General features: G+C 67.3%; 191 protein-coding genes, 2 pseudogenes and 1 riboswitch (1 of these 194 only partly in view). Of the genes and pseudogenes, 88 read left to right on the plus strand and 105 right to left on the minus strand.

From position 1 onward, the window contains the following. Positions 1 to 295: 295 nt before the first annotated feature. From L880_RS0104735 to L880_RS0104750, 4 genes are read right to left on the minus strand one after another with little or no spacing between them, the layout of a single operon-like run. Positions 296 to 925, minus strand: a complete 630-nt coding sequence (locus L880_RS0104735) for a response regulator transcription factor (RefSeq protein WP_027474691.1) — start codon at positions 923 to 925, stop codon at positions 296 to 298. A gap of 47 nt (positions 926 to 972) precedes the next feature. Further along, entirely contained in the window at positions 973 to 3,054 is a 2,082-nt protein-coding gene (locus L880_RS0104740) for a two-component system sensor histidine kinase NtrB (RefSeq protein ID WP_245614987.1), read from the minus strand. Positions 3,055 to 3,074: 20 nt separating this feature from the next. Beyond that, entirely contained in the window at positions 3,075 to 3,890 is an 816-nt protein-coding gene (locus tag L880_RS0104745; RefSeq protein WP_027474693.1) for a carbon-nitrogen hydrolase family protein, read from the minus strand. Further along, the gene (locus L880_RS0104750; RefSeq protein WP_027474694.1) at positions 3,887 to 7,993 is read right to left on the minus strand and encodes a YhdP family protein; all 4,107 of its coding nucleotides are present in this window, start codon (positions 7,991 to 7,993) and stop codon (positions 3,887 to 3,889) included. The genes L880_RS0104745 and L880_RS0104750 overlap by 4 nt, the downstream gene beginning before the upstream one ends. A gap of 125 nt (positions 7,994 to 8,118) precedes the next feature. Between L880_RS0104750 and glnE the strand changes: the two genes are divergently transcribed. Continuing rightward, positions 8,119 to 10,836 (plus strand): bifunctional [glutamate--ammonia ligase]-adenylyl-L-tyrosine phosphorylase/[glutamate--ammonia-ligase] adenylyltransferase, encoded by a 2,718-nt coding sequence (glnE, locus tag L880_RS0104755; protein ID WP_157462603.1) that lies wholly within the window; start codon positions 8,119 to 8,121, stop codon positions 10,834 to 10,836. A 32-nt stretch (positions 10,837 to 10,868) separates the two neighbouring features. Here glnE and L880_RS0104760 read toward each other — a convergent pair whose 3' ends face one another. Beyond that, positions 10,869 to 11,543: a DsbA family oxidoreductase gene (locus tag L880_RS0104760; RefSeq protein WP_027474696.1), complete on the minus strand. Its 675-nt coding sequence runs from the start codon at positions 11,541 to 11,543 to the stop codon at positions 10,869 to 10,871. Positions 11,544 to 11,622: 79 nt separating this feature from the next. Between L880_RS0104760 and L880_RS0104765 the strand changes: the two genes are divergently transcribed. Genes L880_RS0104765 through L880_RS0104785 form a run of 5 tightly spaced genes read left to right on the plus strand, consistent with a single transcriptional unit; the run spans position 11,623 to position 19,259 of the window. Further along, positions 11,623 to 12,210, plus strand: coding sequence for an IMPACT family protein (locus L880_RS0104765; protein ID WP_027474697.1), 588 nt, complete (start codon positions 11,623 to 11,625; stop codon positions 12,208 to 12,210). 50 nt (positions 12,211 to 12,260) lie between these two features. Further along, positions 12,261 to 13,757 carry an efflux transporter outer membrane subunit gene (locus L880_RS31660; protein ID WP_084461022.1) on the plus strand — a complete coding sequence of 499 codons (1,497 nt, stop codon included), beginning with the start codon at positions 12,261 to 12,263 and terminating at the stop codon, positions 13,755 to 13,757. 8 nt (positions 13,758 to 13,765) lie between these two features. Continuing rightward, a complete protein-coding gene (locus L880_RS0104775) occupies positions 13,766 to 14,887 on the plus strand; it encodes an efflux RND transporter periplasmic adaptor subunit (RefSeq protein WP_027474698.1) in 1,122 nt (373 codons plus the stop codon). A gap of 10 nt (positions 14,888 to 14,897) precedes the next feature. Next, positions 14,898 to 17,984, plus strand: coding sequence for an efflux RND transporter permease subunit (locus tag L880_RS0104780; RefSeq protein WP_027474699.1), 3,087 nt, complete (start codon positions 14,898 to 14,900; stop codon positions 17,982 to 17,984). A gap of 57 nt (positions 17,985 to 18,041) precedes the next feature. Further along, positions 18,042 to 19,259, plus strand: a complete 1,218-nt coding sequence (locus L880_RS0104785; protein ID WP_027474700.1) for an HD-GYP domain-containing protein — start codon at positions 18,042 to 18,044, stop codon at positions 19,257 to 19,259. A 59-nt stretch (positions 19,260 to 19,318) separates the two neighbouring features. On the opposite strand, the gene L880_RS0104790 is transcribed toward L880_RS0104785, so the two are convergent. Next, positions 19,319 to 20,179, minus strand: a complete 861-nt coding sequence (locus tag L880_RS0104790) for a ferritin family protein (RefSeq protein WP_027474701.1) — start codon at positions 20,177 to 20,179, stop codon at positions 19,319 to 19,321. Between the two features lie 50 nt (positions 20,180 to 20,229). After that, positions 20,230 to 21,807, minus strand: a complete 1,578-nt coding sequence (locus tag L880_RS0104795) for a cryptochrome/photolyase family protein (protein WP_051443075.1) — start codon at positions 21,805 to 21,807, stop codon at positions 20,230 to 20,232. Positions 21,808 to 21,991: 184 nt separating this feature from the next. On the opposite strand from L880_RS0104795, the gene L880_RS0104800 reads away from it, so the two are divergent. The 9 genes from L880_RS0104800 to L880_RS0104840 all read left to right on the plus strand — a co-directional run bounded on the left by L880_RS0104800 (position 21,992) and on the right by L880_RS0104840 (position 29,938). Continuing rightward, on the plus strand, positions 21,992 to 22,606 hold the full coding sequence (locus L880_RS0104800; RefSeq protein WP_027474703.1) for a glutathione peroxidase: 615 nt from the start codon (positions 21,992 to 21,994) through the stop codon (positions 22,604 to 22,606). A 269-nt stretch (positions 22,607 to 22,875) separates the two neighbouring features. After that, complete coding sequence (locus L880_RS0104805) at positions 22,876 to 24,180, plus strand: NAD(P)/FAD-dependent oxidoreductase (protein ID WP_027474704.1); 1,305 nt, start codon at positions 22,876 to 22,878, stop codon at positions 24,178 to 24,180. Then, positions 24,177 to 24,995 (plus strand): DUF1365 domain-containing protein, encoded by an 819-nt coding sequence (locus tag L880_RS0104810; RefSeq protein WP_245614960.1) that lies wholly within the window; start codon positions 24,177 to 24,179, stop codon positions 24,993 to 24,995. The genes L880_RS0104805 and L880_RS0104810 overlap by 4 nt, the downstream gene beginning before the upstream one ends. A 20-nt stretch (positions 24,996 to 25,015) precedes the next feature. Continuing rightward, positions 25,016 to 26,239, plus strand: coding sequence for an SAM-dependent methyltransferase (locus L880_RS0104815; RefSeq protein ID WP_027474706.1), 1,224 nt, complete (start codon positions 25,016 to 25,018; stop codon positions 26,237 to 26,239). After that, entirely contained in the window at positions 26,236 to 26,793 is a 558-nt protein-coding gene (locus L880_RS0104820; RefSeq protein ID WP_027474707.1) for a chalcone isomerase family protein, read from the plus strand. The genes L880_RS0104815 and L880_RS0104820 overlap by 4 nt, the downstream gene beginning before the upstream one ends. Before the next feature lie 13 nt (positions 26,794 to 26,806). Then, a complete protein-coding gene (locus L880_RS0104825; RefSeq protein ID WP_027474708.1) occupies positions 26,807 to 28,156 on the plus strand; it encodes an MFS transporter in 1,350 nt (449 codons plus the stop codon). Further along, entirely contained in the window at positions 28,153 to 28,695 is a 543-nt protein-coding gene (locus L880_RS0104830; protein WP_027474709.1) for a DUF3833 domain-containing protein, read from the plus strand. Before L880_RS0104825 ends, L880_RS0104830 begins: the two co-directional genes overlap by 4 nt. Further along, positions 28,692 to 29,474, plus strand: a complete 783-nt coding sequence (locus tag L880_RS0104835) for an SDR family NAD(P)-dependent oxidoreductase (RefSeq protein ID WP_027474710.1) — start codon at positions 28,692 to 28,694, stop codon at positions 29,472 to 29,474. The genes L880_RS0104830 and L880_RS0104835 overlap by 4 nt, the downstream gene beginning before the upstream one ends. Positions 29,475 to 29,476: 2 nt before the next feature. After that, positions 29,477 to 29,938, plus strand: coding sequence for a nuclear transport factor 2 family protein (locus L880_RS0104840; RefSeq protein WP_051443076.1), 462 nt, complete (start codon positions 29,477 to 29,479; stop codon positions 29,936 to 29,938). A gap of 92 nt (positions 29,939 to 30,030) precedes the next feature. Here the strand turns inward: L880_RS0104840 and L880_RS0104845 are convergent, their stop codons facing one another. Beyond that, on the minus strand, positions 30,031 to 30,645 hold the full coding sequence (locus L880_RS0104845; RefSeq protein ID WP_019573903.1) for a glutathione S-transferase N-terminal domain-containing protein: 615 nt from the start codon (positions 30,643 to 30,645) through the stop codon (positions 30,031 to 30,033). A gap of 91 nt (positions 30,646 to 30,736) precedes the next feature. Between L880_RS0104845 and purB the strand changes: the two genes are divergently transcribed. Continuing rightward, complete coding sequence (purB, locus tag L880_RS0104850; protein ID WP_027474712.1) at positions 30,737 to 32,116, plus strand: adenylosuccinate lyase; 1,380 nt, start codon at positions 30,737 to 30,739, stop codon at positions 32,114 to 32,116. A gap of 21 nt (positions 32,117 to 32,137) precedes the next feature. On the opposite strand, the gene L880_RS0104855 is transcribed toward purB, so the two are convergent. Continuing rightward, positions 32,138 to 32,566 (minus strand): hypothetical protein, encoded by a 429-nt coding sequence (locus L880_RS0104855; protein WP_027474713.1) that lies wholly within the window; start codon positions 32,564 to 32,566, stop codon positions 32,138 to 32,140. Between the two features lie 255 nt (positions 32,567 to 32,821). Between L880_RS0104855 and L880_RS0104860 the strand changes: the two genes are divergently transcribed. Continuing rightward, positions 32,822 to 33,382, plus strand: a complete 561-nt coding sequence (locus L880_RS0104860) for a YaeQ family protein (RefSeq protein ID WP_027474714.1) — start codon at positions 32,822 to 32,824, stop codon at positions 33,380 to 33,382. Between the two features lie 159 nt (positions 33,383 to 33,541). Here the strand turns inward: L880_RS0104860 and L880_RS0104865 are convergent, their stop codons facing one another. After that, on the minus strand, positions 33,542 to 34,024 hold the full coding sequence (locus L880_RS0104865; RefSeq protein WP_027474715.1) for a DUF3717 domain-containing protein: 483 nt from the start codon (positions 34,022 to 34,024) through the stop codon (positions 33,542 to 33,544). A 420-nt stretch (positions 34,025 to 34,444) separates the two neighbouring features. On the opposite strand from L880_RS0104865, the gene L880_RS31665 reads away from it, so the two are divergent. The 3 genes from L880_RS31665 to L880_RS0104880 all read left to right on the plus strand — a co-directional run bounded on the left by L880_RS31665 (position 34,445) and on the right by L880_RS0104880 (position 36,127). Further along, positions 34,445 to 35,176, plus strand: a complete 732-nt coding sequence (locus L880_RS31665; RefSeq protein ID WP_043328676.1) for a TerC family protein — start codon at positions 34,445 to 34,447, stop codon at positions 35,174 to 35,176. A gap of 92 nt (positions 35,177 to 35,268) precedes the next feature. Beyond that, positions 35,269 to 35,730 carry a hypothetical protein gene (locus L880_RS0104875; protein ID WP_027474716.1) on the plus strand — a complete coding sequence of 154 codons (462 nt, stop codon included), beginning with the start codon at positions 35,269 to 35,271 and terminating at the stop codon, positions 35,728 to 35,730. A gap of 43 nt (positions 35,731 to 35,773) precedes the next feature. Next, the gene (locus L880_RS0104880; RefSeq protein WP_027474717.1) at positions 35,774 to 36,127 is read left to right on the plus strand and encodes a phage holin family protein; all 354 of its coding nucleotides are present in this window, start codon (positions 35,774 to 35,776) and stop codon (positions 36,125 to 36,127) included. Here L880_RS0104880 and L880_RS0104885 read toward each other — a convergent pair. Both L880_RS0104885 and tfpZ read right to left on the minus strand, forming a co-directional pair. Further along, positions 36,095 to 37,621: a M48 family metalloprotease gene (locus L880_RS0104885; RefSeq protein ID WP_051443077.1), complete on the minus strand. Its 1,527-nt coding sequence runs from the start codon at positions 37,619 to 37,621 to the stop codon at positions 36,095 to 36,097. The genes L880_RS0104880 and L880_RS0104885 overlap by 33 nt on opposite strands. Positions 37,622 to 37,650: 29 nt before the next feature. After that, positions 37,651 to 38,475, minus strand: a complete 825-nt coding sequence (gene tfpZ / locus L880_RS0104890; RefSeq protein WP_245614962.1) for a TfpX/TfpZ family type IV pilin accessory protein — start codon at positions 38,473 to 38,475, stop codon at positions 37,651 to 37,653. Here tfpZ and moaC point away from each other — a divergent pair. From moaC to L880_RS0104925, 8 genes are all read left to right on the plus strand, one after another. Next, on the plus strand, positions 38,474 to 38,956 hold the full coding sequence (gene moaC, locus L880_RS0104895) for a cyclic pyranopterin monophosphate synthase MoaC (RefSeq protein ID WP_027474720.1): 483 nt from the start codon (positions 38,474 to 38,476) through the stop codon (positions 38,954 to 38,956). The two genes, tfpZ and moaC, sit on opposite strands and share 2 nt — an antisense overlap. Before the next feature lie 7 nt (positions 38,957 to 38,963). Further along, positions 38,964 to 39,407, plus strand: a complete 444-nt coding sequence (locus tag L880_RS0104900; protein ID WP_027474721.1) for a GtrA family protein — start codon at positions 38,964 to 38,966, stop codon at positions 39,405 to 39,407. Positions 39,408 to 39,417: 10 nt separating this feature from the next. After that, on the plus strand, positions 39,418 to 40,926 hold the full coding sequence (locus L880_RS0104905; RefSeq protein WP_157462614.1) for a hypothetical protein: 1,509 nt from the start codon (positions 39,418 to 39,420) through the stop codon (positions 40,924 to 40,926). A gap of 605 nt (positions 40,927 to 41,531) precedes the next feature. Beyond that, positions 41,532 to 42,311 (plus strand): 1-deoxy-D-xylulose-5-phosphate synthase N-terminal domain-containing protein, encoded by a 780-nt coding sequence (locus L880_RS34825; protein WP_157462616.1) that lies wholly within the window; start codon positions 41,532 to 41,534, stop codon positions 42,309 to 42,311. Next, positions 42,308 to 43,192, plus strand: coding sequence for a transketolase family protein (locus L880_RS34830; RefSeq protein WP_084461029.1), 885 nt, complete (start codon positions 42,308 to 42,310; stop codon positions 43,190 to 43,192). The genes L880_RS34825 and L880_RS34830 overlap by 4 nt, the downstream gene beginning before the upstream one ends. 4 nt (positions 43,193 to 43,196) lie before the next feature. Then, entirely contained in the window at positions 43,197 to 45,161 is a 1,965-nt protein-coding gene (locus L880_RS0104920) for an NAD-dependent epimerase/dehydratase family protein (RefSeq protein WP_027474723.1), read from the plus strand. Further along, positions 45,158 to 46,057 carry a class I SAM-dependent methyltransferase gene (locus L880_RS34835; RefSeq protein ID WP_084461031.1) on the plus strand — a complete coding sequence of 300 codons (900 nt, stop codon included), beginning with the start codon at positions 45,158 to 45,160 and terminating at the stop codon, positions 46,055 to 46,057. Before L880_RS0104920 ends, L880_RS34835 begins: the two co-directional genes overlap by 4 nt. 337 nt (positions 46,058 to 46,394) lie before the next feature. Further along, entirely contained in the window at positions 46,395 to 48,494 is a 2,100-nt protein-coding gene (locus L880_RS0104925; protein WP_027474724.1) for a hypothetical protein, read from the plus strand. 243 nt (positions 48,495 to 48,737) lie between these two features. Here the strand turns inward: L880_RS0104925 and L880_RS0104930 are convergent, their stop codons facing one another. From L880_RS0104930 to sucC, 11 genes are all read right to left on the minus strand, one after another. Next, positions 48,738 to 50,315 carry an NAD(P)/FAD-dependent oxidoreductase gene (locus L880_RS0104930; RefSeq protein WP_043328582.1) on the minus strand — a complete coding sequence of 526 codons (1,578 nt, stop codon included), beginning with the start codon at positions 50,313 to 50,315 and terminating at the stop codon, positions 48,738 to 48,740. 27 nt (positions 50,316 to 50,342) lie between these two features. Next, positions 50,343 to 50,741, minus strand: coding sequence for a GtrA family protein (locus L880_RS0104935; protein ID WP_027474726.1), 399 nt, complete (start codon positions 50,739 to 50,741; stop codon positions 50,343 to 50,345). A gap of 57 nt (positions 50,742 to 50,798) precedes the next feature. Further along, complete coding sequence (locus L880_RS0104940; RefSeq protein WP_027474727.1) at positions 50,799 to 52,706, minus strand: hypothetical protein; 1,908 nt, start codon at positions 52,704 to 52,706, stop codon at positions 50,799 to 50,801. Between the two features lie 124 nt (positions 52,707 to 52,830). Next, positions 52,831 to 53,322, minus strand: coding sequence for a pilin (locus L880_RS0104945; RefSeq protein ID WP_027474728.1), 492 nt, complete (start codon positions 53,320 to 53,322; stop codon positions 52,831 to 52,833). A 187-nt stretch (positions 53,323 to 53,509) separates the two neighbouring features. Beyond that, positions 53,510 to 54,301 (minus strand): MBL fold metallo-hydrolase, encoded by a 792-nt coding sequence (locus tag L880_RS0104950; protein ID WP_027474729.1) that lies wholly within the window; start codon positions 54,299 to 54,301, stop codon positions 53,510 to 53,512. A 10-nt stretch (positions 54,302 to 54,311) separates the two neighbouring features. Then, complete coding sequence (locus L880_RS0104955) at positions 54,312 to 56,600, minus strand: CHASE2 domain-containing protein (RefSeq protein WP_084461035.1); 2,289 nt, start codon at positions 56,598 to 56,600, stop codon at positions 54,312 to 54,314. Positions 56,601 to 56,620: 20 nt separating this feature from the next. Beyond that, on the minus strand, positions 56,621 to 57,292 hold the full coding sequence (locus L880_RS0104960) for an FHA domain-containing protein (protein ID WP_027474731.1): 672 nt from the start codon (positions 57,290 to 57,292) through the stop codon (positions 56,621 to 56,623). Between the two features lie 77 nt (positions 57,293 to 57,369). After that, positions 57,370 to 58,155, minus strand: a complete 786-nt coding sequence (locus L880_RS0104965; protein ID WP_027474732.1) for a Stp1/IreP family PP2C-type Ser/Thr phosphatase — start codon at positions 58,153 to 58,155, stop codon at positions 57,370 to 57,372. A gap of 443 nt (positions 58,156 to 58,598) precedes the next feature. Continuing rightward, positions 58,599 to 59,288, minus strand: coding sequence for a TerC family protein (locus tag L880_RS0104970; RefSeq protein WP_027474733.1), 690 nt, complete (start codon positions 59,286 to 59,288; stop codon positions 58,599 to 58,601). A gap of 135 nt (positions 59,289 to 59,423) precedes the next feature. Then, positions 59,424 to 60,320 (minus strand): succinate--CoA ligase subunit alpha, encoded by an 897-nt coding sequence (sucD, locus tag L880_RS0104975; RefSeq protein WP_019573884.1) that lies wholly within the window; start codon positions 60,318 to 60,320, stop codon positions 59,424 to 59,426. A gap of 15 nt (positions 60,321 to 60,335) precedes the next feature. Continuing rightward, on the minus strand, positions 60,336 to 61,496 hold the full coding sequence (sucC, locus tag L880_RS0104980) for an ADP-forming succinate--CoA ligase subunit beta (RefSeq protein ID WP_027474734.1): 1,161 nt from the start codon (positions 61,494 to 61,496) through the stop codon (positions 60,336 to 60,338). 156 nt (positions 61,497 to 61,652) lie between these two features. On the opposite strand from sucC, the gene argC reads away from it, so the two are divergent. After that, the gene (gene argC / locus L880_RS0104985) at positions 61,653 to 62,588 is read left to right on the plus strand and encodes an N-acetyl-gamma-glutamyl-phosphate reductase (protein WP_027474735.1); all 936 of its coding nucleotides are present in this window, start codon (positions 61,653 to 61,655) and stop codon (positions 62,586 to 62,588) included. Between the two features lie 73 nt (positions 62,589 to 62,661). Here the strand turns inward: argC and recX are convergent, their stop codons facing one another. Together recX and recA are read right to left on the minus strand one after the other, a co-directional pair. Beyond that, entirely contained in the window at positions 62,662 to 63,150 is a 489-nt protein-coding gene (gene recX / locus L880_RS0104990) for a recombination regulator RecX (RefSeq protein ID WP_027474736.1), read from the minus strand. Between the two features lie 57 nt (positions 63,151 to 63,207). Then, on the minus strand, positions 63,208 to 64,275 hold the full coding sequence (recA, locus tag L880_RS0104995; RefSeq protein ID WP_027474737.1) for a recombinase RecA: 1,068 nt from the start codon (positions 64,273 to 64,275) through the stop codon (positions 63,208 to 63,210). A gap of 146 nt (positions 64,276 to 64,421) precedes the next feature. On the opposite strand from recA, the gene L880_RS0105000 reads away from it, so the two are divergent. The 3 genes from L880_RS0105000 to L880_RS0105010 all read left to right on the plus strand — a co-directional run bounded on the left by L880_RS0105000 (position 64,422) and on the right by L880_RS0105010 (position 67,138). Beyond that, a complete protein-coding gene (locus L880_RS0105000; protein WP_027474738.1) occupies positions 64,422 to 64,901 on the plus strand; it encodes a MarR family winged helix-turn-helix transcriptional regulator in 480 nt (159 codons plus the stop codon). Between the two features lie 98 nt (positions 64,902 to 64,999). After that, complete coding sequence (locus L880_RS0105005) at positions 65,000 to 65,674, plus strand: response regulator (RefSeq protein WP_027474739.1); 675 nt, start codon at positions 65,000 to 65,002, stop codon at positions 65,672 to 65,674. A gap of 9 nt (positions 65,675 to 65,683) precedes the next feature. Further along, positions 65,684 to 67,138 (plus strand): sensor histidine kinase, encoded by a 1,455-nt coding sequence (locus L880_RS0105010; protein WP_027474740.1) that lies wholly within the window; start codon positions 65,684 to 65,686, stop codon positions 67,136 to 67,138. Positions 67,139 to 67,174: 36 nt separating this feature from the next. On the opposite strand, the gene L880_RS0105015 is transcribed toward L880_RS0105010, so the two are convergent. The 3 genes from L880_RS0105015 to L880_RS0105025 are packed head-to-tail and all read right to left on the minus strand — an operon-like array spanning position 67,175 to position 69,362. Then, positions 67,175 to 67,828, minus strand: a complete 654-nt coding sequence (locus tag L880_RS0105015; protein ID WP_027474741.1) for a hypothetical protein — start codon at positions 67,826 to 67,828, stop codon at positions 67,175 to 67,177. A 41-nt stretch (positions 67,829 to 67,869) separates the two neighbouring features. Continuing rightward, entirely contained in the window at positions 67,870 to 68,706 is an 837-nt protein-coding gene (locus tag L880_RS0105020) for a biotin--[acetyl-CoA-carboxylase] ligase (RefSeq protein ID WP_027474742.1), read from the minus strand. A gap of 11 nt (positions 68,707 to 68,717) precedes the next feature. Beyond that, positions 68,718 to 69,362 carry an SET domain-containing protein gene (locus L880_RS0105025; RefSeq protein WP_043328586.1) on the minus strand — a complete coding sequence of 215 codons (645 nt, stop codon included), beginning with the start codon at positions 69,360 to 69,362 and terminating at the stop codon, positions 68,718 to 68,720. A gap of 143 nt (positions 69,363 to 69,505) precedes the next feature. Here L880_RS0105025 and L880_RS0105030 point away from each other — a divergent pair, with 143 nt between their 5' ends. Further along, positions 69,506 to 72,442 (plus strand): DNA topoisomerase III, encoded by a 2,937-nt coding sequence (locus L880_RS0105030; RefSeq protein WP_027474744.1) that lies wholly within the window; start codon positions 69,506 to 69,508, stop codon positions 72,440 to 72,442. A 272-nt stretch (positions 72,443 to 72,714) separates the two neighbouring features. Here L880_RS0105030 and L880_RS0105035 read toward each other — a convergent pair whose 3' ends face one another. Further along, positions 72,715 to 73,365 carry a TetR/AcrR family transcriptional regulator gene (locus tag L880_RS0105035; RefSeq protein ID WP_027474745.1) on the minus strand — a complete coding sequence of 217 codons (651 nt, stop codon included), beginning with the start codon at positions 73,363 to 73,365 and terminating at the stop codon, positions 72,715 to 72,717. Positions 73,366 to 73,475: 110 nt separating this feature from the next. Here L880_RS0105035 and L880_RS0105040 point away from each other — a divergent pair, with 110 nt between their 5' ends. From L880_RS0105040 to L880_RS31675, 3 genes and pseudogenes are all read left to right on the plus strand, one after another. Beyond that, positions 73,476 to 75,113 (plus strand): acyl-CoA dehydrogenase family protein, encoded by a 1,638-nt coding sequence (locus L880_RS0105040; RefSeq protein ID WP_027474746.1) that lies wholly within the window; start codon positions 73,476 to 73,478, stop codon positions 75,111 to 75,113. A gap of 96 nt (positions 75,114 to 75,209) precedes the next feature. After that, positions 75,210 to 75,797: pseudogene (locus L880_RS31670) on the plus strand (tripartite tricarboxylate transporter substrate-binding protein); the annotation flags it as partial. Positions 75,798 to 76,070: 273 nt separating this feature from the next. Next, positions 76,071 to 76,499 (plus strand): annotated as a pseudogene (locus L880_RS31675) (tripartite tricarboxylate transporter substrate-binding protein); the annotation flags it as partial. A 9-nt stretch (positions 76,500 to 76,508) separates the two neighbouring features. On the opposite strand, the gene L880_RS0105050 reads toward L880_RS31675, so the two are convergent. Beyond that, positions 76,509 to 77,210, minus strand: a complete 702-nt coding sequence (locus tag L880_RS0105050) for a class I SAM-dependent methyltransferase (protein ID WP_027474747.1) — start codon at positions 77,208 to 77,210, stop codon at positions 76,509 to 76,511. A gap of 105 nt (positions 77,211 to 77,315) precedes the next feature. Here L880_RS0105050 and L880_RS0105055 point away from each other — a divergent pair, with 105 nt between their 5' ends. The 4 genes from L880_RS0105055 (at position 77,316) to L880_RS0105070 (ending at position 79,727) form a co-directional block, all read left to right on the plus strand. Beyond that, the gene (locus L880_RS0105055; protein WP_245614964.1) at positions 77,316 to 78,506 is read left to right on the plus strand and encodes an MBL fold metallo-hydrolase; all 1,191 of its coding nucleotides are present in this window, start codon (positions 77,316 to 77,318) and stop codon (positions 78,504 to 78,506) included. Between the two features lie 91 nt (positions 78,507 to 78,597). After that, positions 78,598 to 79,074 carry an FKBP-type peptidyl-prolyl cis-trans isomerase gene (locus L880_RS0105060; protein WP_027474749.1) on the plus strand — a complete coding sequence of 159 codons (477 nt, stop codon included), beginning with the start codon at positions 78,598 to 78,600 and terminating at the stop codon, positions 79,072 to 79,074. Positions 79,075 to 79,087: 13 nt separating this feature from the next. Then, positions 79,088 to 79,489, plus strand: coding sequence for an SUI1 family translation initiation factor (locus L880_RS0105065; RefSeq protein WP_211245277.1), 402 nt, complete (start codon positions 79,088 to 79,090; stop codon positions 79,487 to 79,489). A gap of 13 nt (positions 79,490 to 79,502) precedes the next feature. Continuing rightward, positions 79,503 to 79,727 carry a DUF3820 family protein gene (locus tag L880_RS0105070; RefSeq protein ID WP_027474751.1) on the plus strand — a complete coding sequence of 75 codons (225 nt, stop codon included), beginning with the start codon at positions 79,503 to 79,505 and terminating at the stop codon, positions 79,725 to 79,727. A 13-nt stretch (positions 79,728 to 79,740) separates the two neighbouring features. Here L880_RS0105070 and L880_RS34220 read toward each other — a convergent pair whose 3' ends face one another. The 5 genes from L880_RS34220 to tkt all read right to left on the minus strand — a co-directional run bounded on the left by L880_RS34220 (position 79,741) and on the right by tkt (position 85,952). Next, on the minus strand, positions 79,741 to 80,925 hold the full coding sequence (locus L880_RS34220) for a GGDEF domain-containing protein (protein ID WP_169737724.1): 1,185 nt from the start codon (positions 80,923 to 80,925) through the stop codon (positions 79,741 to 79,743). Positions 80,926 to 81,062: 137 nt separating this feature from the next. Then, positions 81,063 to 81,488, minus strand: a complete 426-nt coding sequence (locus tag L880_RS0105080; RefSeq protein ID WP_027474752.1) for a hypothetical protein — start codon at positions 81,486 to 81,488, stop codon at positions 81,063 to 81,065. A gap of 2 nt (positions 81,489 to 81,490) precedes the next feature. Then, positions 81,491 to 82,636 carry a branched-chain amino acid ABC transporter substrate-binding protein gene (locus L880_RS0105085; protein ID WP_027474753.1) on the minus strand — a complete coding sequence of 382 codons (1,146 nt, stop codon included), beginning with the start codon at positions 82,634 to 82,636 and terminating at the stop codon, positions 81,491 to 81,493. Positions 82,637 to 82,808: 172 nt separating this feature from the next. Continuing rightward, positions 82,809 to 83,807: a type I glyceraldehyde-3-phosphate dehydrogenase gene (gene gap / locus L880_RS0105090; protein ID WP_019573861.1), complete on the minus strand. Its 999-nt coding sequence runs from the start codon at positions 83,805 to 83,807 to the stop codon at positions 82,809 to 82,811. Between the two features lie 81 nt (positions 83,808 to 83,888). After that, a complete protein-coding gene (gene tkt / locus L880_RS0105095; RefSeq protein WP_027474754.1) occupies positions 83,889 to 85,952 on the minus strand; it encodes a transketolase in 2,064 nt (687 codons plus the stop codon). 138 nt (positions 85,953 to 86,090) lie between these two features. Between tkt and speD the strand changes: the two genes are divergently transcribed. The 5 genes from speD to L880_RS0105120 are packed head-to-tail and all read left to right on the plus strand — an operon-like array spanning position 86,091 to position 92,621. Continuing rightward, entirely contained in the window at positions 86,091 to 86,492 is a 402-nt protein-coding gene (gene speD, locus L880_RS0105100) for an adenosylmethionine decarboxylase (protein WP_027474755.1), read from the plus strand. Between the two features lie 16 nt (positions 86,493 to 86,508). Beyond that, the gene (locus L880_RS0105105) at positions 86,509 to 87,291 is read left to right on the plus strand and encodes a nucleotidyltransferase family protein (protein ID WP_027474756.1); all 783 of its coding nucleotides are present in this window, start codon (positions 86,509 to 86,511) and stop codon (positions 87,289 to 87,291) included. A 40-nt stretch (positions 87,292 to 87,331) separates the two neighbouring features. Further along, complete coding sequence (locus tag L880_RS0105110) at positions 87,332 to 88,741, plus strand: aminopeptidase P N-terminal domain-containing protein (protein WP_043328593.1); 1,410 nt, start codon at positions 87,332 to 87,334, stop codon at positions 88,739 to 88,741. Between the two features lie 33 nt (positions 88,742 to 88,774). After that, positions 88,775 to 92,044: a bifunctional diguanylate cyclase/phosphodiesterase gene (locus L880_RS31685; protein ID WP_051443079.1), complete on the plus strand. Its 3,270-nt coding sequence runs from the start codon at positions 88,775 to 88,777 to the stop codon at positions 92,042 to 92,044. Between the two features lies 1 nt (position 92,045). Next, positions 92,046 to 92,621, plus strand: a complete 576-nt coding sequence (locus L880_RS0105120; protein ID WP_043328595.1) for an MOSC domain-containing protein — start codon at positions 92,046 to 92,048, stop codon at positions 92,619 to 92,621. Positions 92,622 to 92,634: 13 nt separating this feature from the next. Here L880_RS0105120 and L880_RS0105125 read toward each other — a convergent pair whose 3' ends face one another. Both L880_RS0105125 and L880_RS0105130 read right to left on the minus strand, forming a co-directional pair. Further along, the gene (locus tag L880_RS0105125) at positions 92,635 to 93,291 is read right to left on the minus strand and encodes a glutathione S-transferase (RefSeq protein WP_027474759.1); all 657 of its coding nucleotides are present in this window, start codon (positions 93,289 to 93,291) and stop codon (positions 92,635 to 92,637) included. A 148-nt stretch (positions 93,292 to 93,439) separates the two neighbouring features. Further along, positions 93,440 to 94,819, minus strand: a complete 1,380-nt coding sequence (locus L880_RS0105130; RefSeq protein WP_027474760.1) for an esterase-like activity of phytase family protein — start codon at positions 94,817 to 94,819, stop codon at positions 93,440 to 93,442. Positions 94,820 to 94,949: 130 nt separating this feature from the next. On the opposite strand from L880_RS0105130, the gene L880_RS0105135 reads away from it, so the two are divergent. Beyond that, positions 94,950 to 97,658: a bifunctional diguanylate cyclase/phosphodiesterase gene (locus L880_RS0105135; protein ID WP_027474761.1), complete on the plus strand. Its 2,709-nt coding sequence runs from the start codon at positions 94,950 to 94,952 to the stop codon at positions 97,656 to 97,658. Positions 97,659 to 97,667: 9 nt separating this feature from the next. Here L880_RS0105135 and L880_RS0105140 read toward each other — a convergent pair whose 3' ends face one another. From L880_RS0105140 to L880_RS0105175, 8 genes are all read right to left on the minus strand, one after another. Beyond that, a complete protein-coding gene (locus L880_RS0105140; protein ID WP_027474762.1) occupies positions 97,668 to 98,180 on the minus strand; it encodes a GNAT family N-acetyltransferase in 513 nt (170 codons plus the stop codon). Next, on the minus strand, positions 98,177 to 99,892 hold the full coding sequence (locus L880_RS0105145; RefSeq protein ID WP_211245278.1) for an NAD(P)-binding protein: 1,716 nt from the start codon (positions 99,890 to 99,892) through the stop codon (positions 98,177 to 98,179). The genes L880_RS0105140 and L880_RS0105145 overlap by 4 nt, the downstream gene beginning before the upstream one ends. Beyond that, complete coding sequence (locus tag L880_RS0105150; protein ID WP_027474764.1) at positions 99,892 to 101,454, minus strand: polyamine aminopropyltransferase; 1,563 nt, start codon at positions 101,452 to 101,454, stop codon at positions 99,892 to 99,894. Before L880_RS0105150 ends, L880_RS0105145 begins: the two co-directional genes overlap by 1 nt. A gap of 137 nt (positions 101,455 to 101,591) precedes the next feature. Further along, a complete protein-coding gene (locus tag L880_RS0105155) occupies positions 101,592 to 101,813 on the minus strand; it encodes a DUF350 domain-containing protein (RefSeq protein ID WP_019573848.1) in 222 nt (73 codons plus the stop codon). 55 nt (positions 101,814 to 101,868) lie between these two features. Continuing rightward, positions 101,869 to 103,359, minus strand: coding sequence for a DUF4178 domain-containing protein (locus tag L880_RS0105160; protein ID WP_027474765.1), 1,491 nt, complete (start codon positions 103,357 to 103,359; stop codon positions 101,869 to 101,871). Between the two features lie 16 nt (positions 103,360 to 103,375). Further along, entirely contained in the window at positions 103,376 to 104,407 is a 1,032-nt protein-coding gene (locus tag L880_RS0105165; protein ID WP_027474766.1) for an SPFH domain-containing protein, read from the minus strand. 70 nt (positions 104,408 to 104,477) lie between these two features. Next, positions 104,478 to 104,777 carry a flagellar basal body protein gene (locus L880_RS0105170; protein ID WP_027474767.1) on the minus strand — a complete coding sequence of 100 codons (300 nt, stop codon included), beginning with the start codon at positions 104,775 to 104,777 and terminating at the stop codon, positions 104,478 to 104,480. Positions 104,778 to 104,886: 109 nt separating this feature from the next. Next, the gene (locus L880_RS0105175; RefSeq protein WP_027474768.1) at positions 104,887 to 107,022 is read right to left on the minus strand and encodes a PQQ-dependent dehydrogenase, methanol/ethanol family; all 2,136 of its coding nucleotides are present in this window, start codon (positions 107,020 to 107,022) and stop codon (positions 104,887 to 104,889) included. Positions 107,023 to 107,395: 373 nt separating this feature from the next. Between L880_RS0105175 and L880_RS0105180 the strand changes: the two genes are divergently transcribed. The 6 genes from L880_RS0105180 (at position 107,396) to L880_RS0105205 (ending at position 114,450) form a co-directional block, all read left to right on the plus strand. Then, on the plus strand, positions 107,396 to 108,625 hold the full coding sequence (locus L880_RS0105180) for a helix-turn-helix domain-containing protein (RefSeq protein ID WP_027474769.1): 1,230 nt from the start codon (positions 107,396 to 107,398) through the stop codon (positions 108,623 to 108,625). 220 nt (positions 108,626 to 108,845) lie between these two features. Next, on the plus strand, positions 108,846 to 111,158 hold the full coding sequence (locus tag L880_RS0105185; RefSeq protein WP_027474770.1) for an NADP-dependent malic enzyme: 2,313 nt from the start codon (positions 108,846 to 108,848) through the stop codon (positions 111,156 to 111,158). 157 nt (positions 111,159 to 111,315) lie between these two features. Next, positions 111,316 to 111,723, plus strand: a complete 408-nt coding sequence (locus L880_RS0105190; RefSeq protein ID WP_027474771.1) for a guanyl-specific ribonuclease — start codon at positions 111,316 to 111,318, stop codon at positions 111,721 to 111,723. 101 nt (positions 111,724 to 111,824) lie between these two features. Further along, on the plus strand, positions 111,825 to 112,226 hold the full coding sequence (locus L880_RS0105195) for a barstar family protein (protein WP_027474772.1): 402 nt from the start codon (positions 111,825 to 111,827) through the stop codon (positions 112,224 to 112,226). Then, complete coding sequence (locus L880_RS35475) at positions 112,205 to 112,414, plus strand: hypothetical protein (RefSeq protein ID WP_157462619.1); 210 nt, start codon at positions 112,205 to 112,207, stop codon at positions 112,412 to 112,414. The genes L880_RS0105195 and L880_RS35475 overlap by 22 nt, the downstream gene beginning before the upstream one ends. 239 nt (positions 112,415 to 112,653) lie before the next feature. Then, positions 112,654 to 114,450 carry a methyl-accepting chemotaxis protein gene (locus L880_RS0105205; RefSeq protein ID WP_027474773.1) on the plus strand — a complete coding sequence of 599 codons (1,797 nt, stop codon included), beginning with the start codon at positions 112,654 to 112,656 and terminating at the stop codon, positions 114,448 to 114,450. A gap of 63 nt (positions 114,451 to 114,513) precedes the next feature. Here L880_RS0105205 and rsmA read toward each other — a convergent pair whose 3' ends face one another. From rsmA to L880_RS0105220, 3 genes are read right to left on the minus strand one after another with little or no spacing between them, the layout of a single operon-like run. Then, the gene (rsmA, locus tag L880_RS0105210; protein ID WP_027474774.1) at positions 114,514 to 115,272 is read right to left on the minus strand and encodes a 16S rRNA (adenine(1518)-N(6)/adenine(1519)-N(6))-dimethyltransferase RsmA; all 759 of its coding nucleotides are present in this window, start codon (positions 115,270 to 115,272) and stop codon (positions 114,514 to 114,516) included. A gap of 3 nt (positions 115,273 to 115,275) precedes the next feature. Continuing rightward, the gene (locus tag L880_RS0105215) at positions 115,276 to 116,652 is read right to left on the minus strand and encodes a peptidylprolyl isomerase (protein ID WP_211245279.1); all 1,377 of its coding nucleotides are present in this window, start codon (positions 116,650 to 116,652) and stop codon (positions 115,276 to 115,278) included. Between the two features lie 25 nt (positions 116,653 to 116,677). Continuing rightward, positions 116,678 to 119,047: an LPS-assembly protein LptD gene (locus tag L880_RS0105220; protein ID WP_425389166.1), complete on the minus strand. Its 2,370-nt coding sequence runs from the start codon at positions 119,045 to 119,047 to the stop codon at positions 116,678 to 116,680. A gap of 105 nt (positions 119,048 to 119,152) precedes the next feature. Between L880_RS0105220 and L880_RS0105225 the strand changes: the two genes are divergently transcribed. Genes L880_RS0105225 through L880_RS35480 form a run of 5 tightly spaced genes read left to right on the plus strand, consistent with a single transcriptional unit; the run spans position 119,153 to position 122,732 of the window. Continuing rightward, positions 119,153 to 120,268, plus strand: a complete 1,116-nt coding sequence (locus L880_RS0105225; RefSeq protein WP_027474777.1) for an aminoglycoside phosphotransferase family protein — start codon at positions 119,153 to 119,155, stop codon at positions 120,266 to 120,268. A gap of 2 nt (positions 120,269 to 120,270) precedes the next feature. Further along, positions 120,271 to 120,996, plus strand: a complete 726-nt coding sequence (locus L880_RS0105230) for a 16S rRNA (uracil(1498)-N(3))-methyltransferase (protein ID WP_027474778.1) — start codon at positions 120,271 to 120,273, stop codon at positions 120,994 to 120,996. Positions 120,997 to 120,998: 2 nt separating this feature from the next. Next, the gene (locus L880_RS0105235) at positions 120,999 to 121,523 is read left to right on the plus strand and encodes a hypothetical protein (RefSeq protein ID WP_027474779.1); all 525 of its coding nucleotides are present in this window, start codon (positions 120,999 to 121,001) and stop codon (positions 121,521 to 121,523) included. Between the two features lie 60 nt (positions 121,524 to 121,583). Next, on the plus strand, positions 121,584 to 122,546 hold the full coding sequence (locus tag L880_RS0105240) for a 6TM ABC transporter family protein (RefSeq protein WP_027474780.1): 963 nt from the start codon (positions 121,584 to 121,586) through the stop codon (positions 122,544 to 122,546). A gap of 3 nt (positions 122,547 to 122,549) precedes the next feature. Next, complete coding sequence (locus tag L880_RS35480; protein ID WP_157462622.1) at positions 122,550 to 122,732, plus strand: hypothetical protein; 183 nt, start codon at positions 122,550 to 122,552, stop codon at positions 122,730 to 122,732. 15 nt (positions 122,733 to 122,747) lie between these two features. Here the strand turns inward: L880_RS35480 and L880_RS0105250 are convergent, their stop codons facing one another. Beyond that, positions 122,748 to 124,193 (minus strand): cytochrome P450, encoded by a 1,446-nt coding sequence (locus tag L880_RS0105250; protein ID WP_084461039.1) that lies wholly within the window; start codon positions 124,191 to 124,193, stop codon positions 122,748 to 122,750. A gap of 99 nt (positions 124,194 to 124,292) precedes the next feature. Between L880_RS0105250 and L880_RS0105255 the strand changes: the two genes are divergently transcribed. Further along, positions 124,293 to 125,174, plus strand: a complete 882-nt coding sequence (locus L880_RS0105255) for a helix-turn-helix domain-containing protein (protein WP_027474782.1) — start codon at positions 124,293 to 124,295, stop codon at positions 125,172 to 125,174. 19 nt (positions 125,175 to 125,193) lie between these two features. On the opposite strand, the gene L880_RS0105260 is transcribed toward L880_RS0105255, so the two are convergent. From L880_RS0105260 to L880_RS0105270, 3 genes are read right to left on the minus strand one after another with little or no spacing between them, the layout of a single operon-like run. Then, entirely contained in the window at positions 125,194 to 125,910 is a 717-nt protein-coding gene (locus L880_RS0105260) for a hypothetical protein (protein ID WP_027474783.1), read from the minus strand. Between the two features lie 58 nt (positions 125,911 to 125,968). Further along, positions 125,969 to 127,666 (minus strand): thiamine pyrophosphate-binding protein, encoded by a 1,698-nt coding sequence (locus tag L880_RS0105265; protein ID WP_027474784.1) that lies wholly within the window; start codon positions 127,664 to 127,666, stop codon positions 125,969 to 125,971. Between the two features lie 34 nt (positions 127,667 to 127,700). After that, on the minus strand, positions 127,701 to 128,624 hold the full coding sequence (locus L880_RS0105270) for an amino acid ABC transporter substrate-binding protein (protein ID WP_027474785.1): 924 nt from the start codon (positions 128,622 to 128,624) through the stop codon (positions 127,701 to 127,703). Between the two features lie 193 nt (positions 128,625 to 128,817). Between L880_RS0105270 and L880_RS0105275 the strand changes: the two genes are divergently transcribed. Together L880_RS0105275 and L880_RS0105280 are read left to right on the plus strand one after the other, a co-directional pair. After that, positions 128,818 to 129,717 carry a LysR substrate-binding domain-containing protein gene (locus tag L880_RS0105275; protein WP_019573825.1) on the plus strand — a complete coding sequence of 300 codons (900 nt, stop codon included), beginning with the start codon at positions 128,818 to 128,820 and terminating at the stop codon, positions 129,715 to 129,717. Positions 129,718 to 129,781: 64 nt separating this feature from the next. Next, positions 129,782 to 130,975: an MFS transporter gene (locus L880_RS0105280; protein ID WP_027474786.1), complete on the plus strand. Its 1,194-nt coding sequence runs from the start codon at positions 129,782 to 129,784 to the stop codon at positions 130,973 to 130,975. Here the strand turns inward: L880_RS0105280 and L880_RS0105285 are convergent, their stop codons facing one another. From L880_RS0105285 to L880_RS0105295, 3 genes are all read right to left on the minus strand, one after another. Next, the gene (locus L880_RS0105285) at positions 130,976 to 131,842 is read right to left on the minus strand and encodes an alpha/beta hydrolase (RefSeq protein WP_027474787.1); all 867 of its coding nucleotides are present in this window, start codon (positions 131,840 to 131,842) and stop codon (positions 130,976 to 130,978) included. 34 nt (positions 131,843 to 131,876) lie between these two features. After that, positions 131,877 to 133,352, minus strand: a complete 1,476-nt coding sequence (locus L880_RS0105290) for a M20 family metallopeptidase (RefSeq protein ID WP_027474788.1) — start codon at positions 133,350 to 133,352, stop codon at positions 131,877 to 131,879. 121 nt (positions 133,353 to 133,473) lie between these two features. After that, a complete protein-coding gene (locus L880_RS0105295; protein ID WP_027474789.1) occupies positions 133,474 to 134,508 on the minus strand; it encodes a helix-turn-helix domain-containing protein in 1,035 nt (344 codons plus the stop codon). 207 nt (positions 134,509 to 134,715) lie between these two features. On the opposite strand from L880_RS0105295, the gene eat reads away from it, so the two are divergent. Genes eat through L880_RS0105315 form a run of 4 tightly spaced genes read left to right on the plus strand, consistent with a single transcriptional unit; the run spans position 134,716 to position 139,691 of the window. Continuing rightward, a complete protein-coding gene (eat, locus tag L880_RS0105300) occupies positions 134,716 to 136,107 on the plus strand; it encodes an ethanolamine permease (protein WP_027474790.1) in 1,392 nt (463 codons plus the stop codon). A gap of 19 nt (positions 136,108 to 136,126) precedes the next feature. Further along, on the plus strand, positions 136,127 to 137,527 hold the full coding sequence (locus tag L880_RS0105305; RefSeq protein WP_027474791.1) for an ethanolamine ammonia-lyase subunit EutB: 1,401 nt from the start codon (positions 136,127 to 136,129) through the stop codon (positions 137,525 to 137,527). Then, positions 137,524 to 138,393 carry an ethanolamine ammonia-lyase subunit EutC gene (eutC, locus tag L880_RS0105310; protein ID WP_027474792.1) on the plus strand — a complete coding sequence of 290 codons (870 nt, stop codon included), beginning with the start codon at positions 137,524 to 137,526 and terminating at the stop codon, positions 138,391 to 138,393. The genes L880_RS0105305 and eutC overlap by 4 nt, the downstream gene beginning before the upstream one ends. Continuing rightward, positions 138,390 to 139,691 carry an HAD family hydrolase gene (locus L880_RS0105315; RefSeq protein ID WP_043328599.1) on the plus strand — a complete coding sequence of 434 codons (1,302 nt, stop codon included), beginning with the start codon at positions 138,390 to 138,392 and terminating at the stop codon, positions 139,689 to 139,691. The genes eutC and L880_RS0105315 overlap by 4 nt, the downstream gene beginning before the upstream one ends. 3 nt (positions 139,692 to 139,694) lie before the next feature. Here L880_RS0105315 and L880_RS0105320 read toward each other — a convergent pair whose 3' ends face one another. From L880_RS0105320 to L880_RS0105375, 12 genes are all read right to left on the minus strand, one after another. Beyond that, positions 139,695 to 141,155 (minus strand): methyl-accepting chemotaxis protein, encoded by a 1,461-nt coding sequence (locus L880_RS0105320; protein ID WP_027474794.1) that lies wholly within the window; start codon positions 141,153 to 141,155, stop codon positions 139,695 to 139,697. A gap of 124 nt (positions 141,156 to 141,279) precedes the next feature. Continuing rightward, positions 141,280 to 143,220 carry a methyl-accepting chemotaxis protein gene (locus tag L880_RS0105325; RefSeq protein WP_027474795.1) on the minus strand — a complete coding sequence of 647 codons (1,941 nt, stop codon included), beginning with the start codon at positions 143,218 to 143,220 and terminating at the stop codon, positions 141,280 to 141,282. A gap of 155 nt (positions 143,221 to 143,375) precedes the next feature. Beyond that, entirely contained in the window at positions 143,376 to 144,206 is an 831-nt protein-coding gene (otnI, locus tag L880_RS0105330; RefSeq protein WP_027474796.1) for a 2-oxo-tetronate isomerase, read from the minus strand. A gap of 30 nt (positions 144,207 to 144,236) precedes the next feature. Next, the gene (locus L880_RS0105335) at positions 144,237 to 144,923 is read right to left on the minus strand and encodes a class II aldolase/adducin family protein (RefSeq protein ID WP_027474797.1); all 687 of its coding nucleotides are present in this window, start codon (positions 144,921 to 144,923) and stop codon (positions 144,237 to 144,239) included. A 14-nt stretch (positions 144,924 to 144,937) separates the two neighbouring features. Further along, positions 144,938 to 146,206, minus strand: coding sequence for a 3-oxo-tetronate kinase (gene otnK / locus L880_RS0105340; protein WP_027474798.1), 1,269 nt, complete (start codon positions 146,204 to 146,206; stop codon positions 144,938 to 144,940). 5 nt (positions 146,207 to 146,211) lie between these two features. Then, positions 146,212 to 147,225: a D-erythronate dehydrogenase gene (gene denD / locus L880_RS0105345; protein ID WP_027474799.1), complete on the minus strand. Its 1,014-nt coding sequence runs from the start codon at positions 147,223 to 147,225 to the stop codon at positions 146,212 to 146,214. Between the two features lie 43 nt (positions 147,226 to 147,268). Continuing rightward, positions 147,269 to 148,288, minus strand: coding sequence for an L-threonate dehydrogenase (gene ltnD / locus L880_RS0105350; RefSeq protein ID WP_084461041.1), 1,020 nt, complete (start codon positions 148,286 to 148,288; stop codon positions 147,269 to 147,271). Continuing rightward, a complete protein-coding gene (locus L880_RS0105355) occupies positions 148,215 to 149,528 on the minus strand; it encodes an MFS transporter (RefSeq protein ID WP_027474800.1) in 1,314 nt (437 codons plus the stop codon). Before L880_RS0105355 ends, ltnD begins: the two co-directional genes overlap by 74 nt. Positions 149,529 to 149,657: 129 nt before the next feature. Continuing rightward, positions 149,658 to 150,434, minus strand: a complete 777-nt coding sequence (locus tag L880_RS0105360; protein WP_027474801.1) for a FadR/GntR family transcriptional regulator — start codon at positions 150,432 to 150,434, stop codon at positions 149,658 to 149,660. Positions 150,435 to 150,551: 117 nt separating this feature from the next. Further along, on the minus strand, positions 150,552 to 151,136 hold the full coding sequence (gene metW, locus L880_RS0105365) for a methionine biosynthesis protein MetW (protein ID WP_027474802.1): 585 nt from the start codon (positions 151,134 to 151,136) through the stop codon (positions 150,552 to 150,554). Further along, positions 151,133 to 152,269 (minus strand): homoserine O-succinyltransferase MetX, encoded by a 1,137-nt coding sequence (metX, locus tag L880_RS0105370; protein ID WP_027474803.1) that lies wholly within the window; start codon positions 152,267 to 152,269, stop codon positions 151,133 to 151,135. Before metX ends, metW begins: the two co-directional genes overlap by 4 nt. Before the next feature lie 159 nt (positions 152,270 to 152,428). Further along, entirely contained in the window at positions 152,429 to 152,995 is a 567-nt protein-coding gene (locus L880_RS0105375) for a TMEM165/GDT1 family protein (protein WP_027474804.1), read from the minus strand. A 6-nt stretch (positions 152,996 to 153,001) separates the two neighbouring features. Then, positions 153,002 to 153,205, minus strand: a riboswitch (yybP-ykoY riboswitch). Positions 153,206 to 153,395: 190 nt separating this feature from the next. On the opposite strand from L880_RS0105375, the gene L880_RS0105380 reads away from it, so the two are divergent. Then, complete coding sequence (locus tag L880_RS0105380) at positions 153,396 to 154,598, plus strand: ammonium transporter (RefSeq protein WP_027474805.1); 1,203 nt, start codon at positions 153,396 to 153,398, stop codon at positions 154,596 to 154,598. A gap of 57 nt (positions 154,599 to 154,655) precedes the next feature. Here the strand turns inward: L880_RS0105380 and L880_RS0105385 are convergent, their stop codons facing one another. Genes L880_RS0105385 through L880_RS0105400 form a run of 4 tightly spaced genes read right to left on the minus strand, consistent with a single transcriptional unit; the run spans position 154,656 to position 157,136 of the window. After that, complete coding sequence (locus L880_RS0105385) at positions 154,656 to 155,108, minus strand: DoxX family protein (RefSeq protein ID WP_027474806.1); 453 nt, start codon at positions 155,106 to 155,108, stop codon at positions 154,656 to 154,658. Positions 155,109 to 155,131: 23 nt separating this feature from the next. Beyond that, positions 155,132 to 155,920 carry a DUF2063 domain-containing protein gene (locus L880_RS0105390; protein WP_027474807.1) on the minus strand — a complete coding sequence of 263 codons (789 nt, stop codon included), beginning with the start codon at positions 155,918 to 155,920 and terminating at the stop codon, positions 155,132 to 155,134. Beyond that, positions 155,917 to 156,819: an MbnB/TglH/ChrH family RiPP precursor modification enzyme gene (locus L880_RS0105395; protein WP_051443081.1), complete on the minus strand. Its 903-nt coding sequence runs from the start codon at positions 156,817 to 156,819 to the stop codon at positions 155,917 to 155,919. The genes L880_RS0105390 and L880_RS0105395 overlap by 4 nt, the downstream gene beginning before the upstream one ends. A gap of 29 nt (positions 156,820 to 156,848) precedes the next feature. Then, positions 156,849 to 157,136: a BufA1 family periplasmic bufferin-type metallophore gene (locus L880_RS0105400; protein ID WP_027474809.1), complete on the minus strand. Its 288-nt coding sequence runs from the start codon at positions 157,134 to 157,136 to the stop codon at positions 156,849 to 156,851. 179 nt (positions 157,137 to 157,315) lie between these two features. Between L880_RS0105400 and L880_RS0105405 the strand changes: the two genes are divergently transcribed. The 3 genes from L880_RS0105405 (at position 157,316) to L880_RS0105415 (ending at position 158,833) form a co-directional block, all read left to right on the plus strand. Then, the gene (locus L880_RS0105405) at positions 157,316 to 157,882 is read left to right on the plus strand and encodes a sigma-70 family RNA polymerase sigma factor (RefSeq protein ID WP_027474810.1); all 567 of its coding nucleotides are present in this window, start codon (positions 157,316 to 157,318) and stop codon (positions 157,880 to 157,882) included. Next, on the plus strand, positions 157,879 to 158,109 hold the full coding sequence (locus L880_RS31690) for a zf-HC2 domain-containing protein (RefSeq protein WP_043328601.1): 231 nt from the start codon (positions 157,879 to 157,881) through the stop codon (positions 158,107 to 158,109). Before L880_RS0105405 ends, L880_RS31690 begins: the two co-directional genes overlap by 4 nt. A 238-nt stretch (positions 158,110 to 158,347) precedes the next feature. Then, positions 158,348 to 158,833: an RNA recognition motif domain-containing protein gene (locus L880_RS0105415; RefSeq protein WP_027474811.1), complete on the plus strand. Its 486-nt coding sequence runs from the start codon at positions 158,348 to 158,350 to the stop codon at positions 158,831 to 158,833. Positions 158,834 to 158,957: 124 nt separating this feature from the next. On the opposite strand, the gene L880_RS0105420 is transcribed toward L880_RS0105415, so the two are convergent. Genes L880_RS0105420 through L880_RS0105435 form a run of 4 tightly spaced genes read right to left on the minus strand, consistent with a single transcriptional unit; the run spans position 158,958 to position 162,001 of the window. Continuing rightward, complete coding sequence (locus tag L880_RS0105420; RefSeq protein ID WP_027474812.1) at positions 158,958 to 159,749, minus strand: SDR family oxidoreductase; 792 nt, start codon at positions 159,747 to 159,749, stop codon at positions 158,958 to 158,960. 7 nt (positions 159,750 to 159,756) lie between these two features. Beyond that, positions 159,757 to 160,419 (minus strand): LPS export ABC transporter periplasmic protein LptC, encoded by a 663-nt coding sequence (lptC, locus tag L880_RS0105425; protein WP_051443082.1) that lies wholly within the window; start codon positions 160,417 to 160,419, stop codon positions 159,757 to 159,759. Beyond that, positions 160,416 to 160,988, minus strand: a complete 573-nt coding sequence (locus L880_RS0105430) for a KdsC family phosphatase (RefSeq protein WP_027474814.1) — start codon at positions 160,986 to 160,988, stop codon at positions 160,416 to 160,418. Before L880_RS0105430 ends, lptC begins: the two co-directional genes overlap by 4 nt. 35 nt (positions 160,989 to 161,023) lie before the next feature. Further along, on the minus strand, positions 161,024 to 162,001 hold the full coding sequence (locus L880_RS0105435; RefSeq protein WP_043328603.1) for a KpsF/GutQ family sugar-phosphate isomerase: 978 nt from the start codon (positions 161,999 to 162,001) through the stop codon (positions 161,024 to 161,026). Positions 162,002 to 162,060: 59 nt separating this feature from the next. Between L880_RS0105435 and L880_RS0105440 the strand changes: the two genes are divergently transcribed. After that, positions 162,061 to 164,046 (plus strand): monovalent cation:proton antiporter family protein, encoded by a 1,986-nt coding sequence (locus tag L880_RS0105440; RefSeq protein ID WP_027474816.1) that lies wholly within the window; start codon positions 162,061 to 162,063, stop codon positions 164,044 to 164,046. 20 nt (positions 164,047 to 164,066) lie between these two features. Here L880_RS0105440 and nosR read toward each other — a convergent pair whose 3' ends face one another. From nosR to L880_RS36730, 6 genes are all read right to left on the minus strand, one after another. Next, the gene (gene nosR, locus L880_RS0105445) at positions 164,067 to 165,374 is read right to left on the minus strand and encodes a response regulator c-di-GMP phosphodiesterase, NosR family (protein WP_027474817.1); all 1,308 of its coding nucleotides are present in this window, start codon (positions 165,372 to 165,374) and stop codon (positions 164,067 to 164,069) included. A gap of 8 nt (positions 165,375 to 165,382) precedes the next feature. Then, on the minus strand, positions 165,383 to 166,330 hold the full coding sequence (locus L880_RS0105450) for an ATP-binding protein (RefSeq protein WP_043328605.1): 948 nt from the start codon (positions 166,328 to 166,330) through the stop codon (positions 165,383 to 165,385). Then, positions 166,327 to 167,202, minus strand: a complete 876-nt coding sequence (locus tag L880_RS0105455) for an HDOD domain-containing protein (RefSeq protein ID WP_051443083.1) — start codon at positions 167,200 to 167,202, stop codon at positions 166,327 to 166,329. The genes L880_RS0105450 and L880_RS0105455 overlap by 4 nt, the downstream gene beginning before the upstream one ends. After that, a complete protein-coding gene (locus L880_RS0105460; RefSeq protein WP_027474820.1) occupies positions 167,199 to 167,405 on the minus strand; it encodes a hypothetical protein in 207 nt (68 codons plus the stop codon). The genes L880_RS0105455 and L880_RS0105460 overlap by 4 nt, the downstream gene beginning before the upstream one ends. Positions 167,406 to 167,411: 6 nt before the next feature. After that, positions 167,412 to 170,330 (minus strand): EAL domain-containing protein, encoded by a 2,919-nt coding sequence (locus L880_RS34225; protein WP_051443084.1) that lies wholly within the window; start codon positions 170,328 to 170,330, stop codon positions 167,412 to 167,414. A gap of 120 nt (positions 170,331 to 170,450) precedes the next feature. Beyond that, positions 170,451 to 173,825 (minus strand): EAL domain-containing protein, encoded by a 3,375-nt coding sequence (locus tag L880_RS36730; RefSeq protein ID WP_084461049.1) that lies wholly within the window; start codon positions 173,823 to 173,825, stop codon positions 170,451 to 170,453. Between the two features lie 195 nt (positions 173,826 to 174,020). Here L880_RS36730 and L880_RS0105475 point away from each other — a divergent pair, with 195 nt between their 5' ends. After that, the gene (locus tag L880_RS0105475) at positions 174,021 to 174,587 is read left to right on the plus strand and encodes an adenine phosphoribosyltransferase (protein ID WP_019573785.1); all 567 of its coding nucleotides are present in this window, start codon (positions 174,021 to 174,023) and stop codon (positions 174,585 to 174,587) included. 43 nt (positions 174,588 to 174,630) lie between these two features. On the opposite strand, the gene L880_RS0105480 is transcribed toward L880_RS0105475, so the two are convergent. The 8 genes from L880_RS0105480 to rpmH form a co-directional block, all read right to left on the minus strand. Beyond that, on the minus strand, positions 174,631 to 175,395 hold the full coding sequence (locus L880_RS0105480; protein WP_027474821.1) for a hypothetical protein: 765 nt from the start codon (positions 175,393 to 175,395) through the stop codon (positions 174,631 to 174,633). A 70-nt stretch (positions 175,396 to 175,465) separates the two neighbouring features. Next, positions 175,466 to 175,957: a Crp/Fnr family transcriptional regulator gene (locus tag L880_RS0105485; RefSeq protein ID WP_027474822.1), complete on the minus strand. Its 492-nt coding sequence runs from the start codon at positions 175,955 to 175,957 to the stop codon at positions 175,466 to 175,468. 85 nt (positions 175,958 to 176,042) lie between these two features. Next, complete coding sequence (locus tag L880_RS34230; protein WP_051443085.1) at positions 176,043 to 177,542, minus strand: glycosyltransferase family 2 protein; 1,500 nt, start codon at positions 177,540 to 177,542, stop codon at positions 176,043 to 176,045. A gap of 126 nt (positions 177,543 to 177,668) precedes the next feature. Further along, positions 177,669 to 179,081, minus strand: a complete 1,413-nt coding sequence (gene mnmE / locus L880_RS0105495) for a tRNA uridine-5-carboxymethylaminomethyl(34) synthesis GTPase MnmE (RefSeq protein ID WP_027474823.1) — start codon at positions 179,079 to 179,081, stop codon at positions 177,669 to 177,671. Positions 179,082 to 179,426: 345 nt separating this feature from the next. Beyond that, positions 179,427 to 181,088: a membrane protein insertase YidC gene (yidC, locus tag L880_RS0105500; protein ID WP_027474824.1), complete on the minus strand. Its 1,662-nt coding sequence runs from the start codon at positions 181,086 to 181,088 to the stop codon at positions 179,427 to 179,429. After that, a complete protein-coding gene (gene yidD, locus L880_RS0105505) occupies positions 181,085 to 181,381 on the minus strand; it encodes a membrane protein insertion efficiency factor YidD (protein WP_027474825.1) in 297 nt (98 codons plus the stop codon). The genes yidC and yidD overlap by 4 nt, the downstream gene beginning before the upstream one ends. Next, a complete protein-coding gene (locus L880_RS34235) occupies positions 181,375 to 181,884 on the minus strand; it encodes a ribonuclease P protein component (protein ID WP_051443086.1) in 510 nt (169 codons plus the stop codon). Before L880_RS34235 ends, yidD begins: the two co-directional genes overlap by 7 nt. A 35-nt stretch (positions 181,885 to 181,919) precedes the next feature. Beyond that, entirely contained in the window at positions 181,920 to 182,054 is a 135-nt protein-coding gene (gene rpmH / locus L880_RS0105515; protein WP_006299042.1) for a 50S ribosomal protein L34, read from the minus strand. 351 nt (positions 182,055 to 182,405) lie between these two features. On the opposite strand from rpmH, the gene dnaA reads away from it, so the two are divergent. The 3 genes from dnaA to gyrB all read left to right on the plus strand — a co-directional run bounded on the left by dnaA (position 182,406) and on the right by gyrB (position 187,865). Continuing rightward, positions 182,406 to 183,827, plus strand: a complete 1,422-nt coding sequence (dnaA, locus tag L880_RS0105520; RefSeq protein ID WP_051443087.1) for a chromosomal replication initiator protein DnaA — start codon at positions 182,406 to 182,408, stop codon at positions 183,825 to 183,827. Positions 183,828 to 184,021: 194 nt separating this feature from the next. Next, the gene (gene dnaN, locus L880_RS0105525) at positions 184,022 to 185,128 is read left to right on the plus strand and encodes a DNA polymerase III subunit beta (RefSeq protein WP_019573776.1); all 1,107 of its coding nucleotides are present in this window, start codon (positions 184,022 to 184,024) and stop codon (positions 185,126 to 185,128) included. Positions 185,129 to 185,309: 181 nt separating this feature from the next. Then, positions 185,310 to 187,865, plus strand: a complete 2,556-nt coding sequence (gyrB, locus tag L880_RS0105530; RefSeq protein WP_425387278.1) for a DNA topoisomerase (ATP-hydrolyzing) subunit B — start codon at positions 185,310 to 185,312, stop codon at positions 187,863 to 187,865. A 127-nt stretch (positions 187,866 to 187,992) separates the two neighbouring features. On the opposite strand, the gene L880_RS0105535 is transcribed toward gyrB, so the two are convergent. Then, on the minus strand, positions 187,993 to 188,625 hold the full coding sequence (locus tag L880_RS0105535; protein WP_027474828.1) for a LysE family translocator: 633 nt from the start codon (positions 188,623 to 188,625) through the stop codon (positions 187,993 to 187,995). 298 nt (positions 188,626 to 188,923) lie between these two features. Between L880_RS0105535 and L880_RS0105540 the strand changes: the two genes are divergently transcribed. From L880_RS0105540 to egtD, 3 genes are all read left to right on the plus strand, one after another. Continuing rightward, positions 188,924 to 190,519: a histidine-type phosphatase gene (locus tag L880_RS0105540; RefSeq protein WP_027474829.1), complete on the plus strand. Its 1,596-nt coding sequence runs from the start codon at positions 188,924 to 188,926 to the stop codon at positions 190,517 to 190,519. A gap of 164 nt (positions 190,520 to 190,683) precedes the next feature. Continuing rightward, on the plus strand, positions 190,684 to 191,973 hold the full coding sequence (gene egtB, locus L880_RS0105545; RefSeq protein WP_425389168.1) for an ergothioneine biosynthesis protein EgtB: 1,290 nt from the start codon (positions 190,684 to 190,686) through the stop codon (positions 191,971 to 191,973). Further along, positions 191,970 to 192,932 carry an L-histidine N(alpha)-methyltransferase gene (gene egtD, locus L880_RS0105550; protein WP_051443088.1) on the plus strand — a complete coding sequence of 321 codons (963 nt, stop codon included), beginning with the start codon at positions 191,970 to 191,972 and terminating at the stop codon, positions 192,930 to 192,932. Before egtB ends, egtD begins: the two co-directional genes overlap by 4 nt. A gap of 58 nt (positions 192,933 to 192,990) precedes the next feature. Here egtD and L880_RS34240 read toward each other — a convergent pair whose 3' ends face one another. Both L880_RS34240 and L880_RS0105565 read right to left on the minus strand, forming a co-directional pair. After that, positions 192,991 to 195,663 (minus strand): bifunctional diguanylate cyclase/phosphodiesterase, encoded by a 2,673-nt coding sequence (locus tag L880_RS34240; RefSeq protein ID WP_051443089.1) that lies wholly within the window; start codon positions 195,661 to 195,663, stop codon positions 192,991 to 192,993. 230 nt (positions 195,664 to 195,893) lie between these two features. Further along, positions 195,894 to 197,252 carry an MFS transporter gene (locus tag L880_RS0105565; RefSeq protein WP_027474832.1) on the minus strand — a complete coding sequence of 453 codons (1,359 nt, stop codon included), beginning with the start codon at positions 197,250 to 197,252 and terminating at the stop codon, positions 195,894 to 195,896. A 287-nt stretch (positions 197,253 to 197,539) separates the two neighbouring features. Between L880_RS0105565 and L880_RS0105570 the strand changes: the two genes are divergently transcribed. Further along, positions 197,540 to 199,162: an inorganic phosphate transporter gene (locus L880_RS0105570; RefSeq protein ID WP_027474833.1), complete on the plus strand. Its 1,623-nt coding sequence runs from the start codon at positions 197,540 to 197,542 to the stop codon at positions 199,160 to 199,162. Positions 199,163 to 199,336: 174 nt separating this feature from the next. Next, positions 199,337 to 199,996, plus strand: a complete 660-nt coding sequence (tmpT, locus tag L880_RS0105575; protein WP_027474834.1) for a thiopurine S-methyltransferase — start codon at positions 199,337 to 199,339, stop codon at positions 199,994 to 199,996. 2 nt (positions 199,997 to 199,998) lie between these two features. Here tmpT and L880_RS0105580 read toward each other — a convergent pair whose 3' ends face one another. Together L880_RS0105580 and yghU are read right to left on the minus strand one after the other, a co-directional pair. Continuing rightward, the gene (locus L880_RS0105580; protein WP_027474835.1) at positions 199,999 to 200,634 is read right to left on the minus strand and encodes a glutathione S-transferase family protein; all 636 of its coding nucleotides are present in this window, start codon (positions 200,632 to 200,634) and stop codon (positions 199,999 to 200,001) included. 9 nt (positions 200,635 to 200,643) lie between these two features. Beyond that, positions 200,644 to 201,525 (minus strand): glutathione-dependent disulfide-bond oxidoreductase, encoded by an 882-nt coding sequence (gene yghU / locus L880_RS0105585; protein ID WP_027474836.1) that lies wholly within the window; start codon positions 201,523 to 201,525, stop codon positions 200,644 to 200,646. Between the two features lie 296 nt (positions 201,526 to 201,821). On the opposite strand from yghU, the gene malQ reads away from it, so the two are divergent. The 7 genes from malQ (at position 201,822) to L880_RS0105620 (ending at position 214,798) form a co-directional block, all read left to right on the plus strand. Beyond that, the gene (gene malQ / locus L880_RS0105590) at positions 201,822 to 203,330 is read left to right on the plus strand and encodes a 4-alpha-glucanotransferase (RefSeq protein WP_027474837.1); all 1,509 of its coding nucleotides are present in this window, start codon (positions 201,822 to 201,824) and stop codon (positions 203,328 to 203,330) included. Between the two features lie 50 nt (positions 203,331 to 203,380). Next, entirely contained in the window at positions 203,381 to 205,588 is a 2,208-nt protein-coding gene (glgB, locus tag L880_RS0105595) for a 1,4-alpha-glucan branching protein GlgB (protein ID WP_027474838.1), read from the plus strand. Then, entirely contained in the window at positions 205,585 to 207,708 is a 2,124-nt protein-coding gene (gene glgX / locus L880_RS0105600) for a glycogen debranching protein GlgX (RefSeq protein WP_027474839.1), read from the plus strand. The genes glgB and glgX overlap by 4 nt, the downstream gene beginning before the upstream one ends. 29 nt (positions 207,709 to 207,737) lie before the next feature. Continuing rightward, positions 207,738 to 209,381, plus strand: a complete 1,644-nt coding sequence (locus tag L880_RS0105605; RefSeq protein ID WP_027474840.1) for an alpha-D-glucose phosphate-specific phosphoglucomutase — start codon at positions 207,738 to 207,740, stop codon at positions 209,379 to 209,381. 54 nt (positions 209,382 to 209,435) lie between these two features. Next, complete coding sequence (glgC, locus tag L880_RS0105610; protein ID WP_027474841.1) at positions 209,436 to 210,770, plus strand: glucose-1-phosphate adenylyltransferase; 1,335 nt, start codon at positions 209,436 to 209,438, stop codon at positions 210,768 to 210,770. Positions 210,771 to 210,809: 39 nt separating this feature from the next. Beyond that, positions 210,810 to 212,270 carry a glycogen synthase GlgA gene (glgA, locus tag L880_RS0105615; protein WP_027474842.1) on the plus strand — a complete coding sequence of 487 codons (1,461 nt, stop codon included), beginning with the start codon at positions 210,810 to 210,812 and terminating at the stop codon, positions 212,268 to 212,270. Between the two features lie 71 nt (positions 212,271 to 212,341). Continuing rightward, positions 212,342 to 214,798: a glycogen/starch/alpha-glucan phosphorylase gene (locus L880_RS0105620; protein ID WP_027474843.1), complete on the plus strand. Its 2,457-nt coding sequence runs from the start codon at positions 212,342 to 212,344 to the stop codon at positions 214,796 to 214,798. Between the two features lie 76 nt (positions 214,799 to 214,874). On the opposite strand, the gene L880_RS0105625 is transcribed toward L880_RS0105620, so the two are convergent. From L880_RS0105625 to L880_RS0105670, 10 genes are all read right to left on the minus strand, one after another. Beyond that, positions 214,875 to 215,924: a virulence RhuM family protein gene (locus L880_RS0105625; protein ID WP_027474844.1), complete on the minus strand. Its 1,050-nt coding sequence runs from the start codon at positions 215,922 to 215,924 to the stop codon at positions 214,875 to 214,877. Then, a complete protein-coding gene (locus L880_RS35485; protein WP_157462624.1) occupies positions 215,921 to 216,085 on the minus strand; it encodes a hypothetical protein in 165 nt (54 codons plus the stop codon). The genes L880_RS0105625 and L880_RS35485 overlap by 4 nt, the downstream gene beginning before the upstream one ends. A gap of 139 nt (positions 216,086 to 216,224) precedes the next feature. Further along, entirely contained in the window at positions 216,225 to 217,532 is a 1,308-nt protein-coding gene (locus L880_RS0105635) for a lytic murein transglycosylase (protein WP_043328711.1), read from the minus strand. 37 nt (positions 217,533 to 217,569) lie between these two features. Further along, positions 217,570 to 219,672 (minus strand): acyltransferase family protein, encoded by a 2,103-nt coding sequence (locus tag L880_RS0105640; protein ID WP_027474846.1) that lies wholly within the window; start codon positions 219,670 to 219,672, stop codon positions 217,570 to 217,572. Positions 219,673 to 219,747: 75 nt separating this feature from the next. After that, the gene (locus tag L880_RS0105645; RefSeq protein WP_027474847.1) at positions 219,748 to 220,455 is read right to left on the minus strand and encodes an ABC transporter ATP-binding protein; all 708 of its coding nucleotides are present in this window, start codon (positions 220,453 to 220,455) and stop codon (positions 219,748 to 219,750) included. Beyond that, on the minus strand, positions 220,452 to 221,210 hold the full coding sequence (locus L880_RS0105650; protein ID WP_027474848.1) for an ATP-binding cassette domain-containing protein: 759 nt from the start codon (positions 221,208 to 221,210) through the stop codon (positions 220,452 to 220,454). The genes L880_RS0105645 and L880_RS0105650 overlap by 4 nt, the downstream gene beginning before the upstream one ends. Next, positions 221,207 to 222,088 carry a branched-chain amino acid ABC transporter permease gene (locus L880_RS0105655; protein ID WP_027474849.1) on the minus strand — a complete coding sequence of 294 codons (882 nt, stop codon included), beginning with the start codon at positions 222,086 to 222,088 and terminating at the stop codon, positions 221,207 to 221,209. Before L880_RS0105655 ends, L880_RS0105650 begins: the two co-directional genes overlap by 4 nt. Before the next feature lie 7 nt (positions 222,089 to 222,095). After that, positions 222,096 to 222,971 (minus strand): branched-chain amino acid ABC transporter permease, encoded by an 876-nt coding sequence (locus tag L880_RS0105660; protein ID WP_027474850.1) that lies wholly within the window; start codon positions 222,969 to 222,971, stop codon positions 222,096 to 222,098. Positions 222,972 to 223,074: 103 nt separating this feature from the next. Further along, positions 223,075 to 224,298, minus strand: a complete 1,224-nt coding sequence (locus L880_RS0105665) for an ABC transporter substrate-binding protein (RefSeq protein WP_027474851.1) — start codon at positions 224,296 to 224,298, stop codon at positions 223,075 to 223,077. A gap of 96 nt (positions 224,299 to 224,394) precedes the next feature. After that, a complete protein-coding gene (locus L880_RS0105670) occupies positions 224,395 to 225,627 on the minus strand; it encodes a metal-dependent hydrolase family protein (RefSeq protein ID WP_027474852.1) in 1,233 nt (410 codons plus the stop codon). Between the two features lie 213 nt (positions 225,628 to 225,840). On the opposite strand from L880_RS0105670, the gene L880_RS0105675 reads away from it, so the two are divergent. Both L880_RS0105675 and L880_RS0105680 read left to right on the plus strand, forming a co-directional pair. Beyond that, positions 225,841 to 226,791 carry a LysR substrate-binding domain-containing protein gene (locus L880_RS0105675; protein ID WP_019573744.1) on the plus strand — a complete coding sequence of 317 codons (951 nt, stop codon included), beginning with the start codon at positions 225,841 to 225,843 and terminating at the stop codon, positions 226,789 to 226,791. A 100-nt stretch (positions 226,792 to 226,891) separates the two neighbouring features. Then, on the plus strand, positions 226,892 to 227,530 hold the full coding sequence (locus L880_RS0105680; RefSeq protein ID WP_027474853.1) for a DNA-3-methyladenine glycosylase I: 639 nt from the start codon (positions 226,892 to 226,894) through the stop codon (positions 227,528 to 227,530). 73 nt (positions 227,531 to 227,603) lie between these two features. Here L880_RS0105680 and L880_RS0105685 read toward each other — a convergent pair whose 3' ends face one another. Further along, entirely contained in the window at positions 227,604 to 227,984 is a 381-nt protein-coding gene (locus tag L880_RS0105685) for a hypothetical protein (RefSeq protein ID WP_027474854.1), read from the minus strand. A 291-nt stretch (positions 227,985 to 228,275) separates the two neighbouring features. Between L880_RS0105685 and L880_RS0105690 the strand changes: the two genes are divergently transcribed. Beyond that, positions 228,276 to 228,423, plus strand: partial view of a hypothetical protein gene (locus L880_RS0105690; protein WP_043328613.1) — the 5' portion only. It continues 710 nt past the right edge of the window; the window shows 148 of its 858 coding nt (coding positions 1–148); the start codon lies at positions 228,276 to 228,278; the stop codon falls past the right edge of the window.

Genomic DNA, 228,423 nt, shown 5'->3' on the forward strand with positions numbered 1-228,423 from the left:
AAAGGGCTCGCGTCTGTTTGAGCGCAGCGAGTTTAGCGAGACCCCGCCCAAGTTGAGCAGCGCAGCGGACCCTGCGCAGCAGGGCGTGCACGTCGGGTCGCCTTTGGTATTCGCATAACTTCGCTGCGCGAAGTGAGCGAATCCCCGCTGCGCGACCTTTGCTTACTTTCTTTGGCGAGACAAAGAAAGTGAGGCGCCCGCCGGGGCGCAATCCCGGCCTCCGACCTGAAACCAACAGCAGAACGAACAGAGCGCAGCGGCAACACAGAACCCACAAACAAGTGGCCAAGCCACATCACCCCAAACTCCGCAACAAGTTGGCCAACTCAACAGCCGACTTGACATTCATCTTGTCAAACACCCGCGACCGGTGCACCTCCACCGTCCGCACACTGATGTCCAGCTGATCCGCAATCAGCTTGTTCGGCAACCCCTCGACCACCAGGCGCATCACATCGCGCTCCCGCTCGGTCAGCTCCGTCAGGCGCACCTGCAAACCCCGGTGCTGCCGGTGCTGCGCCAGCACCTCGGCCGAGCGCTGCAAGGCCTGTTCGATGCGGTCGACCAGGGCGTTGTCGGAAAAGGGCTTTTCGCAGAAATCGAAAGCCCCGCGCTTGACCGCATCCACCGCCGTGGGCACATCGGCATGGCCGGTCAGGAAGATCACCGGCATGGCCGCCTGCAGGCCGCGCTCGATCAACTGGTCGAACAGGGCCAGCCCGCTCATGCCGGGCATGCGCACATCGAGCAGCAGGCAGCAGGGGTGGCTGGGGGCCGGGCGCGAGCGCAGGGCGGCGTCGAACTGCTCGGCGCTTTCGAACACCTCGCTGAGCAGGTGGCGCGAGCGCAGCAGCCAGGCCAGCGCGTCGCGCACACCGGCGTCGTCATCCACAATGAAAACGGTGGCGTCGGGCGAGGGTTCCATGGAGTCGGTTCGTCAGGTCGAAAAAGAAAACAATGAACAAGCCGGGCTCAGACCGCCGCCGTCACTGCTACTGCAACGGCGGCCTCGGGCGAGGGGCCTTTTTTCACTGGCAGGGTGAAGCTGAAGATGGTACCCCTTGGCGCCTGGGCTTCGAAGCCCAGGTAACCCCCATGCTGCTCGACCACGGTGCGGCACAGGCTCAGGCCCAGGCCCATGCCCTCGGCCTTGGTGGTGAAGAAAGGCGTAAACAGCTGCTCGCCCACCTCTTTCGGGATGCCCGGGCCGTGGTCGATCACGCGCCACTCCAGCCAGCCGCTGGACTCGTTCGAGGCCGCCTTGCGGGCCTCGATGCGCAGCACCCGCTGGGCCAGCTCGCAAGGCTCCATGGCCTGCATGCCGTTGCGCGCCAGGTTCAGCAGCACCTGCTCGACCATGGTGCGGTCGCACAGCACTTCGGGCAGGCCGGGCTCGATGTCGGTGATCACGCGCACACCGAGCTTGCGCGCCTGCAGGGTCACCAGCGGCATGATGGCTTCGAGCAGGGCGCGGGCCGCCACCGGCTCGCGGGCCTGGTCGCGCCGCCGCACAAAGTCGTGCACGCTCTTGATCACCCGGCCGGCGCGCTCGGCCTGCTCGGCGATGCGGCGCAGGGCCATGTCCAGGTCGGGCGGCGCGCTGGCGCCCTGGTGGCGCAGCAGGTTCATCGAGCCGGTGGCGTAGCTGGAGATGGCGGCCAGGGGCTGGTTGAGCTCGTGGCTGAGCAGCGAGGCCATCTCGCCCACGGTGGCCAGGCGGGCGGTGGCCTGCAGGCGCTCTTGCGAGGCGCGCGACAGCTCTTCGATGCGGCGCTGTTCGCTGATGTCGAGAAAGGCGCTCATCCAGCCGGTCTGCAGGCCCTGGGCATTGATCAGCGGCGCCTCGATCACCAGCACCGGAAAGCGCGTGCCGTCCTTGCGCATGAAGACCGACTCGAAGCCCTCGCGCGGCGGCACATTGCCCGCCAGCCGGATGGCCTGGCGCTGCTCGTACTCGGTCACCCGGTCGGGCGGCCAGTAGGGGGCGGGCACGCCGTGGCCCAGCAGTTCCTCGGCGCTGAAACCCACCATCTGGCAGAAAGCCGGGTTCACATAGGTGATGTGGCCTTGCAGGTCGCGCGCGCGCAAGCCGGTGACCAGGGAGTCTTCCATGGCCTTGCGGAAGGCCAGGGCGTCGGCCAGATCGCGCTCGGCCGCCAGGCGCCGGCGCGTGTCCTTGGCCAGCAGCACCAGCACCGACACCAGGGCGATCGCCATGGCCGTGACCAATGCCGTCATCACATTGGGGAACAGGCTGGGCGCGCTGTGCCAGCTGTCCAGGCGCAGCACCAGGGTGTTGCCCGGCAAGTCCAGCAGTTGCTGGGCGGTGAACATGCGCACCCCGCGCCGGGCCGAGCCGTGCAGGGCCAGGCGCGTGCCGTCGGCCTCGGTGAACGAGATCTCCTGGCTGCGCGCCAGTTGGCGGCCCACCAGGTTGGCCAGCACCTCCTGCAAGGCGTAGGTGGCCACCGCATAACCCGCGATGCGCCCCGAGCTGATCAGCGGCAGGCACATCTCGATCACCTCCAGGCCCAGGCCGTCCGAACTGGGCACGAAATACGAGCTGGAGTAGGCCGGCCCGTTGAAGCGCCGCGCATTGGCGCAGGCCAGCGCCACATCGGTCTGCGCCCGGTCACGTCCGCCCGGGCCCTCGGCGCCGCTGCGCCCGAACAGCTTGCCGCGGTAGGGGGTGTCCACATGGGCCAGGGTGTGCAGGCCGGCGTCGCGCCACTCGATGCGCATGAGTTCGCGGTGCTGGCGCAGCATCTCGGCGGCATCGATGGTCCAGGAGCTGGGGGTGGGGTTGCTGGACTGCAGCGCCTGCAGGCTTTGCACATTGCGCGTCAGGCCGCCGCGGATGTCGCTCAGCGCGTCTGAGGTGTCGCGCTCCAGGCGGCTTTGCACCTGGCTGGCCTCATAGCGGCCGGCCAGGTAGACCATGATGCCCAGCATCACCAGCACCAGGGCGGCCAGCAGCAGCCACAGCGTCCAGCGCCGCCAGCCCAGGGGCAGCAGCCGGGCCCGCCAGCCCTGCGCCCGGAACGGACCGTGGATGGCCCCGAACTCGGCCGCGCTCACAGCACGCGGTGGCCCAGGGCGGGCAGTTGCTGTCGCCAGGTGGCCAACGAGTCGCGCTCCAGTTCACCCAGCACCACCCCCTCGCCCTGGGGCTGGCAGGCCATCACCTGGCCCCAAGGATTGACCAGCATGGAATGCCCCCAGGTGCGGCGGCCGTTCTCGTGCTCGCCGCCCTGGGCGGGCGCCAGCACATAGGCCAGGTTCTCGACGGCGCGGGCGCGCAGCAGCAGCTCCCAGTGGGCCTCGCCCGTGGTGGCGGTGAAGGCGCTGGGCACCAGCAGCAGATCGGCGCCCTGCGCGGCGTAGCTGCGGTACAGCTCGGGAAAGCGCAGGTCGTAGCAGACCGACAGGCCGATGCGCCAGCGGTGGCCATCGCGCGAGGGCAGGTCGAAGCACACCGGCTCGGTGCCGGCCTCCAGCACGCGCGATTCGTCGTAACGCTCGCGCCCGTTGTCAAAGCAGAACAGGTGGATCTTGTCGTAGCGGGCCAAGGGCTCACCCGTGGGCGACCACACCAGGCTGCTGTTGCGCACGCGCTCGGGCTGGCCGGTGGACAGCGGCAGGGTCCCGCCCACGATCCACAGGCCCAGGGTGCGCGCCTGTTGGGCCAGAAAGTCCTGGATCGGCCCCCGGCCCGGGGCCTCCTGCACGGCCAGCTTGTCGGTGTCGCGCCGGCCCAGCAGGCAGAAATACTCGGGCAGCACGGCCAACTCGGCCCCGGCCTCGGCAGCCTGGGTCAGCAGCAGGCCGGCGCGGGCCAGGTTGGCCTCGACCGTGGTGGCGGACACCATCTGAAGGGCGGCGACTTTCATGGTTTGACTCCTGCGGGGACCGGCGTGTTGACAGGCGTATTGACAGGCGTGTTGACGGTGGCATTGTCGCGCGGACTGTGCGTCTGGCGCACGATGCGCGGGTCGGTCCAGGTGCCATCGATGTGGAACTCCTGCGTGGCCGCCTCCATCAGGGGCTTGCGCAGAAAGAGCTGGGCCAGGAAGGTGCCCAGGCCGATGGCGGGGTTGATGGCCGTGGCCACCAGCGAGGCGGTGCCGGCGTTCACCTCGGGCACCACCACCACCTTGAGGTCTTGCGTCTCGCGGGCCAGGTCGGCCTTGCCCTCCATCAGCACCGCGGCATTGACGCCCTTCATCTGCAGGTTGTTGGTGCTGGCAATGCCCTGCTCGATGCGGGCGTCGCCGCGCACCAGGTCAAAGGCAAAGCCCTGGCTGAACACGTCACGGAAGTCCAGCGTCAGGCGCCGCGGCAAGGCCTGCAGGCTGAGCACACCCAGCAGCTTGGCCAGGCCCGGGTCGGCCTTCAAAAACTGGCCGCCTTCAATCTGGATGCTGAGTTGACCGGCCATGCTGGGGTAGTCGAGCGTGAGCGGCGAGCCCATCCAGGCCACCTGGCCCTCCAGCGGCCCATGGCCCTGGCGCACCACGCCGGGCATGCCCAGGCGGGTCAGCAACTGGCCGGCGTCGCGGATGTCGAAGCGGAAGTTCATCACCGTGCGGCGGCGCTCGGACAGCAGCCTCGGCCCGGTGGTGGGCAGGGGCAGGCTGGCCCAGTTGCCCGTGGCCGTGAGCGTGGCCTCGGGGGTGAGGATGTTGAACTTGTTCAGGCGCCATTCGCGCTGCGCGCCCTCACCGCCCCGGTTCACGGCCTCGATCTCGACCCGGCCCAGGCGCTTGCCGCGCAGCTCGAAATCATCGACCACGATGTCGAGCGCGGGGATGCTGGTGGGTTGCTCGTCCAGCAGGGCCTCGACCTCGCTCTGGTTGCTTTGTGCCAGCTTGAGGCGCGACAGCCGGGCAAACAGGCGCCCGGCCCCCACACCGCCGGGCGGCCGGTATTCGAGGTAGCCATTGAGCTCGGCGGCGTCCAGGTTGGCGCGCCACACCAGGCCCTCGCGCGAGCCGCCGACCACCACCTGGTGCAGGGTGCGGCCGTCGAAGACCAGGGCGTCGGCACGCACGGCCAGCGCGGTGGGCAGGTAGCTCTGGGCACTGGCCTCGCCGCCCGACGACGCCGCCGCCCCGGTGGGACGGGCCGGGCCGCCGGCGCGGGTGAGCGCATGCTCCCAGGCATCCAGATCGACCAGGGGCAGGTGCACGCTGGCCATCACGCCGCTTTCGGGGAGGGGGGCCGATTCACCCGGCCCCAGCCCGACCGCGATGCTGCCTTGCAGCACACGGGCCTGGGCGCCCGCGATGTCGCGCACGTAATGGATCTGCACCTGGCGACCCAGCTCGACCAGCAGCTGGTCGCGCAGCGGCCCCTGGACCTGTGCCTCGCGCAGCAGGCTGTTGTCAAAGCGCAGCGGCATCACGGCATCGGCCGTCTTGCCCAGCGGGGCGGGCAGGTTCAGGGCCAGGCCCTGCAGGCTGCTTTGCACCTGGATCTCGGGCTGGCCACGGCGCATGCCCAGCACCAGGGAGTAGGGGGCGCTGCCCGTGGCCTGGGCCGCCAAACCGGCCACAAAGCCCAGTTCACCGGCCTGGCGCAGGCCCTCGGCACTGAAGGTGCCGTTGGCGCGCAGCTGCAGCACCGGGTCGGGGGGCTGGGTGCCGGCCGGCGGCGGGCGCAGACCGCCTTCCAGCCGCACGTCTCCGCCCAAGGCCCTTGCCTGCACGCCATTGAGCTGGAAGCCGGTGTCGGAGAACGCCACGCTGCCCCGCAGGCGCGACAACTGGGGCGCCTGCGGCACCACCCGCAAATCGTTGTTGCCTGTGAAGCTGACGCTGCCCTGCACCTTGCTGCGCTCGATCTGGGCAATCGGCAGCGCCAGCTTGAGCTTCACCTCGGCCGCCCCGGTGGTCACAGCCTGGGCCAGGGCCTGGTTGGTGATGCGGCTCAGCGGCGAGCTGTTGACGATGCCCAGGGCGTCGGCCAGCGGCCCGCGCACGGTGGCGTCCACGCCGACCACGGTGTGCATCAGATCGGGGATGTCGGCCTCCACGCGCACCACCTGCAGATCGGGCAGGCCGGCGAACTGGGCCGTGGCGCCCTTCACGTGCATGCTCTGGCGGTCGAAGATGAGCTCGCCATTGAGGCGCGCCAAGGCCGGCCAGGGGGCGGCGCCGGCCGGCATCAGGCTCTTGGGCACATAGGCCAGGCCTGCCTCACGCACCTGGGCGCTGATGCGGAACTCGCCCTGGCGCGGGTTGGCAAACGGCAGATCGCGCAGATCCCCCTTGACGCGGAACTGCGCCCGGCCGATGCGCCCGGCGGTCACGGCCTCGCGCACGTAGTCGCGCACATCCTTGGGCAGGCCGCGCGGCAGGTAGCGGTGCACCCGCGTGGCATCGGCCTCGCTGAGGCTGGCCGTGAGGTCCAGCACCCCGGGGCCGCGGCCCCGGCCCGGCGCCTTGCCAGGCTCGCCACTGTGCCACTGCAAGCGCCCCTCGCCGCGCAGGTCGGCATTGGCAAAGCGCAGATCGGCCACCTGCAGCGCCAGTTGCTCGCCCTGGTGCTGCCATTGCAGCTGGGCCTGCAACTGGTCCACCGGCAGCAGGGCCTCATCAAACACCTCGGGCAGCTCGACCTGGCCGTTGTTGATCCTGACGGTGGCCTTGCCCCCACCCTGGTTCAGGTCGAAGTCCAGGTCCAGGCCGGCCACACCGGGCACCGAATCGTGCGCGGCCAACGCCAGGCCACTGGCCCGGCCTTTCAGGTTGAAGCGCTCGGGGGCGTCGGCCGGGCCCTGCCACTGGGCCTGCACCGACTCCACCAGGCCCCGCGGCGCCTGGCCCTTGAGCCAGCGGTGCGCCGCCTCGCCCAGGGGCAGGCGGTTGGCGATCTGGCTCAGGGCGGCCAGGTCCAGCCGATCGGCCCGCAGTTCGCCCTTGGCGCTCTGGCTTGGGCCCGGCTGGGTGTAGCTGACAAAGGCATTGCCGCCCGGCCAGCGCAAACCGTCGGCGGTCAGAAACTGCAGGCCTGTGGTCGAGGCATCGAAGCCGCCCGCCAGTCGGTGCCCCCCCAGACGCCCCTGCACTGATTTGAGCGCCAGCGGCTCCAGATCGGGGGCAAATTGCACGTTCACATCCGACAGTGCCACATCGGCCACCGCGCCGGTGAACTGGCCCTTGGCCACATCGGCCCACACGCGCAGGGCCCCCTGGCCACTGGCCACTTCAAAGCCCAGGTCGATCTGACGCCGCAAGCGGGCCACATCGACGCGGTCGAAACTGCCGAACAACTGCCCATTCCAGTCGCGCCAATGGCCCCGGTGCACGCTCAGCAGCGGCTGGCGGAACTGGCCCATCAGCGTGAAGCGCTCACCCCAATCGGGCGGCGGCGTGCCGTCCAGCCGCATCAGGTGGCGGCGCGGGCTGTTGCGCAGCACCACGTTGACGTCGGACAGGCTCAAGGTTTCGGCACCGCGCAGCTCGTCGCTCCAGTGCACGATGCCCGAGGCCACCACCAGCTCGGCCTGGGAAAAGACCCAGTCGCCGATGCGGTCATCGCCCGGGCTGGCGGGGTCGATCTCCAGGCCGGCAATGCGCAGCCGGCCCTCCCGGGTGCGGCGGATCTCCAGCTCGGGGCGTTCGATGTAGAGCTGCTGGAAACCCAGGTTCCACAGCGAGCGCGGCGAGAGCGCCGCCACCACGCGCGGCAGGATCAGCGCCTCGCGCCCTTCGCGGTCGGACAGCACCACGTCTTCGAGCTCGAAGGTGGGGATCAGGCCCTCGCTGCGCGCGCTGATGTGGCCGATGCGCACGGGAAGCCCTAAGGCCCGGCTGGCCTGGCGTTCCAGTGCGGGGCGGAACTCTGCGATTCGGGGCACAATCCAGCCGTGCAACGCCCCCCAGGACGCTGCCAGGATGAGCCAGAAGGCCAGCAACGCCCCCAGGGCCCAGCGCGTCAGGGCTGAAAACAGCTTCAGCCCTCGCGAGGGAATGGGTTTCGGGTCGTTCATGGCGCTTGTTGATATGTGGCAGGAATTATGACCCGCAGCGGAAACACGGTTTTTTGCGCACCCCGTGAAGTTTTGTTAATGAATTGCATGCCCGCCGGGCATCCACCCGTCTGATCCGAGGGCCCATGAGCACACAGCCACTCTCCACCCAGTCCCGCCTGGTGCAGCGCCTGCACCGGCGCTATGCCGATCTGCTGCCCCTGCTGCCCCCGGGGCCACCCACCCATGCCACGATGCGCGAGGCGCTGCAGGCCCTGCGCCAGCGCTCGCTGGACACCGGCGCGGCCCTGCGGGTGCTGCGGCAGTTGGTGATGGAGCGCCTGGTGGTGCTCGACTGCGACCAACAGGCCGGCCTGGCCACCATCACCCGCGGCATCACCGAGCTGGCCGAGCTGGCCCTGGACGTGGCCTGCACCGAGGTGCAGGCCGAACTCGACAGCCGGCACGGCGCGCCCCTGGGGCCCGAGGGCCAGCGCGCCGAGCTGTGGGTGATCGGCATGGGCAAGCTGGGCGCACGCGAACTGAATGTGTCCAGCGACATCGACCTGATCTACGTCTACGACCACGATGGTGAGACGGCCGGCCTGCCCGATGGGCGCGGGCGCCTGTCCAACCAGGAGTATTTCGGCCGCGCGGTGAAGATGATCTACGCCCTGGTCGGCGACACCACCGAGCACGGCTTTGTGTTCCGCGTCGACCTGGCGCTGCGCCCCAATGGCAACTCGGGCCCGGCGGCGGTGTCGCTGTCGGCGCTGGAGGAGTATTTCCAGGTGCAGGGCCGCGAGTGGGAGCGTTTTGCCTGGCTCAAGAGCCGGGTCATCGCCCCGCGCAGCTGCCTGGCCGGCACCGGCGTGCAGGCCCTGCGCGGCGTGGTGCTGCCCTTTGTGTTCCGCCGCTACCTCGACTACAGCGTGTTCGAGGCCCTGCGCATCCTGCACCGCCAGATCCGCGAGCATGCCGCACGGCGCAGCGCCGGCCACCCGGCACGCGCCAATGACGTGAAGCTGTCGCGCGGCGGCATCCGCGAGATCGAGTTCACCGTGCAATTGCTGCAGGTGGTGCGCGGCGGCCAATACCCCGAGCTGCGCTGCCGCCCCACCCTCGAGGCCCTGCAGCGCCTGGCCCATGCCGGCCTGATGCCCACCGAGACCGCCACCGCCCTGGCGGGCGCCTACACCTTCCTGCGCCGGGTGGAGCACCGCATCCAGTTCCTGGACGACCAGCAGACCCACCTGCTGCCCACCCAGGACGAAGACCTGAACTGGATCGCGCACAGCCTGGGCTTTGCCGACTGCTGCCCCTTTCTGCACGAGCTGGATGCCCACCGCGAGCTGGTGGCGCAGGAGTTCGACACCCTGCTGGGCCAGAGCGAAGAGCGCAAGAGCTGCCGCGGCGGCAGCTGCGGCGCCAAGGCCGGCGCGGTGCCGGCCGACATCGAGGGCCTGCTCGACAAGCTGCCGCCGGCCCTGCGCGAACGGGTGCAGGAATGGCAAGGCCACCCGCGCGTGCTGGCGCTGCGTGAAGACGCCCGCGCCCGGCTGATCCGCCTGATTCAGCGCAGCGCGCTGTGGGTGCGCGAAGGCCGCGTGACCGAAACCGCAGCGGTGCAGCTGATCAACTGGCTGGAACCCCTGCTGCGGCGCGAAAGCTACCTGGCCATGCTGCTGGAGCGCCCGGCCGTGCACGAGCGGCTGATGCACCTGCTGGGGGCGGCCCGCTGGCCGGCCCGCTACCTGCTGCAACACCCCGGCGTGATCGACGAGCTGGCCAGCGACGCCATGCTGTCCGAGCGCTTCTCGGCGGCCGACCTCAAGGACGAGCTGGCCCGACGCGTGGGCTCGCTGCGCTCGACCGGCGAGGACGACGACGAAACCCTGCTCAACCTGCTGCGCCGCGCCCACCATGCCGAGGTGTTCCGCACCCTGGCACGCGATGTGGAAGGCCGCCTCAGCGTCGAGCAGGTGGCCGACGACCTGAGTTCGCTGGCCGACACCCTGCTGCAGATCACCGTGCGCTGGTGCTGGGAGCGGCTGAAGAACCGCCACCGCACCGATGCCGACCTGCCGCAGTTCGCCATCATTGGCTATGGCAAGCTGGGCGGCAAGGAGCTGGGCTACGGCAGCGATCTGGACATCGTGTTCGTCTACGAAGACGAGGACGAGCGCGCCTCCGAGGTGTACTCCGCCTTTGTGCGCAAGCTGATCAACTGGCTGACCGTCAAGACCGCCGAAGGCGATCTGTTCGAGATCGACACCGCGCTGCGCCCCAACGGCAACTCGGGCCTGCTGGTGACCAGCTTCCAGGCCTATGCCAACTACCAGCAGCAGCGCGGCAGCAACACCGCCTGGACCTGGGAACACCAGGCCATGACACGGGCCCGCTTCGTGCTGGGCAGCCCCGGCCTGCAGGCCCGCTTCGATGCCGTGCGCGAAGCGGTGATCACCGCGCCACGCGATGCGGCCGCCCTGCGCGACGAGATCGTGAGCATGCGCAACCGGGTGCGGGGCGCCCACACGGTGCGCGGCGGGCGCTTCGACGTCAAGTACAGCCAGGGCGGCATGGTGGATGCCGAGTTCGCGGTGCAATACCTGGTGCTGGCCCAATCGGCCAGCCACCCGGAGCTGCGCGACAACGTGGGCAACATCGCCCTGCTGCAGCGCGCCGAGGCCTGCGGCCTGCTGCCCGCCGGGGTGGGCGAGCGCGCGGCGGCAGCCTACCGCGAGCTGCGCCGCATCCAGCACAAGGCGCGGCTCAACGAAGAACCCACCCAGGTCGAACCGGAGCAGGTGGCGGCCGAGCGCGACGCCATCATCGCGCTGAGCGCGGCGGTGCTGGGCGGCTGAGCCCGCCCGGGCGTCAATGCGGGCGCCCGGGTTCAGGCCCCGGCCGCGATCTGGCGCAAGGCCTGCACGAACACCGCAGGCGGCTGGCCGCCCTGGATCAGGTGGCGGTCGTTCACGATCACGGCCGGCACCGAGTGGATGCCCGCGCCCTGGTACAGCTGCTCCTGGGCCCGCACCTCGGCGGCAAATTCATCACTGGCCAGAATGGCCCGGGCCCGGTCCGCATCCAGGCCCACGCTGGCGGCCAGGCGCACCAGCAGCTCGGGGTCGGACGGGTTCTGCCCCTGGCTGAAATAGGCTTCGAACAAGGCTTTCTTGAGCGCCAGCTGGCGCCCGGGGCCCTGGCCTTCGGCCCAGTGCAGCAGGCGGTGCGCGTCGAAGGTGTTGTAGATGCGGCCACGGGCCGCCATGTCAAAGCGAAAGCCCACCGACTCGCCACGCTGGCGGATCGCCTCGCGGTTGGCCGCGCTCTGCTCGGGCGAGGCGCCGTACTTCTCGGCCAGGTGCTCGGCGATGTCCTGCCCTTCGGGGCCCATGTTGGGGTTCAGCTCGAAGGGCTGGAAATGCAGCTCGGCCTGCACGCTGCCCTGCAGCTCGTCCAGGGCCTGCTGCAGGCCGTTGAGGCCGATGGCGCACCAGGGGCAGGACACATCGGACACGAAATCGATCTTCAGGGTGGCGGGAACAGTGGCGGTGGTGGTGCTCATGGCGCAGCTTGGGATTCGGGAGGATGGCTGCATGGTAGGGGATTCGCCGCCATCGTGTCTGCGTTAAGCTTTTGCCCCCATGCCCCAAACCCTCAGTGCCCCCGCCCACAGCGAACTGCTGATCAAGAAAAGCCGCTTCATCGGCTGCGTCCAGCCCATGAGCGACCGGGCCGCTGCCCAGGCCGTGGTGCAGCAATTGCGCCAGCAGCACCCCGGTGCAGCCCATGTTTGCTGGGCCTTGCTGGCCGGCGGCCAATCGGCGGCGGTGGACGATGGCGAGCCCGGCGGCACCGCCGGCCGCCCCATGCTGGACGTGCTGCGCCACCAGGACCTGGAAGGCGTGCTGGCCACCGTGGTGCGCTATTACGGCGGCGTCAAACTGGGGGCCGGTGGCTTGGTGCGCGCCTACACCGACGCCGTGGCCCAGGCCCTGCTGCAGGCGCCCAAGGTGACGCTGCAGAAGATGCGCGCCTTGGCCTGCAGCGTGCCCTACGCGCTCGAAGGCAGCGTGCGGCGCGAGCTGGAGCAGCACCAGGCCCAGCTCGGCGAGGTGCAGCACGGCAGCGTGGTGACCCTGCATTTCAGCCTGCCCGAGCCGGCCAGCGCCGCCCTGGTGGCGCGACTCAACGAGCTGGGTCAGGGCCGCCTGGCCTGGCTCACCGACTGATGCCGACACCGGCACGCCGCCGCCCACGCACTGTGCTCAAATCCGCCGCCATGACACCCGCTTTTGTTCTGACCGGGCGCGCCCTGCTGGCCGCACTGCCCCTGGCCCTGGCGGCCTGTGCCGCGCCCCCGGCCATGCCGCCGCTGCCGGCCAGCGCCCCCGAGCGCTGGAGCGCACCCCTGCCGCACGGCGGCCAGACCCAGGCCTTGGCCGACTGGTGGGGGCAATGGAACGACCCGGTGCTGCCCCGGCTGATCGAGCAGGCCCAGGCCCTGAGCCCAGGGCTGGCCAGCGCCCAGGCGCGGCTGGTCGAGGCGCGCACCCAGCGCGTGGAGGCGGCGGCCAAGCTGCAACCCCTGCTCAGCGGCAACGCCAGCGTGAGCCGCGGCTACTCCACCGCCCTGGGCAGCGTGGCCACCATCGCCTCGGCCGGCCCGCAGCTGAGCTGGGAGGCCGATCTGTTCGGCATGAACCGGGCGGCACTGGCCGCCAGCGAGGCCCGGCTGCAAGGCGCCCGCGCCCAGTGGCATGAGGCCCGTGTGAGCGTGGCGGCCGAGGTGGCCAGCCAGTACGTTCAATGGCGCCAATGCGGGGCGCAGGCCCGCTTGGCCGCCGCCGATGCGCGCTCGCGCGAGGCCAGCGCCGACTGGCTGGGGCAAGCCACCCGTGCCGGCCTGCAATCGGCCAGCACCCTCAGCCTGGCGCAGGCCAGCGCGGCCGAGGGCCGACAACGCTGGCGCCAGCAGCAGACCCAGTGTGAGGTGCAGGTGCGGGCCCTGGTGGCGCTGACCGGCCAGCCCCCCGGCTTCTTTGACAGCCGGCAAGACAACGAGCCCCCGGCCCCGCCCGACGCCCTGTTCAGCCTGGACAGCCTGCCCGCCCGGGTGCTGGAGCAACGCCCCGACGTGGTCCAGGCCACGCGCCAACTGGCCGCCAACTGGGCCGAGGTGCAGCAGGCCGACGCCGCCGGCTACCCGCAGCTGAGCCTGCAGGGCTCGGTGAGCGCGCTGCGCCTGGATGCCCGGGGCAGCACCCAGCAACTTTCCACCTGGTCGCTGGGGCCGCTGAGCCTGAGCTTTCCGATCACCGACGGCGGGCGCCTGAAGGCCGAGCGCCAGGCCGCCCAGGCCCGCTACACCGAGGCCGTGGCGCTGCACCAGGCCCGCGTGCGCCAGGCCGTGCGCGAAGTGGAAGAGGCGCTGCTGAACCTGGCCTCGGCGCAGCAAAGACAGCACGATGCCCGACAGGCCAGCGAAGGGTATGAGCGCGTGCTGCAGCACACCCAGGCGCGCCAGCGCGCCGGCCTGGCCAGCCTGGCCGAAGTGGAAGAAGCCCGGCGCAGCGCCCTGGCGGCGCAGACCAGCCTGAGCACCCTGGCCCTGGAGCGCCAACTGGCCTGGATCAACCTGTACCGCGCCGCCGGCGGCGGCTGGGACGGCAACACCAGCGCCCCCACCGAACCTGCCGTGCCCTCCGCTCCCACCGCACCCACCCCCCAGGAAGCCAGTGCCGCCGCGGGCCCGGCCCGCCCCGGCCCCTCTCTGTGAGACCCGACATGAACCGCACACGCCGCACACGACCCGCCGCCCTGGCCCTGGCTTGCATGCTGGGCCTGATCGCCGCCCTGGCCCAGGGGGCCGAGCCGGACTCGGCCCGCCCGGCCCGCCCGGCCCTGACCGTCAGCACCACCCGGCCCAGCCAGGCCAGCCTGCCCCTGCAACTGAGCGCCAACGGCAACGTGGCCGCCTGGCAGGAGGCCCTGGTCAGCCTGGAAGCCCAGGGCCTGCGCCTGACCCAGGTGCTGGTCAACGTGGGCGACACGGTGCGCGCCGGCCAGCTGCTGGCCCGCCTGGCCGACGAGACCGTGCAAGCCGATCTGGCCCAGGCCCGGGCCGCCCTGCTGGAGGCCGAAGCCAATGCCGACGAGGCGGTGGCCAACGCCAGCCGCACGCGCCAGGTGCAGGCCGGCGGGGCGCTGAGCGAGCAGCAGATCAGCCAGGCCCTGAGCGCCGAACGGGCCGCCCAGGCCCGCGTGCTGGCGGCGCGCGCCAGCGTGCAGACCCAGGAGCTGCGGCTGCGCCAGACCCAGGTGCTGGCCCCCGACAGCGGCGTGATCTCGGCCCGCAGCGCCACCGTGGGGGCCGTGCCCGCCAGTGGCACCGAGCTGTTCCGCCTGATCCGGCAGAACCGGCTGGAGTGGCGCGCCGAGGTGACCGCCGCCGAGCTGCCGCGCCTGCGCCGGGGCACCCGGGTGCGCCTGGGCCTGCCCAGCGGGGCCCAGGTGATGGGCGAGGTGCGCCAACTGGCGCCCACCATCGACCCGCAGACGCGCAACGCCCTGGTCTATGTCGACCTGAAGCCCCACCCCGAGCTGCGCCCGGGCCTGTTCGCCCGCGGCGAATTCGAGCTGGGCCAGAGCCCCGCCCTGACCCTGCCGCAGCAAGCCCTGGTGGTGCGCGACGGCTTCAGCTATGTGTTCGAGCTGGACGCGCAGCAGAACGTGCAGCAGCGCAAGGTGGAAACCGGGCGCCGCCAGGGCGAGCAGGTGGAAGTGCTGCGCGGCCTGGCCCCTGGGGCCACGGTGGTGCTGCAAGGCGCCGGCTTTCTGAACCAGGGCGACCGGGTGCGGGTGAGCAACCCGCCGGCCTCGGCGGCTCCGGCGGCCCCGCAGCGCTGAGGAGCCCGGCATGAATGTCTCCGCCTGGTCCATCCGCAACCCGGTTCCGGCCCTGATGCTGTTCGTGCTGCTCACCTTCGGTGGGCTGGTGGCCTTCCAGAGCATGAAGGTGCAGAACTTTCCCGACATCGACCTGCCCACCGTGACGGTGACGGTGTCACTGCCCGGGGCGGCGCCCGCACAGCTGGAAAACGACGTGGCGCGCAAGATCGAGAACAGCCTGGCCACGCTGCAGGGCCTCAAGCACCTCTACACCAAGGTGCAGGACGGCGGCGTCACCCTGACGGCCGAGTTCCGCCTGGAAAAGCCGGTGCAGGAGGCGGTGGACGATGTGCGCTCGGCCGTCTCGCGCGTGCGGGCCGATCTGCCCGCCGATGTGCGCGACCCCATCGTCACCAAGATGGACCTGGCGGCCCAGCCCATCCTGGCCTACAGCGTGCGCAGCGCCGCACTGGACGACGAGGCCCTGTCCTGGTTCGTGGACAACACCGTGGCGCGGCGACTGCTGACGGTGCGCGGCGTGGGCGCCGTGAACCGGGTCGGCGGCGCCGAGCGGCAGATCCAGGTGGCACTGGACCCCCTGAAGCTGCAGGCCCTGGGGGTGACGGCGGCTGAGGTGTCGCGCCAGCTGCGCCAGGTGCAGGTGGAAAGCGCCGGCGGGCGCACCGACCTGGGCGGCGGCGAGCAACCCGTGCGCACCCTGGCCACGGTGCAGGACGCGGCCGGCGTGGCCGCGCTGGCCCTGCCGCTGGGCGACGGCCGCCAGCTGCGCCTGAGCCAGCTGGCCCGGGTCAGCGACACCGTGGCCGAGCCCCGGGCCGCCGCCCTGCTGAACGGCCAGCCGGTGGTGGGCTTCGAGGTGGCGCGCAGCCGCGGCGCCAGCGAGGTCGAGGTGGGCGCGGCGGTGCGCCAGGCCCTGGCCGCGCTGCGTGCCGAGCGGCCCGATGTGGAGATCACCGAGGCTTTCGATTTTGTGGCGCCGGTGCAGGACGAGTACGACGGCTCGATGCACCTGCTGTACGAGGGCGCCCTGTTGGCGGTGGTGGTGGTGTGGCTGTTCCTGCGCGACGCGCGCGCCACCCTGGTGTCGGCGGTGGCGCTGCCGCTGTCGGTGATCCCGGCCTTCATCGGCATGGCCTGGCTGGGCTTTTCGATCAATGTGATCACCTTGCTGGCGCTGTCGCTGGTGGTGGGCATCCTGGTGGACGACGCCATCGTCGAGGTGGAGAACATCGTGCGCCACCTGCGCATGGGCAAGAGCCCCTACCAGGCCGCCATGGAGGCGGCCGACGAGATCGGCCTGGCCGTGGTGGCCACCACCTTCACCCTGGTGGCGGTGTTTCTGCCCACCGCCTTCATGAGCGGCATCGCCGGGCGCTTCTTCAAGCAGTTCGGCTGGACCGCCGCGCTAGCCGTGCTGGCCTCGCTGCTGGTGGCGCGGGTGCTCACGCCCATGATGGCGGCCTACCTGCTGCGGCCCCAGCCCGAGGCCGAGCCCGACCCGCGCTGGATGCGCCTGTACCTGCGCTGGGCCGGCTGGTGCCTGCGGCACCGCTGGGCCACGCTGGGCTTCACGCTGGCCTTTTTTGTCGGCTCGCTGCTGCTGATCCCGCTGCTGCCCACCGGCTTCATCCCGCCCGACGACAACTCGCAGACCCAGGTGTACCTGGAGCTGCCCCCCGGCAGCACGCTGGCCCAGACCCGGGCCGCGGCCGAAGAGGCGCGCCAGCGGGTGAGCGCCATCGGCGAGGTGAAGAGCGTCTACACCACGATCGGCGGCGGCAGCGCGGGTGGCGACCCCTTTGCCCCGCAGGGCGCCTCGGAGGTGCGGCGTGCCACCCTGACGCTGCAACTGGCCGAGCGCGGCCAGCGCCCGCCCAAGCCGGTGCTGGAAAACCGCCTGCGCGCAGCGCTGGAGCCGCTGGCCGGCGTGCGCAGCAAGGTGGGCCTGGGCGGCTCGGGCGAGAAATACATCCTGGTGCTGACCGGTGACGACCCGGCGGCCCTGCAGCAGGCCGCCCTGGCGGTGGAGAAAGACCTGCGCACCATCCCCGGCCTGGGCAGCGTGGCCTCGAGCGCCAGCCTGGTGCGGCCCGAGATCGCGGTGCGGCCCGACTTTGCCCGTGCCGCCGACCTGGGCGTGACCAGCACGGCCATCGCCGACACGCTGCGCATCGCCACCGTGGGCGACTACGAACTGGGCCTGGCCAAACTCAACCTGGCCCAGCGCCAGGTGCCGATCGTGGTGCAGCTCGACCCCGCCGCCCGCCAGGACCTGGCGCTGCTGGGCCGACTGAGCGTGCCCGGCACGCGCGGCCCGGTGCTGCTGGACCAGGTGGCCACGCTGAGCGCCTCGGGCGGGCCCGCGGTGATCGACCGCTACGACCGCTCGCGCAATGTGAACTTCGAGATCGAGCTCTCGGGCCTGCCGCTGGGCGACGTGGCCAAGGCCGTGCAAGCCCTGCCCGCCGTGCGCCAGCTGCCCCCCGGGGTGCGGGTGGTGGAGGTGGGCGATGCCGAGGTGATGGGCGAGCTGTTTGCCAGTTTCGGCCTGGCCATGCTGACCGGGGTGTTGTGCATCTACATCGTGCTGGTGCTGCTGTTCAAGCACCTGCTGCACCCGGTGACCATCCTGGCCGCGCTGCCGCTGTCGCTGGGCGGGGCCTTTGTGGGCCTGCTGATGGCGCAGAAGAGTTTTTCGATGCCTTCGCTGATCGGGCTGATCATGCTGATGGGCATCGCCACCAAGAACTCGATCCTGCTGGTGGAATACGCCATCCTGGCGCGCCGCGAACACGGCATGAGCCGCAGCGAGGCCCTGTTGGATGCCTGCCACAAGCGGGCCCGGCCCATCATCATGACCACCCTGGCCATGGGCGCGGGCATGCTGCCGATCGCCCTGGGCCTGGGCGCCGCCGATGCCTCGTTCCGCTCGCCCATGGCAGTGGCCGTGATCGGCGGCCTGATCACCTCCACCCTGCTGAGCCTGCTGGTGATTCCAGCCGTCTTCACCGCCATGGACGACCTGGCCCAGGGCCGCCCCTGGCGACGGCGGCCCAGCGCCCCGGCCCCTGCCATCGGTCAAAAAGAGGCGTAAACACCCAGGCCGGAGATGCGTCACTTGTTACGAATACATACATAATTGATGACGCCTATGAAGCTCGTCAAGCTCGAACTCGAAACCATCCCGCTGGGTCACCCACTGCCCTTCATCCTGCGCAGTGCCACCGGGGTGCTGTTGGCCCAGAAGGGCTATGTGGTGCAGTCCAAGGACGAACTGCAGCAGATGGCCTTGCGCGGCATGAGCCTGTGCGTGGACACCGACGAGTCGGGCGAAAGCCACCGCGCCTATGTGAGCAAGCTGCATTCGATGGTGCGCGAGGGCAAGACCCTGGGCGCCATCGCGTCGACCCAGTTCGTGACCGACGGCAAGGGGCCGGACAGCACCGCCCCCACCATCACCGACCCGACGGCACGCCCGAACTGGCACGACATCCAGACCCGCGCCAGCAACGTGCTGCGCCAGCCCGAGAGCACCAGCTTCATGACGCGGCTGTTCCAGCTGCACGCCGACCTGGCCTTGCTGACGCAGCGCCAGACCGACGCCACGCTGTTTGCCCTGATGCACCTGTCGGCCGGCGAGACCCGGCTCTACAGCGCCACCCACGCCATGCTGGTGTCGGTGGTGTGCATGCTGGCGGCCCGCACGGTCTTGCAGTGGCCGGAGGAGCGGGTGAACAGCCTGGGGCTGGCCGCGCTGACCATGAACATCAGCATGACCGAGCTGCAGGACCAGCTGGCCCAGCAAAGCCTGCCCTTGAGCTCGGCCCAGGTCGAGGCCATTGACGGCCATTCGCAGAAGTCGGTGGACATGCTCAAGAACCTGGGCATCCACGACCCGGACTGGCTGGACGCCGTGCGCCACCACCACGACCGCAGCCCCGGCCCGCTGACGGGCCGCCCCCCGGCCCAGCAGATGGCGCGGCTGATCCAGCGCGCCGACATCTTCGGCGCCCGCATGGCCCCGCGCGCCACGCGCTTTCCGCTGCCCAGCACGGCCGCCATGCAGGGCAGCTACTTCGACGAAGACAAGAAGGTGGACGAGGCCGGCGCCGCCCTGGTCAAGGCGGTGGGCATGTACGCGCCGGGCTCTTACGTGAAACTGGCCTCCGGCGAGGTGGGCGTGGTGACGCGACGCGGCGCCACCCCCAGCACACCGCGCGTGAGCGTGGTGATCAGCCGCCAAGGCATGGCGATGGCCGAGCCCCCGCCGCGTGACACGGCCCGGCCCGACTTCAAGATCACCGCCGGGCTGCCCGCGCGCGAGGTGAAGGTCAAGCTGCCGCTGGAACGCCTGCTGACCCTGATCTGAAGGCAGAAAGCTGAAAAACAAAACGGCCCCGAGGGGCCGTTTGTCGTTGGGGCCCGGGCTCAGGCCGGCTGGGCACCGCCCGCCGGGCTGACCAGGGTGGCCGAGACTTCCTTGCGGTAGCGATTGAGCTCTTGCACGGTCTTGAAGCTGCGGTCCAGCAGCAGGCTCATGTTGTGCAGGATGCGGTCGACCACCTTGGTTTCCCACACGGCATCGAAGTTGATCTGGCTGTCGAGCCAGGTTTCCAGCCACTCGGGGTTGGGCAGGCGGCTCTGGATGGTGTCGCGCGGGAACAGCTGCTTGTTGACGTGCAGGTTGGTGGGGTGCAGCGCCTGGGCGGTGCGGCGGGCGCTGGCCATCAGCACGCCCACCTTGGCGAAGGCGGCCTTGGCTTCGTTGCCGAAGTTGTTGATGGCGCGCTTCATGTAGCGCAGGTAGGCGCCGCCGTGGCGGGCCTCGTCCTGGCTGAGGGTGGTGTAGATCTGCTTGATCACCGGCTCGGTGTGCCATTCGGCGGCACGGCGGTACCAGTGGTTGAGGCGGATCTCGCCGCAGAAGTGCAGCATCAGGGTTTCCAGGGCCGGCGCGGGATCGAATTCAAAACGGATCTCGTGCAGCTCCTGCTCGGTGGGCACCAGGTCGGGACGGAAGCGGCGCAGGTACTCCATCAAGACCAGCGAGTGCTTTTGCTCTTCAAAGAACCAGATCGACATGAAGGCCGAGAAGTCGCTGTCACCCCGGTTGTCACGCAGGAACATCTCGGTGGCCGGCAGCGCGGCCCACTCGGTGATGGCGTTCATCTTGATGGTCTGGGCCTGCTCGTCCGACAGCTGCGAAGCGTCAAATTGGTCCCAGGGGATGTCCTTGTCCATGTCCCAGCGGACGGATTCGAGTTGTTTGAAAAGTTCGGGGTAAAGCATGCTGTCTTTCGTGAATCGCCTCGATTTTAAGGGCGAGGCCTGAAAAACCTTTACAAATCATCGAGGTGATCAAGGACATGATCGGCCTTTTCGGTTATGGCGAGACGCTCGGCAGGCTGCAGGCGGCCCAGGCTGCGCGCCACCAGGGCCATGCGCGGATGGGCCTTGAACTCGTCTTCGTGGCGCAGCAAAAACCGCCAATAGAGCACGGTGACAGGACAGGCGGTATCGCCCGTGCGCTGCGCCGGCTTGTACGGGCAGGCACCGCAGTAGTTGCTCATGCGCTGGATGTACTGCCCGCTGGCGATGTAGGGCTTGCTGGTGAAGCGCCCGCCGCAGGCGCCCAGGGCCATGCCCAGGGTGTTGGGCAACTCCACCCACTCCACCGCATCGACATACATGGCCAGGTACCAGTCGCCGACCTGGCGCGGCTCGATCTCGGCCAGCAAGGCGAACTGGCCCGTGACCATCAGGCGCTGGATGTGGTGCGCATAGCCGTGGGCCAGGGTCTGCTGCACCACCTCGCGCATGCAGGCCATGCGGGTCTCGCCGCTCCAGTACCAGGCGGGCAGCCCCCGCTGGTGGCCCCAGAGGTTGGACTCGGCCAGTTGCGGCATGTCGAGCCAGTACACGCCTCGGATGAACTCGCGCCAGCCCAGCACCTGGCGCACAAAGCCTTCGACGCTGGCCAGTGGCAGGTGGTGCTCGCGCCAGGCGGCCTCGGCGGCGGCCAGCACCTCGCGCGGGTCCAGCAGGTGCAGGTTGAGCGCCACCGACAGCAGCGAGTGCCAGCCCCAGGGCGTGGCCGTCCACAGGGCGTCCTGGTGTGGGCCGAAATGGGCCAGCCGCACCGAGACAAAGCGCTCCAGCGCCTCCAGCGCCTGCTCGCGGGTCACCGGCCAGCCAAAATGCGCCAGCGAGCCCGGGTGGTCGGGAAAGTGCTTTTCCACCAGCGCGATGACCTGCACGGTGATGCGATCGGGCTCGAAGAACTCGGGCTCGGGGATGGCGCCCGGGCCGCTGGCCGGGTAACCCCGGCGGTTCTCGACATCGAAGTTCCACTGCCCGCCCACCGGGTCACGCCCGTTCATGAGCACCTGGTGGCGGCGGCGCATGTCGCGGTAGAAGAACTCCTGGCGCAGCTCTTTCTTGCCCAGCGCCCAGCGCGCGAATTCGGCGCGGGAACACATGAAATGCGGGTCGGGCAGCACCTCCAGCGCCACACCGGCCGCATGGGCGACCCGGCGCACATCTTCCAGGGTGCGCCACTCGCCGGGCTCGCACAGGCGCAGCTGCTCGGGCTGCAGGGCCTGCAAGACCTGCAGGGCGCGCCCGTCGAGATCGGGGGTGTCGGGCTGCTCGTCCAGACGCACATAGGTGTAGGCCCAGCCGCGGCGGTGCACCTCGTTGCAGAAGTGGCGCATGGCCGACAGGAACAGCGCGATGCGCGCCTTGTGGCTCCAGACCACCGAGGCCTCGCCCGGCGCCTCGACCATCAGCACATGGTCGCACTCAGGGTTGAAATCACGCAGGGCCGGGTGGCCGAACCAGAGCTGATCGCCCAACACCCAGACCACCCGGCGCGGGCGGGTCCAGGCGGGGCCGGAGCGGTCATGGGTCGTGGTCATGGGCAACAAAAACAGGGTGACGCAAAAAGAACTGCACAGACAGGCAAAAACCCGACTGGCAAAATGGTGTAATCAATACTGTTTAGTATCGATCAAATACACTTCAGTACAAATCCAAAACCCTTCGGAATCGATGCCAGACCATTGTGTCCTGATCGTCACCGATTCCGCCCCAGGAGGCCCCATGAAAAAACTGCTTTCCAGGCTGCTGCCGGGGCTGGCCCTGGGCCTGCTCTCAGGGCTGATGCCTGCGGCATCGCAGGCGGCCACGGCCACGGCCACGGCCACCGCCGCTGCGAATGCCGGCGCCGCGCCCAGCTGCCCAGCCACCCTGCAGCACACCTTTGCCCGGCTGCAGGACGAAAAGCCCCAGTCGCTGTGCCAGTACGCCGGCAAGGTGGTGCTGGTGGTGAACACGGCCAGCTACTGCGGCTTCACGGGGCAGTACAAGGGCCTGGAGGCACTGTACGCGCGCTACAAGGACCAGGGTCTGGTGGTGTTGGGCTTTCCATCGAACGACTTTTCCCAAGAGACCGGCGACAACAAGCAGATTGCCGACTTCTGCGAAAACACCTTCGGGGTGAAGTTCCCCATGTTTGCCAAAAGCAGTGTGACCGGGGCCGATGCCTCGCCCTTCTTCAAGCAACTGGCGGAGCTGTCGGGCCAGAAGCCGCGCTGGAACTTCTACAAATACCTGTTGGGGCGCGACGGCCGGGTGGTGGCCAGCTATTCCAGCATGAGCGGCCCTGACGACAAGGGCCTGCTCAAGGCGCTGCAGCACGAGTTGCAGGCGCGCTGAGACCCGGAGAAAAACATGTCTTGTCTTTACGGGAATTTACGTTTGCAGCCCTGGAACTTTTGTGAAGTGGCCCCACTCTATCGGGCACTGAGAACTCCTGGTTCACAGTTCCTTTTGTTGTTGCGAAGCCTTCCGGCACTGTATAGGCCGGTCGAAATCCTGGAACGCTTCTCCTCCTCCCTCCCTCCCTCCTTCGTTCCGGGGCGCTTCGCAACACTTTTCTTTCCGTCTCCCGCCGGGGCCAACCCCCCATGCATCGGAGGCCGCCCATGAAGGTCGCCGTGATCGGATCCGGCATTTCCGGATTGGCCGCCGCCCATGCCTTGCGCGGCCAGGCCGCCGTCACCTTGTTCGAGGCCGGCAGCTACTTTGGCGGACACACCCACACGGTCGACATCACCCTGCCCACGGCACGCGGTCCGGTCACCCATGGGGTGGACACCGGCTTTCTGGTCTTCAATGAACGCACCTACCCGCAACTGATCCGGCTGCTGGCCGAGTTGGGTGTGGCCACCTCGCCCTCCGACATGTCGTTCTCGGTGCAGGCCCCCGGGGCGCTGGGCCGCCACAGCCTGGAGTGGAGCGGCTCCAGCCTGGCCACGGTGTTCGCCCAGCGCAGCAACCTGCTGCGGCCTCGCTTTCTGGGCATGCTGGCCGACCTGCTGCGCTTCAACGCGCTGTGCACGCGCATCGCCCAGGCCCATGAAGAAAGCGCCCTGATGCAGCCGCTGGCTGATTTCCTGCGCCAGCACCGCTTCGGCGACGCCTTCCGCGACTGGTACTTCCTGCCCATGCTGGGCTGCATCTGGAGTTGCCCGACCGACCAGATGCTGAAGTTCCCGGTGGCGACGATGATCCGGTTCTGCCACAACCACGGCCTGATCCAGGTCAGCCAGCGGCCGCAGTGGCACACCGTGACCGGCGGTGCCCGAAACTATGTGGACAAGATCCTGGCCGGCCTGGACGACAAGCGGCTGAACACGCCCGTGCGCCGCATCGAGCGCGATGCCGCCGGCGTGCGCGTGATCAGCGACACCGGTGCCGAACGCTTCGACCGCCTGGTGCTGGCCACCCACCCCGACCAGGCCCTGGGCCTGCTGGGCGACGCCAGCATCCTGGAGCGCGAGGTGCTGGGCGCCATCCGCTACCAGGCCAACCGGGCCGTGCTGCACACCGACGCCAGCGTGCTGCCCCAGCGGCGCCAGGCCTGGGCCGCCTGGAACTACGAACGCGCAGCCGACAGCGCCCAGGAATCCACCCGCGTCTGCCTGCACTACCTGATCAACCGGCTGCAGCCGCTGCCCTTTGAACAGCCGGTGCTGGTCTCGCTCAACCCGGTGAAAGAAATCGACCCGGCCCAGGTGCTGGGCGAGTACGACTACGAGCACCCGGTGTTCGATCTGGCGGCCATCGCGGCCCAGCAGCAGGTGCCCAGCCTGCAGGGCCGCCAACACACCTGGTTCTGCGGCGCCTGGACAGGCTATGGCTTCCATGAGGACGGCCTGAAATCGGGCCTGCAGGCCGCCGCCATGCTGCAGCCCACCCTGGCAGCCCCCCACGCCCAGGCCGCATGAAGCCACGCCCCATGGAGCACCGCAGCCCCTCTGCCAGACCGCCCCAGCCCCTGCTGGGCTTCGGCCAGGTGCGCCACACCCGGCTGCGGCCGCGGCGCCATGCCTTTGCCTACCCCACCTTCTTCGTGCTGCTGCCGATGCGCGAGCTGGCCGCCTGCCAGGGCCCGCTGGCCATCAACCGGCGCGGCGCCCTGAGCTTTCACGACGTGGACCACGGCGATGGTCGCCCGGCCAGCCAGGGCGGTGCCCTGGCCTGGCTGGAGCAGGTGCTGCAGGCCGAGGGCATCCTTGACGCCACCGGCCCCGTCTGGCTGCATTGCTACCCACGCGTGCTGGGCTACACCTTCAAGCCCGTGAGCTTCTGGTACTGCCACCGGGCCGACGGCACGCTGCGCGCCATCGTGGTCGAGGTGAACAACACCTTCGGCGAGCGCCATTGCTACTTGCTGGACGAACCCGACGCCGGGCCCTTCTGGGGCGCCGAGTTGCAGGCGCGCAAGGTGTTCCATGTGTCGCCGTTCTGCGCAGTGCAGGGCGGCTACCGCTTTCGCTTCATGCGCACGCAACGAGACGGCCTGGACCGCACGGTGGTGCGCATCGACCACGACGATGCCCAGGGCCCGCTGCTGCAGACCAGCGTCAGCGGCACGCTGGAGCCGATCACGCCCACAAGCGTGCGCCGCGCGCTGTGGGGCCACCCCCTGATGACGCTGGCGCTGATGGCCCGCATCCACCTGCAGGCGCTCAGGCTGTGGCTCAAGCGCGTGCCCTTTCACCGCAAACCCGAAGCGCCTGCCGCCTTCGTCAGCCGTTGACCTGACCCACCCCGACCGCCATGAACAGCAGCACCGCCCCCACCTCGTTCACCCTGCCGCAGGGCACCCCCGCCGCCGCCCGCACCGCGCTCAGGCTGCTGCAGCGCCTGCAGCACGGCTCGCTGACCGTGCAACTGCCCGACGGCACCCTGCACCACTTCGGCGACGGCCACGGCCCCGCAGCGGCCATGACGCTGCGCAACTGGCAGGTGTGCCGGGCCGCCCTGAAATCGGGCGACATCGGGTTTGCCGAGAGCTACATCGCCGGTGACTGGACCACCCCCAACCTGACCGAGCTGCTCAAGGTGTTCCTGGCCAACCGCCAGCACGTGGACGATGTGATCTACGGCAGCTGGGCCGGCCGCCTGCTGTACCGCATCAAGCACCTGCTCAACCGCAACACGCGGCACAACAGCCAGAAGAACATCCACGCCCATTACGACCTGGGCAATGCCTTCTACGAGCTGTGGCTGGACGACACGATGAACTACTCGTCGGCCTGGTTCGAGGCCGGGCCGGAGCAGGACATGCGCAGCGCCCAGCACGCCAAGGTGCGCCGTGCCCTGCGCATGGCCCGGGTGCAAGCGGGCGACCGGGTGCTGGAGATCGGCTGCGGCTGGGGCGCCCTGGCCGAGATGAGCACCACTGAGTTCCAGGCCCGGCTGACCGGCGTGACCCTGTCCACCGAGCAGCTGGACTTTGCCCGCCGGCGCATGCAGGCCCTGGGCGTGCAAGACCGGGCCGACCTGCGCCTGCAGGACTACCGCGACATCGACGACGGCCCCTACGACGCGGTGTGCTCGATCGAGATGGTGGAGGCGGTGGGCCGCGAATACTGGCCCACCTACTTCTCGGCCATTGAGCGCCTGCTCAAGCCCGGTGGGCGGGCCTGCATCCAGAGCATCGTGATCGATGACGCGCTGTTCGAGCGCTACATCGGCTCGACCGACTTCATCCAGCAGTACATCTTTCCGGGCGGCTGCCTGCCCTGCCCACGCGAGTTCCGCCAGGCCGCCGAAGCCGCCGGGCTGCGGGTGGAAGACAGCTTTGCCTTCGGCCAGGACTACGCCGAAACCCTGAGACGCTGGCGCGAGCGCTTTCTGGCCCAGCGCAGCCAGATCCAGCAACTGGGCTTTGACGAGCGCTTCATGCACATCTGGGAGTTCTACCTGGCCTACTGCGAGGCCGGCTTCTCGATGGGCAGCATCGATCTGGTGCAGTACACCCTGGTGAAACCGGCATGAAACGCCGCCAACACCTGGCCTGGTGGGCCGCGCTGGCGGCCGGTGCCGGCCCTGCCGCAACGGCCACAGCAGCAACAGCAGCCACAGCAGCCACGCCCCTGCCCGGCACCGTGCCGGCCGGCGAGGCCACCATGCGCTTTCTGGGCTGGTCGGTCTACCAGGCCCGGCTGTGGGTGAGCCCCGGCTTTCGCGCCGAGCAGTACGCCAGCCTGCCGCTGGCACTCGAGCTGCTGTACCTGCGCGACTTCAGCGCCGAAGCCATTGCCAAGCGCTCGCTCAGCGAGATGCGCCGCATCGAGCCCATCAGCGACGAACAGGGCGCCCGCTGGCAAGCCCAGTTGCAGGCCCTGCTGCCCGACGTGAAGAACGGCGACCGTCTGCTGGGCCTGCACCAGCCCGACACCGGCGCCCGCTTTGTGCACAACGACCGCCCCCTGGGCACGCTGGAGGACGCCCGCTTTTCGCGCCTGTTCTTCGGCATCTGGCTGTCCGCAGCAACCTCGGAGCCCTCGCTGCGGCAGGCCTTGCTGGCCCCGGTGACCGGCACCCGTTGAGGGGATGCGCCTGATGGCCGAACCCATTGCCCCTGCAGGCCCCACCGCCTCCACTGCACTTGCAGCCCTGACCCTGCCGCAAGGCCTGGCCTATGGCCTGATGGGCCTGCCGCTGGCCTTTGTGGCCCTGCCCCTGTACGTGGTGCTGCCCCACCACTACGCGAGCACGCTGGGGGCGCCCCTGGCGGCCCTGGGGGGTGTGCTGCTGGGCGCCCGCCTGCTGGATGCGCTGGTCGACCCCGGCCTGGGCCGGCTCGCCGATCGCCTGCTGCAGCACTCGCCCCGGGCCGTGTGGCGCGCCTGCGCCGTGGCCGGGGCCTTGCTGGCACTGGCGCTGTGGGCCGTGTTCATGCCCCAGGTGCGCAGCCCCGGGGCCTTGCTGGTCTGGGCCGCCGTGGGCCTGGCCCTGGCCTACCCGGCCTACAGCCTGCTGAGCATCACCCACCAGGCCTGGGGGGCCCGGCTGGGCGGCAATGAGGCCCAGCGCGGCCGGGTGGTGGCCTGGCGCGAAGGCGCCGGGCTGCTGGGGGTGGTGCTGGCCTCGGTGCTGCCCACGCTGCTGGGGGTGCCGGCCATGCTCGGCGCCTTCAGCGGGCTGCTGGTGCTGGGCTGGCTGGCCTGGCACCGGGCACCGGTGCCGCCGCCCCTGCCACCGGCCAGCGATGCCGCAGGCCCTGCGGGGCTGTGGCAGCCCTGGCGACAGGCCGCGTTCCGCCGCCTGATGGGGGTGTTTGTGCTCAACGGCATTGCCAGCGCCGTGCCAGCCACCTTGCTGCTGTTCTTTGTGCAGGACCGACTGCAGGCCGCGCCCGGGCAGGAGCCGGTGTTGCTGGGCCTGTATTTTCTGAGCGCCGCCGCGGCCATGCCGCTGTGGCTGCGTGCCGTGGCGCGCTGGGGCCTGGCACCCTGCTGGCTGGCAGGCATGCTGCTGGCGGTGGCGGTGTTTGCCTGGGCCACCACGCTGGGGGCCGGGCAGGTGATGGCGTTCCGCTGGATCTGCGCCTTGTCGGGGCTGACCCTGGGGGCCGACCTGGTGGTGCCTGGCGCCTTGCTGGCCGGCGTGCTGGCCCAGCCCGGTGCGGCCTCGGCCGGTGCCAGCTTCGGCTGGTGGAACTTTGCCAACAAACTGAACCTGGCACTGGCCGCGGGCCTGGCCTTGCCCCTGCTGGCCGCGCTGGGCTACACGCCTGGCAGCACCGACGCCGCCGGCCTGCAGGCCCTGAGCCTGGGCTATGCGGCACTGCCTTGCGCGCTCAAGCTGGCCGCGGCGCTGGCGCTGTACGGGCTGATCCTGCGGCCCGCTGCCCAGGACCGAGCCCGGCCCGGGGCCCTTCTTCAACCCTCACCCACCGACACACCATGAACCGACAACACTTTCTGCGTTACGCCCTGGGCGCCGCCACCTTGGCGCTGGCAGGCTGTGCCGGCCCCCAGGTGAGCGACTATGCGGCCGAGAAACCCGCCCTGGACCTGCGCCAGTTCTTCAATGGCCGGGTCGACGCCCAGGGCCTGTTCCAGGACCGAGGTGGCCACATCGTGAAGCGCTTCACCGTGGTGATGGATTGCCGCTGGGAAGGCGACGAAGGCGTGCTGGACGAACACTTCAGCTACTCGGACGGCAGCACCCAGCGCCGCGTCTGGCACCTGACCCGACTGGCCGATGGCCGCTACCGGGGCCGGGCCGACGATGTGATCGGCGAGGCCCAAGGCCAGGTGGCCGGCAACGCCCTGCGCTGGAACTACACCCTGGCGCTGCCGGTGGACGGCAGCACCTACCACGTGCAGTTTGATGACTGGATGATCCTGATGAGCCCGCAGACCATGCTGAACCGGGCCACCATGAGCAAGTTCGGCGTGCGCCTGGGCGAGGTGCTGCTGTCGTTCCAGAAGGCGCAGCCATGAGCCGCAACCCGCGCATCACCGACTGGCAGGGGCGGCGCGTGTGGCTGGTGGGGGCCTCCAGCGGCATCGGGCTGGCCACGGCCAGCGCGCTGCACCAGCGGGGCGCCCAGGTGATCGTTTCGGCGCGCAATGCCGAGGCGCTGCAGGCCTTTGCCCGGCAGCACCCCGGCAGCCAGGGCCTGGCCCTGGACGTGACGCGGCGCGATCAGGTGCAGGCCGTGGCCGCCCAGGTGCTGGGCGAGGGGCCACTGGACCTGATGCTGTACTGCGCCGGCTACTACGAGCCCATGCGGGCCACGCAGATGTGCCTCAACAGCCTGCTGCAGCACCTGCAGATCAACTACGTGGGGGCCCTGCACGTGCTGGATGCCGTGCTGCCCGGCATGATCGAAGCGGCCCGCACCGGCCGGCCTGGGCACCTGAGCCTGGTCAGCAGCGTGGCGGGCTACCGCGGCTTGCCCAACAGCCTGGCCTATGGCCCGACCAAGGCCGCCCTGATCCACCTGGCCGAGACCCTGTACCTGGACCTGCAGGACCTGGGCCTGGGCGTGAGCGTGGTCAACCCGGGCTTCGTGGCCACCCCGCTGACGGCGCAGAACGACTTTGCCATGCCGGCCCTGATCAGCCCCGAGCAGGCGGCGCAGGCCATGCTGCAGGGCTGGCGCCAGGGCGATTTCGACATCCACTTCCCGAAGCGGTTCACGCGCGTGATGAAGCTGCTGCAGTGCCTGCCGTATCCTGTGTACTTTCCGCTGGTGCGCCGCTTCACCGGACTCTGACCATGACCGACAACTTGCCACCCGCCTCCAGCGGAATCGATGCAGCGGTGCAGCGCACGGTGCAGTTCTTCGAGCACCTGCGCCCGAGCGATCTGGCCGACCTGGGACAGCACTACGCCGCCCACGCGGTGTTCAAGGACCCCTTCAACGAGGTGCGCGGCCTGCCGGCCATCGAGGGCGTGTTCCGGCACATGTTCGTGTCGCTGCACGAGCCGCACTTCATCGTCACGCAGCGCGTGGTGCAGGGCCCCCACTGCTTTCTGACCTGGGACTTCGTGTTCCGATTCCAGCGCTTCTCGCCCACCCAGTGGCAGACGGTGCGCGGCGCCAGCCACCTGGTGTACGACGAGCAAGGGCTGATCACGCTGCACCGCGACTACTGGGACGCGGCCGAAGAGCTGTACGAGAAACTGCCCGTGGTGGGCAGCGTGATGCGCTGGCTGAAGGAGCGGGCCCGGCACTGAGGCCCCCCCCTGTGCGCTGGGGCACAGCGCCCAGAAAAAAACCGGCCAAGGCCGGTTTTTGCGTTGCAGGTGGGGCGCACCGGCCCGAGGGCTCAGGCCGGGCGGGTGTCGGCGAAGCTGGGGCGTTGCATCAGCTTGTCCATCAGGCGGGCCAGGTTGGGGTGCTCGGTGCGCCAGGGCACCTCGGGGAAGCGGAACTCGAGCCAGCCCAGGGCGCAGCCCACCGCGATGTCGGACAGGCTGAGGTGGATGCCGCTGCAGAACGGCTTGTCGCCCAGGCCCTGGCTCATGGCCTTGAGGCTTTCGGTGATCTTGCCCATCTGGCGGTCGATCCAGGCCTGGCACTGCTGCTCGGGCGGGCGGTGCGCCCACACGGTTTCCATGCGCGCCAGCAGGCCGGCGTCCATGAGGCCGTCGGCCAGGGCCTCCCAGGTCTTGACCTCGGCGCGCTCGCGGCCCTGGGCCGGGATGAGCTTGCCCACGGGCGACAGGGTGTCGAGGTACTCGACGATGACGCGCGAATCGAAGACGGCTTCGCCGCCCTCCATGACCAGACACGGCACCTTGCCCAGGGGGTTGGAGGTGCTGATCGTCGTGTCATCGGCCCAGACGTTCTCGATGACGAACTGGTAGTCGAGCTTTTTTTCGGCCATCACGATGCGCACTTTTCGCACATACGGGCTGGTGGTAGAACCGATCAATTTCATGTGTCTATGTCTCAGGGAATGGGACCAGGGATCCGTGCAGCGCATTCTATCGAGTCGCCCCTGTCCTGGCCCGGCAACCTACAATTCAGGTATGAGCTTCTCACCCATCTCCGCCCTTTCGCCGCTGGACGGTCGTTACGCCAGCAAACTCAGCCCCCTGCGCCCGCTCATGAGCGAGCTGGGATACATGCACCGCCGTGTGCAGGTGGAGGTGGCGTGGTTCATCGCGCTGTCCGACGCCGGCTTTGATGAATTCAAGCCCCTCACCCCGGGCGCCCGCACCTACCTGCTGGGCCTGGTGAAGAACTTCTCCGAGGCCGACGGCCTGGCCATCAAGGAGATCGAAAAGACCACCAACCACGACGTGAAGGCCGTGGAATACTGGATCAAGTCGAAGTTCGAGGCCCGCCCCGAACTGCAGGCCGCCAGCGAGTTCGTGCACTTTGCCTGCACCAGCGAAGACATCAACAACACCAGCCACGCGCTGCAGATCAAGGCCGCGCGCGACGTGGTGATCCTGCCGGCCCTGGACGGCATCATCACCAAGCTGCGCGACATGGCCCACGCCTACGCCGACGTGCCGCTGCTCAGCCGCACCCACGGCCAGACCGCCAGCCCCACCACGGTGGGCAAGGAAGTGGCCAACGTGCTGGTGCGCCTGGCCGCCGCCCGCGAGAAGATCGCCGCGGTGAAGCTGATGGGCAAGATGAATGGCGCCGTGGGCAACTACAACGCCCACCTCTCGGCCTGGCCCGACTTCGACTGGGAAGCCTTCAGCAAGAAGGTGATCGAGTCGCCCGAGCCGCTGGGCCTGGGCCTGACCTTCCAGCCCTACAGCATCCAGATCGAGCCGCACGATTACATGGCCGAGTTCTTCGACGCCGTGGCCCGCGCCAACACCATCCTGGTCGACTGGTCGCGCGATGTGTGGGGCTATGTGAGCCTGGGCTACTTCAAGCAGCGCCTGAAGGCCGGCGAGATCGGCTCGTCGACCATGCCGCACAAGGTCAACCCGATCGACTTCGAGAACGCCGAAGGCAACCTGGGCCTGGCCAATGCCGTGCTGCGCCACCTGAGCGAAAAGCTGCCGGTGAGCCGCTGGCAGCGTGACCTGACCGACAGCACCGTGCTGCGCAACATCGGTGTGGCCCTGGGCTACGCCGCGCTGGCCTACAACTCGCTGATGGTGGGCCTGAACAAGCTCGAACTCAACGAAGAAGCCCTGGCCGCCGACCTGGACGCCTCGTGGGAAGTGCTGGCCGAGCCCATCCAGACCGTGATGCGCCGCTTCGGTGTGCAAGGCGCCTACGAGAAGCTCAAGGAAGTGACCCGCGGCAAGACGGTGACGGCCGAGGCCCTGCATGGCCTGATCCGCTCGCTGGACATCCCGCAGGCAGAAAAAGACCGCCTGCTGGCCATGACGCCGGGCAGCTACGTGGGCAAGGCCGCCGAACTGGCGCGCCGGGCCTGAGGCCCACAGGCCTGAACCTGCTCAGGGCAGCGAGGCCTGGTAAGCCTGGGCGCGCTGCAGTGCCAGCGCCGCGTTGTCGACAGCCTGGCGCTCGCGCAGTCGGCGCTGGGCATAGCGCTCACTGAGCCGCGAGCCCGTGCGCACCCGGTTGGACTCATCCTCACGCGGGGCTTCACCGGCCAGGTACAGGGCCTGGGCCTGTTCCAGGTGCTGGCGGGCCAGCTCCACGGCCCGGGCCGCCTCGCTGCGGCGCTGCAGCTTCTGGTTGAGCTGCTGGTTGTAGCGGTCGATCTCGGCTTGCTCATGCTGGCGTCTGGCCTGGGCCTGGGCGGCCATCTCGGGCGTCACCTTGTCGACCTTCACGGGCTGCGCCCGGCCTGAGGCGATGTCTTCTTCGCTGACGCGGTCGGTGAACACGGTGTGGCCCTGGGCATCCTTGAGACGCCACACCGCAGCAGACTCAGCCCTGACCACCGTGAGGCCGCCACCGAGCAGCCCACAAACGAGCCACAGTGCAGAGCGCCGGGCCAAAACCGCGGCTGTGGTGAAATGCGAGGTTGGACCCATGGCAGTCAAAGCTCCATTCGGATGGACAGACCCACCGCAGGGTGCGTCTCCAGCTGCCAGCATAGCCGCATCCGGCCCTCGCGGCGCACGCCCCGGCATGGGTTTTCCGCCCTTCCCCTTTCAGAACAAGAACGCCTCATGGCTCTCAAATCCACCATCTTCAAAGCCGCGCTGTCGATTGCCGACATCGACCACAACTACTACGCGGACCATGCCCTGACCCTGGCGCGCCACCCCAGCGAGACCGACGAACGCATGATGATCCGCCTGGCCGCCCTGGCCCTGCAGGCGCACCAGTTGCAGGACGTGTGCAACGGCGACGGCACCCTGGCCTTTGGCGCCGGGCTGTCAGACCCGGACGACCCCGATGTGTCGCTGACCGACTTCACCGGGCACAAGCGGGTGTGGGTGGAAGTGGGCCAACCCGAGGAAAAACCCATGCTCAAGGCCTGCCAGAAATCGGATCAGGTGCTGGTGTACTGCTTTCACCACGCCGCCGAGGTGTGGTGGAAGACCATGGAGAACAAGGTCAGCCGCATGGACAAGCTGCAGGTGTGGCGCGTGCCCACCGAGGCCTCGCAGGCCCTGGCCAAGCTGGCGCAGCGCAGCATGCAGCTGCAGGCGACGGTGCAGGAAGGTGCGCTGATGATGAGCGACTCGAAAGACACCGTCGAGATCGAGTGCGTCCGCTGGAAATGAACTGTTGGCCCCCACGGTCGCGCACTTCGTGTCGCTCCCTGCCCCCCAAAGGGGGCCGCAGGCCGCCTTGGGGCGGCCCGGCGCCGGCCTGACCTCTTCGTTCTAGAGCACGCCTGATCAAGCAATCGCCCTGTTCACCATCAGGCGCGTGAGGTCGGGTCAGGCTGCTGTTTGGCGGCGGCGTTGCCGGTGGGCTTCCTGGGCGGCGGTCTGCATGGCCTGGGCTGCGGCGGCGGGGCCTTCGGCGGCGCGCTCCAGGTAGCGGTTGAAGCGCCAGGCGTGGCCCTCCTGGGTGATGCGGCGCCAGGTGTGGCGTTTTTCGGTGGCGCTCATGCCGGGCCAGTGCTGCACCTCGTCAAAGGTGCGGCCGCAGCCCTTGCAATGGCTGTCGCCCTGACTCGTGGAGCAGATCGCGATGCAGGGGGTGTCGGGCGTGGTGTCGTACCAGGCCTGCCAGGCCTGCCAGGCGGCCTCGGGCAGGCTGAACTCGTCGGCCTCGTCCTCATGGAAATACACCATCAAGGCATACACCTCGGCCAGCGCGCGCAGCTCGGGCGACAGGACCACGCCATCGGGCGAGGGCGTCCTGGCGCGCCAGTGGTTGATGGCGGCTTCGATGTCGGTGATGTGGATTCCGGCCATGGCAATTTCAAAACAGGGGGCGCGATCATAATCCGCCGCCGCAGGCAGCCTGGGCTGAAAGGGCCGCCACCGAGGCGCACAAAGGGTCATTGACTGCCCCCCAAAAACCTACGACTTGCAAGGCCTCTGCGACCAGTGGTTAAATCGCAGCACGAAGGGGAGTAGCTCCCTCGGTGTGAGTTGGCCTGTACCCCCGTGCAGCGGCCACACCAGATCAACAAGTCGTCAATACGAAGCCTAGGCTTCCGGCTTGTTGGGCATTTTCTGCATGACTCCATGCCGAGCAAGACCTTCGATTCGAACCTGGGACAGGTTTGGTCGAAGCGTGTCTGCCACCGCATCCGCCCGGGTGCGCGCCCAGCCCCACCATGACCGCCACCTTGCCCAGGGTTTGTTCTTGCACATCCTGGAGTGTTTTTCATGGAATTTCTTTCCGCACCGTGGTGGTCAGCCCTGCTGGCCATCGTTCTGATCGATCTGGTTCTGGCCGGCGACAACGCCATCGTGATCGCCCTGGCCGCGCGCCAGCTGCCGGCCCATCTGCAGAAAAAAGCCATTCTGTGGGGCACGGTGGGCGCCATCGGCGTGCGCTCGCTGATGACCGTGGGCGTGGTCTGGCTGCTGAAGGTGCCGGGCCTGATGCTGATCGGCGGGCTGGGCCTGCTGTGGATCGCCTACAAACTGCTGGCCGACGACGGCGACGGCCATGCCGACGGCCCGGCCGCCAGCACGTTCTGGGGCGCCATGAAGACGATTGTGGTGGCCGACGCCCTGATGGGCATCGACAACGTGCTGGGCGTGGCCGGGGCCGCGCACGGCGCTTTTGACCTGGTGATCCTGGGCCTGCTGATCAGCGTGCCCATCGTGGTGTTTGGCAGCTCGGTGGTGCTGAAGCTGGTGGAACGCTTCCCGCTGATCATCCATGCCGGTGCCGCCGTGCTGGCCTTCACCGCCGCCCGCATGATCGTGGGCGAGCCGCTGCTGGACGCCGTGTTCGACCCGCCTGAGCTGATGAACACGCTGGCCCGCTGGAGCACCTACGGGGTGGCCATTGTCGGCGTGCTGGGCGCGGGCTGGCGGCACCAGCGCCGCCAATCCAACCACCAGGTCGGCCGCGGCACCACGCAAATCAGCTCGGACACCTCGGCATGAACCAAGCCCTTGCCATGTCCGCGACCGCATCCAAGACCGCTTCTGTTCCCGCCAGCGGCCCCACACGGCCACCCTCGTCTCAAGGAGAAACCATGGACACCCTGATTGCCTACTTCGACGATGCCGACCACGCCTGCCATCAGCTGCTGCCCCTGCTCGCGCCGGCCACCGCCCCGGCGCAGCAGGCCACCCACTGGATCCTGGTGGCCTGCCCGCCGCGCATGACGCGCCGTGTGAGCAAATGGGTGAGCTACGCCAACCGCGAGAACTGGCGCGCCCGCTGGGCCGACAAGGTGACCGAACCCGTGGTGCAGGCCCTGGTGGCCCCCGGTGATCAACTGACCCGGCTGGTGGCCCATGGCTCGCTGACCGATCTGTCGGACAGCCTGCGCCGGCAGTTCCCCGGCGCACGGGTGCTGGATGCCCGGCGCCCCAAGCTGGGCCAGGACCTGCCCGCCGTGACCCACAACCAGCCCGAGCCCCATGCTGCGCGCTGGGCGGTGCCCGGGGCCGTGGCAGGCCTGGGCGCGGCCCTGGTGCTGGCCACCGAGTGATGCCAGGGCGCCGCAGCAAGCAACCTGCTGCTATGCTGCGCCCATGAAACTGCTGCTGAAATGGCTGCTGAGCGCGGCCTCACTGATGTTCGTGGCCTACCTGTACCCGGGCGTGCAGGTCACCAGCCTGAGCGCCGCCCTGGTGGCGGCACTGGTCATCGGGCTGTTCAACGCCGTGTTGCGCCCCATCCTGGTGGTGCTGACGCTGCCCGTGACGGTGGTGACGCTGGGGCTGTTCCTGTTCGTGATCAATGCCTTCCTGTTCTGGGCCGCCGCCGAACTGCTCAAAGGCTTTCAGGTGACCGGGTTTGGCGCGGCCCTGATCGGCTCGCTGATCTACTCGGCCCTGGGCATGGTGATCGACTCAGCGCTGCGCAGCCTGTTCCCGCAGCAGTGAGGCCACCTCGCGGGTGCGGGCGTCGATGATCGAGGCCTCCACATGGTCGGTGGCGGCACTGCCGCCGCGCCGCACCATGTCTTGTGCCGCCTTGAAGCGGTCCATGGCGCCGCTGTAGTCGAAGTGCGCCACCTGTGCCTCAGCCTCGGCCCGCAGGGCGCGCAAGGGCTTGCCAGCCGCCCCCCAGGCGCGTGACAACCACTGCCAGGCCGTGCCATCGTGGGGGTGTACCGTCACCCAGGTCTGCAGGGCTTCGGCCGTCGGCTCGGCCTGGTCCACCCCGCCCAGGGCCAGGCGCCCCTGGGTGCCCAGCAACAGCTCTGGACGCCGCACTTGCGCCCCCGTCGGCAAGGCAGCCGCCGTGGCGGGCTTGCCCGTGGCCAGATCGAGCTCGGCCACCAGCAGGCGCTGCAGGCGCAAGGCCTCGGGGCTGGACTGCACCAGCGGCTGCAGGCGGTTGACCGCATCACGGGCTTTTTGCCAGTCGCGCAGTTGCATGGAGGCCAACGCTGCACCGTACAAAGCCTGCGCCTGGCGCACGGGCGGCTGCTGGCGGAAGGCGGGCCCGTCGGGCTCGGTCTGGCGCTGGCGCTGCAGCTCGATGTTGTCGGCGCTGATGGCGCGGGCCCGGGCCATGATGAGGGCGTGCTCGAGCGTGGTCGGCACCGCCACCTTGCTGCCGGGGCGCAGCTCCTGGCGCGCCTGCATGTCGGCGATGCGCTCGGTGGTCAGCGGGTGGCTGCGCAGGTAGGGGTAGGCGCCGTTGTCGTTCAGGCGCGAGGCCTGCTGCAGCTTGTCGAACATGGTGACGAAGCCCTGGCCATCGAAGCCCGCCTGGGTCATGACGCCATAGCCCACCCGGTCGGCCTCGCGCTCCATGTCGCGCGAGAACTTGAGCTGGTTCTGCACCGTGAGCGCCTGCCCGCCCACCACCAGAGCGCTGGCCGCATCAGGGCTTTTGCTGGCGGCCAGCGCGGCGAGGATCAGCGCGGCGACCAGCAAAGGGGTCTGCTGGCTGTCCTTGCTCATCATGCGGGAGATGTGGCGCTGCGTGATGTGGCTGAGCTCATGCCCCAGCACCGAGGCCAGCTCGTCGCGGTTGGCCACGATGGCGATCAGCCCCAGGTACACCCCCATGTAGCCGCCCGGCAGGGCAAAGGCGTTGACCTGCCGATCCTTACCCAACAAGACCTGCCAGGCAAAGCGCTCGTCCTGGTCGGGCGTGAGCTCGCCCCGCTGGCGGGCCGCCTGCATCAACTGCTGCCAGATGCCCTCCACATACTCCTGCAGCACCGGGTCATCGAGGTAGTCCGGGTCGCGGTACAACTCACGTGCGATCTGGTCACCCAACCGGCGTTCGGCGCCCAGGGTCATGCCCTCGCCGTCGCCGAGGGCGGGGAGCTGGGCGCTGCTGAGCGTGGGCGCACCCAAGGCGGTGAGCAAGGCCAGGGTCAATGGGGCCAGCCAGCGGCGGCGGAATGCAGAACGGTTCACGATGGGCTTGGCGGCGGAGCGGCCGGTGGTCAGAACGAATCGATGGGCAGGTAGCCCAGGATATCGGCAGTTTGGGCGTCCAGCACGACGGTCCAGAAGGTTTTGCGGCCCACCATCGGCACGTAGGCCAGAGCGGTGATTGGGCGACCGGTCTCTTGCACGCGCTGGTCGATCAGGGCGGCACGATCAGGAAAGCGGGTGCGAAGTGCCGTCAAAGGGCGCGACTCCTTGAGCACTGACGAGCGGGCCTGATCGTAAGGAATCCACAAATCCGGCCGGAAGCTCAGCTGCAGCCCGTTCAAGGCAGCCAGGGTGGCATCCGCCTGTTCATTGGCGTTACGGAAGTCACGCAGGCCGATCGGCTTCGGCCCCGTCCAGGGCAGCCGACGAAAGACGGGCTCAGCCTTGTCAAGCAGGTCGTCAGGCACATCGATTGCGTGAACAACCCGGAAGCGGTTGTATTCAAAGGTCAGGTACACCGGTCGTGCCACCGACACTGTCCAAAGCCCATAAACCAACGCCGACAGTTGCAACACAGCCACGAGGCTGAAATCAATCGTCAATGCCCGCCGGGTCTTGGCCGGGTTGAACAGAATGAAGGTGACCAGTGGCCCCAGCACCACATCCACCCCCATGACCAGGAAAAACAACTCCCGACCACCCGATATCTCGCGGTAGGGGTAGGGGTACCAGACCCAGAACACCAAGGCGGCCGCGCCGGCCGCAAACAACAGGCTGATGCAGGCATGAATACCCAAGGCCTTGAGACGAGGTAACAGCTGACTCATGTCCGTATGATGCGCGAAGTACGTCAATCTGGCGTAAATGCCGTTTGTCCTCCTATTTTCAAGCATGACGACCCTCACCCACTTCGACGCCCATGGTCAGGCCCACATGGTCGATGTCAGCCAAAAAGCCAGTACGCACCGCATTGCGGTGGCAGGGGGGCGGATCCTGATGCAAGCCGAAACGCTGGCCCTGATCCAGGCGGGCAATGCCAAGAAGGGGGATGTGCTGGGCATCGCCCGCATCGCGGGCATCCAGGGCGCCAAGAAGACCAGCGACCTGATCCCCCTGTGCCATCCCTTGGCCCTGACGCGTGTGGCCGTCGAGTTTTCGGTCACCGAAGGCGGCACGCCGGGTATTGCATGCCAGGCCACTGTCGAGACGGTCGGGGCCACCGGTGTGGAAATGGAAGCGCTGACCGCAGTTCAAGTGGCTTTGCTGACCATCTATGACATGTGCAAGGCGGTGGACCGCGGGATGACCATCACCGATGTGCGGGTGCTGGAAAAGCATGGGGGCAAGTCGGGATCGTTTGTGGCCACCGCCTGAGCCCCTCATGATGCAAGAGCAACACCCTCCCGGGAAAGCGGATTGGCTTCCTTTGCGAGCCCTGTGGCAATCACAGCGCTTGCGTTTCGTTGTGATCGGCTTGGGGAATACGCTCGCAGGCTACCTGCTTTTTTGGGGCTTTTACAGCCTGTTAGTGCCAACACTGCCCTACACAGTGGTCGCCGTGATGACCCACGTTGCAGCAGTGACTGTGTCGTTTGTCTGCCAGCGCGTGCTGGTCTTCCGGTCCCAAAGCCGTTGGTGGCTGGAATACCTTCGCTTTCACCTGGCCCACCTGGGGCTGTTTTTGATGGCGCTGGGCTTTCTGACTCTGCTGGTCGAGAAAGTCGGCTGGCATCCTCTACTGGCGCAGGCGGTCGTGTCCGCGGCCATAGCAGCCAGTAGCTATGTCGTTCACACCGGCTTCACGTTCCGCCAACGCAGGCTCTGAGCCCCGATTCATGGCCCGCAAAAAGCGGGCGCCACGCCTGACCATGACCTCCATCAATTCGACCTCGCCCTTTGCACCCGACAGTCAAGCTGCGGCGCCAGACCGGAAATCAGCCTTGGCCATGATTTACCTGGCCTTGCCAGTTGCCCTTTTCATCGCAGGCTGGTTCCGCCCCCTGCCCGCGTTGGGACTCTTGGCAACCCTTGGCTGTGGACTTTTTCTAGCCCTGCGTCCAACGTGGAGGGCTTCTCCCATGGTCAGCGGCAGAACTTGGGCCTGGACGGCCGCCTTGGCGGTTGTTGCCGTGGGTTGGAGTTGCCTTGGCGGTGCGGGTCACCTGTTCTACGCCAATTCAGACTGGACGATCCGCGATGCGGTGCTTCGAGATCTGAGCAGTGGCGCCTGGCCACCCAGCTACGGCAACACAGACGGTTTCGACGTGATTCTGAGAGCACCGGTGGCCTACTACCTGCCCTCCGCGACCCTCGCTCAATGGCTGGGGATCGACTGGGCAGATCGCCTGCTGCTGGCCTGGACAGCGCTGGGCGTGGGCCTGTTCCTGAGTCTGGTGCCCCTGTCTTCCCAAGCCTTGCGCTGGACACTGGGTATCGCCTGCGTGGTGCTGTTCAGCGGCATGGACATCTTGGGAGGCTGGCTTTTTTACCGAAGCTGGCCGCCGCTGGGCACGCATATAGAGTGGTGGGCGGGCTTGTTCCAGTACTCATCCAACTCGACCCTGCTGTTCTGGGTCCCCAACCACGCACTGCCTGCTTGGCTGGCCATGGCCTTGTTCTTCCGCCATTGGCGGCATCCTGATTTTCTGCGGATGGCCCCCATGTTGATGGCGCTGCTGCCCCTCTGGTCACCCTTCGCGGCCCTGGGCATGAGTCCTTTCTATCTGCTGCTGCTGCCTGCAGCCTTCCGAGCACGGTGGCGTTTTTTCAACCCAGGCAACCTAGGTCCGGCCCTGCTGCTGCTGGCTATCGAAGGCCTCTACCTGACCCTGGACCTGGCCTCTGTCCCGTCAGGCAGCCAGGATGGCCTGGATCCGGATTTCCTGTTTCTTTATGGCGTGTTCTGCGCGCTGGAGTTTGGCCTCCTCGGTCTTGCCCTCTACCGGGATGGCAAGGGACCGCTGCTGCATGTCGCCCTGCTGACTCTGTGCGTGCTGCCATTCTTCAAAATGGGCGAAGGCAACGATCTGGTGATGCGCGGCAGCATTCCAGCGCTGATGCTGCTATGCCTGTTGCTTCTCCACATCTTGCAAAGTGCGCGGATCAGGCTCCAGGACTTGGCTGGCACGGGGGTGATACTCCTCATTGGATCAGTGACACCTGCACAAGAGATTTACCGTGCAGTCACACAACCTGCTTGGGCTTTTCATGAAGAGCAGACCTTGTTACAGGCAGCCAACGGCACGGCCCCCGCTCACTATGTCGCACGCCTGAATCAGCCCTTTCTGCTGTCGGTGATGAAAAAACCCAGCGCCGCCATGCCTTCTCGCGGCTCAGCTCAGTGATGATTCGCGATGCTCGCCCAGTCGGTCACTGGGCAGCCCTTTAGACCCGACCTGGGACTTCGTTGGGACGCATCATGGACGCTCACCTATCGAGCAATTGGCGCGTTTGCATCAGTCCATGCTGGCTCCTCCCCATCGCACCCCTGCGAGGAGGGGCTAGGTCCTCCTATGGACATGACTTGCGGTGATCACCACGGCGGCTCACCGCCATTCGCTCAGGCCCCCTTGAACAAGCTGATGCGACACATGCATTGCAAAGCTCAGGTCACTTGAACCGGATGCGCTTGGCCGGGCATTGATCATGCTTGGCAGCACCCCAGGTCCGGTAATGCGTTCAAAGGCCAGCCATTAGACCTAGGATGCTGCAGCTCACCCCGGGGTCACAGTGCAGATCGAGTCAGCAGCCAGAGGCTGTCTCTCTTCAATTTTCAAGTTGATGTTCCAAAGCCCACTAACCCTCACTTGAGGTAGACTTGAAGGACATTAAAAATACTCCAAAATAAAAATAAAGCACGAGCAAAAAAGACCTCAAAAAAACAGAATAAATCATTATTTAAATACCAAGAAAATCACACCACCGGAAATACTTAATTCAGCCGATAAATATGTCCTTTTTTGAAACCCTTCGCACCACCAAACTAAGACTGCTGCAGCTTCACCACGAAGCAAATTGCGGTCATTTAGGAGGCAACTTCTCATGCATTGAAGCCATGATGACATTGCACCACCGTGTGATGGGTTCAAACGATCGATTTATTTTGTCAAAAGGTCACTCGGCGGGGGCCTTGTACGCGACACTCTGGAGTCTTGGCCGTCTGTCTGACGAAGATCTGAAAACCTTCATCCGTGACAACTCCTTGCTGCCAGGTCATCCCAGTGGCTCCGGCATTCCTGGGCTGATGTTCTCCACGGGGTCTCTTGGGCATGGCCCCTCACTGGCAGCAGGCCTCGCACTCGCTCTACGACACAAAAAACTTGGCCATCGAGTTTTCTGTCTCTGTTCGGATGGAGAGTGGCAAGAGGGTAGCTGCTGGGAAGCCCTCAATTTTGCAATTCATCAACGCCTGGAAAATCTAACTATTTTAATTGATCAAAATGGATTACAGGGGTTCGGCCGAACACAAGACATCATCTCATGCGAAAATTTGCTTCCACGCATCACGGCATTTGGCGCGGATGCTCAAAAAGTCAACGGGCACGATCCAGCCGCTATTGAAAGAGCCATCAGATCACCGTCCATGGATATACCAAGGGTATTGATTCTAGAAACCGTGAAGGGACGAGGCCTTCATTTCGAAAACCAATTGGAATCGCACTACCTGCCTCTTTCAGAAGCCAACTACATTGAAGCACGCAAGGCCATTGAGCAGGAGCAATTCGAATGAGAAAATCCTTTGCAAACGCCGTTATCACTCAATGCAACCATGAAGATTTCTTTTTCCTCACTGGCGATCTTGGCTTTATGGCACTGGAAGAAGTCCAATCCGCATTCGGAAATAGATTTATCAACATGGGCGTTGCCGAACAAAATATGATCGGTGTAGCTGCAGGCCTTGCCAGGGAGTCGCTGCGAGTCATCACATATAGCATCGCACCATTTTGCTATGCACGCCCATTCGAACAAATTCGAAATGACCTTTGTTTGGGTCGCTTGCCAGTATGCCTGGTTGGCAATGGCGGAGGCTACGCCTATGGCCACATGGGCCCCACTCATCACGCACTAGAAGACTGCGCAGCCATGAGCGCTCTTGGCGTGCGAGTGCTGGTTCCGGCTTTTGATGATGACCTGCCCGCACTGCTGACAAAATTGGAAGTTCCAACTTATCTCCGTCTTGGTTATGACGAAAGGCCAGCCAAGGAATCCGTGCCTAATTATGCCCCCTGGCGCGAAGTCATGCCGGGAAATTGCGGTGCAATTGCAGCTCTTGGTCCCATCGCAGGTATTGCCTGGCAAGCTTTGGCGACCCTGGATATCGACGAAAGGCCCTCAGTTTGGGCCGTGTGCGAGTTACTAGATACAGAAATACCTGCGGCATTTTTTCAGCAGATAGACGGCAAACCCTTGTACATTCTTGAAGAACATGTCGCATCAGGAGGGCTAGGCATGAACTTGGCCTTTTACCTTGCTGAACGTGGAATAACACCACAGCGCTTTGTGCACCGACCTGCCCTCGGCTATCCAAACGGGCGGTTTGGGTCTCAGGCTTTTCACCGTGCCCAATGTGGCCTGGACGCTAAATCGATCCGCACGATGGTCGCAGGTTGACACCATGAATTTAGAAAACAAACTGCGAAGTGTCACCGGCCCGGTATTGGTATTGGGTGCAAGTGGGTTCATAGGCGCTAATTTGCTACGCCAATTGCTGGCCGTGCGCAGCGATGTTGTCGGCACCGTTTTCTCCGGAGACACATGGCGTCTTGACGGCATTCCGTCAAGCCAAATATCCTTTCTGAATCTGCAGGACCCTGTGAGTGTCAGATCCGTGCTTCATCGGGTTGCACCACGCACAATATTTGACTGCTCATCTTTTGGTGCATACTCCTTCGAGCAGGACTTCGAGCGAGTCCATGCGACCAACTACACCAGCTTCATACGCTTGATGGAAGTGGTTGCAGAAATGAATCTGGCCGCCTTCGTTCATGCAGGCAGCTCATCAGAATATGGCCTGAACTCCGCAGCCCCCACTGAAGACGCCCCCCTTCTACCCAACAGCCATTACGCCATCAGCAAAGTCGCCGCCGCTGCCACGATCTCGTATTTTGGCAAGGTTCGGGGTGTTCCGGTGACCAACCTGCGGCTCTATTCGGTGTATGGTCCATTCGAGGACAGCTCCCGATTGATCCCGACCTTGTGCGAGGCGAGCCTGCGGGGAGAACTCCCGGCTCTCGCAGGTCCCAAAGTCAGCCGCGATTTCGTCTACGTTGACGACGTTGTGGAAGCCTTTGCGGACACAGCCCTGATGATGGGACAACAACTCGCTGGGGAATCCATCAACATTGGCTGCGGCAGTCCAGTGACCCTCTTGGCACTTGCTGATCTGGCCAAGTCGTCGTTTGGACTCGATGTTGAAGTTCAATTCAACCCCGCTACAGGGCGAGCATGGGATACAGACATCTGGTATGCAAATACCGAAAAGGCAAAGCACCTTCTCGGCTGGTCTGCTAAAACCAAGCTCGACGATGGTTTGAAGCAAACTCGCGAGTGGTGGCGCTCTTATCTCGCCACCTCAGAATTTAATCGATTGAGCAAGCGTACCCAGCCGCACAAGGATAAAAACTCCATCTCTGCCGTGATCGCCTGTTATCGGGATGGCCAGGCTATCCCGATCATGCACGAAAGACTATGCACTGTATTCCAGCGGTTGGGATTGGATTATGAGATCATTTTCGTCAATGACAATTCACCTGATGATTCTGCGGAAGTGATTCGTGAAATCAGCGCTCGCGACCCGCACGTGATCGGTATCACTCACTCGCGCAACTTTGGTTCCCAGGCTGCATTTCGCAGCGGCATGGAGATCTCCAGCAAAGAGGCTGTGGTGCTCATGGACGGTGATCTGCAGGATCCACCGGAACTGATCGAAGCCTTCGTGGAGCGTTGGCGCGCTGGTGCCGACGTGGTCTATGGTCGCCGAATCAAGCGCGACATGCCCGTACTGCTTGAAGCCTGCTATCGGGCTTTTTATCGGATTTTCTCCATGATGAGTGAAGTGCCGGTTCCCAAAGATGCCGGTGACTTTTCTTTGATGGATCGAAACGTTGTGTATTGGTTACTGCAATGCCAGGAGCGTGATTCATTTTTACGCGGTTTACGAGCCTATGTAGGATTCCGCCAAGAGGGTGTTGACTATGTCAGGCCAGAACGCATGTTTGGTGTCAGTACCAACAACTGGATAAAAAATATCGGCTGGGCAAAAAAAGGTATCTTTTCATTCTCCCGCATGCCGCTCCACCTGCTGACTGCAGCTGGAGGCGTCACCAGCTTGGCCACCATAATCTTGGCAACCTACAGTATTGGCGTTCGAATATTCGATGCCAATTCAGTGCCCAAAGGGGTTACCTTTTTATCTTTACTGATTATGTTTTTCGGCTCCTTTACGCTGCTTGGGATCGGCCTTTTAGGAGAGTACATAGGCAAGATTTTCGAGGAAACCAAGGCCCGCCCGGCTTTTATCAGACGCAGCCTGATTGCGCGCGGTGAGATACGCCCATCAAATCCACAGGGGCAGCGATGAACACAGAGCGTACATGCCCGGTCTGCCACAACCGAGAATATTCCCCATTTGCTGACGAGAAAATCGATCCCAAGAAAGTAGGGAGTCTCACCTACGCATCGCGCAAACCCCCGGAATTCATGTGTCTGCGCCTTGTTCGCTGCTCCTCATGCGATCTGGTTTATGCGCCGTCCCCCCCCACAGCGAGCTTCCTGCAAGCCGCTTATTCCAGTGCAGATTTCGATTCAACCCCCGAAGCCAATGCAGCAGCAGCCACTTACGCACATGTTCTTGGTCCCCACCTAAAAAAACTGGAAAGCCGTCAAGCGGCAGTCGATGTGGGGGCCGGCAGCGGGGCACTTCTTCCGTGGTTGCAAAAGCAAGGCTTCAAACAGGTTATTGGAATCGAACCGTCAAGAGCAGCAATCGATGCCGCTCCGCCGGGCGTTCGATCATTGCTGAGAGAAGGTATGTTCTCTACCTCCATGCTGGAGGGCGAAACACCTTCATTGATCTGCTCTTTTATGACACTGGAGCATTTACCGGACCCTGGTGAGTTTGTTACTACCGCCCATTCACTTCTAGAAAGAGATGGGGCGATAGCTGTCGTCGTTCATAACTGGCGTGCCCCCCTCAATCGGTTGCTGGGCCTGCGTTCTCCGATTATAGATGTTGAGCACCTTCAGCTGTTCAGCCCTCAATCTTTGCGAGAATTGCTGGAACGAGCTGGATTCGAGGAGGTCGCCTTGCGCGCAATTCGAAACACCTACCCATTGCGTTACTGGCTTCGACTGACGCCGTTGCCCAAAACCCTGAAAATCCCGCTTCTTGGTTTATTAGAACGGCTGGGACTTGCCGACCGCTATTTGTCTTTCAATGTCGGTAACATGCTCGCTGTTGGCATAAAAAGCAAATAGAACACGGACCTGTGAGGCAACAATCATTCGACCCCGCCAGTCCGAGCACCGGTGACGGAGACCAGATGCCGACAGCCATCCCCAGGCGAAACGATCAGGCACGCCATCACCGACGGCAGTAACACCGTCACCCCGCGTCTGGCGATGAGAGAGGGCCCTCGCTGCCGGCAGAATGGCACCGATCGCAACGCACGTGTCGTGCAGCGATGGTCATGTAACATCCTTCGATAAACAATCATGGGCCCTGCTTCTCAAGCGATCGGCCTCTTCCACCAGTTTCTGCATGTCACATCTACAGCATCGGCGGTGGAGCACCATCACCACTGCTTTCTCTCGCATGCTGGAGCGCATCGGAGCGTATCCGGGTGCGCTGCTGTCACTGCTCCTATCGCTGAGCCTTGTTCAGGGCATGCTGGGACTCTGGGCCGTGTTCGGCATGGCCACGGAGCGGATTCCACCGACACATGCGCTCACGCTGCTTGGCGCCGCGCTCTACCAACCTGACCATGACTTTCCCATCTATGTACTGGGCATCATTGCCTGTGTCGTGATGGACGCACTGCTGAGTCTGATGCTCGCCAAGACCCAGAACGCTGGTGGCGCCCCCTTCAATCCGAGAGTAGCGCTGCTCGGATGCGAGATCGTCGTCTTGCTTCCGGTGCTATTGCCCAACAGCAGCTTCGCCCACCTGCTGGCGTGTGTGATTGGATTGGCGTGGCTGGCATGGCAATTGAGATCCCTGCGACATGGGTGCTCCTGGCTTCCAACCGTGTCCGAACCATCGACAGCACCGGCAGGGCAAAACACAGGCCTGGCACGCTCACTGAGCGTGCCGCTGGCGATCGTGGCATTGTTCGTATTCGTGCCCTGGCCCGAAGCGCTGGTGTGGCAAAGCTTCGCCGGAGACCGTTTCCACCATTTCGATTTCTATGCGATGGCTCCCGCACTGGCCTATGCACACGGCCTGCGACTGGCCAGCGACTTCTATTCGCAGTACGGCGTCGGCTGGCCAATGGTTTTGCACTGGCTGGGCGCCACCTCCAGTGTGACCAGCTACACAACATTCGTGCGGCTGGAAGTTCTGGTAGGTTGCGCCTACTTTCTGACGCTGTTCATTTTTCTGCACGCTTGGCTGCGTCGCAGCGGTCACGCCACAGTAGGTCTGCTGGTCGTGCTGTTGCTGGCTCTTTTCACCAACACTGGCGGCTACCCGAAGTGGCTCTGGCCCTCCTCAACGGTGATGCGCTACGCTTTCGACGTCGCTCTCTTCACGGTGCTGATGGCTCATGCTCGGTCGGGTGCAGCGCGGCTCGGCCCGCTTGCGGGAGCCCTGCTGGGCCTGCAGTTGCTTTTTGCGCTCGACGTCGGCCTGTACCTGCTGCTTGCCTTCTTGCTCTACCTGGCCTGTGCGCTGCGTAGCAACGCATCAGCCCATTCCAACCGAGCCGTGCTGCAGTTCGCCTGTGGTGCAGGGCTTGGGCTGGTCCTCGTGGCAGGTGCCGGCTTCACACTGGCCAATCAGGGCGACATCCCGGGCCGCATTTTCTGGACTGGGCTGACGAAATCCATCTTCGCGTACAGCGGCGGCATCGCAAACATGCCGATCGCGCAGACGCTTGCCTATGCGACAGGTGCATCTCTGCTTCTCCTGGCGATGCTGACGCTTTACGTGCGTTGCCTTGGCAATGCCCTCTCGGGCTTTTTAACGCGCCGGATGTCAACCGACATGCCGCTGCGTGCGGCCATTGCCGCCTACGGGCTAGGCACGCTGATGTTGTTCATAGGTCGATCTCACGAGCAGAACCTCATGCATGTATGCATTCCGTTTTGCTTACTGGCGACACAATCTCTGGTATCAATAAGCCAAAGGTGGGCTGCGAGCCCGCTTTGGCTTGGCCTCAGGCGGCATGAGCTGATGTCGCTGGCACTGGTGGCGGCCATTTGGATGCAGGGCCACAGTGTGCACTATCCAAACTTGGCAAATGCCCTCTTCGGGCACGACATGTTCACGCATGCCCCCCTCACCACCAGCGATGCGCTTCCGACGCGAGCCCCCAAACTTGCGGCCGAATTTGGAGCTGCGAGTGACGCCATCAGAAGCGCCAGTGGCGGGGGACAGCATTCAGTTGCAGTCATCGGCTACAACGACACGGCCTACCTCATGCAAGCCGGCGTTGCCCCCTATTTCAGCTATTCGCCGGTACTTGCCAGTCTCCTGTTCCAGGAACAAATCACAGAGATTACCCAACGCATCGAAAACGCACCCCCTGAGTGGATTTTCATTGCGGCTGAACAGGAGCCAACGCTGTACAGAGAATCCACCGCAGACTCGGTTCGACGGATACTGGCCAGCATGGAGCGCGACTACGTGCAGCAAGGATCAGCCGGTCACTTCCAGGTCTTCCGCCGGGCGGCAACAACGGTCAAATCGAACTGACAGGCTTTCGCTGCTCGATCTCTACCACGGGTGGTCTCCAAACTTCGACATAGCCATCGCAAGTGCCAGATCCGTCCAACACAGACCTTTCAGGCCTTCACGCCAACAGCGCCACCAATCGCGCACGGTCCGCTTGTTGATCGAGAGCGCGTGATGACCTGTGCCCAACAAAGTGGGCAACGGGACACATCATGTGTGGTCAATGCCAAAAACGTTCGCCCCAGCACGAACCGCAGGCCGCACTCAAGAGGGCTGATTGGAGCTCTCTCGGGCCTCCTCGTGGTATTCGTCATCAACATTGATGTCCCAAATGCTCTGCTTGTCATGCCGCCCCTCAAGGATCAACTCCACAGCCCTCTTGGCCGTGAGCATGGAATGGTCTTGGTTGTTGTAACGGTGCATGCCATTGCGGCCGACCAAGAACAGATTCTCAATAGCATCCAGTTCGGCGCGTAAGTCATCGAATTGGGCATAAGCAGATCCAAAATAACCTGGGTATGCCTTTGGAACACGAATCACCACAGCATCCAAGGCCGCAGGCACCGCCGTCAAGCCGATCTGGTGCATCTCGGACTGGGCTAGTCTCTTGAGATCTTCGTCGCTCATCTGCCAGAGGGGATCGCTCTCTTTACAGAAAAACTCCAACCCCATCCAGACCGTTTCAGGTCGAGCAACCATGTAGGGACTCCAGTTGTTGAAAACTTGCACTCGGCCTACCTGAACCCCCGGCTCCTGAATGTAGATCCAATTGTCTTTTAACGGCACGGTCAGACTCGGCGCGTCATACAGCAAGCCCACTGTGATGAAGTCACGATATTGAAGATTCCGCGCCACCTGGGCAGCCTGTGGCGCCCAATCGGTGGGCAGGGATTCAACCAGTTCCTTGATAGGCATGGTGGAAATCACATTGGCACAGGGCAGCATCAGCGTTTGACCTTCGGTGCTTGTGGCCTTGACGACAGACACGCGGCCATTTCGTAAAACCAGTTGGTTGGCTCGGTAGCCCATGTACAGATGTCCACCCGCCGCCACAAACTCTCGTGCCACAGCCTCCCACATCTGACCGGGACCAAGCTTGGGGTAGATGAACTTTTCAATCAAAGAGGTCTGTGCCACCTGACCCTGCCCCAAACCCAACAGGTCTCGCAAAGCATGCCAAACAGCCGACCAGATCGACAGGCTCTTGATGCGTTGCGCCCCCCACTCAGCGCTGATTTCATGGCAAGGCACGCCCCAGACCTTTTCGGTGTATTCCTTGAAGAACTGGCGGTACAGCCGATGTCCGAAACGGTTGATGAGAAAGTCCTCGAGGGATTTTTCGTTTCGGATCGGCCGAAGCTTAGCCCAAGCGTAGCTGACGCCAAAGCTCACTGTTTTTTGCACACCCAGTTTGCGCAAAGATGCCAGATTGAGCTTCAATGGGTAATCAAAGAACTGCTTGTTGTAGTAGATGCGTGACAGTCGATCACGCAGCAGCATCACATCACCGTCTTCACCATCAGGCTCAGCGGACGTCAGGTCTGGCAACTCCTGACGCGACATGCCTCGATACTGCAAGTGCCCCATATCGGCCCCCGGCGCCACAGACACTGGCAAAACCTGGGCCCACCATTTCATCACCCAATCGGATTTGGAGAAAAATCGATGGCCGCCGATATCAATGCGGTTGCCTTTGTAATTAACCGTTCTGGAAATGCCACCTACCTGCTGGTCAGCTTCCAACACAGTGACATTCATACAGCCTGCCCGTTGTAGCTCACGTGCTGCTGTGAGGCCTGCGGGGCCGGCACCGATAATCACTACGGGGTCATTCTTGTTCATGATTGGCTCGATTCAGCACCTGGCGCCTCACTTGAAGAGAAGCACTTTTCGGCTTAGGAAATTAGTCATAAATGTGATGATGGCAGCCACCAGCTTGGAAAGCTCGGCAGACCACCACAACCATTCAATGCAGATATACAACACCGCCTGAGTCACTCCCAGGCCCAGCACACCCAGGCCAACAAAAATGAGCCACTCAGCCATCGGAGTCCGGCGCAATTTCCGCACCCGAAAGACATACCGGATGCTGAGTCCGTAGGCCACGCACACACCGGTGACAAAGCCAAGGCAAGCGGCAACCGGCCAGGGCACGTCGGCAATCCTCAAGGAGGCAGAGAACACCAGCATGTCAGCCAGCAACGCCAAGGCTGAGATCAGCAAATAACGGAACGGCTCCCAGTCGAGACAGGTGCGAAAAAAACTCATGGCGAGATCACACCCAGGACGAGCCCATCGCATGCGCCGCTCTCAAAGCGGGCAGCTTCAAGGCTTCGGCTGACCGGTTTCGGCAATCAGGTCGGCACATCGGTAAATATAGTAATTAATAGACTTACCTAGAATATCGCGCCCTTTGAGATGCCACTCGCCAGCATGTTTCTCATCGGATTTGAAATCCAAAACCACATAGTCGAGGTCTGACTTGGCAACCCGACAGAGCTTGCTGATAGCAACCCCGTGGATATTGCACACCTCGTCGCCCGCCTCGTTGCTGATCTTTTTCTGGCTCTTGCAATATTCCAGATCACTATTGAGTGCATCCAGATCAGCATTGCGTTTCATGATCTCACGTGCTGTCTCACGGTTAAACAGAATACCGGCAGTCTGCTGGCCGCTGTAATAACTTGGCCGACGCAGCACCAACCATGGAGCCAACAACTCATTGGACCAGAAAACCTGGGCGTGTGGCTCTAACTTCAGCCCAAACTCACTGGCATCACCTTGCGTTCTTTCGAGCTCAAGCGTCCACTCACTGCGCCTATCCCAAATGGATATCGAGAAAATAAGAGCTGCAGATGCCAGCACCAATCCTACCCAGCGCCATCGAGGCCAACGGTAGAACAAATAAACCAAGCCGCAAGTCACCAAGCCACCAATCGCTGGATTGGACAGAAGCATGTAATGAACCGTCAGGGGCGCCCCAAAATGCCATGAAGCGTGGTAGCGCTCATTGGCCTGCTGCAAAAACTTAAGTATGGCAATAATTAATGCCAGGGGCATGCTATAGAGCAAGGCACGAACGAAACCAGAACCAATCTTGTCCTGAATGCGAGGCCAAAACCAATACAAAGGAATCAGCACGAAAACAATTTTCCCCATATCCGGGGAAATACGGTTCTGCGTTCCTAAAGCAACAATCGTGAGCAGTGACAGAAATTCAACACTCTTGGGACCCGTTTTCTGCCATTGAATGCAAAGCAGTGCAGGAATGCTGGCCATTGCCAACCAGTGCAGCAGCCAATCAACACGCCACAACTGCAAGCCACCGATGAATACAAACTGCCAAACTTCATAACAGACATAGCTGATAGCAAAGCCCAGTATGGTGGTCAGCAAAGCAGCACGCGCCAGACTCTTCAGCGGCTCTTGGCCCTCCTTGATCCACTGCGACACCAGAAAGGCGTCTGTCAGGATGAAAATCCAATCCACCAGCGACCAACTGCTCAGGAAGGTGAGCTTGTTTGGCCCCTGAATCCATTCAAACCACTGCGAATCGTACCGCGCAGTCAGAAAAGCCAGTTTAGAGACCCCCGCATAGGAAGCCAGCACGGCCAGCAGCGGAATCCATAAAAGATGCAGCCAGGCCCGGCGTTGCTGCACCAGATGCAGCCAAATCAACATTATCCCTCCAAGAGCCTGCAACGGATGGATGAGGGTGGCCAGCAAAACGAGTCCGAAAGCCCAAATAAAACGGTTATTGAGATAGGCGAGTATAAACAACAGGACCAACGGCTCGGCGAGCGTGCGTCCCGTCAGAAAAGACTCCGCATAAGACATGATCCACAGGCCCGCGTAGACGGCTGGGAAAATGAGCAACGAAAGCACGGCCCAATAACCCAAGCGTGGCCCAAAAAGTCGTCGTGCCAGAAGGGTAGAGGCGCCTAGAAACGTCAGCAGGGCAAAAGCGGTCAGACCGAGAAAAACCACGGCAGGCTGCCAGCGAGAACAAAGCCAAGCTAACAAAGAAGGCAAGACGGTGAAGTCAGCTTGACTGCCATAGGCAAAGAAAATATCTCTCTTAAAAACACCAGGGTCCATCGCCATCAAGGCCTGCCCCAAGTACAGAGGACTGTCATGGCGAATTCCGTAGTATGGGTGCAGGTAGTACAGCACGCAGACAGCAAAAACCAGGCCGGTCAGTGCAGATATATTCTTTTTCAGCCAGTCCACCATGAACCCTCGTCAGAAACACACCATGATCTAGGCTCAGAAATCTGCGAACCAAGACCCCCAATAACCGACCTTGAAAATCAAAAAAGGCAGCCAAGCTGCCTTTTCCAAGCGGGGTGAAACCCGATCAACCGCGGCAAGAGCCAGGCAGGTACTTCAGACCAATACCGTTGGAGCCACTGGGGCCACACTTCCAGACCGCCACAGGATTGCCAGCATTGCCTGCAGACATGGCAGCCGAACCAGCGGTGTCAGAGTATGGGGTCAACGTGATCGATTTGCCATCGATGTAGGTCGAGTCATTGAAGCCTTGAGCCGTGGCAATGATGGCACCCGCAGCGGTGGTTTCAACCTTTGCGACATACTTGGTTGTAGCGGCAGTGGATTCGCAGCCCCAGCTGTTGGAGCCGGTGGGCAAGCTGGCGCTGGAAGTGGCCGACTGATAGACCTCAGTGATGGTGGTACGGCAAGCCGAAGCCGCCAAAATCACTTCAGCCATCTTGGCCTTCTTGGTGTAGTCCTGATAAGCCGGCAGAGCCACGGCAGCCAAGATGCCGATGATCGCAACCACGATCATCAATTCGATCAGGGTGAAACCCTGTTGGACGGTACGCTTCATGTGAAAACTCCTGAAATGAAGGGGAAGAGCGGTCGAGTTCAGCAGATTCCGTGCCATGCAGTTCCTACGAATTTGTGCGTAGGAAGTCACCTCTGTCGCCCCGGCATGAGCAAAGGTGTCATATGTGTATTTTTGTTGCGGCACAACGGACAATTTTGTCAGAACAAAAATGTCACGGGCTACTGCTTCAGATTTCGAACTCGTCGCCCGAGGCCAGCCACTGCAGGGTCAAAGGCCAGCCCACGGGGTGCTCGGCCTGCTGCTCCAACGCCTGAAGCTGGGCCGCGATGTCGGCGGTTTCGGAGGGCTTGGTGTGGGTGATGTGGATCGGGAAGGCGGGCTGGGTGCCCAGGTGACGCAGTTGTTCGATCAGGCTGGTGGGTGACAGATGGCGGCTGCGCACGGCCAACTCATGCTCGGCTTCGCCGAAGGCGGTCTCGATCACCAGGGCCTTGACCGGCAATTGGCGGATGCGCTCCCAGAAGGCGGGATGACCGCAGGTGTCGCCACTGAACACCCAGGCGCCTTGGCCGCCCTCCACGGAGAATCCGACGGCAGGTACGGCGTGATCGGCGGGAAGCACCTCGATCTGGCATGGGCCGCAACTCACCACATCACCGCACGCAAAAGGATGCAGGGTCACAAAGGGGCGCGCCGGGTTCGGGAGGCGGGTGAAATCGGGCCAGATGATGTCGTTGAACACGTGCTGGCGCAGGGCATCCAGCGTTTGCGGCAGGGCGCGCACCCGCAAAGGGCTCTGGCGCCATTTGGCCACGGCATCCAGCATCAGGGGCAGGGCAGCGATGTGGTCGAGGTGCGCATGGGTCAGGAACACATCGTCGATGCGGGCCATCTCCTCCAGGGTGAGCTGGCCCACACCGGTTCCCGCGTCGATGAGCACCGAGTCACCGACGAGAAACGAGGTGGTGTGGCAGCCTCTGGCGATGGCACCCGAGCAGCCCAGAACCCTGATTTTCATGAACACATCCCTATTTGATGTCGAAGACCGTCACGCCATCCCAGTCGTCAGGAGGGGGGGCCTGCTGGTACTGCACAAGGCGCTCGCCATATATCTGACACAAAGCGACCAACGACTTCATTTTCCGCAACTCTTCCAACATCTGGCTACAGGCAGACCATTTTTTTGCACGGTACTCCGCCAAAAATTGCGCCCACTGGGCCAACTCTTCGCCCAGGCTGCGTGCGGACGCCTCATCGGCCGGCACAGGATGGGGCGTGTGGATCTGGACGGGCTCTCCCTTGCCTTTGACACGCACACAGTCCAGCGCCTGCCACAGGGCAGCGTTGGCGGCTTGCCGACGGGTGCTTTCCCCGGCGATCACAGACACGCCATAGAGCCGTGACAGGCCTTCCAGGCGCGAAGCCAGGTTGACCGCATCACCAATCACGGTGTAGCTGCGGCGCAGGTCCGACCCCATGTCGCCTACCCGCATGAGGCCGGTGTTGAGGCCGATGCCAATGCTCACGCAAGGCAGGCCCTGGGCCTGCCGCTCCTGGTTGAAGCGCGCCACCTCGGCCACCATGTCCTGGGCCGCCTGCACGGCCAAGGCGGCATGGTTGGGCAGCGCCACCGGCGCCCCCCAGAACGCCATGACGCAATCGCCGATGTATTTGTCGATGGTGCCCTGATGGCGTCGGATGCAGACGGTGAGGCGGCTGAACAGCTGGTTGAGCAAGGCCTGCACGGCTTCGGGCTCCAGCCCTTCCGACAGTTGGGTGAAGCCCCGCATGTCGCAGAACATGACGGTGAGCTCCCGACTGGCCGCACGCATGGTGTATTGATCGGGTGCCTGCAACATCTGATCGACCAGCTCCGGGGGCACGTAGGTGCCGAAGACGTTGGCCAGACGGCGCTTGGCGCGGCTTTCCACCAGGTAGCCGTAGCTCATGTTGACGCCAAAGGCCAGCAGGACCATCAACAGCGCGCTGGCCAGGGGCAGCACCAGACCATGCGCGCTGTACAGCGCGAAATTGAGGCCGCTGACCAGCAGCAGGCTCGCCAGGCTGACCCACATGGCCGCAACCGCACTGAGCCCGGGCAGCAGCCAGGCCAGTGCCAGGCCCATGGTGACGAGCACCAGCACCTCGTAGCCGGCAGCGTAATCGGGGCGCACCAGCAGATGGCGGTCCAGCAGACCGCTGATCAGGTTGGCGTGGGACTCCACCCCGGGGTAGATCTGCCCCACCGGCGTGGCCCGCAAGTCCAGCAAGCCGGGCGAGGTGGAGCCCACCAACACGATGCGACCCTGCAGGTCCTCACGCGGGGCCTTGGCTTCCAGCACATCGATCGCCGAGACATAGCGGTAGGAGCCGCCAGCGGGCCCACCTCGCCCGCGGAAAGGCACCAGCGCCGTGCCCGAGGGGTCCAGCGGCACCCGCTCCGTGCCCGCAGCGCCCTGCAATTGCAGCGCCTCCAGCACCGCGCTCGGTGCATCGCGCCCCGGGGCCTGCGCCCACACCGGCCCGCTCACCTGCAGATCGTGCGCCACGCGGTAAAGTGCCAAAGCCAGGGACTCGTAGTACTGCCCGTCGTGTCGCGAGAGCAGAGGCAGGGATCGGACCACCCCATCCTCGTCGGTGACCGAGTTGAAAAAACCGGCTCGCGGTGCCGCCCTTGCCAACTCGGGCAGGCTGGCACCATAGCCATCCCAATCCAGCACCTGCAGGCCCTGGGGCGGCACCTGAGCCGCAGTCAGAACAGGTGCCGGCAACTCCCCTTTGCGCCGACCATCGCGGTCGCTCGAAAAGTAGTAGCCCAGCACCACCGGTCGCCCCTGCAGGGCCTGGGCGAAGCGGCGGTCAAAATTCAGGCTCGGGGTGAGATGCTCCAGTTGCTGGCGGAAGGCCTGGTTGTCCTGCAGCGGACCATTGGCCAGCGCCTGAAGAGAGGCCAGTCCGGAGCTGGTGTCAGACTCCGAGAACAGCACGTCAAACCCCAGCGCTGCGACGCCGTAGTGCTGAAACAGACGGTCGGCCAGCAGGGCCAATTGATCGCGCCCCCAAGGCCAGTGCCCCAATTGCGCCAGGCTTTTCTCATCGATGTCGACGATGGCCACCCGCGGATCCAGACTGGCTGGCATGGTCAGACGCAGGCGGACGTCGTAGATCTGATCGTCCAACCGGCTCACAAAGCTCAGCGGAAGCACCCCGAAAACATGGGCCAGCAGCACGCCAGCCGGCAGCAGGGTGGCGCCACGGCGCCAGAAATGGCGAAGAAGCAGGCGGCTCAGCGTTGCCGCCATGGCAGGCCAGACCATGCGGGCCGCCCTGAAAACGCTCAAACCTGGAAGAACTGCATCTGGGTGCCTGCCAGCTCCAGCACGTCGCCACTTTTCAGGGTGACGGGCTCGCCGCTGACAGGGTTCCCATTGAGGGTCGGGAACGTGCCACCTTCCACATGGGCCAACACAAAGCCATGCGGACGGCGGGTGATGGCCGCCACCGCCACACCGGGTTTGCCGATGGTGGTGACCACCTTGGTCAGGCTGACCTCACGGCCCGCAGCCGACCCCGAGAGCACCTTGATCGAGCCTGCCAAGGCTTCGCCCGAGTTCAAGGGGGTCGACTGGTAGCTGCCCATGGCAGCGGGCACCGTGGAGAGCGAGTCGGACAGCGAGACCGGCGGCTTCACCACCATGGTCTTGTCGTATTCGCTGGATTCCAGCTCGGCAATGAAGCGGATCTTGTACTTGCCGACCTCGATGGTGTCGCCACTCTGCAGCTGCTGCTTCTTGACCGCCTTGCCGTTGACGTAAGTGCCGTTGGTGCTGTTGAGGTCTTCGAGCGTGACCACCTGGCCCGCCATCTGCAGCACGGCATGCTCACCGCTGACCGCCAGATTGTCGATGACGATGTCGTTGTAAGGCCTGCGGCCCAGGGTGGTGCGCTCCTTGGTCAGCTGCACTTCCTTGATGACGACCCCATCGATCGATACGATCATCTTGGGCATGTTCGGTACTCCTGAAAACCTGGCTTGTTATGGATCGGTGGTGTTCGCAAAAACGGCGAATCGACGAATCGGCAGAGCTAGCCGCCCCAAAGGCGTGACAGAAGCCTTTTCTTGGACGACATTTCCCCCGCTCGGACCAGCAATACGCTGATATTATCGCGCCCCCCATGGTGATTGGCGATCTTGATCATGCGCGTTGCTTTCTGGGGCAACGCCTCGTGGGCGCCCAGCAACTCGGCGATTTCAGGGGCGCCGATCATGTCCGACAAGCCATCCGAGCACAGCAGGTAGATATCGCCGTTCTCGACCCGGCATTCACTCACCTCCAAAATGGCCGCATCCTCCACCCCCATGGCTCGGGTGACCAGATTGCGGTTGATGGAGACTGCGGCCTGCTCGGGCGTGATCAGGCCGGCATCGACCTGCTCCTGCAGCAGCGAGTGGTCCTTGGTGAGCTGCACCAGCTCGCCATCGCGCAGGCGATAGCAGCGCGAGTCGCCGATGTGGCCCAGCATCAGGCGCGCATCCTGGAACACCCCCATGACCAGCGTCGTGCCCATGCCCGAGTACTGTGGGTTGCTGTGGGCCGCGTTGAAGATGGCCCGGTTGGCGTTGTCCACGCAGATTTCCATCGCGCGCTGGATTTCCTTGGCATTGGCATGGCGCCCGGCCTGGGACAACCAACGCGACAGTTCGGTGCGGATGAAGGTCGTGGCCATGCCGCTGGCCACCTCGCCAGCGTTGTACCCCCCCATGCCATCAGCCAGCACAGCCAGGCAGGTCGACTCGTCAAAGGTGACGGAATCCTCGTTGTTGGCACGGGCCAGACCAGGGTCCGTGAAGGCGCAAAACTCGTATTTCATGGCTCAAATAACCGGGGCCGTCTTCGGAACCCGGAACAACCGCGGCAGCTCCGCCTGCCTCTCGCAACCCACGCCTGGGCATGGGCCACCCCCTTCGACAGCGCAAGCACGAAGTGCGAGGCCCTGTGCAGGGCACCCACAGCCTTCAGCCTGGAACCACTGGATCGATCCCGCACCGGCGCTTGAAAGCAACCCGCGCCAGATACCCGGCTCAAGACACCCAGGCCCAGACGATGACTGCTTCACGACCGCGTCGACAAAGATCGAACCGCGCGGTCAATTGTTGACTTATTTACACAAACAAAACTGAACGACACACTATCAGAGGCCCTACGGCGGGGCAAGCCAAGTGCTGCAGAAAAAACAAAGGGGCCAGCACCTTGGCGCTGGCCCCTGGGTCCGATCGCTGCCCGGCACAACGCCGGGCCAGGATGGCTGTACCGTCAGTCTGCCTTGTGGGATGCCGCAGCGCGGGCCTGCAGCACCTTGCCCACCAGCACCACCAACACCGCACCAGCGGTGGCGGCTGCGTAATGCAGCCAAGGGTTGGCGTGTGCAAAGTCCGTCAAGAAGACATCGCTGGCAATGGTTTCACCGCCCACCCAGCCAATCAGCGCAGCACCCAGCACCACGATGATCGGGAAGCGTTCCATCAGCTTGATCATCAGCGTGCTGCCAAAGATCACCAGGGGAATGCTGATGCCCAGGCCCAGGATCAGCAGCAGGTCGCTGCCCTTGGCGGCGGCGGCCACGGCGATCACGTTGTCCAGGCTCATCACCAGGTCAGCGATCAGGATGGTGCGCACGGCGGCCATCATGTTGCCCGAGGACTTGGCTTCGCCTTCTTCCTCTTCCTCTTCGCTCAGCAACTGGACACCGATCCACAGCAGCAGCAAACCGCCAACCACCTGCAGGAACGGCAGGCCCAGCAGCTTGGCAGCCACGAAGGTCAGCACGATGCGCAACACCACGGCAGCGCCGGAGCCGAACAGAATGGCCTTGCGTTGCAGTTCGGGGGGCAGCGAGCGGGCCGCCAAAGCGATCACCACCGCGTTGTCACCTGACAAGATGATGTTGATCCAGACAATCTTGATCAGACCGATCCAGAAGTCCGGGCTTTGCAGCATTTCCATGCAGTTTCTCCTGTGTTTTGAATGCAAGAAGCGCCCGAAACCTGCGTTTCGAGCGCTTCTGTTGAGTGGGAGGCCGCAGTTTAACGGCCCCTCGCACAATGGCCGTCCGTAATATTGCTTACGGACGCCGCTGGCTTACTTGAGCTGAGCTTTCAGCAGCTTGCCCAGTTCGGACGGGTTGCGCGTCACGACGAAGCCGCACTCTTCCATGATGGCGAGCTTGGCATCGGCGGTGTCGGCACCACCCGAGATCAGGGCACCGGCGTGGCCCATGCGCTTGCCGGGAGGCGCGGTCACGCCGGCGATGAAGCCGACCACCGGCTTCTTCATGTTTTCCTTGCACCAGCGAGCGGCGTCGGCTTCATCGGGGCCGCCGATTTCGCCGATCATGATCACGGCGTCGGTGTCCGGATCGTCGTTGAACGCCTTCATCACGTCGATGTGCTTCAGGCCGTTGATGGGGTCGCCACCAATGCCCACGGCGCTCGACTGGCCCAGGCCGACTTCGGTCAGCATGGCCACGGCTTCATAGGTCAGGGTGCCCGAACGCGAGACCACGCCGATGCGGCCCTTGCGGTGGATGTGACCCGGCATGATGCCGATCTTGATTTCGTCAGGGGTGATCAGGCCAGGGCAATTGGGGCCCAGCAGCAGGGTGCGCTTGCCACCGGCGGCTTCCTTGGCCTTCATCTTGTTGCGCACTTCCAGCATGTCACGGACGGGGATGCCTTCGGTGATGCAGATGGCCAGGTCCAGGTCGGCTTCAACAGCTTCCCAGATGGCAGCCGCTGCGCCTGCGGGCGGCACGTAGATCACCGACACGGTGGCGCCGGTCTCAGATGCGGCTTCCTTGACGGAGGCGTAGATCGGGATGTTGAAGATCGACTCGCCGGCCTTCTTCGGGTTCACGCCTGCCACGAAGGCGTTCTTGCCGTTCGCGTATTCCTGGCACTTTTCGGTGTGGAACTGGCCAGTCTTGCCCGTGATGCCCTGGGTGATGACCTTGGTGTCTTTGTTGATGTAGATCGACATGTGTGTTCTCCGGGCTTACTTGACGGCAGCCACGATCTTGGTCGCAGCTTCGGCCATGGTGTCGGCGGCAATGATCGGCAGGCCGGATTCGGCCAGCAGCTTCTTGCCCAGCTCTTCGTTGGTGCCCTTCATGCGCACCACCAGCGGCACGGACAGGTTCACGGCCTTGCAGGCGGTGATCACGCCGTTGGCGATGGTGTCGCACTTCATGATGCCGCCGAAGATGTTGACCAGGATGCCCTTGACCTTTTCGTTCTTGAGCATGATCTTGAAGGCTTCGGTCACCTTCTCGGCCGTGGCGCCGCCGCCCACGTCCAGGAAGTTGGCCGGCTCGCCGCCGAACAGCTTGATGGTGTCCATGGTGGCCATGGCCAGGCCAGCGCCGTTCACCAGGCAACCGATGTTGCCGTCGAGCGAGATGTAGGCCAGATCGAACTTGGAAGCCTCGACTTCAGCCGGATCTTCTTCGTCCAGATCGCGGTAGGCCACGATTTCCGGGTGACGGAACAGGGCGTTGGCGTCGAAGTTGAACTTGGCGTCCAGGGCGATCAGGTTGTTCTTGCTGTCGCGGTTCAGCGGGTTGATTTCAACCAGCGAAGCGTCGGTGTCCATGTAGCACTTGAACAGCTTCTGGAAGATGTCCACGGCCTGGGCGGTCGACTCGGCGGGCAGGCCGATGCCATTGGCGATGCGGGTGGCCTGCTCGGCGCTCAGGCCGGTCAGCGGGTCGATGAACTCGGTGATGATCTTTTCGGGGGTGGAGTGAGCCACTTCCTCGATGTCCATGCCGCCTTCGCTGGAGGCAATGAAGGCCAGCTTCTGGGTGGCGCGATCGGTCACGATCGAGACGTAGTATTCCTTCTGGATGTCGGCGCCGTCTTCGATGTACAGACGACGGACCTTCTGGCCTTCGGGGCCGGTCTGGTGGGTCTTGAGCTGCATGCCCAGGATCTCGCCAGCCAGGCGCTTCACGTCATCGATGGACTTGGCCACCTTGACGCCGCCGCCCTTGCCGCGGCCGCCCGCGTGGATCTGGGCCTTGACGACCCAAACCGGGCCGCCCAGTTTCTGGGCAGCTTCCACCGCCTCTTGAACCGTGAATGCAGGGATGCCACGGGGGACGGGCACACCAAACTGACGCAAGATTTCCTTGCCTTGGTACTCGTGAATCTTCATGAGGTCTCTCTCAGGAATGGATGATTTTCACCCGGCGACCTCGCAAAAGCCGGCGTCGGGCAGTGGACACAGCAACCTCGAAATGTATCATGCTGCCCTGCACAAACCTTGTGCGTAACTTACGTGGTTACCACAACACTGAGTCAGGAAGACATCATGGCCTTGGTTTTTATTGACGGCGAAGCGGGCACCACCGGCCTGCAAATCCGGGAGCGGCTGCAACACATGCCCGCCATCGAACTGGTGAGCATTGCGCCCGAGCGGCGCAAAGACCCGGCCGCCAAGCGCGAGCTGCTGGCCGGTGTCGACCTGGTGATTCTGTGCCTGCACGATGATGCCGCCCGCGAGACGGTGGCCCTGGTCGACGAGCTCGAGCGCAGCACCGGCCGCCCCGGCCCCAAGATCATCGATGCCTCGACCGCCCACCGCGTGAGCCCGGGCTGGGTCTATGGCTTTCCCGAGCTGGCACCGGGGCAGAAAGAGGCCGTGCGCCAGGCCCGCCGCGTGGCCAACCCGGGCTGCTACGCCACCGGCGCCATCGCCTTGCTGCGCCCCCTGATCGATGCCGGCCTGCTGCCCAAAGACCACCCGGTGGCCCTGCCCTCGGTGAGCGGTTACTCGGGTGGTGGGCGCACCATGATCGAAGCCTACGAAAAGGGCGAAGCCCCCTTGTATGAGGCCTATGCGCTGGGTCTGCAGCACAAGCACATCCCCGAGATCATGGCCTGCACCGGCCTGACGCGCCGCCCTTTGTTCGTGCCTGCCGTGGGCAACTTCCGTCAGGGCATGCTGGTGCAGTTGCCCCTGCACCTGGACACCCTGCCAGGGGCCCCGAAGGCGGCCGACCTGCATGACGCCCTCGCCCGCCACTACGCGGCCAGCGCGGCCGACGGCGGCTGGGTCAGCGTGCTGCCCGCCACGGAAGACGGCAAGCTCGATGCCCTGGCCCTGAACGACACCAACAAGCTGGAGCTGCGCGTGTTCGGCAACGATGCCTTCCATCACGCCGTGCTGATCGCCCGCCTGGACAACCTGGGCAAGGGCGCCAGCGGTGCCGCCGTGCAGAACCTGCAGCTGATGCTGGGTCTCTGAGCCGGCTCAGCCCAGACGCAGAAAAGGCCCCGAGGGGCCTTTTTTCATGGGGTGATCCTGTCGGCTGTGGCGATCAATCCGGGTCGATCTCGCCGCTGCCTGTCGCCTCGTCTTCCTCGACGCCCCGGCCCGACAGCACCTGGCGCACCACCTCGGACGAAAACCCCCGCGCCATCAGAAAACGGGTTTGCCGGGCCCGCTCGGAGGCCTCGGTGGGCACGCTGTCAAAACGCCTGCCCCACACGGCACGGGCCCGTGCCAGCTCGGTGTCGCGCAAGCCGGCCAGCGCCTGCTGCACCGCCTCGCCCTGCAGGCCCTTGGCCTGCAACTCCTGGCGCAGCCGCCCTGCACCCAGGCGCGAGGCCCGACGATAGAGCAGCGACTCGATCACGCGCTGCTCGTCGATGAAGCCACGGGCCTGCAACTCGTCCAGGGCCTGGGCCAGTTCGCCGGGCACCTCTTCGTGGGGGGCCAGCTTGCGCTCCAGCTCGGCGCGCGAATGCTCGCGCATGGCCAGATAGCGCAGGGCGCGCCCCTTGAGCGAGATCTTTTCAAACGACATCGGCACTCAGCCCGCCCGGGGCACCCGCCCGACGGCGGCTCCCTGGGCCAGGCCTGCTCACTCGGCGTCGGCGGCGGCCGCCGGGCTGCTCAGCGCCGGGGGCAGCAGGGCGATGCCCAGGCTCTCACGCACCTTGTTCTCGATCTCGCGGGCCAGGTCGGGGTTCTCGCGCAGGAACTCACGGGCGTTGTCGCGGCCCTGGCCGATCTTTTCGCCGTTGTAGGCGTACCAGGCACCTGACTTCTCGATGATCTTGGCGGTCACGCCCATGTCGATGATCTCGCCGTGGCGGCTGATGCCCTCACCGAACAGGATGTCGAACTCGGCCGTCTTGAACGGGGGCGAAACCTTGTTCTTCACCACCTTCACCTTGGTCTCGTTGCCGATCGACTCTTCACCCTTCTTGATGGTGCCGGTGCGGCGGATGTCCAGGCGCACCGAGGCGTAGAACTTCAGCGCATTGCCGCCGGTGGTGGTTTCGGGCGAGCCGAACATCACGCCGATCTTCATGCGGATCTGGTTGATGAAGATGACCATGCAGTTGGTCTTCTTGATGGTGGAGGTCAGCTTGCGCAGCGCCTGGCTCATCAGACGGGCCTGCAGGCCGGGCAGGGAGTCGCCCATTTCGCCTTCGATTTCGGCCTTGGGGGTGAGCGCGGCCACCGAGTCGACCACGATCAGGTCCACCGCGCCGGAGCGCACCAGGCTGTCCACGATCTCCAGGGCCTGCTCGCCGGTGTCGGGCTGGCTGATCAGCAGCTCCTGCAGGTTCACACCCAGCTTCTGGGCGTACTGGATGTCCAGGGCGTGCTCGGCATCGACGAAGGCGCAGGTGCCGCCTTGCTTTTGCATCTCGGCCACCACCTGCAGGGTCAGCGTGGTCTTGCCCGAGGATTCCGGGCCGTAGATCTCAACCACCCGGCCGCGCGGCAGGCCACCCACGCCCAGGGCCACGTCCAGGCCCAGCGAGCCGGTGGAGATCACCTGGATGTCTTCGATCGCCTCGCCCTCGCCCAGGCGCATGATCGTGCCTTTGCCGAACTGCTTTTCGATCTGCGCCAGCGCGGCCTGCAAGGCCTTGGCTTTTTCGGGATTGGCGGCGTTGCCTTTGACGGGTGCGTCCATGGAGAGCTCCTGAAGAGGGTGGAATGATGGGTCGGGTCAGTCACTGTGATTGATCACAGGCTGGATGCTTGAACAGCAGTTTAAACAAGGTCTTCTGAAAATTTTCATGTTTTTTAGTCAGTTTGCCTGACTATTAAAATCCCCCCATGCTCGCTCCGCCACCCGCCGCCGACGCCTGGCGCCTGACCCACCTGGGTCGGCTGATGGGCCACGCTTTGCGCCGCTTCGATGAGCGCGTGCTGACCCTGATGGCGCACGATCTGGAGGTGCCCCTGGCCCTGTCCAACCTGGCGGCCCGCGGCCAGGTGAGTGCGGCCCACATCCACATCACACGCCACCTGGGCCTGGATGGCTCGCGCCTGACCGACCTGGCCGCCAGCGCCGGCATGAGCAAACAGGCCATGGGCGACCTGGTGGGCCAGTGCGAGGCCTGGGGCCTGGTGCGGCGCGAAGCCGACCCGCAGGACGCGCGGGCGCGGCGCATCTGCTTCACCGACACCGGGCTGGCCTGGCTGCAGGCCTTCCGGCGCGCCGTGACCCAGGCCGAGGCCGAATTCCGTGCCGCTGTCGGCGACGAGGTCGCCACCGTGGTGGCGCTGGGGCTGGAGGCCTACGCCGGCAGTTGAGGGGGTTTGTCTGAAGACATTGCCGCCGCTCATCCGGCCTAGAATTTGGGGTGAACGGCCATGCCGAGCCGAACGCCGCCCGCACCCCAGGAGACCCCATGAGAATTCTGATTGCCGAAGACGACCAGGTGCTGGCCGATGGCCTGTTGCGCACGCTGCGCGCTTCGGGCGCCGCCGTGGACCACGTGGCCAGCGGCGCCGAGGCCGACGCGGCACTGATGACCAACAACGAGTTCGATCTGCTGATCCTCGACCTGGGCCTGCCCCGCATGCATGGGCTGGAGGTGCTCAAGCGCCTGCGCAGCCGCGGCTCGGCCCTGCCGGTGCTGATCCTGACCGCCGCCGACAGCGTGGAAGAGCGCGTCAAGGGCCTGGACTACGGTGCCGACGACTACATGGCCAAGCCCTTCTCGCTGCAAGAGCTCGAAGCCCGCGTGCGGGCCCTGACGCGGCGCGGCATGGGCGGCACCAGCAGCACCATCAAACATGGCCCCTTGATCTACGACCAGGCCGGGCGCGTGGCCACCATCGACGGCAAGATGGTCGAGTTGTCGGCCCGCGAGCTGGGCCTGCTCGAGGTGCTGCTGCAACGCGCCGGCCGCCTGGTCAGCAAGGACCAGTTGGTGGAGCGCCTGTGCGAATGGGGCGAAGAGGTGAGCAACAACGCCATCGAGGTCTACATCCACCGCCTGCGCAAGAAGATCGAGCGCGGCCCGATCCGCATCGCCACCGTGCGCGGCCTGGGCTATTGCCTTGAAAAAATCCCTGGCTAGGCCCACCCCTTGAAAATCTTCCAGCGTGAGCAGCGGTCGCTGTTTGGCGAGATCCTCGACTGGATGCTCACGCCCCTGCTGCTGCTGTGGCCGGTCAGCCTGGCCCTGACCTGGCTGGTGGCCCAGGGCATTGCCAACAAGCCCTTCGACCGGGCGCTGGACTACAACGTGCAGACGCTCGCCCAGCTGATCACGGTGCACAACAACCGCGCCAGCTTCAACCTGCCCCTGCCTGCCAGCGAGCTGCTGCGCGCCGACGACTCCGACATGGTGTACTACCAGGTCATGGGCACGCGGGGCGAGTTCCTGTCGGGCGAGGCGGCCCTGCCGCTGCCCGCCGAAGAAGACAAGCAGGTGATCGGCGTGGTGCGCCTGCGCGACGACGAGCTCAAGGGCCTGGAAGTGCGTGTGGCCTACATCTGGGTGCGCCTGCCGATAGAGAACGCCGAACCGGCCCTGGTGCAGGTGGCCGAGACCCGCGAGAAGCGCTCGGTGCTGGCCACCGAGATCATCAAGGGCGTGATGCTGCCGCAGTTCGTCATCCTGCCGCTGGCCGTGCTGCTGGTGTGGCTGGCCCTGGCCCGCGGCATCAAGCCGCTGTCGCAGCTGGAGGAACGCATCCGCGCCCGCGACCCCGACGACCTGAGCCCGCTCGATGACAAGGCCGTGCCGGTCGAGGTGGCCCCCCTGGTGTCGTCCGTGAACGACCTGCTGACCCGGCTCAATGACTCGATCGCCACGCAAAAACGCTTTCTGGCCGACGCCGCGCACCAGCTCAAGACCCCGCTGGCGGGCCTGCGCATGCAGGCCGACCTGGCCCAGCGCGAAGGCACCAGCACCGACGAGCTCAAGCAGTCGCTCAAGCAGATCGGGCGCTCCAGCATCCGCGCCACCCACACCGTCAACCAGCTGCTGTCGCTGGCCCGGGCCGAGAACAGCGGCGCCGCCCTGACGCGCCAGCCCTGCGACCTGGCCCGGCTGACCATGGAGGTGGTGCGCGACTCGGTGCCCCGCGCCATGGAGAAACGCATCGACCTGGGCTACGACGGCGCCGACCCCGGTGCCGCCGGCGTGCAACTGATGGGCAACCCCACCCTGCTCAAGGAACTGGTGCGCAACCTGGTGGACAACGCCATCAACTACACCCCCAGCAGCGACAGCCGCCCCGGCGTGGTGACGGCCCGCGTGCTGGCCGACCCCTTCAGCCGGGCCCTGCTGCTGCAGGTGGAGGATTCGGGCCCCGGCATCCCGGAGGCCGAGCGCGAGCTGGTGTTCCAGCCCTTCTACCGCGCCCTGGGCACCGACGCCGATGGCTCGGGCCTGGGCCTGCCCATCGTGCTGGAGATCGCGCGCCAGCACGATGCCAGCATCACCCTCACCGACGCACGGCCCGGCGAGCAACCGCCCGGGGCCCGCTTCACGGTGCGCTTTGTGTCGAACAGCCCGGAAGGCCTGCCCACCTGAGCCCGTGCCGCCCGGCCCTCATCAGGTCCGGCAGATTCAGCAGGGCCTGAGGCTCTTGCCGCCCAGGCTGTCGCGCAGCGGCTCCAGCTTGGCACGCAGGGCCTCGCCCACCGCCGGCAGCTTGAGGGCGTAGGCCTTGCTGTCGGGGCGCTCCTGCACCACCTTGGCCGTGCGCACACCGCGCTGCGACAAGGCCGCCAGCTCGTCATTGGCCGCGCCCTGGGTGCCGAAGCTGCCCAGCGACAGACCGGGCTCCAGGGCCGGGTTGGTCAGGGGCTCGAACGGGATGCGCCGCGCCCGCAGCTCGGCCTTCTTGCGGTTGAGCATGTCGGTGTCGCCATACCGGCCCATGTAGATGATCCAGCGCCCCGGCACGGTGATGGTGTCCAGGCTCCACTGCCCGCCCGCAAGCGACTGCGTGGCGGCCTCGCGCACCGCGGCGGCGAGCTTTTCATCCAGGGGGCCCGCCGTCAGGCACTCGGTGACGCTGGCAGCGGCCGCCTCGGCGGCCAGGCGCTTGGTTTCGTCGGCCGTCATCAGCGTCAGCGCCTCGGGCTTGATCTGCTGGGCCAGGTGCTGCGGCTCGGACGGGTTCACCGGGGCCAGGCCCAGCGGGGCCAGATGCCCCTGCGTCCACAGAAAATACGCGCCATTGACCAGCAGCAGCAAGACGACAAGCAGACGAAGCATGGGCAGGTGTGAAACAAGGGCGATCGATTGGAACCCCGGCCTCAGGAGGCCGGTGGCGACACGGGCACCGGCCGCACACTCACCTCGGAGCTGTGGATGGCCTGGGTGCCCTGTGCAGTATGCACGAGCAAGGCCCCCCCGGCATCCACCCCGGCGGCCACGCCCTCCAGGCCATCGCTGGTGCGCACTGCTCGGCCCAGCAACACATCGCGGGCCAGAAAACGGGGCAGCAGCGGGGCAAAGCCGCTGCCGGCAAAGCCCAGCACCATGGCCACCAGCGGCGGGATGACCCGCAGCAGCGCCTCGGGCGCGCTGGCCTGGGGCTGCCAGTCACGCAGCGCGGCCAGCGGGGTCGAGGTGCCCTCGATGGGGCGCTGCAGCACATTGATGCCGATGCCGATCACCACATAGCGCGACACGGGCGCTTGGCCCGGCAGTGCGGCACCGCCGCCTGCCGTCTCGATCAGAATGCCGGCCAGCTTGGCGTCGTGGCGCCACAGGTCGTTAGGCCACTTGAGCCCCAGGCCCGCCCGTGCGTCGGGGTCGAGCGACTCGGCGACGCTCAGGCCCACGGCCAGCGACAAGCCCGACCAGTCGGCCGGTGCCAAGGGCAGGCCCAGCGAAAACATCAGCGAGGGCAGCTCACCCGCCTCGGGCGCACCGCCGTCCTGCCAGACCCGGCCCATGCGGCCGCGGCCGGCCGTCTGGCGCTCGGCCACCAGCAGCACCGGCTCGTGGCGGCCGGCCCGGGCACGGCGCATCAGTTCGGTGTTGGTGGAATCGATCTCGGGCAGCACCTCGACCGAGAAGCCGGGCAGCAAGGGCTCCACGGCCTCCCAGACGGCCTCGGCGGGCCAGCGCACAGGGTTCAAAGCCATGCGATCCCCCCTCAGGCAGCCCGGCGCCGAGCCTGCGAAGGCGCCTTGGCTGTCTTGGCTGTCTTGGCTGTCTTGGCTGTCTTGGCTGTCTTGGCTGTCTTGGCTGTCTTGGCTGTCTTGGCTGTCTTGGCTGTTTTGGCTGTCTTGGCTGTCTTGAGCTGGCTGGGCGTCTTGGGCGTGGCCGGGCGGCGCTTAGGCGCCAGCAGGGTGCCGCGGCACTGGGCCGCGCCGCACCAGCAGGGGTACTCGGCCTTGAGCTTGGGCGTGTAGCGCTCTTCGATGATCAGGCCGTAGTCGTAGTTCAGCTCTTCACCGGCGCGGATGTTGCGCAGGGCGCGGATGAAGATGCGGCCGTCTTCCTCGTCGGCGATGCAGTTGGGGTCGCAGCTGTGGTTGATCCAGCGCGAGGAGTTGCCGCCGTTGAGCGCGTCGATCACGCGGTCGGCGTCGACGTGAAAATAAAAGGTGTGGTTCGGGTCGCTCGGGTCGTGCGGGTGGCGGTCTTGCGCCTCCTGCCAGGTGATCACCTCGCCCACGTACTCGATCAGGGTTTCGCCCTCGGCGATGTCTTGCAGGGCAAACACGCCTCGGCCATGAACCCCCGAGCGGCGGGTCTGGAGGCGGCGACCGGAAATCGAGGGGGCTTTTGCGGACATGACCAAAAACTCTGTTAACTTGGAAAGAGCACCTGCGCGTGCGCACACACAGGTGCGTGTGTGCGTGCATGCGCGCGAAACCCGGATTGTAGGAGGCTGGCAGACCAGCTTCGGGCCGGACCTTGAAAAGGGAAGACGCTGAAATGACAAAGACTCTGGTGATTGCTGAAAAACCGTCGGTGGCACAGGACATCGTGCGGGCGCTCACCCCCAGCACAGGCAAATTCGAGAAGTTCGACGATCACTTCGAAAACGAAGGTTTCGTGGTGACCAGCGCGGTGGGCCACCTGGTCGAGATCCAGGCCCCCGAGCAGTTCGACGTCAAACGCGGCAAGTGGAGCTTCGCCAACCTGCCGGTGATTCCGCCCTTCTTCGACCTGAAGCCGGTCGACAAGACCAAGAGCCGCCTGAACGCGGTGGTCAAGCTGGCCAAGCGCAAGGACGTCAGCACCCTCATCAACGCCTGTGACGCGGGCCGTGAGGGTGAGCTGATCTTCCGCCTGATCGAGCAGTACGCCGGCGGCCAAAAGGGCGGCCAGTACCAGGCCCTGGGCAAGCCGGTCAAGCGCCTGTGGCTGCAGTCGATGACGCCCCAGGCCATCCGCGACGGCTTTGACAAGCTGCGCAGCGACAGCCAGATGGCGGGTCTGGCCAGCGCCGCCCGCAGCCGCTCCGAAGCCGACTGGCTGGTGGGCATCAACGGCACCCGGGCCATGACGGCCTTCAACTCACGCGATGGCGGCTTCTTCCTGACCACCGTGGGCCGGGTGCAGACCCCCACGCTGGCCGTGGTGGTCGAGCGCGAAGAGCAAATCCGCAAATTCATCTGCCGCGACTACTGGGAAATCCACGCCAGCTTCGGCGCCGCCGCGGGCGAATACCCAGGCAAATGGTTCAACCCGGCCTGGAAGAAAGACCCCGAAGACGCCGAAAAGCGCGCTGATCGCGTCTGGAGCGCCCAGGAAGCCCTGGCGATCGCCAATGCCGTGCGTGGCAAGCCGGCCACCGTCACCGAGGAAAGCAAGCCCACCACCCAGGCCTCGCCCTTGCTGTTCGACCTGACCTCGCTGCAGCGCGAGGCCAACGGCAAGTTCGGCTTCAGCGCCAAGACCACGCTGGCCCTGGCGCAAAGCCTGTACGAGCGCCACAAGGCCCTGACCTACCCGCGTACCGACTCGCGCGCCCTGCCCGAAGACTACCTCCCGGTGGCCCGCCAGACCTTCGAGATGCTGGCCGACAGCGGGATGCGCCACCTGGCCCCGCACGCCCTCACGGCGCTCAACAACGGCTACATCAAGCCCAGCAAGCGCATCTTCGACAACAGCAAGGTCAGTGATCACTTTGCCATCATCCCCACGCTGCAGGCCCCGAGTGGCCTGAGCGAAGCCGAGCAGAAGCTGTACGACCTGGTGGTGCGCCGCTTCATGGCGGTGTTCTTCCCGAGTGCCGAGTACCAGGTCACCACCCGCGTGAGCCAGGTGCTGGAGCACCACTTCAAGACCGAAGGCAAGGTGCTGGTCAAGCCCGGCTGGCTGGCCATCTACGGCAAGGAGGCGGCCGCCGAAGTGGCCGACGCCAAGGAAGGCGACAAGGGCCAGAACCTGGTGCCCGTGGCCCCGGGCGAGAAGCCGCTGGCCGAAAGCGCCGAGGCCAAGGGCCTGAAGACCCGCCCGCCGGCCCGCTACTCCGAAGCCACGCTGCTGGGCGCCATGGAAGGCGCCGGCAAGATGGTCGAGGACGACGAACTGCGCGAAGCCATGCAGGAAAAAGGCCTGGGCACGCCTGCCACCCGCGCCGCCATCATCGAAGGCCTGATCCTCGAAAAATACATGCTGCGCGAGGGCCGCGAGCTGATCCCCACGGCCAAGGCCTTCCAGCTCATGACGCTGTTGCGCGGCCTGGGGGTTGAAGAGCTGTCGCGCCCCGAGCTCACCGGCGAGTGGGAGTACAAGCTTTCGCAGATGGAGAAAGGCCTGCTCAGCCGCGAAGAGTTCATGCAGCAGATCGCGGCCATGACCGAGCACATCGTCAAGAAGGCCAAGGAATACGACCGCGACACCGTGCCCGGCGACTACGCCACCCTGGGCACCCCCTGCCCCAACTGCGGCGGCGTGGTGAAAGAGAACTACCGCCGCTACAGCTGCACCGGCGCCGACGGCCACAGCGAGGGCTGCGGCTTCTCGTTCACCAAGTCGCCCGCCGGCCGCACCTTCGAGCCTGACGAGGCCGAGGCCTTTTTGCGCGACAAGCACATCGGCCCGCTGGAGGGCTTCCGCTCCAAGGCCGGCTGGCCCTTCGTGGCCGAGATGGCGCTCAAGTTCAGCGAAGACGACAAGAACTGGAAGCTCGAGTTCGACTTTGGCGACGACAAGGACGGCGAAGAGACCGGCGAGCTGCAAGACCTGTCGGGCCAGGAATCCCTGGGCCCCTGCCCCAAGTGCGGGGCCCCGGTGGTCGAGCATGGCGCCAACTATGTGTGCAGCAAATCGGTGCCCACGGCCGAGCAGCCCACCCCAAGCTGCGACTTCAAGAGCGGCAAGATCATCCTGCAGCAGCCGGTGGAGCGCGAGCAGATGCACAAGCTGCTGAGCACCGGCAAGACCGACCTGCTCGACAAGTTCGTCAGCATGCGCACGCGCCGCAGCTTCAAGGCCTTCCTGGCCTGGGACGCCACGGCCAGCAAGGTGAACTTCGAGTTCGAGCCGCGCGAGAGCAAGTTCCCGCCGCGCAAGACTGCCGGCGCCGCCGCCAAGGCCGCCCCGGCCAAGAAGGCCGCAGCCAAGGCCCCGGCCGCCAAAAAGGCCACGACCAAGGCCGCCACCAAGACCCCACGCAAGGCCACGCCGGGCAGCGGGCTCACGCCCAGCGCCGCATTGGCCGCCGTGATCGGGGGCGAAGCCGTGGCGCGCACCGAGGTCATCAAGAAGGTCTGGGACTACGTGAAGGCCAACGGCCTGCAGGACGCGACCAACAAGCGCGCCATCAACGCCGACGCCAAGCTGCTGCCGGTGTTCGGCAAGCCGCAGATCACGATGTTTGAGCTGGCGGGCATCGTCGGGAAACATTTGACCCCCCCCTGAGTCGCCTTCGGCGCCACCGTGCGGCCGCGAGACGCGGACGCTCTTCGCCCTGTCCAGCCCTGCGCAGGCAGGCCTGGAGCCGCAGGGCTCAGCCCCCAAGGGGACGACACCCGTGGCCGGGCAAAGCCCGCTCCACGGTGTCTGCTGGCATGGCCTGCTCCGCGGCCTTCTGAACGTTACAGCTGTGCCTGCTCTAGGACCTGGCGTTCTTCACTGCGCCTGGGTTGTCATACCCCCTTGACGCGCTTTAACCCGGAACTACAGCAACAGACTCAGCCCCTGGGCAGGGCCAGCGTCAGGTAGCCCAGCAGGGCCTGGGTGGCTTGTTGCTCCAGCGCGTCCAGGTCGGGCGGGGTGGGGTGGGCCAGGTGGGCGTGGGCGACCAGGCCGTAGAGGATGGTCTGGCAGACCCGGGCCGTGGCGGGGGCCTGGGCCCGGGCGGCCTCGGGCAGGTCGCCAGCGGCCTCGATCACCTGCACCCAGCCGTCGACAAAGCGCTGGTACATCTTGCGATACGCCTCCACGCCCGACAGGTGCCGCTCCAGCAGGTAGTGGGCACTCCATTCGGCCGGCTGGGCCCGGTGGGCCGCCAGTTGCGAGGCCAACACGGCCTGCACCAGCTCGGCCAGGGGGCGGCCGCGCCGGGTCTCCACGGCCTGCTGCAGGGCCGTCAGCAACTCCTTGGAGCGCAGGTGCAGGCAGACCCGCGCCAGGTCTTCCTTGCTGGCAAAGTATTCGTAGAAGCTGCCCAGGCTGGTGCCGGCCAGGCCCGTGATCGCGCGGATGCTGATGCGCGGGTAATCGCTCTCCACCAAAAGCTGAACAAAGGCCTGCTGCAGGGCCTGCGCCGTGAGGCGCGCGCGCGACTGGCTGGGCCGCCGTCGCTGGGGCTTGGCAGGGGACGAGGGGCGGGACAAGGTCATGCAGGCAAATCCGGACACCCGAAGGGCAGGGGCTTCATAGAATTTTCCAGGGGCTGGGCGCGCCATTTTGACCGCCCAGCGACCGCCCGGCGAAGCCACAGGAGACACACATGATCGGCCACCACCCTGACAACCAGGTCCCGGAACTCAAGGACTACAACCTGTACGCCAGCGACCCGGTGCTGCGCCGCTCGGTTCAGCGCGGCGGGGCCGCCTGGCGCGAGCCCGAGCTGCTGCGCCAGGGGGCCGAGTACGGCAGCGAGCCGGTGCTGCGCGCTGCCGAAGACGCCAACCTGTACCCGCCCGAGCTGCGCACCCACTCGGCCACCGGCCAGCGCATCGACTTCGTGAAGTTCCACCCCGCCTGGCACACGGTGATGGCGATCGCTCGGCGCAACGGCAATGCCAACCTGCCCTACACCGACACCCGAGCCTCGGCCTGGACGGCCTACGGCGCCTCGATGTTCATGCACAGCCAGATCGAGTCGGGTTCGGGCTGCCCCACCACCATGACCAAGGCCTGCATCCCGGTGATCGCGCTGAACGCGCCGCTGTACGCCGAGCTGGCCCCCAAGCTGATGTCGCTGGAGCACGACCCGCGCGACATCCCGCTGGCACAAAAAACGTCCATCACGGTCGGCATGGGCATGACCGAAAAGCAGGGCGGCAGCGATGTGCGCACCAACACCACGCGCGCCGTGCCGGTGGGCAGCGGGCCCTGGGGTGAAGAATTCTTGCTGACCGGCCACAAATGGTTCTTCTCGGCCCCGATGTGCGATGGCCACCTGGTGCTGGCCAAGACCGACGAGCACGGCTCGTCCTGCTTTTTCGTGCCACGCTGGCGGCCCGACGGCAGCAAGAACCCCATCCACATCCAGCGCCTCAAGTCCAAGGTGGGCAACCGCTCCAACTCCAGCAGCGAGGTCGAATTCAAAGAGGCCTGGGGCGTGCTGGTAGGCGCCGAGGGGCGGGGCATCCGCACCATCATCGAGATGGCCAACTACACGCGACTGGACTGCGCCTTGTCCAGCGCGGGCTACATCCGCCAAGGCCTGGCGCAGGCCCTGCACTACACCCGCAACCGCTTCGTGTTCGGGCGCTACCTGGTCGAGCAGCCGGCCATGACCACGCTGCTGGCCGACATGGCCCTGGAGGCCGAGGCCGCCACCGTGCTGGCCATGGACCTGGCGGCCCACTTCGGCTCGACCACGCCGCAGGACGTGGCCTGGCGCCGCCTGATGACCCCGGCGGCCAAGTTCTGGAACTGCAAGCGCGCCGTGGGCTTTTGCGGCGAGGCCATGGAGGTATTCGGCGGCAATGGCTATGTGGAGGACGGCGCCATCGGCCGCCTGTTCCGCGAGGCCCCGGTGAACTCGATCTGGGAGGGCTCGGGCAACGTGATGTGCCTGGACGTGCTGCGCGCCATTGCGCATGCGCCCGACGACGCCCACGGCGTGCTCGACCTGCTGCAGGACATCGCCTCGCAAGAGCCGGAGCTGCTGCGCCAGGTGCACCTGCTGCGCAGCGCCCTGATGCTGCCGCCCGAGGCCCTGGAGGCCCAGGCGCGGCGCTTCACCCAGCGCCTGGCGCTGACGGCCCAGGCCTGCCTGATGCTGCAGCAGGCCAGTCCGCTGGCCTCGGGGGCCTTCATCGCCAGCCGCTTCGACCCCGACTGGGGCCCGGTGAGCGGCATCACGGCCGGCACCGCCCAGGCGGCTGAATTGGTGCGCGCCGCCACCGAGGGCTGATCAAGCCAGGGACGCCGGTCGGCGCAGGAGGGCACAATCGCCCCAGCACTGCCGGCCCCCCTTCGAACCGGCAGGCCCCTGACTGGAGACCGACCCATGCCCGCCTGCCCCTGGACCCCATACCGCCCCCGACCACCCCGGCGCCTGCTGGGCCTCGCCCTGTTGGGCGGCCTGCTGCTGAACCTGGGCGGCCAGGCCGTGGCCGCAGGCTGGCCCAGCGAGCGCCCCATCAAGCTGGTGGTGCCTTTCCCGCCCGGCCAAGCCACCGACCTGTTTGCCCGCGCCCTGGCCGAGCCGCTGTCCCAGCGCCTGGGCCAGAGCGTGGTGGTCGAGAACAAGGCCGGCGCCGGCAGCAACATCGGCAGCGAGTTCGTGGCCCGCTCGGCCCCCGACGGCTACACCCTGTTGGTGGCGGGCAGTGCCATGGCCGTGAACCAGACGCTGTACAAAAAGGTCAATTTCGACCCCGCCAAAGACCTGGTGGGCATCTCGCTGATCGCCAAGGTGCCCCTGATCTTCCTGGCCACCCCCTCCTCAGGCATCACCAGCCTGCGCCAGCTGGTGCAGCAGGCCAAGGCCGCACCAGGCCAGCTCAGCTACGCCAGCGCCGGCATCGGCGGCACGCAACACCTGTCGGGCGAGATGCTCAAGGCGCAGGCGGGCGTTTTCATCACCCATATCCCTTAGAGCGTGTTTACGATCTCGCACAGGTCGCGTTGGAGCGCAATCGGGATGAGTGGGTGGCCCGGATGCGCCGCATGGGCTGGTGCCCATGCAAGCAGCTGGGGCGCCCAATCGCCCGATTTCGCTCCAACCCTTCGGGCAGTGGCCTTTTCGGGCGGTCTGCGGCGTTGCGGCGCTTGTCGATAGCCGGGCTATCGACGGCGCACCGCGCCTTGCATCCCATCCCGAAAAGACCGCTGCGCGACCCGTGGGAGATCGTAAACACGCTCTTAGCGCGGCAGTGGCCCGGCCCAGGCCGACTTTCTGGGCGCCCAGGTGCCGCTGATGGTGGATTCGGTGACGGCCGCACTGCCGCACATCCAGACGCACAAGGCGGTGCCGCTGGCCGTGACCTCGGCCACGCGCTCCTCTCAATTGCCCGAGGTGCCCACGGTGCGCGAAAGCGGCCTGCCCGCCCTGAAGAACTTCGAGGCCGTGGGCTGGCTGGGCCTGATGGCGCCACGCGGCACCCCGCCCGAGGTGCTGCAGCGCCTGAACACCGAGGTGGTGGCCCTGCTGAAGTCTGAGAAGCTGGCCGCCTTCATCCGGGAGCGGGGCTCCGAGCCCAGCCCGGGCACGGGGGCCGAGTTCGACCGCTTCATTGCCAGCGAAATTGTGAAATGGGGCGCCGTGGTCAAGACCTCCGGCGCCAGCGCTGAATGAGCCCTGACTTCAGGCTTGGCGTTGGTAGGTGAGGAGGCGGCCTTTGTAGGCGGCCTGGGTGGGGCGGGCGGGGTGGTCCAGGCGTTCTTCGGTTCTGGAGAAGCCTTGCTCGGCCATCTGTTTGTTGAAGGCGGGGCGGTTGCCGCGGTCGGGGTCGACGATCCAGACCTGGGCCGAGGCGCTGGCGTGCTCGCCGATGAAATGGGCCAGGTCGGCGTGGGTGTCGCGCTCGTACAGCAGGTCGCTGCCCACGATGAGGTCGAACAGGCCCTCGACCGACTCACGCGGCGTTCGCGCGGGTTCGCCGGGCAGGGCCTCGGGGGCGCCCCAGTGGCCGTGGCGGTACTTCAGGGGCAGCAGGTCGTTGAGGCGCAGGTTCTCGCGCAGAAAGCCGCCCGTCAGAGGATGGCAGTCGCTGGCGGTCACGTCGGAGCCGCGGCGGTGCGCCACCAGGCTGGCCAGCGCCAGGCCACAGCCGATCTCCAGGATGCGCTCGCCCGGACACAGCACGCGGCTGCCCATGCGGGCGGCCAGTTCGGCGCCCGAGGGCCACAGCAGGCCGAACAGGGGCCAGGTGGCCGAGGAGATGCCCAGGTGTTCGGCTTCGCCGTCGGGGTCGGAGAACTGCTGGTGATCCAGCAGGGATCGGATGATGAGGTCGTCAACGCCCGCAACGGCGATGCTCTCTTGCTTGGTGGCGTAGCCGGGCATCGTCGTGGCCCGGTCGGCTTGAATGACCTGGGCTGGGGCAGAAAGAAGAGGGCCATTATGCGCCCCACCCTGGGCAGGCCCCGCAGGGCGGCCAAAATACGGCCCATGCACAAGCCTTCCGACCTCGGGTGCGGCCCGCGCCCCAAGCCCCTTGCCCGTCCCTGGCCTGCCCGCATGGCCCTCACCCTGGCTCTGGCAGCGCTGCTGGCGGGCTGCAGCAGCCCCCCGGCCAGTGACGCCCCGAGCAGCCCGCACCGCAACGCCCAGGGCTTTCGCAACCCCAGCGGCGTGCAGGTCGAAAAGCCCCTGGGCGAGCTGCTGCGCTGGCAGTGGGAGAAATGGCGCGACGGCCTGCCCCCGGCGGCCGGCCAGGCCACGCCCCAACAGGCACCGGACCTGGGCTTTTTGCACAGCAACGCGCGTGCCGGCGCCCAGATGCAACCCACGCTCACCTGGATCGGCCACGCCAGCACCCTGGTGCAGGCCAGCGGCCTGAACGTGCTGACCGACCCGATGTTCTCGCAGCGCGCCTTCATGGTGCAGTGGCTCGGGCCGCAGCGCCAGCAGCCCCCGGGCCTGACGCTGGCACAGTTGCCCCACATCGACGTGGTGCTGATCTCGCACAACCACTACGACCACCTGGACCGCGCCAGCGTGCAGGCCCTGGCCGCGCAAGCCGGTGGTTCGCCCCTGTTCCTGGTGCCGCTGGGCCTGAAGGCCTGGATGCAGGAGCAGGGCATCACCCGGGTGGAAGAACTGGACTGGTGGCAGGAGCGCCGGGTGGCCGGGGTGGACTTTGCACTCACCCCGGTGCAGCACTGGTCGGCGCGCGGCCTGAGCGACCACAACCACTCGCTGTGGGGCGGCTGGGCCGTGCTGGGGCCGGATTTTCACTGGTACTTCAGCGGCGACACCGGCTACAGCGCCGATTTCGTGGCCACCCGCGAGCGCCTGGCGGCGCGCCAGGGCCCGGCCCAGGGCGGGGGCTTCGACCTGGCCCTGATCGCCATCGGCGCCTACGCGCCGCGCTGGTTCATGAAAGAGCAGCACGTGGACCCCGACGAGGCCGTGCAGGTGCACCTGGACCTGGGCGCCAAGCGCAGCGTGGGCGTGCACTGGGGCACCTTCTTGCTCAGCGACGAGGCGCTGGACCAGCCGCCCAAGGACCTGGCGCGGGCGCGCCAGGCCCGCGGCCTGGGCGAGGCCGACTTCGGGGTCATGGCCCTGGGCGAGACCCGACACCTGCCCCGACGTTCGCCCCAACGTCCGCCCCAGAGCACCCCCAGCGCCCCCTGAGCCCCGCAGGCCTCCGTGCGGCCATCCGGACGGATGAGCCCGCAGTGCGCGACAATGCGGGCCTTGTTTTTTCCGCCCACAAAGGCCGCGCATGAAGATCGATAAAGACACCGTCGTCACCCTGCAATTCAAGGTGGCCAATGCCCAGGGGCTGCTGATCGAGCAGAGCAAGACCCCCATGGTCTACCTGCATGGCGGCTACGACAACACGCTGCCCAAGATCGAAGAGGCGCTGCAAGGCCAGGAGGCCGGCTACAAGGTGCTGCTGAAGCTGCAGCCCGAAGACGCCTTCGGCCTGCGCGACGAAAGCCTGGTGCGCGTGATCCCCAAGGCCGAGTTCCCGCCCGGCGTGAAGGTGGGTGGCCAGCTCGAAGGCCGCAATGACCAGGGCCAGCCGCAGATCTACCACGTGGTGAAGATCAAGGGCCCGCAGGTGCACCTGGATGGCAACCACCCCCTGGCCGGCCAGGCCCTGCAGTTCACCCTGCACGTGACGGGTGTGCGGGCCGCCAGTGAAGAAGAGATCGCCCACCGCCACGTGCACGGCGAGCACGGCCACCACCACTGAAGCCTGCGCGCCCATGAAGAAGAACGGACTGGCCGACCTGGCCCAGTTGGCCAGCCTGGGGGGCCTGGTGACCACGCCGGCGGCCGAACGCAACTGCCCCGGCTGCAGCCAGCCGCTGGACCAATGCCGCTGCGAGGCCCTGGCCCAGGAACGCGCCCAGAAAGCCGCGCTGAAAGGCGCTGCCGTGCGGGTGTGGCTCGAAACCAAGGGCCGGCGCGGCAAGGGCGTGACGGTGGTGAAGGGCCTGCCGCTGGACGCCACTGCCCTGGAGGCCCTGGCCAAGCAGCTCAAGGCGGCCTGCGGCTCGGGCGGCACGGCCAAGGATGGCGACATCGAGATCCAGGGCGACCACCGCGACACCGTGCTGGCGGCCCTGCTCAAGCAAGGTTACGCAGCCAAGCGGGCCGGTGGCTGAGCCCGTCAGCCCCATGAAACCCGAAGACCTGCAGCGCCTGGTCACAACGGAGATGCCCTTTGGCAAGCATAAGGGCACCCTGCTGGCCGACCTGCCCGGCAACTACCTGAACTGGTTTGCCCGCGAAGGTTTTCCCAAAGGCGACATCGGCCGCTTGCTGGCCCTGATGCACGAGATCGACCACAACGGCCTGTCAGAGCTACTGCAGCCGCTGCGGAGGGCGCCCCGCCAGCGCTGAGGGTCAACGCCCCTCAGGTGCCCAGGCGCGGGCCCCGGGCCAGCCCGTGCCGGGCCTTGAGCAAGGCCTTTTCGGCGTACATGCGCAGGTCGGCCGCCTTGACCAGGTCGCCCGGCTGGGTGGCGTCCTGGGGCCAGCAGGCCAGACCCAGGCTGACTTCGATCTCGACGCTGGCCCCGCTGGCCAGTTGCAGGGGGCCGTTGACGGTCTTGCGCAGACGCTGCACCGCCTGCTCTCCCGTGCTGAGCGACGACAGGTCGTGGATCAGGATCACAAACTCATCGCCCCCGAGCCGGGCCACGAAGTCGCCCCCGCGGGCAAACTCGCGCAGGCGCCGCGCCACCTCGATCAGCACCGCGTCGCCCGCATCGTGGCCCAGGCGGTCATTGACCTGCTTGAAGCCATTGAGGTCGGCCATCACCAGGCCGAAGGACTGCTGGCTGCGCTCCCAGCGCGCCACCTCGCGGTCCAGGGTTTCGTCGAAATAGCGCCGGTTGGGCAGGTCGGTGAGGGCGTCTTCGCGGGCCAGCGCCAGCACCCGGCTTTGCGCCTGCTGGTAGCAGGCCAGGCTGATGCTGTAGGTCCAGCCGACGATGAACAGCACCAGCATCAGGTACAGCACCCCCTGAAAAGGGTGCTCCTGGATGCTCGGGTCATCGGGGGCCAGGCAGGCCAGCACCCAGCGCGTGGCCATGGCCGCCGCCATCAGCAGCAGAAAAAAACCGGCCACCCGGTGCACCAGGCGCTCTTCCGGGCGGCTGTGGCGACACATCACCCAGGCCGACAGGCCCAGCAGCAGCACGCTGACAGCATCATGGATCTGGTAGCGCCGCACCGCATGCGCATGCAGGAGCACCGCCGACAGCATGGCCGCCGGCGCCAACAGCAGCAGGGCACGGGGCCAGTGATCCGCCGCGGGGTGGCCTCGAAAACGCAGGCTGCCCTGCAGCAGCAGCATCAAGGTGATCAGGCCGGCCGCATGGTTGACGATCAGCGCCTGCGAAAACGACCAGCCCAGGGCCAGCGCCAGCGGGATGGCCAGGAAACCCAGCGACATCATGGCCGAGGAGGCCATCCACCAGCGCAGGCCGGGTACCTGGCGGTTGATGCGCCAAATCGTGTACATGACCAGCAGGGTCACCTGGGCCACCATCGAAACGACCACCGACAAAGTCTCGCGGTCCAACATCCATCGCATCTGAGCTTGCGCTTTCCGGGGCGCTCTGGGCCCCATCCGCCCGGGTTCCACAACCCGGGTCTGCGTCTCCCATTGTCGACCTGAGCACAAGCTCCGGCTTGATCTTGATCAAGCCCGAAACCGAGGCAGAAAGCGCCTCAACACGCCAGGGATTCGAAGAAGGGCAAGCCCCCTGCATCGCAAATAAGCCCCTGACCTTGCCAGGTCCAGAGTTCGCCCCGACGGCCCCACAGGCGCAGGCCCACCGGGCCCTCCAGACGCGCCGGCAAGGGCAGTTGCCGCAGGCACTGGCCCTGCCACAGCAGCTCTCCATCGAGCAAGGCGCCCAAAGGCAGTACGGCCTCCGGAACACCCTGCGGCGGTGCGGGCCACAGGCCGAGCAGCAGGCCGCGCACATGGCCCAGCCTGGGCGATGCCCCTGGGCCCTCGGCGGGCGCGAGCACCGCGGCCGCCGCCCAACGCAGTTGCAGCCCCGCCACCCCGTTGGGGCCGGGCCACCGCTGCACCCCGGCCAGCTCGGAGTCGGCGAAGTGCAGGCTCAGCTCAGCAGGGGCCTGGCCCATGCTCAGTTCAGCGGGGTGCGCACACCGTCGCGGAAACCGTACAGGGTGACGGCTGGTTGGGTCAGCTCGCCCTTGGCGGTGAAGGCAATCTGGCCGGTCACGCCGTGGCGGTTGGTCTTGGCCAGGGCCGGCAGGTAGACCTTGGGATCGGTCGAGCTGGCGCTCTTCATGGCGTCGATCAGCACCAGGGTGGCGTCGTAGGCGTAGGGGCTGTAGATCTGGAACTGGCCGGGGAAGCGGGCGTCATAGCGCTTCTTCCACTCGGGGCCGCCCTGCATCTTGGCCACCGAAGCACCCCCGGTGGCACAGGTCACGCCGGCCAGCGGCGCCGCCTTGGCCGACAACTCGGCCAGCTTCTCGGTGCACAGCGCGTCGCCGCCGAACAGCTTCACCTCGCCCAGGCCCAGCTGCTCCATCTGGCGCAGCATGGGGCCGGCCTGGGCATCCAGGCCGCCGTAGAAGATGGCATCGGGCTTCTTGGACTTGATGGCCGTGAGGATGGCCATGAAGTCGGTGGCCTTGTCGTTGGTGAATTCCTCGCCCACCACGGTCAGGCCTTTTTGCAGGGCCGTGGCCTTGAACACGCCGGCCACGCCCTGCCCATAGGCGGTGCGGTCGTCGATGATGGCCACGCGCTTGACCTTGAGCGCATCGGCGGCGTAGTAGGCCAGCGCGGCGCCCAGGGCGTTGTCGTTGGCGATCAGGCGGAAGGTGGTCTTGTAGCCGGGCTTGGTCAGGTCGGGGTTGGAGGCCGAGGCGGTGATGTTGGGCAGATCGCACTTGGCGTAGATCGCTGCGGCCGGGATCGAGGTGCCCGACTGCAGGTGGCCGACCAGGCCCGCCACCTTGGCGTCGCACATCTTCTGGGCCACGGCCGTGGCCTGGCGCGGGTCGCCGGCATCGTCTTCGGCGGCGATCTCGAAGCGAACCTTCTTGCCACCGATCATGGGGTTCTGGGCGTTCGCTTCTTCGATGGCCAGACGCACGCCGTTTTCGGTGTCCTTGCCGATGTGGGCAATGCCGCCCGAGACGGGGCCGGCGTGGCCGATCTTGACGACCTGCACGTCCTGGGCGGAGGCCGATGTGCCCAGGGCCAGCACCGCGGCGAGGGCCAAGGTGGAGCGGATGAATCGCGCTTGAGTTTTCATGAAAAGTTTCCCTTGTGCGGCTGCAGACTTCAGGCCACGGAGCGGAGCAGCCACCTCCGATCCCGGCCGCCCGTGGGCGTGACACTGCACAGGGTCCATGCAGCGCGGCACGCGGGGGCAGATTCCAAAAACAAAACGCGCCCAAAGGCGCGTTTTGCAGAGTCAACGAGACTTACTTGGCGACAACACGCACCATTTCGAGGCACTTGTTCGAGTAGCCCCATTCGTTGTCGTACCAGCTCACGACCTTCACGAAGGTGCTGTCCAGGGCGATGCCGGCTTCGGCGTCGAACACCGAGGTGCACGATTCGCCACGGAAGTCGGTGGCCACCACCTTGTCTTCGGTGTAGCCCAGCACGCCCTTCAGAGCGCCTTGCGACTGGGCCTTCATTTCGGCGCAGATCTCGGCGTAGGAGGCAGCGCTGTTGAGTTCCACGGTCAGGTCCACCACCGACACGTCGGAGGTGGGCACGCGGAAGGACATGCCGGTCAGCTTCTTGTTGAGCTCAGGAATCACCACGCCCACGGCCTTGGCGGCACCGGTGCTGCTGGGGATGATGTTTTCCAGGATGCCGCGACCGCCGCGCCAGTCCTTGTTGCTCGGGCCGTCCACGGTCTTTTGCGTGGCGGTGGCGGCGTGCACGGTGGTCATCAGGCCGCGCTTGATGCCCCACTTGTCGTTCAGCACCTTGGCCACGGGGGCCAGGCAGTTGGTGGTGCACGATGCGTTGGAGACGATGGCCTGGCCAGCGTAGGTCTGGTGGTTCACGCCGTAGACGAACATCGGGGTGTCGTCCTTGGACGGGGCCGACAGGATGACCTTCTTGGCGCCAGCGGCCAGGTGCTTCTCGGCGGTTTCCTTGGTCAGGAACAGGCCGGTGGACTCGATCACCACGTCGGCGCCCACTTCGTTCCACTTCAGGTTGGCGGGATCGCGCTCTGCGGTCAGGCGGATCTTCTTGCCATTGACCACCAGGGTGTTGCCTTCGACGGCGATGTCACCCTTGAAACGGCCGTGCACGCTGTCGTACTTCAGCATGTACGCCAGGTAGTCGGGCTCGAGCAGGTCGTTGATGCCCACGATCTCGATGTCGGAGAAGTTCTGCACCGCAGCGCGAAACACCATGCGGCCGATGCGGCCGAAGCCGTTGATGCCAACCTTGATAGCCATGTCAGTCTCTTTCCTGGAGTTAAAAAATAACAAGGGGCGGCCGGCGTCGGGCGCCGGCTCGTTGGATTTGCTTCGTGTGGGTTACTTCTTCTTGGCCTTGCCCAGCGCCACCAGCACGGTGTCGGTGACGTTCTCGGCGGTGAAGCCGAAGTGCTTGAACAGCACCGGGGCCGGGGCCGATTCGCCATAGGTGTCGATGCCCACCACGGCGGCCACGCCGTACTTCCACCAGCCATCGGTGCTGCCCATCTCGACCGCCACGCGGGGCAGGCCGGCCGGCAGGACCGATTTCTTGTAGGCCAGGGTCTGGCGATCGAAGGTGGTGGTGCTGGGCATGGAGACCACGCGCACATAGACCTTCTTCTCGGCCAGCAGCTTCTGGGCGGCCAGCGCCAGCTGCACTTCAGAGCCGGTGGCGATGATCACGCCCTGGGGCTTGCGCTTGATGCCGATGTCGGCCGGCTCGCTCAGGATGTAGGCACCGCGGCTGATCTCGCCCAGGTCTTTCTTGGGCGAGTAGGGCAGGTTCTGGCGCGACAGCAGCAGGGCGGTCGGGCGGTTCTTGTTCTCCAGGGCCACGGCCCAGGCGATGGTGGTTTCAGCCGTGTCGGCCGGGCGCCACACATCGAGGTTGGGGATCAGGCGCAGGCTGGCGGCGTGTTCGATCGACTGGTGGGTCGGGCCGTCTTCGCCCAGACCGATGGAGTCGTGGGTGAACACATGGATCACGCGCTGCTTCATCAGCGCCGCCATGCGGATCGCGTTGCGGCTGTAGTCGCTGAAGGTCAGGAAGGTGCCACCGTAGGGGATGAAGCCACCGTGCAGGGCCACACCGTTCATGATGGCGGCCATGCCGAACTCGCGCACGCCGTAGTTGATGTGGCGGCCACCCACCAGTTGGCCGTCGGCCGCAGCGGTCTGCACCACCTCGCCGGCGGCGTCAAAGCGCAGGTTGGGGGTGCTCTTGGTGTTGGTGAGGTTGGAGCCGGTCAGGTCGGCAGAGCCCCCCAGCAGCTCGGGCAGAGCGGCGGTGAAGGCTTCCAGGGCCAGTTGGCTGGCCTTGCGGCTGGCCACGGTCTCGGCCTTGGTGTGGGCGGCGATGGCGGCATCGACGGCCACCTGGGCAAAGTTCTTCGGCAGCTCGCCGGCCATGCGGCGCAGCAGCTCGGCGGCCAGCGCCGGGTGGGCGGCCTGGTAGGCGGCGAAGCGGGTGTTCCACTCGGCTTCGGCGGCGGCGCCACGGGCCTTGGCGTCCCAGGCGGCGTACACATCGGCCGGGATCTCAAAGGGGGCATGCGGCCAGCCCAGGGCTTCGCGGGTCAGGGCGATTTCTTCGGCACCCAGGGGTTCGCCGTGGGCCTTGGAGGTGTTGGCGCGGTTGGGCGAGCCCTTGCCGATGGCAGTCTTGCAGATGATCAGGGTGGGGGCCGCGTTCTGGCCCTTGGCCTGGGCGATGGCCTGCGACACGGCGTCCACGTCGTGGCCGTCCACCGGGCCGATCACATTCCAGCCATAGGCCTGGAAGCGTTGGGCGGTGTTGTCGATGAACCAGGGCGCGACCTGGCCGTCGATGGAGATGCCGTTGTCGTCGTACAGGGCGATCAGCTTGCCCAGCTTCCAGGCACCGGCCAGGGCGGCCGCTTCGTGGCTGATGCCTTCCATCAGGCAGCCGTCGCCCATGAAGACGTAGGTGTGGTGGTCGACCACGGCATGGCCGTCGCGGTTGAACTCCTTGGCCAGCAGCTTCTCGGCCAGCGCGAAGCCCACGGCATTGGTGATGCCCTGGCCCAGCGGGCCGGTGGTGGTTTCAACGCCGGGGGTGATGCCCACTTCGGGGTGGCCGGCGGTCTTGCTGTGCAGCTTGCGGAAGTTCTTCAGCTCTTCGATCGGCAGCGGGTAGCCGGTGAGGTGCAGCAGCGCGTAGATCAGCATCGAGCCGTGGCCGTTGGACAGCACGAAGCGGTCACGGTCCAGCCACTGGGGCTGACTCGGGTTGTGCTTGAGGTGCTGGCCCCACAGGGCCACCGCCATGTCGGCCATGCCCATGGGGGCACCCGGGTGACCGGAGTTGGCGAGTTGAACGGCGTCCATGGCCAACGCGCGGATCGCGTTTGCCATATCTTGTTGTTGCTGGGTGTTGGCCATCGGGAGAAGCTCCGGATTGGAGGGTCTGGGGGAAACCCCGTATTTTACCGGTCGCGCCCGACCCAGGTCGCGAAGCCCACTTTCAGGGCCGCCATCCGTCTCATTCAGGCCCTGACTTGCACTAAAGTGGAGCCTCTTATGCTTGGCCTTCACCTGACCGCTGATTTGCACGACTGCCGCTGTGCGCCGCACTGGCTGCAGGACGCGCCAGCGCTGGGCCAGGCCTGCCTGGAGGCCGTGGCCGCCAGTGGCCTGCAGGCCGTCAACCAACTGGTGCACGCCTTCCCGGCCGGCCCCAAGGGCCCCGGCGGGGTGACCGCCACGGTGCTGCTGGCCGAATCGCATCTGTGTGTGCACACCTGGCCCGAACTGGGCGCCGTGACCCTCGATGTGTACGTGTGCAATGTGGGGGCCGACCACGCCCCCCAGGCGCGTGCCCTGCTGGCCCGATTGCTGGCGCTGTTCCAGCCCGGGCGCCAGCGCCTGCAAGAGCTGCAGCGTGGCAGCCTGATCGAAGCGGCCCAACCCCTGCCGGCCTGACGCCCCGGCCTGATCCATGAACCCCACGCCAGACGCCCTCATGCAAGACACCCCGGCCATGCTGCTGGCCGCCGGCCGTGGCGAGCGCATGCGCCCGCTCACCGACCTGCACCCCAAGCCGCTGCTGGCGGTGCAGGGCCGCCCGCTGTTGCAGTGGCAGCTGCAGGCGCTGGCCCGAGACGGCTGCCGGCAGGTGGTGATCAACACCGCCTGGCTGGGCCAGCAGATCCAGGACCATTTCGGTGCGCAGTTCGCCACTGAACACGGCTCGCTGGCGCTGAGCTATTCCGACGAGGCCGCCGACTTTGGCGGCGCGCTGGAGACCGCCGGCGGCATTGCCCGCGCGCTGCCCCACCTGGGCGAGGTGTTCTGGCTGGCTGCGGGCGATGTGTTCGCCCCCGACTTCGTGTTCGACCCGCAGGCCCTGGCCCGGTTTCGCGCCGGCACGGCCCTGGCCCACCTGTGGCTGGTGCCCAACCCGGCGCACAACCCGCGCGGCGACTTCGGCCTGAGCCCCGAAGGCCTGGCCCTGAACCTGGGCGCCGACCAGCCCGGCCCGCGCCACACCTACAGCACCATCGGGCTGTACCGCGCCGAGCTGTTCACGGCACCCTGGTGCGACATCGCCGCCGGCAACCCGCAGGGGCAGGCCGCCGCGCTGGCACCGCTGCTGCGCCGTGCCATGGATGCCGGCCGCGTGACGGCCAGCCTGTACACCGGGCGCTGGACCGACGTGGGCACGCCCGAGCGACTGGCCCAATTGAACAAGCCCCTGAACGAGCCCCAGAACGCGGCCTGATCCGCCCCACCCCAGCCCACACCGCCGCTGAAAGCCCGCCATGTCCGACCTCCCCACCCTCGCCCCCACCCCCTTGAGCGTCTACGCCGAACGCCGCGCCCGCGTGGCCCAGGCCATCGGGCCCAACGGCATCGCCATCGTGCCCACCGCGCCCGAGCGCCAGCGCAACCGCGACAGCGATTTCCTGTACCGGCACGACAGCTACTTCTACTACCTGACCGGCTTCACCGAGGCCAACGCCTGGCTGGTCATCACCGGCGACGGCCACAGCACGCTGTGGTGCAACCCCAAGGACCTGGAGCGCGAGATCTGGGACGGCTACCGCCTGGGCCCGGATGCCGCCCCCGCGGCCCTGGGTGTGGACACGGCCTGGCCGGTGACCGAGCTGGACAGCCGCCTGCCCAAGCTGCTGGAAAACCGCGACGTGGTGCACTACCCCTTCGCCACCCACAAGGGCCTGGAGACCCGGGTCGACGGCTGGCTCAGCCAGGTGCGCGCCCGGGTGCGCTTCGGCGCCCTGTGCCCGGCCATGCAGCGCGACCTGTGCGGCGTGCTCGACGAGATGCGCCTGATCAAGGACGGGTACGAACTGGCCATCATGCGCCGGGCTGCCCAGATCAGCGCCCGCGCCCATGTGCGCGCCATGCAGCTCAGCGCCAGCCGGCTGCGCGCCGGCCAGGACGTGCGCGAGTACCACCTGGACGCCGAACTGCTGCACGAGTTCCGCCGCCACGGCTCGCAGTACCCGGCCTACAGCTCCATCGTGGCCGCCGGCGCCAATGCCTGCGTGCTGCACTACCGCGCCGACACCGCACCGGTGCGCGACGGCGAGCTGGTGCTGATCGATGCCGGCTGCGAACTCGACAGCTACGCCAGCGACATCACCCGCACCTTCCCGGCCAATGGCCGCTTCAGCGGGCCGCAACGCGCCCTGTACGACCTGGTGCTGGCCTCGCAGGACGCGGCCGTGGCCGCCACCCGTGCCGGCGCCCGCTTCAACGACCCGCACGACGCCACCGTGGCCGTGCTGGCGCAAGGCCTGCTCGACCTGGGCCTGCTCGACCGCAACAGCGTGGGCAGCGTGCAGGACGTGATCGAGAACCGCAGCTACTTCCCGTTCTACATGCACCGCACCAGCCACTGGCTGGGCATGGATGTGCACGACTGCGGCAGCTATGTGGAGCCCACCGAGCTGGGCGAGGCCAGCCTGCGGCGCGACCCGCTGTCGGGCGAGACCATCACCAACCGGCCCAGCCGCATCCTGCACCCAGGCATGGTGCTGACCCTCGAGCCCGGCCTGTATGTGCGCCCGGCCCCGGGCGTGCCCGAGGCCTTCCACCACATCGGCATCCGCATCGAAGACGATGCCGTGGTCACGGCGCAAGGCTGCGAGCTGATCACCCGCGACGTGCCCGTGCACGCCGACGAGATCGAAGCGCTGATGCGCTGATGGCCGGATGAAGCAGACCGCCCCCCAGTCGGCATGAGCGCCTCCCCCGCCCCCCGACCCGAGCGCCGTGCCCCGCGCCTGATCGCCAACGAGAAAACCGTGCCCCGCCTGCACCTGGTGGGCACGCTGGTGGTGGTGCTGAGCCTGACGCTGGCCCTGGTGGGATTCTTCTCATGGCAGAACCTGGCCGAGCAAAAGGCCTCGTTGCAAAGGGTGGAAGCGGTGCTGCAACAGCAGCAACGGCAGCGCCTGTCGGCCGAGATGGACTCGGCCCTGAGCTACATCGAGTTCGTGCGTTCACGCACCCACGACGTGCTGCGCCACAGCCTGGTCAACCAGGTCGACAACGCCATGCAGGTGGCCGAGGCCATCTACCGGCGCGAGTCGCCGCTGCGCCCGGCCGCCGAGGTGCGCCAGCTGATCATCGAGGCGCTGCGTGAGGTGCGCTTCTACGATGGCCGGGGCTACTACTTCATCGACGACATGGAGGGCCGCTTCATCCTGCTGCCCACCGCGCCGCAGCTCGAAGGCAAGCTGTCGCCGGACAACCGCGACGACACCGGCCACCCCATCATGCAAGGTCTGATCGAGGCGGCCCGCAAGCCCCGTGGCGAGGGCTTCTCGCGCTACCGCTGGTACCTGCCCGACCAACCCAAGCAGATGGCCGACAAGCTGGCCTATGTGCGTTACTTTGCCCCCTACGGCTGGCTGATCGGCACCGGCGACTACACCTACAAATGGGAGGAGCTGCAGCAGCAGGAAGCCCTGGCCCACCTGCGCTCGCTGCGCTTCGGCGTCAGCGGCTACTTCGGCCTGGTCGACCGCCAGGGCCGATCTTTGCTGTCGCCCTCCAACGCCTCGCTGGAAGGCCTGCATTTTTCCGGCCTGCCGCCGGCCGAAGCCGCGGCCGTGGAAAAGATCTTCCGCACCGGCCAGAACGGGGGCGGCTTCATCCACTACGAATGGCCCCACCCCAACACCGGCCAGATGAGCCCCAAGACAGCGCTGGTCAAGGTGGTCGAGCCCTGGGGCTGGGTGATCGCCGCCACGGTGTTCGACAACGAGCTGGAGTCTTCGATCAACCGGGAGAGGCAGCTGCATGACGAAGGCAACCCGCAGCGCTGGCTGACCCTGGGCCTGGCGGTGCTGGTGGCGCTGGGTGTGGCGCTGGGGGCGTCCTTGTTGTTCTCACGCTGGTCGCGCCGGCTGTTCCTGGCCTACCACCGTGAAAATGCGCGCCACCTGGAAGCCCTGCACCAACAGGCGGCCGAGCTCAAGACCCTGTCGCGTGCCATGGCGCAAAGCCCGGTGTCCATCGTGATCACCGACACCCGTGCCAGCATCACCTATGTGAACCCCGAATTCGAACGCATGAGCGGCTATGCCATGGCCGACGTGCTCGGTCAGCCGCCGAACTTTCTGCGCGCTGCAGACGAGGACCAGGCCCGCTACGAGTCCATCTGGGCGCTGGCACGCCAGGGCCAGGCCTGGCAAGGCGAGCTGCCGATCCGTTGCCACGACGGCACCCTGCTGTGGCACAAGGTGCAGGTCTCACCCGTGCTCAACGACCAGGGCAACATCGCCCAGTACCTGGCCATCCTCGAGGACGTGACCGAGCGACGCCGCATCGACGCCGAACAGCGCATTGCCGCCACCGCCTTCGAAACCCAGGAAGGCATGATGGTGGCCGACCGGCAGGGCGTGATCCTGAAGATCAACCAGGCCTTCAGCGACATCACCGGCTACAGCTCGCAGGACGTGGTGGGGCAGACGCCCCAGATCCTCAAATCGGGCCGGCACGACCGTGCCTTCTATGACGGTCTCTGGAAGTCAGTGCTGGAAACAGGGCAATGGCAGGGCGAGATCTGGAACCGGCGCAAGAACGGCGACATCTTCCCCGAGTGGCTGACCATCACAGCCGTCAAGGGTGAGGGTGGCGAGGTCACGCATTACGTCAGCACCCTGACCGACATCACCCAGCGCAAGGCGGCCGAGAACGAGATCCGCCACCTCGCCTTCTTCGACCCCCTGACCAGCCTGCCCAACCGCCGCCTGCTGCTGGACCGGCTGCGCCAGGCCCTGGCCTCCAGCGTGCGGCGCCAGCGCAATGGGGCGCTGATCTTCATCGACCTGGACAACTTCAAGACCCTCAACGACACCCTGGGCCACGACAAGGGTGACCTGTTGCTGCAGCAGGTGGCGCAGCGTCTGCTGCACAGCGTGCGCGAAAGTGACACGGTCTCGCGTCTGGGTGGCGATGAGTTCGTGGTCATGCTCGATGGGCTGGACAGCCACCCGGCGGAAGCAGCCCACCAAGCCGAGACCGTGGGCGAGAACATCCGCCTGGCCCTGAACCACCCCTATGACCTGGCCGGCAACGAATACCACTGCTCGCCCAGCATGGGGGTGGCCCTGTTCGACCAGCATTCGCAGGTGGACGAGATGCTGCAGCGCGCCGACCTGGCCATGTACCAGGCCAAGGCGGCCGGCCGCAACACGCTGCGCTTCTTCGACCCGGCCATGCAGGCCTTGGTGGCCGAGCGCGCCACCCTCGAGTCGGACCTGCGCGTGGCCATCCGCGACGGCCAGCTGCTGCTGGCCTACCAGGCCCAGGTCAGCGCGGCCGGCCAGGTGCTGGGGGCCGAGGCCCTGGTGCGCTGGCAGCATCCGCAGCGCGGCCTGGTGTCCCCGGCCGATTTCATCCCGCTGGCCGAGGACACCGGGCTGATCCTGCCCCTGGGCCTGTGGGTGCTGACCGAGGGCTGCCGGCAACTCGCCGAGTGGGCCCTGAGCCCGGCCCATGCCCATCTGACCCTGGCCATCAACGTGAGCGCCCGCCAGTACCGGCAGACCGACTTCGTGCAACAGGTGCTCGACACCTTGGCGAGCACCGGGGCGCCGGCCCACCGCCTCAAGCTGGAGCTGACCGAAAGCCTGCTGCTGCACGACGTGGAGGACATCATCGCCAAGATGAGCGCCTTGCAGGCGCATGGCGTGGGCTTCTCGCTGGACGACTTCGGCACCGGCTACTCCAGCCTGAGCTACCTCAAGCGATTGCCGCTGGACCAATTGAAGATCGATCAGTCCTTTGTGCGCGACCTGCTGGAGGACGCCAACGATGCCACCATCGCGCGCACCATCGTGGCCCTGGGCAAGAACCTGGGGCTGGCGGTGATCGCCGAAGGCGTCGAGACGGTGGAACAACGCGATCGCCTGGCCAGCTATGGCTGTGATGCCTACCAGGGCTACCTGTACGGGCGCCCCGCCAGTGCCGCCGAACTGCCTCTGAGTGGCGAAATTTGAGATGCAGTTGCTCAGCGTGAACACCGGCCGCGCGCGCCCCCTGCAGATCCAGGGCCGCCGCATCCTGAGCGCCATCGGCAAAAGCCCCGCCGATGGTGCGGTACCCGTGGCCCGGCTGGGCCTGGCCGGCGACGAACAGGCCGACCTCAGCGTGCATGGGGGGCTCTCGAAAGCCGTCTATGCCTGGCCCGCCGAACACTACCCCTGGTGGCAGCAGCAGCGCCGCGAGGCCGGTGTCAGCCTGTTTGATGAAGCGCTGCCCCCAGGGTTTGCGGGCGAGAACCTGACCCTGACGGGCCTGCTGGAAGCCGAGGTATGGGTCGGCGACGAACTGCACTTTCCGGACTGCGTGCTGCGCGTCACCGCCCCACGCGAGCCCTGCTTCAAGTTCAACGCCGTGATGGGCTTTGCCCAGGCCGCCCGCCTGATGGCGCAAAGCGGCCGCTGCGGCTTCTACCTCTCGGTGGTGCAGGAAGGCACGATCACCGCCGGCCAACGCTTCGAGCTGCACCCCGGCCAGCGCGGCCTGGGGATTGTGGAAGCCCTGGCCGCCAAATGGGCCAAGCATCGGAACTGAGCGCGGCCACCCGTCAGAAGCGCGGCTCTGCGTCGCCAGTACGCCAGACTGGCCAGCGCAGCATCACGCTGTCGAACAAGGGGCTGGCCAGCCATTGGGCCAGCCACTGCTGAAGACCGGGCAAGGGCGCCTGGGCCCACCAGGCGGCGTCCACCTGGGCGAACTGGCGCACAAAGGGCATCAGGGCCGCATCCAGCAGGCCGGGCTGGGGGCCCAGCAGCTGCGGGCCGCCCTGCGCCTGCCACAGGGCCTCCAGGGGCAGCAGGTGTTGCACCAGCGCCTGCTCGCGCCAGTGGCTGGCCGGGTGCTCCGGGTGGCGCTCGGGGTATTTGTAGCGGTCCAGCCAGGCCTTGAACCCGCCATCGTTGGCGGCCAGCCAATGGCGGGTCAGCTCGTCGTCGCGGCTGCCCTCGGGGGGCAGCCAGCCCAGGGGGTCCTGCTGCGCCAGCGCCCAGCGCATGATGTCCAGGCTCTGCTCGATCACCTCGCCCGTGGGCAGCACCAGCACCGGGACCGTGCCCTTGGGACTCACCGCCAACAGCTCGGCCGGCTTGTCGCGCAGCAGCACCTCACGCAGGGCCACCCTCACACCCGCCGCTTTCAGCGCCAGCCGGGCGCGCATGGCGTAAGGGCAACGGCGAAACGAATACAGGGTGGGCAGAGTGGTCATGGCGCCAGCGGGCAGAGGAGTTCAAGCCGCTCGATTTTGCCGTGCCCAAAAAAGCGGCCCGGCACGCAGGAGCGCACCGGGCCAACCAAGGACTGACTGCAAGAAAAAGAGAAGAGGCGACTCCGAAGAATGCCGCTACCGCGGGGCTTCAGCGTGCCTTCAGGAACTCGGCCACGTCGAGCAGCACCAGCTCGTTGTCATCGGCCTGGTTGGGTTCGCGGCTGCTGCTGAAGGGCAGGTTGTTGTCGTTGCCCACCACGATGTGGGTGGCATCCACCACGTCCACGTTCTCGATGGTGAAGAAGGGGAAGGTCAGCACGCCCTTGTTCAGCGGCTTGCGCGCCAGGTGGGCCGGGTCGGCGATGTTGAGCAGATCGATGTAGCCGATCTTGCGCACCGGGCCGCCCACGTTGGCCTCGCTCAATTCGATCTTGTAGACGCGCTTGAACTTGGCCAGGTCATGGAAGCAATCCGGGCGCTGCTGGCCCTCGGGGCAGGCCTTGTCGGCCGTGCCTTCACCGTTGTCGCGCTCGATGATCATGCCGGTGCTGTCGTCGATCATGTTGAAGTCGCCGATGGCGTGGTGACCGGCTTCCAGCACGTATTTCCAGTGGCGACCGGTCCACTGCTCGGTCTTCACATCGAACTCGAGCACGCGCAGGTAAGGCTTGCCATCGAGCGACTCGTAGGCCTTGGCCTCGGGGTTCCACAGGGCACCTTCGAGCAAGGCGTAGAGCTTGCTGCCGTCCTTGGACGAGGCCATGCCCTCGAAGCCCTTGGAGCGACGCACCTGGAAATCCACCGTGCCGCCCGGGGCGGCCGGCGTGCTCAGGGCCGGGTGGTCGGGCGAGCGCACCACCTTGCCGTCCACCAGGGTGTCGAACACGGCCAGCACCTTGCCCTTCATGTCGGCCTTGATCAGGAAGGGGCCCAGTTCGTCGCCGATCCAGATCGAGCCACCGGCGAACTGGAAGCTCTCGGTGTCGAAATCGGAGCCCGTCAGGTAGCGCTCGGGCGTGCCTTCATGGACGATGCGAAAAGGCACCTTCTTGTCGGGGTCGTGCAGGAAGACCGTGTCCAGGCGCTTGAAGTGGCCGCTCTTGAAGTCCACCGCATAGTGGTTCAGGTACAGCATGAAGTCGGGCGAGTTGGCTTTGGCGCCGGCACCGTTGTCGGTGATGATCCAGAACGTGCCGTCGGCCATGTGCTTGATGCCCGAATGGCCCTGCAGCGGCTGGCCCTTGAAGGGCAGTGACACGCCGGTGGGGCGGCCGAACGACAGGCCGGGCACCGAGGCAAGCTTCTCGACGCGCACGCCGGTGGTGTACTTGCCGCTGCTCTGCAGGTCTTGCGGGGCGTTCTTGGGGGCTGGCACAAAGCTCTGGGCCGGCAGCACGGCGTGGCCTGCCAGGCGGGCCTCGAAGGCCTGGGGCGCAGCGGTGTTGGACTGGGCGGCCACGGGCAGGGCCCAGAGGCAGGCCGTCACGGCCAGGATGGAAGCGGCAACAGAATTGAGAGCGCGGGACATCGGAGAAATCATCACAACAGAAGACAAGCCCCGAATGTCGGGCCCGGCCATGACGCGCTGATGACAGGGATTTCCCGCGAAGGCTTGTGGCAAATGGTTACAACTTTGGAATGTTGGGTAGGATGGATCGGTGCAACTCCTCTCCGCCTCCGAAAGCTACCTGCTGGGCCGCCGTTTCCGGCGCCTGCTGCGCTGGGCCGGGCTGGCGGTGGGCCTGGGCCTGATCGGGCTGGGCCTGTGGTCGATCACACAGGACTACCACAGCAGCCGCCGCCTGGCCCACGACAACAGCCAGCAACTGACTGACAACCTGCGCCAGCTGAGCGAAATGACGCTGGAGCAGACCGCCCTCAGCCTGAGCAGCCTGGGCAGCGAGCTGGTACCCGCCAGCGGCGCGCACACCGAGCCCGATGCACGCGCGCTCCAGACCCTGCTGGAGGGCGCGATCCGATTCGACAGCGTGTCGCAGCTGCTGTTCGTGCGCCGTGGCGAGCAGCTGGTGGCGGCGGACCGGCATCAAAGCCTGTCGCCCGAGGCCCTGCAGCGCCTGCGCCAGTTGCCGCCCCCCGAGGTGGCCGGCCCGCTGCAATTGCTCAGCCCGATCCGATTGAACGACCAACAGGGCGAACTGCTGCCGATGCTGATGCGCCTGAGCGGCCCGGAGTCGGGCCAGGAGTGGCTGCTGGGCGCCCTGATCCCGCTGGCGGCGCTGCACCCGCCCGCCCCACCGCAGGACAGCGATGCGCAGGCCCCGCTCAGCCGGCTCGAGCAGGCGGTCTACCTGCTCGATGGCCAGGTGCTGATGCACACCGGTGAGCCCACGCCGGGCACCGGGCGCCTGGCCCCAGAATCCGAGCTGCTGGCCCGCCTGGCCAGCGAGCAGCCCGGCGGCGAATTCAAGACCTCGAGCGGCTACGAGACTGAGCTCTGGGGCACCTTCAGGCGCTCCGGACGCTACCCGCTGCTGGTGGCCAGCCTGCAAGCCGAAGCCCAGATGCTGGCCCCGTGGCGGCAACGCAGCGCCACCAAGGGGGTGATGCTGGCCCTGGCGCTGCTGGCCCTGGGCCTGGGCACCCGCACCCTGCAGCACATGCTGCAGGTGCTGGCCACCAGCGAGTCGGTGTACCGGCGCCTGTTCGAGGATGTGGCCGATGGCGTGCTGGTGCTCGACCCCACAGGCCGTGTGCTGGCACTGAACCCGGCGGCCCTGCGCCTGACCGGGCGCAACCAGGGCGAGGAGGTGGTGGGACACGCCCTGTCGGAGTTCTTTCCCCACCCCATCGACCCGGCCACCGGCCAGCTCAGTGCCCTGCCGCGCCAGCGCATGCAGCGGGCGCTGGCCGGTGAGCAGCTGCGCTTCGAGTACAGCTTTGACGCCCCGCTGACGCAGCAGCGCGTGGACTGCGAGATGCGCCTGTCGTCCTTCACCCTCGACGGCGCGCCCCAGCTGTTGTGCCTGGTGCGCGACCTGAGTGAAGAACGTCGCTTCAACCGCCAGCAGGACTACCTGGCCAACCACGACCCGCTGACCGGCCTGCCCAACCGGCACAGCCTGCTGCGCCAACTCGATGAGCGCATCGAGCGCCAGCCCGGCCATCGCTTCGAGCTGGTGTTCGTGAACCTGGCGCGCTTCAAGGAGATCAACGAGGCCTTTGGTCACCGTGCCGCCGACATGGTGCTGGAGATCACGGCGCGACGCCTGGAGCGCCAGCTGCTCACCCATGGCTGGAGCCTGGCACGGGCCGGCGGCACCGACTTCGTGGCGGTGCCGCCGCCCCCCGGCGGCCCTGCGCCCGGCCTGTCGACCAAGGACGTGTGCGAGCTGATGGTGCAGGCCAGCCGCGAGCCCATCACGCTGGGCGACACCGCGGTGGAGCTGCACCTGAAACTGGGCAGTGCCGAGTACCCCGCCGATGCGCCCGATGCCGGTCAGTTGCTGCGCTGTGCCGACGTGGCGGCGGCCCGGGCGCGCACGGTGGTGGGCTCGCAGGTGCGCTACAGCCGCAGCTTCGAGCACGCCCCCGGGCACGATCTGAAAATGCGCTCCGAACTGTCGGCCGCCCTGCGCGGCGGCCAGTTGCAACTGGCCTGGCAGCCCAAGTTGTGGCTGGAAAGCCGTGAGCTCGAGGGGGTGGAAGCCCTGCTGCGCTGGCACCACCCGCGCCTGGGCTGGATCCCACCGTCCGAGTTCATTCCGCTGGCCGAATCCACCGAGCTGATCTACCCGCTGACCCGCTGGGTGATCAGCGCGGCGCTCGACCAGATGGCCCGCTGGCAGACCCTGGGGCAGCCGCTGAAGGTGGCCGTCAACATCAGCGCCAACAACCTGCAGGACCCCGACTTCACCGACCACATCAAGGGCTTGCTGGCACAGAAAAACGTGCCGGCCCAGTGGCTGGAGCTGGAGGTCACCGAGTCGGCCCTGGCCGTCAACCCCGACCTGGTGCTGCGCCGCCTGCAGGAGCTGCGGGCCGCCGGCATGCCCCTGGCGCTGGATGATTTCGGCACCGGCTTCTCCAGCCTGTCGTATGTGAGCCAGTTCCCCTTCACCAGCATCAAGATCGACCGCAGCTTTGTGAGCGCCCTGCTGCGCAGCCCGCGCGACCGCCATGTGGCCGAGTCCACCATCGCCCTGGGTCGCAAGCTGGGCCTGCGCACCGTGGCCGAAGGGGTGGAGGACGACAGCACCGCCGCCGCCCTGATGGCGCTGGACTGCGATGTGGGCCAGGGTTATCTGTTTGCCAAGCCCTTGATGGGGCAGGCCTTCGAACACTGGCGCCACACGCACCAGAGCAAGCTGCTGGCCGCACGCCGCCAGGCCGCCGGGCAGCACCGATAGGCCCGTGGCTCAGGGCAAAGATCGCCACAGGTAGGCAGCGCCTTCGCCATAGCCCGCCAGGTGGGCCTGCGAATCTGCAGCGGGCGGGCTCAGCGCAAAGCCCTGGTGCTGCCAGAAGGGCTGCGAACCCTGCACCGCCACCAGCCCCAGGCCGCTCAGGCCCTCGGCACGGGCCAGGGCCAGGGCCGCCGCCACCGCTCGCGGCCCCAGGCCCTGCCCCTTGGCCTGGGGGTGCACGGCCAGGTCGTGCAGGTACAGCGCGGTGGGCCGGGGCGCCGGGTGAAACGGCTGGTGCAGCGGCGCCACCGCCCCCGGCACGCTGCGGTAGGCCAGCAGGTAGGCGCGCATCGCGCCCGACGCATCGAACAGGCCCCACACCGTGTGCGGGGTGATGGCCAGGCGCTGGGCCATGACGGCAGCGGGCTCGACATAGCCGGCCCCGTAGGCCAGCGCCTGCAGCGCCATCAGGGCGGGCAGGTCGGCGGCCTGCAGGCCCCGCAAGGTGGGCTGCTCAGCGCTCATGAGGGGATGCGCCCACGCAGTTGTTGCACGGCCAGCAGCCCGGCATCGTGCCCGCGCGTGAAGGCCTCTTCGAACACCGAGTAGCCCGACCAGTCGCTGTGGGCGTAGCTGACCCGCCCCTGGGCCAGGGCCGCAGGCACGCTGGCGCCGGTGCGGCGTTGGCGCAAGGCGGGCACGGCCTGGGCGGCCGCAGCCAGCGGCAGGCGTGACAGGTGGGCCAGCACCCCGGGCACGGGCACGGCCATGGCGTGGCCGTGGCGGCTCAGCGAGAACTCGCGGGCGCGGCTCAGCAGATCGGGGTGAGGGCCCAGAAACTCGTCCAGCATGGGGCCGCGCCAGTGCGTCCAGGGCTGCTCCAGCAAGGTCTTGCGGGCCGGCTTGCCGGCCCCCAACGCACGGTAGAAGGTGAGCACGGTGGGGCCGGGGCGCGGGTCCAGGCGCTGGTGCGCCGCATTCACATAGCCCAGGCCGCTGGAGCCATAGATCACGTTGTCCCAGGCCGGGGCCGCGCCGGGTCGGTCGGCCAGCGGCTGGTCCAGCAGCAGGTTGCCCACCACCCAGGCCGCATGCTGCCAGCGCAAGGCGGTGGACTGCAGCCAATCGGGCGCGGTCACCACCACCCGGGCGGCCACATGCACCGGCAGGGCCACGATGCAGTGCGCGGCCAGCCAGCGCTCCACGCGCTGCCGGGCCACATCCCACACGTCCACCGCCACGCCCTGGCGCTGGTCTTCGATGCGCAGCACCACCCGGCCCGGGTACAGCGGGCCATGGCGGGCGTCGCCCTGCCAGGGCGCGGCCAGCCGGTCGACCAGCCAGCCATTGCCCTCGGGCCAGGTGAGCACCGGGGTGTCGGCGGCTTCGGCAGCCTCGTCGCTGCCCGGGGCATGGAAGCCATGCCGGCTGGCAAAGTAGTGGATGCCGGCCCAGGCCGAGACCTCGGCCAGGCCGGCGCCGTAGTCGTCGCGGCAGCAGTAGTCCAGGTACCAGCGCAGGCGGGCGTCGTCCAGGCCCTGCTGGGCCAGCCATTGCGCGAAGGTCTGGCTGTCGAGCGCCAGCTGCACCGGGCTCAGGCCCTGGCTGGCCAGCGGAATAGCAAACCGGGCCTGGCGCTGCAGGCCGGCCACCAGGCCGGCGAAGCGCTGGTACTGCGCCCGCGTGGCCGCGCTCAGATCGTGCGCCGGCAGCAGGCCCTCTTGCCAGCCGCCCTCCACGTACAGGCGCTCCTGGGGGCTGTGGCACAGGGCTTGTTCGTCGTACACCCAGCGGCCGGCCTGGCGCTGGCGCAGGCCCAGTTCTTCGAGCAGGGCCTGCACCTCGGGCGCATCGTCGCCGGGCAGGGGCAGGTAGTGCGCCCCGGTGGGGCAGGGCTGGCTGCCCAGCAGGCGGCCACGGCTGTTGCCGCCGGGCTGCTCGTCGAGCTCCAGGATGGCCAGGTCGTCCACCCCGCCCAGGCGCAGCGAACGCGCCGCCGCCAGGCCGGCGATGCCTGCGCCCGCCACCACCACGCCCACCCGGCGCGAGACCGCCGGCGCCGGCCAGCGGCGCGGGTTCTCGCGCAGCAGGTGGCCGCGTTCAAAGGCCGCCCCTTCGAACCCGCCTTGCAGGGCCGGCATGGCTGGCGAGCAGCCGGCCAGGCCCAGGCCAGCGCCCCCCGCCAGGGCCAGCCAGTCTCGGCGGCGCAGTCCGCTCGCCCTCGGATCAGACCGCATCAATGGGCCACCTTGCCCCATTCCTGTTCATAGGTGCGCACCAGGATCTGGTTGGACAGGCGGTTCACCCCGGTGGGCACGGCCGCCATGTCCTGCGGAAAGTCGAACAGCAGGGGCAGGGTCTGCAGGTTGAGAAAGCGCAGGCCCTCGGGCAGCTTGGCAGGCTGGCGCCAGGGGCGGCGCGAGGCCACCACAAAGCCCCACTCGCCAAAGCTGGGCACGTTGGCGTGGTAAGGCGTGGCGCCCAGGCCGGCGGCCTCGATGGTGTGCACCACGGTCCAGAAGCTCTGGCGCGCCACCAGGGGCGAGGTGGTCTGCACCACCGCATAGCCACTGGCGGACAGGCGCTGGTCCAGCAGGGCGTAGAACGACTGGCTGTAGAGCTTGCCCAGCGCAAAGTTGGTGGGGTCTGGGAAGTCGACCACGATGACATCGAAGGTATCGGCCTCGGTCTGCAGCCACTGGAAGGCGTCGGCATTGACGATGCGCACCCGCGGATCGGACAAGGCCCCGCCATTGAGGCGCTTGAGCGCGGGCTGGGTGCTGAACAGGCGCGTCATCTCGGGGTCGAGTTCGACCAGGGTGACCTGCTGCACGCCGGGGTACTTGAGCACCTCGCGCACGGCCATGCCGTCGCCCCCGCCCAGCACGGCCACCCGGCGCGGGTTGCCCTGTGCCGCCATGACCGGGTGCACCAGGGCCTCGTGGTAGCGGTACTCGTCGCGTTCGGCAAACTGCAGGTTGCCATTGAGGAACAGCCGGTGCCCCTGCGCCCCGCTGGTGACGACGATGCGCTGGTAGGGGCTGGTGGCGGTGTAGGTGACGCGGTCCTGGTAGAAGCGGTCTTCGGCCACGGTGGTGATGGCATCGGCCCCGAACAGGGCGCCCAGCAAGGTCAGCAGCACGCCCGCACAGGCCAGCACATGCACACGCAGGCGGCGCAGCTCATGGCGGAACAGCCACAGCGCCCACACCGCCACGGCGGCATTGAGCAGGCCGAACACCAGCCCGGTGCGCACCAGGCCCAGGTGCGGCACCAGCAGGATGGGGAAGGCCAGCGAGACGGCCAGCGCGCCCAGGTAGTCGAAGGTGAGCACCTGCGAGACCAGCTCCTTGAGCTGCACGTGGCGCTTGAGGATGCGCATGACCAGCGGGATCTCCAGCCCCACCAGCACCCCCACCGCCCCCACCAGCAGGTACAGCACCAGGCGGAAGGCCCCGGGCACAAAGGCACTGCACAGGAACAGCAAGGCCGGCATGCCGCCGCCCAGCAGGGCCACCAGCAGCTCGATGCGCAGGAAGTGCGCCGGCAGTTGGCGTTCGAAATGGCGCGAGGCCCAGGAGCCCAGGCCCATGGCGAACAGGTAGGCCCCGATCACGGTGGAGAACTGCAGCACCGAGTCGCCCAGCAGGTACGAGGCCAGGGTGCCGGCGGCCAGCTCGTAGAGCAGCCCGCAGGCGGCCACCACGAACACGCTGCTCAGCAGGGCCAGCTCGACCGGCCGGGGCGCACCGCGCCCGGTGGCGGGGTCGGGCGCTCGCGCGCCACGCCGCCCGGGCACGCGCCAGGGCACATCGGAGACGACCGCCGCAGGCAGCAAGGGGTCGGAGGAATCAGGTCGCTGGCTCAAAACAATCCACAGTCTTCAAAACAAGGCCGCCGACACATCGGCTGACCAGAAAATAGGGCGCTCCAGGTTCAGCCGTGGATGGCGGCGGCCACGATGAGGCAGATGCCCAGCGACATGGCCGCCACCACCAGGCCCAGGGCCACGTTCTGCTTTTCCACCAGTTCGCGCCACAGATCGTAGGGTGTGAGCTTGTCGATGACGACGAAGCTCAGCCAGAACACCAGCACGCCCACCAGGGCGAACACGATGGAGCCCAGCACGGCGCCGGGGCGCAGCCATTCAAGTCCCATGGAAACCTCCGAAAAAGAGTGGTTGGTTCAGGTTCAGCAAGTCGGTGCCTCATCATCACTTGTGGCTGCCGCCGCTGCCCGAATAACCCCCGTAGGAGCCGCCCGAGCTGCGGTAGCCGCTGCTGTTGCAGTTTTCCACCGCCGGATCGCAGCGGGAGCAGCGGCTGAGCAGCAGCACCAGCACGATCAGGAGCACCGCAATGACCAGGATGGTGCCCCATCCCAGGGCCCGGAAGCTGCCCGCCGGCGCCACGTCGGCCCGGCGCAGCAGGTCTTGCCGGGCTTCGAGCTTGAAGGCCTTGGCCACGGCGGCCGCGTCCAGGCGGCTGCCGCCCGACCAGGTGATCTCGGTGGGGGTGCTTTCCTCGGACAGCAGGCCCTTGGCACTGGCGAAGTCGCGGTTGCTGGTCTTCTGCCCACGCGCCACCGGCCAGTAGAACTCGCCGCAGGCGTAGCTGGTCTCGGCGTCGTAGCGGTATTGCAGCTCGTAACGGGTGCCCAGGTAGGTGGCCGCACGGCCCGCCGCATCGAGCTTGGGCGCCCCGGTGAGCGGGCGCACCAGGCTCCAGCCATCGGTGGCATCGACCAGGAAGCTGAAGCCGCGCTGGCGGTTGTAGAGCAGGTACTCCTCCCAGCCGAACAGCTCGTCGTCGCCGGGTTCGCGGCCCATGCGGTGCTGAAAACCCACCACCTGCCAATCCACCCCTTCGAGCCGGCCCAGGCTGCCCAGCGCGATCAGGGGCGCCACGGGCTCGTCCTGCAGGGCGTGGCGCAGCTCGCCGCCGAGGCCTTGCGAGACATCGATCAGGCTGTTGCAGCTGCGGCAGGTGAGGGTCTTGGTGCTGGCCAGGGTGATCTCGACCGGGGCGCCGCAATGCGGGCAGTTGAACTGGCGCCCGGCTTCGTTCTTGACCGACTCTTGCTTGAGGCCGCTCAGGGCCAGGTCTTCGAGCCGCACCGAGCGGCCCGCCGACAGGGCGGGCGGGGTGCGGCTGTAATCGAGGCTGAGCACCTCGCCGCTGTCGCTGCGCAGCTCCACCAGGCCGAAGGCAAACCCGAGCGGAGGCAGGCGCGGCAGTTCGCCCTGGGCCGAGATCAGGCACACCTGGTCGCTGAAGGCCACGGTGAAGGGCTGGCCGTTGACCGCCGTGCTGGCCCCGGGGCGGAAGGCCGAGGCCGGGGGCATCTCGCGCTGCAGCTCACGCGGGCGCGCCATCACGTAGGCGCCGTTGTCTTCGCTGAGGCAGGCCTGGCTGCCGTCTTCGAACAGCGCGATCCACTCGGCCCACACGCCGGCGGGCGACTTGTATTGCAGCCGGCCGATCAGCACAAAGGGCTTGTTGTCGAAACGGCCGCTGGCCATGAGCTGCAGCGGGCTGTGGTCGTCGAACAGCTCGGCCATGCGGCCGATGCGGCTCAGCACCTCGCCCTGGCGCAGCACCGTGCTCTGGCAGTAGGGGCAGACCGCATGCGTCGATTGGGCGCTGCGAAATTCAACGGGGGCGCCGCAGCCCGGGCAGGGCGCGCGGTAGGAACGCTCTGTCACGAACGGGCGGTGCGGTTCAGACGAGCTTCTTGAGCAGTTCGGCCTTCTTGGCGTCGAACTCTTCAGCGGTCAGGATGCCTTTGGTCTTGAGATCGGCCAGCTTCTCCAGCGTGGCCATGATCTCGTCGGGCTTGAGGCCGCTGGCCGCAGCGGCAGCTGCGGCCGCCCCACCGCCTTGCAGGCCGGCCTGCAGGTTCTGCGCCAGCACCTGGCCCAGCGCCACGCCGGCGCCCAGGCCCATGGCGTCACCGGCCACACCGCCGCCCGCCGCACCTTCGGCCAGGCGCGGGATGGCCTGGGCGGTCTGGTACTGCATGAACTGGCCCATGTCGCGGCCCACCATGCCCATGCCGATCTTCTGGTCGAGCACCTTCTGCAGCTCTTCGGGCAGGGACAGGTTCTGCACCGTGAAGGTCTGCAATTGCAGGCCCAGGCGGGCGAATTCGGGGCCCAGCTGCTGGGTCAGGGCCTCGGCGAAACGCTGCTGGTTGGCGGCCAGGTCGAGGAAGGGGATGCCGCTGGAGGCAATGGCCTGGCTGATGTTCTGCAGCACCAGGCCGCGCAACTGGCCGTCCAGGTCGGCCACGCCGTAGCGCTCGCGGGTGCCGGAGATGCCGGCATGGAAGGCCTTGGGGTCGGCGATGCGGAAGCTGTAGTTGCCGAAGGCGCGCAGGCGCACGGCACCGAACTCGGGGTCGCGCACGGTGACAGGCTGGGGCGTGCCCCATTTCTGGTCGAGCTGTTCGCGGGTGCTGAAGAAGTAGACATCGCTCTTGAAGGGCGACTCGAAGAGCTTGTCCCAGTTCTGCAGGTTGGTCAGCACCGGCAGGGTCTGGGTGCCCAGCCGGTAGGTGCCGGGGCCGAACAGGTCGGCGATGCGCCCTTCGTTGACGAACAGGGCCATCTGCGACTCGCGCACCACCAGGGTGGCGCCGTTCTGGATTTCCATGTCGGCCATGGGATAGCGCCAGGCCAGCGTGCCGTCGCCCTCTTCGGTCCATTGAAGGACGTCGATGAACTGCTTCTTGATGAAATCCATCAGGCCCATGGCCGTCTCCTGCTCGGTTGGGAACGGCTCAGATGATACCTGCGTACCAGCCCGAAAAGAGCCGCCCTGCTCAGGCCTTGACGTCCAGCAACGAGCCCATCATCTGGTCGTGGACCTTGAGGGTCTTGAGGTTGGCCTGGAAGCTGTAGCTCGACGAGATCTGGTCGACCATGTCCTGCTCCAGCTGGCTGCCGGGCTGGGGCATGCGTGACACGCTGGTGGTGGTGCCGCCATTGGGGTCGGCCTGCTGGTCGACCCGCTCGCGCCGGAACCCGTCGGTGTTCTGGTTGGCGATGTTGTTGGCCGCCGCACTTTCGCGCTGCAGCGCGGCCTGCATGCCGGACTGGGCGATCGAGCTGATGCTGGACATGGGCGGGCCTCGGGGTCGGTGAATCGATGAACGGCCAGATTATCCGCCTCAAGGTGCGATTCGCCAAGCCGCAGCCCGCTCCAGCGCAGGCTGCGGCGGGCTCATGCCCTCACTTCTTGGGTCGGATCGCGTCGGCCGTGCCCTGGATGAAGGCCTTGATCTTCTGCACATCATCGAGGCTGAGGCGCTCGCTGAAGTCGGGCATGCCGCGCGCCATGGCCGGTCCCTTGAAGATGAACTTGTCCAAGTGCTCGATCATGGCGGCATCCATGTAGCCCAGGTTGGGGATGTTGCCGCCACGGTCCACGCCCGGCACGCCGTGGCAGAAGACGCAGTTGCTGACATACAGCATGGTGCCGGCCTGCACCAGGGCCGGGTCGTACTTGACGCCCGACACCAGCTCGCCCAGGCGGTAGCCCACAAAGTCGGGCAGGGGCGCCTTGCCGCCCACGGCAAAGGTGTAGACCGTGCCGGGGCCCTGGCGCTCGGTGGCGCGCTGGGCCAGGCCATACACACCGCCCCAGCCCACGGCGATCGACACGTATTGGCGCCCATCCACCTCGTAGGTGATGGGGGCGGCCACCACGCCGGTGCCGGTGGGCGACTCCCAGAGCTTGCCGCCGGTCTTGGCGTTGTAGGCGATCAGGCGCCCGTCGGCCGTGCCCTGGAACACCAGGTTGCCGGCGGTGGTCAGGGTGCCGCCGTTCCAGGGCGAGACCTGTTCCTGGGTCCAGGCGGCTTTCTGGCGCACCGGGTCCCAGGCGATCAGGCGGCCGAAGGGCTTGCTCTTGGGCGGCTCGACGTTGGCGTACATGGCCAGGTTCCAGCCCAGGCCGCCGTGGGGCTCCCCGGGCTGGTTGCCGTTGAACTTCCAGTTCTGGTTGTCCATCAAGTTGATGGGCACGTTCTGCGCCGGCAGGTAGACCAGGCCGGTCTGCGGATTGAAGGACATCGAGTGCCAGTTGTGCGCCCCGAACGGGCCCGGCACGGCGTCATAGGGCTTGTCGGTGGCGCGTGCCTCGGGGTTCTCGATGGGGCGGCCGTTGGCGTCGTAGCCCTTGGCCCAGTTCACGTCGACAAAGTTCTTGGCCGAGATGAAGCGCCCGTTGGTGCGGTCGATGACGAAGAAGAAGCCGTTCTTGGGCGCGTGCAGGATCACCTTGCGCGGGCGGCCGTCGATCTTCAGATCGGCCAGGATCATGGGCTGGGTGGAGGTGTAGTCCCAGTTGTCGCCCGGGGTTTCCTGGTAGTGCCAGACGTACTCGCCGGTGTCGGGGTTGAGGGCCACGATCGAGGCCAGGTACAGGTTGTCGCCACCACCCGGGCTGCGCTTGCTGCGGGCCCAGGGCGAGCCGTTGCCGGTGCCGATGTACATCAGGTTCAGCTCGGGGTCGTAGGTCATGGTGTCCCAGGCGGTGCCGCCGCCGCCCGACTCCCACCACTTGCCGCTGGCGTCCCAGGTCTTGGCGGCACGCGCCATGGCCTCGTTTTCGAAGGGCTTGGACGGGTCGCCGGGCACGGTGAACCAGCGCCAGGCCTGGGCCCCGGTGCCGGCGTCGTAGGCGGTGACGTAGCCGCGCACGCCGTACTCGGCGCCGCCGTTGCCGATCACCACCTTGCCTTTGATGACGCGCGGCGCGCCGGTGATGGTGTAGCTGTGGGTGTGGTCGATCAGGGTGTCCTGCTCCCACACCTTCTGGCCGCTGCGGGCGTTCAGGGCGATCAGGCGGCCGTCATAGGCGGCCACGAAGACCTTGCCCTGGTAGAGGGCCACGCCCCGGTTGACCACGTCGCAGCAGCCCTTGTAGCCCTTGGATTTGTCGACCTGCGGGTCGAAGCTCCAGAGCCGCTTGCCGCTGCGCACATCCACCGCGTGCACCACGCTCCAGGAGGCGGTGACGTACATCACGCCATCGACCACCAGCGGGGTGGATTCCACGCCCCGGGTGGATTCCAGGTTGTACGACCAGACCAGCCCCAGCTGGCCCACGTTGCCGGTGTTGATCTGCCGCAGGCGCGAGAAGCGGGTTTCGGCGTAATCCAGGCCATGGCTGGGCCAGTCGGTCGACTTGGCGGCATTGGCCTGGATGTAGGCCCCGTCAAGCTGATCGACACGGCTGGCAGGCTGGGCCTGGGCTGGCAGGGCCACCAGGGCGGACAGGGCCAGCCCGGCGAGCCCGGTGCCCAGACGGCGCCAGGCCGGTGCCCCGGCGGCGGGGCGGGTGGTGGATTGGATTTGATGCATAGGGTGATGTCTCCTCGGAAAAGGCTGGGGGTGTGACCTTCGGACCAGGCGCTTCTCGCTTCCCGTTCGAGGTTCATGAACCGCGGGAATCTGCGTGCACCTTGGCTGGCGCACGCCGGAGCGCTGGCGGGCCACCCGGATCGGAGCATCTGCTTTTGCCCGGACCGCTTCACCACCGGGATTTCCCTAGGCCGAAACTGTTCCAAGATGGAACATTCCGGCCGCGGGCCGCCAAGGCCGCGGCGGCTGTCTCAATTTGCGAATTTCCGACCTGTCCACACGGTTTCTATGGGCTAACCCTGAGAACGCGCAGCCCCAGGGCTGCCGATACTGCGCTCACCCACCCACAGACCCACCGCTTGATGGAGGCCCCATGCCCCGGCAAGACCCTGGCCGCCCCTGGGCGCGCCCGCTGTTCTTCAACACGCCCAGCCAGCGCGTGGCCCAGGCACGCCAGCAGCTGTTTGAAGAGGGGCAACGCCCCAGCGGTCTGGTGCCCGAGGGGGTGCTGCAATCGTGGCTGCGTTGCCTGCGCCAGGAGCCCCGCACCAGCCGCACGCTGAGCTTCGACCCGGTCACACCCAGCCGCCTGCATGGTGCCCTGGGCCGCAACCGCCCGCTGCTCAGCGCCTCGGGCGACGAGCTGCAGGCGCTGGAACACGCCCTCAGCGGCACCGACTGCCGGGTCATCCTGACTGACAGCGAAGGCGTGATCGTGCATGTCACCCACCACCCGCTGGCCGACCAGCCCCTGCTGGGGGTGGCCGCGCGCCTGGGGGTGAACCTGTCGGAATCCGCCGTGGGCACCACCGCCCCCGGCCTGGTGGCCCACACCGGCCAGGCCTGCAGCGTGATGGGGGCGGAACACTATTACGACTGCCTGCAAAGCTTTCACTGCGCCGCCGCCCCGATCCGCGACATCCACGGGCGCCTGGCCGGGGTGCTGGACCTGACCATCGAAACCCACCCCTTCGGCTTTGACGCCGCCAGCCTGGTGGGCGCCTACGCCACCGCGATCGAGAACCGATTGCTCAAGGCCCAGGCACGAGAGCAGCTGGTGCTGCAGTTCCAGGCCCACCCGGATCTGCTCGACAGCGTGCAACAAGGCCTGGCGGGCCTCGACGACCAGGGCCGGCTGGCCTGGGTCAACCCGGCCGGGCGGCGCCTGCTGGGCCTGGCCCCAGGGGCGTCGCACGAAGACCTCGACACCACGCTGGGCCTGGACCTGGCCGATCTGCTGGCCTTGAGCCACCACGATCAGCCCCAGGCCAGGCGCCTGGGCAACGGCCTGACCGTCTGGCTGCGCGTGCGGCTGCAGGCCGCCGATGGCTTGCGCCACCTGCAGGCCATCGGCGCGCCGGCCGGCCCCCCGGCACCGGCTCCTGAACCGGCCACTGCGCTCACGTCGGACGCCGCAACCGACAACAACCCGCAGGTCACCGAAGCCCGGCCCGCCCTGCACGAACACAGCCGCCAGCACATCGAAGCCGCGTTGGCCCAGGCGGGCGGCAACATCACACGCGCCGCCCGGGCACTGGGTGTGTCCAGAGGGCTGTTGTATCGACGTTTGAAAAGCCGAATCCCGCCATCAGGCCCCGTCTGAGTTCGCAGCGGCCCCAAACCCATTCAGAATGGTGTCAGCTTCAGCCCGCCGTTGGACGTGCGGGCTTTTGCCAAATAGTCAAAACCCATTCACCTTTTTACGCAGATTTACTGACTAGGGTTTCCCCCCAGGTGGGTCTACAATCGCGAACCCTTGCGAGTCCGGACAGGCCGCCACCGGTGCGCGACCCCAGCCCCAGCAAGCCAGCAGGAGACATTGGATGCCCATCAACCCACAGGCCAACAAAGAAGAACAGCGCGCTGAATTGCGGCGCGCCGCACTGGAATACCACGAGCTGCCGACCCCCGGCAAGGTGGCCATTGCCGCCACCAAGCAACTGGTCAACCAGCACGACCTGGCCCTGGCCTACTCCCCCGGCGTCGCAGCCCCCTGCGAAGAGATCGTCAAAGATCCCAATGCCGCCTTCAAATACACCAGCCGCGGCAACCTCGTGGCCGTGATCACCAACGGCACCGCCGTGCTGGGCCTGGGCAACATCGGCCCGCTGGCCGCCAAGCCCGTCATGGAAGGCAAGGGCGTGCTGTTCAAGAAGTTCGCCGGCATCGATGTGTTCGACATCGAGATCGACGAGCAGAAAGACCTGGACAAGCTGGTCGACATCATTGCCTCGCTGGAGCCCACCTTCGGCGGCATCAACCTCGAAGACATCAAGGCCCCCGACTGCTTCTATGTGGAGCGCAAGCTGCGCGAACGCATGAAGATCCCCGTCTTCCACGACGACCAGCACGGCACCGCCATCGTGGTGGGCGCGGCCCTGCTCAACGGCCTGAAGGTCGTGGGCAAGGACATCAAGAAGGTCAAGCTCGTCACCTCGGGCGCCGGTGCCGCCGCCCTGGCCTGCCTGAGCCTGCTGCTCAAGCTGGGCCTGCCGCGCGAGAACATCTACGTGACCGACCTGGCCGGCGTGGTCTATGAAGGCCGCACCGAGCTGATGGACGAGGACAAGATCCAGTTCGCCCAGAAGACCGACGCCCGCACCCTGGGCCAGATCATCGAAGGCGCCGACGTCTTCCTGGGCCTGTCGGCCGGCGGTGTGCTCAAGCCCGAGATGGTGGCCAAGATGGCCGCCAACCCGCTGATCTTCGCGCTGGCCAACCCCACGCCCGAAATCCTGCCCGAAGAGGTCAAGGCCGTGCGTGACGACGCCATCATGGCCACCGGCCGCACCGATTACCCGAACCAGGTCAACAACGTCCTGTGCTTCCCGTACATCTTCCGTGGCGCGCTCGATGCCGGCGCCTCGACCATCACGGTGGAGATGGAGATTGCGGCCGTGCACGCGATTGCCGAGCTGGCCCAGGCCGAGCAAAGCGAAGTGGTGGCCGCCGCCTACGTGGGCCACCCCCTGGCCTTCGGCCCCGAATACCTGATCCCCAAGCCCTTCGACCCGCGCCTGATGATGAAGATCGCGCCGGCCGTGGCGCAGGCGGCCGCCGACAGCGGCGTGGCCCTGCGCCCCGTGAAGGACCTGGACGCCTACCGCGAGAAGCTGCAAAGCTTCGTCTACGCCTCGGGCACCACCATGAAGCCCATCTTCACCGCCGCCAAGGCCGCCGCCAAGAAGCGCGTGGCCTATGCCGAGGGTGAAGAAGAACGCGTGCTGCGCGCCGCCCAGATCGTGGTCGACGAGGGCCTGGCCCGCCCGACCCTGATCGGCCGACCGGCCGTGATCGCCGAGCGCATCGAGAAGTTCGGCCTGCGCCTGCAGGAAGGCCGTGACTACGACATCGTCAACGTCGAGAACGACCACCGCTACCGCGACTTCTGGCAGACCTACCACCGCATGACCGAGCGCAAGGGCGTCACGGTGCCGATCGCCAAGATCGAGATGCGCCGGCGCCTGTCGCTGATCGGCGCCATGCTGCTGCACAAGGGCGAAGTCGACGGCCTGATCGCCGGCACCTGGGGCCACACCACGCTGCACCTGAACTACCTGGACCAGGTGATCGGCAAGCGCCCGGGCGTGAGCACCTACGCCTGCATGAACGGCCTGCTGCTGCCCGACCGCCAACTGTTCCTGGTCGACACCCACGTCAACTACGACCCGACGGCCGAGCAACTCACCGAGATCACCATCATGGCCGCCGAGGAGATGATGCGTTTCGGCATCAAGCCCAAGGCGGCGCTGCTGTCGCACTCGAACTTCGGCAGCAGCAGCCAGCCCAGCGCGGTGAAGATGCGCCGCACCCTGGAGCTGCTGCGCGAACAGGCCCCATGGCTGGAAGTGGATGGCGAAATGCACGGCGACGTGGCCCTCGATGGTGCCGCCCGCCAGGCGCTGATGCCGCACAGCACCCTTTTGGGCAGCGCCAACCTGCTGGTGTTGCCCAACATCGATGCAGCCAACATCTCGTACAACCTGCTGAAGACGGCGGCCGGTGGCAACATCGCGATCGGCCCGGTGCTGCTGGGCGCGGCGCAGCCGGTGCACATCCTCACCGCCAGCACCACGGTGCGCCGGATCGTGAACATGACAGCCCTGACGGTGGCCGACGCCAACGCTTCGCGATAAGCAATCGCTCCATAGCGAGCGCTAACTTTTAGACGACGGAAACCCGAGCGCGGCTGCCCATTTTTTGGGCAGCCGCTTGCTTTTCAGGACCAGATACGTCAAACTTGCGACCTTGAAATTTTGGGGTTTACCCGGAGTTTCTGAAAGGTGTTATTTCATGCTGCGAAAAGTTGCCGCCAGAACAAGCCAATTCCTGCTGGTTTGTCTGATGTTGGCAGCGGCGCTCTCAGGCACCACTTTGGTGCATTCCCGAGAAACGCCCGCGATCAGTGCCCAGGCCACGATCTCCCTGGCGGAATTGCCGGCGCAAGGGCGCCAGACTTATCAATTGATCCTGTCCGGGGGGCCTTTCCCCTTCGAGAAGGATGGTGTGGTCTTTGGCAACCGCGAGCGGATCCTGCCCCATCAGCCTCGCGGCTTCTACCGTGAATACACCGTTCAGACTCCAGGCTCGCGTGACCGGGGTGCCCGGCGCATTGTCTGTGGGGGCCGCCAGATCAGGGCGCCCGAAGCCTGCTACTACAGCCAAGACCACTATGCGAGCTTTCGCCGCATCGTCGAATGACCTTTGAAATCACCGCTGCCATGAAGGCGCCCCAGGTAGGACCTCGGGCCAACAGCGTGGCCGGACCCATTTTTTTTGACCATAGAGAAAGAGAAGCGGAGATGGATACGCCACTTCGTACCGTTCGAACCAACATCGTTCAGTCGATTCGGGCCTTTCGGGTACAAGACCTTCAGGAAGCCGCACGCGACCTGGGCCAGCACTTTCTGTACGCCAATCTGGCCAATGCACAGTCCAAACAGGACGTGCTGGACATGATTGCGGCGCAATTCACCTTTCCGGCGCACTTCGGCAAGAATTTTGACGCCTTGTATGACTGCATGACCGATCCCTTGCACAAATCGGGCCCGCAGCCAGGCTTCATCGTGGTGCTGGAACAGATTCCGGCCCACGCCAAGTTCGACAAGGAAGCGCGCGAGCAATTGCTCGACATCTTCCGGGATGCCGCCGATTACTGGAGCGACCGGAAGATCCCCTTCCGATGTTTCTATTCTTTTCTGTAGCCCGTTCTGCACAAGCTGGCCAAGCAGAACGGGCCAACGAGGCTGAAGTCGGCAAGACCCTGACCGGTATTGCCCTGAACCCGGACAGCGGCGACCGCATGCCCACCGACAAACTGGTGGATGTCTCGCCCCAGGCGCTGCGCATGAGCAGCCCTTTCAATGCCGGGTACTGGTTGTCGGCGGCCTGAAGCGCCCCACCTTTGCCCTCTCAAAAAACCCGCAGTCGCGCACTGCGGGTTTTTTTTTGCCACCTTGGTTCGCCTGGTCGATCGGGCTTGCAAAAAGCCCCGCCAGCTGCGGGCAAGCCCTGCTTGCATGGCATGACTCGTGCAGGCAACATTCGCGCTCCTGACGCAGGGAGGCCCTCCAAATACCCAGTTGGCGTGGCTTTTGCCTGTGCGATACCGACACGACCCAAAAGGTGCCTATGAACTTGTTGAACCGCCTATCCATCCGGGCCCGCCTTTATTTCGGCACCGGATTCTCCCTGCTGCTGCTGACCGTCATCGGACTGACCGGTTTCTGGGCCCTGCACAGCACCCAAGGCACCCTGAAGACCTTGCTGGAGCAGAAGGTGCAGACCCTCACCTCGCTCGACGAACTGCGGCTCAAGGCCGCCGACATCCGCCGCAGCGAGAAAGACATCATCATCAGCTTCAACAACAGCGTGGAAGTGGGCAATCTGCGCGAAGCCTGGAAGAAGCAACTGGGCAGCCTGCTGAGCGCCACCAGCACCCTGCAGACCCAGAATGCCGATGACAGCGCCCTCACCGAGTCCCTCAAGCAGGTGCAGGCCGCCTTGAAGGAATACGAGACCGGCCTGACCCCCATCCTCGAACAGGTGGAACGCGCCCAGATCGATGGCGCTGCCGCCGGCGCCTATGCCGACCGGCTCAAAAAGCACATGGAAGCCGCCGACCAGGGCCTGTCGCAACTCAGCCGCCAGGCCAGCGAGGCCATGCACAACGCCGAAGCCGACATGCAGCGCGACATCTACCGCCTGGGCTCGCTGATCGTGGCCCTGCTGGTGGTGGCCCTGGTGGTGCTGATCCCCTTGACCGTGTTCAGCGTGCGCGGCCTGGCCCGCTCCATCACCCAGGCGCGTGACCTGGCCGAGCGCATTGCCCAGGGCGATCTGTCCAACGAGGTGCGCAGCGATTCGGACGACGAAATCGGCCAGCTCGTCAGCGCCATGGGCCAGATGCAGGAATCGTTGCGCGACCTGGTCAAGCAGGTGATGCAGGCCACCGAGAACATCGCCACCGCCAGCAGCGAGATCGCCAGCGGCAACAACGACCTGTCGCACCGCACCGAGCAGACCGCCGCGAATCTGCAAAAGACCTCGTCCTCGATGGAGGCCCTGACGCACAACGTGCAGCAGTCGGCCGAGTCCTCCCGCCAGGCCAGCGCGCTGGCGGGCTCGGCCTCACAGGTGGCCGAGCAGGGCGGGCAGGTGGTGTCTCGCGTGGTGAGCACCATGGAAGAGATCCGCACCGCCTCGCGCAAGATCGGCGACATCACCGGCGTGATCGACGGCATTGCCTTCCAGACCAACATCCTGGCGCTGAACGCTGCGGTTGAAGCAGCGCGTGCCGGTGAGCAGGGTCGGGGCTTTGCCGTGGTGGCCGGCGAGGTGCGCAACCTGGCCCAGCGCGCCGCCCAGGCCGCGCGCGAGATCAAGACCCTGATCGGGGCCTCGGAGGCCAAGGTCGAATCGGGCTCGGAGCTGGTGCAGCAGGCCGGCAGCACCATGAGCGAGGTGGTGGTCTCGGTGCAGCGCGTGGCCCACATCGTGGCCGACATCACCCAGGCCACCGGCGAACAAAGCGGCGGCCTCAGCGAGGTCAACTCGGCTGTGGCCCAGCTCGACCAGGTGACCCAGCAGAACGCCGCCCTGGTGGAAGAGTCAGCCGCCGCCGCGCAATCGATGCAAACACAGGCCGAGCAGCTGGAGCAACTGGTGCGCAAGTTCCGCCTGGGGGCTGGTGAACCGGCCACCCTGCGCCGCAGCAACGCGCCCAAGCCCATGCCTGCACCCAGCAGCCGGCCAGCCGCCGCCCCGCTGCCGAGCAGCCAGCCCGCACCTGCCCGGGTGGCTGGACCGGGACATGCCAAGGCCCCGACAGCGCCTGCGGCCAAACCCGCAGCCATTGCCCACCAGGCCACAGCCAAGCCGCCGGCCATGGCGGCGGCGGGTCAGGAAGACGACTGGGAAACCTTCTGAGCCAGCGCCCTGGGGCACCCGCCGGGGGGCCCTGAGGGGTGTCTCAGGGGGTGCATCGGTGGATCAGAGCGACTGCGCCAGCGCCACGTACTCGGCCACCGGCACCTCTTCGGCACGGCGCTGGGTGTTGAATTCGCCGCTGAAGCCACGCGCTTCGAGCCAGCGGCCCAGGGTATGGCGCAGCAGCTTGCGCCGCTGGCTGAAAGCCACCTGCACCAATTCTTCAAGCAGCTTGGGGTTCAGCGGGGCCGGCTCCGCGTGCGGCACCATGCGCACCACGGCGCTGTCCACCCGGGGCGGTGGGTCAAAACTCTCGGGCGGCACGAACAGCACGTTCTGCATGGCGTAGCGCCACTGCAGCATCACGCTCAGGCGGCCGTAGTCCGAGGTGCTGGGCCCAGCCACCATGCGGTCGATCACCTCTTTTTGCAGCATGAAGTGCTGGTCTTCGACCACGTCCACATGCTCGAGCAGGTGAAACAGGATGGGTGTGGAGATGTTGTAGGGCAGGTTGCCCACCACGCGCAGGCGCGGCACGCCCAGGCTCTGGGCCAGGGCGGTGAAATCCACCTTCAGGACATCCGACTCCACCACGTTGAGCTGGGGGTGCTCACGCAGGCGGCGCGCCAGATCACGGTCCAGCTCGATCACGGTGAGGCGGCCCACGCGCTCGACCAGCGGCTGGGTCAGCGCCGCCAGGCCGGGGCCGATCTCGACCATGGGTTGGCCGGGCTGCGGCGCGATCTCGTCGACGATGCCATCGATGATGGCGCGGTCGGACAGAAAGTGCTGGCCGAAGCGTTTGCGGGGAATGTGTTTCATGGCTTATTGCGGCGGGTCACGCAGTTCCACGTAGGCGCGGTCACGCACCTCCTGGGCCCAGCTCACGTAAGCCTCTTCCATCTTCTTTTCGCGCAGCATGTTGCGCGCCACCTCGCGCTGGTCGCGCAAGGACATCGGTGCGTCGCGACGCTCCATCAACTGGATCAGGTGCACGCCAAAACGCGACACCACCGGCTCGCTGACCTCGCCGGGCTCCAGGCGGTTCATCACCTCCTCGAACTCGGGCACGAACTGGCCCGGGTTGACCCAGCCCAGATCACCGCCTTGCTTGGCGCTGCCGTCCTGCGAGTGCTCACGCGCCAGATCGGCAAACGAGGCACCGCCCTCGACGATGCGCTGGCGGTAGCCCTTGATCAGGGCCACGGCGGCGCTTTCGCTGAGCTTGGGGCCGGTGCGCAGCAGGATGTGGCGGGCGCGCGACTGGGGCACGGTCACCACCGCCGGCTTGGGATCGTTGCGGTCGATCACCTTGAGGATGTGGAAGCCCGCACCGCTGCGGACCGGGCCGACAATGGCCTGCACCGGGGCGTCCTTGACGGCGTTGATGAAGATCTCGGGGTAGCGCTCGGCGGCGCGCAGGCCCATCTCGCCGCCGCGGGTGCGGTCGGTGCCATCGGAGTAGTCGCGCGCCAGGGTGGCAAAGTCGACCCCGGCGCGGGCCTGGGCCGCCACCCGGTCGGCGCGGGCCTTGAGGTTGGCCACCGTCTCTGGTGAGGCGCCTTCGGGCACCGCCACCAGCACCTGGGCCAGGTTGATCTCCTGCTGTGCCAGCGACTGGCGGGCCAGTTGCTCCTGCAGGAACTGGTCGATCTCCAGGTCGGTGACCTTGGCGCGCGGCTCCACCTCGCGCTCGCGCAGGCGGGCCAGCAGCAACTGGGTGCGCAGGTCATCGCGCAGCTGCTTGAGGCTCAGCCCGTCCTGGCTCAAGCGCTTGCGCAACTCGGCCACGGTGAGCTGGTTCTGGCGGGCGATGTTCTGCTCGGCCAGATCGATCGCGCCTTCCTCGACCTTCAGGCCCTGTTCGGCGGCCAGTTGGGCCTGGGCCTTCTCACCGATCATGCGCTCCAGCACCAGGCGATCGAGTTCGGCGGCGGAGGGCGGGGTGGTGCCCTGCTGCGCCAGTTGCTGCAGGGTGCGGGCCACACGGGCACGCACCTCGTTGTTGGTGATGGGCTCGGAATTGACCACGGCCACGATGTAGTCGGCCTGCTGCGGGCCGCTGGGGGCGGCGGTGCGCACGGCGGGTGCCGGGGCAAACGCGGACGAGGAACCGCTGCCAGGCATGCGGATGCCCTGGGCCTGGGCTGACAAGGCAGTCAGGCAGGCCAGCGTCAGAACGGTGAGGCGTTGGATCATCATGGAAGGAAAAGCTCTGGCCTGGGCCTTAGTCATAGTTGCTGAAACGGCTCGGCGCCGTGACCTGCTCGCGCAGGTACTGGTAGCGCGGGATGCTTTGCCGCAAGGTCTGCAGGGGGCTGGCCCCGATGCGGGAGAAGCCCACGAATTCGATCTGGAACAGGATGCGGGTGTTGGCCGTCACCAGGGTGGTGTTGAGGCGGTCCAGCACCACGCGGCCGATCCAGCAGTCGGCATCGTACTCAAAGCCCACGATGGCGTCGACCATGCGGGCGTTCAGCATGTCGTAGTTCAGGCGCCCCACGCCATACCAGCGGCCCGGGCCCAGCCCGCGGCCGGCGCCCTTGTCCACGCCCTTGTCGCCCCACAGGTCGTTCAGCGGCCATTGCCAGCCGATGTCGACCTGCTCGCTGCTGCCCCGCTGGAAGCGGTAGGCGGCGTTCACCACCCGGTAGTTGCTGGGGCTGTAACGGGCACTGACCGACGAGGTGTTGGTGACCTTGGTCTCGGGGTTGACCGACACCGTGGTGTCGAACATCCACTGCGGCGTCCAGTTGACCGCCGCGCCCAGCAGCAGGTCGCTGGCGCGGTTGGTCACCGCCGTGCCGCCCGGCATGGTGACCAGTTGATCGCGGAACAGCAGGCGCTGCGCGATGCCGAAACGGGCGATCTCGGCCCCGCTGTCAGGCGCCAGCAGGCGGCTGGTCACGCCCAGCGTGAGCTTGTTGCTGTCGGAGATGCGGTCATGCCCACCGAAGGCGTTCTCGGTGTAGATGGTGGCAAAGTTGAAATCATTGAGCGCCGTGTCGTACACCGGCAGCGTGCTCTGGTTGCGGTAGGGCGTGTACACGTACATGGCCCGGGGCTCCAGCGTCTGGCGGTAGGCCCGGCCGAAGTAGTTGGTGTCACGCTCGAAGAACATGCCGCCGTCCAGGCTGAAGGTGGGGGCCGACAGGGCTGCCGAAGTGCGGCCATCGCTCAGCGGCGCGCTGAAGCTGTAGTTGCTGGTGTACAGCTGCATCTTGGGCGTGAAGAACCAGCCCGGCGCCAGCCAGGGCCGGCTGATCTGGGTCAGGGCGTAGCTGCGTTGGGCATTGGGCTGGCTGGTCAGCGTCGGATCGGCCTGGAACTGGGTGTGATCGGCCTCGACCATCAGGTCGAAACCCGACAGGTTGTTCTTGGTGTAGCGGCCCAGGAACTGGGGGGCCCGGTCATACGGCGGCGTGATCGGCGAGGTCACGTCCTGCAAGGTCTGCCACTTCAGGCGACGGAACTGGGCAAAGTACTCTTCGCGGGCCCAGGTCAACGAGACGTCGTTGGGCAGCAGGCGCTGGGTCAGCGAGGGGATGCTGCGGTTGAAATCGCGCCAGTAGTTGTCGTCGCTCACCCGGTTCAGGTTCACGCCCAGGCCCACAGCGCCCAGGCCGGGGAGGCCGGTGTCCACCGTTCCGGTGTGGTTGACCGCATAGCCCCAGCGCGAGCTGTCGCGCAGCTTGTCGCTGGGCATGTAGTCGCCCCACAACTGGCCCCGGTAGCCGTTTTCGAGGTAGCGGAAGTCACCGGCCAGATCCAGCCCGCGCTTGGACATCAGCGTGGGGTAGAAGGTGGCGTCGCGGTTGGGCGCGATGTTCCAGTAGTAGGGCTGGGTGTATTCGAAGCCATCGCGTGAGGACACGCCCACCGAGGGCGGCAACCAGCCCGACTTGCGTGCATCGCTGAGCGGAAAGCTCAGCTCCTTGGCGCGCAGCACCGGCTTGCCATAGAACTCCAGCACCCCGTTCTGGGCGGTGCCGATGCTGTCTTCCTGATCCAGCTTGACTGCGTCGGCGCGCAGCAGCCAGGCCGGCATCCAGTCGGGGCCGGGGGTGGGGCGGCAGGTGCTGTAGGTGCCGTTGCGCACCACCATGTGGTTCTCGCCCACAAAATCGATGCGGGCCGCGTCGCCATAGGCCTGGGTGGCCAGAAACTCGTAGTGCGGCTGGGTGAAGAAGCCCTCGAAGGCGTCGACCTTGAGCTCCAGCTCGGTGCCCTGGTAGGTGTTGCCGGCGCGGTTGATGAACACATTGCCCCGGGCCCGCGCCTGGTCGTCAGGCTGGAAATACTCCAGCCGGTCGCCGCGGATCACGGTGTCAGCCCGGCGCAACTCACCATGGCCTTCGACCACGGTCTGCAGCTCGCTCTGGCCGGAGATCTGGTCACCCGTGATGAAGGTGGGCATCTGGGGGCGCACCAGTGGCGAAATCTTTTCCTGCAGCAGCGGCGAGGTCCGCAGCCGAGGGCCCGGCGTGTCATCGGGCTCGGCTGTCTGAGCCCAGGCACCCTGGCACATCAGGGCCACCAGCAGGGCCACCGGGCTGAGAAGGAAGGGCCGACGGGCGTGGTTTCTCGGTTCAAGCATCGGTCGGTGCATCCATCGCAGGCAATCGGGGGTCGGGCTCGGGGGAAGAGGCAGGCAGGGCCAGCCCGGATCAGACCGGGCCGGGTTTGTAGAATTCGATTATCCATGACCCAGCCTGTGCCCAACTCCCCCGCCGCCAACACCCCTTCCCCGGTGATCTGGTCCGACCCGGCCCGCGAAGCCGCCTTTCACCAATGGCTGAGTGCCGTGGCACCCCGCCACGGGCTGGAGCCGGCCAGCCTGAGCCTGGCCTCGGCCGACGCCAGTTTCCGCCGCTACCTGCGCCTGCAGGGCAGCCAGGGCCCGCGCATCGTGATGGACGCCCCCCCTGACAAGGAGAACTGCGCGCCCTTCGTGCAGGTGGCCGCGCTGATGGCCGAGGCCGGACTGAACGTGCCCCAGGTGCTCGAATGGGAGCAGGCCATGGGCTTCATGCTGCTCAGCGACCTGGGCCAGAACACCATGATGAGCGTGCTGGACGCCGCCCAGCCCCAGGCCGCCGCGCCGCTGTACGACCAGGCCAGCAGCCTGCTGGTGCGCTGGCAACAGGCCTCGCGCCCCGACGTGCTGCCCGCCTACGACGAGGCCCTGCTGCAGCGCGAACTGGCGCTGTTCCCCGACTGGTACCTGGCGCAACACCGCCAGTTCAGCCTGGGCGACAGCCAGCGCGCCATGCTGAGCAAGACCTTCGACACCATCGTGCGGCACAACCTGGCCGCCCCCCGGGTCTATGTGCACCGTGACTTCATGGCCCGCAACCTGATGCTGGGCCTGCCCGATGCCCAGGGCGTGACCGGGCCGCTGGGCGTGCTCGACTTCCAGGATGCGGTCTACGGCCCCATCACCTACGACATCGCCAGCCTGATGCGTGACGCCTTCCTGACCTGGGAGGAAGACTTCGTGCTCGATGTCACCGTGCGCTACTGGCAGAAGGCCCGCAAGGCGGGGCTGATGGATTTCGAAGACTGGCACAGCGATTTCGGCAGCTTCTACCGCAGCGTCGAATGGATGGGCCTGCAGCGCCACCTGAAAGTGGCCGGCATCTTCGCCCGCCTCACCCTGCGTGACGGCAAGCCGCGCTACCTGGCCGACACGCCGCGCTTCATCCACTACATCCGCTCCACCGCCAGCCGCTACCGCGAGTTGGGCCCGCTGCTGCGCTTCATCGACCAGGTGGAGAACCTGCAGGTGCTCACCGGCTTCGCTTACGGGCGGATGTGAGCATGCCGCGTTTCCACTGCCCCAGCGCGCTGCACAGCGGCGCCACCCTGAGCCTGCCGGCCGCCACCGCGCGCCATGTGCAGGTGCTGCGCCTGCAACCCGGCGGGGTCATCACCCTGTTCAACGGCGAAGGCGGCGAGTTCGAGGCCACCGTGACCCGCATGGGCCGCTCCGACGTCGAGGTCGAGGTCGGGGCCCACCACGCCATCGAGCGCGAACTGGCCCGCGCCGTGCACCTGGTGGTGGCCATGCCGGCCAACGACCGCATGGACTGGCTGGTCGAAAAGGCCACCGAACTGGGCGCCACCAGCCTGACCCCGGTGATGAGCGCCCACAGCGTGCTGCGCCTCAAGGGCGAGCGGGCCGACAAGAAAGTGGCCCACTGGCAGGCCGTGGCGGTGGGCGCCTGCGAGCAATGCGGGCGCAACCGCGTGCCCCAGATCCACCCGGTGACCGAACTGGCCGACTGGCTGCGCCAAAACCCGGCCCCCGCTGCGGCCGACGACGCCCGCCTGCTGCTGTCGCTGCGCGAGGGCAGCCTGCCGCTGCGCCAGCGCCTGGCCCGGCATGGCGGCGCCCTGACCCTGCTGAACGGCCCCGAAGGCGGCCTGCAGGCCGAAGAAGAAGACGCTGCCGTGGCCGCCGGTTTCCTGCCCACCGGCCTGGGCGCACGCGTGCTGCGCGCCGAAACCGCGCCCCTGGCCGTGCTGGCCGCCGTCGGCGACTGAAAGTGAATGTGCTCTCACTGCAAGACCTGGCCCTGCCCGACCTGAACCTGCCCTTCGCCCCGCCAAGCGCCAGCGCCAGCCCCAGCCCCAGCCCCAGCCCCGAGCCAGGCCCGGCCCCGACCGGCCAAGCCGCCGAGTCCGGCCTGGGCGATCTTTTCAGCCACCCTGACCCCGCCACGGCTCCGCCCTGGGTGATGCACATCGAGCAGCAGTCGGCCCTGGTCGACGGCCTGCGCAGCCTGTTCCACGGGCCCGCCGGGCTGGTCCGGCTGCGCCTGTGGATGTTCATGACCCTGGTCGAGCAGCCCGGCATGGTGCTGCACCGCGACGAAGTGGACGAGCTCTGGCAAGCGCTGCGCCCCGACGCGGCGGGCCTGGCCGACACCGTGCTGCAGCGCTTTCGCGACACCGGCCTGCTGGCCTGGGACGACAGCCGACACCGCTGCACCCTCACCCCCCTGGCCCGGCAACTGGCCCGTGTGCTGAGCCCCCTGGCCGGCACCAGCGACCCGCCGCCCGCACGCTGAACCAGGGCTTGCCCTGCGCCGACCCGCCCCACCCATCACCCCACCACCAGGAACCCATCCATGTCAGGTTTTCAAGAGGGCAACGAGCTGGACGCGCGGGCCTGGCCCACGACCCCGGCCCCCGAGGTCGACTTTTTTCCGCCCCCACCGCCGCCCCTGCCGGAGCCGCCCCTGCTGGGCGTCTACACCGACCCGAACCTGCAGTTCCGCGCCGGGGTGATGCCGGGCACCGACACCGTCCAGGCCATGACCGCCATGAACGGCGTGCTGCAACGCGAGGCCTGGGCGGCCGACGAGGCGCGGCGCCAGGCCGCCCTGTCCACCACCGGCGCCACCGCCTCCATCGGCCTGCCGCCCCAGCCCCGCAGCGCCCCCAGGCCTGGCGCAGCGGCGCCCGCACCAGCAACACCCCAGGCCTATGACCTGTGCTGCCAAAGCACCCGACAGGGCCTGCAGTCGCTGCAGGAGCAACTGCAGGAGCGGCGCGACGAACGCCGCCAGGCGGCCCGCCGCACGGCCCGCCAGGGCGCGGGCCTGTTCGGCCTGGCCGTGTTGTGGATGCTGCTGGCACCGGCGCTGGCCGGTTGGTTCGGCGCACTGCTGCGCCACCAGGGCGCGCTGCTCGTCCTGGGCTGGGGGCTGATGGGGCTGGCCGCCGCCTTCGGGCTGCGGGCACTGTGGCAAGGCCTGCGCCGCAGCCCCGCCGAGCAGGCCACCGCCACCGTGCTGGCCTGCTGGCAGCAGGTGCTGCCCGACACCCAGGCCCTGCTGGGCCCGGAGCAGGCCGAGGCGCTGTGCGTGGCCGCCCAGCTGCGCGGCGTGCGGCTGCAAGTGCGCTTTTTCAAGTGGCAGGTGCCCGCCAACCGCGTGCACACGCCGCCACCGGGGCAGAACGGCTTTGTGCTCGAATCCGAACACTGCCGCCTGGGCCTGGCGCCCGACCCTCAGCACGCCAGCCAAGTGGGCCGCCACCCGCGCGAAAGCATTGCCAACCGTGCCTTCCGCATGCTGGAGGGCCACTGAGCCATGAGCCCCGACACGCCGCAAACACCCCACCCACCGGAAGTGGCCATCCCAGCGACGGCTCCCGACTGGGACACCCTGCTCGAAAGCCCGGCCAGCCAGGCCCTGCTGGAGCGGCTGATCGCCGAGGCCGAGGCTGAGATCGACTCGCTGCCGGCGCCAGACCGGCCCCAGCCGCCGCGCTGAGCAGCCCCGCGCGGGTCATCCGCCAGGGCGGCGCAACTGCAAGAGCAACTGCACCGACTCGTCGGGGCGCAGGGTCACGTTCATCTTCGGCAAAGCCTGAGGGGCCGGCTCGGGCAGCGCCAGGCGGAAGCGCTGCAGCAGCATGGCCGCCACCACGGTCATCTCCAGCAGGGCGAAATGCTGCCCGATGCAGACCCGCGGGCCGACACCGAACGGTATCCAGGCCCCGCGCACCGGCGGCTCGGCCTCGGGCAGAAAGCGCTCGGGGCGAAAGGCATCGGGCTCGCTGAACCAGCGCGGGTCGCGGTGCAGCACCCAGGGCGTGATGCGCAGCACCGCCCCGCGGGGAATCTGCCAAGGGCCCAGCCGGATGTCGCGCACCGTGCGCCGGCTCATCAAGGCGGCCACCGGCGGGTACAGGCGCAGGGCCTCCTTCAGGCTGGCGCCCAGCCAGGGCAGGGCCGGCAGGTCTTGTGGGCCAGGCAAGCGGCCCTGCAGCACCTGGTCCACCTCGGTGTGCAGGCGTTGCGCCACCCCGGGGTGGCGGGCCAGCAACAGGCTCCACCACAGCAAGGCGGTGGCCGAGGTTTCGTGACCGGCCTGGAAGCTGACCATGCATTGGTCAAACACCTCGGCCGGGCTGAGCGCACTGCCATCGCTCTCGTCGCGCGCCGCCAGCAGTCGGGCCAGCAGGTCATCGTGCCGGTCGGGCTGGGCTTGGTCGCGGCGGGCCTCGATGTGCCGCGCGATCAGCCCGCGCAGGCTGCGCAAGGCCTGGCGCTTGGCGCGCTTGCCCGGCAGCGGCAGCCAGTCGGGCAGGGTCATGAGGTGGAACATCTCCCGCATCGCGGTCTCGCTCAGGGTCTGGGTGGCCCGGCTGGCGCTTTGCACCTCGTCGGCACTGGCCCGGTGGCTGAACAGGGTGCGCAGGATCACGTCCATGGTCAGGCGGGAGAACAAGGCCTCCATCGCCACCAGGCCCTCGCGCTGGCCCGGGGGCAAGGCCTGCGCCAGGGTCTCGGCGGCGGCCTCGCACATCAACCCGGCATAGCCGGCCACCCGCTTGGGGCTGAAGGCCGGCATCAGCAGGCGGCGCTGGCGCTGCCAGAGTGGCCCCTCGGTGACCAGCACGCTGCGCCCGAACACCTGCTCGAACACCGCGATGCCACGCTCCCAGCGGATCAGGTGCTCGGCGTTGTCGACCAGGGCCTCGCGCACCAGCTCGGGGCTGAGCAGGTCGTAGGCGCGCTCGTGCACGATGCGCATCAGGGTGAGGTCGCCATGCTCGCGCTGCAGCCGGGTGACAAATCCCAGGTAGTCGCGGCGCAGGGCGCGCAACTGGAGCAGCCCCAGCCAGCGCGTGGGCGGCCCCGGCGGATCGGTCGCCTGCCTGGCGCCCCCGGGATCGGGGGAGGGGTCGGGGATGGGTGTGGCGTGGAACGTGGGCTTTGTGCGGTTCATGTCGCGTAGCGTGCGCGCCCTGCCGCCAGGGGTATAGAACAAAGTCGACATCGCAGGGGCTTTGACAGGGGGGTCGCCGCCACGATCTAGACTCGGCCCATGCTGCCAACTCCCTCCTTGCTGGGTGCGCCAACCCGCCTGTACCTGCCCAGGGCCTCACTGGTGGCCTGCGTGCGCGGCACCATGGTCCGCAGCACCCTGGGCCTGGACCTGAGTGATGAACAGCGCTTCAGCCACTTCCCGGCCACGCCCCTGTGCAGTGTGGGGTGGGTGTTCGAGGGCGACGGCGAGTTGCTGGCACGCGGCGCGCCGGCCGCGCTGACCGCGCCGCGCCGCCCGTACGAATCACGCCTGATGTTCAGCGGCCCGCAAACGGCGCCCTCGATCACCTGGAGCCCCGGGCCGGCCGCCGGCATGATGCTGATGCTCATGCCCGACGCCTTGCAAAATCTGACCGGACTCGATGTCGGCGCCTGGGTGGACCGCGTCGCAGACCTGCGCGAGGCCCTGCCCGCCGACTGGGTGGCGATGGCCGAAACCGTGCTGACCCTGCCCGATGACGCCAGCCGCCTGGCCTGCCTGGAAGACTTCATCGAGCCGCGCTGGCAGGCCGTGCGCCCGCGACTGCCGCTGCAGGCGCAGCGTTACCAGGATTGGGCTCAGTCGATGGCGCTGCGTGCCGCCACCTCGTCGGTGGGACGCAGCCTGCGCCAGGTGGAGCGGCGCATCAAGCAATGGGCCGGCCAACCCATGCGGGAGTTGCGCGGCTTCGGTCGCTCCGAGCGCGCCTTTTTCATGGCCCTGGCCGAAGCCGAAGAAGGCCGGCGCCCGCGCTGGGCCGAAGTGGCCGAGGCCAGCGGCTATGCCGATCAATCGCACCTGTGCCGCGAAACGCGCCGGGTGACCGGCTTTGCACCCGACGAGCTGATGCGGCGGCTGGCCCGGGACGAGGGCTTCTGGGCCTACAGGCTCTGGCAGTGAGCCCACCTGGCCCCGGGGCTCAGGGCATGGGCAGGCAGTGCAGCCGCGCCGCGCGCCGCGCCCCCGTGGCCGGGCCCAGCCCCTGCAGCACCACGCTGTCGAGCTCGGGCAGGTAGACCACGCTGGCCGGCCCGAGCACGGTGTAGCGCGGGCTGTCCTTGAGGTGCTCTTCGAACACGGCCTGCACGCCGCTGAGCACATGCTCGATCACCAGCCGGCGCCGCCCGGTGTAGAGGCGCTCTGCCTTTTGCTCTGCCTTTTGCTCGGCTTTTTGCTCAGCCTTGTGCTCCCCCTTTTGGCCGGCGCGCGCCGGCGCCAGGCGCGTCTGGCCCTCAAAGCTCAGGCGCAGGCGCAGGGCGCCGTCGTGGCTCAGGCACTGGCCTTCGAGGCCGCTCAGGCAGCGCGGGGGCAGGGCCAGTTCCTCATCGGGCAGGGGGTGCAGCTCGGGTTCTTGCAGGCGCTCGGGCGGCTGCGCCTTGAGGCGGGGGCAGGCGCGGCCGCCGGGGTCGCTCTCCAGCGCCCACAGATGGGCCGGGGGGCTGCCGCCGGCCAGGGCCGTGCTGGCCAGAAAGTACTGCCCCTGATCGCTGCGCCACCAATGCCAGGCGGTGACGGTCGCGCCCACCGGATCGGGGCCGACCATGGCACGCACCGGCCAGGGGCTGCGCACAGCCTCCAGGGCCCACGAAGCAGGCAGGAACAGGCCCAGCAGGGCCAGCGCAAACACGACACGCATCGGGCGATCCGGGGTAAGACAGGCCCCGGAGTTTAGAGCCTGATGCGCCCGCCCCCGATCAGCGCCGCGCCAGTGCCGCCTCGCGCAGCCCCTGCAGGGTGCCGGCCGGGGTGATGGCCTCGGGGTCGAGCAGGCAGTGCAGGATGGCCGGCAGGCCGCTGGCCCGCGCACGCGCCAGCGCCGGGGCGAAGTCGTCGCTGTGCTCCACCCGCTCGCCATGGCCGCCGAAGGCCTGGGCATAGGCCCGGAAATCGGGGTTCTTCAAGGCCGTGCCGCTGATGCGGCCCGGGTACTCGCGCTCCTGGTGCATGCGGATGGTGCCGTACATGGCGTTGTCCAGCAGCACCACGATCAGGGGCAGGCCGTACTGCACCGCGGTGGCGAACTCCTGGCCGTGCATCATGAAGTCGCCGTCACCGGCGAACACCACCACCTCGCGCTGCGGCCACAGGCGCTTGGCCCCCACGCCCGCGGGCAGGCCATAGCCCATGGAGCCGCTGGTGGGCGCCAGCTGGCTGGCGTAGTGGCGGAAGGGCCAGAAGCGGTGCACCCAGGTGGCGAAATTGCCCGCGCCATTGCAGAAGATGGTGTCGGCCGGCAGCACCTCGCGCAGGTGCTGCATCACCGAGCCCATCTGCAAGGGGCCGGGGATGCGGATGGGCGCGGGGTCGCTCCAGCGCAGGAAGTCGGCATGGGCCTCATCCGCCCGGGCCCGACCCGGGGCCGGTACAGGCGGCGGCAACTGCGCCAGCGCCGCAGCCAGGGCCTGCGGCGTGGCATGGATCGCCAACTCGGGCCGGTACAGGCGGCCCAGTTCGTCGGCGTCGGCGTGCACATGCACCAGCGGCTGGCCCGGGTTGGGGATGCCCAGCAGCTCATAGCCCTGCGAGGGCACCTCGGACAGGCGCCCGCCCACCAGCACGATCAGGTCGGCCTCGCGGATGCGCGCCAGCAGGCGCGGGTTGACGCCCAGGCCCAGGTCGCCGGCATAGCAGGGGTGGTCGGCGCTGAACAGCATCTGGCGGCGGAACGAGCAGGCCACCGGCAGCGCATGGGCCAGGGCAAAGGCCTCGAACTGCTGCACCGCCTCGGCCGACCAGCGCGAGCCCCCCACGATGGCGATGGGCCGCTGCGCCGCCTGCAGCCGCTGCTGCAAGGCGGCCAGCTCGGCGGCCCCGGGGTGCGTCTCGGGCACGGCAAAGGGTTGGGCGTCGGCCACGCTCGCGGCCTGGGTCAGCATGTCTTCGGGCAAGGCCACCACCACCGGCCCGGGCCGGCCCGAGGTGGCCACCTGGAAGGCGCGGGCCACCAGTTCGGGCACCCGGGCGGGGTCGTCGATCTGCACCACCCACTTGCTCATGGTGCCGAACACGGCGGCGTAATCCAGCTCCTGAAAGGCCTCGCGGCCCATCGCGCCGCGGGCCACCTGGCCCACGAACAGGATCATCGGGGTCGAGTCCTGGTGCGCAATGTGGATGCCGGCGGCCGCATTGGTGGCCCCCGGCCCGCGCGTGACAAAGCATATGCCCGGGCGCCCGGTGAGCTTGCCCTGGGCCTCGGCCATCATGGCCGCCCCACCTTCCTGGCGGCACACCGTGACCGCGATCGAGGCATCGTGCAAGGCATCGAGCACCGCGAGATAGCTCTCGCCAGGCACACAGAACAGCTGCTGCACACCGTGTGCCAGCAGTTGGTCCACCAGGATCTGGCCGCCGGTGCGGGGGGTGGGATGGGAGGGGAGCGTGGAGGGCGTCATGGCGGGTGCAGGGGTTCAGTGAAACAGGCGCTCTTCAACGAGCGGCATAGCTTTCGAGGGGCAGGTCATTGGGGTTGGCGATGAGTTGGCGCAAAGCCGCGCTCATGGACAGGTTCAGCGGGGTCTGACGCGGCGGGATCGGCTCCAGGAACCACTTGGCGTACAGGCGTTCCAGCTCACCGGATTTCATCAGCGCCCGGATCGAGCCATCCACCGCCGCCTTGAAGGCCGGGTCGTCCTTGCGGAACAGCAAGGCGATGGGCTCGGAGCCCAGCGGCTCGCCGACGATGCGCCAGGCCTGGGGCGTCTTGGAATTGGCGATGATGCCGGCCAGCAGGTTGTCGTCCAGCACAAAGGCATCGGCCCGGCCCGACTCGAGGATCAGAAAGCTCTCCAGGTGGTCCTTGCCCAGCGCGGTCTTGAACGTGAGGTTCTGCGCCCGCTCCAGCTTGCGCAGCAACTGGACCGCCGTGGTGCCGGTGGTGGCGGCCACGCTGCGGCCGGCCAACTGGGCCACCGAGGTGATGCCGGAGTCGGCCCGCACGGCCATGCGCACCTCGCTCACATAGGTGGTCAAGGCAAAGGCGACCTGCTGCTGGCGCGCCAGGTTGTTGGTGGTGGGGCCACAGCCGATGTCGACCGTGCCGTTGCTCACCAACGGCAGGGTGTTCTGTGCGGTCAGGGCCATGTACTCCAGCCGGGCCTTGGGCGCGATGTCCTTCAACACGCGCTCGCACAGCTCGACGTGGTAGCCCACGAAGCGCTCATTGGCCCCCAGCGCGTAGGCCATGGGCGGCGAGGCCTCGCGCACGCCCAGCACCACCTTGCCGGTGTTGCGGATCTTGTCCAGCGTGCCCTCGGCCGGTGCGGCGGTCTGGGCCTGCGCCAGCAGGGCGCCAGCGGCCAGCACCAGGCTCAGGGACTTGGCCAGCCAGGCCAGCGAAAACATCGATCTCATGCGCGTGCTCCTTGAAGGGGGGTGGGGCCGTCTGAAGCGGCCGCTTTTTTGCAAACGGCCAATATCAGACAAAGCCGGTGCTTGCGATAGCTATAAATCCTCAGCACTTGATTCCGATTGCTCATCAAGTCCAGCCCAAGCACTGGTTTGTCTGAGTTATCGTGGGGCCTGCCTCATGACTTGAAGACATCACATGCTGCGCCGCAACCTGCTGCCCCCCATCCCCGGCCTGCTGGCCTTTGAAGCCGCGGCCCGCCACGGCAGCATCTCGCGCGCCGCCGCCGAGCTGCACCTGACGCAGGGCGCGGTGTCGCGCCAGATCCACCAGCTCGAAGAGCAACTGGGCCTGGCCCTGTTCCACCGCGTGCGCCAGCGGGTGGTGCTGACCGACCCGGGCCGCATCTATGCCGGCGAGCTGCGCCCGCTGCTGCGCCAGCTCAGCGACACCACACAGAAGGTGATGGGCTTTGCCGGCGACGGCGGGGTGTTGAACCTGGCCGTGCTGCCCACCTTCGGCACCCGCTGGCTGACGCCGCGCCTGGGCCGCTTCATGGCCCAGCACCCGCAGGCCAGCCTCAACCTGGCCACCCGCACCGAGCCCTTCGACTTTGCCAGCGAGCCCTTTGACGCGGCCATCCATTTCGGCGCACCGCACTGGGCCGGCGCCACCTGCTACCCCCTGATGCGCGAAGAGGTGGTGGCGCTGAGCAGCCCGGCCTACCAGCGCGAGCAGGGCCTGCGCCGGGTGGCCGACCTGGCGCGCGCCGTGCGCCTGCAGCAGACCACCCGCCCCACGCTGTGGGCCGACTGGTTTGCCGCTGCCGGCCACCCGGTGGCGCAGGCGGCGCGCGGGCCGCGCTTCGAGCAGTTCTCGATGATTGCCCAGGCCGCCGTGCATGGCCTGGGGGCCGCCCTGCTGCCGCGCTTTCTGGTGCAGGAAGAGATCGACAGCGGCGCCCTGGTGCCGCTGCCGGGCCCGCACCTGCAAGGGCCCGATGCCTACCACCTGGTGGTGCCCGACGCGCGCGCCGAGACCCCGCTGGTGCAGGCCCTGCGCGACTGGCTGCTGGCGGAGTGCGCGGGCAAGCCCTGAGTCGTCTCCAGGGGGCTGCGGGATACGATGGGCGGTTTGTCTTTCGCCCCCCCCGGAGTCGCCCATGAATCGCCACCTGTTGCTGCTGACCCTGTGTCAGGGCCTGTTCCTGACCAACAACGTGGTGTTCATTGCCATCAACGGCCTGGTGGGCCTGAGCCTGGCCCCCGTGAGCTGGATGGCCACCCTGCCGGTGATGGGCTATGTGGTGGGTGGGGCCTTGTCCACCGCCCTGGTGGCCCGCTCGCAGGCCCGGTTCGGGCGCCGGGGCTCGTTCCAGATCGGGCTGGCGGTGGCCTTTGTGTCGGCGCTCACCTGCCTGGTGGCGGCGCTCACCCGGCAGTTCTGGCTGCTGTGCGCGGCCACGCTGGTGGCGGGCTACTACAGCGCCAATGGCCAGCTGTACCGTTTTGCGGCCGCCGAGCTGGCCGCCCCCGCGTTCCGCGAAAAAGCGGTGTCGCTGGTGCTGGCCGGCGGCCTGATCGGTGCCGTGGCCGGGCCCAACCTGGCCAAGTACACGCGCGACCTCGGCGCGGTGCCCTTTGCCGGGGCCTATGCGGCGCTGATGGGGGTGGCCCTGCTGGCCATGGCCTGCATGTCGCTGATCCGCTTTCCCGAGCCGGCCCGGCCCGCGCACGGGGGCACCGCCCCGGTCGGGCGGCCGCTGGGCGAGATCATGCGTCAGCCCGTGTTCGTGGTGGCCGCCCTGAGCGCGGCGCTGGGCTACGGCGTGATGAACCTGCTGATGGCCGCCACCCCGCTGGCCATGCAGGTGTGCGGCCTGGGCTTTGACGATGCGGCCCTGGTGCTGCAGTGGCACGTGGTGGGCATGTTCGCCCCGGGCTTTTTCACCGGCCACCTGATCAAGCGCTACGGCCCGCTGCCGGTGATGGGGGTGGGTGTGCTGCTGAATGCGGGCTGCGTGGCGGTGGCGCTGAGCGGGGTGGATCTGCAGCAGTTCCTGGTGGCGCTGTTCCTGCTGGGCCTGGGCTGGAACCTGCTGTTCACCGGCGCCACCACCCTGGCCATGCGGGCCTACCGGCCCGAGGAAAAAGACCGTGCCCAGGCGGCCATCAATTTCTGCGTGTTCGGCACCATGGCCTTCACCGCCTTCGCTTCGGGGGCCCTGGTCACCACCCAAGGCTGGAGCCTGCTCAACCTGGGCTCGCTGCTGCCGGTGCTGCTGACCGGGCTGGGCCTGGGCTGGCTGGGCTGGGAGCAGCGTCAACAGCGGCAGCGCAACCCGGCCACGGCCTGATCAACCGGGCAGTGGGGCGAAGTGCTTGTCGAGCCAGGCCTGCAGACAGGCCAGCACCGAGGCCGGATCATGCTCATTGAACGGCTCGTTGAACAGCTCGTGGTAGAGCGCCGGGAACTCGGTGCTTTCAACGCATGAGGGCGCGGCGGCGGCAAAGGCCCGGCTGCCTGCGGGCTGCACCAGGCGGTCGTCGCCCGCATACATCAGCAGGCTGGGCACGCGCCAGCGCGCGGCCTGGGCCACCACGGCCGGGCCACCCTGGGCGATGAAGCTGGCCAGGCGGGCCGAGATGCGGTCGTGCACCAGCGGGTCGGCCAGGTAGGCGCGCACCACCTCGGGGTCGTGCGACAGGTACTTGGGCTGCAGGCCGTTGCCCACGCGCAGGTTGGGCAACCAGCGCGGCAGCACCGCCAGCAGCAGCTTCTGCACCGGGCTGAGACCCGCATCCAGGGCGGGTGAGGACAGCACCAGGCCATCGACCCGGCTCGCGTAGCGGGCCACGAACTGGGCCGCCACCAGGCCGCCCATGCTGTGGCCCAGCAAGATCAGCGGGGTGTCGCGCGGGTGGCGCGCCCGGGTGCTTTCCACCAGGTCGGCCAGGTCGTCGAGCAGCCGGGTGTCGCTGCTGAGGCCGCCGCGCGGGCCACCCGACTCACCGTGGCCGTACTGGTCATAGCCCCGCACCTCGAAGCCCCAGCCATTGAGGCGACGCGCCAGCGCCTCATAGCGGCCGGCATGCTCGCCCAGGCCGTGCACCAGCAGCACGGCCGCGCGTGGCACACGGCCCTCGGCCAGCGGCCAGTCCTGCACCGCCAGGTTCTCGCCATCGGAGGCGGTGAAGGTGGACAGGGTCGATTCGGTGCTCATCGTGGGTGGGTGTCGCTTGAAGACCGCTGCCGCATCAAGCCGCCACGGGGGCGGGCAGGCTGGCGATCACCTGCGCCACGGCGGCGGTCAGCTTCTTGGCGTAGGGCACGTGCAGGAACTCGTTGGGGCCGTGCGCATTGCTCTTGGGGCCCAGCACACCGCAGACCATCATCTGGGCCTTGGGGAAGCCGGCCGACAGCATGTTCATGAGCGGGATGGTGCCGCCCTGGCCGATGTAGCCGCACGAGGCGCCAAAGTGGGCCTGCGAGGCCGCATTCAGCGCCTGCTCGAACCAGGGCGCCGTGTCGGGGGCGTTCCAGCCGGTGGCGCCGCCGTTGCTCTCGAAGGTGACCTTGGCCTGGTAGGGCGCGTTGTCTTCGAGCAGCTGCTTGAGTTCGGCCACCGCGCTGTCCGCCTGCACCAGGGGCGGCAGGCGCAGGCTGAGCTTGAAGGCGGTGTAGGGGCGCAGCACATTGCCGGCGTTCTGCAGCGTGGGAAAGCCATCGGCCCCGGTCACGCTGAGCGTGGGCGTCCAGGTGCGGGCCAGCAGGGCCTGCACCGGGTCGGTGGTGGTGGGCAGGGCGAAGCTGGTGGCGCCGCCGCAGTCGTAATGGGCCCAGGGGAAGCGCTTGTACAGCTCGTCGCTCAGGATGGCGGCGGTGGCCCGGGCCTGGGCCAGGCGCTCGGGCGGCACCTCGCAATGGAAGCTGGCGGGCAGCAGGCGGCCGGTGGCGCTGTCTTCCAGGCGGTCCAGCACCTGGCGCATGATGCGAAAGCTCGAGGGCACCAGGCCCGAGGCATCGCCCGAGTGCACGCCCTCGGTCAGGATCTCGACCTTCAGCGTGCCGCTGGCCATGCCGCGCAGGCTGGTGGTGAGCCAGAGCTGGTCGTAGTTGCCGGCGCCCGAATCGAGGCAGATCACCAGGGCCACCTCGCCCAGGCGGGTGCGCAGGGCATCGATGTAGGGCAGCAGGTCGTAGGAGCCGCTTTCCTCGCAGGTCTCGATCAGGCCGACGATGCGCGGGTGGGGCGTTTTCTGCGCCTTCAGGGCCTGCACGGCGGCAATGCTGGCGTACACCGCATAGCCGTCGTCGGCGCCGCCCCGGCCGTACAGCTTGCCGTCTTCGTATTTGGGGGTCCAGGGGCCCAGGTCGTTACGCCAGCCGCTGAACTCGGGCTGCTTGTCCAGGTGGCCGTACATCAGCACGGTCTGGCTGCTGTGGGCCTGGGTGGCGGCCACCTCGAAGAACAGCACCGGGGTGCGGCCTTCCAGGCGGATGATCTCCAACGTGAGCCCCTCCACCTTCTGGGCCTCGACCCATTGCGCGGCGTTGCGCAACACGGTGTCGAGCAGGCCTTGCTGGGCCCAGTCGGCGGCAAAGGCGGGCGACTTGGCGGGGATGGCGATGTAGTCGGTGATCTGGCGCACCAGATCGCTGTCCCAGCGCTGGCTGACCTCGGCCAGGGCCTGCTCGGGCTGGAAGACGGAAGAAGGAACACGGGCGTTCATGGGGCTCTCCTGGTGATACGGTGCGCACGGTGCGGGGCCCCCGGCATCAGGCCGGTGCCGGGCACAGCGTTTTGATTTTGCCTGAGACCCGGGCGCCCTGCCGGGGCCGCGGCCTGGGCGCTCAGCCTGCGGCGCCGCGCCGCCGGGTTTCGGAGGGCAGCTCGCCGAACAAGGCCTTGTAGTCCTGCGAGAAATGGCCCATGTGCGAAAAGCCCCAGCGCGCCGCCACGGTCTGCACCGAGGCGTCAGCCGGCCCGGCCCGCAGCGCGCGCCGGCAGGCATTGAGGCGCACCGCCTTGAGGAACTCGGCCGGCGATTCGCCGAGCACGGCCTGGAAATGGTTCTGCAGCGTGCGCCGCGTCAGGTGCAGGCGCTGGCACAGCTCGTCCACCCCCAGGGCCTCGTGGCTGGGCTGACGGGCCAGCTCGCGCGCGGCCATCACCAGGGCAAAGCGCCGCTGGGCTGCCGCCGGCCTGGGCACGCCCGCATCGCCGCCCGGGCCCGCACACAGCAGATGCAGCAATTGCTCCAGCCCGGCCTGCAGGGCCAGCCGGCCCCAGGGCAGGTCGACCTCGCCCGACTGGCCGAGTTGCAGCAACTGCTCGATGGTGTGGCACAGCGCGGCATGGTGCCCGTCACTCAGGGAGATGGCCTGGGCGGGAGAGGCCAGCCCCGGGGCCGCCAGGCCGGCGGCCTCGGCCTGGGCGTGCAGCCAGTCCTGGTCCAGCACCACGCCGTAGATGCCGAAATCGGGCGGGGTGCGCAGCTCGAAGCCCTCGCTGGCGCGCGCGCGCAACAAGGCACGCCCCGGGTCGGTGCGCTGGGCCTGCCCACAAAAGTGCAGGGGCTGCCGGCCCTGCCGGTCGGCCAGGCCGAACCACACCGAGCCCGACCAGGGCGCGCATTGCTGGCTGGTCTGCCGCGAGGTGTGCTCGTGGAAGACCTGCAGCCGCGGCCCGTCGACCCACAGCTCACGCACCCGGCCCGAGAAGCGCCCGCCCGAGAGCTGGTCGTACTGCTGCTGCCAGGCCGACAGGTGGCCGGCGTGCTCGTCCACATCGTCGCTGGTGCGCACGCGGTACTGCGGCGGGTCCATCGACCAGCCGGCAGCAGGCGGGGCAGGGGCACGACCGTTGAAGGCCGAGGCAGGGAACATGGGCAGTCAGGCGGCAGAGAGTGACAGTGCCCCCAGTGCAGCAAGAAAAATGCCCGCGGGCAAGCTGCAGTGCAGCACCGACGCGGGGCGGCGCTGTCCCAAATCGGAAAAAAGCGCGCCGGGCCGGGCGGTTTTCCGATTCGGGATAGGACGCTGGCGTCGTCTTTGCTGCAATGGCGGGCAACGACCACCCACCGAGGCACCACCATGAAGCCAGCCACCGCCGCGCCCACCGCCCACCTGAAAAAAGTGCTGGGCACCTTCCAGCTCTGGGGCATTGCCGTGGGGCTGGTGATCTCGGGCGAGTACTTCGGCTGGAGTTATGGCTGGGCCAGCGCCGGCACGCTGGGCTTTCTGGTGGCCACGCTACTGGTGGCCACCATGTACACCACCTTCATCTTCAGCTTCACCGAGCTGTCCACCGCCATTCCGCACGCGGGCGGCCCCTTCGCCTATGCGCGCCGCGCCTTCGGGCCGCTGGGGGGCTTTGTGGCCGGCTTTGCCACGCTGATCGAGTTCGTGTTTGCGCCGCCCGCCATCGCGCTGGCGATCGGGGCCTACCTGAATGTGCAGTTTCCGGCCATCGACCCGAAATGGATCGCGCTGGGGGCCTATGCGGTGTTCATCGCCCTGAACTGGGTGGGGGTGGGCATTGCCGCCGCCTTCGAGCTGGTGGTGACGCTGCTGGCCATCTTTGAGCTGCTGGTGTTCATGGGCGTGGTGAGCCCGGGCTGGTCGTGGGCCCAGTTTGCCGCGCTGGGCTGGGCCGGCTCGGACGTGCTCAATGGCACGGCCGTGGCGGGCATCTTTGCCTCGATCCCGTTTGCCATCTGGTTCTTTCTGGCCATCGAGGGCGCGGCCATGGCGGCCGAGGAGGCGCGCGACCCGCAGCGCACCATTCCGCGCGCCTACATTGCCGGCATCCTGACCCTGGTCAGCCTGGCCTTCGGCGTGATGATCATGGCCGGCGGCGTGGGCGACTGGCGCAGCCTGGCCAACATCAACGACCCGCTGCCCCAGGCCATGAAGGCCGTGCTGGGAGCGCACAGCGGCTGGCTGCACATGATGGTGTGGATCGGCCTGTTCGGGCTGGTGGCCTCGTTCCACGGCATCTTGATGGGCTACTCGCGCCAGATCTTCGCGCTGGCCCGCGCCGGCTACCTGCCACGCAGTTTTGCGGTGCTGAGCCCCCGCTTCCAGACCCCGCACCGGGCCTTGCTGGCCGGCGGCGCCGTGGGGGTGGCGGCGATCTTCAGCGACAACTGGATCGAGTTCGGCGGCCAGACCCTGACGGCCAACATCGTCACCATGTCGGTGTTCGGCGCCATCGTGATGTACATCATCTCGATGGCCGCGCTGCTGCGCCTGCGCCGCACCGAGCCCGACATGGCGCGCAGCTACCGCGCCCCCTTCTTCCCCTGGTTTCCGCTGCTGGCACTGGGCCTGGGTCTGGTCTGCCTGGGCGCCATGGTGTGGTTCAACCCGGTGCTGGCCGCGCTGTTCGCGGCGCTGATGGCCCTGGCCTGGCTGTACTACGTGGCCACCGCCCAGCACCGCGCCGATGCGGCCCCCGATGCCCTGCTGGACGCAGGCGCCTGAACCCGCACGGAGCCCCCGCATGCGCTACCACACCACCCTGGGCGGCCAGGGCCACTTCTTCGAGGACCTGCGCCAGGTGATGGCGATGGCCAGCCCGGCGCGCTCGGGCGACTACCTGGCCGGCCTGGGCGCGGCCACCGCGCAGCAGCGCATGGCCGCACGCCATGTGCTGGCCGAGCTGCCGCTGAAGGTGTTCCTCAACGAGGCCCTGGTGCCCTATGAAAGCGACAACATCACGCGGCTGATCCTGGACCAGCACGACGCCCAGGCCTTTGCCCCGGTGGCCCACCTGACGGTGGGCGACTTCCGCAACTGGCTGCTGGGCCCGGCCGCCGACACCGCCACGCTGAGCGCACTGGCCCCCGGCCTGACGCCGGAGATGGTGGCCGCGGTGAGCAAGCTCATGCGCAACCAGGACCTGATCGCGGTGGCGCGCAAGACCCGGGTGGTGACCCGCTTTCGCAACACCCTGGGCCTGCCGGGCACGCTGGCCGTGCGGCTGCAGCCCAACCACCCGACCGACGAGCTGCGCGGGGTGGCGGCCTCGGTGCTGGACGGGCTGATGATGGGCGCGGGCGATGCGGTGATCGGCATCAACCCGGTGTCCGACAGCCTGCCCACGCTGGCCCGGCTGTGCCATGGCTTTGACGAGCTGATCCAGCGCCTGGCGATCCCGACACAGGCCTGTGTGCTGACCCATGTGACCAACACGCTGCAGCTGATCGAGGACGGCGTGCCGGTGGACCTGGTGTTCCAGTCGATCGGCGGCACCGAACTGACCAACCGCAGCTTCGGCGTGAGCCCCGAGCTGCTCGACGAGGCCTGTGCGGCGGCCCGTTCGCTGCAGCGCGGCACGCTGGGCCAGAACGTGATGTATTTCGAGACCGGCCAGGGCAGCGCCCTGTCGGCCAACGCCCATGGTGGGGTGGACCAGCAGACCTGCGAGGCCCGGGCCTATGCGCTGGCGCGGCGCTACCAGCCCTTGCTGGTGAACACGGTGGTGGGCTTCATCGGGCCCGAGTACCTGTACGACGGCAAGCAGATCATCCGCGCCGGCCTGGAAGACCACTTCTGCGGCAAGCTGCTGGGCCTGCCCATGGGCTGCGACATCTGCTACACCAACCACGCCGAGGCCGACCAGGACGACATGGACACGCTCAGCGTGCTGCTGGCCAGCGCCGGGCTGAACTTTCTGATCGGGGTGCCGGGCGCGGATGACGTGATGCTCAACTACCAGAGCACCTCGTTCCACGACGCCCTGTTCCTGCGCGAGACCCTGGGCCTGCAGCGGGCCCCCGAGTTCGAGGCCTGGCTGCAGGCCCAGCAGATCACCGACGCGGCCGGGCAACTGCTGAGCCCGGGCCAGGGCCACCCCCTGCTGAGCCATCTGGGCCGCCTGGGCCAGGGAGGCAGCGCATGAGCCCCCCGAAACGACCAGCGCCAGCGCTTGCGGCACCGGAGCAGGCCGAGGGCGTGACCCCCATGCCCTGGACCGACTGGCGCCGCAGCACGCCGGCGCGCATTGCGCTGGGGCGGGCCGGTGTGGCCATCCCCACCGATGAGACCCTGCGTTTCGGCCTGGCCCATGCCATGGCGCGCGACGCCATCCACACCCCGCTGGACACGGCCGCCCTGCAGGCCACGCTGGAGCAGGCCGGCCACGGCGTGCTCCAGGTGCGCAGCCAGGCCGGCGACCGCACCGAGTACCTGCGCCGCCCCGATCTGGGCCGCCGCCTGGCCCCCGACGACGCGCAGCGCCTGCGCGCCTTGGCCGCCGCGGCGGGGCCGGCGCCCGAGCTGTGCGTGGTGGTGGGCGACGGCCTGTCGTCGCTGGCGGTGCAGCGCCATGCCGCCCCGCTGCTGGCGGCGCTGCTGCCGCGCCTGGCCCCGGGCTGGCGCCTGGCCCCGGTGGTGCTGGTGCAGCAGGCCCGGGTGGCCGTGGCCGACGAGGTGGGCGAGGCCCTGGGTGCGCACCTGAGCGTGATCCTGATCGGCGAACGCCCCGGCCTGAGCTCGCCCGACAGCCTGGGCATCTACCTGACCCATGACCCCCGCGTGGGCCGCCACGATGCCCAGCGCAACTGCATTTCCAACGTGCGCCCGGAGGGCCTGCACTACCCGCAGGCCGCGCACAAGCTGGCCTGGCTGATCCGCCAGGCCCTGCAGCGCGGCCTGAGCGGCGTGGCCCTGAAAGACGACAGCGAGGCCGAGGCCTGGCTACCCGGCGCCGCGCCGCGCCCCGAATCCCTTGTCAGCACTCCCCCCTCATCCCAGGAGAAAACATGAAGACCCCTGCCTTGCTCCGCCTCGCCCCCCTGACGCTGGCGCTGAGCCTGCTGGCCGCCCTGGCCAGCACCGGCTGCAGCAGCCCTCCGACCGCCGTCCAGGCCGCCGCCCCCCAGACCCTGGCCCCCGGGCAGTGGGAGAGCTTCAACCGCCAGCAGATCAATGAGTTGATCGCGCGCGTGGGCAAGACCAGCGCCGGCTACAACCCGGCCAAGCCGCCCTATGTGGTGTTCGACTGGGACAACACCAGCGTGTTCCTGGACATCGAAGAAGCCGCGCTGATCTACCAACTCGAGAACCTGCGCTTCGGCGCCAGCCCCGAGCAGCTGGAAGTGGCGCTGCGCCGCAACATCCCGGCCACCGCCTTCAAGCCGGCCAACAACAATGCGGCGGGCCAGCCGGTGAGCATCGACACCATCGTGCCCGACATCCTGGACAGCTACCGCTGGCTGTACACCCACTACAGCGGCCTGAAGGGCCAGCAGCCCCTGGCCGAGGTACAACGCAGCCCGCACTACCAGGCCTTTGTGACCAAGGTGCGCTACCTGTACGAGGCGATCGGCGACACCTTCGACCACGACACCGCCTACCCCTGGGTGACCTACCTGTTTGCCGGCATGACCGAAGCCCAGGTGCGCCAACTCACGGTGGACACGGTGAAGTGGCAGCAGACCCAGCCGGTCGAGAAGGTGAAATGGAGCACGCCGGCCGAGCTGCCGGGCCGCGCCGGTCTGGTGTCGGTGAGCTGGAAGAACGGCCTGCGCCTGGTGCCCGAGATGCAGGACCTGTACGGGCGCTTCAAGGCCGCCGGCTTTGATGTGTGGGTGTGCTCGGCCTCCTTCGTGGACGTGATCAAGGAGATCTCGTCCAACCCGGCCTTCGGCTACCAGGTGAAGGAAGGCAATGTGCTGGCCATGGAGCTTGAGCGTGACGCCCAGGGCCGCATCCTGCCCGACTACCGCCACGGCTACGACCAGACCCAGGGCCCGGGCAAGACGCGCAGCATCCAGCGCTTCCTGGTCAGCCGCTACGGCTATGGGCCGGTGTTCATCGCGGGCGACAGCGAAGGCGACCAGAACATGATGGCCGACTTCAGCGATACCCAGAAGGTGTTGATCGTGAACCGCCTGCGCGACCCCAAGAGCGCCATCGGCCAGTTCTCGGCCCTGGCGGTGCAGAACTACGGCAAGCCCGACACCCGCTACCTGCTGCAAGGCCGTGACGACAACACCGGCCGCTTCGTGCCCAGCCAACTGCACACGCCGCTGGGGGCGACGGCTGCCAAGGCGCTGAAATAACGATCACCCCTCCAGCAGGGGCTGCGACGACTGGAAAATGGCCACCGCCTGGGCCAGGCGCTCGGCCTGCTCGGTCAGGCTGGCGGCGGCGGCCGCCGATTGCTCGACCAGGGCCGCGTTCTGCTGGGTCATCTGATCCAGCCCGCCCACGGCGGTGTGCACCTGGCTCAAGCCTTGAGACTGCTCACCGGCCACCAAAGAGATGTCGGCAATGATGTGCTTGACGCGCTGCACCGAAGCCATGATGTCGTCCATGGTGCGGCCGGCCGCATGCACCTGCTGGGTGCCGGCTTCGACTTTTTCGGCCGACTGGCTGATCAGCGACTTGATCTCGCGCGCGGCTTCGGCGCTGCGCTTGGCCAGGTTGCGCACCTCGCTGGCCACCACCGCAAAGCCACGGCCCTGCTCGCCGGCCCTGGCGGCCTCGACAGCGGCATTGAGCGCCAGCAGATTGGTTTGAAACGCAATGCCGTCGATCACCCCGGTGATGTCGGCAATTCGGCTGGAGCTGACCTGGATCGCCTCCATGGTGCTGACCACCTGGCGCACCGCCTCACCACCCTGTTCGGCCACCTGGGCCGCCGAGCCCGACAGCTCGTTGGCCTGACGGGCCGATTCGGCGGAATGCTGCACCGTGACCGTCAACTGCCCCAGGCTGGAGGCGGCCTGGGCCAGGTGGCTGGCCGTCTGCTCGGTGCGGTGGCTGAGGTCGAGGTTGCCGATCGAGATCTCCCTGCAGGCCGACTCGATGCTGCTGGTGGAGGCGTGAACCTGCGACACGGCGCTGTGCACACGCAGCAGCGCCTGTTGCAGGGCCTGCGCCGGCGCTGAACGCAGCACCAGCTCAGACACGTCTAGCCGGAGGTGGCCGCTGTCCGACACATGGGCGACCAGGCGAGCCAATTCAGCGCCCTCGGTGCCGGCCCGCTTCATGGCCACGGCAAACACCACCTCGAGCGAGGTCTGAATGACCACATAGACCGCATGCACCAGCACCCGCCCGAAGTCGGGCTGGGTCACGCAATAGACCCCGAAACCGGCGGCCTGCAAGCGATCGAACAGCACGTGGTGCACGGCGAACAGGGCGGCGGCCAGCACGATGGGGCGCCAGTCGCGGTACACCAGCAGCAAGGCCAGCGTCACAAAGACACCGAAGTGGTACTCGACCTGGCCTTGGGCCAGCTGGATGTGCAGCATGACCGTGGCCGCCAGGCCTGTGGTCAGCAGCAATCGCGAGAACAGAGTGGCCGGGGCAACGGCCTGCCCCAGGCCGCACAGCAACAGCAGGGGCAGCGCGACCCCGAGGGCCAGGGACAAGGTGCCATGCAGCCACCCGAGCAGCAGGGCAGCGAGCGCACTCAGCACCATGGCGACCAGCATCATCCGATCGGGCCAGACCGCCCGGGAGGCATCGGGTGTGTCAGTTTTCAGGCGATCAGCAGCGGTGTTGGATGCGGGGATCATGGGGCGCGACCTACTGGTTTGTTTGAAACTGGAATATTGGGTCATATTCTGACCAAATAGTCTCAAAAGGTCGCAGAAAGCCGCCGAACGGTTGTGGACTTGCCGGGCGCCACGCCGGCCGGAACTATCCCAGGTGGAAGGCCTGGATGGCCTCGGACAGGCGCGTGGCCTGGTCGCGCAGGCTGGCTGCAGCGGCGGCCGATTCCTCCACCAGGGCGGCGTTCTGCTGGGTCATCTGGTCGAGTTGGTTGACCGCCCCGTTGACCTGGCCGATGCCGTTGGACTGCTCGACCGCGGCCGATGAGATCTCGCCCACGATGTCGCCGACGCGGTGCACCGAGCTGACGATGTCGCTCATGGTGGTGCCGGCGCTGCCCACCAGTTGGGCCCCGGATTCGACGGCCTCGACCGAGTTGCCGATCAAGGCCTTGATCTCGCGGGCGGCCTGGGCGCTGCGCTGGGCCAGGGTGCGCACCTCGCCGGCCACCACCGCAAAGCCCCGCCCCTGCTCGCCGGCGCGCGCGGCCTCGACCGCCGCGTTGAGGGCCAGGATGTTGGTCTGAAAGGCAATGCCGTCGATGACGCCTATGATGTCGGCGATCTTGCGCGAGCTGCTGTGGATGGCGTCCATGGTCTTGACCACCTCGCCCACCACCGCGCCGCCGCGGGCCGCCACCTCGGCCGCCGAGGCCGCCAGCTGATTGGCCTGGCGCGCGGCATCGGTGGATTGCTGCACCGTGGCCGTGATCTGCTCCATGCTCTGCGCGGTGGACTGCAGGCTGCTGGCGGTCTGCTCGGTGCGCGCGCTCAGGTCCTGGTTGCCGTTGGCGATCTCGACGCTGGCGTTGGTGATGCCCTCGACCGCCGAGCGCACCTGCAGCAGCAGGCGCAGGTAGAGCTGGCGCATGGCGTCGACCTCGCGCACCAGGGCGCCGATCTCGTCCTGGCGGTCGCTGCTGAAGCTGCGCGTGAGCTGGCCCTGGGCCACCGTGGTGACGGCCGCCGTGAGCTCGCGCAGGGGCTGGCTGACACGCCGGCGCAGCAGCCAGAAGAGGCCGCCGCCCAGGCCCAGCACCGCCAGGGCAATCACGCCCCAGACCCAGCCCATGGTGGCGCGGTGGCTGGCCATGGCCTCGCGATCGGACACCTCGGCCACCACCCACCAGCCTTGTGTCTTCACGACCTGGCGCACGGCCCAGGGGTCGACCAGATCGACCCCACGCAGCGGGGTGGCATCGCTGAGGGCGGCCTCTGCGCCGTCGGCCTGGCGCAGGCGATCCAGGAAGGGGCCCGCCTGGGTCACCACCTCCAGCACCCGCTTGCCCGAGGCCTGGGGATGGGCCAGGAAGCGGGCCTCCTCGGCCGACTTGCCAGGGTCGATCACATACAGGCCGCCACTGTCGAAGAAGCGGGTCTCCTGGGCCTGCTTGAACACCGCCTCTTCGAAGATCGAGATGTCATTGCCCACGAACAGGGCGCCCACCACCTTGCCGGCGTCGTCCTTGACCGGCTCGTAGTGCGTCATGTAGGGCTTGCCGAACAGCACGGCGCGGCCGGTGTAAGTCTGCCCGGCCTGCAGCCGTGCATAGGCCGGGTGCTGGCGGTCCAGCGGGGTGCCCAGGGCGCGCTCGCCATCGGGCTTTTTCAGCGAGGTGGTGACGCGCATGAAATCGTCACCCTTGCGGGCAAAGACGGTGGCCACGCCGCCGGTGTCCTTGGTGAATTTGTCGACCTGGCTGAAGTCGTTGTTGACGGCGATGCCATAGCTCTGCAGCTCACCGTTGTCCTCATTGAGGCTCATGGTGGGCTGAAACGCCAGCTTGAAGGATTTGAAGGAGCGCCGCACCAGCTCGCGGGCGGTGGCGTCCTGCGACTCCAGCACCTGCACCACGTTCTCGGCCTTGTCGGCCGCCAGGGCCTGCACCTGTTGGCGGGCGGTGCGCGCGGTGATGCTGCTGATGGCCAGACTGGCCGCCACCAGCACCACGGCCAGCATGGCGATGGCCAGCAAGGAGACCTCGCGGGCCACGGAGCGCTGGGAGCTGGAAGACGTGAGTTTGGCCATGGGGATCCCCTGTTCCAGGTCGGTTGGATGACACGCCGTCGGTTGCCTGGTCAAAACATTCTGAAACACAGGGTGAAGCCCAGCCACTGCGGGAATCCCGTAGCCATTCACACATCAGGCGATCAGACGTATCAGATCGCCCTGCGGCCGAGGGCTCAGGCGGTGGCGCGACGCAGCCAGCCCAGGCCCTCGGAGGTGCCGCCGGGGGTGGCGCCACGGGCGGGGCGGTACTCGCAACCCACCCAGCCTTCATAGCCCAGTTCGTCGATGACGCTGAACAGGTAGTCGAAGTTGAGCTCGCCCAGATCGGGTTCGTGGCGCTGCGGCACGCCCGCGATCTGCAGGTGGCCGACGCGGCCCGTGGGCAGGTACTGGCGCAGCTTCATGGCCACATCGCCTTCGACGATCTGCAGGTGGTACAGGTCCATCTGCACCTTGAGGTTGGCTGCGCCCACCTCGGCGATCACGGCATGGGCATCGTCCTGGCGGCTCAGGAAGAAGCCGGGCATGTCGCGCTGGTTGATGGGCTCGATCAGCACGTCGCGGCCCTCGCGCGCGGCTTCGGCCGCGGCCCAGCGCAGGTTGGCGATGTAGGTGGCCCGGTGCTGGGCGCGGTCGGCGCCGGCGGGCAGCATGCCGGCCATCAGGTGGATGCGCGGGCAGTCGAGCACGCGGGCGTATTGCAAGGCCAGCGCGATGCCGGCGCGGAACTCGGCCTCACGACCCGGGATCGAGGCGGTGCCGCGGTCGCCGGCCACGTCCCAGGCCTGGGCGATGCTGGCCGCATCGGTGCCGCCGGGCGGGGCGTTGAACAGGGCTTGGCTCAGGCCATGGGCCTTCAACTGGGCGAGGATGTCTTCGGCCGCAAAGGCGTAGGGGAACAGGTACTCGACGGCCTTGAAGCCATCGCGGGCGGCAGCGCCAAAGCGCTCCAGAAAGGGCAGCTCGGGGTAGAGCATGGACAGGTTGGCGGCAAAGCGGGGCATGGACGGGGTTCTCCGGTCAGGAATCAGAAGTTACCAGCGCGCACCGAAGGTGGTGCGCAATTCAGCGATCTGCGGGGCGCTCAGCGCGGGCGGCTGGCCGGCGCTGAGCAGCCAGAGGCGGGCGGTCTCCTCGAGCTCTTCGAGCGTGGCCATGGCGGCCTCGGGGCTGTCGTGCCACACATTGGGGCCCAGGCGCTCCAGCATCACGGCGCGGATGGGCGCGCCCTGCTCGCCGTAGTGGGCGATGGCCTGGGCCACGGCCTGGGCGGCCTCGGGCGCACCGGGGCGGTGGTAAGGAATCAGGGGCACATGGCCCACCTTCATCACGAAGTAGGGGGTGAGGGCGGGCAGCAGCTCCTGGCCCGTGAGGGGTGCCAGGGCAGGCAGGCCGGGCTGCAGGCTCAGGGCCACGCAGTGGGTGCTGTGGGTGTGGATGACGCAGCGGGTGCCGCTGTCGAAACGCGTGGCGGCGTCATAGATCTGCCGGTGCAGCACGATGGTCTTGCTGCCGCGGTCGCCCGACAGTTGCTGGCCCTGGGCGTCGAGCCGGGCCAGTCGGGCCGGGTCGAGCGTGCCCAGGCTGGCATCGGTGGGGGTGATGAGGTAGCCGTCGTCCAGCCGCACGCTGATGTTGCCGGCGGTGGCGTGCACATAGCCGCGCTCGAACAGGCTGCGGCCGACGCGGCAGATGGCCTCGCGGGCCTGGTTCTCGTTCATGGGCGTGCTCCGGTTCAGAGCAGGGCGAAGGCCTTGCTGAAGAAGTCGACCGCCCCGAAGTTGCCCGACTTGAGCGTGAGGTGCAGCCCGCCCTCGCCAGCCACCGGCGAGGCGGCATGGCACCAGGGCACGCCCGGGTCGATCTGCGGGCCGATCTGCATCTGGGCGATGGCCAGCGCCTGCACGCAGGCGCCCGAGGTCTCGCCACCGGCGACCACCAGCTGGTGCACGCCCAGGGCCACCAGACCGCGCGCAATGGCGGCCACGGCGTGCTCGACCATGGCACCGGCCTCGGCCACGCCGAGTTGGCCTTGAACCGCCTTCACGGCGCCGGGCTCGGCGGTGGAGTACACCAGCACCGGCCCACTGGCCAGCAGCGGTGCAGCCCAGGCCAGGGCCTGGCCGACCACGTCTTCGCCCGCTGCCAGCTTGATCGGGTCGATGGCCAGGGCCGGGCGGCCGCTGGCGATGAAATGCGCCACCTGCTGGTTGGTGGCCACCGAGCAACTGCCCGAGACCACGGCCTGCAGGCCGCGCGCGGCCGGCAGGGCCGCTGCCTGGGCCGAAGGCGCCAGGCCGAAGTTGTGCGGCAGGGCAATGGCCACGCCCGAGCCGGCGGTGAGCAGGGGCAGCTCGGCCAGGGCCGGGCCCATGCGCAGCAGGTCGTCGTTGGAGATGGCGTCGACCACGGCCACGCCCACGCCTTCGGCGCGCAGGGCGGCGATGCGCTCACGCACGGCCTCGGCGCCCCGGGCCACCACGGCGTAGTCGATCAGGCCGACCCGGCGCTTTGTCTGGGCCTGCATGACGCGCACCAGGTTCGGGTCGGTCATGGGGGTGAGCGGGTGGTTCTGCATGCCGCTCTCGTTGAGCAGGCCGTCGCCGGCAAACAGGTAGCCCTTGAAGACGGTGCGCTTGTTGTCGGGGAAGGCCGGGGTGGCGATGGTGAAGTCGGTGCCCAGCGCATCCATCAGCGCCTCGGTGACGGGGCCGATGTTGCCCTCGGGCGTGCTGTCGAAGGTGGAGCAGTACTTGAAGTAGATCTGCCGCGCGCCCTGGGCCTGCAGCCAGTGCAGGGCGGCCAGCGACTGGGCCACGGCTTCGGCCGGGGCGATGGTGCGCGACTTGAGGGCCACGACCACGGCATCGACCTCGGCGGCCAGGGGGCCGCTGGGCACGCCGATGGTCTGCACCACGCGCATGCCGGCGCGCACCAGGTTGTTGGCCAGGTCGGTGGCGCCGGTGAAGTCGTCGGCGATGCAGCCGAGGGCAATCTTGGTCATGGGGTTCAGGCCTTCAGGGGCAGTTTCACGGCGGCGGGGTTTTCGCGCACGTAGTCACGGATGATGGTTTCGAAATCGGCATCGGGCAGCAGGCCCAGGGCCTGGGCCCGGCGCGAGGCGATGCGGCTGGGCCAGCTGGTGACGATGGCGGCCACGCGGGCGTCGGGCTGCCAGTCGATCAAGGCGGTGGCGGCCAGGCCGGCCACGCGCTCCAGGGCCTGGGCCATCTCGCCCACGGTGGTGGTGATGGCCGGCAGGTTGAGGGCCACGCGGGGGCCCCACTCGGCGTCGGTGGCCTGGGCGGCGCGCAGCAGGCCGGCGATGGTGCGCCCGGGCGAGGCCAGGGCCACCGGGGTGTCGGGCGACACGGGGCAGTTGGCGCGCTCGCCGGCCAGGGGCTCGCGGATCATGCCGCTCAAGAAGCTGGAGGCCGCGCCATTGGGGCGGCCGGGGCGCACGCTGACGGTCATGAGGCGCACGTTGCGGGCGCGGATGAAGCCCTTGCGGCCGAAGTCGGCCACCAGTTGCTCACCGACGAATTTCTGCACGCCGTAGCTGCCCTGCGGGGTGGGCAGGGTGAGGTCTTCGATGACCTCGGGCAGGGGCAGCTCGGGCGAGCTGCCGAACACGGCCACCGAGCTGGAGAACACCAGGGTGGGGGTGGTCTTCAGGGCGCGGCAGGCCTGCAGCAAGGCCAGGGTGGCGTCGAGGTTGCTGTGCAGGCCCAGGTCCATGTCGGCCTCGCACTCGCCGCTGACGGCCGCGGCCAGGTGGTAGACCAGCGCGGTGTCGGCCGCGGGCAACTGGCCGGCGGCCAGTTGCTCGTTGAGGTCACCGCCCAGGTAGGCGATGCGCGGGTCAGCAGACAGGTCGGCCGGCGGCGGCATGCGGTCGGCCAGGGTGATGCGGGTGATCGCGGCGGCGGGTGCGCCCGCCAGGCTGAGCTGGCCGGCGGCCAACAGGGCGCGGGCCAGGCGGGCGCCGAGGAAGCCGCAGCCACCAGTGATGAGGATATGCATGGGGTACTCCGAAGCAGGCGGGGTGAGGGGGCTCAGCCGATTGTCATTCGGCGCCCGGCAGGGTGATGCCCGGGAAAATCTTGATGACGGCGCTGTCATCTTCACGGCCGAAACCGGCGGTGGAGGCCTGCATGAACATCTGGTGCGCGGTGCTGGACAGCGGCAGCGGGAATTTGCTGGCCCGGGCGGTGTCGAGCACCAGGCCCAGGTCCTTGACGAAGATGTCCACCGCCGAGAGGGGGGTGTAGTCGGCCGCCAGCACGTGGGCCATGCGGTTCTCGAACATCCAGCTGTTGCCGGCGCTGTTGGTGATCACCTCGTACAGGGCCTTGGCCTCGACGCCTTCGCGCAGGCCCAGGGCCATGGCTTCGGCGGCGGCGGCGATGTGCACGCCGGCCAGCAACTGGTTGATGATCTTGACCTTGCTGCCGGCGCCGGCGCGCTCACCCAGGCGGTACACCTTGGCGGCCATGGCGTCGAGCAGGGGGCCGACCTTGTCGTACACGGCCGGGCGGCCGGCGGTCATCATGGTCATCTGACCGCTGGCGGCCTTGGCGGCGCCGCCCGAAATGGGCGCATCCAGATAGCCCAGGCCCAGGGCCTCGAGCCGGGTTTCCAGCGCGGCCGACCAGTTTGGGTCGACGGTGGAGCACATCACGAACACGGCGCCGGGCGACATGGCGGCGGCGCAGCCGCCTTGCCCGTCAGCGCCGAACAGCACGGCTTCGGTCTGGGCCGCGTTCACCACCACCGACACCACCACGTCGGCGCCTTGCGCGGCCTCGGCGGGCGAGGCGCAGGCGCGGCCACCCTGGGCGGCAAAGGCGTCGGCCACCTCGCGGCGCACGTCAAACACCTGCAGCGCGTGGCCGGCACGGCGCAGTGAGGCGGCCATGCCGCTGCCCATGGCGCCCAGGCCGATGAATCCGATGGTGCTCATGTGAAGGTTCCTTTTTTGAGGTCTGGAATGGGGGTTGAGAGAGTTCGGCTCAGCGGTTGACCAGTTGCTTGGGCGTGAGCCACACCAGCACGGCGCCCACCACCAGCGAGCCGGCCAGCACATACATGCCGATGGCGGTGCTGCCGGTCAGGTCTTTCAGGTAGCCGATCAGGTAGGGGCTGGCAAAGCCGGCCAGGTTGCCCACCGAGTTGATGGCGGCAATGCCGGCGGCGGCGGCCGTGCCCGACAGGAAGGCGGTGGGCAGCGACCAGAACAGCGGCGCGCAGGTCAGCACGCCGGCCGCGGCCAGCGACAGGAAGACCAGCGAGACCACGGTGTTGTCGGCAAACGAGGCGGCCACGGCAAAGCCCACGGCGCCCATCAGGGCCGGGATGATCAGGTGCCAGCGGCGCTCGCGCTTGCTGTCGGCGCTGCGGCCGAACAGGTTCATGGCCACGATGGCGCACAGGAAGGGGATGGCGCTGAGCAGGCCGATGTTGAAGTTGCCTTTGACGCCGGTGGCCTTGACCAGGGTGGGCAGCCAGAAGGTGAGGGCGTACTGGCCCATCACGAAGGCGAAGTAGATGGCGGCCATCCACCAGATGCGGGCGTCGGTGAAGACCGCGGCCACGGTGTGCGGGCCCTTGCTGCCATGGGCTTGATCGAGGTCGATCTCGTGCTGCAGCAGGCGCTTTTGCTCGGGGCTGAGCCACTTGGCCTCGGCCACGTTGTTGTCCAGGTAGGCCAGCACGGCCAGGCCGATCACCAGGGCGGGAACGGCCTCGATCAGGAACATCCACTGCCAGCCGCTCAGGGCGGCGGTCTGGTGGAAGGACTCCATGATCCAGCCCGACAGCGGGTTGCCGAAGATGCCGGCCACCGGAATGGCCGACATGAACACCGCCACGATCTTGGCGCGGCGGTGCGCCGGGTACCACAGCGTGAGGTACAGGATCACGCCAGGGTAGAAGCCCGCCTCGGCCAGGCCGAGCAGAAAGCGCAGCACGTAGAACTGGGTGGGCGTCTTGACGAAGAGAAAGGCCGCCGAGAGCAGGCCCCAGGTGATCATGATGCGGGCGATCCAGATGCGCGCGCCCACCTTGCTCATCAGGATGTTGCTGGGCACCTCGAACAGGAAGTAGCCCAGGAAGAAGATGCCGGCGCCCAGGCCGAACACGGTTTCGCTGAAGCCCAGGTCTTGCGCCATCTGGAGCTTGGCAAAGCCCACGTTGACGCGGTCCAGGTAGGCCACGACATAGCACAGCATGAGAAAGGGCACCAGGCGCCAGAACACTTTGGCGTAGGTCTGACGTTCGAGATCGGGCGGCGCAGCGGTGGCACCCGCCAGGGTTTGCGTGGTCATGAGGGTTGTCTTCCTTGGTTGGAACGCCGGGCTGCAGCGGGCGGGATCACCCCACGGCGTATTCATATGGTTATCATACAAATTTAAGGACAACTCAAAACATCGGGTTTACCCTTGGACAACAGGCCTTCAGGTTGACGGTGACAGTGCCTTGATCAAGGGTTCGGCCAGGGCCTGGCCCTGCTGCTGCCAGAAAGCGGGGTCGGCCTGCTCGATGCGGCGGATGGCGTTGTCCATGTGGCCGGCCGCGGCGGCGCGGGCGGCCAGGGGGTCGCCGGCCTCGATGGCGCGCCAGATGCGCTGGTGCTCTTCAGCCACCTCGCGGGCAAAGTCGGCGCGGCGCGCCTCGTTGGCCCGGGTGACCTGGGTGGCGCCGCGAAGGAACTGGCTCAGGTACTCCAGCGTGCCGATCAGGAAGGGGTTGCGCGCCGCATCCGCGATGGCGCGGTGGAACAGCACGTCTTCATTGACGCCGTCGCCGCCGGCCCGCACCGCGGCATCCAAGGCCTCGATGGCCTGGCGCACGCGCAGCACGTCATCGGGGGTGCGGCGCTCGGCGGCCAGGCCGGCCACCTCGGCCTCCAGGGCCCGGCGCACCTCGGCCATCTGCACCACGGCGCTCTTGGAGACCGCATGGCGGGCATCGAAATTCAGCGGCTGAAAGGACTTTTCGCGCACATACACGCCGCTGCCCTGACGCGAATCGACCAGGCCCAGCGACTTGAGGCGCGACACCGCCTCGCGCACCACGGTGCGGCTGACGGCGAACTGCGCCACCAGCACCGCCTCGGTGGGCAGCTTGGCCCCCACCGCCAGCCGCCCAGCCCGGATCTCGGCCGCCAGCGCCTCGGCCACCTGGTCGGACAGGCGGGCGCCGGGGGTGATGGTCTGGAACTGGGGGGTCATGGGCAGAGCGCCTTGTACGTGGAGAAAAAGCGTGGAGAGGAAAATTGATCGTACAACTTTAGCCCAGGCCGCCGCCCTTTCGGGCTGCGGTTTACCCGGCCCGCCAGCAGCCCCGACTCAGGCCCGCACGAACTTGAAAACAGCGGTTCCGGCCCGCGCGTTGGGCAGCCAGCGCACTTCGCGCCCCTGCTCCAGGCCGAAGGCGTCGACGATGCGCAGCGCGTTCTTGTGCGCCAGGTCGATGAAGTCGGCAAAGGTGCCGACCCGGATGTTGGGCGTGTCGTACCACTGGTAGGGCAGGCGCTTGGTGACCGGCATGCGCCCGCGCAGCACGCTCAGGCGGTTGGGCCAGTGCGCGAAGTTGGGGAAGGCGACGATGCCGGTCTTGCCCACGCGGGCGGTCTCGCGCAGCATCACCTCGGCATTGCGCAGGTGCTGCAGGGTGTCGATCTGCAGCACCACGTCGAACGAGGCGTCGTCGAACATGGACAGGCCTTCGTCCAGGTTGAGCTGGATCACGTTGACGCCGCGCTTGACGCAGGCCAGCACGTTGGCGTCATCGATCTCGATGCCATAGCCGGTGCAGCCGCGCTCGCGCTGCAGCACATCGAGCAAGGCGCCGTCACCGCAGCCCAGGTCGAGCACGCGGGCGCCGCGGGGCACCAGGGCGGCAATGCTTTGGAGGTTGTGGGCGTCGCTCATGCCGGCACCTTGTGGTTGAAATAGGCGCGCACCACGTCGAGGTAGCGCGGGTCTTCGAGCAAGAAGGCATCGTGGCCGTGCGGCGCATCGATCTCGGCGTAGCTGACGTCGCGGCGGTTGTCGAGCAGGCCCTTGACGATCTCGCGGCTGCGCTGGGGCGAAAAGCGCCAGTCGGTGGTGAAGCTGACCAGCAGAAAGCGGCATTTCGCCTGGGCCAGGGCGGCGCTGAGGCTGCCGCCGAAGGAGCGGGCGGGGTCGAAATAGTCGAGCGCGCGGGTGATCAGCAAGTAGGTGTTGGCGTCGAAGTATTCGCTGAACTTGTCGCCCTGGTAGCGCAGGTAGCTCTCGATCTGGAACTCGACGTCCTGGGTCGAATAGCGGTAGCCGGTGGCGCTGTCGACCACGGCCTCGCGCAGCTGGCGACCGAACTTCTCGTTCATCACGTCGTCGCTGAGGTAGGTGATGTGACCGATCATGCGGGCGATGCGCAGGCCGCGCTTGGGCACCACGTTGTGCTCGTAGAAGTGCCCGCCGTGGAAATCGGGGTCGGTGACGATGGCGCGGCGCGCCACCTCGTTGAAGGCGATGTTCTCGGCGTTCAGGTTGGGCGCGCTGGCCACCACCACGGCGTGGCGCATGCGCTCGGGGTACTGCAGGGTCCAGCTCAGGGCCTGCATGCCGCCCAGGCTGCCGCCCATGACCGCCGCCAGCTGCTGGATGCCCAGTGCATCGAGCAGCCGGGCCTGGGCGTTGACCCAGTCCTCGACCGTGACCACGGGGAAATCGGCGCCATAGACGCGGCCGGTATCGGGGTTCACATGCATGGGCCCGGTGCTGCCGAAGCACGAACCCAGGTTGTTCACGCCGATCACGAAGTAGCGGTTGGTGTCCACCGGCTTGCCCGGGCCGATCATGTTGTCCCACCAGCCTTCGGACTTGGGCTGGCCTTCATAGACACCCGCCACGTGGTGCGAGGCATTGAGGGCGTGGCAGATCAGCACGGCGTTGGAGCGCTCGGCGTTCAGCGTGCCGTAGGTCTCGTAGGCGAGGGTGTAACCGCGTATCGAGGCGCCGCTTTGCAGGGGCAGCGGGGCCTCGAAGGTCATGAACTGAGGTGTGGCTAGAAAACTCATGGCAACAAAAAACCCGGTTCGCCAAAAACGAGACCGGGTTGAGCCTATCTGTCTTTAGCTGAATTTCGAAACACGGTGGTTTCGGCGCCCGCAAGCTGGAATCAAATCGGCGCCCTGTGAACAGGTGGGCGAAGTATAGCAAGGAGCACCTCTCATGCGTCATGCCGGGGCGAACAGCGCCAGCCCCCCCAGCACGGCAAAGATCAGGGCCGACACCAAATGCACCACCCGGATCGGCACCCGCCGCGTGAGGCGGTCCCCCAGCCAGACCACCGGGGCGTTGGCCAGCATCATGCCCAGGGTGGTGCCCGCCACCACGGCCGCCCAGGCCTGGTACTGCGCGGCCAGCATGACGGTGGCGATCTGGGTCTTGTCGCCCATCTCGGCCAGGAAGAAGGCCACCACGGTGGTGCCGAAAATGCCCAGGCGGGGCGAGGCGCCGCCGGTGTCGTCGTCATCGAGCTTGTCGGGGATCAGCATCCACACCGCCATGGCGATGAACGAGGCGCCCAGGATCCAGCGCAGCCACTGCGGCCCGAGCACGGTGGTGACCCAGGCGCCCACGGCGCCGGCCAAGCCATGGTTGACCACGGTGGCAACGAAGATGCCCAGCACGATGGGCCAGGGCTTGCGGAAACGGGCGGCGAGGACCAGCGAGAGCAGCTGCGTCTTGTCGCCCATTTCAGCGAGGGCGACGATGCCGGTGGAGACGAGGAAGGCTTCCATGGGGAAAAAACTCCGGCCGGACAAAACCCATGACTGCGCGGCACCCCCCGGCCAAAAACGGGGGCTGCGCAGTCAAAGGTCTCGCCAGGTCCGCAGACCGTTTGCGCCATGGGCACTCACCTCGATGGCGGCGCACAAGTCTGTTGACGCAAACCCCTCTCGCGGGCCAGCTGGGGCCCGGAAGGGAGGCTACTCCCCCTTGAACAGGGCGCCAGTGTACCCAATCCGCAAGGCCCTCCACGGGGCACGGCGATGCACCGAATCGGGGTGTCTCGGCCTGATGCGCACCAGCATCAGGCGCACATCACCTTTATGGCGCATTTATTGCTTTGTCCTGGTGCGCATTCGTGCTCCAAGCATCGAATGCACCATTTCAGTTCATTTTCTCCACGAGGACACTATGGAAGCACTAAAACAGGGCGCAGACGCCTTGTTCATTCTGCTGGGCGCCGTGATGGTTCTGGCCATGCACGCCGGCTTTGCCTTTCTTGAGCTGGGCACGGTCCGGCAGAAAAACCAGGTCAATGCCTTGGTGAAGATCCTGGTGGATTTCTCGATTTCGACCGTGGTGTACTTCGTGGTCGGCTACGGCGTCGCCTACGGCACCCATTTCTTTGTGGGCGCAGAGGAACTGGCCGCCAAGAACGGCTATGAGCTGGTGAAGTTCTTCTTTTTGCTGACCTTTGCCGCGGCCATCCCGGCCATCATCTCGGGCGGCATTGCCGAACGCGCCCGCTTCTGGCCCCAGCTGATCGCCACCGCGGTGATCGTGGGCTTCATCTACCCCTTCTTCGAGGGCATCGCCTGGAACCAGCACTTTGGCGTGCAGGCCTGGATCAAGGCCTTGACGGGCGAGGAGTTCCACGACTTCGCCGGCTCGGTGGTGGTGCACGCGGTGGGCGGCTGGATCGCCCTGCCGGCCGTGGTGCTGCTGGGTTCGCGCGCCAACCGTTACCGCAAGGACGGCGCCATCTCGGCCCACCCGCCCTCGAACATCCCGTTTCTGGCGCTGGGCGCCTGGATTCTGGTGGTGGGCTGGTTCGGCTTCAACGTGATGAGCGCCCAGACCCTGGACAAGATCTCGGGCCTGGTGGCCGTGAATTCGCTGATGGCCATGGTGGGCGGCACGCTGGCGGCCCTGGTGCTGGGCAAGAACGACCCAGGCTTTGTGCACAACGGCCCGCTGGCCGGCCTGGTGGCCGTGTGCGCCGGCTCGGACCTGATGCACCCACTTGGGGCATTGGTGGTGGGCGCCGTGGCCGGCACGATCTTCGTGCTGATGTTCACCCTGACCCAGAACAAGTGGAAGATCGATGACGTGCTGGGCGTGTGGCCCCTGCACGGCCTGTGCGGCACCTGGGGCGGCGTGGCCGCCGGCCTGTTCGGCAGCAAGGCCTTGGGCGGCCTGGGCGGCGTGAGCCTGGGTGCCCAGTTGATCGGCACCGCCATGGGGGTGGCGTGGGCCGCCGTGGGCGGCCTGGTGGTCTATGGCCTGCTCAAGGTCACGCTGGGGCTGCGCCTGTCGCAGGAGGAAGAGTTCGAGGGCGCCGACCTGTCGATCCACAAGATCCGCTCCACCCCGGACCGCGAGGTCAGCTGGTAATTCACCAGACGCCAAGCGATCGCAGCGCGTCCTCAGGGGCGCGTTTTTGTTGGGCGTTCAGCGTTGAAACCAGCGCGCCAACAGCGCATCCAAGGACCAGCGGCCGGTGCCGAAAATCGCCAGCGCCGCCAGCAGGCTGCCCCAGAACACATGGCCTTGCAGCGCCTCCGACGAGATCTCGGACAGAGACAGCACGGCCATGATGTTCACCACCGACAGACCCAGCGCCGGGATGCGACCGGCCAAACCCAGCACCAGCAGCACCGGCAGCCCGACCTCGCCAGCCGTGCCCATCACCGCCGCGAGGGCCGGTGGCAACAAGGGCACGTGGTACTCGTCCTGGAACAAGGCCAGCGTGATGTCCCAATCACGCAGCTTGGTCAGGCCAGACAAAAAGAACACCTGAGCCACATAGAGGCGGGCCAGCAAGGCGGCCACGGGCTGCAGGGCATCCAGCCCCCCCACCAGCAAGGCGTAGGGCTTCAGGATCGGGTGGCTTGTGGGGGTCATGGGAATCTCCGTGGCATCGTTGTTCAGTGGGCAATGGCATCGCGCACAGCCAGCACCAGGCCTTGCGTGACGGCCTCTTGCAGCCAGGCCCCCAGGTCCAGCCCGGGGTGGTGTACCTCCAGCCACTGCATGGCCGCGCCCAGGCTGGGCTGGGTGTGCAGGGCCTGCAGCCAGGCGGCTTCGGCCGCATCGATCAGGCGCACGCGCGGGCGCCAGCCCTGGCGCCAGAACACAGCCCGCTCGGCCTCGCCCGCCTGCAGGCGCTGGCCGGCGGCCTGCAGCGCCTGGGCCGCCGGCTCAGCGCCTCCATCGCCAGGGCCATGGGCCAGCAGGACAGAGATCACCGCCGCCTCGAAAGCCAGCACCTGGGTGCCTGCGGACAGTTCCAGGCGCAGCTGATCGGGGTCTTCCTGCACCAGACGCGCCAGCGTGCCGGGTTCGGGCAAGGGGTCGGGTGCGGTGGCCAGTTGGTGCAACACCCACTCGGCCCGGGCCAACTCAGGCAACCAGGCGGGCAGTTCATGCTCGGGCCCCAGACGGCCCAGCCAGTCGGGCAAATCCGCCCCCCAGCAAGCCAGGTCGCCGCGCAGGGGCGGGCAGTCCAGCCAATGGTCACGGGCCAGGGCCGCCAAGGTGGCTTCGCCCACACATTGGCGCAGCACGGGGTAGGCGGCCGCCAGGGCGCGCTCGGCCACCGCACGGGCGTTGCGTTGGTAGGCCGGCAAACCCGCTTCACCCGAGGGCACCGCGGTGGCGGGCGACCACAGCGCGGCCAGCAGCGCCGCCTGCTGCGCCAGCAGGGTCTCGCTCATGGGGCACACCCCGCCAACGCGCCTGCAGCCTGCCGGGCCTGGTCCATCAGCACGGCCCAGGGCGGCAGATCGGTGTCCCATTCGATCAGGGTGGGGCGCGGGCCCCAGCGCGACACGGCGTACCGGTACAGCGCCCAGACGGGCTCGCTGGTCGGGCTGCCATGGTCGTCGATCAGCCATTCGCCGGTGTCGGCATGGCCGGCCAGGTGGATCTCGGCCACGCACTCGGCGGGCACCGCATCAAGCCAGGCCCGGGAGACCTCCAGCAGACCCTCAAGGGGCTCCGGCACCTGGGCACCGTGGTGGCGGCGCCAGGCGTTGCGGGCATTGACGTGCAGGTTGTTCAAATCGACCAGCAGCCCGCAGCCGGTGCGCCGGGCCAATTCGACGAGGAACTGCACTTCAGAAAAATCATGCTCGGCCCAGCTCAGGTAGGCCGACAGGTTCTCGACCGCCAGCGGGCGGCGCAGCCGGTCTTGCACCTGCTGCACATGGCTGGCCATCAGGTTCAGCGACTCGGTGGTCCAGGGCACGGGGAGCAGATCGGCGGCATGCACCGTCTGACCACGCAGGGCCCCGCGTGAAAAACTGGCGTGGTCGCTGACGCGCACCGGATCGACGCGCGCCACCAACTCGGCCAACTGGTCCAGATGCCAGGGGTCCAGCCCCACGGCCGAGCCCAGCGACAGGCCCACCCCGTGCAGGCTGATGGGGTGTTGCTCGCGGGCCTGCATCAGCACCCCGAGCGCGGCGCCCCCGGCGCCGAAGAAGTTCTCGGAGTGCACCTCGAGAAAGCCCGGGGCAGGCGCGCCTTGCAGCAGCTCGGCATAGTGGGGCTGGCGCCAGCCCAGGCCCACCCAGGACTCGGGTGAACGCAGGGCTTGCAAGGGCTCGGACATGGAATGCTCCTGCTCAGGCAACTTCAGCCTCAGCCCTTCTTGCCGGCAGCCATCTTGGCTTCGTCCATGGTCAGGCCCGACATCTGCTTGCACGTGCCCTTGGCCACGTACTTCCAGTCGGCCTTGGACATGTCTTCCTTGGCCTGGCCGGCACACGAATGGCTGCCACTGAGGTTGGCGCAGTCATTCTGGCCCGCCTTGGCGATGCCGAAGCATTTTTCCTTGGCCGTGTCTTGCGCCAGCACGGGGCCGGAAGCCAGCAGGGCGGAGGACAGCAAAGAGGCGGCAGCAGCGGCAAACAAAGCACGTTGGTTCATGGAAAACTCCTGGGGTGACGTTGAAGAAAATGACTTTCAACCGGGGCCCGTGAAGGCCAATCAAATCGCCGGTTGAGGGTGAGTCGGCCCGGCACGGCGATTCTTACAAGATTGGTGAAATATTTTTTTGCAAGCCTTTCAGTGCTTTGCATGTCATGCCGTTTCAATACACTGCGGCCATGAGTTTCGAACACCAGCTGGCCGAACACCGGCCCTATCTGATCAAGTTTGCGCGACTGCAGTTGCGCAACGAGACCTGGGCCGAGGACGCGGTGTCCGAGACCTTGCTGGCGGCCCTGAGCCGACCCCAGGCGTTTCAACAGCAATCGCAACTGAAGACCTGGCTGGTGGGCATCCTGAAGCACAAGGTGGTCGACCAGATGCGCCAGCGCGCCCGCGAAGTGGTGCTGGACACCGGTGACGACGAGGGCGATGAACTGGAAGCCCTGAGCTTCACCGCCGACGGCCACTTTGCCCAGACCCCGCTCGACTGGGGCAACCCAGAGCAGCAATTACAGTCGCGCCAATTCATCGAAGTGCTGGAGACCTGCACCGAACGCCTGCCGGCGGCCATGGGTCGCGTGTTTCTGATGCGCGAATGGCTGGAGCTGTCGTGCGAAGAAATCTGCCTGGAACTCAAACTGAGCCCGAACCACCTGTATGTGCAACTGCACCGGGCCCGCTTGCGGCTGCGGGAGTGCCTTGAAATCCACTGGTTCGGCATGCCCCGGAGGGTCACGCCATGATCTTGCGACGCAACTGCAAGGAGGTGGCCGCCCTGCTGCTGGCCCGAGAAGACCGCCAGCTGGGCCTGAAAGAGAAGCTGGCGCTGCGGCTGCACCTGGCCGCCTGCGATGCCTGCCCCCTGTTTGCCAAACAGGTGCTGACCCTGCGCAGCGCCTTCACCCAATGGCGACATCAGGCGGACTCTGGCGAAGCCGACAATTCCGCCCCACCTGGCGATCAACCCTGACACCAAAATGACATGTCACCGGCGCCGCCGATATCGGCCATGAATCGGATTTGTTTTTTTTCGGTTCATTTCCGGCAAAGAAACAAAAAACGCTTGCATTTTTCAATACACCATGGTTTTAATGCAGAAGCATGGCTTCGATTCCATGCAAGCTTGCGGTGATCGGTCAGGTTCGCGTCCGAAGTGTGCGTTTTCGGGACTCCATCGCTTTGTTAATGTGTTTTTGAGGAGTCCCTTGATGGGCAACAAACTGTACGTCGGCAACCTGCCTTACTCGGTGCGCGACAACGACCTGGAACAGGCTTTTGGCCAATTTGGTGCTGTGACCAGCGCCAAGGTCATGATGGAGCGTGACACCGGCCGCTCGAAGGGTTTCGGCTTTGTGGAAATGGCGAGCGACGCCGAAGCACAATCCGCCATCAACGGCATGAACGGTCAATCCCTCGGTGGCCGCAGCGTGGTGGTCAACGAAGCCCGCCCGATGGAACCCCGTCCCCCGCGTAGCGGTGGCGGCTTCGGCGGCGGCGGTGGTGGCGGCTACGGTGGTGGCGGCCGCAGCGGCGGCGGTGGTGGCGGCTTCGGCGGCGGCCGCAGCGGTGGTGGTGGCGGCGAAGGCGGCTTCCGCAGCCCCTACGGCGCTGGCCCGCGTGGCGGCAACGGCGGTGGCCGTGGCGGCTACGGCGGTGGTGGCGGCGGCGGCTACGGCGGCGGCAACAGCTACTGATCGGTTTTGAACCGTACGCACCTGGGCGTTCAACCAGGCAGGCAAAAGGCTCCCCAGGGAGCCTTTTTCTTTGGGTGGCCCACCCACAGCGCCAAACCGGGGCCCGCCGCTGGACGGTCTGGGCTCAGCCCTGCGATGACTGCCGGTGCTTGCGAGGGCGGCCCACCAGCAGGCGGTCGAACCAGGCATTGGGCAGGGCGCGCAACAGGCTGGCCACCACCCCCATCTGCCAAGGAATGACGCGGTATCGCACGCCCGCGAGGATGGCCCGGTAAGCGCTCTCGGCGAAGGCCTCGGGGCTCATGAGAAAGGGCATGCCGTAGCGGTTCTGGCGGGTCAGGGGCGTATCCACATAGCCGGGGCAGATCGTGACCACCTTCACGCCATGGGGGCGCATCTCACCGCGCAGGCTCTCGCAATAGCTGATCACACCGGCCTTGCTGGCGCAATAGCCCCCATGGCCCGGCAGGCCACGGATGCCGGCCACGCTGCCCACGCCGACCAGGGTGCCGGCACCGCGCTGGACCATGCCAGTGATGAAAGGGTGGAAGGTGGCCGCCAGACCGATGTTGTTGGTGGCAAAGATGCGGGCCAGCACCGCCAGATCCTCGCGCTCGGCGGTGTCCACCCCCACGCTGATGCCGGCATTGGCCACCACCACGTCGGGCAAGCCCTGTTGCTGCAGACAGGCCTGACCCGCCGCCACGATCTCATCGGTCACCGACACATCGGCCGGGTAGAGGGCGTAGCGCTCAGGGGCCAGGCCCTGCTGGTCGGCCCAGGCCTGCATCTCGGCGTGGCGCCGTGCCACCAGGGCCAGGCGCCAGCCGGCTTGGTAAAAACGCCAGGCCAGGGCCTGGCCGATGCCGCTGGAGGCACCGGTGATGAACACCAGGGGGCGCTGCGGCGGGCTCATGCGGCCCTCAGCGCCTGGGCTTCACGGCCACACCCGGCACCAGGGTGCCGTGCACATGGCCGCGCAGTTCGAGGGTGCGGGCCAGGTTGTCGAAATCCATGGCGTCGCCGGTGAAACGGTCATCGCCCCGGATCAGCACCACGGGCAGGTGGCTGCGCACTTTCTCGGTGTCGGTGAAGGCGTGCAGGAATTCGCTGCGGAACTCCATGCGCGGCGCCACCCGCCCGCTGGCATCGGTGAAAGGCTCGCGCACCACCACCGCATTGCCGAACAACTGCACCTCGGTGCTGTCGCTGTTGCTCAAGGCCCGCTTGGCGGTGGCCACCGTGACCTGGCCCTCGGCGCTGTAGGAGCGCAGATGGACCTGGTCGATCTCCAGCGTGTCGGTGTCGGGGTAATGGCGCGCCTCGGTGCCGCGCACCTCGCTTTTCAGGCGGCCCTGGGGGTCAAAGGTCTTGACCGCGAAGTCGCGCATGAAATAGTCGGGCTCGTGGCGCGGCGCCTGCTGCGGGCCGGCGGGGGAGAACACCGGGGTGGTGCGCACCAGCCAATAGGTGCCCAGGGCCAGCACGCCCATGAGCATCACGGGCAGGTAGATGGACAGGTGATCGAGGAGCAGGCGCAACAGGCCCAGGGCCGGCCGGCGCCGTGGCAGGGTGGCGGTGCTCATGAGGCGGCGTCCTGCAGCAGGCCGGCGTAGCGGCCGCTGGCCACCAGCAGCAGGTCGCAGAACTCACGCCCGGCCCCTTCGCCCCCGCGCAGCCGGGTGACATAGCGGGCGCAGGCCAGGACTTCGGGGTGGGCATTGGCCGGCGCGGCGGCAAAGGCACAGCGGCGCAGCACGGGCAGGTCGGGCCAGTCGTCGCCAATGGCGGCGGCCTGCGACCAGTCCAGGCCCAGGGCCTGCAGGGTCTGCTCGGCGGCCGGCCGCTTGTCTTCGGTGCCGTAATGCACATGGGTGATGCCCAGGGCCTGCAGGCGCCGACGCAGCGGCTGCGAATCACGGCCCGTGATGACCACCGGGGTGATGCCGGCGCGGGGCAGCAACTTCAGGCCATGGCCATCCAGGGTGCTGAAGCGCTTGAGCGTCTCGCCCGCCTCGCTGAAATACAGGCCGCCGTCGGTGAGCACACCGTCGACGTCAAAGAAGGCCACCTTCACGCCCTGGGCAGCCAGCAGCAGCTCGGGGTCGAAGCGCAGGGCGGGGAGCAAGGGCGCGAGGGGCGCCAGGGCGGTCACAGAGGCGGGGGCAGAAGGGTTCACAACGGGCTTTCTCAGATGACCTTGGCGCGCATCAGGTCGCCGATGTGCACGATGCCCACCAGGGTATCGTCGGGTTCGCAGACCAGCACGCTGGTGATGCTGTGCTGCTCCATCAGGCTGGCGGCGTCCACGGCCAGCGCATCGCTGCGGATGCGGCGCGGGCGCGGGTGCATCACCTCGCGGGCCACCACGCCGCGCAGATCCACGCCCTGCTCGATCAGGCGGCGCAGATCGCCGTCGGTGAAGATGCCCACCACGGCGCCGGCCTCATCGACCACGGCCGAGGCGCCCAGGCCCTTGACGCTCATCTCACGCATCAGCTCCAGGAAGGGCACCTCGGGCCGGACCCTGGGCACGGCATCCCCGCGCCGCATGACGTCGCCCACATGGGTGAGCAGCCTGCGGCCCAGGGCACCGCCCGGGTGGGAGCGCGCAAAGTCTTCGGCGCCAAAGCCCCGTGCTTCCAGCAGGGCCACGGCCAGAGCGTCGCCCAGGGCCATCTGGGCGGTGGTGCTGGCGGTGGGTGCCAGCTTGAGGGGGCAGGCCTCGGTTTCAACGCCGCTGTCGATCACCAGATCGGCGTGGCGCGCCAGCGAAGACTGGGCGCCGCCGGTCATGGCGATCAGCAAGGCCCCCAGGCGCTTGACCACGGGCAAGATGGCGTCCAGCTCGGCCGACTCACCGCTGTTGGAGATGGCCAGCACCACATCGGCCGCCGTGATCATGCCCAGGTCGCCGTGGCTGGCCTCGGCCGGGTGCACAAACAGGGCCGGGGTACCGGTGGAGGCCAGGGTGGCCGCGATCTTGCGGCCCACATGGCCGCTCTTGCCCATGCCGGTGACCACCACACGCCCCTGCGTGGCCAGGATGCGCCGCACCACCTCCACAAACGCGGCCCCGGTGCGGGCCTTGAGGCCCTGGACCGCAGCGGCCTCGATGTCAAAGGTTTGCAAGGCGCGGCTCAGCACCTGTTGGGGATCAAATGTCATGCCGGTGATTTTATCGACCGCACCATGCCCGCAACATCTGTGGGCTAGTATCGAACGCTATGACCTCACTGGAACTCACGCTGCTTTACCTGCTGGCCGCCGTGCTGGGCGTGGTGGGCTGCCGCAGCCTGAAGCTGCCCCCGATGCTGGGCTACCTGATCGCGGGCGTGCTGATCGGCCCCCATGCACTGGCCCTGGCCCAGAACTCGGAAGGGGTGCGCCACCTGGGCGAGTTCGGGGTGGTGTTCCTGATGTTCGCGATCGGGCTGGAGTTCAGCCTGCCCAAACTGCGCGCCATGCGCCGCCATGTGTTCGGCCTGGGCCTGTTGCAGGTGCTGCTGACCATCGGCCTGGGCACGTTGGGTTCGCTGTTCCTGTCGGTGCTGGCGCCCACGCTCTGGAAGATGGGCTGGCAGACGGCCCTGGCCCTGTCCGGCGCCATGGCCATGAGCAGCACGGCCATCGTGGTCAAGCTGATGGCCGAGCGGCTGGAGCTGGAGAGCGAGCACGGCAAGCGGGTGATGGGCGTGCTGCTGTTCCAGGATCTGGCCGTGGTGCCCCTGCTGGTGCTGATCCCGGCCCTGAGCAGCCCGCCCAACCAGTTGCTGACCGAGCTGGGCGTGGCCATGCTGAAAGCCGGTGCGCTGGTGGCCCTGCTGCTGGTGGGGGGGCAGCGCGTGATGCGCTGGTGGCTCACCCTGGTGGCGCGGCGCAAGAGCGATGAGCTGTTCATGCTCAACCTGCTGCTGATCACCCTGGGCCTGTCCTGGCTCACCGAGACCGCCGGGCTGAGCCTGGCGCTGGGCGCCTTCATTGCCGGCATGCTGGTGTCCGAGACCGAATACAAGCACCAGGTGGAGATCGACATCCGCCCCTTCCACGACGTGCTGCTGGGGCTGTTCTTCATCACCATCGGCATGATGCTGGACTGGCACATCGTGCTCGAGCGCTGGGGCCTGGTGCTGGTGCTGCTGCTGATGCCGGTGCTGCTCAAGCTCACCCTGGTGGCGGTGCTGGCCCGCACCCTGGGCGCCACGGCCGGGGTGTCGCTGCGCACCGGCCTGTACCTGGCCCAGGCCGGTGAGTTCGGCTTTGTGCTGCTGTCGCTGGCGCAAGAGCACAAGCTGCTGTCGCCCGAGCTGACCAACCCGATCCTGGCGGCCATGGTGCTGTCGATGCTGGCCACGCCGTTTCTGATCATGTACAGCAACCGGATCGTGATGAAGCTGGTGGCCAGCGAATGGCTGCAGCAGTCGCTGCAGATGACCACCATTGCGCGCAAATCGATCAACACCAGCAAGCACGTGATCATCTGCGGCTATGGCCGCTGCGGCCAGAACCTGGCACGCATGCTGGAGCGCGAAGGCATTCCCTACATGGCGCTCGACCTCGACCCCGACCGGGTGCGCAAGGCGGCGGCCGCCGGCGACTCGGTGGTGTTTGGCGATGCGGCCCGGCTGCAGGCCCTGATGGCCGCGGGCCTGGCCCGGGCCAGCGCGGTGGTGGTGACCTACCTGGAAGTGCCCAGCGCCCTGAAGGTGCTGGCCAATGCGCGTTCGCACGCGGCCCATGTGCCGGTGATCGTGCGCACCCAGGACGATCACGATCTGGAAAAGCTGCAGGCCGCCGGCGCCACCGAGGTGGTGCCCGAGGCGATCGAAGGCTCGCTGATGCTGGCCAGCCACGCCCTGGCCCTGGTCGGGGTGCCCATGCGCCGGGTGATCCGCGTGGTGCAGGACCAGCGCGATGCACGCTACAACCTGCTGCGGGGCTACTTCCACGGGGCCGACGATGACACCGGGCTGGAGCGCGATCAGGAGCGGCTGCACACCGTCACCCTGCCCGAAGCCAGCCGCCAGGCCGGCCGCCTGCTGGGCCACCTGGTGCTGCAGGCGATGGGGGTGCGGGTGCTCAGCCTGCGCCGGCACGGCGGGCAATTGGCGCCCATTGCGGATGACACGCCGCTGATGCCCGGCGACACCCTGGTGTTGTCCGGTCGCCCAGAACCCCTGGCCCTGGCCGAGGAAAAGCTGCTGCGGGGGTGATCAGCTGAAAGAGCGCTGGCTCAGGCTGCCTCGCGCACGGCCAGGTCCAACGGCCGCCCCTCGGACTGCTCATAGCGTCGGATGCGGTCGATCAGGCCCTGGGTGAGCTTCTGGCCGGCTGCCAGCAACACCACGCCCTCGGGGGTGGTGAGGTCCTTGCCCAGCACCATGCCGGGGGCCAGGCCCTCGGCGCTGACCGGCTGGAGCTTGACCACCCGAGGCACTTCGACCTGGGTCAGCTGCAGGATCACGTCCACCACTTCCGGATCGAACTGGATGCCCCGGGCGCGCTGCATCAGCGTCTGGGCTTCGGCCTGCTTGAGCTGGGCCCCGGTCAGGTGGCCTTGCAGCAGGTCGTCCCAGGTGTCGGCCACGGCCAGGATGCGGCTGCCCAAGGGGATGGCACTGCCAGCGATCTTGTCGGGGTAGCCCTTGCCATCAAACCGCTCGTGGTGGGCGCGGATCAGGCTGGCCACGGCCTGCATGTCGTCCAGCGCCATCAGGGACTGGGCGCCCAGCGCGGCATGGCGCTGGTAGAGCTGCATTTCGTCCGGCGTGTAGCGGCCCACCGGCTTGGCCAGCAGGGTGTCGGGCACCGCCATGAAGCCGATGTCGTGCAGCAGGCCCGCCACAAAGATGTCCTGCACCTGGTCGCTGGGCACTTCCATGGCCACGGCGATGCGCCGCGCCAGATCGGCCACCCGCTTGCCATGGCCGCCCAGCAGGCCGTTGCGCATTTCCAGCAGGCCCGCAAACACGCGGATGGTGGTGAGGTAGTTCTTCTTGAGCCTGTCGTGCGCCACGCCCAGCTCGGCCGTGCGTTCGGCCACCCGCTGCTCAAGACCGGTGTTGAGCACCTGGAGTTCTTCGTTCTGTACCTGGGTGAGTTGCTGCAGACGGTCGCGCTCACGCTGCAGAATCTGACGCTCGGCGGCCTGACGCACGGTCAGGCGCAGCTCGGTCTCGTCCCAGGGCTTGTGGATGTAGCGGTAGATCTGGCCCTCGTTGATGGCCAGGATGGTGGCATCCATGTCGGCATAGCCGGTGAGCAGCACCCGGGCGGTGCCGGGCCAGCGGGCGCGCACCTCGGCCAGCAGGCGGGCACCATCCATCACGGGCATGCGCATGTCGCTGACCACCACATCCACCGGCTCGGCTTCGAGCAGCGCCAGCGCCTCGGCCCCACTGCCGGCGGTGAGGATGCGACAGCCCTCGGTGCGCAGCACCCGGCGCAAGGCCGACAGGATGCTGGGCTCATCGTCCACGCACAGCACGCTCCAGGACGCCATCAAGGCGCTGTCGGGGTTGACAACAGGGGTCTCGTCCATGGCGGTCCTCAGGCCGGCTGCGCCTGGCGCACGGGCAAGGTGATGCGAAAACGGGTGCCCTGCCCCAGTTGGGAGCTGACCTCCATGCGCCCGGCATGCTTCTGGACGATGCCGTAGGACAGCGACAGCCCCAGTCCCGTGCCCTGGCCCACCGGCTTGGTGGTGAAGAAGGGGTCAAAGATGCGTGACAGGTTCTCGGGGGCGATGCCACAGCCATTGTCGGCCACCTCGATCCACACCTCGGAGCCCTCATGCCCGGTGCGCAGCGTGATGGTGCCGCGCTCGGCCGTGATGGCATGGGCCGCATTGACCAGCAGGTTCATGAACACCTGGTTGATTTCCGAGGGCAGGCATTGCACCTCGGGCAGTTCGCCGAACTCACGCACCACGTCGGCCTTGTATTTGATTTCGTTGTTGACGATGTTGAGCGTGGAATTGAGGCCGTTGTGCAGGTTGACCCATTCCCACTCCTGGCGGGCGTCGACGCGGGAGAAATCCTTCAGGTCCTGCACGATCTTGCGCACCCGCTGGATGCCGTCGCGCGACTCATTCATGAGGCTGGGGATGTCGTCCTTGAGGTATTCGATCTCCAGTTCTTCGTACAGGGCGCGCAGACGGGCGGCCACCGGGCTGCTGCCCAGCTCGCTTTCGGCCTGCTCGTAGGCCGACAGCATCTGGAACAGGTCCTGCAGGTACTTCTCGAGGGTGCTGAAGTTGGAGAAGATGAAACCGATGGGGTTGTTGATCTCGTGCGCCACCCCGGCAGCCAGTTGCCCGATGGAGGCCAGCTTCTCCGACTGGATCAGCTTGGTGCGGGCATCGGAGAGCTTGCCGTTGAGCTCCTTGAGCTCTTCGTTGGCCTTGAGCAGCTCGCTGACCATGGCACGGACCTGCTCCATGGACATCTGGTCCAGCAGGGCATCAGGCAAGCCGTTTTCGGGAAGTTCGATGTTCATGCCGCAATCTCCTGCTTGGGACGAAGGATCGCCCTCAGTTGTTCGAACTCTTGCTCGACACGGGCCAGCAGGCGCGGCATGTTCTGCCGCGTTGGGGCCAGGCGGCTCCAGGCGCCTGGGTGCAGCGGGGGAACCGCCTCATGGGCCACGCCGGCCAGATCCAGGGCGTGCACCAGCGCATTGGCGCCGTGCACCAGGTCCGTGAGACTGAGCTGCGCACTGTCAGGTGGGTTGTGGTGCCGTTCAATGGCCTGCACCACCTCGGGCGCAAAATGCCAATGCCCAGCCAGCCAGGCCCCCACCTCGGCGTGCGAGACCCCCAGCAGGGCCAGCTCGGCCTGCAGGTGCGGGGCGTCGTTCTCAACCGCCCACTGCAGGGCCTGCGCCATCTCTACGGGATAGAGGCTGTCCAACACCAGCAGGCCGACATCGTGCAGCAGGCCGGCCGTGAAGGCGGAGGCCTCGTCCAGGCCCTGCTCCTCGGCCAGGGCACGGGCCGCCACAGCACAGCCGATGGAATGGCACCAGAACTCCTCCAGGTGCAGCGCCTTGCCATGCATCTGGTCGAACTGCACGGTCAGCACCGCGGCCAGCACCAGGGTGCCCAGCGGACGCAGGCCCAGGATATTGATGCCGTCCCGGATCGAGGTGATGCGCCCCGACATGCCATAGAACGGCGAATTGGCCAGTTGCAGCACCTTGGCTGCCAGGGCCTGGTCCAGCGAAAGCGTTTCGGCAATCGGATCCAGGTTCACGTCCTGTTGCTGCAGCAAGGACATGAGTTGAACCACCACCGCAGGCAGTGAGGGCAAGGCGTGCACCTGATCGATGCAACGCGCCCGGTCCAGCGGCAGAACGTGGGGCAGGTTCATTCGTGGACTCCACGGTGGTCGGCCAGGATCTGGCGCAGGGGGTGGGCCTGGCAGCGGCGGAACAGGTAGGCCAGCCGTGCGCCGGGCGTGGCGGGGTCCTCAGGCAGCCCGGCGACATCCAGCAGCACGACCGGGCCAGGCGGCGGCAAAGCCGGGGCAGGCGAGGCCGCTTCTTCAACAGGGATCAGGGTCTGTGCGGGCATGGTTCGTCAGGCCAATTCGTTGAACACCAGCAAATGCCCCCGGGGGACAGATGCACCAAAAGGCCGGGCACGGGCACGCCAGCGCCGGCCGGACCATTCGAAATCCAGCGCCTGCTCGCCCGGCTGCTCCCACAGCGGGGCCAGCCGGGCAGGCAGAACACTCGCGGCACACTGCCCCAGCAACAAGCGCTCGGCGCCCAGCAGCTGTTGGGCTGCCAGGTTGACCATCACCATCAGGCCTTCCGGGTCGATGCCGAACGCAGGCACCGGCAAGAGATCGAGCATGTCGCGCGCGGCTGTGGCGCGCGAGGCTTCCAGGCCCAACTGCGCCTGCTGGTTGCTCAGCACGCGCTCCAGACGGCCATTGAGCACCGCCAGCTCCTCGTTGGCTTCGCGCACCTCCAGGGCCAGCCGCCGGTTCTCGTCGGCCATGCCTTTCTGGCTGAAGGCCTCCTGCACATGCACGCGCAGGCGCTCATCGTCCCAGGGCTTGGTCAGGAAGCGGTAGATGGCGCCTTCGTTGACGGCATCGGTGATGGACTGCAGCTCGGTGTAGCCCGACAGCACCATGCGCACGGTGTCGGGGTACAGCTCCTTGGCCCGACGCAGGAATTCGACCCCGGTCATGCCGGGCATGCGCTGGTCGGACAGCACCACATCGACCTCGTACTCGGCCATGCGCTGCAGGCCCTCGGCACCGCTGCTGGCGGTGACGATGCGGTAGCCGTCACGCCGGAACAGGCGTTTGAGCGCGGCCACGATGTTGGGCTCATCGTCCACCAGCAGCAGGGTGCGCTCGCGCTGGCGGCGCATGAAGCGTTCGGGCAGGCGCACGGCGCCGGCACGCAGCTGGCTCTCCAGCGTGGCCAGATCGACCACCGGGCTGAAAGCCGGGCCCTGGATGCGGTCACAGCCGTTGGCCACCAGCAGGGCCAATTGCCCATCGGTCTCCACGCCTTCGGCCAGCACCTTCATCTGCAGGCTGTGCGCCATGTTGATGATGGCCCGCGTGAGCGACACCGCGCCCGAGGCGGCCGTGACATCGGGCACACAGGAGCGGTGCACCTTGAGCACGTCCACCGGCAGGCTGCGCAGCAGGCTGAGGTTGGAGGAGCCGGTGCCAAAGTCATCGAGCGTGATCTCGATGCCCAGGGCGCGCAACTCGGCCAGCTTGCGCGCCATGTCGACCGAGTTGGCCATCAAGGCCTGCTCGGACACCTCCATGCCGATCAGCACCGAAGGCACGCCGTGGGCCAACAGCGCAAGCTGGAACTTGGCCACCAGGTCGGGCTGCTGCAGTTGCAGGGCCGAGTGGTTGAGCGCCAGGCGCAGGGGCTTGATGCCTTCATGCAACCAGTTCTGCAGCACGGTGCAGGCCGCTTCGCGCTGCCAGTCGCCCAGCATCACGATCAGGCCAGTGTGGCGGGCCACGGGCAGAAACTCTTCCGCGGGCACCTCACCCAGCTCCCGGCTGTGCCAATGCATCAGCACCTCGGCGCCCATGGCCAGGCCGCTGGCCAGGTCGATCTGCAGTTGAAAGCGCAGCTGGAGTTCGTCGCGTTCAACCGCGTGTCGCAGCCCCGCCTCGAGGGCCAGACGACGCTTGGCCTGCTCGTTGATCTGCGGCGTGAAGAAGGCGATCTGATCCCCCGTGCCCTGCACCCCCTGGCGCGCGGTCTGAGCGGCCTCCAGCAGGCGGCTGGCGGTGTCGGCATCGGCCGGAAAGCGGGCCACCCCCACCAGCGGCACCGGCACGATCTCGGCAAAGCCCAGGCGCTCGGGCCGCCTCAAGGCCTCGACCACGCACCGTGCCATTTCGCGCCCGGCGGCGCCCTGGTCGGCCGCGCTGTCGGGGCAATCCCCCATCAACAGGGCAAACTCACCGCCACCCACCCGGGCCACCACATGCTCGGCGCCGCCCAGGGCGCTCAGTCGCGCCGCCACCGCCATGGCCATGGCGTCACCCGCGCCATAGCCCATGGACTGTGAGAGCTGGTCGATCTGCTCGATGTGGATGGACAGCAGGGTGATGGGCCGCGGGTCCCAGCTGGCCGCATGCACGGCGGCGTCCAGGCGGTCCAGCAGCTGATTGCGGTTGGCCAGGCCCGTGACCTCGTCGTGGTTGGCCAGTTCCTGGATGCGGTGCTCGGCCTCGCGCTGGGCGGTGATGTCCTGCAGGATCAGGTAGCCGTGGCGGCGGCCATCCGGCCCGGTCTCGACCATGCCGCGGTGCAGGATCTCCAGGCGCGAGCCATCGGCCCGCATCAGGCGGTGCTGAAATTCAAAGGGTTCGTCGTCGATGGCCGCGCCCCAGATCGAGGCCACGTAGCCGCGTTCTTCCGGCGGCACCCAGCGCAGCAGCCGCCAGGCGGCGATGCCCCCCACGGGCAGGGTGTGCCCCAGCAGCGCCCCCAGCCCGCGCGAGACCACGGCCAGCCCCTGGTCCAGATCCAGTTCGGCCGAGCCGGTGCGGCACATGCCCTCGGCCTGCGCCAGCATGCGGGCCTGCCAGTCGGCCGAAAAGCTGATCCAGTCGAGCTGGCTGGCATTGACCAGGGTGATGATCTCGGCGTCGGGCCCCAGTGCCGCAACACGCCAGGAGAAGGCCCGCCCATTGAACTGCACACCGTTGGCCAGGTCGCAGGCCACGATGCGATGGTCTTCGCCCAGCCCGCGCAACTGGGGCCAGAACGTGGGCCAGCACTGGCGCAGCTGAGAGGGCTCCATCGAGGCTTCGTGCCCATCGCCCCCGAGCATGCGGGCAAAGCGCCGGTTCACCAGCCGGGGCTGGCCGGCCACCAGCAGACACAGGCCCAGCGGTGCCTGATCGAACAGCGTGGCCCGCAACACAGACTCGTCACAGGCGAGGCCTGGCGCGCCTGGCGCCAGGCTGCGCTCGCTGGGGGTAGGGCCTTCGCTTGACATGGGGGGCGTCCTTTGCGGCCCTTGGAAACGGTTTTCCAGCGGGGCTTTGACTCGCATATTACGAGTACAAACGATCCCGATCAAGCATTTTTAACAATTAATTCAAATTTAAAACGGTATTTATGATTTATCACTGGCTTCCAGCACCAGGGTATCGAGGGCCACGGCGGGAATGGGGCGGCTGAACAGGTAGCCCTGGAAGGCCTCGCAGCCATTGCGCATCAGGAAAGCGCGTTGCCCCTCGGTCTCGACGCCCTCGGCCACCACGGCCAGGCCCAGGCTGGCCGCCAGCGCAATGATGGTGCGGGCAATGGTGGCGTCGTTGGGGTCGGTGAGCACGTCGCGCACAAAGGACTGGTCGATCTTGAGCTGGTCCAGCGGCAGGCGTTTGAGGTAGCTGAGGCTGGAGTAGCCGGTGCCGAAATCATCCAGCGAGAAGCCCACGCCGCGCATCTGCAGCCGGGTCATCTTGGCGATGATGTCCTCGACATCGTTGAGCAGCAGGCTCTCGGTGAGCTCCAGCTTGAGCAGCTGGGGCTGCGCCCCGGTGTGCTCCAGCACGGCCACCACCGCCTCGACGAACGCCGGGTCGCGGAACTCGCGCGCACTGACGTTGACCGCCATGGTGAGGTGCGCCATGCGCGGGTTGCGGGACCAGCTGACGAGTTGGCGGCAGGCCGTTTGCAGCACCCAGCGCCCCAGCGGCAGGATCAGCCCGGTCTTCTCGGCCAGCGGGATGAACTCGGCCGGCGAGATGTGGCCGCGCTGCGGGTGGTTCCAGCGCACCAGGGCCTCCACCCCCAGGATGCGGCCACGCCCATCCACCACGGGTTGGTAGAGCAGACGGAACTCTCCGCGCTGCAGGGCCTGGCGCATGTCGGACTCCATGGCGGAGCGGGCGCTGACGGCCTCCTGCATGCCGGGGTCGAAAAAGCACAGGGTGTTGCGCCCGGCGGCCTTGGCCTGGTACATGGCCAGGTCGCCCCGCTTGAGCAGCTCATCCGGGGTGAGGCCCGCATCACTGAACAAGGCGATGCCGATGCTGGGCGTGCTGTGGTGCAGGCTGTCGCCGATCGGATAGGGTTGGTTGAGCGCCAGCAGGATCTTTTGTGCCACCCCCTCCGATGCGGCCACCGCCCCGGCCGGCTGCGGCCCCAGGTCGTCCAGCACCACCACGAACTCGTCGCCGCCCAGGCGCGCCACAGTGTCGTCGGGCCGCACGCAGGCCACCAGGCGGGTGGCCACCTGGCTCAACAGCTGGTCGCCCCGGTCGTGGCCCAGGGTGTCGTTGAGGTCCTTGAAATTGTCCAGGTCCAGGAACAGCAGCGCGCCGTGCCGCTCGCCATGTCCGCAGGCGCTCAGGGCATGGCCCAGGCGCTGCAACAGCAGGCGTCGGTTGGGCAGGCCGGTGAGTTCGTCATAGAAGGCCAGCCGCTCGATGATGGCCTCGTTGCGCTTGCGCTCGGTGATGTCGCGACCCACCCCCAGGTAGCCCTTGAACTGGCCCTGGGCATCAAAAAGAGGTGCGCCGCTGACCGACACCCAGCGCCCCAGGCCATCGCCGGCGCCGAAGCGCTGCATCTCAAAATCCTGAAAAGGTTCGTGGGCCTGCAGGGTGCGGCGATGCTCGGCCCACTGGGCCTCGGTCAGGTTGGGCGCATCGATTTCCCACCGGGTGCGGCCCAGCACCTGCGTGGACATCAACCCGCTGCGGCCATCGTGCTGGCCATCGATGCGCACAAAACGGAAGTCGGCGTCCTGCTCCCAATACCAGTCGGAGGACAGCAGGCTCAAATGACGCCAGCGCTCCTCGCTCAGGCGCAAGGCCTCCTGGGTGTCGACGTAGGGCGTGACGTCGTTGAACGTGCGCACCCAGCCGCCACCGGGCTGCGGACGCGAGCGGACCTCCAGCACACGGCCCGAGACCGTGCGCCGCAGGTACTGATCAGGCAGGTCACGGCCGTCGGTATGAGGATGGGCGACCAGGCCCGCCCGGGCCTCTGGCGAGAGCAGCTCATAGCCTGGCCCCAGATCGCCGCGCGCAACCTGGAACTGCAGCAACTCCTCCGCGGTCACCCCGGGACGCAACACAGGCTCGGGCACCTCCAGCAATTCCTGGAATCGGCGGTTGTAGAAACGCAACACGCCTTGCTCGTCAAAGCTCGCGATGCCCTGGCTGATGGTGTCCAGGGTCACCTCCAGGGCCCGGGTCTTCTGGGCGAGCTGTTCGGTGGCCTCGCGCAGTTGCTCCTGGGCCTGGCGGCGCTCCTGGCGCGCCCGCCAGGCCAGCAGCAACTGGCTGGCCGTGTTGAGCAGGGGCTCGAGCTCCACCAGGTCCGGGCTGGCCACCGCGGCCTCGAACACCAGGCCGACACAGGCCACCACACGGCCTGCCGAGGCCACCGGGATCACTTGCCAGCGCCGGTCGCCGATCTCGGTCTCGGCCGAGGCCTGCTGGACGCGACCCGGCGCCGCCCCTGGGCCCAGCACCTGCGCCATCCAGGCCGGGAAGGCCTGCGGCAGGGCGCCGACCAGGGCCTGCACGGACCACTGCGGCGCCTGCCCGGTGCCTGACACGCACTCGAACAGCCCCGCCGCCCGGGCACCGGTGATCTCGAGCACAAAGCCCATCATGCCCTCGAAGGCCGCGTGGGGTTCGGCATGCGCGATGAAGGCGCTCTGGGCCCGCGACAGGGCCTGCAAGAGCCGGTGCTGGCGGTTCAAGGCCACGTCGGCGCGATGGCGAGCCGTGACGTCCATGTAGGTGCCACTGATCAGCCTGGCCTGCCCTGTGGAGGTCCAATCGACCACCCGCCCCCGGCTGGCCACCCAGATCCAGTGCCCGTCGCGGTGGCGCATGCGGTACTCGGCTTCGTAGGCGGCCTGCGTGCCGGCCAGGTAGTCGTTCAAGGCATCCTGGACCAGGGCCCAGTCATCAGGGTGAACCAGACGCTGCCAGGTGTCGACCGTGTTCTGGGCCTGCGGGCCGTCCAGGCCCAGCATCTCCAGCCAGCGCTGGCTGAGCCGGACCTCTGCCGTGATCAGGTTGCGCTGCCAGAAACCCAGATCGGCCCCTTCCAGCGCCATCTCGGACAAGGCGGCAGATTGCTGGAAGGCCTGCTCCAGCCGCACCTTGTCGACCGCACTGAGCACCTGCCCCGGCACGGTGAGCAGGTAGCCCAGGCGGGCGTCCTGGATCAGGTAATCGGCAAAGCCCTCACGCAAGGCCCGGGCGGCCGCCCATTCGCCGCCTTCTTCGACCATGATCACCGCCGGGATCTGACCCAGCGCCGCCAGCAGGTCGAAGGCCGAACCATCGGGCAGCTGGCGGCCAACCAGGGCCACATCAAAGGCCCCCTGCTGCAGGTGGCCCTGTGCCTGGGCCACGGAGCCCGCCACCGCCACGTGCCAGGACGGATGCTCGCGTGCCAGCATGTCGCACAGGGCGCTGCGGTGCGCATCATCGCGCTCAATCAACAACAGGGCGATCGCCATAGGGTAGGGAGGGGCTGAGGCAGCCAGAGAAATCGAATGGGATTATGTGCGCGACTTTGAAACAGAAAGCAAGCGGCCCGGGGCGCGCCTGCGCCCCCAGGCCCTGCACCGGGCCAGGCGCCGAAGGCACGGCTTTGCGGGCAGAATGCGGGCCACATCGAACAGCCCCTTGCTTCCTGCGAAGCCCGCCAAGCCATGAACCGTGCCGAATCTTCGCTGCATGTCAGCCAATACCTGAAAGACCACATCCGGACCGTGCCGGACTGGCCCGCCCCGGGCGTGCAATTTCGCGACATCACCCCTTTGCTGCAGAACCCGCGGGTGTTCCGCGTGCTGATCGATGCCTTTGTGCACCGCTACCTGGACCCGGCGCTGCGCCCGGACGTGGTGGCCGGCCTGGACGCACGCGGCTTCATCCTGGGGGCCGTGGTGGCCTACGAGCTGAACGTGGGCTTTGTGCCCATCCGCAAGAAAGGCAAGCTGCCCTTCACCACGGTGGAGGAGACCTACGAACTGGAATACGGCAGCGCCACGGTGGAGTTGCACACCGACGCCGTCAAGCCCGGTGACCGGGTGCTGCTGATCGACGACCTGATTGCCACCGGCGGCACCATGATGGCGGGGCGCCGCCTGCTGGAGAAACTGGGCGCCGTGGTCACGGAGGGGGCGGCCATCGTCGACCTGCCGGAGCTGGGCGGATCACAACGGCTGGTGGACAGCGGACTGCCGCTGTTCACACTGGTGGATTTCGAAGGCCACTGAAGCCCGGCGGCGCCGGGCCCAGGCTCAGAGCGCGAACACGCTCTTACAGATCGCCGTACTGGGTATTGCTCAGGGCCTGGGGGCGGGAGTCCTCGGGATCGTGTCCGGGGATTCTTTCCGTGTCTTCAAACCCCGTGGGCTGGGCGGGCATGCGTGGCCCGCTTTGCAGCGTCTGCCCGACCGTGGGCTGGGCCGCGCCGATCTCGGCCAGGGCCTTGTGGAAGGCGGCCACCTCGTCCGACTGGATGGGCTCGAAGCGTGGCGCAGCATGGGACACCTCTGACGCTTGGGGTGCCAAAGGCACCGGCGCATGGACCGCCTGGGCCACCGCCGCCCGGCGCTCGGGCGACAGGCCGGTCGAGACATGGTTGTTGAGGCGCCAGTACACCGCCGTGACCAGGATCTGGTGTCGGGCCCTGGCCGTCTGGGCCAGCAGCACTTCGATCTCGCTCAGGCGCATGTTGTCGCTGGTGACGTCGGGCGAGATGTCCATCATCACCAGGAACTGACGCCCGTGCGGGTCCAGCGACAGCACCTTGAACTTGTAGCGCGAAGACAGCACCCCGACTCGGGCCATGGTGTCGCGCACCACGCCGTAGAGCAATTCGCGACGGCCGTGCCGCTCGCTCTTGCGCTGCGGGGTCTGCGCCTCATGGGCCGGGGCTTCCGGCCTGGGCTTGTCTTTGGGGGGCGGGGTATGGCCGGGTCGGGGGTGCAGCGGGCGGGTGTGGTCCATGTGCTGCAGACCCGAGGAGTCAGGCAGGGCACGCGGGGGCTTTTTGCCAAACAGCCACGCAAGCAGGGACATCGACGCATTCCTTTACAAAGTGCTCAAGGGTATCCCGAAAACCTGACTTGGCGATGAAAAGTGGGCGAACTCAAGTGCTGGCCACGCGGCGGCGCCGCTGGCGCATGCGCCGCGCCATGACCGATCCCAGGGCCAGGCTCAAGGCCAGGGCCAGCGCCGGCTGGCGGTTGGCCAGCTCGGCAAAGCGCAAGGGATTGAGCGCCCACAACTGACAGGCGTTGTTCGCCTGCACGGTGGCGCTGCGGGGTTGGTGGGAGAAGAAGGCGCCCTCGCCCACCACCGAGCCGGCCCCCACCATGGCCAGGCGCAAACGGCCCTTGTCGTCCTCCAGGTGCACGCTGAGCGTGCCACTCTCCACAAGGAACAGCGTGCGGTCGAGCACGTCCTTGTGAAACAGCACCTCCCCGGAGGCCAAGGCCAGGGGCTGCAGGTAGGCGGCCAGGGTGTCCCATTGCAGGGCCGACAGGTTCAGCTCCAGACGGTCTTCTGGCGGCGCGTGGGCCAGGGCCGCCAACAGGCCCTGGAGATCGGTTTTGGCAACAGCGGGCAAGGGTGGAAACATGATGCGTCGAAGTTAACGCCGTCCCCCAAAGCGCACAAGACAAGCGGCGCCTCGACGCACATTAAGAAACAATTGTTTCAAACACTCAAACAGGAGGCGCGATCAACGCCTGGGTGGCGGCAGGAAGGTCGGCGGGCCAGGGCAGGCCCAACTCCCGCGCGATCAGCAGCTTGAGGGCCAGGGTGTCGAAGAACTGCCCGGCCAGGGCCTGGTGGTGGTGCTGCAGGCGCGGCAGGTCGATCTGCCCGGCCTGGATCTCGAGGGTGGCCAGCAAGGCGGCGGCGGCATCCTGGCCTGGCACCAGGGCCGACTGCGCCAGGGTCAGGGCCGTGGGCAGGTCGCCCGTGAGTTCGGCCAGGCGGGCGCTGACGCGCAGGCGCTCGCTCAGCGCGGCCGCCGGGGCCTGGGGGCCGGCCTGCATGGCGCCGATGGCCTGGGCGGCCGCCACCCATTCACACTGGGCCAGCAGGATTTCGACGCCTTCGCCCTCCAGCGCCGCCCGCTGCAGCGGCGTGGCGCTGCGCAAGCCTTGCTGGACATGGGCCTGGGCCTGCGTGAAATCACCCTGCTGGCGGTCCATCCAGGCCAGCCACCAGCAGGCCTGGGCCGGGCTGGCCTGGGGATCGGTCTGCCAGGCCGCGTGGTGGGCCTGGGTCGGCGCGGCCAGGTAGCGCAGCAGGCTGTGGCGCGCCGGCGCCCACTCCCCGGCGCGCGCCCAGGCGCAGCCCGCGGTGAAGTCGAACACCGGGCCATGCAGGTCGAGCAGGCGCTGGCAGACCCGGGCAGCTTCCAGCAGGCGCCCCTGGTTCACCCAGGCCTCGACGGTGCGGGCCAGCAGCTGGGGCAGAAAGGGCAGGGCGCTTTGCTCGGCCACTGGCCGTTGCAGCACCCGCTCGAGGGTGGCCTGCAGCAGGGCCGCCTGCTCAGCCTGCTGGTGGGCCGGCAGCGAGATGGCGAGCTTGTAGGCCGGGTAGAGGGCATCGGGCGACTCGTCGTGCACCCGCTGCAGCAGGGCGAGGTTGCGCGCGCGCTTGCGTTCACGCTCGCTGGCCTGCACGTAGCCGTGGTCGCACAGGCGGACACCGGCCTCGGGCCAATGGCTGCTGCCGATGGCCAGCAGGCTGTCGGCCACATCCTCATGCACCCGGCCCTGGAAGCGGATGCGGGCATCGCGCCGGAACAGCCGCAGTTGCGGAAACGACTGCAACACGGCCAGCGCACGCCCGTCCTTCAAGGGGTTGGCCCGGTCATCGGCCGCCGCCGTGAGCAGCTCGATGGTGACCATCTGGGCCAGCACGTCCTGGCGTTGCAGGGCCTGCTCCAGCGCGGGCAGGCTGGCCGGGTCGAGCTGCTGGTCGGCGTCCAGGCACAGCACCCAGTCGCCGGTGGCGGCCTGCAGGGCCACGTTGCGGGCGCGTGCAAAGTCATCACACCAGGCAAAGTGCAGCACCCGGGCGCCCAGGGCCTGGGCGATCACTGCGCTGTCGTCGGTGCTGCCGGTGTCGACCACGATCAGCTCCTGGGCCACGCCCTGCACCGAGCCCAGGGCGCCCGGCAGGTTGGCGGCCTCGTCGCGGACGATCATGCACACGCTCAGGCGTGGGCGCTGTGGGGGAATAGAAGTGGGCATGGCGGAGCAGGGCGGTGAGAGGGCTCCAGTCTAGGGCGAGCACGGCACGCCGATGCCCGGGACAGACGGCACAGTGCCGTCTTATTTGCCGATGCAGAACTTGGAGAAGATCACGCCCAGCAGATCGTCGGGGGTGAATTCGCCGGTGATCTCGTTCAACGCGCCCTGGGCCAGACGCAGTTCTTCGGCCAGCAAGTCCAGCGCCTGGGCCTGGGCGCCCAGGCAGGCCTGGGCCTGATCGAGGTGATCCTGCACCCGCAACAGCGCCTGCACATGGCGCTCGCGGGCGATGTAGACGCCCTCGGGGGCCGACTGCCAGCCGGCCACCTGCAGCAGTTGCTGGCGCACCAGGTCCAGGCCCTGGCCGGTACGGGCCGACAGCCTCAGGCCCGACGGGGCCCGGTCGGCCGACTCGGCGGCCTGGTCGAGCTTGTTCCAGACATGCAGCACCGGCACCCGAGTCGCCAGGGTGCTGGCCAGTGTGTCGGCAATGGCCTGATCGGCCGCCTGGTAGTCGGCTTGCTCGGCGCGGGTCAGGTCGTGCAGAAAGAGCACCGCATCGGCGGCGGCAATCTCGCCCCAAGCACGCTCGATGCCGATGCGTTCGACCTCGTCGTGGCTGTCGCGCAGTCCGGCCGTGTCGATCACGTGGATGGGTACGCCCTCGATCTGGATGGTCTGCTCGACCTTGTCGCGGGTGGTGCCGGCGATCGGGGTGACGATGGCCAACTCGGCCCCGGCCAGGGCATTGAGCAAAGAGGACTTGCCGGCGTTGGGCTGGCCCGCGATCACCACCTTGATGCCCTCGCGCAGCAAGGCGCCCTGGCGGGTGCGCTGCTGCACGCGCTGCAGGCTGGCACGCAGGCGGTCCAGTTGGCCCTGGGCATCGGCTTTTTGCAGAAAGTCGATTTCCTCTTCGGGAAAGTCCAGGGTCGCCTCGACCAGCATGCGCAGGTGGATCAGCGCATCGCGCAGTTGCTGCACCTCGCGCGAGAACTCGCCCGACAACGAACGCCCGGCGCTGCGCGCCGCGGCCTCGGTGCTGGCATCGATCAGGTCGGCGATGGCCTCGGCCTGGGCCAGATCGATCTTGTCGTTCAGAAAGGCACGCTGGGTGAACTCGCCCGGCTGGGCCACCCGCAGACCCGGCAGGCGCGGCTGCCCGGTGGCAGGGTCGATCTCGGCACCCGCCTGCAGGCAGCGCGCCAGCAGCAGCTGCAGCACCACGGTGCCGCCGTGCGCCTGCAGCTCCAGCACGTCTTCGCCGGTGTAGGAGTTCGGCGCCGGAAAGTGCAGCGCCAGGCCATGGTCGATGGGCTGGCCTTGGGCATCGCGCAAGGGCAGGTAGGTGGCCTCACGCGGGCGCAGGGCGCGCCCGCACAGGGCCTGCACCAGCGGCCTGACGTCGGGACCACTGATGCGCACAATGCCCACGGCACCACGCCCGGGGGCGGTGGCAATGGCAACGATGGGGTCGGATTGGCGGGCCAGCATGGTGGGGCTCTTTCATCAAAAAAGGCCGGCCAATCAGGGCCTGTTGACACTGATTTCGCCGGTGCGAAGCCGGCTGGCCAAGCGCCAATCAAGGCGCGTGTCGCAGCCCAGACCGGGCGTCTGGGCAAGGCACGCAACGCCGAGTGGCGCTTGGCCAGCCGGCTTCCCTTCGGGTTGGAGCCCAAAAGGCCGATCGCTGCGTTGCCAATCCTCGCTGGGTCACCGACCCAGCTGCGGTTGGCGCCTTGCGCTAGGCCTTTTGGACCTCCAACGCATCCGGCGAAATCAGGGTTAACAGGCCCTAGCGCTGGACGGCCTCGATCGAACCGAAGTTCAGGGCTGGGCTCAGTTCACGCCGAGCCGCTTGTTGATCACCCATTGCTGGGCGATGGACAGGATGTTGTTGGTGATCCAGTACATCACCAGACCGGCCGGGAAGGCAAAGAACATCACGCTGAAGACCAGGGGCATGATCCACATCATCTTGGCCTGCATCGGGTCCGGCGGGGTGGGGTTGAGCCAGGTCTGCAGCAGCGAGGTGCCGGTCATGATGACGGGCAGGATGTACAGCGGGTCTTTGGCCGACAGATCGGTGATCCACAGAATCCAGGGCGCGTTGCGCATCTCGACGCTGGACAGCAGCACCCAGTACAGCGCAATGAACACCGGGATCTGGATCATGATGGGGAAGCAGCCACCCATGGGGTTGACCTTTTCCTCGCGGTAGATGCGCATCATCTCCTGCTGCATCTGCTGTGGCTTGTCTTTCAGACGCTCACGCATCTCGGTGATCTTGGGATTGATCGCCTTCATCTTGGCCATGCTGGAGTAGGCCTTGGCATTGAGCCAGAAGAAAGCAGCCTTCAGCAGCACCACCAGGCCCACGATCGACCAGCCCCAGTTACCCAGCAGGCCATGGATCTTGTCGAGCAGCCAGTAAAGCGGCTTGGCCAGGATGGTCAGCCAGCCGTAGTCCTTGACCAGTTCCAGGCCGGGGCTCAGCGCTTCAAGCTTCTTTTCTTCCTCGGGGCCGGCGTAGAAGCGGGCTTCCAGCGATTGGCTCGCACCCGGAGCGATGCTGGGCAGGGTGGTGATCATGCCCACCGAGTACAGATTGGTGTCGACCTTGCGCATGAACAGATCGCGCTGCACGCCATCGGCCAGCAGCCAGGCGCTGGCAAAGTAATGCTGCACCATGGCAACGTAGCCATTAGCCGATTCCTTCTGGATGTCGGCCTTGCCGTTTTCGATGTCCTTGAATTCAACCTTCTGGTACTTCTTGGCTTCGGTGTAGGCGGCCGGGCCGGTGAAGGTGGAATAGAACGAGGACTCGCCTGGCGGCTTGTTGCCGTCGCGCACCAGCTGGAAGTAGATCTGCGGCGTCACGGCAGCGCTGCCGGTGTTCTGCACTTCGTGCTTCACGGCCATGTCATAGGCACCGCGGCGCAGGGTGTAGGTCTTGATCAGCTTCACGCCGCCCAGATCGGGCGACTCGAAGCGCACGCTGAGCTCGCTCTCACCGTCCTTGAGGGTACGGGGGCCGGGCACCACGTTCATCGGGGTCTTGTGGGTGGGGAAACCGCCACCGATCAGGCCGGTCTGCGCCACGTAGACGCGGTCCTTGCTGTCGTCCAGCAAGACGACGGCGCGGTCCTTGTGTTCGACGTCCGAGTACTTCAGCAGCTCGGCCTTGACCAAAGAGCCGCCCTCGCTGTCAAAAGTCAGCTTGAAGACGTCGGTGGTGACCTCCACCGATTGGCGGGGTGCCGGCGCAGCCACCGTGCCAGCCGCAGGCAGTTGGGCTGCTGCGTTGGTGGCAGCGGTGGGAACAGCCGCACTGCCAGCCACCGAGGGCTTGGCTGCGCCTTCTGCCGCGGCCGTGGCCGCAGGGGCGCTGGTCGGGAAGAACATGGCCTTGTTGCCGTTGTGGACCTGCCATTTGTCCCACAACAGGACCATGGAGAACCCGAAGATCACCCACAAGATGGTGCGGCGAATGTCGTTCATGAAGACTTCTTTTGCGAAGAATGTTGGGAAATGGGGGCACAGCCAGAGACACCCTCCAGCTTGAACAGCCGGGGACGCTCGGCGGGTACTGGATCGGCACCGCCGGCACACCAGGGGTGGCAGCGTACCAGACGCCGCAAGGTCAGGTAACTGCCGGCCGCAGCACCGTGCTGCTCCAGGGCCTGCAGGGAATAGACGGAACAGGTCGGTTCGAACCGGCAGGCCGAGCCCAGCCAGGGGCTCAACAAGAGGCGATACCCGCGCACCAGACCGATCAGCACACGCTTCAGCATGGCGTGGCTCCTGACTCTGCCGAAGCAGGAGCGGTGACCACTGGCGCAGGACGCGATGGCGACACGCAGGCGCGCCGGAACAATTGGTTCAGCTCGGCCCGCACGGCTTGACGCAGCACATCGGAAGTGGCGCTGACAAACTGCTTGCGGTCAAAGCCGGAGCGCAGACGCACCACATGGGCAGCGACCATCAAACGAGGCTCGAATTCGGCCCCCAGCGCGTAGATCTGGCGCTTGATGGTGTTGCGGGTCACGGCCCGCTTGGCCCAGCGCTTGGGCACCATGGCCCCCAGCCAGGGCTGCCCAGGAATCGATCCAGGAACGACAAAAAGAGCCTGATCATTTCGCGGTGGCGAAACATCAGGCCCTTCTTGAGGCCGAACCGGCGACGCGACAGCGTCGGCGGAGAGCACCAGGCGGTGCAAAGCAAAGTGCGGTGTGCGAGACACCGTACCGCCCGCCATCGCGGCCTGGAACTGCGGACGGGTTTTCAGCCGTTGCACGCGAGCAGCCCGGAGTTCACCAGGCAATGCCTGGCTTAGACAGCCAGACGCTTGCGGCCCTTGGCGCGGCGTGCGTTGATCACGGCACGACCACCACGGGTCTTCATGCGGACCAGGAAGCCATGGGTGCGGGCGCGACGGATTTTGGAAGGTTGGTAAGTGCGTTTCATGATGAATTCCTAGAGGTTCAGTTCTGGCCATTCGTTCATGCACTGCTCGTGCAACACCGCCAAACCCAAGCCTGACGACATCGCTGCAAACCGCGCCCAAACCAGGGGCCTTGTTCTAATCGCCCGACTCAAGCAAGCACCACAGTGTCTGCCGCATCGGGGAAACCCGCGATTATCGCAACATTTCATGACTGCGACAAGTACAAGCACATTTTGAAGGTCTTTGCCAGTTGCGACACCGCCCTCATGCGGGGGCAGGGGCTTCAGCCCTTCAGGTTGTGGATAACCATTTGACAAACTAGAATCCAGCCCGCTGTCCGCAATTGACTATCCACAGAAAACAGACCAAGAATGACCGAGGGAAACCTGAACAGCGCCACCGAGAGCGCATCCCCGAACGCAGGACACAGCCTCTGGCAGGCATGTATCGAGCAACTCGCCCAAGAACTGCCTGAACAGCAATTCAACACCTGGATCAAGCCCCTGGTGGCCCAGGCCCCGGACGACCTGTCCAAGATCACCATCTACGTCGCCAACCGCTTCAAGCTGGACTGGATCCGAGCCCAGTACGCGAGCCGCATCGCCCAGATGCTGGAGCGTTTGTACGGCCAGGCCGTGCCCATCGAGTTAGCGCTCACTCAGCGTGAACCTGCGGCCAGAGCTTACTCTGCCCCCTCGGCATCGATAGCGTCCGAGCCGCAGCAAGCCCCTGAGCCTGCTGCCCCCAGCGAAGACCCGGGCGCCAGCACCTTCAAGAACCGACTCAACGCCGCCCTGACCTTCGACACCCTGGTGGAGGGCACGGCCAACCGCATGGCGCGGGCCGCTGCCATGCATGTGGCTGGCACGCCCGGCCACCTGTACAACCCCTTGTTCATCTACGGCGGCGTGGGCCTGGGCAAGACCCACTTGATGCATGCGGTGGGCAACCGCCTGCTGGCTGACAAACCTGACTCGAAAGTTCTCTACATCCATGCGGAGCAATTCGTGTCGGATGTGGTTAAGGCCTACCAGCGCAAGGCTTTTGACGAGTTCAAGGAGCGTTATCACTCGCTTGATCTGCTGCTGATCGATGACGTGCAATTCTTTGCCAACAAGGACCGCACGCAAGAAGAGTTCTTCAACGCCTTCGAAGCCTTGCTGGCCAAAAAGTCGCACATCGTGATGACCAGCGACACTTACCCCAAGGGCCTGGCGGACATCCACGAGCGCCTCGTGTCGCGCTTCGACTCGGGCCTGACCGTGGCCATCGAGCCCCCCGAGCTCGAAATGCGGGTGGCGATCCTGATCAACAAATCCCGCGCCGAAGGCACCGAAATGCCCGAGGAAGTGGCGTTTTTCGTGGCCAAGAACGTGCGCTCGAACGTGCGCGAGCTCGAAGGCGCCCTGCGCAAGATCCTGGCTTACTCGCGCTTCAACCAGAAAGAGATCTCGATCCAGCTGGCCCGCGAGGCCCTGCGCGACCTGCTGTCGATCCAGAACCGCCAGATCAGTGTCGAGAACATCCAGAAGACGGTGGCCGACTACTACAAGATCAAGGTGGCCGACATGTACAGCAAGAAGCGCCCGGCCAGCATTGCCCGCCCGCGCCAGATTGCCATGTACCTGGCCAAAGAGCTGACCCAGAAGAGCCTGCCCGAGATCGGCGAGCTGTTTGGCGGCCGCGACCACACCACCGTGCTGCACGCCGTGCGCAAGATTTCCGGCGAGCGCCAGCAGCTGACCGAGCTCAACCAGCAGCTCCACGTGCTGGAGCAAACCCTGAAGGGCTGATGTGATGAAATGCGCACCAGCCCACACCGGGCCCCAAGAAGCCCGAACAAGCGGTGCCTTGACTCAAAAATGCCCCGAAAAACGGTGAAAATGGCGTGTTTCCAGGGAGGGCCTCGGGTCGGCGCTGTGCCGAGCCGCCCCGGCACCGGAATGTCGCTAGAAGCTGCTACTAAGAATTTGAACTAGAGGTTGACATGATCGTCCTGAAGGCCACACAAGACAAAGTCCTGTCGGTTCTGCAATCGGTTGCAGGCATTGTCGAGCGCCGCCACACCCTGCCCATCCTCGCCAACGTGCTGATCCGCAAGACCGGCAGCGCGCTGCAACTGACCACCAGCGATCTGGAAATCCAGATCCGCACCACCGCCGAGCTTGACGGCGACGCCGGCAACTTCACCACCACGGTGGGCGCTCGCAAGCTGATCGACATCCTGCGCACCATGCCGGGCGACCAGACCGTGAGCCTGGAATCGAGCCAGAACAAGCTGATCCTCAAGGGTGGCAAGAGCCGCTTCACCCTGCAGACCCTGCCGGCCGAAGACTTTCCGCTGGTGCAGGAGGCCGCCAACTTCGGCCCCGTGTTCAGCGTGCCGCAAAAGACGCTCAAGAGCCTGCTGGGCCAGGTGTCGTTTGCCATGGCCGTGCACGACATCCGCTACTACCTCAACGGCATTCTGTTCGTGGCCGAGGGCAAGACCCTCAGCCTGGTCGCCACCGACGGCCACCGCCTGGCCTTCGCCTCGGCCACCCTGGACGTGGAAGTGCCCAAACAAGAGGTGATCCTGCCGCGCAAGACCGTGCTCGAACTGCAACGCCTGCTGTCGGATGCCGAAGGCGGCATCGAAATGCAGTTTGCCAACAACCAGGCCAAGTTCAGCTTTGACGGCATGGAGTTCGTCACCAAGCTGGTCGAGGGCAAGTTCCCCGATTACAACCGCGTGATCCCCAAGGGCCACCGCAACAGCCTGACCCTGGGCCGCACCACCTTGCTGGCCAGCCTGCAGCGCACCGCCATCCTGACCAGCGACAAGTTCAAGGGCGTGCGCCTGAACCTCGAGCCCGGCACCCTGCGCATTGCCTCCAGCAACGCCGAGCAGGAAGAGGCGGTCGACGAACTCGACATCGACTACGGCGGCGACACCATCGAGATCGGTTTCAACGTCACCTACCTGATCGATGCCCTGGGCAACATGGACCAGGACATGGTGAAGATCGAGCTGTCCGACTCCAACAGTTCGGCCCTGGTCACCATCCCCGAAAACGACAGCTTCAAGTACGTGGTGATGCCGATGCGCATCTGAGGCCCCTCCAGCGGAACCAAGGCCTTGCGCACAACGCCACAACCCTGAACCCGACCCGCGCTGAACCAGCTGTGTTCTGCGCGGGTTTGGTCCATCAAGAGATTGAGAAAAACGCACCATGACCGAACCAAACAAGCCGCTGTCCGACGCTGAAACCAGCTCCAACGAAGCCTTCAGCGACCTGCCGCAGACCAAGATCGACACCAACCAGGCAGGGGCGTCCGAGGGCTATGGCGAAGGCGCCATCCAGATCCTCGAAGGCCTGGAGGCCGTGCGCAAGCGGCCCGGCATGTACATCGGCGACACCTCGGACGGCACCGGCCTGCACCACCTGGTGTTCGAAGTGGTCGACAACTCGATCGACGAGGCCCTGGCCGGCCACTGCGATGACATCGTCGTCACCATCCACAGCGACAACTCCATCAGCGTCACCGACAACGGCCGCGGCATCCCCACCGGCGTGAAGATGGACGACAAGCACGAGCCCAAGCGCAGTGCCGCCGAAATCGCCCTGACCGAGCTGCACGCCGGCGGCAAGTTCAACCAGAACAGCTACAAGGTGTCGGGCGGCCTGCACGGCGTGGGCGTGAGCTGCGTGAACGCGCTGTCCAAGTGGCTGCGCCTGACCGTGCGCCGCGAAGGCAAGGTGCATGAGATCGAGTTCGCCAAGGGCTTTGTGCAGAACCGCCTGCTCGAGACCGTCGACGGCTTCGAGGTCTCGCCCATGAAAGTCACCGGCGCCACCGAAAAGCGCGGCACCGAGGTGCACTTCCTGCCCGACACCGAGATCTTTCAGCAGAACAACGATTTCCACTACGAAATCCTGTCCAAGCGCCTGCGCGAGCTGAGCTTCCTGAACAACGGCGTGCGCATCCGCCTGAAGGACGAGCGCAGCGGCAAGGAAGACGACTTCTCGGGCGCCGGCGGCGTGCGTGGCTTTGTTGAATTCATCAACAAGGGCAAGCAGGTGCTGCACCCCAACATCTTCTACGCCCACGGCGAACGCCCCGCCGAAACCTACGGTGGCATTGCCGGCACCCACATCGGGGTGGAAGTGGCCATGCAGTGGAACAGCGGCTACAACGAAAGCGTGCTGTGCTTCACCAACAACATCCCCCAGCGTGACGGCGGCACCCACCTCACCGGCCTGCGCGCCGCGATGACCCGCGTCATCAACAAGTACATCGAAGAGCAAGAGCTGGCCAAGAAGGCCAAGGTTGAAGTCAGCGGCGACGACATGCGCGAAGGCCTGTGCTGCGTGCTCAGCGTCAAGGTGCCCGAGCCCAAGTTCAGCAGCCAGACCAAGGACAAGCTGGTGTCCAGCGAAGTGCGCGCCCCGGTCGAAGACATCGTCAGCAAGCTGCTCACCGACTACCTGCAGGAGCGCCCCAACGACGCCAAGATCATCTGCGGCAAGATCATCGAAGCCGCCCGCGCCCGTGAAGCCGCCCGCAAGGCCCGCGAAATGACCCGCCGCAAAGGCGTGCTCGACGGCATGGGCCTGCCCGGCAAACTGGCCGACTGCCAGGAAAAAGACCCCGCGATGTGCGAAATCTACATCGTCGAGGGTGACTCCGCCGGCGGCTCGGCCAAGCAAGGCCGCGATCGCAAATTCCAGGCCATCCTGCCCCTGCGCGGCAAGATCCTGAACGTCGAAAAAGCCCGCTACGAGAAGCTGCTCACCAGCAACGAAATCCTCACCCTGATCACCGCCCTGGGCACCGGCATCGGCAAGGCCGGTGGCAGCACGGGCGGCGACGACTTCAACGTCGCCAAGCTGCGCTACCACCGCATCATCATCATGACCGACGCCGACGTTGACGGCGCCCACATCCGCACCCTGCTGCTCACCTTCTTCTACCGCCAGATGCCTGAGCTGGTCGAACGCGGCCACATCTACATCGCCCAGCCGCCGCTCTACAAAGTCAAAGCCGGCAAGGAAGAGCTGTACCTCAAGGATGGCCCCGCACTCGACGGCTTCCTGCTGCGCATCGCCCTCAAGGACGCCAGCATCAGCACCGGCGGCGCCGCCCCGCAAACCCTCAGCGGCGACACCCTGGCCGAACTGGCCCGCAAACACCAGATCGCCGAAAGCGTGATCGCCCGCCTGAGCAACTTCATGGACGCCGAGGCCCTGCGCGCCATCGCCGACGGCGTGGCCCTGAACCTCGACAGCGTGGCCGATGCCGAAGCCAGCGCCGTCGCCCTGCAGGCCAAGCTGCGCGAGCTGACCACCACCGGCGTGCCCGCCGAAGTGGCCGGCGAATTCGACGCCCGCACCGACAAGCCCGTGCTGCGCATCAGCCGCCGCCACCACGGCAACATCAAGAGCAGCGTGCTCACGCAAGATTTTGTGCGCGGAGCCGACTACGCCGCACTGGCCGAAGCCGCCGAAACCTTCAAGGGCCTGCTCTCCGAAGGCGCCAAGGCCACCCGCGGCGAAGGCGAACGCCAGAAGGAAGAAAAAGTTGCCGACTTCCGCCAGGCCATGAAGTGGCTCATCGCCGAAGCCGAACGCACCACCAGCCGCCAGCGCTACAAGGGCCTGGGCGAAATGAACCCCGAGCAGCTCTGGGAAACCACCATGGACCCCAACGTGCGCCGCCTGCTGCGCGTGCAGATCGACGACGCCATCGAAGCCGACCGCGTCTTCACCATGCTCATGGGCGACGAGGTGGAACCGCGCCGCGACTTCATCGAGACCAATGCGCTGCGGGCGGGGAATATTGACGTTTGAGGTGTCTGATCACACGCCAGGTGCAACCCGTGGCAAGTCCATGAAGCGCTTGCACTCCAAAAAATGAAATGGCCCGGAATCACCGGGCCATTTTTTTACTTGAGACGATGCTGGTTCAAGCGCAGGGCTAGCGCCGCCCCTCCAGCACCAAGCGGGTGGCCAATCCCGCCAGCACGGTGCCCATCAACCAGCGCTGCACCCGCTGCCAGGTGGGACGGGCCGCCAGAGCGACCGCGGCGGAGCCGGCCAGCAGGGCCACCATGGCATTGACGCTGAGGCTCACCACGATCTGCGTGAAGCCCAGCACCAGGGATTGCAGCAGCGGGCTGCCATGTTCGGGCTCGATGAACTGCGGCAGCAGAGACAAATAGATCATCGCGATCTTGGGGTTGAGCAGGTTGGTGATGAACCCCATGGCGAACAGCTTGCGCGGGCTGTCCTTGTTCAACTGGCGTATTTCGAATGGCGAGCGCCCGCCTGGTTTGACAGCCTGCCAGGCGAGATAGAACTGATAGAAAGCACCGCCCATCCTCAAGGCGTCATAGGCAAAAGGCACCGCCATCAGCAAGGCCGTGATCCCCAATGCGGCAAACACCATGTAGAACACAAAGCCGAGTGCGACCCCGCCCAGGGAAATCAGTCCGGCCCCTCGCCCCTGGCAGATGGAACGCGAGATGATGTAGACCATGTTCGGCCCAGGCGTGAGCGCCATGCCCAGCGAGATGAGGCCGAAAGCAAACAAACTGGAAATTTCTGGCATGGGCAGATCCTGTATCAGGGCAAAGCGCTTGAGCTGGGGTGTGAAGCCCCAGCATAGGAACAGACCCTGCACCTGAAAAGATACAGATCCACTCAGATGGGCGCGATACAGCGCTCCCAGACCGACCTCTCGGCGTCACCTGCTCTCGAGGCCCCACCAAAGCCATCACACAACGGCAGCTTCAAGGCGCCTGGCCCGGCGCAGGCTCCGATGGAGCCCGCGCAGGCCATTCACAGCCCTGTCACCCTGGCTGTTTAGCCTGCGAGTCCCTATGGATACTCTCAGAAAGCCCCTCGATATGCTGGCCAAACCCCGCCTTGCCGTTCTCCAGACCGGCCTCTTGTTGAGCCTGAGCTGCCTGCTTTCGGCTTGCGGTGGCTCGGATGGTGGCGCCAATCCGCGCACCTATTACCAGACCAAAACCCCTTACGCGCCACAGCAGGATGCCACGAGCTACGAGGCGCCCCCCAGTGGCTTCAACGCCGTCTACACCGGCCTGCTCGCACGTCATGGCTCACGGGGGCTGTCCAGCCTGAAGTACGACCTGGCGGTCTACAACATGTGGAAGAAGGCCTCGGATGACGGCGCACTGACCGCCCTGGGCGCACAGTTGGGGCCGGATGTGCTGAAGATCATGAAGGCCAACTTCTTGCTGGGCTATGGCGTGAGCGGCATCACGACGCCCGGCTACGGCAACGAGACCCAACTCGGCATCACCGAGCACACCCAGCTGGCCCAGCGTCTGATCAATCGTCAATCGGCACTCTTTGAGTCCGCAGCCAGCGCCGCCTCCAGCAACCCGCGCAAGATCGTCGTGGTGACCTCGGGGGTGGATCGTGCCGTCGACAGCGGCGCCTTCTTCGTCAAGTCGATGCTGGCCACCAAGCCCGCGTTGAGCAGCCTGGTCAGTTACCCGCCTGCGCCATCCCCCTACCCAGAAGGCGGCACGCCGATTGCGCAGCCCGATGGCACCAATCGGTTTCTGCTGTACTTCCACAAACTGGTGGCCAAGACCGACAAGGTGAGCAACACAGCCAATCCGCTGTACACCACCTACCAGGACAGCCAAGCCTTCCAGACCTGGTTGAACGACAGCGATCTGGCCGCCAAGCAGGCCGCCATCCTGGCCGACAGCGCAGCCCAGACGGCGGGTCGCGCGGTGTTGGAGCGTTTGTTCACCAAGGCTTTCGTCGACAAGATCGCAGCGGGCACTTACAGCTTCGCCAACACCGGCAGCATGACCTTCAGCAGCGACGACGGCAAGTTCACCAGCACCCTGAGCGGCGACGGCAAAACCGGTATCACGGACCTGGCCAGTGGCGGCTCGCTCATCTATGAGCTGTATGCGATCGCCCCCGCCATGAAGGCCGAGGCCAATGTCGACTTCACGACCTACATGCCTGAGAACCAGGCACGCTACTTTGCCTACCTGCAGGATGCCTCCGACTTCTACAAAATGGGGCCGAGCATCACCGAAAAAGGCAGCGTGACCTGGAAGATGGCCCAGATCCTCGAAGACGACTTCTTCAATGAAGTCGATGCCATTGCCAGCGGCAAATTGACCAACGTCGCCAAGCTGCGCTTTGCCCACGCGGAGATCGTGATCCCGTTCGCCTCAAAAATGGGATTGAAGAACGTTCTCCAGCAGCAAGCGCTGTCCACGATGTACACCTACGACAACAACCCCTGGCGCGGCGAGTATGTGTCTCCCATGGCCGCCAACATGCAGTGGGACGTGGTGCGCAACAGCGCGGGCACGGTGTTGGTGAAGATGCTCTACAACGAGAAGGAAACCGACTTCAAAGCGGCTTGTGATGGTGCGCGCTATGCCGCAGGCAGCCACTATTACGACTACACAAAACTCAAGACGTGTTACGGCCACGTCAGCAACTGAGTCATCCGATCCGCGGAGCCGGCCCCGGCAACACCCCATGGCGTTTGTCACCGCCAAGGCACTGTGCTGTAATAAATTGCAGGTCAGGCACGACTCACGCGAGACAAAGGTCGGCCCGACGGCGTCCTACGACACCGGCTGTGACGCCCACCAGGAGCCCATGAATGCCGCCTACCTCGCCCATCGCCGTGGACCGACCCGGCGTCGCCGCCATGGGGTCCGACCGACAAGCGCCCATTGAACGCTACCAGGCCGTGCGGCGGCACAGCCTGGCCTTGTGCGAAGGCCTGGGTGCTGAAGACCTGTGCGTCCAGTCGATGCCGGATGCCAGCCCCGTCAAATGGCATCTTGCGCACGTGAGCTGGTTTTTTGAAGCCGTGGTGCTGCTGCCCCACCAGCCCGGCGCCAAAGCCTTTGACGAGCGCTATCTGCACCTGTTCAACAGCTACTACGAGGCGCTGGGGCCGCGCCACCCCCGGCCGCAGCGCGGCTTGCTGACCCGGCCGACCCTGGCCGAGGTGCTGGCCTACCGCCGACACGTTGACCAGGCCATGGTGGCCTTCATGCAAGCGTGTGACGCGAGCACCTGGGCACGGGCCTGGCCCCTGATCGAGCTGGGGCTGCACCACGAGCAGCAACACCAGGAGCTGATGCGGACCGACCTCTTGCACGCCTTCTCGTGCAACCCCCTGCTGCCGCCCTGGCTTCAAGGGGTGCCACCCAGCCCTGGCCAGGTGGCCGCAAGCGGGCCGGCCTGGCATCGCCTGGAAGAGGGCCTGGTCACCCTCGGGGCCGAGGGCGGTGGTTTTCATTTCGACAATGAAAGCCCGCGCCACCGCGTGTGGCTGCAGGGCTTTGAGATCGCAACCCGCCTGGTGAGTTGCGGGGATTTTCTGGCCTTCATCGAGGATGGCGGCTACCGGCGCCCGGGCCTGTGGCTGTCGGATGGCTGGGCCACCGTGCAGGCCCAGGGCTGGCAGCAGCCGCCATATTGGCTGGCACCCGGCGATGCCCGGGCCCAGGCCGCCCACTGGCAGGTGTTCGGTTTGCACGGTGTGCAGGCGCTGGACTTGCACGCCCCCGTCAGCCAGCTGAGCTTTTATGAGGCCGCGGCCTATGCCGAGTGGGCCGGGGCCCGGCTGCCCACTGAATTCGAATGGGAGGCGGCCAGCGCATCGGCCGCCTGCCACGATCTGCACGGCCAGGTCTGGCAGTGGACGCGCTCGGCCTACCATCCCTACCCCGGCTTCAAGCCCCTGGGTGGTGCGGTGGGCGAGTACAACGGCAAATTCATGGTGGGCCAACTGGTGCTGCGCGGAAGCAGCCTGGCCACCCCGGCAGGCCATGCCCGCCACACCTATCGCAACTTCTTTCCGCCTGCGGCACGCTGGCAATTCAGCGGCCTCAGGCTGGCGCGCGACCTGCCAGGCGCTTCAGAGGGGCCGGCAGCATGAGGGTGCTCACGCCTGCCCCACCGGCCCCCTTGCCTTCATCCGAGGCCGGGGCCTTCGCCGCCGATCTGCACGCCGCACTGCGGGGCACGCCCCGGCAGATCTCGCCCAAGTACTTTTACGACACCGCCGGTTCGGCGCTGTTCGACGCCATCTGCGAGCTGCCCGAGTACTACCCCACCCGAACGGAACATCAGATCCTGCAGGCCTGCGGGCGCGACATGGCCGCGCACATCGGCACATCGGTCGAACTGATCGAGTTTGGGGCCGGCTCCTGCGTCAAGGTGCAGGCCTTGCTGGACCACCTGGGCCCAGACCTGCGCTATTGCCCCATCGACATCTCCGGCGAGCACCTCGCCCTGTCCACGGCCAGGCTGGCCCGCCGGTACCCAGGCATCGAGATCTGCCCGGTGGTGGCCGACTACACCGCCGCGCTGAGCCTGCCCGACGCAGGCTCGCGCCGGCGCGTGGGCTTTTTCCCGGGCTCGACACTGGGCAACTTCACACCTGACGAAGCCCTGCAGTTCTTGCGCCACGCGGCCCGGTTGCTGCGGGGCGGGGCCTTGTTGATCGGGGTCGACCTGATCAAGCACCCCGATCGCCTGCATGCGGCCTACAACGACCGCCAGGGCATCACGGCCGCCTTCAACAAGAACCTGCTGCAACGGGCCAACCAGGAGCTGGGCAGCAATTTCGAGCCGGACCAATTCGACCACAGCGCCTTCTACAACGCCCCCCTGCAACGCATCGAGATGCACCTGGTGAGCCGCCGCCCACAAACCATCGAGCTGCAGCAGCAGCGCTACACCTTTGAGCAAGGCCAGACCCTGCACACCGAGAATTCGTACAAATTCACCATCGACGGCCTGCGCCATCTGGCAGCCCAAGCGGGCTGGCAGGCGGGCACGGTCTGGACCGACCCTGAAGAGCTCTTCAGCCTGCATTGGCTGATCGCGCCCTGAAAGAGGGGCCCCTGGCCAGGCGGGTAGGCGCGCCGACAGCGCCCGCCTGCGTGAGGCGTCAAAGCGGGGCGGCCTGGCTGACGGGCCACTCCTGCCGCAGCGCCCTCCAGCCGGGGTCCGCATCCCAACGCAGCTGCCAGGCCAACAACTCAGCCGCCGGCATGGGCCGGGCGATGCCGAAGCCCTGGGCCATGCGGCAGCCCAGTTGGCGCAGGGCCTGGCCGTGGGCCACCGATTCGACGCCCTCGGCGATCACCTCGCGGCCGAAGGCTTCGGCCAGGCTGACCACGCCGCGCACGATGCTCAGGTCGTCGGGGTCGTCCAGCATGTCGCTGACAAAGCTGCTGTCGATCTTCAGCACCTCCACCGGCAGGTGCTTGAGGTAGGTGAGCGAGGAGTAGCCGGTGCCGAAGTCGTCCAGCGCAAAGCGCACGCCCAGCGCACGGCAGTCGCGGATGGCCTGCGAGGCCTGCTCGATGTCCTCCAGCGCGCTGGTCTCCAGGATCTCCAGCTCGACGTAGGTCGGGTCCACCTTCAGGTGCAGGTGCATCAGCCGCGCCAGCCGGTGCTTGAAATTGGCCTGCTGCAGCTGGCGTGCCCCGATGTTCACGCTCACGCTGATCTGCAGGCCGGCCGCATGCCATTCGCTGAGCTGGTGCAGCGCCTGGGCGATCACCCACTCCCCCAGGTCGATGGCCGTGATGTCGTTCTCGATCGCAGGCAGAAACGCGCCCGGCAACTGCAGCCCGGCCTGGGGGGATTGCCAGCGGATCAAGGCCTCCACCCCCACCAGGCGGCCCAGTTGCAGGTCCACCTTGGGCTGGTAATACAGCACGAATTCGCCCTTGTGCAGGGCGGCGCGGATCTGCGCCAGTTGCTCGCGGTGCGTCTTGACGGCCGAGTCCTGGATCACATCGAACAGGTGGTAGCGGTTCTTGCCGCCTTGCTTGGCGATGTACATGGCCTGGTCGGCATGGCGCATCAACTGGTCGGCGCTCACGTTGTCCTGCGGGTACAGGGTCAGACCGATGCTGACCGACACCTGCAGGCTCAGGCCCTTGATCTTCACGGGGGTGGAGGCCGCCTCCAGCAGGCGCAGCAGCACCGTCTCATGGGCCGAGACGGATTCCAGATCCACCAGGATCGCCACAAACTCGTCGCCGCCGATGCGCGACAAGGTATCGCCCTCGCGCAGGGTGGCCATCAGGCGGGCCGCCAGGGCCACCAGCAGTTCGTCCCCCACCGCATGACCGTGGGTGTCGTTCACGGTCTTGAAGCCATCCAGGTCCAGGTAGGCCACAGCCAGCGACTGGCCGCGGCGCTGGGTCTGGGCCATGGCCTGCTGCAGCCGGTCGGCCAGCAGGGTGCGGTTGGGCAGGTCGGTCAGGGCGTCGTAATGGGCGATGTGCTCCAGCTGCTTTTGCTGCTCCTTCATCGGTGTGATGTCGGTGAACAGGGCCACGTAGTTCTGCGTCACGCCCTCGGCGTTCTTGACGGCGCTGATGGTCAGCAACTCGGCAAACACCTCGCCGTTCTTGCGCCGGTTCCAGATCTCGCCGGCCCAGTAGCCGCTGTCGGTCAGACTGCGCCACATGGCCTGGTAATAGGCCCGGCTCTGGCGCCCCGATTGCAGCATGCGCGGATTCTTGCCCAGCACCTCGGCGCGCTCATAGCCCGTGATGCGCGAGAAGGCCGCGTTGACGTCGATGATGGTGCCTTGGGCATCGGTGATCGAGATCGCCTCACGCGCAAAGGTGAACACATTGGCCGCCAGGCGCTGACTCTCCTCGGCCTTGCGCCGCTCTTCGATCTCGCCGGCCAACTGCGCATTCGCCTGCTCCAGCTCTTGCGTGCGCAGGGCCACCTGGCGGCGCAGCCGCACCGGCTGCATCAGCAGGGTGTGGGTCAGAAGGGCCAGCAAGGCGGCCATCGAGACGCAGGCCAGCAGGCTCCAGGCGCTGTCTGCCGGGCTGCTCCAGCCCTGCACCGGCTCCACCGACAGCGTCCAGCTGCCAATGGGCACCTCCAGTGTGGTGTCCACCGGGGCCTCCAGCGCCGGCCCGGGCAGGCCGGCAATGATCTGGCGCTGCCGGGTGTCGGGGTGGATGCGCCACAGCTGGTAGCGGTAACCCTGCTCACCCAGGCGGTTCAACTGGCTGCTCTGCAGCAGATCAGGGATCAGCACCAGCGCCGTGGTGAAGCCCCAGAAACTCGGGGCACCGGCCTTGCCCGGCAGGTACACCGGCAGGCGCCCCACCACGGCCAGGCCACCTTGCACCAGCTCAAATGGGCCGGCCAGTGTCAGCTTGTGCGTGGCCAAGGCCAGGCGCGCCTCCTTGTTGCGGGCGTTGTCCTCCAGCAGGTTGTGGCCCATGGCCTTCTCGTTGCCCGCCAACGGCGAGATGGCAGCCACCACGCCCCCCGGGGCCAGTTGCAGGTTGCTGATGCCGCCGAAGGTCAGGATCAGCTGCCGGCACAGGGCGTCGAAATCATCCACCCGGCCGTTGCCCTGGGCCACCACCGCCGCCAGGGCATAGGTGGCCGACAGCGAACGCCCCAGGCGCTCTTCGATGGCATGGGCCGAGGCGTGGGCCAGGTTCTTGGCCACGGATCTGGACTCGAGCAGGTGGTTCTTCTCGACCTGGCCGCGCAGCAGGCCCCCCACCACCAGCGTGGCGCAGAACACCAGGGCTGCGAGCAGCCAGACATGCAGGTTCCCGTTGCGTTTCACCTTGGGGTTCGCCTTGCGCTTGTTGCGTTGCGGGGGTCGATCACCGGGCGTGGGCGGCCGGATTCGGGCGTTCTCAGACCAGGCTGTCTTGCGGCGGCATCGCGCCGGGGCAGCCCGGGCGCCAAGCCGCGCGCCGCAGATTGTAGGAGGCCAAGCCGCGCAGCAGGCCCCCCATGACGCATTCCTTGACGCCCCTCAAAGTCGGGGCTTGTTGCAGGGGCCGATCGCCATCAAGCCTTCAGGGCGGCACGCGGATCGCGCAGCCCGCTGGCCCCGGCCGCCAACAGGCTCAGCAAGGCGGCGGCGGCACAGATCAGCGTGGTCGGGTGCTGCTGCGGCAACAGGCCGAAGGCCAAGGCCACCCCCACGGCCCCAGCCGACTGCCCCAAAAGGCGCCCCATCGATTGCAGGCCGGCCGCCCCGCCGCTGCGCTCGCGCGGGGCACTGCTCACGATCACCCGGTTGTTGGGCGACTGGAACAGGCCAAAGCCCAGCCCGCACAGGCCCATGCGCCAGGCGATGTCCAGCGCCGAGGCCGCCTCGCTCAACAGCGCCAGCGAGCCCAGGCCGGCCGCAAACAGCACCAGCCCCACACTGCTGATCTTCTCGGGGCGCAAACGGTCCGACAGCCTGCCGGCCACCGGCGCCACCAGGGCGGTCATCAAGGGCCAGGGGGTCATCAGCAAACCGGTCTGCACGGGCGAGCGGCCCAGCGTCTGCTCAAAGTAGAAGGGCAGGGCCACCATGGCCATGGCCTGGGCCGAAAACGAGCAGATCGAGGTCACCAGTGACAGGGCGAACACCGGCATGCGCAGCAGATCGACCGGCAGCATGGGCACAGCCAGCCGGCGCTCGCGCGCCACAAACACCACGCCCACGGCCAGCCCGGCCGCCAGCATGGCGGCGCCCTGGGCAGCACCGCCGGGCCGGCTGAAAGCATCCAGCCCCGAGATCACCAGCCCGAAGGTCAGCGCGTTCAACACCGCACTCAACACGTCAAACCGGTGCCCCGACGCCGGCGTGAGCGGCAAGGTGCGCGCTGCCACCGCCAAGGCCAACAGGCCCAGCGGCAGGTTCACCAAAAACAGCCACTGCCAGTGCGCCAGCGCCAGGATGGCCGAGGCAATGCCCGGCCCCGCCACCGACGAGGCCGCCACCACCAGCGAGGTGTAGCCCACCCCCACGCCCAGCTGATCGCGCGGAAAGATGAAACGCACCAGGGCGATGTTCACGCTCATGATGCCCGCGGCCCCCAGCCCCTGCAGCACGCGGGCCGCGGTCAGAACATCCAGGCTCTGCGCCTGGGCACAGGCCAGCGAGGCCAGGGTGAACACCGCCAGCCCGGCCATGTACACCCGCTTGTAGCCCAGGATGTCGCCCAGCGTGGCCAGGGGCAGCAGCGACACCGTGATGGCCAGCTGGTAGGCGTTCACCACCCAGATCGACTGCGCCGCCGACACCTGCAGATCGGCACCGATGGCGGGCAGGGCCACGTTGACGATGGCCCCATCCAGCACCGAGATGCACATGGCCAGCGCAATGGCCGCAAAAGCCAGCATTCGTTGGGGGTGGGGCAAACCGTCTGTCATCGTGGGGCGTTCAAAAAGGGCTTCACCCGGGCCGCCGCTGGGCGGGCGCCGGGTGCGAATCAGGAGGAGGGACTGCAGGCAGCCAAGGCAGCCCGACCCAAAGCTTACGCCCGCACAGCCGGGCTCACCCGTCTTGAATGGGTAAGCCTGCGTTACCGCGCTGGCAGGTCAAGCCAGGCCAACAAGGGCGCCATCCTCGGCAGAAGGGTCGCCCGCTGAAACACCCCGTCACAAGCTGGTCACCAAGCCAACCCACACTGCCGGTTTATTTGCCGGAGTCGCCTGCCATGAACACTGCCACCGCCACGGCCCACCCTGCCGGGCCGCCCCACGCTGGGCCATCCAAGCCCCACCTGAACAGCAAACCGGGCCCCGTCACCCTGATCGTGTTTGTCGGCCTGATGGCCGCAGGCCTGTTCTTCACCGCCTACAGCCTGTTCGCCGACGTGAACGAGGCCGGCGCCATGGCGCCCACCCTGCTGCCCTACCTGCTGCTGGGCGTGGCCTTGCTGATCGCGCTGGGCTTTGAGTTCGTGAACGGCTTTCACGACACCGCCAACGCGGTGGCCACTGTCATCTACACCCACTCGCTGCCGCCCAACTTTGCGGTGGTCTGGTCGGGCCTGTTCAACTTTCTGGGCGTGCTGACCTCCAGCGGCGCGGTGGCCTTCGGCATCATCTCGCTGCTGCCGGTCGAGCTGATCCTGCAGGTGGGCTCCAGCGCCGGCTTCACCATGGTCTTTGCGCTGCTGATCGCCGCCATCCTGTGGAACCTGGGCACCTGGTGGCTGGGCCTGCCGGCCTCGTCCTCGCACACCCTGATCGGCTCGATCATCGGCGTGGGCGTGGCCAACGCCCTCATGCATGGCCGCGACGGCACCAGCGGCGTGGACTGGGCCCAGGCCACCAAGGTGGGCTACTCGCTGCTGCTGTCGCCCCTGGTGGGCTTTGGCTGCGCCGCCCTGCTGCTGCTGGCCCTGCGCGCCTTCGTCAAGAACCGCGCCCTGTACGAAGAACCCAAGGGCCACAAGCCGCCCCCGTTCTGGATCCGTGCCCTGCTGGTGCTGACCTGCACCGGCGTGTCGTTTGCCCACGGCTCCAACGACGGCCAAAAAGGCATGGGCCTGATCATGCTGATCCTGGTGGGCACCGTGCCCATGGCCTACGCTCTGAACCGCGCCATGCCCATCGACAACGTGACCCAGTTCGTGGCCGTGGCCCATGTCACGCAAGAGTCGCTGCTCAAGGGCCAGCCGGCCATGCCGGTCGACAAGGCCCGCGAAGCTCTGTCCACCTATGTGCGCACCAAGGCCCTCGCCGCCGACACCCTGCCCGCCATAGGCGCGCTGACGGCCTCGGTGGGTGAGCAGGTCAAGTCGCACGGCTCGCTGGCCAAGGTGCCGATGGAGCAGGTCTCCAATGTGCGCAACGACATGTACCTGCTGTCTGAAGCCCTGCGCTTTGTCGAAAAAGACCCCGGCGCCCGTTTTGACGACGACACCCGCGCCAGCGTGGGCGTGTTCAAGAAGGAAATCGACCAGGCCACCAAGTTCATCCCGCTGTGGGTGAAGGTGGCCGTGGCCATCGCACTGGGCCTGGGCACCATGGTGGGCTGGAAGCGCATCGTGGTCACCGTGGGCGAGAAGATCGGCAAGACCCACCTCACCTACGCCCAGGGCGCCTCGGCCGAAGTGGTGGCCATGCTCACCATCGGCGCGGCCGACATGTACGGCCTGCCCGTCTCCACCACCCATGTGCTCTCTTCCGGCGTGGCCGGCACCATGGCCGCCAGCCGCTCGGGCCTGCAGATGGCCACCCTGCGCAACCTGGCCATGGCCTGGGTGCTCACCCTGCCGGCCGCCATGCTGCTGTCGGGCTCGCTGTACTGGGTGTTCACGCACGTGTTCTGAGCCGCGCTGACAACAGAAACAAGGCCAGGCCCGATCCTCGGGCCTGGACCCCGGCCCCTGTGATCCCAGCGGGGGCCTCTGTGTGCACAGCCTCTTGACGTGGCCTCTGTGGCGCCTCGCCAACCCCACGGCACAATCAGGCCTTCACGCCTTTCAGCCGCCACGCCCCACCCCATGCACGCATCGTTCTGGCACCAGAAATGGGCCCAAAAAGAGATCGGTTTCCACCAGAGCGCGGTGCACCCGCTGCTGGCCGCGCACTGGCCGCGCCTGCGGCTTGAGTTCGGGCTGGCAGAAGGCAGCCGGGTGCTGGTGCCCTTGTGCGGCAAGACGCTGGACATCCATTGGCTGCTGGCCCAGGGCCACCGGGTGGTGGGGGCCGAGCTGAGCGAGCAGGCGGTGATCGAGCTGTTTGCAGAACTCGGCCTGACCCCTGCCATCCGCCCCCAAGGGGCGTTGCGGCTGTACAGCGCGGCAGGGCTGGATGTCTTCGTGGGTGATTTCTTTGCCCTCACGCCCGAGGCCATGGGCACGGTAGGCCCGGTGGACGCGGTGTACGACCGCGCTGCCCTGGTGGCCCTGCCCGAGGCCATGCGGCGCGACTATGCGGCGCAGCTGCTGGCCCTGTCCGCCCAGGCACCCCAACTGCTGATCTGCTTCGAGTACGAGCAAAGCCTGCTGGCCGGCCCGCCCTTTGCCGTGCACGAGGCCGAACTGCGCCAGCTCTATGGCGCCACCCTGAACCTGGAGCTGCTGCAACGCACCGAGGTGCCCGGCGGCCTCAAGGGCCGGGTGCCGGCGGCCGATGTGGCGTGGCGGCTGGGCCGGCGCTGAAGTTACAAGCCCATCGACGCCCGCTGCCCCATGGCGGCGCGCCAGCGCAGCAGGTGCGGGTGCTGCTCGCCAGGCTTTTGCTTGATGACGCGGGCAAAGTCCACCGCCACCACGGCGGTGATGTCGGCCAGGCTGAAGCGCTCGGTGGCGATGAACTCGCGGCCGTCCAGGCGCTGGTTCAGGTCGGCCAGAAACTGTTGCAGCCGGGCGATGCCACGCTCGGCCAGGGCGGGGATCTGTGGGTAGTTGACCGGGCCGGGCAGGGCCCGGTTGGCCATGGCGGGTGAGCTGTTGCGCAGCGCCTCGGCAATGGCCAGCAGGCCCTCGAACTCGGCACGCCAGTGCCAGTGCGCCACCTCGGCCTTTTCAAGCGCGGTGATGCCCTGCAGGGGCGGCTCGGGGTAGCGGGCCTCCAGGTAGGCGGCGATGGCGGCGTTGTCGGTCAGCACCGGGCCTTCCTCGGTCACCAGGGCCGGCACGGTGCATTGCGGGTTGATGCGCCGGAAGGGCTCGCTGAAGTGCTCGCCCTGGCGCAGGTCGATGGGCACCGTGTCGTGGACCACGCCTTTTTCAGCCAGCAGGATGCGGGCCCGGCGCGGGCTGGGGGCGGTGGCGCAGTCGTACAGGGTGACGGTCATGGGGCGGCCTCAGGTCGGGGGGTTGAGCTTGTCTTCGGTGCGGGTGTCGAAGTCGCTGGCGTCGTGGCGCTCGCGCAGTTGCGCCTCGGGCTGGCCCACCGTGCGGTTGACGATGCGGCCGCGCTTCACGGCCGGGCGCTGGGCAATCAGGTCGGCCCAGCGGATCACGTGGGTGTACTCGTGCACCTGCAAAAACTCGCCGGCGCCATAGGTCTGGCCCTTGACCAGGGCCCCGTACCAGGGCCAGATCGCCATGTCGGCGATGGTGTAGTCGTCGCCGATCAGGTAGGTGTGCGTGGCCAGGTGGCGGTTCAGCACGTCGAGCTGGCGCTTCACCTCCATGGCATAGCGGTCGATCGCATACTCGATCTTGATCGGCGCATAGGCATAGAAATGGCCGAAGCCGCCCCCCAGAAACGGCGCGCTGCCCATCTGCCAGAACAACCACGACAGGCATTCGGCGCGCCGCGCGGGCTCGCTGACCGGGGGCAGGAAGGCGCCGAACTTCTCGGCCAGGTGCATCAGGATGGCGCCCGACTCGAACACCCGGATCGGCTCAGGCCCGCTGTGGTCCATCAGGGCCGGGATCTTGCTGTTGGGGTTCACCTCGACAAAGCCGCTGCCGAACTGCGCGCCCTCCTGGATGGGGATCAGCCAGGCGTCGTACTCGGCCCCCGCATGGCCCAGGGCCAGCAGCTCTTCGAGCAGCACCGTCACCTTCTGGCCGTTGGGCGTGCCCTGCGAGTACAGCTGAAGCGGGTGGCGCCCCACCGGCAAGGCCTTTTCGTGGGTGGGCCCGGCAATGGGGCGGTTGATGTTGGCAAAGCGCCCGCCGTTGGCGGTGTTCCAGGTCCAGATGGCCGGGGGGGTGTAAGCGGAAGAATCCGTCATGCCTGTCGCTCCAGAGAAAGGGGTGCGCACCGCCCGCGGGTGCGCCAGAATGGGTTGGCGGCAGTTTACGGCGATGCCAGATTTGTTGCAGATCACGGAATCGCCTGGGCGACCGTGCCAGGGTTTCCGTTTTGGCACGAAGATCGCTAAGCCCCGACGGAACCCATGGACACCCAACTCACCGACCCGACCATCAAGTCACCGGCAGGCAACAATTTACTGCCACAAAATCACCCAGGCATCGAACGCCCCCTGCCGCAGAACTTGGCCACCCATCCCCACACGCTCCCGCCTCGATGACCCAGCCCACACCACGCTCCAGCGGCGTCCTGCTGCACCTGACCTCGCTGCCCGGCCCGCACGGCAGCGGCGACCTGGGCCCCGATGCCCGCCATTTCATCGACTGGCTGCAGGCGGCCGGGCAGGGCTGGTGGCAGTTTTTGCCGCTCAATGGCGTGGGCCTGGGGCACTCCCCCTACATGAGCCCCTCGGCCTTTGCCGGCAATGTGCTGCTGATCGACCTGGCCGAACTGCAGCAACGCGGCTGGCTGCCACCCGAGGCCCTGGCCCAGCCCCCGGCGGGCGATGGCCGCTGGGTGGACTACGAGGCCGTGGCCCCCTGGCGCATGGATGCCCTGGCGCAGGCCCACGCCGGTTTTCTGGCCCAGGGCACGGCGGCTGAACACGCCGCGCTGGCCGGCTTCTGCACCCAGCACGCCCCCTGGCTGGGCAACTACACCTTGTTCATGGCGCTGTCCGAGCGCCAGCCCGGGCGCGACTGGATGGAATGGCCCACCCCGCTGGCCCGGCGCGAAGGCGCCGCCCTGGCCCAGGCGCGGGCCGAACTGGCCCCGCGCATCGCCTTCTGGGCCTTTTGCCAGTGGACCTTCTTTCGCCAGTGGCAGGCCCTGCGCGACTACGCCCACCAGCGGGGCGTGAAGCTGCTGGGCGATGTGCCCATCTTCATTGCCCAGCACAGCGCCGAGGTCTGGGCCCGGCCCGACCTGTTCGAACTGCGCCCCGATGGCCGCCCCGACGTGGTGGCCGGCGTGCCGCCCGATGGCTTCAGTGCCGAAGGCCAGCGCTGGGGCAACCCGCTGTACCGCTGGGGGGCCCACGCCGCCGAGGGCTACGCCTGGTGGACGGCCCGCATGCGCCTGACCCTGAGCCTGGTCGACCAGGTGCGCATCGACCATTTCCGGGGCTTCGAGAGCTACTGGGAGATCCCCGCCAGCGAGCCCACCGCCATCCATGGGCGCTGGGTGCCCGGGCCTGGTGCCGCCCTGTTCGAGGCCATGGGCAGTGCCCTGGGCCCGCTGCCGGTGATTGCGGAAGACCTGGGCGTGATCACCCCCGAGGTGACAGCCCTGCGCCGCCAACTGGGCCTGCCCGGCATGCGCGTGCTGCAGTTTGCCTGGGGCGAAGACCAGCAAGAGGCGCACCACCAGCCGCACCGCTTCGAGCCCGACACCGTGGCCTACCCCGGCACCCACGACAACGACACCTCGCTGGGCTGGTGGGCCAGCGCCCCCGAGCCCATTCGCCAACATGTGCGCGACTACCTGGCCTGCGACGGCAGCGACGTGGGCTGGAGCTTCATCCGTGCGGCCTGGGCCAGCGTGGCCGGCCTGGCCATCTGCCCGCTGCAGGATGTGCTGCGCCTGGACGGCAGCCACCGCATGAACCAGCCCGGCACGCCGCAGGGCAACTGGGCCTGGCGCTTTCGTTGGAGCGATGTGCAGCCCGAACACGCCGCCCTGCTGCGCCGGCTGACCCAGCTCTACGAACGCCTGCCGCCCGCCTGAGCCCAGCCGCTTCCAGCCCTTTTTTCTGCCCCCCAACGAGACAAGCCGACATGCTGAACCAAGAAGAACTGGCGCAACTGATGGAGGCGCGCCACCCCGACGCCTTCAGCGTGCTGGGCCTGCGCCAGCGCGGGCCCGACTGGTGGCTGCACGCCCTGCTGCCGGGGGCCAGCGCGGTCACCCTGCTGGCCCAGCCCGGGGGCCAGGCCCAGGCCCTCGCTCCGCTGCAATGCCTGGGCGACAGCGGCGACAGCGGGGTTTGGGCCATCGACCTGGGCCCCGACACCCCGCCCAGCGATTACCGGCTGCAGGTGCGCTGGCCCGGCCCGGCCGGCGAGCCCGCGATCGAACAGATGCTGGACGACCCCTACCGCTTCGGCCTGCTGCTGGGCGAGCTGGACCTGTGGCTGCTGGCCGAGGGCCGCCACCTGCGCCCCTGGGAATGCCTGGGCGCCCACCCGATCACCGTGGACGGCGTGGCGGGCACCCGCTTTGCCGTGTGGGCGCCGAACGCGCGCCATGTCTCGGTGGTAGGCGACTTCAACCACTGGGATGGCCGCCGCCACCCCATGCGCCTGCGCCGCGAGGCCGGCCTGTGGGAGATCTTCCTGCCCGGCGTGGCCGCTGGCGCGCTGTACAAGTTCGAGGTGCTGGGCGCCGATGGCAGCCGCCTGCAAAAGGCCGACCCCTTTGCCCTGCGCGCCGAGCTGCGCCCCGCCACGGCCAGCGTGGTGCAGGGCCTGCCGGCGCACCGGCCCATGGCCCCTGAGCGGGCCCGGGCCAACCAGTTCGACCAGCCCATCAGCATCTATGAGGTGCACCTGGGCTCGTGGCGCAAGAAGGACGGCTGGCGCTGGCTCAGCTACCGCGAACTGGCCGACACCCTGGTGCCCTATGCCCGCGACCTGGGCTTCACCCACCTGGAGCTGCTGCCCGTCAGCGAGCACCCCTTCGATGGCTCCTGGGGTTACCAGCCCATCGGCCTGTTTGCCCCCACCTCGCGCTTTGGCAGCCCCGAAGACTTCCAGTACTTCGTTGACGCGGCCCACGCCGCCGGCCTGGGCGTGATCCTCGATTGGGTGCCGGCGCACTTTCCGTCGGATGCGCATGGCCTAGCCCGCTTTGACGGCACCCACCTGTACGAATACGCCGACCCGCGCGAAGGCTTTCACCAGGACTGGAACACCCTGATCTACAACTTCGGCCGCCTGGAGGTGCGCAACTTCCTGGTGGGCAATGCGCTGTACTGGCTGGAACGCTTCGGCATCGACGGGCTGCGGGTGGATGCCGTGGCCTCCATGCTGTACCGCGACTACAGCCGCCCCGCCGGCCAGTGGCTGCCCAACCGCCACGGCGGGCGGGAGAACCTTGAAGCCATCGAATTTTTGCGCTGGATGAACCACACCGTGGGCGTGCAGCGCCCCGGTGCCATCACCCTGGCCGAAGAGTCCACCGCCTTCCCCGGCGTGAGCCGCCCGCCCAGCGCCGACCTGCAAGGCGGCGGCCTGGGCTTTCACTACAAGTGGAACATGGGCTGGATGCACGACACCCTGCACTACCTGCAGCACAACCCGGTGCACCGCCGCCATCACCAGGGCCAGATCACCTTCAGCATGGTCTACGCCTTTGACGAGAACTTCGTGCTGCCGCTGTCGCACGACGAGGTGGTGCACGGCAAGGGCTCGCTGCTGGCCAAGATGCCGGGCGACCGCTGGCAGCAACTGGCCAACCTGCGCGCTTGCTATGGCTACATGTGGACCCACCCAGGCAAGAAGCTGCTGTTCATGGGCTGCGAATTCGCCCAGGGCCATGAGTGGCAGCACGAGCAAAGCCTGGACTGGAGCCTGCTGGAGCAGCCCGGCCACGCCGGCATGCAACGCCTGGTGCGCGACCTCAACCTGAGCTACCGCGCCCACCCCGAGCTGCACGAGCTGGACCACGACCCGGCCGGCTTCGAATGGCTCTCGCACGAAGACGCCAGCCAGTCGGTGATCGCCTTCGTGCGCCGCTCGCGCAGCGGCGCCCCGCTGGTGGTGGTGTGCAACTTCACGCCGGTGCCGCGCCTGGCTTACCGCATGGGCATGCCTCAGGCAGGCGCCTGGCGCGTGCTGATCAACACCGACCAGGGCCTGTACGGCGGCAGCGACCACCCGGTGGACCCGGGCCCGGTCGAGGCCGTGCCCATGCACCACCGGGCCCAGTCCATCACCCTGAACCTGCCCCCGCTGGCCTGCATCGTGCTAGCGCCGAGCGCATGAACTTCGCCCAACTCTCACCCGTCGCTCCCCACGCCGCACCGGCCGAGCTGGGCGCCAGCCGGGTGCCCGGCGGGGTGCACTTCGCGCTGGCCGCACCCGAGGCCACGGCCGTCGAGCTGTGCCTGTACGACCCCGAGGGCCGGCACGAGACGGCCCGCCTGGCCCTGAGCGCCGACACCCGCGATGCCACCGGGGGCGTGTGGCATGGCCTGCTGCCCTGCCGCGACGATGAAGCCATCGGCCTGGTCTATGGCTGGCGCGTGCACGGCCCATGGGCGCCCGAGCAGGGGCTGCGCTTCAACCCGGCCAAGCTGCTGCTCGACCCCTGGGCGCGCGAGGTGCTGGGCCGCTACGACGGCAGCGCGCTGCACCAGGGTGACGAGCGCGTGGACGGCCTACCCACCGGTAGGCCTTGCCCGCTGGACAACGGCGCCAGCGCCCTCAAGGCCCGCGTGGTGGCCGACCTGCCCCCGCTGCAACAGCCCCGGCCCCGGATCGACCCGGCCCGGCGCGTGATCTACGAGCTGCACGTGAAGGGCTTCAGCGCCCTCAACCCGGCCCTGCCGCCCGCCCTGCGCGGCAGCTATGCTGGCCTGGCCCACCCGGCCAGCATCGCCCACCTGCAGGCCCTGGGCATCACCACCGTGAGCCTGATGCCGGTGGCCTTCCGGGCCGACGAGGCGCGCCTGCAGGCCCTGGGCCTGAGCAACCACTGGGGCTACAGCACGGTGGGCTGGAGCGCGCCCGAGACCCGCTACTGGAGCGGCAGCCCCGGCAGCAGCCCGCGCACTGAGTTCCGTGCCATGGTCGAAGCCCTGCACGCCGCGGGCCTCGAGGTGGTGCTGGACGTGGTCTACAACCACAGCGCCGAGACCGATGAGCTGGGCCCCACGCTCTCGTTGCGCGGCATCGCCAACCGGCACTACTACCAACTGGAGCCCGACAACCCGGCCCGCTACGTCAACTGGACCGGCTGCGGCAACTGCCTGGACCTGAACCAGCCCCTGGCCCTGCGCCTGGTGATGGACAGCCTGCGCCGCTGGGTGGGCGAGTTCGGGGTGGACGGCTTCCGCTTCGACCTGGCGCCGGTGCTGGCGCGCGAGCCCATCCGCCAGCAAGGCCGCTTCAACCCGCAGGCGCCCCTGCTGGCCGCCATCGCCCAGGACCCGCTGCTGCGCCCGCGCCTGATGATTGCCGAGCCCTGGGACATCGGCCCCGGCGGCTACCAACTGGGCGCCTTCCCCAGCGGCTGGCTGGAATGGAACGACCGCTTCCGCGACGAGATGCGCGCCCAGTGGCTGCTGCACACCGGCACGCGCGGCGCGCTGGCGCACCGGCTGGCCGGCTCCAGTGCCGAATTGGGCCGGCGCCCGGCGCACAGCAGCGTCAACTTCATCACCGCGCACGACGGCTTCACGCTGCGCGACCTGGTCAGCTACCAGCACAAGCACAACGGAGCCAATGGCGAAGACAACCGCGACGGCCACAGCCACAACCTGAGCCTGAACAACGGCATCGAAGGCGACACCGACCAGCCCGAGGTGCTGCACCGCCGTGCCCTGCAGCGCCGCAGCCTGCTGGCCGCGCTGTGCGGCGCGCTGGGCACGCCCATGCTGCTGGCCGGTGACGAGCTGGGCCACAGCCAGCAGGGCAACAACAACGCCTACTGCCAGGACAACCCCATTTCCTGGCTCGACTGGCAGCAGGCCGACACCGGCCTGTGCGGCTTTGTGCAGCAGCTGCTGGCCTTGCGCCGTGAGCTGGGTCTGCTGCAAGCGACCGGCTGGTGGCGCCACGATGCGCAAGGCCCCGGCCCGCAGGCGCTGTGGTTCAGCCCCGCGGGCCAGCCCCTGGGCGATGCCGACTGGGCCCAGCCCGGCAGCGCGGGCCTGATGCTGCTGCTGCAGCCGCCACGCGACCGTGCGGCGCACGCCACAGCGGCCTTGATGCTGCTCAACCCCGGGCCGCAGGCCCTGGATTTCTGCCTGCCCGGCGCCGCACCCTGGCGGCTCGCGCTCGATACTGAGACCGACCGCCTCGACGCCGCCGGCACCCCGGCGCCAAGCCCGTACCCGCTGGCCGCGGGCAGCCTCGCGCTGCTGCTGGCCGACCCATCTTGATGCCCGCGTTTTCAGGAGACCCTGCCGCCATGCCATTGCTGATCACCCAAGCCACCCAACCCTACCCAGGCCAGCGCCCCGGCACCTCGGGCCTGCGCAAGAAGGTCAGCGTGTTCCAACAGCCCCGCTACCTGGACAACTTCGTGCAGGCCCTGTTCGACGTGCTGCCCGACGCCAGCGGCCAGACCCTGGTCGTGGGGGGCGACGGGCGCTACCACAACCGGGTGGCGATCCAGACCATCCTGCGCATGGCGGCGGCCAAGGGCTATGCGTGCGTGCTGGTGGGGCAGGGCGGCATCCTGTCCACCCCCGCGGTCAGCGCCCTGATCCGCCACCACGGGGCCAGCGGTGGCATCGTGCTGTCGGCCAGCCACAACCCGGGCGGGCCCGAGGGCGACTTCGGCATCAAATACAACATCGGCAATGGCGGCCCGGCCCCTGAAAGCGTGACTGAAGCCATCTACCGCCGCAGCCTCGAAGTGAACACCCTGCACAGCCTGGACAGCCCCGACCTGCCGCTGGACACCCTGGGCCGCCACACCCTGCACCACACCGAGGTCGAGGTGATCGACCCGGTGGCCAACTATGCCGAGCTGATGCGCGGGTTGTTTGACTTTGACGCCATTCGGGCCTTGTTCGCCAGTGGCTTCCGACTGCGCTACGACGCCATGAACGCCGTCGGCGGCCCCTACGCCAAGGCCCTGCTCGAAGGCGAGCTGGGCGCGCCCGCGGGCACGGTGGTCAATGCCGTGCCGCTGGAGGATTTCGGCGGGCTGCACCCCGACCCCAACCCCGTCAACGCCACCGACCTGGTGGAGCACATGGCCCGGCCTGATGCGCCCGACATGGGCGCCGCCTCGGACGGCGACGCCGACCGCAACATGATCCTGGGCCGGCACTTTGCGGTCTCGCCCTCGGACAGCCTGGCCGTGCTGGCCGCCCACGCCACCCGCGTGCCGGGCTATGCCCGCGGCCTGCAGGGCGTGGCGCGCTCCATGCCCACCTCGACCGCGGTCGACCGGGTGGCGCGCCGCCTGGGCATCCCGTGTTTCGAGACCCCCACCGGCTGGAAGTTTTTCGGCAACCTGCTCGATGCCGGCCGGGCCACCCTGTGCGGCGAAGAAAGCTACGGCACCGGCTCGGACCACGTGCGCGAAAAAGACGGCGTGTGGGCCGTGCTGTTCTGGCTCAACCTGATCGCGGCCACCGGCCAGTCGGTGCCCGAGCTGGTGCAGGCGCTGTGGCGCACCGATGGCCGCTGCTTCTACTCGCGCCACGACTACGAAGGCATTGCCAGCGAGCGCGCCGAAGCGCTGATGCAGGGCCTGCGCGAGCAGCTGCCCAGCCTGCCGGGCCGCGCACTGACAGAACTGCCCGGGCAGACCATCGCCCTGGCCGACGACTTCGCCTACACCGACCCGGTGGACGGCAGCGTCAGCCAGCGCCAGGGCGTGCGCATCGTGCTCAGCGATGGCTCGCGCCTGGTGTTCCGCCTCTCGGGCACCGGTACCGAAGGCGCCACCCTGCGCCTGTACCTGGAGCGGCACGAGGCCGATCCGGCCCGCCACGGGCTGGACGCCCAGCTCGCCCTGGCCCCCCTGATCGCCCTGGCCGAAACACTGGCCCGGGTGCGCCACTTCACCGGCATGGAGCAGCCCAGCGTGACCACCTGAGGCCGCCCAGCAAGACCCACCAAAGCACACCGACAAAGCAGCAAGGAGACCGAGATGAACGACACCCACAACCAGCAGGCGGCCCTGATCGCCGACCGACTGCAACAACCCCACATGCTGGTGCGCCGCACGATTGCGCTGGTGCTGGCCGGCGGCCGCGGCTCGCGCCTGAAGCAGCTGACCGACCGCCGTGCCAAGCCGGCGGTGTACTTCGGCGGCAAGTTCCGCATCATCGATTTCGCGCTGTCCAACTGCGTCAACTCGGGCATCCGCCGCATCGGGGTGATCACGCAGTACAAGTCGCACTCGCTGCTGCGCCACCTGCAGCGCGGCTGGAGCTTTCTGCGCGCCGAACTCAACGAGATGGTCGACCTGCTGCCCGCCCAGCAGCGGGTGGATGAAGAGCACTGGTACCGGGGCACGGCCGACGCGATCTACCAGAACCTGGACATCATCCAGTCCAGCCGCCCCGAGTACGTGGTGGTGCTGGCCGGCGACCACGTCTACAAGATGGACTACTCGCTGATGCTCAAGGACCACGTGGACAGCGGCGCCGGCTGCACCGTGGGCTGCATCGAGGTGCCGCGCGCCGAGGCCAGCGCCTTTGGCGTGATGGCGGTGGATGCGCGGCGCAGCATCACCGACTTCGTCGAGAAGCCGGCCGACCCGCCCGCCATGCCCGGCAACGACCAGGTGTCGCTGGCCAGCATGGGCATCTACGTGTTCAACGCCCAGTACCTGTACGAGCTGCTCGAAGAAGACCTGGCCAACCCCGAGTCCAGCCACGACTTCGGCAAGGACGTGATCCCGCGCGTGGTGCGCGAGGGCCGCGCCCAGGCACACCCGTTTTCGCTGTCGTGCGTGTCGACCTCGCCCGAGGCCCAGCCCTACTGGCGCGACGTGGGCACCATCGACGCCTTCTGGGAGGCCAACCTCGACCTGGCCTCGGTCACCCCCGAGCTCGACATCTACGACACCGACTGGCCCATCTGGACCAGCCAGCGCCAGCTGCCGCCGGCCAAGTTCGTGCAGGACGCGCAGGGCCGCCACGGCCAGACCATCAACACCATGGTGTCGGGCGGCTGCATCGTGTCGGGCTCGCACGTCAGCAACTCGGTGCTGTTCTCCAGCGTGCGGGTGCACTCGTTCTGCGAGATCGACCAGGCCGTGCTGCTGCCCAACATCACCGTGGGGCGGGGCTGCCGCATCCGCAAGGCGGTGATCGACCGCGGCTGTGTGCTGCCCGAGGGGCTGGTGATCGGCGAAGATCCGGTACTCGACGCGCAGCGCTTCGAGCGCACGGACAATGGCGTGGTGCTGGTCACCCGCACCATGCTGGCGCGCCTGGCGGCCGAACCGGCTGCCGCCCCAGCCCACATCACGCCCTGAAGCCCGAGAACGCCCCTGAACGCCCGGAAGGACCCCACCATGCGCATCCTGCAAGTCAGTGCCGAACTGTTCCCCCTGCTCAAGACCGGGGGCCTGGCCGACATTGCCGGGGCCCTGCCCGCGGCCCTGGTGGCGGCCGGTGTCGAACCCCGCGCCCTGCTGCCGGGCTTTCCGGCCATCCTCGCCGGCCTGAGCGAGGACACGGTGGTGGGCCACTTCGACGCACCCTGGGGCGAGCGGCTCAACCTGCGCCGCGGCAACCTGGCCGCCGTGCCCACGCCGGCCGGGCCGCTGCAGGCCTATGTGCTGGACGCGCCCAGCCTGTTCGACCGCCCCGGCAACCCCTACGAAGATGCCGAGCGCCGGCCCTACGCCGACAACGCGCGCCGCTTCGGCGCCCTGGGCTGGGCGGCCGCCCACCTGGCGCACGGCCTGGACCCGGCCTGGCGGCCCGATCTGGTGCATGGCCACGACTGGCACGCCGGGCTGGCCGCCGCCTGCCTGCACACCTGGCCCGGCCGGCCGGTGCCCAGTGTGTACACCGTGCACAACCTGGCCTACCAGGGCGTGTTCGCGGCCCACCACCTGCAGGAGCTGGGCCTGCCGGCGCACTTCTTCCGCCTGGAGGGCCTGGAGTTCCACGGCCAACTCTCCTTCATGAAGGCCGGCCTGCACTTTGCCGACCGCATCACCACCGTGAGCCCGAGCTACGCCCGCGAGATCCAGCAGCCCGAGCAGGGCTGCGGGCTCGACGGCCTGCTGCGGCATCGGCGCGATGTGCTCAGCGGCATCCTGAATGCGGTCGACACCGCCGTCTGGAACCCCGCCACCGACACCTTGATCGCCCACCGCTACGACCCGCGCCGCATGACCGGCAAGGCCATCTGCAAGGCCGCCCTGCAGCGCGAGATGAAGCTCGAGCTCACCCCCGGTGCCCCGCTGTTCTGCGTGGTCAGCCGGCTGACCGAGCAAAAAGGCCTGCACCTGGTGCTGGCCGGGGGCGACGACATCGTGGCCGCCGGCGGCCAGCTGCTGGTGCAGGGCACCGGCGACCCCGAACTGCAGCACGCCTTTGCCCTGCTGGCCCAGCGCCACCCCGGGCGCGTGGCGGTGCACCTGGGCTACGACGAGGCGCTGGCGCACCGCGTGTTTGCCGGCGCCGACGTGACCCTGGTGCCCTCGCGCTTCGAGCCCTGCGGCCTGACCCAGTTGTATGGCCTGCAGTACGGCTGCCTGCCCCTGGTGCGGGCCGTGGGCGGCCTGGCCGACACCGTGGTGGATGCCGACCTGGCCACCCTGGAAGACGACAGCGCCAACGGCTTCGTGTTCCACGACTTCACCGAAGCCGCCTACCGACACGCCCTGCGCCGCGCCTTTGCGCTGTACCGCCAGCCCACCGCCTGGGCCCGGGTGCGCCAGGCAGGCATGCGTCGTGCTAGCGGCTGGGACGAGTCGGCCCGGCACTATGTGGCGCTGTACCAGTCCCTGCTGCAACACTGAACCGGGGCGGGCGCTTGCTGCACCCTGCGGCCCGACCCACCCACGCCCCTTTCTGATCGCGAAAGAAAGCCATGACCCACACCCCGTCCGTCTTCGACTACGACGCCCCGCAACACGATGCGGCCTCGCTCAAACGTGCCATCGCCAACAAGCTGATGTTCACCGTGGGCAAGGACCCGGCCACGGCGCGCCCGGTGGACTGGCTCAACGCCGCGGCCTACACGGTGCGCGACCTGCTGGTCGAGCGCTGGATGGCCACCACCCGCGCCAAGGCGGCGCAAGACGTGAAGAACGTCTACTACCTGTCGATGGAGTTCCTGATCGGGCGCACCTTCAGCAACGCGCTGATCGCGCTGGAGATCGAACAGCCGCTGCGCACCGCCCTGGCCGAGCTGGGCCTGGACATCGAGGCCATGGCCGAACTCGAACCCGATGCGGCCCTGGGCAACGGCGGCCTGGGCCGGCTGGCCGCGTGTTTTCTGGACTCGATGGCCACCCTGGGCGTGCCCGGCTATGGCTACGGCATCCGCTACGACTACGGCATGTTCCGCCAGACCATCGTGGACGGGCGCCAGGTCGAGGTGCCCGACTACTGGCTGAACAACCTCAACCCCTGGGAGTTTCCGCGCCCCGAGGTGGTCTACCGCGTGCAGTTCGGCGGCCACGTGCTGCGCCACGGCGACCGCTACGAATGGGTCGACACCCAGGACGTGCGCGCCATGGCCTATGACACCATCATCCCGGGCTTCGGCACGCAGGCCACCAACACGCTGCGCCTGTGGTCGGCCAAGGCCACCGAGGAGATCGATCTGGGCGCCTTCAACCGGGGCAACTACTTCGAGGCGGTGGAGCGCAAGAACCACTCCGAGAACGTGTCGCGCGTGCTCTACCCCGACGACTCCACGCCCTCGGGCCGCGAGCTGCGCCTGCACCAGGAGTACTTCTTCTGCAGCGCCAGCGTGCAAGACCTGCTGCGCCGCTACCTGGCGCGCCACGACACCTTCGACCAGCTCAAGGACAAGGTCAGCATCCACCTCAACGACACCCACCCGGTGCTGGCCGTGCCCGAGCTGATGCGCCTGCTGCTGGACGTGCACCACGTGCCCTTTGCCGACGCCTGGCGCATCTGCCAGGGCGTGTTCTCGTACACCAACCACACCCTGATGCACGAGGCGCTCGAAACCTGGCCGGTGGAGATGCTGGGCCGCATCCTGCCGCGCCACCTGCAGATCATCTTCGACATCAACGCCTACTTTCTGGGCCAGCTGGCCCAGCGCCACGGCGGCGACACCGACCTGATGCGTCGGGTGTCGCTGATCGACGAGGGCGGCGAGCGCCGCGTGCGCATGGCCTACCTGGCGGTGCTGGCCAGCCATTCGGTCAACGGCGTGTCGGCCCTGCACTCCGAGCTGATGACACAGTCGATCTTTGCCGACTTCGCACGCCTCTGGCCGGAGCGCTTCAACAACAAGACCAATGGCATCACCCAGCGCCGCTGGCTGGCCCAGGCCAACCCGGCCCTGGCCAGCGTGCTCGACGGCGCCGTGGGCCCGGGCTGGCGGCGCGACCTGAACCTGCTGGCCCAGCTCAAAGACCGGCTGGACGACCCCATCCTGCTGCAGTCCTTCCGCAACGCCAAGCAGCACAACAAGCAGCGCTTTGCCAGCTGGGTGCAGCAGCACATGGGCCTGACGCTGCCGGCCGATGCGCTGTACGACGTGCAGATCAAGCGCATCCACGAGTACAAGCGCCAGCTGCTCAACGTGCTGCACGTGGTCACGCGCTACCTGCGCATCATCGAACAGCCCGGCTCGGTGAAAGTGCCCCGCGTGGTGGTGTTCGCCGGCAAGGCGGCCTCGGCCTACCACATGGCCAAGCTGATCATCCAGCTGATCAACGACGTGGCCCGCACCGTCAACAACGACCCGGCCGTGGGCGATCTGCTCAAGGTGGTGTTCGTGCCCAACTACAGCGTGAGCCTGGCCGAGCTGATCATCCCGGCCGCCGACCTGTCGGAGCAGATCTCCACCGCCGGCACCGAGGCCTCGGGCACCGGCAACATGAAGCTGTCGCTCAATGGCGCGCTCACCATCGGCACGCTCGATGGTGCCAACGTCGAGATCCGCGAGGCGGTGGGCCCGGAGAACATCTTCATCTTCGGCAACACCACGCCCGAGGTGGCCGCCCTGCGCAGCCAGGGCTACCAGCCGCGCCAGGTGCTGGCCGGCAAATCGGAGTTGCAGCGCGTGCTGGAGGCCATCCGCGACGGCCGCTTCAGCCCCGAAGAGCCGCACCGCTACCAGGCCATCTACGACGTGCTGGTGAACTGGGGCGACCACTACATGCTGCTGGCCGACTACGCCTCGTACGTGGCAGCCCAGGAGAAGGTCGACGCCCTGTACCAGAAGCCCGAGGCCTGGAACCGCATGGCGCTGCGCAACGTGGCCGGCATGGGGCCGTTCTCGTCGGACCGCACGATTGCCGAGTACGCCGAGAAGATCTGGCGGACTGAGCCGGTGAAGCTCTAGCCCCCACGGTTGCACGCGGCACGTCGCGATCGCCCCCCAAGTCAAAAAGGGGGGTGGTGTGACGCGCAGCTGTCCGTCAGGGCCCCTCGTCCGTCCTCTGGCCACCCCGGCGCCGGCTTGTCATCCGCTTTTCGAGCAGCTCCAGTTCTCTCATCTCTGCGCGATCTGCCTCCAGCGCTTCTGCCTGACGCCGGGCCGCATCAAACTGCTCATAGCGTTTGTGGACCATCGTCGTCATCGCTTCGTGGCTCATGTGGCCAGGGCCCTGCAACACGGCCTGCTCGTTGAAGGCCATGAAGCTGTCCACATAGGCCCGCCAATCAGCCAGGCGCAGGTCTTTGCGCTGCAGCGAGCGCAACTCGGCAAAGTCCAGGAACATGCCAACGATGCGATTGAGCTGATCCAACTCCTCGGCACCCAGGTAGTTCTTGGCCACCGTCACATCGGCCTTGCGTACACGGCTGCCCTTCCAGGCGGTGAGGGCCATATTGGGCTGGCTGGGGTCAGCGCGTTGCACGATCAACTCAGCGGCCGTGTGGCCCGTCACCGCGAAGAACATCTTGTTCTGCACCTCGGCGAAGAACAGGCCCGTGACCTGGGCATCGTCCGCGTAATCCACCGACAGCGCCAACAGGTCACGTACCTTTTGGTAGAAACGCTTCTCCGACGAACGTATGTCCCGGATGCGCTGGAGCAGTTCATCGAAGTAATCCCAGCCGTCGGCCCTCTTCAAGCGCTCGTCGTCCATGACAAAGCCCTTGATCAGGTACTCCTTGAGGTGGGTCGTGGCCCACTGACGGAACTGGGTGCCGCGTGGCGACTTCACCCGGTAACCGATGGCCAGGATCATGCTGAGGTTGTAGAGCTTGATCGTTCGACGGACCTGGCGGCCGCCCTCGGCTTGAACTATTAAGTCATCCTTAACAGTTCCAACTTCGGCCAACTCACCTTCATCGAGCACGTTTCTGATGTGAATATTGATGTTGGGTATCGAGGTCTGGAAAAGCTCAGCCAGTTCGGCCTGGCTGAGCCAGACACTGCCCCCCTCGGCACGCAGGAAGAAACGCGCCGAGCCATCCTCAGTGGCGTAGAGCACCAGTTCGGCGCGTGGCATCGGATCATTCATCGTCCCGCCCCTTGTCCGTCCAACTCGGCATCGAGCTTCAAGCGTTGGCCGCACAAGGCCTTCAGATCGATGGACTTCGTGCCGTCGAGGAAGGCCCACCTGAAGCCCACCTGCTTGAAAGCCAAGATGGGCCTGGCGCGGCTCATCAGTGCATCATTCATCTCTGCGCTCCTTTCCCTGCATTCTCCGGGCTAAGCAGTGAACTCCAGAATGCGAGGGCGACCTCAGCATGACTGGAGGACCCAGACGGCCGCAGAGGGCCCGCGCTCGTCGCCCTGTCCGGGTCTGCAGCCTCAGGTCTCAGGGCTGCAGGCCCTGCAGCAGGTCCAGCGTGGGGTAGCCGTCGGGCACCAGGCCGGCGCTACGCTGGTAGCGGCGCACGGCTTCGCGGGTGGCCGGGCCCATCAGGCCGTCGGGGGTGCCGCTGTCAAAGCCGCGCTCGTTGAGGGCGTTTTGCAGGGTGCGGGTCTGGCTGCGCGTGAGCGGCTGCAGATCGCGGGGCCAGGCGGCCTGCACCGCCGGGCCGCCGTCCAGGCGCTGGGCCAGCAGGGCCACGCCCAGGGCATAGCTGGTGGCGTTGTTGTAGCGCAGGATCACCTTGAAGTTGGGCCCGATCAGAAAGGCCGGCCCACGGGCGCCGGCCGGCAGGAACACCGCGGCCTGATCCAGCGCGGGCAGGGGCCCGCCATCGGGGCTGCGCAGGCCCTCGGCCGCCCACTGGGCACTGCTTTGCTTGAACTCGCCATCGGCCCGCGCCAGGTCAAAGTCGGGCGGCAACACCACCTCGCCGCCCCAGGGTTGGCCGCTCTGCCAGCCCGAGCGGGCCAGGAACTGGGCGGTGGAGGCCATCACATCGGCCATGCTGGCCCAGATGTCACGGCGACCGTCGCCGTCGGCGTCCACCGCATGGGCCAGGAACACCGTGGGCATGAACTGCGTCTGCCCCATGGCACCGGCCCAGGAGCCGATCATGTGGGCGCGGTCGATGTCGCCGCTCTGCAGGATCTTCAGCGCCGCCAGCAGCTCGCCCCGGGCCCAGGCCTCGCGCCGGCCCTCATAGCCCAGCGTGGCCAGGGCGTCGATCACCGGGGTGTTGCCGTAGTTGCGGCCGAAGTCGCTCTCCATGCCCCAGATGCCGGCCAGGATGGAGGCCGGCACGCCATAGCGCGCGGCCGCCGCATCGGCCTCGGCGCGCACCTGCTGCAGCTTCTTCTGCCCGTTGAGCACGCGCTGCGGGGTGATGGCGCGGTCCAGGTAGTCCCACACCGGGCGGTTGAACTCAGGCTGGGCCCGGTCCAGCTCGATCAACTGGGGCAGGTATTGCACCTCGTCAAAGGCCGCATGCAGCGTGGCCTCGCTGATGCCGGCACGCCGGGCCGAGACCTTGAAGCCCTCCACCCAGCGGGCAAAGCCGGCCTCGGGGCTGGGCGGGTTCGCGGACGCAAGGGGCGTTGCCGCAGCCGCAGCTGTCGTGGCTGCTGCAGGTGACGTTGCCGCGGTCTCGGGCGGGCGGCTGGCACAGGCGGCCAACAGCAAGGTGGCGCCCAGGCTCAGCGTGAACAGCGGGCGCGCCAGGGCAGGGCGCCGCAGGATGGGGGTGGCATGCATGGGGTGATTTTCACCCGCATTCAGCACCCGAGCCGGCTCAAGGGGCTGGCGTAGACTCGGGAAAGCTCAGGATCATCTGCTTGAAATCGGGGTACAGCACCCAGTTGCCGTAGGCGCTGGGGTGATCGCCGTCAAAGAACAGGGGGCGACCCTCGCGCAGGCTGCTGCAGATGTCGCCCGGGCACAGCACGGGCAGGGGGTCCCAGATGCTCAGGCCCGGCACCTCCTGGCTCAGGCGCTGCATGCTGTTCAGCACGGGTGCGCGCAGGTCCAGCAAGGTGCTGCGCGGCTGCTGGTTGTCGCCCACGCAGATCGGGTTGTGGCGGTTGAAGGCATCGGCGCAGCGGAAGGTGGGGGCCTGGAAGATGGGCTTGGGCGCCTCGAAAATCAGACGCAGGCCGCGCTGGGCCAGCGGCGTCAGCCAGCCCGGGGCCTCGGCCAGGGCCTCATTACGGTCTTTCTCTGCAGCGGCACCGTAGATACGCTCGTGCATATCAGGGATATTGAAACTGGCCCATTGGTCGCCATAGCGCGGCATGCGCAGGCTGGGCATGAACAGCAGGTCGCCCGGCCGGCTTTCCTCAGCGATTTTCTTCACCACCTGCTGGCTGAACGTCAGGCAACCGGGGTCGCGGTAGCGCCCCTGGGGCTGGCTCAGGTCAAGGAAGGGGCAGCTTGGAAAGGTGTACAGGTGCACGCGGGCCCCGGTGTCGGCGCTGAGCTGCTCCAGCATGGGCAGGTAGGCGCCGGCATGCGAGTCCCCGATCACGTTCACGGTCTGACGCCGGGCTGGCGCTTTGCAGGCACTGGCCTGGTAGCTGTGCTCCACCCCACCGGCCAGCCCCTCCGAATGCATCGCTACCTGGCAGTTGCGCTGGGTCGGGTCGCCATAAGGCATCTGGCTGCCGGCGTACCAGTCCACGGCATGACGGGCCACCGTGCTCAGGCTGATCTCGTTGCGGTGGCGGAACAAGGTGTGGCTGAGCTGGTAGCCCAACAGGGGAAAAAGGGCAAAGAGCAGGATGCGGGCCCAAGCCGGTCGGGCCTCAAGGCGGGCGTTGTGGCGCAGCGGCAGCTCCAGCCAGTGGTACGAGGCCAGCGCGAGCAGCATCGTCAGTAGGGCCCCTGCAGCCAGCGTGAACGCGCTGTCCAGCCCCACCGTCCAGCGCAGCAATACGCAGACCGGCCAGTGCCACAGGTAGATCGAATACGAGCGCTTGCCCAGCCACACCGGCACGGCACTGCCCAAGGCTCGGTCACTGAGGCGCCCCTGCGCCGTGGCGCCGGCCTGGATGACCAGTGCAGCACCCAGCACCGCCAGGCCATTCCACACCCAGGCGTCTGGTCCGGGCCGGGCCCACACCAGGGCCACCGCCAGGCACAGCAAACCCAGCAAGGGCAAACCGGCACTCAGCAACGCCCCTGGGGGGGTGCGGGCCGGCTTCGGTGGCCAGGTCTGGTGTGCAAAGCGCAACAACATGCCCACGGCCAGCTCCCAGAAGCGGCAGGCAATGAAGTAGAACGCCACGTCGGGTTGGCGGCTGCTTTGCTGCACGAAGTAGGCCAGCGAGGCCACGCACAACGCACCGGCGGCACCCAGCGCCAGCAGGCGGGCACGGGCACCCCGTTGCCCCCAGCGCATGAAGGCATAGATCAGCATCGGCGCCAGAAGGTAGAACTGTTCCTCCACCCCCAGCGACCAGGTGTGGGTGTAGGGGTTGAACTCGGCCCGTGGTGCAAAGTAGGTATCGGCGTTCGACTGCATCACCCAGTTGCTCAAGCCGAGGTAGGCGTACAGTCCGGTCTTGTCACTGAGTTCGCTGAGCCAGGACTGGGGCACCAGCAAGGAGGCGCCCAGTGCCGTGGCCAGCAGCACCCCGCACAGCGCCGGCAGGATGCGCGCGAAACGCTTGGCATAGAACTCGCCGATCAGACGCCAGAAGCCCAGGCCGCGCTGACTCAACAGCGAACCGGTCACCACATAGCCCGAGATCGCAAAGAACACATCCACGCCCAGAAAACCGCCCGGCAGGGCGCTGGCGCGCAGGTGGAACACCAGCACCGCCAGCACGGCAATGGCCCGCAGGCCGTCGATGTCTGGGCGGTAGGAAGAAATAGGGCGAGGAGACGATTCCGGCATGGGTTGGGCATTCACTTTCAGTGGGTGGGAAAGTGTAACTAGGGCCAGCCTGACCCTCAGCCCACGCCAGACGACTCAATGGCTCCCCAGGTACAGCTGCGCCATGCGCTCGTCACCGAGCAGCTCGTGGGCCGGGCCGGCCAGCACGCAGCGGCCCTGATCCAGGATGTAGCCCTGCAGGCTGATCTGCAGCGCCTGGCGGGCGCGCTGCTCGACCATGAGCACGGCCACGCCGGCGGCGGGCAGCTTCTGCACCATGTCGAACACCTTGCCCACCAGGGAGGGCGCCAGGGCGGCCGTGGGCTCATCCAGCACCATGATGCGGGGTGAGGGCATCAGGGCCCGGGCGAAGGCCAGTTGCTGGCGCTCGCCGCCGGACAGGTTGCTGGCGGGCTGGGCCAGGCGCTCGACCAGGGCCGGGAAGTCGGCCAGCACCTCGTCCATGCGGCGCTTGAGGTGGGGCACACCGCGCACCACCTGCAGGTTCTCGCGCACGGTGAGCGAGGCAAACACATTGGCCACCTGGGGCACATAGGCCAGGCCGGCGTCAAAGCGGTCTTCGGCGCCGAGCCGGGTGATGGAGCGCCCATCCAGCACGATCTCGCCCTGCACGCGGGGCAGCAGGCCCAGCAAGGCCTTCACCAGGGTCGATTTGCCGGCGCCGTTGGTGCCGGCGATGGTGACGATCTGGCCCGGGGCCACGCTCAGGTCGATGCCCTGGATGATGTCGACCTCCGAGTAGCCGCCGCGCAACGCGCGGATGTCCAGCAGGTTCGCGCTCATGCCACACCTCCCATGTAGGCTTCCTGCACGCGCGGGTCGTCCAGCACGGTGTGCGGGTCGCCCTCGGCCAGGATGCTGCCGCGGTCCATCACGATCATGCGCTGCGACAGGGCCTTGAGCGCCTGCAGGTGGTGCTCGATGACGATGAAGGCGATGCCTCGGGCGTGGAGCTCACGCACGCGCTCGCAGATCTCCTCGATCAGCACCGGGTTGACGCCGGCAAAGGGCTCGTCAAGCAGGATGCAGCGCGGGTCGAGCATCAGCACGCGGCCCAGCTCGACCAGCTTCTTCTGGCCGCCAGACAGGCCGCCGGCCAGCTTGTCGCGCACCCGCGTCAGGTTGAGGAACTGCAGGATGCCATCGGCCTTGGCCACCAGCTGCTCCTCGTGCTCGCGCAGGCTGCGGGTGCGCACAAAGGCGTTCAGCAGGCGCTCGCCCTGGGGGTTGGCGGCGGCGGCCAGCAGGTTCTGGTGTACGCTCAGGCTCTTGAACTCGCGCGGCACCTGAAAGGTCCGCACCAGGCCCAGGCGGGCCCGGCGGTAGGGCGGCAGGCGGGTGATGTCGTGACCATCAAAGCGGATGCGCCCGGCGTCCGCCGGTTGCTGGCCCGCGATGGCCGCGAACAGCGTGCTCTTGCCCGCCCCGTTGGTGCCGGCGATGCCCAGGATCTCACGCTCGGCCAGTTGCAGGGACACGCCATCGACGGCCTTGAAGCCCCCGAACTGCCGGGTCACGGTTTCGACGCTCAGCATCATTGGCTTTTTCCTCCCCCCCACAGGCCGTGGGGGCGGTACAAGGTGATCAGGATCAGCGCCAGACCCACGGCGGCCAGGCGCAGGCTGGCCATGCCCACTTCGGACACGCCGGGCACCCAGTCCTTGGCAAAGCGCGAGCCTTCGAGGAACACCATCAGCAGCAGCGAGCCGAAGAGGGCGCCGCGCACCGAGCCGGCGCCGCCCATGATCAGGCCCATCCACACATAGAAGGTGATCAGCGGAATGAACTGCTCGGGCGTGATGAAGGTGATGAAGTGCGCATAGAAGGCCCCCGCCAGCCCGGCCAGTGCCGCCCCCAGCATGAACACCTGCACCTTGAAGCGGGCCGGGTCCTTGCCCAGGGCCGACAGGGCGGCCTCGTCGTCGCCGATGGCCTTGAGCAGGCGGCCGAAGGGGCTGCCGGTGAGGCGCACCGTGCCCCAGGCCACCACGGCGACGGCGCCCAGCAACACCGCGAAGATCGCGGCATCCGACCACGGGCCCCAGCTGGCGAACAGCTTGGGCAGGCCGGGCAGGCCTTGCACGCCCTGGGTCAGCCAGCTTTCCTGCTGGATGGTGATGCGCACCGCCTCGGAAAAGCCCAGCGTCACGATGGCCAGGTAGTCGTCGCGCAGGCGCAGCGACAACAGCCCGATGGGCAGCGCCAGCAGGGCGGCCAGCACGGCCGCGGCGGCAAAGCTCAGCGGCAGGGGCACGCCTTGCAGCGACAGCAGGCCCGAGGTGTAGGCGCCGACGGCAAAGAAGGCCACCACCCCGAAGTTGACCAGCCCGGTCAGGCCGAACTGCAGGTTCAGCCCCAGGGCCAGCAGGCCATAGATCAGGGCCACGATGCCGATGGCCAGAAGATAAGCGGTCATGGCGTCCTCACCTCACCAGCTGCACCCGGCCCATCAAGCCGGCCGGCCGCAGCAACAACACACCCGCCAGCACGGCAAAGGCCAGCACCAGCTTGTAAGACGGGCCCAGCAAGGGCACGGCCAGTTCCTGCACCACGCCCAGCAGCAAGGCCCCGAGCACGGCGCCCACCGGGCTGCCGATGCCGCCCAGCACCATGGCCGCAAAGGCGGGGATCAGGCTTTCCCAGCCCATGTCGGGGGTGACCACGGCCTTCATGCCCAACAGCACGCCGCCCACCGCCGACAGGGCGCCCACCAGCAGCCACAGGCTGATCATCAGCCCCCCGGCCCGGATGCCGCTGGCGCGGGCCAGATCGGCGCTGTCGGCCACGGCACGCAACTGGCGACCGAAGCTGGTGCGGTAGATCAGCACGAACACCCCGGCCAGGCAGGCCGCCGCCAGCGCGGCGATCACCAGGTCGGTGGGCAGCAGGCGCACGCCGCCGAAGTTCCAGGCCCGCACCAGGGGCAGATCGAAGGTGCGCTGGTCGTGGCCGGCAAAGAACGAGATCAGGCTGCGCAGCAAAAAGCCCAGCCCGATGGCCGCCAGCATCGAGGCCACCATGGGGCGCCCGGCCAGCTTTCTGAAGATCAGCCGGTAGGCACCAACCGACACCCCGGCGGTGATCACCGCCCCCAGCAGGGCCGCCGCCCACAGCGGCCAGCCCAGCAGCCACTGCACGGCCACGGCGGCATAGGCCCCGGTGGTCAGCAGGTCGCCGCTGGCCGCATTGGGAAAGCGGTTGACCCCCATCACCAGGGTCATGGCCAGGGCGGGCAGGGCCACCACCAGGCCTTCGATCAAGCCATTGATCAACAGGTTTGCGAATTCGATCCAGGTCATCAAGTCATCTCATGGGTCATGCCCGTTGGGCCCACCACCGGGGTGGGGCCAGTTGCCCTGCGGGCCGGTGCCAGGTCAGGCGCCCGGCCGGCCCGCCGGACCATCACGTGGCGCTGATGGACACCACGTCGCGGCGCACCAGCTGGCCTTTTTCGATCACGTACACCCCGAAGTCGGGGGTGGCGTCGCCGAACTTGTCGAAGTCGAGCTTGCTGGAGGCGCCTTCGTAGTTCACCTTGCCCTTCTTGGCCAGCAGGGCCTTGCCTTCGGCAAAGGTGCCCACGGCCGTGCCGGGGGCGTTGCTCACATCGCGCAGGCGGGCGTTGATCTGCTCGACGCTGGCGCCGGGGCCGGCGGCCTCCATGGCCAGGGCCAGGCTGATCACCATGTCGTAGGCCATGGCGGCGTAGATGTTGGTCGAGGCGGGTTTGCCAGCGGCCTTCTGGAACAGCGCATCGAAATGCGCATAGGCAGCGCTCTTCTCGTTGGACACGGTGTCCACCGAGATGATGCCCTCGCACACCTCGGCCCCGAGGGCTTTGACCAGATCGGGGTTGGCGGCCCAGCCGGGGATGACCCATTTGTTGTCGGCCCCGGCCTGGAACCATTCGCGCAGCAAGATGGTGGTGTCGGGCAGGTACGAGCCGGTCACGATCACATCGGGCTTGGCCGCCAGGATCTTCTGCAACTCGCTGCGGTAGCTGGGGCGGTTGGGCTCGTAGGTGACATGGGCCACCACCTGGCCGCCGCGCTGCTTCCAGACCTTGGTGAAGCCCTCGGTGTTGCCCAGGCCCGAGGCGTTGTTGAAGGCCATGGTGGCCGGGCGCTTGAAGCCGCGCTTGGCGCAGATCTCGGCAAAGGCCGCGCCGAAGCGGTCGTTGGTGGCCTGGAAGCGCCAGACCAGGTCCTTGGTGTCGAGGGTGGAGATGGCGGGGGCGCCCGAGACATTCATCTCGATCAGGCCGGCCGCCTCGGTCAAGGGCATCACCGCCAGGGTCACGCCCGAGGCCCAGGTGCCGAGCACGGCCTGCACCTTGTTCACCTCGATCAGCTTCTTGGCCGCGAGCACGGCGGCATCGGGCTTGGTCTGGTCGTCTTCGGTGAACAGCTCGAGCTTGCGGCCGCCGGCGCCGCCCGCGGCGTTGACCTCGTCCACCGCCAGCCGGATGGCCTGCTGCATGCCCGGGCCATAGGGGCTGCCGGCCCCGGTGATGGGGGTGAGCGAGCCGATGCGGAACGCCTCACCCTGCTGGGCAAAGCCGAGGCGGGGCAGGCACGACAGGGCGGCAGCCAGGCCGGAGAGCTGGACGAGTTGGCGACGTTGCATGAGGGTTCTCCAAGAGGGGGGGTGAGGGGGTGGCGAAAAGAGGGAGAAAAAACGGAGAAAAGGCGAAGAAAGGGGGGGCGGCTGGCTTGGTGTGCGTCAGAGCGTGTTCTTGTGCAGCAGCCCGTCCTTGAGGATGGCGCGGATGTGTTCGCCCTGGTTCAGCAGGCAGCGGATGTCGCTCAGGGGGTTGCCGTCCACCAGCAGCAGATCGGCGATGGCACCGGCTGTGACCTCGCCCAACTGGCCGCTCTGGCCCAGGATCTCGGCGCCGATCAGGGTGGCCTGCTGCAGCACCGGGCCGTTGCCCAGGATCTCGGCGCGCAGGCGCAGTTCGTCCGATTGCAGCGGGTGGGTCTCGCCCAGCAGATCGCTGCCCAGGCCCATCTTCACCCCGGCGCGCGCCAGGATCTCGATGGCCTGCCGGCCCTGGCCGCGCACCGACTCGATCTTGGCGATCGAGGCCGCCGGCAGCCCGTAACGCTCGCCCTCGTTGGCCAGGCCTTCGTAGGTGATCAGGGTGGGCACCATGTAGGCGCCCAGCTCGGCCATCAGCTCGGCGGTGGGGGCATCCACCAGGTTGCCGTGCTCGATGGTGCGCACGCCGCAGCGCACGGCGCGGGCGATGGCGCGTGGGGTGTAGGCATGGGCCATCACGTAGGTGTTGGCGTTGCCGGCTTCTTCGACGATGGCGCGCAGCTCGGCTTCGGAGTAGCCCAGGTTGCCGATCGGGTCGTTGGGCGAGGCCACGCCGCCCGAGGCCATCACCTTGATCTGGCTGGCCCCCTTGAGGATCTCTTCACGCACGGCCAGGCGGCAGGCATCCACGCCGTCCACCACACGCCCGATGTTGCCCAGCTTGTAGGCGCACGAGCAGGCGTCCAGATCGTCATTGCGGGGCCGGAAGTCGGCGTGGCCGCCGGTCTGCGACAGCGCCTTGCCCGAGGAGAACAGGCGCGGGCCCGGCACCAGGCCGGTGCGCACCGCTTCGGCCAGCGACCAGTCGGCGCCCCCCGCATCGCGCACCGAGGTGAAGCCGCGCTCGAGCATGGCCTTCATGATGGGCAGGGCACGCAGCATCACGAACACATTGGGCTGGCGGGCCACCCCGCCCAGGTTGAAGGATGAGGCCACCGTGTGCACATGGCAGTCGATCAGGCCGGGCATCAGCGTCATGCCCCGGGCATCCAGGGTGGTGCAGCCAGCAGGCACGCTGAGGTCGGTGCCCACGGCGGCGATGCGCCCGTCCGAGACCAGCACCGAGAGGCCGCTGCGCAGCGTGAGGGCATGCACATCCAGAACATGGCTGTTGACGATCAGCAAGTGGGTCATGGGCGTTCAGAAAATCCGTTGGACACTACAAATTACTCATGGCTTCAGACACGGGGCCAGGGCCTTGAGCTTGGGCAGCCAGCAGGGGTTTCAGGGGTTTTCCCTGGGTAAACCCGCCGCCGGTGCTCAAACATGTTGCATTTATCGGGCCAATCGGGTCTGGCTGCAATGCCTAAAATCTCACCACTCCATGACCATTACTCATAAGCTGCGATGCGAAGACTCTGCCCCACCATCTCGGAACTGAACGCCTTCCATGCCGCCGCCAAGCACCAGGCCTTCACCATGGCGGCCAAGGACCTGTGCGTGACGCAAAGCGCCATCAGCCGCCACATCGCCTCGCTGGAGGACTACCTGGGCCAGAAACTGTTCATGCGCAAAAGCGCCGGGCTGGAGCTGACCGAGGCCGGTGCCACCTACCTCAACGCCACCCGCCCGGCCATGGCCGCACTCGAATCGGCCACGGCCCAGCTGATGTCCTATGGCGGCAATGGCGGGGCCCTGAACCTGTCGGTGCCGCCCACGTTTGCGGCGCAGTGGCTGTTTCCGCGCCTGGGCCACTTCAAGCGCACCCTGCCCCAGGTCACGCTGAACTTCGTGCGCTACCAGCATGCCCACGACTTTGCCGTGCCGCACGAATTCGATGCCGCCATCCAGTTCGGCTACGGCAACTGGCCCAGTGCCAACGCGCGCTACCTGATCGGCCAGGAAACCAGCCTGGTGTGCAGCCCGCAAGTGCGCGACAGCCTGGCGCTGCGCAGCCCGCAAGACCTGCAGCGCGCCACGCTGCTGCAGCACATCGAGGTGCCGCTGGCCTGGCACGACTGGCTGCAGGCGCACCAGTGCGACACCTCGGGCAGCCGCTTCGGGCCGGGCTTCAACCTGTATTCGCTGATCATCCGCGCCGCGGTGTCGGGCTTTGGTGTGGCCATCGTTCCCACCTGCCTGGTGGAGGACGAACTGCAGGCCGGCAGCCTGGTGGAACCCCTGGGCGACCGCTACCAGAGCCCCCTGGGCTATTACCTGTGCGCCCCCAGCGCACGCGCCAACCTGTCGGCCTACAAGCTGGTCAGCGCCTGGCTGGAGCACTGCTGCAGCCACGCCGAGGCCGCCAGCGCCGAAGCACCGCGCGACTGCATCTTCTGCAAGACGGCCCAGAGTTGAGACCTGCGTGCAGGGCGGGGTGCCCCAGCCGGTTGGCCTGTTTATACTGTGATTATTCACAGCCCCCCCCCCCTCCCCCACAACCATCACACCCTTCGCCATGCCCGACCTCAGCCCCACCCCTGCCGGCCTGTTCAAGGACGATCACCAGACCCTGCGCTGCGTGTGGTGCCGCGCCACCCCCGAGTACCAGCGCTACCACGACACCGAGTGGGGCTTTCCAGTGCATGACGACACCCGGCTGTTCGAAAAGATCTGCCTAGAGGGTTTTCAGGCCGGGCTGAGCTGGCTGACCATCCTGAACAAGCGCGAGGGCTTCCGCCAGGCTTTCGAGGGCTTTGACATCGACCGCGTGGCCGCCCTGGGCGAGGCCGACATCGCCCGCCTGCTGCTCAACCCGGGCATCGTGCGGCACCGCGGCAAGATCGCCTCCACCCTCAACAACGCGCGCCGGGCCCAGGCGCTGCGCGACGAGTTCGGCAGCCTGGCGGCCTACTTCTGGCGTTTCGAGCCCCCCGCCGGCAGCCGCCCCGAGACCATCACCTCGCTGAGCCTGCAAGGCCTGACCACCTCGGCCGAATCGGTGGCCCTGTCCAAAGACCTCAAGAAGCGTGGCTGGAGCTTTGTCGGCCCCACCACCATGTACGCCTTCATGCAGGCCATGGGCCTGGTCAACGACCACCTGGAGGGCTGCCACGCGCGCCCCCTGGCCCTGGCCCGGCGCGCCGCCATCGGCTGAGCTGGCGCAGACGACAAAAAGGCGGGCCCGAGGGCCCGCCTTTTCGGAGGGGTGCAAGGTGAAGCTGCCGGGCTCAGCGCAGCACCGGGAACACTTTCGACTTGGAGTCCACCGACACGGCCGAATCCTTGGCGGCCTTGACGGCTTCGGCGTCCACCTCGGCACGGTCGCGGCTGCTGGGCAGGGCCGGGGCCACCTTGGACTTGGAATCGACCGACACGGCCGAATCGCGGGCGGCCTTGATGGCTTCGGCCTCGACCTCGGCGCGGGTGCGGGTGCTGTTCAGCACCGGGGCCACCTTGGACTTGGAATCGACCGAAACAGCCGAATCACGGGCGGCCTTGACCGCTTCGGCTTCGACTTCGGCGCGGCTGCGCACATCGGCCTGGGCCGACACGCCGGCCAGGCCGGCCAGGGCTGCAAACAAGAGAGCGGTGAGTTGGGTGGGCTTCATGGTGTCAGGTTCTCGCGGTCAGTGGCGTTGGAAGATCAAACCGGGCCGGCCTTGGGCTTGGCCCCGGATGACGCGACTGTAGACAAGCAATCACCACAACAAAACAGCCAGATGTTCAAATAAGAATTTCAATTTCAACAACAATCCTGCCATCAGGATGTCATGGAGACGGGGGTTCGTCCCCTGCGCCGTCGGGCCAGCCTCTGCCACCCATGGTCGGCGCGCGATACTGTATATAAAATCAGCCATCACCCGCCGACCCGCCCGACGCCGCACCCCATGACGGATCCCATGACGGAACTGACCCTGACCCGCTTTCACCGCACCCGCCTGATGCAGATCTGGCGCTCGGCCGGCTGGCCGAGCAAGGACGGGCTGGAGATCGACCTGCTGGCCGCCGGCCTGGTGGCCATGCAGACCAGCCCCGAGGGCCACGAAT

The sequence above is a fragment of the Curvibacter gracilis ATCC BAA-807 genome (assembly GCF_000518645.1).
Lineage (GTDB): Bacteria > Pseudomonadota > Gammaproteobacteria > Burkholderiales > Burkholderiaceae_C > Curvibacter > Curvibacter gracilis.

Excerpts from the sequence above, each read along its gene's own strand:
- L880_RS0104965 (WP_027474732.1), bottom strand. The coding sequence starts at position 58,155 with ATGAAATACGAGTTTTGCGCCTTCACGGACCCTGGTCTGGCCCGTGCC.
- L880_RS0104735 (WP_027474691.1), bottom strand. The coding sequence starts at position 925 with ATGGAACCCTCGCCCGACGCCACCGTTTTCATTGTGGATGACGACGCC.
- malQ (WP_027474837.1), top strand. The coding sequence starts at position 201,822 with ATGACCCAGCCCACACCACGCTCCAGCGGCGTCCTGCTGCACCTGACC.
- L880_RS0105375 (WP_027474804.1), bottom strand. The coding sequence starts at position 152,995 with ATGGAAGCCTTCCTCGTCTCCACCGGCATCGTCGCCCTCGCTGAAATG.
- metX (WP_027474803.1), bottom strand. The coding sequence starts at position 152,269 with ATGAGTTTTCTAGCCACACCTCAGTTCATGACCTTCGAGGCCCCGCTG.
- mnmE (WP_027474823.1), bottom strand. The coding sequence starts at position 179,081 with ATGCTGGCCCGCCAATCCGACCCCATCGTTGCCATTGCCACCGCCCCC.
- L880_RS0105540 (WP_027474829.1), top strand. The coding sequence starts at position 188,924 with ATGCTGGCCAAACCCCGCCTTGCCGTTCTCCAGACCGGCCTCTTGTTG.
- L880_RS0105000 (WP_027474738.1), top strand. The coding sequence starts at position 64,422 with ATGCTCGCTCCGCCACCCGCCGCCGACGCCTGGCGCCTGACCCACCTG.
- L880_RS0105480 (WP_027474821.1), bottom strand. The coding sequence starts at position 175,395 with ATGTCCCTGCTTGCGTGGCTGTTTGGCAAAAAGCCCCCGCGTGCCCTG.
- L880_RS0105395 (WP_051443081.1), bottom strand. The coding sequence starts at position 156,819 with ATGTCCGAGCCCTTGCAAGCCCTGCGTTCACCCGAGTCCTGGGTGGGC.
- L880_RS0105155 (WP_019573848.1), bottom strand. The coding sequence starts at position 101,813 with ATGGGACTTGAATGGCTGCGCCCCGGCGCCGTGCTGGGCTCCATCGTG.
- recA (WP_027474737.1), bottom strand. The coding sequence starts at position 64,275 with ATGGACGCACCCGTCAAAGGCAACGCCGCCAATCCCGAAAAAGCCAAG.
- gap (WP_019573861.1), bottom strand. The coding sequence starts at position 83,807 with ATGGCTATCAAGGTTGGCATCAACGGCTTCGGCCGCATCGGCCGCATG.
- L880_RS0105650 (WP_027474848.1), bottom strand. The coding sequence starts at position 221,210 with ATGATGCTGAGCGTCGAAACCGTGACCCGGCAGTTCGGGGGCTTCAAG.
- L880_RS0105130 (WP_027474760.1), bottom strand. The coding sequence starts at position 94,819 with ATGTCCCGCGCTCTCAATTCTGTTGCCGCTTCCATCCTGGCCGTGACG.
- L880_RS0105385 (WP_027474806.1), bottom strand. The coding sequence starts at position 155,108 with ATGACCCCCACAAGCCACCCGATCCTGAAGCCCTACGCCTTGCTGGTG.
- L880_RS0104775 (WP_027474698.1), top strand. The coding sequence starts at position 13,766 with ATGAACCGCACACGCCGCACACGACCCGCCGCCCTGGCCCTGGCTTGC.
- L880_RS0105170 (WP_027474767.1), bottom strand. The coding sequence starts at position 104,777 with ATGTCCAGCATCAGCTCGATCGCCCAGTCCGGCATGCAGGCCGCGCTG.
- L880_RS0104765 (WP_027474697.1), top strand. The coding sequence starts at position 11,623 with ATGCCCCAAACCCTCAGTGCCCCCGCCCACAGCGAACTGCTGATCAAG.
- L880_RS0105685 (WP_027474854.1), bottom strand. The coding sequence starts at position 227,984 with ATGAAGCCCACCCAACTCACCGCTCTCTTGTTTGCAGCCCTGGCCGGC.
- egtB (WP_425389168.1), top strand. The coding sequence starts at position 190,684 with ATGCCGCCTACCTCGCCCATCGCCGTGGACCGACCCGGCGTCGCCGCC.
- otnK (WP_027474798.1), bottom strand. The coding sequence starts at position 146,206 with ATGACCAAGATTGCCCTCGGCTGCATCGCCGACGACTTCACCGGCGCC.
- speD (WP_027474755.1), top strand. The coding sequence starts at position 86,091 with ATGCTTGGCCTTCACCTGACCGCTGATTTGCACGACTGCCGCTGTGCG.
- L880_RS0105420 (WP_027474812.1), bottom strand. The coding sequence starts at position 159,749 with ATGAGCCCGCCGCAGCGCCCCCTGGTGTTCATCACCGGTGCCTCCAGC.
- L880_RS0105450 (WP_043328605.1), bottom strand. The coding sequence starts at position 166,330 with ATGAACATCGAACTTCCCGAAAACGGCTTGCCTGATGCCCTGCTGGAC.
- L880_RS0105260 (WP_027474783.1), bottom strand. The coding sequence starts at position 125,910 with ATGCGTGTCGTGTTTGCGCTGGCCCTGCTGGGCCTGTTCCTGCCTGCT.
- L880_RS0105645 (WP_027474847.1), bottom strand. The coding sequence starts at position 220,455 with ATGAGCGCGAACCTGCTGGACATCCGCGCGTTGCGCGGCGGCTACTCG.
- L880_RS0105240 (WP_027474780.1), top strand. The coding sequence starts at position 121,584 with ATGTCAGGTTTTCAAGAGGGCAACGAGCTGGACGCGCGGGCCTGGCCC.
- L880_RS0105070 (WP_027474751.1), top strand. The coding sequence starts at position 79,503 with ATGAAACCCGAAGACCTGCAGCGCCTGGTCACAACGGAGATGCCCTTT.
- L880_RS35485 (WP_157462624.1), bottom strand. The coding sequence starts at position 216,085 with ATGAATGATGCACTGATGAGCCGCGCCAGGCCCATCTTGGCTTTCAAG.
- L880_RS0105105 (WP_027474756.1), top strand. The coding sequence starts at position 86,509 with ATGAACCCCACGCCAGACGCCCTCATGCAAGACACCCCGGCCATGCTG.
- L880_RS0105675 (WP_019573744.1), top strand. The coding sequence starts at position 225,841 with ATGCGAAGACTCTGCCCCACCATCTCGGAACTGAACGCCTTCCATGCC.
- L880_RS0104900 (WP_027474721.1), top strand. The coding sequence starts at position 38,964 with ATGATGCAAGAGCAACACCCTCCCGGGAAAGCGGATTGGCTTCCTTTG.
- L880_RS0105270 (WP_027474785.1), bottom strand. The coding sequence starts at position 128,624 with ATGAGATCGATGTTTTCGCTGGCCTGGCTGGCCAAGTCCCTGAGCCTG.
- L880_RS0104960 (WP_027474731.1), bottom strand. The coding sequence starts at position 57,292 with ATGCCCAAGATGATCGTATCGATCGATGGGGTCGTCATCAAGGAAGTG.
- L880_RS0104750 (WP_027474694.1), bottom strand. The coding sequence starts at position 7,993 with ATGAACGACCCGAAACCCATTCCCTCGCGAGGGCTGAAGCTGTTTTCA.
- L880_RS0105255 (WP_027474782.1), top strand. The coding sequence starts at position 124,293 with ATGCTGCCAACTCCCTCCTTGCTGGGTGCGCCAACCCGCCTGTACCTG.
- L880_RS0105080 (WP_027474752.1), bottom strand. The coding sequence starts at position 81,488 with ATGGGCCAGGCCCCTGCTGAGCTGAGCCTGCACTTCGCCGACTCCGAG.
- L880_RS0105145 (WP_211245278.1), bottom strand. The coding sequence starts at position 99,892 with ATGCGGTCTGATCCGAGGGCGAGCGGACTGCGCCGCCGAGACTGGCTG.
- egtD (WP_051443088.1), top strand. The coding sequence starts at position 191,970 with ATGAGGGTGCTCACGCCTGCCCCACCGGCCCCCTTGCCTTCATCCGAG.
- eat (WP_027474790.1), top strand. The coding sequence starts at position 134,716 with ATGAAGCCAGCCACCGCCGCGCCCACCGCCCACCTGAAAAAAGTGCTG.
- L880_RS0104810 (WP_245614960.1), top strand. The coding sequence starts at position 24,177 with ATGAAGCCACGCCCCATGGAGCACCGCAGCCCCTCTGCCAGACCGCCC.
- L880_RS0104825 (WP_027474708.1), top strand. The coding sequence starts at position 26,807 with ATGGCCGAACCCATTGCCCCTGCAGGCCCCACCGCCTCCACTGCACTT.
- recX (WP_027474736.1), bottom strand. The coding sequence starts at position 63,150 with ATGTCGTTTGAAAAGATCTCGCTCAAGGGGCGCGCCCTGCGCTATCTG.
- sucC (WP_027474734.1), bottom strand. The coding sequence starts at position 61,496 with ATGAAGATTCACGAGTACCAAGGCAAGGAAATCTTGCGTCAGTTTGGT.
- L880_RS31685 (WP_051443079.1), top strand. The coding sequence starts at position 88,775 with ATGAGCGCCTCCCCCGCCCCCCGACCCGAGCGCCGTGCCCCGCGCCTG.
- L880_RS0104835 (WP_027474710.1), top strand. The coding sequence starts at position 28,692 with ATGAGCCGCAACCCGCGCATCACCGACTGGCAGGGGCGGCGCGTGTGG.
- L880_RS0104780 (WP_027474699.1), top strand. The coding sequence starts at position 14,898 with ATGAATGTCTCCGCCTGGTCCATCCGCAACCCGGTTCCGGCCCTGATG.
- L880_RS0105355 (WP_027474800.1), bottom strand. The coding sequence starts at position 149,528 with ATGACCACGCAAACCCTGGCGGGTGCCACCGCTGCGCCGCCCGATCTC.
- L880_RS0105380 (WP_027474805.1), top strand. The coding sequence starts at position 153,396 with ATGGAAGCACTAAAACAGGGCGCAGACGCCTTGTTCATTCTGCTGGGC.
- L880_RS0105635 (WP_043328711.1), bottom strand. The coding sequence starts at position 217,532 with ATGCATGCCACCCCCATCCTGCGGCGCCCTGCCCTGGCGCGCCCGCTG.
- L880_RS0105185 (WP_027474770.1), top strand. The coding sequence starts at position 108,846 with ATGCCCATCAACCCACAGGCCAACAAAGAAGAACAGCGCGCTGAATTG.
- L880_RS0105415 (WP_027474811.1), top strand. The coding sequence starts at position 158,348 with ATGGGCAACAAACTGTACGTCGGCAACCTGCCTTACTCGGTGCGCGAC.
- L880_RS0105180 (WP_027474769.1), top strand. The coding sequence starts at position 107,396 with ATGCCCCGGCAAGACCCTGGCCGCCCCTGGGCGCGCCCGCTGTTCTTC.
- moaC (WP_027474720.1), top strand. The coding sequence starts at position 38,474 with ATGACGACCCTCACCCACTTCGACGCCCATGGTCAGGCCCACATGGTC.
- L880_RS0105035 (WP_027474745.1), bottom strand. The coding sequence starts at position 73,365 with ATGACCTTGTCCCGCCCCTCGTCCCCTGCCAAGCCCCAGCGACGGCGG.
- L880_RS31690 (WP_043328601.1), top strand. The coding sequence starts at position 157,879 with ATGATCTTGCGACGCAACTGCAAGGAGGTGGCCGCCCTGCTGCTGGCC.
- L880_RS0104945 (WP_027474728.1), bottom strand. The coding sequence starts at position 53,322 with ATGAAGCGTACCGTCCAACAGGGTTTCACCCTGATCGAATTGATGATC.
- L880_RS0105040 (WP_027474746.1), top strand. The coding sequence starts at position 73,476 with ATGATCGGCCACCACCCTGACAACCAGGTCCCGGAACTCAAGGACTAC.
- L880_RS35475 (WP_157462619.1), top strand. The coding sequence starts at position 112,205 with ATGTTTCTATTCTTTTCTGTAGCCCGTTCTGCACAAGCTGGCCAAGCA.
- L880_RS0105025 (WP_043328586.1), bottom strand. The coding sequence starts at position 69,362 with ATGTCCGCAAAAGCCCCCTCGATTTCCGGTCGCCGCCTCCAGACCCGC.
- L880_RS0104745 (WP_027474693.1), bottom strand. The coding sequence starts at position 3,890 with ATGAAAGTCGCCGCCCTTCAGATGGTGTCCGCCACCACGGTCGAGGCC.
- L880_RS0105175 (WP_027474768.1), bottom strand. The coding sequence starts at position 107,022 with ATGCATCAAATCCAATCCACCACCCGCCCCGCCGCCGGGGCACCGGCC.
- L880_RS34825 (WP_157462616.1), top strand. The coding sequence starts at position 41,532 with ATGTCCTTTTTTGAAACCCTTCGCACCACCAAACTAAGACTGCTGCAG.
- otnI (WP_027474796.1), bottom strand. The coding sequence starts at position 144,206 with ATGCCCCGCTTTGCCGCCAACCTGTCCATGCTCTACCCCGAGCTGCCC.
- L880_RS0105320 (WP_027474794.1), bottom strand. The coding sequence starts at position 141,155 with ATGATCCCCGCATCCAACACCGCTGCTGATCGCCTGAAAACTGACACA.
- dnaN (WP_019573776.1), top strand. The coding sequence starts at position 184,022 with ATGATCGTCCTGAAGGCCACACAAGACAAAGTCCTGTCGGTTCTGCAA.
- L880_RS0105055 (WP_245614964.1), top strand. The coding sequence starts at position 77,316 with ATGCACAAGCCTTCCGACCTCGGGTGCGGCCCGCGCCCCAAGCCCCTT.
- glgA (WP_027474842.1), top strand. The coding sequence starts at position 210,810 with ATGCGCATCCTGCAAGTCAGTGCCGAACTGTTCCCCCTGCTCAAGACC.
- L880_RS0105580 (WP_027474835.1), bottom strand. The coding sequence starts at position 200,634 with ATGACCGTCACCCTGTACGACTGCGCCACCGCCCCCAGCCCGCGCCGG.
- L880_RS0105030 (WP_027474744.1), top strand. The coding sequence starts at position 69,506 with ATGACAAAGACTCTGGTGATTGCTGAAAAACCGTCGGTGGCACAGGAC.
- sucD (WP_019573884.1), bottom strand. The coding sequence starts at position 60,320 with ATGTCGATCTACATCAACAAAGACACCAAGGTCATCACCCAGGGCATC.
- L880_RS0104760 (WP_027474696.1), bottom strand. The coding sequence starts at position 11,543 with ATGAGCACCACCACCGCCACTGTTCCCGCCACCCTGAAGATCGATTTC.
- L880_RS0105250 (WP_084461039.1), bottom strand. The coding sequence starts at position 124,193 with ATGAACCGCACAAAGCCCACGTTCCACGCCACACCCATCCCCGACCCC.
- L880_RS0104790 (WP_027474701.1), bottom strand. The coding sequence starts at position 20,179 with ATGCTTTACCCCGAACTTTTCAAACAACTCGAATCCGTCCGCTGGGAC.
- glgX (WP_027474839.1), top strand. The coding sequence starts at position 205,585 with ATGAACTTCGCCCAACTCTCACCCGTCGCTCCCCACGCCGCACCGGCC.
- L880_RS0105460 (WP_027474820.1), bottom strand. The coding sequence starts at position 167,405 with ATGCCCGCACAGACCCTGATCCCTGTTGAAGAAGCGGCCTCGCCTGCC.
- L880_RS0105390 (WP_027474807.1), bottom strand. The coding sequence starts at position 155,920 with ATGAGCGAGACCCTGCTGGCGCAGCAGGCGGCGCTGCTGGCCGCGCTG.
- tkt (WP_027474754.1), bottom strand. The coding sequence starts at position 85,952 with ATGGCCAACACCCAGCAACAACAAGATATGGCAAACGCGATCCGCGCG.
- L880_RS0105620 (WP_027474843.1), top strand. The coding sequence starts at position 212,342 with ATGACCCACACCCCGTCCGTCTTCGACTACGACGCCCCGCAACACGAT.
- L880_RS34225 (WP_051443084.1), bottom strand. The coding sequence starts at position 170,330 with ATGTCAAGCGAAGGCCCTACCCCCAGCGAGCGCAGCCTGGCGCCAGGC.
- L880_RS0104785 (WP_027474700.1), top strand. The coding sequence starts at position 18,042 with ATGAAGCTCGTCAAGCTCGAACTCGAAACCATCCCGCTGGGTCACCCA.
- L880_RS0105570 (WP_027474833.1), top strand. The coding sequence starts at position 197,540 with ATGAACACTGCCACCGCCACGGCCCACCCTGCCGGGCCGCCCCACGCT.
- L880_RS0105305 (WP_027474791.1), top strand. The coding sequence starts at position 136,127 with ATGCGCTACCACACCACCCTGGGCGGCCAGGGCCACTTCTTCGAGGAC.
- L880_RS0105315 (WP_043328599.1), top strand. The coding sequence starts at position 138,390 with ATGAAGACCCCTGCCTTGCTCCGCCTCGCCCCCCTGACGCTGGCGCTG.
- yghU (WP_027474836.1), bottom strand. The coding sequence starts at position 201,525 with ATGACGGATTCTTCCGCTTACACCCCCCCGGCCATCTGGACCTGGAAC.
- purB (WP_027474712.1), top strand. The coding sequence starts at position 30,737 with ATGAGCTTCTCACCCATCTCCGCCCTTTCGCCGCTGGACGGTCGTTAC.
- L880_RS0105230 (WP_027474778.1), top strand. The coding sequence starts at position 120,271 with ATGCCGCGTTTCCACTGCCCCAGCGCGCTGCACAGCGGCGCCACCCTG.
- L880_RS0104845 (WP_019573903.1), bottom strand. The coding sequence starts at position 30,645 with ATGAAATTGATCGGTTCTACCACCAGCCCGTATGTGCGAAAAGTGCGC.
- L880_RS0105475 (WP_019573785.1), top strand. The coding sequence starts at position 174,021 with ATGAACCGTGCCGAATCTTCGCTGCATGTCAGCCAATACCTGAAAGAC.
- L880_RS0105125 (WP_027474759.1), bottom strand. The coding sequence starts at position 93,291 with ATGACCACTCTGCCCACCCTGTATTCGTTTCGCCGTTGCCCTTACGCC.
- rsmA (WP_027474774.1), bottom strand. The coding sequence starts at position 115,272 with ATGAAACACATTCCCCGCAAACGCTTCGGCCAGCACTTTCTGTCCGAC.
- glgC (WP_027474841.1), top strand. The coding sequence starts at position 209,436 with ATGAACGACACCCACAACCAGCAGGCGGCCCTGATCGCCGACCGACTG.
- yidC (WP_027474824.1), bottom strand. The coding sequence starts at position 181,088 with ATGAACGACATTCGCCGCACCATCTTGTGGGTGATCTTCGGGTTCTCC.
- L880_RS0104840 (WP_051443076.1), top strand. The coding sequence starts at position 29,477 with ATGACCGACAACTTGCCACCCGCCTCCAGCGGAATCGATGCAGCGGTG.
- L880_RS34835 (WP_084461031.1), top strand. The coding sequence starts at position 45,158 with ATGAACACAGAGCGTACATGCCCGGTCTGCCACAACCGAGAATATTCC.
- L880_RS0105295 (WP_027474789.1), bottom strand. The coding sequence starts at position 134,508 with ATGTTCCCTGCCTCGGCCTTCAACGGTCGTGCCCCTGCCCCGCCTGCT.
- L880_RS36730 (WP_084461049.1), bottom strand. The coding sequence starts at position 173,825 with ATGGCGATCGCCCTGTTGTTGATTGAGCGCGATGATGCGCACCGCAGC.
- L880_RS0104815 (WP_027474706.1), top strand. The coding sequence starts at position 25,016 with ATGAACAGCAGCACCGCCCCCACCTCGTTCACCCTGCCGCAGGGCACC.
- L880_RS0104925 (WP_027474724.1), top strand. The coding sequence starts at position 46,395 with ATGCTGGAGCGCATCGGAGCGTATCCGGGTGCGCTGCTGTCACTGCTC.
- L880_RS0105455 (WP_051443083.1), bottom strand. The coding sequence starts at position 167,202 with ATGAACCTGCCCCACGTTCTGCCGCTGGACCGGGCGCGTTGCATCGAT.
- L880_RS0105190 (WP_027474771.1), top strand. The coding sequence starts at position 111,316 with ATGCTGCGAAAAGTTGCCGCCAGAACAAGCCAATTCCTGCTGGTTTGT.
- L880_RS0105020 (WP_027474742.1), bottom strand. The coding sequence starts at position 68,706 with ATGGCTTTGAACCCTGTGCGCTGGCCCGCCGAGGCCGTCTGGGAGGCC.
- L880_RS0105110 (WP_043328593.1), top strand. The coding sequence starts at position 87,332 with ATGTCCGACCTCCCCACCCTCGCCCCCACCCCCTTGAGCGTCTACGCC.
- L880_RS31665 (WP_043328676.1), top strand. The coding sequence starts at position 34,445 with ATGGAATTTCTTTCCGCACCGTGGTGGTCAGCCCTGCTGGCCATCGTT.
- L880_RS0104950 (WP_027474729.1), bottom strand. The coding sequence starts at position 54,301 with ATGAAAATCAGGGTTCTGGGCTGCTCGGGTGCCATCGCCAGAGGCTGC.
- L880_RS0105290 (WP_027474788.1), bottom strand. The coding sequence starts at position 133,352 with ATGAACGCCCGTGTTCCTTCTTCCGTCTTCCAGCCCGAGCAGGCCCTG.
- L880_RS0105665 (WP_027474851.1), bottom strand. The coding sequence starts at position 224,298 with ATGCAACGTCGCCAACTCGTCCAGCTCTCCGGCCTGGCTGCCGCCCTG.
- L880_RS0105065 (WP_211245277.1), top strand. The coding sequence starts at position 79,088 with ATGAAGAAGAACGGACTGGCCGACCTGGCCCAGTTGGCCAGCCTGGGG.
- L880_RS0104880 (WP_027474717.1), top strand. The coding sequence starts at position 35,774 with ATGAAACTGCTGCTGAAATGGCTGCTGAGCGCGGCCTCACTGATGTTC.
- L880_RS31660 (WP_084461022.1), top strand. The coding sequence starts at position 12,261 with ATGACACCCGCTTTTGTTCTGACCGGGCGCGCCCTGCTGGCCGCACTG.
- L880_RS0105670 (WP_027474852.1), bottom strand. The coding sequence starts at position 225,627 with ATGACCCACTTGCTGATCGTCAACAGCCATGTTCTGGATGTGCATGCC.
- L880_RS0105660 (WP_027474850.1), bottom strand. The coding sequence starts at position 222,971 with ATGACCTGGATCGAATTCGCAAACCTGTTGATCAATGGCTTGATCGAA.
- L880_RS0105280 (WP_027474786.1), top strand. The coding sequence starts at position 129,782 with ATGAATCGCCACCTGTTGCTGCTGACCCTGTGTCAGGGCCTGTTCCTG.
- L880_RS0104865 (WP_027474715.1), bottom strand. The coding sequence starts at position 34,024 with ATGGCCGGAATCCACATCACCGACATCGAAGCCGCCATCAACCACTGG.
- glnE (WP_157462603.1), top strand. The coding sequence starts at position 8,119 with ATGAGCACACAGCCACTCTCCACCCAGTCCCGCCTGGTGCAGCGCCTG.
- argC (WP_027474735.1), top strand. The coding sequence starts at position 61,653 with ATGGCCTTGGTTTTTATTGACGGCGAAGCGGGCACCACCGGCCTGCAA.
- L880_RS0104955 (WP_084461035.1), bottom strand. The coding sequence starts at position 56,600 with ATGGTCTGGCCTGCCATGGCGGCAACGCTGAGCCGCCTGCTTCTTCGC.
- L880_RS0104800 (WP_027474703.1), top strand. The coding sequence starts at position 21,992 with ATGAAAAAACTGCTTTCCAGGCTGCTGCCGGGGCTGGCCCTGGGCCTG.
- L880_RS0105015 (WP_027474741.1), bottom strand. The coding sequence starts at position 67,828 with ATGCTTCGTCTGCTTGTCGTCTTGCTGCTGCTGGTCAATGGCGCGTAT.
- L880_RS0105680 (WP_027474853.1), top strand. The coding sequence starts at position 226,892 with ATGCCCGACCTCAGCCCCACCCCTGCCGGCCTGTTCAAGGACGATCAC.
- L880_RS34830 (WP_084461029.1), top strand. The coding sequence starts at position 42,308 with ATGAGAAAATCCTTTGCAAACGCCGTTATCACTCAATGCAACCATGAA.
- L880_RS0105060 (WP_027474749.1), top strand. The coding sequence starts at position 78,598 with ATGAAGATCGATAAAGACACCGTCGTCACCCTGCAATTCAAGGTGGCC.
- L880_RS0105335 (WP_027474797.1), bottom strand. The coding sequence starts at position 144,923 with ATGAACGAGAACCAGGCCCGCGAGGCCATCTGCCGCGTCGGCCGCAGC.
- denD (WP_027474799.1), bottom strand. The coding sequence starts at position 147,225 with ATGCATATCCTCATCACTGGTGGCTGCGGCTTCCTCGGCGCCCGCCTG.
- L880_RS34220 (WP_169737724.1), bottom strand. The coding sequence starts at position 80,925 with ATGCGATGGATGTTGGACCGCGAGACTTTGTCGGTGGTCGTTTCGATG.
- L880_RS0105405 (WP_027474810.1), top strand. The coding sequence starts at position 157,316 with ATGAGTTTCGAACACCAGCTGGCCGAACACCGGCCCTATCTGATCAAG.
- L880_RS0105400 (WP_027474809.1), bottom strand. The coding sequence starts at position 157,136 with ATGAACCAACGTGCTTTGTTTGCCGCTGCTGCCGCCTCTTTGCTGTCC.
- L880_RS0105215 (WP_211245279.1), bottom strand. The coding sequence starts at position 116,652 with ATGATGATCCAACGCCTCACCGTTCTGACGCTGGCCTGCCTGACTGCC.
- L880_RS0105325 (WP_027474795.1), bottom strand. The coding sequence starts at position 143,220 with ATGGCCAAACTCACGTCTTCCAGCTCCCAGCGCTCCGTGGCCCGCGAG.
- L880_RS0105435 (WP_043328603.1), bottom strand. The coding sequence starts at position 162,001 with ATGACATTTGATCCCCAACAGGTGCTGAGCCGCGCCTTGCAAACCTTT.
- yidD (WP_027474825.1), bottom strand. The coding sequence starts at position 181,381 with ATGCTGAAGCGTGTGCTGATCGGTCTGGTGCGCGGGTATCGCCTCTTG.
- L880_RS0105285 (WP_027474787.1), bottom strand. The coding sequence starts at position 131,842 with ATGAGCACCGAATCGACCCTGTCCACCTTCACCGCCTCCGATGGCGAG.
- L880_RS0105005 (WP_027474739.1), top strand. The coding sequence starts at position 65,000 with ATGAGAATTCTGATTGCCGAAGACGACCAGGTGCTGGCCGATGGCCTG.
- L880_RS0105605 (WP_027474840.1), top strand. The coding sequence starts at position 207,738 with ATGCCATTGCTGATCACCCAAGCCACCCAACCCTACCCAGGCCAGCGC.
- L880_RS0104860 (WP_027474714.1), top strand. The coding sequence starts at position 32,822 with ATGGCTCTCAAATCCACCATCTTCAAAGCCGCGCTGTCGATTGCCGAC.
- L880_RS0104820 (WP_027474707.1), top strand. The coding sequence starts at position 26,236 with ATGAAACGCCGCCAACACCTGGCCTGGTGGGCCGCGCTGGCGGCCGGT.
- L880_RS0105140 (WP_027474762.1), bottom strand. The coding sequence starts at position 98,180 with ATGAGCGCTGAGCAGCCCACCTTGCGGGGCCTGCAGGCCGCCGACCTG.
- L880_RS0105535 (WP_027474828.1), bottom strand. The coding sequence starts at position 188,625 with ATGCCAGAAATTTCCAGTTTGTTTGCTTTCGGCCTCATCTCGCTGGGC.
- L880_RS0105655 (WP_027474849.1), bottom strand. The coding sequence starts at position 222,088 with ATGACCGCTTATCTTCTGGCCATCGGCATCGTGGCCCTGATCTATGGC.
- L880_RS0105050 (WP_027474747.1), bottom strand. The coding sequence starts at position 77,210 with ATGCCCGGCTACGCCACCAAGCAAGAGAGCATCGCCGTTGCGGGCGTT.
- L880_RS0104940 (WP_027474727.1), bottom strand. The coding sequence starts at position 52,706 with ATGGTGGACTGGCTGAAAAAGAATATATCTGCACTGACCGGCCTGGTT.
- L880_RS0104830 (WP_027474709.1), top strand. The coding sequence starts at position 28,153 with ATGAACCGACAACACTTTCTGCGTTACGCCCTGGGCGCCGCCACCTTG.
- L880_RS0105275 (WP_019573825.1), top strand. The coding sequence starts at position 128,818 with ATGCTGCGCCGCAACCTGCTGCCCCCCATCCCCGGCCTGCTGGCCTTT.
- L880_RS0104935 (WP_027474726.1), bottom strand. The coding sequence starts at position 50,741 with ATGAGTTTTTTTCGCACCTGTCTCGACTGGGAGCCGTTCCGTTATTTG.
- tmpT (WP_027474834.1), top strand. The coding sequence starts at position 199,337 with ATGCACGCATCGTTCTGGCACCAGAAATGGGCCCAAAAAGAGATCGGT.
- L880_RS0105085 (WP_027474753.1), bottom strand. The coding sequence starts at position 82,636 with ATGAAAACTCAAGCGCGATTCATCCGCTCCACCTTGGCCCTCGCCGCG.
- L880_RS0105205 (WP_027474773.1), top strand. The coding sequence starts at position 112,654 with ATGAACTTGTTGAACCGCCTATCCATCCGGGCCCGCCTTTATTTCGGC.
- glgB (WP_027474838.1), top strand. The coding sequence starts at position 203,381 with ATGCTGAACCAAGAAGAACTGGCGCAACTGATGGAGGCGCGCCACCCC.
- L880_RS35480 (WP_157462622.1), top strand. The coding sequence starts at position 122,550 with ATGAGCCCCGACACGCCGCAAACACCCCACCCACCGGAAGTGGCCATC.
- eutC (WP_027474792.1), top strand. The coding sequence starts at position 137,524 with ATGAGCCCCCCGAAACGACCAGCGCCAGCGCTTGCGGCACCGGAGCAG.
- L880_RS0105360 (WP_027474801.1), bottom strand. The coding sequence starts at position 150,434 with ATGACCCCCCAGTTCCAGACCATCACCCCCGGCGCCCGCCTGTCCGAC.
- L880_RS0104970 (WP_027474733.1), bottom strand. The coding sequence starts at position 59,288 with ATGGAAATGCTGCAAAGCCCGGACTTCTGGATCGGTCTGATCAAGATT.
- L880_RS0104875 (WP_027474716.1), top strand. The coding sequence starts at position 35,269 with ATGGACACCCTGATTGCCTACTTCGACGATGCCGACCACGCCTGCCAT.
- lptC (WP_051443082.1), bottom strand. The coding sequence starts at position 160,419 with ATGAGCACCGCCACCCTGCCACGGCGCCGGCCGGCCCTGGGCCTGTTG.
- L880_RS0105220 (WP_425389166.1), bottom strand. The coding sequence starts at position 119,047 with ATGCTTGAACCGAGAAACCACGCCCGTCGGCCCTTCCTTCTCAGCCCG.
- L880_RS34230 (WP_051443085.1), bottom strand. The coding sequence starts at position 177,542 with ATGATCGTCCGCGACGAGGCCGCCAACCTGCCGGGCGCCCTGGGCTCG.
- tfpZ (WP_245614962.1), bottom strand. The coding sequence starts at position 38,475 with ATGCTTGAAAATAGGAGGACAAACGGCATTTACGCCAGATTGACGTAC.
- metW (WP_027474802.1), bottom strand. The coding sequence starts at position 151,136 with ATGAGCGACGCCCACAACCTCCAAAGCATTGCCGCCCTGGTGCCCCGC.
- dnaA (WP_051443087.1), top strand. The coding sequence starts at position 182,406 with ATGACCGAGGGAAACCTGAACAGCGCCACCGAGAGCGCATCCCCGAAC.
- L880_RS0104930 (WP_043328582.1), bottom strand. The coding sequence starts at position 50,315 with ATGAACAAGAATGACCCCGTAGTGATTATCGGTGCCGGCCCCGCAGGC.
- ltnD (WP_084461041.1), bottom strand. The coding sequence starts at position 148,288 with ATGTGCTGGCCGGCTCGCTGGTGGTGGGCGCCGTGCTGGTGTGGCTCA.
- L880_RS0104920 (WP_027474723.1), top strand. The coding sequence starts at position 43,197 with ATGAATTTAGAAAACAAACTGCGAAGTGTCACCGGCCCGGTATTGGTA.
- L880_RS0105625 (WP_027474844.1), bottom strand. The coding sequence starts at position 215,924 with ATGAATGATCCGATGCCACGCGCCGAACTGGTGCTCTACGCCACTGAG.
- L880_RS0105565 (WP_027474832.1), bottom strand. The coding sequence starts at position 197,252 with ATGACAGACGGTTTGCCCCACCCCCAACGAATGCTGGCTTTTGCGGCC.
- nosR (WP_027474817.1), bottom strand. The coding sequence starts at position 165,374 with ATGGACGAGACCCCTGTTGTCAACCCCGACAGCGCCTTGATGGCGTCC.
- L880_RS0105440 (WP_027474816.1), top strand. The coding sequence starts at position 162,061 with ATGACCTCACTGGAACTCACGCTGCTTTACCTGCTGGCCGCCGTGCTG.
- L880_RS0105225 (WP_027474777.1), top strand. The coding sequence starts at position 119,153 with ATGACCCAGCCTGTGCCCAACTCCCCCGCCGCCAACACCCCTTCCCCG.
- L880_RS0104795 (WP_051443075.1), bottom strand. The coding sequence starts at position 21,807 with ATGACCACGACCCATGACCGCTCCGGCCCCGCCTGGACCCGCCCGCGC.
- L880_RS0105120 (WP_043328595.1), top strand. The coding sequence starts at position 92,046 with ATGCAGTTGCTCAGCGTGAACACCGGCCGCGCGCGCCCCCTGCAGATC.
- L880_RS0105485 (WP_027474822.1), bottom strand. The coding sequence starts at position 175,957 with ATGTTTCCACCCTTGCCCGCTGTTGCCAAAACCGATCTCCAGGGCCTG.
- L880_RS0104805 (WP_027474704.1), top strand. The coding sequence starts at position 22,876 with ATGAAGGTCGCCGTGATCGGATCCGGCATTTCCGGATTGGCCGCCGCC.
- L880_RS0105640 (WP_027474846.1), bottom strand. The coding sequence starts at position 219,672 with ATGCCGGAATCGTCTCCTCGCCCTATTTCTTCCTACCGCCCAGACATC.
- L880_RS0105165 (WP_027474766.1), bottom strand. The coding sequence starts at position 104,407 with ATGGGCCTGATGGATTTCATCAAGAAGCAGTTCATCGACGTCCTTCAA.
- L880_RS0105195 (WP_027474772.1), top strand. The coding sequence starts at position 111,825 with ATGGATACGCCACTTCGTACCGTTCGAACCAACATCGTTCAGTCGATT.
- L880_RS0104905 (WP_157462614.1), top strand. The coding sequence starts at position 39,418 with ATGGCCCGCAAAAAGCGGGCGCCACGCCTGACCATGACCTCCATCAAT.
- L880_RS0105265 (WP_027474784.1), bottom strand. The coding sequence starts at position 127,666 with ATGACGCCCTCCACGCTCCCCTCCCATCCCACCCCCCGCACCGGCGGC.
- rpmH (WP_006299042.1), bottom strand. The coding sequence starts at position 182,054 with ATGAAACGCACTTACCAACCTTCCAAAATCCGTCGCGCCCGCACCCAT.